Origin of the sequence: Caballeronia sp. PC1 (genome assembly GCF_021353155.1) — a bacterium.
GTDB lineage: Bacteria > Pseudomonadota > Gammaproteobacteria > Burkholderiales > Burkholderiaceae > Caballeronia > Caballeronia cordobensis.
Genome location: NZ_JAJUBH010000004.1, coordinates 288358 through 514335, shown reverse-complemented (window position 1 = coordinate 514335; position 225978 = coordinate 288358). Strand labels below are relative to the sequence as shown.

Below are 225978 nucleotides of genomic sequence, written 5' to 3'. Positions count from 1 at the left end.
TCGTCATCGAGCCGTCGAAGGTCACTGAGGCTAAACGGAAAGTCGTCGCCGTTATAGAGGCCTGCGAGGAACTGAGCAATGACGCGCGCCTGCCTGGAGCTGCCCTCGGCCACTTCAATGAGATGGGCGAGCGAATCCAGGCTCGCGTCACGATCCTGAGCGCGTATTTCCGCCGCTCGTTGCGCAGGGGTCGTCCCGCCCGCCGCTTTCGTGAGGAAGTCGTCAACGGTCTCTCGGAGTGCTTCGGCTAGATGCGTCGGGATGGTGAAGGCGATGGATCGGGTGCTGGGTGTTGGCGAATTGCTCATTGCATTGTCGTGGCGTAACGGACGCTCGATTTCGCGCCTGTCCGCATCATGCCATGAGTGAAAAAGTGCGCCGGCAGAACGCCGGCGCCCAAGGCGGCCGACACATAAACGGGGTAAGCCACGCCGCGAACCGAGCGTATTGGCATCAAGGGCCGAGTGATGCGGCGCAGCGAACACTTTCACACGCGATGGCGACGACACACCGATGTGTGGCGGAACGGTCGCCACCGTTCAGTGTGCAAGGACGAAAAAAAGACCGGCTCGAAAGCCGGGTTGTGATTAAAGGTTGTGACGAGCGGCACCCGGGGGTGCCGCTGTGTCTTATGCCGCCGCGCCAGTCACGGGCGGCAGCGATCGAGACAGCAATGTCGTGACTGCCCCGGCCAATGTCCACTCGCCAAACTGCTTCTCGTGGCTTTCATGAACGAGGCGGTCGAGGCACAGCACCTCGACGCCATCCACTCGCACCTTGCCGAGGACATTCGCCAGCACCGCGCGATTAGAGCCTTCACGTTTAACCGTGACGACGCCCTCCCCGACCACCACATACACGTTCGAGTCTTTCGGCATTTACGCTGCCTCCTTCAAAAGTTTGCGCATGTCGACCGAGGTCTCGGTCGCCAGCAATGCGAGGTCAGCGACGAAGCGATCCAGCAGTGAATCCATATGCAGGAACGTCTCGTCGTCCAGTTCAGGCGTCGCCCAGTCCAGCCCCGCCTGCGTCGCATCACGTTTGTGCGCGATCATCTGGTCCTGATACTCGTCGATGCTGCCCGGCAGGTGAAAATAGACCACCTTCAACACGCCCTTCCGGTTCCATCGCAGCGCGCGCCGCATCGCCTGATACTCGATGCGCCACGTCCACGAGCGGTCGTAGAAGAGGATGTAGTCGGCGTTGGGCAGGTTATAGCCCGCGCGGCCTGATGCCTTGGTGGCCATCAGCCCGGTTGCCAGTCCGCCCAAGAAGCGCTTGTCCTTATCGGCCAGGCGACGCTTGATCGGGATCTCGCCATGAAACGGAACTGTCTGCACACCATGCGCATCCAGCTCGCGCGCCAGAAGATCGAGCACGCCCGGATTCTCGGCGAACACGATCGCCTGCTTGCCTTCCGCCGCGATCGCACGCATGCGCGCGACAATCGCGCGCTGCTTGCTCGTCAGCCCGCCGATGTACTCCACGCCCTCCATCCCGAACTGAGGATAGTTGGCGGCGAAGTGAACCGCGCGGATACGAGCGAGGATCGTCACCAGGTTGCACGCCTTCTTGTCATCGCGTGATGAGCGATACCAGTCAGCAAATTCATCAGCAGCGCGCAGGTACGCGGCCAGATGCCCGCGATCCCAGTCGACCGCCTCCGCCTCAAACTGCGGCGGCTCGATCTGGATATAGCGCGACACCTCTGGCTCGGCGACCAGCCGCCGCTTGATCTGCGGCGCGAGCATCGCCCGGTATAGATGCAGGTTGCCAATCTTGGGCACCTCGCGTTTCGCCCCGTCCTGCAGGCTTTCCGCGAACTGCCACGTCACCCACTCCAGCACCACGAAGGCATCCCTGAATCGATCGACGCCGCGCATCGCGTACTCCACCGAATTAATCCAGTTCTGCTCCAGATAGCCTACGCGGTAGCCGTACGGCTGTGCTGCCGTTCCATCACCACCGGTGAACGCAACCAGTCCGAACGCATCTCGCGGATAATTCGGTATCGGACTGCCCGTAAGGACAAACCGGCGCCGCGCCGAAAGCTGCCAAAGCGCGCGGCTCTGATCGCTCGTGGGGTTCGCGAGGCGCTCGCCTTCATCGGCCACTAGCAGGCCGATGCGGCGACGCAGTCGATGGGCGTATGTCACACGCGCCGAAACTGCTTTGTCGACCGGCATGCGCAGGCGCTCGTACGAGATGAGGTTGATCTGCCGGAGGTCGGTGAGATCTGCCGCCGATTCGATTACCTTCACCTGATCGACCGCGATAGGCAACTGGCTAATCTCCTTCAACATTTCCTCGATGAGCCGGGACTCAACAACGATAAGGCCGTGCTTCACACCCGAGACGAGGATCAGCGCCAACGCGAGGCGGGACTTGCCGCACCCCTGCTCCCACGCGACGATGCAGCCGGTCGGCTTCAACAGCGTTTCGACCAGATCATCGACCTGAAACTCCCAATCGAGCCACTGATCGACGCCGAGCGCCTTCACGCGCGACCGCAGCGCCGCTGCGTGGTCAGGAAAGCGCGCGCACAGACCTTCGTGCACCACCTCCCATCCCTCGCTGACATTCTCGACCGCGAACCGCGCATTGAGCTCGTCGACAGACAGGTGATACCAAACGCCATCCAGCGCGTATCGGTACCGCCCGTCGGCTTCGCGATCAAAGTGGACTTCGTCGCCCGCCTTGATGAGCGGACTGGCCCAGCGCGTCGCATCGACCTTGTGGGTCTCTTTCGCGATGCCCGACACCTGATCTCGCGATCCAGCGCCAGTTGTCCACGCCACGCGCCGCAGCGGTATCGCCTGTCGTACGCTGCGACGCATGCGTCTGCCGAAATGCTCCATGAAGCCGGGCGCGAGTTGCGGCTCACCACCGACGCTGCGGATTCGATCGAGCAACTGACCAAAGGCCGCGACCGGATCGTCTTGCACCAGATACGCTTCCATGTCCAGCAAGCCTTGCCCCGAGTAACGGAAGCCACGCGGCAGCCGGTGGCCGTCGCGCGAGTAGATGCGCTTCACGAGAACCGCGTTGAGCACCATCGCTTCGTTGAAGCCACACGCAAACGACAAGCGAATGCGCCGGCCATCGTGCGACACCTTGACCGACTTGTCGCCCGTGACCGCACGCGTGATGAACGGCACGCTGTCATCGAGCTTCTGCAGTCGCAACCGAGCTTCCCCGAAGGAACGATCCTCGAAGTGCAGCCCGAGATCTGGGGCAGGCGTGGCCAGATCGTCAACCACCGCACGCACGAAGTCCGAGGGGCGATCGCGATAGCGGTCGAACACCACCACGGCTGTGCGCACGTTCGCGCCTTCGAGCTTGAACGCGTCCGCCGGCAGCTCGAACAGGCCTGCCGCGCGGCGCTTCAAGCGGTCGCCCTGCACGCCCGCGATCATCGACTCGGCGGTCGTGATCGGCAGGAGCGCGACGACGATGTTCGCCGCCTCAAGCGCCTGATGCACGGCATAGTCGTGGCTCAACGCGCTGGTGTGCGCGCCGTACCGGCCCCACGTCGTGCACTCGAGCGTCTGCAGATGCGGCGACTCCAGATGGATCGAGAACGGCGGATTGATGATCGCGATATCGAAGCGCGTCGGATGGATGTCCTCCATGCCGGCTTGGCGGAACTCGCAATTAAATCCCCCCTCCTCGAATACCTTCTGGCACTGCTGGATGACATCGGCGTGCACGTCGACGCCGTACACGGCATGGCGTTCCGGGTCTGCGTACTGAAGCAGCCGACCGGAGCCGACCGAGTTATCCAGGATGCGGATAAGCCGATTGACCTCGCAACCGCTGACGAAGCTCCACATGAACGCCGCAATGGCGTCCGGCGTGAAGAACTGGCCGAAGTGCTGACGGCGGGCTGCGGCCAGCTCGCCCTGATGGGCGATCGACGGCGCCTGCGATCCCAAACTTCTGATCGCACGCAACGGCTCATACCAGTCCCGCTCGAACGGAAACAGATCTCTCTGCATGAATTGCCTCTGAAAATAGAAAGACCCGCCGAAGCGGGTCGAAAGGATGGAACGGTAGACTTTTTAGTACCGGTCGCGCGAGGCGAGGTACTTGGCGCCGAACTCACTAATGAAGAGGGACAACGCGTCGCCCACGTCGCGAGCGAACTTGAACTGCCACTTGTCGTTGAACAGCACGATCTCCAGCCCCGCGAACGACAGCTTCTCGCGGGTGGAGAACGTCAGTCGGTGGACGCTGAAGTTGCGCAGTTGCATCGCCAGCGCGCCGAACTGATGCTTTTTCGCGAAGGTCGCCAGGCCGTCAAAGGTTGTGGCGACCGCCTGCTGAGAGGAGTAATAGACCTCGCGTTGCCCCTTCGAATGGAAGCACGACTGGGAGGTAACGCGCTTTTCTAGAATGACCGCGCTGCTGGTGCGCTTGATCTCGGTATCGGGCTTGAGCCAGAAGCCGTCGATGATGGCCTTGGCTGCCTGCTCGAACGCAACGCGCTCGCCAGCTTCGCCGCCGAACGTTCGCTCGAGGTGTTGCCAGAAGCCGTCCAAGTCAGGGACGTTCCCCTTTCTCAGATCTTCCTCAACATCGAGGCCGCATCGGTCGAGTTCGCGACTCTGGTCGATCTCGATTCTGCCGCCGGCGGGCGCGAACTTGCGGCTTGCCTCCATCACAAGCCGGGACAGCACCCTACGACAGAATGTGTTGAGCTCGCGTTCGACCTTGTATTCGCCGCGCACTTCCATCGCCGAATACTCGGTCAGCCCGTCTGCGAAGACATCGCGCTCCGCCTGAACGACGGCGCGATATGCCACTGCTGCTGCCGTTTGGGCCGTCTTGAACTGCTCGATCAACTGTGTGTACATGCGATTGCTCCATGGAATGAGCAGGCGCACGCCCGCGAAGGGGACATGCCCCTGCGGGTTTGGCTAGAAGTTTGTGTGCAGCGATGATTGCGTCGCCGAGAGTCGATGCGCTAGACGCGCGGGTGATGGTCCAACGATACCTGCACGACGTCGCCTTGTTGCGGGGAAAGGCGAGCTTTTGATAGCGCTTCTTCAGCCAGCCGATTTCAGTTATCCCCCGTTTTTCTGGATAACCCTGGGGATAACACGTCACCGCCGCGCACATTCACCGACACATCTCCCGGGGGTCACGGTGCGGGGGCTTTATCATGAGGAAGCGCGTTTGGCGAAAGACCCCCCAAAAACGCTAGCTTTCTGGCCGAATTGTCGGCAAGAAATGCCGGCTCAACTACGTGTGTGCAAGGCGAATCGAAAAGGCGCTCGAAACGACGCAGCTTTCTCCTTCGCTAATGGATCGCCGATCGCGAGAATCGTGAACTGCGCTACCCGCGTCACCGATTCCGTGAGCACATGAAACTAAGTCACATAGCTACTGTTGCCGTCCTTATCGCTTCGTGCGCGACCTCGGTTGCGGCGATCGGCCTTGTTGTGCACGGATTCAAACTCGAACGAACAGCCGTACCGGTCGTTGCAAGCACAGGCCTCGTCGAGCGCATGCAAGGCGTCTCTGATGCGCTTCAGCATGTTCCGGCCAACGTGCAGGCGACTGTGCTTCAAAACTATGGGTTTCGCGACCGTAAGTCTTTCGACGACGCGCTCGATTCGCAGCGTGTCGAACTCGCGAGGGCGCAGAGGCTTCGCGCCGAAGCGCTCGCAAGCAACGAAAAGCGGTTGACCGCGCTGCTCATCGCACTCGTATACACAGGATCCGTCGCGGCGATGGGCGCGCTCGTCCTATGCGACAAGGCTTTGGCGAAAGCACCAATTCGCAACTGAGGCAACTCGCGGACCCCTCTTTGCCCGTGACTAAAGACGATGGACCTCATCATAGTTAGCTTCGAAGACATCAGAGATGACCCGGCAGGCGCACGCGCAGATGCAGAGCCGGCCGCTGGATTCCCGGACTCATGGCTGGACGCACTTATCGGCGCTGGCTCGGTATTTTCTCGTGACTATGCCGCTCCTGGCGCTGTGTCGACCGTCGGCGTGCAGTTTCCCAGCACTTTCCACGCAGAGCAGTTCTGCCTGAGTGTGCGCCAGATGGCCAATCTGTTGGGCACTCGCGCCCATGTTCACAAGGTCCCCAGCCACCAGGCGCATTCCACCCTGCGAGAGGCCGAAGGACATGGTTCACGTCTCCTTTGACAATCTCACCGTTTCACTTGAGGACGTTCAGAACAGCCCGGCACGCTACGCGCGCCAGCTCGAGCGTGCCAAGAAGTCGCCGGGCTATGCGGCGTGTCGATGCAACTCATGGCGTGCGGGCCAACCGCTGCGTCTCGTAGTTCGTCGCTACGGCGCGCTTTTCCATCTCGCGCGATGGCCCGACGAAGGGCCGTACCACAACTCCCAGTGCCCTTTCTATGCGGCGGCCGCTGCGGCCGGCAAGAGCAAGTCCGACGCCGCCGATGCAATCCAGCACACGCCTGCGGGCCTGAACGTCAAGCTCGACGCCTTCCTCTTTGTCAAAACAGTCGAAACCTCTCCTCGCCTGTCCGCGAACACGTCAGGGCCCGGCAGCACGCGCCGGGCAGCGCCGCTACTCGGCTTCCTGCAACGTCTTTGGATCGAAGCGGATTTGCATACCTGGACGGGTGCCTCTACGCGCAGTTGGGGCCAATGCAACGCTCAGCTCGTGGCCGCACTGGGAGACGGCAAACTCAACGGTAAGCCGATGCAGAAAGTCCTGCACGTCATGCGTCGCTATGACGAAAACGAAGCACAATCCATCGTCGCGGATTTCGATGACTTTCTCGGGCGGATTGAAACGACGCCCAAGGCGTCGCAGCGTGGCTTGGTGCTCGGCGAGTTGCGCGCGGTCGATGCTTCCAAATATGGCTTCGTCGTCAAGCTTCGCCAGACGAAGCGCACCTTCTTCGCTTCAAAGCAGTTGATTGAGATGGCGGCCGCCTCATTCCGATCTGCATGGGCCATGGTCGGCGACGCGAGCGCGCGGATCGTGGTGTTAGCGGTCATCGAGCGGACCAAAGAAGGCAACCTTCGAGTCGTCGACATCGCCCTACAACTGTGCAACAGCAGCTTCATACCTTGCGACTCCAGCTACGAAGCCGCGATGGCCAACCGGCTGGTCGCGGAGCGCCGCCGCTTTACCAAGCAGCTCAGACTTGAGAGCGGCGATGAACTGCTGCCGGACTTTCAACTGACGGACACCGAGCCCCCGACTGCGATCGAAGTCTATGGCATGCAAGGCAACCCGCAGTACCTTGAGCGCAAAAAGGAAAAGCAGGCGCGGTACGCGCGCACTACAACGCCTTGTGTCGAGTGGACACCGCCAGCAGAACTGGCGTCGGTACGACTGCCGGCCGCCGCTTGACTTGACAGCGGACATCATCCCGATACCTTGACCCAGTCTTCAACTCCCCGATACAGCACGTGAGCTCGAATTCGTTCTTTCTAAAACACGCGACGGCTCGCGACGCCGACTGGCAGGTGAGCTACCCCGCGCTCGCAATGGCAAGTTCAATCGACCCGGTCGATGAGCAGCGCAAGCAGATCGTTGTCGCAGCCGCCGACGACAACGGTGCGCGCATCGTGTTCTTCAGCACCCTTGGCGCGATCCTCGACTTCCGAGCGTCGTGGGCAGAGATCGATAGCTCAGCGCGTAGCTGGCTGGCCTTCACGGTCCGTTGGAACAGGTGGTGGCTGCCGGATGCCGGACATATTCGTGCACTTGAACAACACGCGTCGATGCCGACCGATTTACGTCTCGCGCATTGTTCGATTGGGGGGCGTCTCTCTGACGACGCAGCCTTTCGGCGATATCTCGATAATGTCGAGTGACACTATCGGCGAGATGCGAGAATTGCTCGGATTTTGTTTCCCGCAGCACAGCTGGCGACATTGGACGTTGTCCGTCTAGCGACGCGGAGCACTCGTTGACCCCTGAATGAGCAACATCCTTCCTTTTACGCGTCTCCGTACTAACGACGCGCGCAGTCACGGCAACGACTGCCCGCATCGTCATATTCGCCTGGATAAACACAGCGGCACCGTCTCCTGCTCTGACTGCGGTGCCGCCCTGACGCCCTTCTCGGCGCTTGCAATGCTCGCGAAGCAGTACGATTTCGCTTTCTCGCAGATCGAGCACCTCAGGATTCGTCTGGCTCGCGCTGACTCCAGGATCCTTGAGCTGCGTCCGCCGGCAAGCTCCTATTGGTCCCCGTTGGCAGATCGTATCGGTTACTTTTCGACGCCCCTTCTTTGAGGCCCATTTGCTTGGTCAGCCACGAGGATTACAACGCAATCGCCGCCAATCCGCCGCGTAGTCTGTAAGGTCTTGTAAAGTTCGGGGTTGTTTCCTAATTTGGCCGGAAACGAGCGCCGCTATAATGCATCCGCCCACACCCTTTTCGCCAACGATCGGCGAACGCCCCGGACCACGCTGCCATGACTGACGAGCTCTTCCCCTGCGACCATTGCGGCGGAAAATGGGCCTTTGGCTACTCGCACCGGCTATTGAAGCGCCTATCGGCGCCCGCGAGTGACTATCTGAGCGCCGACGACCGAGCTGCTCCGCAGATAAACGACCTTGAAGCGCGCTCGCTCTTTGCGATCCCGCAAGAAAAGGTTTGCTGCATCTTTTGCGAAGACTGCGGCATGCAAACGCCTTGGATCGCGATCGGCGACGACCGGCACGCAGCCCTTGCGCAGGCGGGCGCGATCTGGAACGCCCGGACGCGACGTCCAGTTGCGAAGGAAGGCGATCTGCTCAAGCTGATCAGAAAAGAAGTCAGTGCCCTCGATGCGCCGTTCCTGATCAACCTCTTGGCACGAACGGAAGGCGACTGGGAGAAGCGCGGCCCAGTGTTCGCCATGCTGGCGGCGAAAATCGTCGACAGCAAGATCACCTTGAGCGACTTCTGGCCTGTCGACACAGTGCTCAACGATGCTGCGAGATACCGGAAACTCCAGCAACTTGCGAAACGCGTCTACATCGACGGCATAGCCTCGATTCAGTTTCCGCGCATTCCTGCGACCGGCGGTGACGAGGGCAGTTTCGAGAACAGCGTGAACCTCGCAATTGACGATCTGCCGGACCGCAATCGCTGGTAACTTGACTTCTGGCTTGTGCGTCCATACTGGATTGGTGCTGGCCAGTTGGCGCCAGCGACCACCACCACGGGGAAACACATGTCGCCCATCGACTACCTTCGCGCCGCTTACCGCCTGCGCTCAAAGCTCGCACCGCAGATCGCTGTGGTGCTCGCCTTGGCCGCCATTCTCACCTATCACGCTGTGACAAGCCGGTCGCTGGATTGGCTCCTGAATTGACCCAAAGGCGCGGGACTGAACCCACGGGCCATATCACTGATATCGCGCTTTGCGCGGGTCCCTCTCCGCTAACCCCCTGACACGAAACGAGAATTCGAGAATTTTCGCGTGTGACAAGTTAGGACTTTCTGCTATTTGTCACACTCACGGCTTCGCTTAAGGATTCGATACACGCTTTGCCTTGAGATCTGAAGGGAGTTTGCGGCAGCCTTTTTGTTGCCGTCGAACTTAACGATGGCATCACGGACCTGATCGAGGGTGACGCCGGGCGCTTTTTGCAGCTGCACCCTATGCGTCGATAGATACGCGTTTGCAATCGATGGCCGGCTGTGGCCTGCCGCTTCGACCACCTGACGCCTGGCCTCCTCGTGCTGCACCTTCGGCGCAATCTCGCCTGTTCCCTTAACCGGCGCTTTAACGCCTGCCAACGCTTCGTACATGGTGTGGAAGTTTTGGTGGCGTAGACCGTGGGCAGTTATTCCGAGCGCGCTCTTGCGCACGCCGTGCTTGCGGAGCACTCGATAGAACCGGTCTTTCCACTGCTGCTTCGTATATCCCAGCGGGATCGTCGTCTTTGAAACCGGATTCGTCAGGGCTGCCGCCTCCTTCAGTACGTCTAGGCCGTCACCGATCGGGACGACCCGGTTTCGACCGCCTTTCGTTCCCCGGGTGACGTGGAGCATCCCGTCATCGCCGACTGACTCAACAGGGCGCAGAAGGAAGCTTTCCTCGACGCGCAAGCCGAAGGTCAGCTGAAGGCGGAGTTGGACAGCGACGTACTTGTCGGTCTGTGCAATCTCCGCCATCTTCTCGATCGGATCGACTCCATTGCCGTCCCACGACTTGTCCTCGGTCGCGATGTACGAGCGCACAAGACCGTGCTCTTTACGGTCAACGTAACTTTCCAACGGGCCGATCAGGTTTGGCTTATGCATCCACTCGGCGAGTGCGCGAAGATAGGTCAGCTTGTTCTCGATTGTTCCTCCGGTCTGCTTCTTACTAACCCAGAGCTCCACAAGCGCCTCTACATGCTTCTGCTTCAAAGCCCACGGAGATTGCAGCGCGTATCCAATTTCGCGAAGCTCAACGAACGCCCGGCAAATCTTTTGAACTCTGTACCCCTGTGTTTTTATCGACAGCGGCTTGCTACTAACGCGGGTCCGGCTGTGCACGCGATCGACGTTGTCCTCCAGTAGCCGTTCGAGTGCGACTTTGAAGTCCTCTGGCAACTTGTAGCGACGAAGTTCAGAGCGAACGTTGACGGTGACCGACATTAGCAATTCCCCCGTGCGTTTTTGATCAAGTGATTAGTTGAATAGCAGAGCGCCCGTCCTGTCTCGAACGATTGGCGCAACTCGAGCTACCGTGCAATGTGGCCGGATATCTCATTTACAACTGCCGCCGCAGATTCCCATCCGGCCGCCGCTGCATGCCTATGCGCAGCTCGTCTCGCACCTACATCGTCGAAACCGTAACGCACGGACAGCTGCCACATGGACCACGCTAAATCGGCCTCAAGCGGGTAATTTACCCACCGTTGCGGGGCGGCGTTCGACCCACGTGTAACGGTGGCTAGATCCGCCGCTAGCGAGACGAACCGTCCGTGCGGCTCGATCCTCCTCAGCGACGGCTCAAGCAGGATTTCCCGGGCACTGAAGCGGTGTGCTTGCGAAATGTCTCGCGTCCATGGCGAGCTACGCTCGATCCCGGCTTGGAATGCCCGCAAGTACATCGGCGGCGCAGGTGCGAAAACTTCTATCCAAGGGGTGTCTCGTGCCCACTCAGCGAAGGCCCCTTGGGTGACGGAAGAGTTGTTGCATACCGAGGCCAAATTGCCGGTGGGCACGCCAAACTCGCGATTGCCTTCGCCGAGCGTCGCCAGGAAACCGTCTATATCGACTGCGTTGCGCTCAAAGCGGTGCGCTTGCTTGAGGTCCAGCGTCAGCCCATAGTGGGTCGGCCGCCCCGGTGAGCGAAATACGTTCAGGAAAACTGGACCGATGACGCGGTGATACGATCCGACAATATGTGAGCCCGCTGCTGCTTTCCGGAGCACGAATACGTCCAACGCCGCCTGCATTGTTTCCTCGTTGTTTTGCGCCAGGTCCGCGGGCACTGACATGTGCCCGATCCGCTTTGGCGCGGGGCGAGGACCGCAGGGAGCCTATCTCCTCGTCTCTTCGCGCCGCGCGCCGCGTTACCCCGCCGGGTCCAACCTTCCTCGCCTTTAGCGATTCCATTCGATCAGCCCCGCACGTGGAAGAAACGTGCATCGACCGTCCGTATTGCTGCGTGCTGCCAGTCTCACGCTTCGCGTGTTGACCGCCGCCTACTAGCTGCCGGTAGACATCAACGCGGGTCCGCTTCGCGGAACCTCCCGGCGTTGATTGCTCTCCCGACTACTGCCGGCAGTCCAACCGCGCGCATTTCGCTTCGCGATTGGGCTGTGCCGCTGCTACGGCTACCGCGCCGGCCTTAGCACTGATGCGCTGAGGCCAATTGCTCGGTAATTGCTTTTGCGCCGTTTTGTTCCGGTTGCGCCGACCGTTCGTCTTCCGTACAGGGAGCAGTTCGCCTTTCTGGCTTGCTCGCTCCCCCATCCCCAAGCGCGTTGAATCCGCCGCGGTGTGTCGGGCCTCATGCAACGTACCCAGCTTCGTGTGCTGTAAGGATGCGTCCATGCTCGTTGACTGCGTCGGTGTTCGCAGCAGGAGACTGTGTTCGTGTCCGCTCGCACCTCGACTCAACTTGCTTTCTCGGGCTGAACTGCCCGCAAACCCAATGGATATCGCGTGTCCGTGTTCCTCAACTTGGCTCACGGTGCGTTTGATTTGATTCAGAAAAAGGCCGCATGATTTTGCGGCCTGTGACAGAGGGGATTTTCGCTAGGCAAAGCGGTCCCCTCGATGGTCCGTATAGGAGGTTCGATGCGCTGGTCGCGCGGTTGGTGATTGAAATATTAGCCGCTCAGAAGACAACTCATTTTTCGAAAGCTGCCTAAATGTAGTGAGCTTTTGCATCCTTGACTTTCTGTGGCGATCTGTAGAGTTGGACGCGTGTGACGTGGACTTTTCTCACCGAACTCGTCCAGATAACTAACAGATTGAAGCAAGGCCCAGCATCCATTCTTGCTTCTCACCGTTGAGGTGGAGATAACTGACGGTTGTCCGGACGTTGGTAGAGAGAACGCCATCGTCACCGCCTATCTGCCACTTTTCTGTCAGATAACGGGCAGATGAGTGTGGCCTATTGAAATGCTCTGGAGAGAGAATGAACGCAATGAAAGTACATGCGCCCGTCCTTGCTGTCGACGTCGGTTATGGCAACACCAAGGTTGCCTTTCGCAATGGATCAGACGTCTCAACGTTTATGTTTCCGTCGCTGACGCCGCCGTATAAAGCACATACGATCGCCAAGGAGAGCGCCGGATTGATCACGACGCCGAAGACGATTGCGGTGGAGGTCGAAGGTAAGCGCTATCAGGTTGGTCCGGGCGTCCTGTTGAGTTCGCGCACCGGCGATGCTGGCGCGACGCTCAACGACGGCTACTGCACGACTTCCAGCTATGCCGCGTTGCTGGCAGGGGCGTTTCATTTCGCCAACATTGCATCGGTCGACCGCTTGGTCCTCGGCCTGCCGATGCGCAACTTCCACACCCACGTTGCGCATTTGCGCAGTGCCTTCGCCGGTAAAAATGCGTACGGCGAGGTTAATTTCGATGTGGGGAGCGTCATCGTGCTGCCGCAGCCTCTGGGTGCATTGGTCAACTTCTCGCGCTATCACGAGTTCGACAAAGAGGACCCGCACCTCATTATTGACGTTGGCTACTTCACCACGGACTGGGTAGTGGCAACGGGGCTGACGATCGACGAGGAGCGCAGCGGAGGTCATCACAGCGGCGCCTCTCACTATTACGAAGCTATCGCGGCTGTCATCAAGGAGAAGCTGCATATCGACACACAGGGAATTGAGCGGATCGACAAGGCGTTGCGCACCGGGTCCACGTTGCTGCTCAACGGGAACGATTGCGACCTTCGCGAGTTCCTGCCTGGAGCGCAAACGGTCATAGACGCTGCGGTAAAAGCTATCCAGGCGGGTGTAAAAAACACCGTGGACATTCGCTCAATCGTTCTCACGGGTGGGGGTGCGGCTCTCTACAAGTTCGAGATACAAGCGCGCTTTCCCCATTTGAGGATCGACCATATGGCAGATCCGTGTTTCACGAACGTCAAAGGGTTTCTTGCCGCTGGCGAGGCAACGATGCTGCGCGATAAGAAGCGCAGGGAAGGAGTGCCCGCATGACAGGCGCTTTGGAGATCAAGGTAACAATCAGCCAAGTTGTGACGCCAGCGCTGTTCGACGCTCTGGTTGCGATCTCCAGCCCTCGGCAGCGGGCGGCACTGTTGAAACGCCTTGCCGAAGATGCGCTGCGAGGCAACGTTTCGGTCAGCTACCATCCGGGGACGCGCGATGCGCCGGCTGCGACCGGGCAACCAATCGCCGGACCAACGATCCTTACGTCCGCGCGCGACGCGGTCGTTACAGCTGCACCGAGTCAACCCGTCGGCGACGGCGAGCCAGACTTCGACTACGCATTCCTGGCTGAAAATCTGAATCTAGGATGACGCCGCGATGAGCAAGGGCGTCGGTGCTCTTCGCGACCGCTTACTTCGCGACCGCTTGACAATGCGAGAATGCTGACAAGATAGGAACGTATAGTTCAGGCCTGCATAGGCGACGGAGGGAGAAATGGGCTTTTTAGGAATGTTGGCGCAAGCCGACTGGACGCGCGGCGTTCGCATGTGGATCTTCGTGGCCGCCGCGCTGGCTGCGTTGGAGGCAGCTTATCTGTTTCATCGCGCCTTGTTCCGCTCAGCCGAAGGACCCAATGATGTACGCTAGATTCATGTCGCTGCCATTTTTCACGCGACGCATCATTATCGTGATGGCGTTTTTTATCGTGATGTGGGTTTGTGCGTACCTGCCGAAGAGCGGCTTTACTCAGGTGTTGATCGGGTCCAGTGCGTTCGTTATGTGTTGGGCAACTGGCATCCTCGTTCCGTTCCTGAAGGTCACGTTCTTCGTCCTACGGTGGCGTTTGTGGTACGTCGTGCGCTACAAGTAAGCGCTGATTACTAGCCGCCAAATAAAAAAGCCCCGACCAAACGGTCGGGGCTTTTGTCTTCAGGGGGTATCAATGCAGCAGAGATACACTTTGTGCGCTCGCCTGTCGACGAATGCAGTAAAACCAAGCAGTGTCCAGCGTGACGCCCTGCTTCTCCAGTCGGGCATGACCACCTCGTTTGCGGTCGATCACGTCGTAGGCTTCCGCCTCAGACTTTCCCACTCTGACCGATCCGTTCTCGACACCGGACGTTGCGACGATCTCATACCGGCCAACAATCATGCTGAAGCTCATTTCCTCTTCTCCATTGGATAAGCTCGGGCGGATTGCGGCCCAGTGGGGGACGAATCCCCACCGGGCAAAAGTTACTGTTAGCGGACTAGACGCCGCCAAGAATCAAACATGCAGTGCTTCGCGCAATTCGCGGCGCACTACCACTGCAGACGTCGGGGCGTGCGCACGGTGAGACGCACACCACTCGTCTGCGAAGTCGGTCTCCCGCTTCTTCGGCCGATGAACCATAGGCGTGTACCCTTCAGCGCGGAGCCGCTTCGCCAGCTGTAACGCCGCGTCGACGCCCGGCGACTTTCCGGTACGTGGATCGACAGCATCGAAGTCGGCGTAGATATGAACCACACGAATGCCAAGGCCTTCCGGCACAACGAAATCGGCAAGAAGAACTCGATTCAGGCAGTACCAGACGGGCACACCAAACAGCATGTGCGCGGCGTATGCCGTCTCCAGACCTTCGGCAACGCCGATTTCTCCATCGACCGGATCCATCAGCCGGACTGCGCCGCCGTTGAGCTTATGAAGCGTCACGTCGTTCAGCTTGGCTGGAAGGATCTCCCCATCGTTAGTAACGATGGACGCCTTCACTGGCTTCGAGCGTTCAAGGAACGTGCGATGCAGCGTTCCCAGACGGCCGTCCGGCAGCGTGAAGCGCGCGATGATGCCCGGCCACTGCCCGATGACCTTCTTGTCGTGCCAGTAGTCGAGCATCCCCATGCGCAGCGCCGGGGACGGCGGAGCCTTCAAACCCGGCACCCGTTCGCGCAGGTAGCGCGGCACGAGGCCATCGGACCCGACGAGCGTCGCCCGATCCCACATCGAGTCGAGGCGCTTGCGCGCCCACTCGGGATCGACCTTTCGGCCCGGCGCGGGCGCGTCTGGACGCTCGCGAGTTCTCCGAGCGTCCGCAAGGCTCCCTCCTTCAAGTTCGACCATCAGCTCGCGGAACGTCATTCCGGCGGACTTGCAGATCAGCTCGAAGCCGTCGCCGGCCTTGCGGTCGCCGTCGTTGCACTTGCGGCAAACCCAGTCGCCGCGGCCACGGTTGTTGTCATAGGTGAAGCGGTCGTTTCCTCCGCAGATGGGACAAGGCGCGCCCTTCCCGGTCAGCGAGCTCGCGGGCACTCCGTACTTCTGGAGCAACGCAAGCCACTGTTCCGGGGACAGCTTGATGTCCTTCACATTCATGTTCACTCCAGTTTGGGGTGGTTAAGGTCGATGCCTGGACAGGCGGCGAAACCGTGCTCAAAAAAGCCGTCCGCCCCGCCGAAAAACGGCGAAGCGACGGGCGGCTTTTTTCAGCAGGGGAAGCGAAACGCGGGTGTAGCGACGAGCGAGGCCGCGTCGCGTAGGGAAGAGACGCTTCGCGGCTTCGTCGACCGTTTCCGATTCGACGAAGCAACGAAGGTGAGAAGAAACAGGAGGTGAGCTGAGCCGTTACGGGATCAGATCGCAGCCCACTCGCGGCCCATCAGATGCGATCGGAAGGGTATGTCGTCATCCATATCTGCGAAGCCACCGCCTCCGCCATACGACGTCGATTGCGGTTCACGATTCGCCGGCGCGGGATTGCTCGGTCGCGGCTGCTGCGAACGTTCCTGACGCGCGGGCTGCTGACTCTCGAAACCGTCGTTCGACGAACGGTCGCTAGAGGCGCGGCCGCCGAGCATCTGCATTTGGTCCGCCACGATCTCGGTCGAATACCGCTCTTGCCCGGCCTGGTCCGTCCACTTTCGCGTGCGGATTCTGCCTTCGATGTACACCGACGAGCCCTTTTTCAGATACTCGTTGACGATTTCGGCCAGCCGACCGAAGAACGAAACGCGATGCCACTCGGTCTGCTCTTTCGTTTCGCCCGAGGACTTGTCCTTGTAGCGATCCGTCGTTGCGAGTCGAATGTTGGCGACCGCGTCGCCGCTCGGCAGATAACGCGTTTCCGGGTCCGCTCCGAGGTTGCCCACGAGGATGACCTTGTTTACTGATGCCATAAAAAGCTCCTTTAAGATTTCTTGGAGATCGACCAAAGCCACTTGTCCCAGAGCACTTGCGCGCCGCTGGCATCGAGCTTGGGTCGGCCACGTTTATCGACGGCAGGTACCTTGATCTTGCCAAGGCGCCTGACCTCTATGCGATCGCCAACTTTGCAGTGTGCTTCTGCGATCGCGTCGCGAAGACCCTCGCCCTGCAGCACGTCCACACCTGTACGGTTCTCGAGCGTGATGCAGAACGATTCGTAAGTCCGGCCCGGGCGTTTGCCGTCCGGGAACTCCTTCTCGCCCCACTCTTTCAGCACGCCATGTCGCGCGCGCTCACTGGGCCGATGCGATGGCTCGGCGGTCCGCGCTGGCGACGACGCTACGGTCTCGACGATTTCTCTTGTCGGTCGCGCGTCGCTCGCAGCGGTTGGGCGGGTTGCCGCAACCGAACGCTCGGAAGGCGTCTCTGTCGGGTTAGCGTCCCTAACGGCGGCGGCAATCGCCGCTGTCAGCGGACCCTTGTGCTCTCGCAGCACTTCCCAATGCGGAGCGAGCGCAGGTATCAGCTTCATTCCGACGGCGGTTGGCAGAAGCTCATAGTCGAACGCCGGGCGAAACTGCACGACGACATCGCCCTCGTCGCGAAAGAGCATCGGTTGACCAGCGATCGCGATGTGCCGCTCGTTCTCTCCGCCTTTACCGACTTCGACGGGCGATGATTGATTTGCGGGGTAGCGATTCCGAGCCTGCGTCGCGGGTTGCACGCCGAAAAGCGTTCCGAACAGCCGGCCGAATCTTGATGTGCTCATAGTCGACCTCCTAGAGCAGCGTGCCGAAGCACTCGCGACGCACTTCTTCCATGTCGCGTTTGAGCAAAGGGTTGCTCAGGATGACGTCCTGCAAGATCTCGGGATCGACGCCGTTGATCTGGCACACGAACCTATACGGTAAGGCGCCATTCCAGAACTCCATGGCCCATCCGAGCGTGGCCCGGTAGTCCTCGAGTTCCATCTTTTTTCGGTTTTTGAGTCGCTCGCTGAACAACGCAGCGCAGTCCATTAGCGACTCGGGCATGTTGTCGCCGCGTCTGCTGTCAGTCGCGAGACTGATCAACGCGTCGACCATCTTGTCTTTGACCGCCCCGCTCCACAGGTGCGGATCGGGCAGCGGATCGGGCTTGGCCTGGGCACGCGTGATCGGCGCTGGCGGAGCGTCGAACATGTCCAGTTGCCATGCGGCTACTTCTGCTTGCATGGGAATCTCCGAATGAACGGGAACCCATGCCCGCAACGGGATGGTTTCCCGTTGGGTGAGGGGTCAAGACCGCCCGAGCGGGCAGTCTTGACATTCAGGCGTCGCGACTAGTTGTCGGTGCCTGTCTTAAGTGGAACGACCACTGCGGACTTGGCGTACTGACGTTTGATGGGCGTGACGTTGGCGTCGGCGGGAGCCGGAGCGACAACGGCGTGCGCGGGCGCCTTCGAATCCTCAGCTTTCTCCTCTTTCAGCGCCGCCTTGATGGATCTCTTGATCCAGACAGCGACGGTGGCAGAGACAAACAGAAAGGCGAAGAACGAATGCGCCGCAAACCACAGGGCAAAGCAAACAGCGACCAACCAGCCGGGCGACTTCATCGCCTTCATAACCAACTGCTTCGGCATTTTTCTCTCCAGAAAAAGACGCACTAGGGGATGTCCAGCCAATACAGCGCTGGATGATTTTCGATGCTCGGGTGAGCAGAGAAAAAGCGGCGCGCGGAGAGACGCTTTCGTCACGGCTCGATTGAAGGCGTGGCGGAAGCAACTCACAGCAGGGGAAAGTGGATGCGAGCGCGCGGCCTATCGGTATGCGCAACTCGGGTCGATGCGTCGTGGACGCGGGGATAGATGCGAATTTACGCCCTGCCAGCGAGGTGCGTGCCTTTGAAAGCTCCCGATTTCATACCGCCTTTTGCTTTTTCGACGCATCTGCGACTGCGGGCGGGCAGCCTTGACTTCGCGTAGGCCCTGCCGTGCTTAGAGCATGCTTATCAGGGAGCCAGCACATGCTTATCAAACTACTGGACTGTAACGTTTAAATGGGAAGTATCATTGCGTCTTGGGAGGACGCGATGAACTTGACCGAAAGCGAAATCATGGAACTGCAGCGGCGAGCCAGTGCGAGGACCGTGCGAGCGGATTCGGCACGTCGCGCTCGCCTGATCTTGCTGCTCGCTGACGGGCTGACCTGGTCGGAGATCAGAGCCAAGCTCGATTGCAGCGACAGCTACATCGATCGCTGGAGCAAGCGCTTCGCTGCGGAGCGGTTGGCGGGCTTGTTCGCTCGTCACACCGGGCGCGAACGCTACAAGGTGACCGATCGCGTGGAAGCACGAGTGCTTGCGCGTACGACCAGGCACACGCCCGCGGACGGCTCCACGCACTGGTCCACGCGCAAGCTCGCGGCCGAACTCGGCGGCGACATCTCGCACATGACTGTGGCCCGCATCTGGGCCAAACACGGCATCAAGCCGCATCGGCTGGAGGGCTACCTTGCCTCCAATGACCCGGACTTCGAGACCAAGGCGGCCGATGTCATCGGGCTGTATCTCAACCCGCCGCAGCATGCGGCCGTATTCAGCGTCGACGAGAAGACTGCCATTCAGGCGCTCGATCGCAAAGACCCTGTGCTACCCCTGTCGCCGGGACGCGCCGAGCGTCACGGCTTCGAGTACCTCAGACACGGCACGCTTTCGCTGTACGCCGCCTTCAATACAAAGACTGGCGAAGTCCTCGGCAAGACGGCAACGCGGCATACCTCGGCCGAGTTCGTAGCGTTCCTGAGCGACCTCGTGGCCAACCAACCCCGCGGCAAAGAAATTCATGTCATTGCCGACAACCTCTCGGCGCACAAGACCCGGCAGGTCGATGCGTTTCTCAGCGAGCACCCGCAAGTTCATATGCACTTCACCCCGACCTATTCGTCCTGGCTCAACCAGGTGGAGTTATGGTTCGCCAAGATCGAGCGTGACGTGATCTCGCGCGGCGTGTTCACCTCGGTACCCGATCTCAAGCGAAAGCTCATGCGCTACATCCGCAAATACAACGAGCAACCCAAACCCGTAAAGTGGAAGTACTTTGACCCAACACGTCGAATTACTCCCGTTTCAATCGTTACAGGCCACTACTGATCGCCCTCGGGGCCTACTATCTATATAGACGGTCTAAAGGAAGGCGTCGCCGGCGCACTTCGCATTCGGCGCGCACAGCGCCACGTTCGGCGGACGCGATCGGCGCTGCTGGCGAGGCTGCGACGCAGGCGAAGTTGCGCAACACCCTCAGCTGCCTGTGCGGCGACGAGTTCTATCTGCACGACGGTCCGTTGGTGATCGAGCACGCACCGGGCACGGCCTTTCCAACGGCGGAGATCGATCACCTTGCGGTCACGCCCTTCGGCATCTTCGTCTTTGAGACGAAGAACTGGTCCGGGCACGTTGCACCGTCAGTGATGCCCGGGAACCACACCCGAACTCGCACGACGGTGAAACGGCGGATAGGCGCTCCCCAATAGCGCAGAACCGGACCAAGCTCCGACTCCTTCGTGAACAACTGCCAGGCATGTGGCCGGTTGCCGGTGCGGGCATTTTCACATCGCCCAAGGCCGTGCTTCATCGGGATCTGCCAACCGGCCTGCTCTCGCTGGAGGAGCTGCCCTACTGGCTGCGGCTCAAGCGCGATTCGTTCAGGAAAGATCGCCGGTTGACGTCTCTCGCGCCATGGCCGCCGTGTTGACGTACGCCGACACCTCACAAAGCGCCCTTACTAATCACAGGGCGCAGGTCGCCGCTGAACCAGAATATTCGACCTGGATCAACCCCTCAGATTAGGAAGTTCCTTCCACGCAAACGTTAAAGTGTTACAAATATTAACCGTTAAACGATTACTTACACCAGCCTGCTCGGCTTTTTGTCCGCGCTCGCTCGCTCGAAAGAGGGGGTGAAATATGCGTCTTTTCGCCCTCGGAAGGTGTAACGAAGAATTTACGATTGGTTACTTAGCCGATCGGTCGTTCGATAGGGTGCGGGGATGAGAGCCCCGCTCATGCAGGGCAGCGCCCGTCAGCGCTGCACACAACGGAGAGAAGAAATGCTGTCAGGCGAGACGTCCGGAAACATTCCGAATAAGTTCAATCACAATCTACCGGTTCCGTTCGGTGACGATTCCATGTCCGACTTCATCGTCCCGCGCGACGATAACAAAGGGATCACCCGGACCACCATCGAAAAAGCCGCTAAAGACGCTTTTGGCGCAGAGGACGAGCTCGTCGCGAAACTGACGGACTCCATGATGGCCGTTTCCGAGTCGCGGGAACGCATCTCCGCAGAGATGATTGCGCTCGGCAATCAACTTTTTCACGCCCACTACCTCATTCGTAACAATCTGGTAGCGAAGGGCGGCGACACGGTTTCGATTCACCGCAAAGCGGCGCGCATGGCGTACGACTTCTTCGAGAACTCGCTGAAGATCAAGGAGTCGGCAGCCCGCCAATACATGCGATGCTGGGAACGCTTTGGTAACAACGAAGAGGCTATCCGCATCTTCAATGTGGGCGAGCTCGACATGCTGGCCTCCTCCACCGTCAGCGACGCGCACATTAATGAACTGATGGCTCGGAAGCAAGCCAAGCCTGATATGACGCGCGCAGACGTGAAAAAGCTCCTCGATGCGCTGCAGAAGCAAGAAAAAGCGCTTGTCGATAGCCAAAAGCAGGTAGACAACGTCACATCCGTCCTTGAGGACACGAAGACCGCACTCGACCTTGCGCAGCGCGAGGCACAGCATCTTAAGGATGAACTGGACACCAAGGCCCGGGCACTGACCGCAAAGCAGCAGCAACTGGACGGCTTGGATGATCTCTACAACCGTCGTACTGCGGGGATGAGCGACATGCAGAAAGACGTTGCAGACAAAGACAGGGAGATCAAGCGTCTGCTTGACGCGCTTGAGAACAAGAAGCCCGAAGTACAAGTGAAAGAGGTGCTGGTTACGCCTCCCGGGTTCACCTCGCTAGTCGAAGCGCTTGAAGAGAAAACTGCCGAGTTTAAGAAGACTACGCAAGCCTTGGACGCATTGAAGCAAGAAGTAACCGAGGTCGAGAAGAACCGCGAGAAAGCCAAGGCTGCGCTCGCTGCCGCAGAAAAGGTGCAAAAGACGATGGAAGGCGTTTCCGCCGCGTTTGAATCCTTCGCCGGAAAGCTCACCGCAGCGCAACTGGCCATACAGGCATGCGACAGCCCTGCCGAGCATCGTACGATGCTGGAGACGTTGTCCGCGATGATGCGCAAATCGCAGAGCGAACTCGACGCATGGCTCGCTAAGTAAAAAGGGCTAAGACCGCCCACGTCGACGTGCGCCGCGAGGCGCACAGAATGACAGAAAAATTGATAACGACAATGTCAAAAAATACTCTGGACGCGATTGAGACCAACATCGCGTTACCGGCTTTCCTGGCCGAAAAGATCCAGCGCGAAAACTATTCGCTCACTGACGCAATGCACAAGGTACTTGCGCGGTATCCCGACGCGGAGGGCGTGCTGGGCCTATCGCTGGACAATATGGAACTGTTCGACACGCACGCCGATCCGAAGGCGACGCTCATGAACATGCCGTTCCTAGCGTTGTCCCCTACCCTGCCGGACCCCAGAGACTGGGATACGTTCGTCAACGGCGTCCTGCGTTCGCGAAAGGTGGAAGAGCTAACGGCTAAGATGCCCGAAGTCGATGGCATGACCGGCCGCGACATATTTCACAACAACAGCTCTTATGTGACGCTGCTGAAGGATGTCCTTCACATGAACGTCTTGGCCGCACCGCTGCTGGGACTTTCCCTCGAACTGGCGCACTACCTCAAAGGGCTGCCGATGCGTCGCATCCAATCAGCGATCGGCGAGATCAAGTTCCCGCTCTATAGATGGCGGTTCGACGACAACATGTTCTGGACAGAATACCGCACGGGATGGCTGTCAAACGAGGCGGTCGCCCATTACCTCATGCGTACGGCTCAGCTCCCGCCGTCCACCTTGCCATTCAAGCACGCGTGGTCAGAACTTCGGCTGGACCGGGCTCAACGCGATGTCTATGCGCGGGCGCTTATGACACAAGGCTGCCGCGCTGCGACTGCGACCAATCTGTTCACGCTGAACGCAACAAAAGCACGGAACACCTACAGGGAGATCCACCGCGTCAGTTCACCGTGCGGCTGCAACCCGACGTCGCTTATCTGGTACGTCGAGCACCCGACGCATCGCCTGCAGGGAACGTTTTTGGCATGGCTTTATCGAGCAGCGCTGGCCAATGGAGGCAACATCCCTGAGGCGCTTATCGCCTCTATCGACGTCGCCGAGAAGATGTTCGGCAAAGAGTTGGTCATTAGCCCCGACCGCGCGATCCACCTCACCCGAGCAATGGCGATCCACTCCCGGCTAACGATGACCCCGTGCCGGACCTGTAAGACGGAGTACATCATCTCCAACGAGCAAGGAAGGATCGAACTTGCGAAAGACTTCTTCTGTCCGGGCTGCAGCTACAGCTTGAAGTCGCGCTCCGCTAAAAAGCAGGCGAAGTCGAAGACCGAGTAACGATAACCACAACAGGGAGTTCGATTAATGTCCCAACAGTTTAGCGTTGAAGCTGGACTCGTCGTTTTCTCGCGCGACGGCCGCGTGCAGTTTGGCTGGCTGGACCTTCAGACCGGTGCGTACTACGGCGAGGCCGATGGTCTGTGCATAGCGGATGCGATCGGCGCGATCGAATTCCACTCCGACGTGACGCATTGAGCCATGCAGGACTTCGCTTACCTCTTTCGCGACAGCGTCGCGGCGTGGCTACAAGGCCGCGGCGACTCGCGCTTCCAACGGTACGAAAGGCACTTCCGCGCAGATCGCGCGACGGCGCGGTCTCAGGAGGTATTCGACCTTGAGCAAAGTAACATTCGCTTCGCGCAAAGTTTCGGCTCAGGCCGGCGGCAGCTCGCGGCCGTGTCGAAAAGCAAAGCATTCGGCGCGCTCACGACTTTTCTCATTCTCCTTTGGGGCGGAACCGCACTCCTCTCTTCAATCGGCGCGACACAGCCCGTCGCCGTCGCTGCAGTGCTCGGCGTCGTTTTCGTCGCCTTGAGGGTGAAGAACTTTCGCGCTCGCGGGCAGAAGCGATAGCAAACGGTTGCGATCAAACAACGGTGCGGAATTTCGAACCCGTACCGGGTATTACAATGCCTGCGCCGCCGTTTGGCCAACGGCAATTTCCAAACGAAGAAAGCGGTTTCGCGGCGGACTTCCGAGTCCCCTTGACTTCGAACACCGCTCGATAAGATGAAAGTAAGCAGATCGCGGGGGCGACTGCAACAACTAGATCGGAAACAACAATGACAATTCAGAACAACTTCAAACTCTCGATGGCCGCGATCGCTGCATCGCTGCTGGTGGCTGCTTGCGGCGGTGGCGGTGGCCGCAGCAGCGATGCTTCGCCTGCGGCCCCGGCAAGCGGTGCCAGCACGCCCGCAACGACGACTCCGGCGAATCTGACTACGCCTCAGTATCCGGCCGACAGCTTCCATCTGGCCGCGTTCAACTTGCTCAACCAGCAGCGCCAGCAGTGCGGTTTCCCTGCTCTTCAGGAAAACACCGTGCTCGATCAGTCGGTGGCTGCTCACGCGCAGTATCAGGCTACGAACAATATTGTGTCCGATACCGAAACGGCGGGTGCTTCCGGGTTCACAGGCGTCTCGTATGCTGATCGGGCGGCACATTTCGGTTTCCCGCAAAACGCGCCGATCGGCGGTGTATCGGGCGGTTTATACACGAATGCGACGTGGACGGAAGCGCACTACGGACAGCAAGCGATCTATGGCCTGATCTCGGGCGTGTATCACAGCATGATTGCCGTTGCACCGATGAACACGGTCGGTATCGGCAAGGTCGCGACGACCTACAACGGTTTCCCGCAGGAGTGGTATTCCCTGGCACTCGCCAACTATCAGCAGATCACAACGAACGCGCCGTTAACGTTCCCATGCCAAGGCACTACCGGCGTCGCGAACGACTCTTTTGGAGAAATGCCGACGCCCCCTGCAACATCCGGTCATTGGGGTACGCCGGTCGCGGTCGCCGGCAACCCGGATGACACCATCGTCATGCAGAGCGCCACGATGACCGATTCGGCATCGCACGTGATCGCCTTGCAAGTGCTGGACTCGGCCACGGACCCGAATAAGATTCTGCCGAGGTGGATGGGCGTCGCTTACCCCGCCACGCCGTTGTCGCCGAACGCGCAATACACGGTTTCGCTCACCGGTACGATTAACGGCGTAGCATTCTCCCGTACCTTTACCTTCACGACTGGAAACGTCCTCGCCAGCTAATGAGGCTGAGTCGCAGAAAAGACCGAGCCGCCATTCGATCTGGCGGCTTTTTTATTGGTGGCAAGACGTAAAATGCCCCGCAGTGAATCTCCGAGGCGTTATGTTGGGAACCTTTGCCTCAACCGCCCGAGCCCGCAGTGTCGCCATAACCCTGCACATCGTAGCCGTTCACTTCGCCGGTACTATCGCTCGCCCTGCACATGGCGTATTGGTAAGTGTTCGGAGATGTGTTGTACGTGTTGGTAATAAATTCAGTGTTCGTGCCGTCGTCAAAAATTGAGTTCTGCACGCCCCATCCAGGCCAAAAGCCGAGTTTCTGAGTCACGTAGGTTCGGCAGGCTTCCTCGGGATTCCCTTTCGGTTGCGTGGGTGCATTTGGTTGGCATACCTGTCCGACCCAGGCCGAGCCGTTCCACGAGGGCGCGACAAACTGTGTTGTCCCACTCGGGCAGCTTGGAGGCGGCGGTACATTACAGGAGTAGTTCCAAGCTGTCCCTGTCCAAACTGGTCCACTAGCAAAGCCATATGCGCAATTAGGTTGTGGCGTGGCGCACTGGTACCGCACACCCAGCTTCTGCCACGAATACCCTGGGTCGCAGCCGGGAGCACGCGGAACGCCGATGGGATTCTGGACCCATTCCGCGTTGGAGGTGACCGGAGCCGTCAGCACACCGCTGAGTGTCCCCATCAGCGCAAACGAGATTGCCGTCGTAAATCGCTTCATGTTCTTATTGGTTTGAGTAGCTACAGCCAACGTCGATTTGCGCTTGCAGGCCGAGCTGATCTTGCACAAGCGTATTTGCGCCGTCAGCAAGTACGTCGTATATCTGAAGGACCCATTGCGAGCCGTTCCAACCCATTGCGTAACGCGCCCCGGAGATAGGCGGATTATGGTTGGAGTAGTCAGTTGTGATTGACTGCGGAGTGATTCGATACCATGCCGACCCACCTGGTCCACATGCAGGGGGATAGACTCCCCAACCGTTGTACCAACCGCTATATTGAGCATCGGCAGACTGATTGCTAACAAGGCTGCTAGCTCCGACCCAGTTGCCGAACTTGTTGCAAACGAAAAGCTGGTTATTTCGGATCGTCACGCCGTTCCACGAGCAGTTCGACGCCGCCGAGTTGATGTTTGCAACGGTGGCGTTCACTGTACTCCCCGTTACCGTGACCGCACTTACCGTACCGTTCGAAGTGACGTTGCCGACGCTGATCGGAGCCGGAGCTGATCCCGAGTAGTTCTGGACATACAGCGTACCTTTAGTACGAACCGCCGCATTCGTGTCGTCGCCATAGTAGATGGTTCCGTTGGCCATCTGCAGGGTGTTACCAGCCGGCAATTTGAGCGTCTTCGCGGTTACGTTTCCAGCGTTCTGGATGTCCTGATTATTCGCGTTCATCGTGCCAGTTAGCGGTAGCGCGCCGTCACGCCGGTAATAAGGCGAATTACCGTCCGCACCAAAACCGTTGATCGCCAGCACCATCCCAGCCTTGCTACCGACTGGATTAGGCAATGTCCACCCGCCATGAATTCCGTTGACCGTCGCCGGCGCTCGGTTTGTCGAGTAGCCGAACTGCGCTCCCCCGGCGGCAGCTAGGATACCGGCGCCGGCAATGTCGGCCGTCTTGTCCGTCATGCTGATAAGCGGCAGGCTCGGATAGATTTGCGAGGCGATATGGCAATTGCCCGCTGCGGTCGAGCAGTTGTCCGGCACAACGGCCAACGCGATCTGGTAAGTGCCGCCCCAGAACGGCCCGTTCTTGAACGTGACTTTGTTGTTCGACTGCGCGCTCAGTTGCGCCAGCGTCGGCGCGGCGATGGGCGTTGACGTCGTCTGCGAATACCCCACTGGAATAAGCGAGGCGTAGTTGTTGGTGATGTAACTGCCAAGCGCCGAATTGATTGACGCGATGTTCTCCCCTTCGATCTGCAGCAGATTCTGGCGTTTGGCAGCGATGTCTTCCTTGATACCCTGTACCGTCAGCAAGGCCGCGCCGACCAGGACGATCAACATCTCAAGAATGCTTCCCATGTCGGCGGTCCGCGATCAGGTACGGGTGGTCCACAGTCCCATCGACGCCATCGCGCCGTTCGATGCGCATGCAGTAGCGACCGTCTGCGGGTTGAACGTGACCGTCGGCGAGAAGATCGTTGTGCCGTTGACGGTCACCTGCGTGTAGACGGTGATCAGCGCAGCCGCACTCAGGGAGCAGACCGTCGATGTCACCGGATACGTCAGAATCAACGAGTCATTCGAGGTAACGAGCGTGCCGACGGCCGCCGTCACCGTGCCATTGAACATGCCCTTGACCGCCGACTTGTCCGAGGCGACGCGCGAACCCGCGGAATCGAACGCGTGATTCTGCGCCAGCACCGTGAGCGTCTCGGACGAGAAATCGGCGTCGTTCTGCGTTGCGTTCAGTATCCCGGTGTGGAACATCTGCGCTTCGCTCTTGAACTGAGACGAATGAATCAGATCGAGTACATACTTGCCCCCCGCATAGACGGCGAGCGCGAGCAGCGCGGCGCCAGCCATCACCGCGCCTGCCTCGATCATCGACAGCTCGCCCGACTGCTTTTTCGCGCGGGCAATTTTAAGGATGCGCGCCCGGCGCTCTTTGATCGGGTCGATCTGGACTGGTTGCTTATGTTCGTTGGTCATTTTGCTTTTCCTTAATAGCTTGAAGCGGCGGGATTCCCCGATGTGAGGTTGACGGCACCCGTCACGACGTATGAGCCAATGCCGAGGGTCAGAAACAGTGCGGCTGCAAAGCCGAGCAGGATGAAGTGCGTCGTTCGAGCGTTGCGCTTAACTGCTTCAACGACGCGATCGAGCGACTCGCGGCCTAGACTCTTGATAGCGGCTTCGAACTGATCGCGGCCCGCAGCGTCGGTGATCGTGTCGACGATCGTGACCGAAAAGATGCCAGTGTCGAGCGCGCGCATCGGCTCATCGGATCGGGCCGTCAAGCGTCGATCCATGATCTTCAAATGCCAGCGCAGCCATGGATCGGCTGTCTTGAGAAGCCTTTCCAGCGCCGCACGGAGCGTGAGGTTTGAGTCAAACAGGCCCGCGAGCGAAACAATAAGCAGCGCCGCGCGAAGGTCGCGGCGATTGCGCCAGAACAGCGGCGTGCGATCGAACCTGTCGCGCAGCGGACCGGCCCAGCGCTTCAGGCTCGAAAAGTAAGCGAGCACAAGGCCGATCATCGCCGTAAGCGTGAGCCACCAGTATTCGTAGCAGAACGTGTCGACGTAATAGAGAAACCGGCCAAGATCGGGCCATTGATCGAGGGGCCGGACGTCGAGCACCTGCGGGAAAATGACCCCACCAAACAGCATGCAGTACGCGTACATATAGATCAGCAGCAACGCCGGGTATGCCATCAGCACCGAGGTTGTCGACGACAGCACGCGCTTAGCCTTCGCTGCCATTTCCGCGAGCTCGAAGCCGCGAACGACCGCATCTTCGCGGGAAGACTCGTCCGCGATGTCCAGTAGCGCGTACTCGTCGCCGGGGACGAATGGCTTGATTGCAAGCGCGAAGCTCTCCCCGCGCTGCATGGTCTCGCGGATGCGCGCGAACACGCGCCACTCGAGTTTGCCTCGCGAACGGCTGCGCTTCTCGTACGTTTCAAGCCGGTCGAACAGCGTCTCGGTGTTGCGCAGGCCCTTCACTGCGATATCGAGACGCGTCTCGCGGTAAAAGTCCTCGCGGACTCTCTGAAACCGCCAGCGCGCGACGAACAACTGCTGCCGCTCGGGCAGCATCTTTGCGAACGTGGTGATCATGGAGGACTAGGGTTAGACCATCAAACCATCGACGCCGGGCATCACGCGGTACTGCGCGAACGACTGCATCGAGCGATTGATGAATTGTGGGTCAATCGAACCGCGCGACGTCTTGAAAAGAGCATGTTCATAGAGCGTCTTTCCAGTCATATCCTCGTTATCGAACCCTGTACGCCGCGCGCTGCGCCAAACTGCGCGCGCACCCGCCCAGTCGCGCTCGGCAACCCGCTCCAAAAATTCCGGGGTCGGGCGATACAGCTCGGCGGCCAGCGACGGACGCTTGGTGCCGCCTGCCACCTTGCCGTTGCGCGTGAAAAGCCCCTTCAGCCGGCAGTGCTCGCAGCCGTCGTAGTTGCGGCACGCCATCGCCGAGGTGTCGAGACCGAACTTCGTCCGCATCAATTCAAGGTCGGCTTTGGACATGACGTCTTCCGCCGGCAGCTTGCAGTGCTCGCAAAGCGTCGGAATCAGCTTCTGGTTGCCGACGGCATTGATGAACCCTTCGGAAGCCAGTTCGTCGATCGGCACTTGCAGTCGCCCTCCCGCCATACGCATCACGGCAGCGATGATGTCGCCCGCGTGCAGCGAGAATCGCACCGGGTGGCCGGTCAGCGCGAGTTCCGCGACCAGTCCCATCACGACGCGGTCACGGACTTCCCCGATCGTCAAATCGTCAGGGTCCTGCCGCATCAGCGTTCGAATCACCTCCGCGTACTTGCGGTTGGCTTCATCGTCGGTTTCGTCCGGGCGGCGGATGATCGAGTAGTCCGACAGCCACGGCATCGGATACTCGGAAGGCTCGTTCACTGCGAACTGCTTCTTGAGTTCCCGATCTGGCAGCATGTACGAGAGGGCGCGCAGCGTCGTCGTCTTGCCCGAACCCGTCTCGCCAGTGAGCGCCGTAATGCCGCCGCTCACATAGTTGAGCGTCTCGATGAGATCAAGCTGGCTCTTCTCCAGGCCCATGTCTTTCGGCAGCAGCACCGAATAGTTCTTGAAGTTGCCGTCGAGCAGACGCAGCGTGACGTCATACCCGCCCACCAGCGGTGACGACTGCCAGCGCAGGTTCACCGTGTCCGTCTTGACGACCAGCGGAATCATTGCGGACTGGGGCGCGCTCGGCTGGAAGCTGTTGCCCGTGTTGGTGTTTCGCTGAACGAGATCGCTATACGCCGCAAACAAGGCGCGACGCACGATCGCCTTGGGCATGCGGCTGAAGGTGTACATGTCGCCGTTCACACGGAACCGCACTTCGACCTCGTTGTGGAATTCGCGCGGCTCGAAATGGATGTCGCTCGCACCGTAAGCATGTGCGGCCTCGACGATATCGCGAAAATTGCCGATCGCGCGGCTGGCTTCGCGGAGTGTAGAGTTCGCGGAAGCTGCAGCCTTCCCCGAGTAGATCGCGGCGATAACGGCATCGGTCGCGATCATCTCCTCGCGCACGAGAATGTCGTTGGCGCCCAGATCTTTGATGAAGGTTGCGTACTGAGCCTTCGCTGAGAATCGCGCGGTGGCCACCGTGATCGCCACACCCGGTTGCAGTTCAACGGCGACGAACTCCTTGCGGGCGGCCGCGGGAATGCGCAGTGCGGCATCGTCATCCGCCACGGTCAGAATGCGCTTGAAGTCCGGAAGCGAATCGGGCGATACGAGCTCCGGCCGCCCTGATGACAGCCCACTGCACTCAAGCTGTTCTTCGTCGTCCGCTGGCTGTTCTTGCTCTGCCATCGTGGGCGCGGACATGGACTTTTTCTCGTCCAAGGCGATGGGCCGCTGAAGCACATCCGGTTGCTTCTCGGACGCACGCGGTTTGGCGTTTGCACCAGCCGCGAGGCGTGTGTCAGAAGGCGCAACGTCCGCGGCAACGTTACGATGCCCAAGGGTTTCCGACGGCGCGGCCATCGGCTGCGGCTCAGGCCGCGCCTCGTAGCTCGGGTGGGCAGCTGCTGGCACCGCTTCGGCCGTTGGCACGCCATGCACTGGTTCGCCACGCTCCCAGGCCGCCATCGCCGCAGACATACTCGCGAAGGTTGGCCGTTCGAAGCGGGGCGGGACAAACGGGCGAAATGCCACGTCATCGTCGGCCGCATGCACCGGAGCTTCGGATCTCTCAGGCACCGCCTGCGCCGGCGAGTGCCAGTCATCGCCAACCTCTGTGCTCTCGACGTCCTCAATATCGCCCCCCGACAGCGCGCGACCGAGAAACGTGACTTGGGAATTCACCGCGCGCGTGCTCACCGGCAACGCTTGCTCCGCCGCCATTTCGGAAGTTCTATCTCGCCGCTTCCGTTTTCCGGCAACAGGCTCTGCGGAGGCGAATTTCGGCTCCGCAGCAATGCCAGGCTCAACGAAGCTCGAGCGCGGAGCGCGAAAGCGCTTCAGGAAGCCGCCGCGCGGGGTGTCCGGCGTGCCCTGCTCTTCTTGTGCGAACAGACCCATTTCTTATTTCCCAAACGGTACAAAGGTGGAAGCGGTAGATGACACACCCCCCGGCGGAAGCGGCGAGGACAGATCAGTGATCGCCCTGACGGCCGGCGAGTCTGGAATCGCGGCGGGCGCGCCGGAGGGCGCTGCGATGGTCTCTGTCCAGTGGCGCTTGCCGTCGACAAGACTGACGGTGAAGCCGTCGATGGAGGCGACAGTCCAACCGTTGAGCAAGCGGCTGCCGCTGCGCGCGGTATAAGTCGTGCCTTGATAGTCATACAGCACGTAGGAGCCCGACATGTCGGAGTACGCGCCAACGAAGTTTGCTGGAATGACGCGCTTGAACGGGACACTGGGCTTGTGCTCAAACTTGGGCGCTGCTGGTGGGGCCGCCGTCACCGCCGCGGGCGTCGCACCGAGTGGGGAAGCGAGGCCAACGCCGCTGCCCGGTGCCGCTGCTCCGCCTTGACCACCTTGCGGACCCCGCATCGAGTCGACGAGCTTTGCGCGCGCAAGCTTGTCAATGTCGTCCAGCGTGAGATGACTTTCCTGCGAAACCGCCGCGCCGGCGAAGAACATGAGCGCACCGAAGCAGGCGGCCCGTGCTGGCCACTTAGTTGAGAACATAGTATTTACCCTTCGCAGTGAAATGCACCCCGGTACCGTCCTCTTTCAGCTCAACGTCGAGGGTGTCCAGTGCCATGTTGTCGGGCAGGCGCGCGAGCAGCGCGCTTTGCCATTTGTATCCGTCGATTTGCCACGTGCCCCGTTGCACAAGCGGCCCCTGCACTTCTTCGGCCATAGGTTGTCGCGCAATGAGGCGCTCGGCGGCCTTGATATCAACGACATAACCGTGGCTATCGAGCGTGTCTGGCTTGGTCGAAAGCTTTTGCGGATAGGTCTGCAATGCCTTGATGAGTGCCTGCTGAGTCGGCCACGTCTTTTGTTGGGCGAGCGCGACACGTTCAGCGACAGTTACTTCAGGCCCACGCGCGGTCAGATGCCAACCGTCCGGGTTGAAGACGACCGGTCGCAGCGACTCCGGCGCGCGTGCGTCGAATTCCTTGAACGTGCCGCCCTGTCGCTTGTAGGTTGTGATGCAGGGACCCGCGATCGTGCAGGACGCTTTTTGAAACTGCCATCCTGCGACGTTGGTTTCCTGCGCGCCGAAACTAGCCAGCAGCTTGGGTGCGAGTTGGTTCGCGAGCGGAGCAGGCGCGGCAAACGTGCGCATCACTGCGGACTGGTACTCCTGCATGAACGTCGGCGGAGGCGCGGGCGGCGGTGGGGGCGGATTGAGCACGTCAATCAATTGCTTGCCGCCGAAGAACACGGCAGCGAGGATGACGAGCAACGGCACCGTCGTGGGTACCGCCACCGGGACCATCTTGATTAGCCCGACCTTGCGCGCAACGAGCAGCTCGCGAAGGTCGAACGACTCGTCGACCGCGTGCAGTTGCGCGCCGTAGCCAAGGGTCGCCAGTTCGAGCCCGGCTTTCGCGCACCCATCCTCGATCTCGTCTCGCCGATCGGGAAGTGCATTAAGCGCTACTTCCTGATCGAGCGAAACAGCGCCACGCTGCACGAGCACCAAATGCACGTGCTCATCGTTCTGTATGAGAACGAGTACCGCCGGACGCCGACGAACGCGGTCCAACGACGCGATACGCGCCGCAGCAGAGTACAGCTTGCCGCCCTTGCGGTGCGCAGGTTCAAGTTCGCAGAACCCGACGATGGTCTCGTCATTCGCCTTGTATTCGGTGTAATGCGTCGCGCCGGACTCCTCGACGTAGTGTCGGCGTTCGGCGCGAGCGCCCTTGGCGGAATAAGCGCGCCAATCCAGCCCGAATACGAGCTTCGCGCCCTTTTCTCCCGGTATGGATTCGAAGTGCATAGGGATGCTTACCTCGCGCTCACATCGACGGGACGACAGTCGCCGTCAGCATGATCACCTGGAACGTCCGGCCCTTATTCCATGCGCCCGAGAGACCACCAATGCCGTTGTTGCTGTTGCCGTCATAACGATTGCTCACCGCGCCGTACAGCACAACGGTCTGTCCATCGGACAGCGCAATGGTCTGGTCGTCCTTATTGCCGAGGATGTCAGGCAACTGGATCTGCTGCAGCGTGGCGCCCGAACCCGTGCTGATGGTCGTGAACGGGCCGTTCAGCTTCGAGCTGTCGCTCCAGTACGACAGAATGATTTGATTGTGATCGTTGACCGACGGCAGAATGTTTACGAAGTCACCCACAGTCACCGATCCCGGCTGCAAGCCGGGTACGCCTGCGGAACTACCGGCGATCGAGCCAACGCTCGGCGTGGTGGCTGCCAAATAGCCTTTCGTCTCGAATGATCCGATGGACACGGGCAGACCGTTCAAAGTCAGCTTCGTCTGGGTGTTGTCCTGAACCGTCTTTCCGAAAGCGTTGAGGCCACTGATGATCGCGTTGGTGCCTTCCATCGGAGAGCCAGGCTTCAAGACCGACAGGCCTACGGTGCCGCCAATCGCTGTTGCCAACGAGGTAGGCGAAGCCACCGTGATCGAATAGCGCTTCAGTCCGTCCGAGATGCGGTTGAACACGATGTCCGCGCTGACGCCTGCTTGCGACGAATTGCTCAAGTCGACTTGCAGCGTACGCACGCGCAGCGCGACCTGACGCGTCGAGATCGCGTTCTCACGCGCGAGCAGCGCGCCCATGCGATCGACGGCTTCTTTGGTGTCGCGAACCATCACCAAGCGGCTTTGCGGATTGACCACGACTTCGCCGAGCGGCGACTTCAGCTTTTCCAGTTCCGACTGGATGATCCCGATTTGATCGAACGTGCCATCGCGTCCGGTGGACGTGATCGACGAGAAAGATCCGGTATTGCCCGACGTGCCGCCCGTGGTACCACCGGACGCTTGGTTACCGGTTGACGTATCCGTACCCTTCGACATCGTCGACTTGATGGAGACCTTGCCCGGGATCGCCGCGATCGTGAACGTTTTTGTGACGAACCGGCTGATGGAAATGGTGCTGCCATCAAACGTCCAGTCGAGGCCGAGGTTTTCGGTCACGCCGCGCAGATACTCACCGACCTTGCAGTTACACGCCTGCGCATAGACCGGCTCGACATTCGACCTGGCCAATGCTTGCGGCTGCATCGGGGCAACCTGCCCGCTCCCGCCGTTGGTCTTCGGAATCAGCGCGTCGCGCGGAACGAACACATCCGGGCTCAGATGCACCGGATAACCGGTAGCGGTGGAGACAAGCGTGGCGATTTTCGACAGCGGGAGATTGCCGGGGAAGACAACCGATTTCTCGCGGAAGATCGCGGGCAATGTCGCTTCATACGCGACTGGCACCAACCGGTCGCCGAGGAACGCGGTCGGCACTTCCTCAACGAGCGACATCGACTCGGGGCCGTTGCCCATCGCGCGTGTGGCTTCTGCATTGGTCGCGTCATAGGCGTGGTTCACGTCGGATTGCGACACCGCGCAGCCGGTCAGCGATGCAGCCATGAGAATGGCAACGGCAGATTTGATTTTCGTGAGGCGCATGGCGATTACTCTTGGCAGTTGGCTGCGCGTGCGACGATGCGGATTACGTCATTGGTGTGCTTGCAAACCCGCGTCGGCGTGCGCATGTGATTGGTCGCCTGCATCACTTGCGTGAGCACGGACTTGAAGTCGCCCGAGAACGTCGCGTTGAACTCAAGCGGCAAGTCGTCGTCGATCTTCCAGGCGAGCTGCCAGCCCTGCTGCTGCAGCCAGCGATCGAGCGCATTGCGCAGGTTGATGTCCTGCGGCGTGATCGAGAAAGACAGAACGCCACCCGGCACCGTTGCGCCACCTTGCAACGGCACGACGACCGGGGGGACGTCCATCGAGCCAACTGGCGACGGCGCGGCAGCGCCCGGAAGTGCGACCGGCGCCGGACCACCGACATCGGCCTTGGGCGCGGCCGTAGCAGCAGCTGCAGCGGGAGCGACCGAGGCAGAGCGAACGCCAGGCGCAACCGGCAACGCCATCGCAATTCGAGCCACAGGGGCTTTCGCGGCGGGTGCCGAGAGGAGTTGCCAGCCGTCACCGGGCGGTGGTGCGAGGCGCGATTGGTCGGGTTCGGCCGCCGCAAAGCCCGGCACGGTCGTGAGTGCGAGACACGCTAACAAGTGAGCCACCATGCGCGCGGTGCGATGCGTTTGAAGAGAGAAGATAGGCGTCATGTTGGTCAGTTCGCGCGTTGCAGGCGGCGGTAAATGTTGTTGGCGTAGATGAGTTGCTTATTCGACGAGACTGCGTTGTAGGCACCGACCGCTTTCCATGTCGGACCGAACTGCTTAATGTTCGAGGCCAGGATCCAGGTCCCGACATAGGCGTTCACGCAGGCATCGAACAGGTGTTGCCGGGTGATGCCGAAGCGGCCTAGTTTTGGTAACCATGATGAGTTGATCTGCATCAGGCCTATGTCCTCGCTTCCATCGGTGTTGCGGTTCGTCACATACGGGCGCATTCCGGACTCCTGCTGTGCGATCGCACGCACCACTTGAACGCTCACGCGGTGATAGCGCGCGGCATCGTCAAGACAATCGGCATGCGCGTGGAATGAGACGGCTGCAAGGAGCAGCGTCGACACGCGAAGCAGTCGGCTCATGACGCGGGCCGATCGAAAAACTGCACATCGTGCTTGCGCAGCACGTTCACGACGTTTCCGTCCGCGTTCACGATGAACTGGTCGGCGGTGCCGTTGAACTTGTAATAGCGGCCCTTTTGCTCGCCGGAGCCCATGTGCGCCACATCGGCGACGGTCACCTTGCCGACCGTGTCGGCGAACTTGAAGAACGTGGATCCGTTTTCATCGAACACGCTTTGAAGAGCGGCCTTGTTCGCGGCGTCGAACTCATAGACGGTTCCTGCGACGCGGGCGACTTCGACCTTGTCGGTCTCGTTGGAGATCGTGAAGCGCTCCGCGCGGTTGAACGTCACCACGCGAGTCGCGTCATCCCACTTCGGGCGCAGCGATTTGCCGTCTTGACCCGTTACCTTCAGCTCCGCAGCGCGCTTTGCCGAGAACTTGATCTGGATATGGCTGTCGTCGCCATCGCGGATCGCCAGTGCGCCAAACTTTGCGGCGAGCACGGACCCCGATGCGGCCGGTGCTTCAGCATCGACCTTCTTCGCGATGTCTGCGATGGGGTCTGTCCCAGAAGCTGCGCTCGACGCGGCCGCCGGAGTGCCAGCCGCCGAAGCAGCAGCGACCTGCGACACTGGCGCGACATAGTTGACGGCCACCGACTGCGGCGCCGAGCGGCGAAGTGTTACATGGTGAGAGTTGAAGTCGACGTCGGCGTACAGGTCCGACACGGCCACCAGCCGATCAAGCGACTGCATCCAGTTCTCGCCATCGCGCGTGCCGAAGCTCGTCGAGGCCGTCAGGTCAATGTCCTTCTGTGCCGATCCCGTCCAGCCCTGCGGCACCAGCGCTTTCACCAGCTGCGCGAGCGGCAGCGTGGCATTCAGGGGCCGCGTGCTTTCCAGGCTGCTGCGCGGTCCAATGAGCGCGAGCCGACCGGAAAATCCGCTGAATCCGGCAGGTGTCTCGGTGCGCGCCTTGTCGCCAATGAATCGATTCGCTTTCTTCCAGTATGCGGTGGCGCTCGAAGCGCCGGCCGAGTAACGGATCACCTCTGGCGTGCCCGGCACGACGATGTACGGTCCCCGACTGCGGCCACCGTCGACGCGCAACACCTGACCGGCACGCGGTTGGAAGTACGTGTCGCTGCCGTCGTTGAAGACGAGCGCCGGTCGTTCAAGGACATTGCCCGCGATCTCATAGTCAAAGTCGAGCGGGTCCGTGCCGGCGGCCGCCGCATTGAGCGTGACTGCGGCGAGCGCGAGAGTAAGAAGAGAGAGCGTGTGCTTCATAGGCCGCGTTCGATTTGAGAAAGATGCTTCACGAAGCGCGCGAGGTATTCGCGGTCCGGGGCGGGATTGGCGCTGTGGTAATAGGCGACGGCCTTCACGGCGGAATGCGTGAGGCGGTAGTTCTCGTTGAGAATGTCTTCGGCGACACGGATGTTCGTCGCCGGCGCGAGCGCATCCCAAGCATTCGTGAAGCGCTTACTGTGGTATCCCCAGTTCACTTGCATCAGGCCAATGTCGAAGTCCGAACGGCCGTTGCTGATGAGGTATCGAATGGCTCGGTACGCGTCCTCGCGCGTGCGGAAGAAAAAGCCGCGACCAGCGACGTTCAGCGTCCACGGCCATGCGCGACCGTTGTAGGCCGACTCGTTCAGCGCGATACTCGCGAGAATCTTGGGATCGACCGACGTGTGCATGACGTCGAATGGCGCTTGCGCGGACGCGCAGGCCCAGCCACCCCGCCGCTCTGCCATGCTCGCTTGTGCGTCATCGGTAAGATTCGCGGGGCGCAGCCATCCGGCTTTCACGAAAAGGCTTTCGAGGCTGACCGGCGACCCATCGATGCTCACGGCGACGCCGGCAGCAGCAGCTTCGACTGTTTGGCCTTCGAAACGGTTAGCCCATTCGAGGAACGGCTTCAGCCCACATGCGTAGACCGGTTCGCCGGGCAGTTCGACGATTGCCCGCTTTACGCCGTCGTCGAGCACGATCCGCGTCGGGCTGATGATCGAATCGATGGTTGCAGCATGGGCGCCGAACGCCATGACAGACAGGCATGCCGCCGCGAGAGCCTTACTCATGGTACGGCTCCATCACGATGTCTTGGGTGACCTGCACCAGAAACTTCTGGCCGGGTTCCACCGTGATCGTCGGCGGGATATTCTGGTTGCGCTGCATGACAGTCTGGGCCGTCGCTGCCGCGACCTGTCCTGCCGTGTCACCATAAGTAGTGACGCCGTTCGGCGTCGCGGTCGTCGCCGTCTGCGAACTGCTGTCGAAAGCCTTAAGCAAAATCGCAGTAATGAAGCCCGCGCCGAAGATTTTCAGGAAGTGGTTGTTCACGTCGCCCGAGAAACCGGCGTAGCCGTTCTGGTCCGCACCCTGCATGCCGTTGAGCGGCACGCTCTTGCCGTTGGGCAGGCGCAGACTCGTCGAAGCGACCAGCAAGCGCTCTTGGCCAACTTTGACGTCCGGGCTGTACATGCCATTGATGAACGCGCCCTTCGGGATCATCAAGCAGTCGCCGCCCAAGCTGTCGTACACATCCTCATCGACCATCAACGCCACGCGACCCGGCTTGTCCGAGTTCAGCCCCTCCACCGTCTTGACGTGGATGACGTGCGGCGGCGTCAACGTGCAACCCGTCGACCGGCCATTGAAGGTTGTCCGTTCGATGCCGCCGCGCGAACCCGCATCGCGCAGGAAGGCGCGGTCGCGATCTTCCGGTGCTTGGCCCTGCTTCGCCAAGGCGATCGCCATCGCATCGGGGGTGTTGGCTCCCGCAGCGTTACGGGCAGCTCGTACCTCGTCCAACGAAGGGACGCCAGCGGGCAGTACGCCGGTCGCCGAGTTCGCCGAACGCGACGCGCCTGCCTGCTTGAAAATCGAGGACGTGTAGATCGCGTCTTGCGCCGCTTGGCGGGAAAGCTCGCGCGTGTCCGTGCTCGAGCCTTTGACTTCCTCCTGGAAGTCCGCGCCGGTTAGCATCGGCTTGACGGCGGGCTTCGGAGTCGCTGCTTCAGACGCTGCACGCGCGGCAGCCTCCGACGCCGCTGCGTCGCGCTGCTGACGGATCATCTGGTCGATGTCATTGTTGTTCGCGGCAGTGGGCGCTTCCGTACTCGACTTGAGCGCCGTCGCCTTCTTAATGCGCGCGTCTTCGTCCGCCTTGTTCGTCGCCTGCAGCTGATAGTAAAAGCCGAGGCCTCCGATGACGACCGCTGCCAGAATGCCGATGCTCATGATCGCATTGCGGGGCGTCTTGCCCTTGACGAGTGCTTCTTGCTCCGCGCTGGGTGTAGCCGAGTCCGATTTCTTCGCCACGATCACAACACCCCGAACAGGCGGCGGCGGCCGCGCGTCACCGTGACCTCGTCTTTGCCGGAACGAAGAACGATCTCGTCGGCCAGACGCTGCAGAACGAGGAAGTCTCCGCGGCGGATGAAGTTCGCGACGACACGATCGCCGTGGTCGAGAATGAAAGGAACCGGCCACTCCTGAGCCTTGGTGGGCATGCGCATCCAGACGGCGTGGCCGTCGTCGAAGACTGTCTCCGGCGTGAACTCGGCGCGGCCATCGACGCTGTAATCCCAGTTCAGCTTGTCCGGCGCAACACCGATGCTTCCCGAATCGACACCGCCGCGACCGCCAGTCGCCGTCGCGTCATCGCGTGCGCTGACGCGGGCCATTGGCGCGCGCGGGTATTGGAAGCGCACCGTTTGATAGAACATCCCGCCCGCCGGCGACGCGATGAGCGTGAAGTCGTACTCGCGCAGATTCGTCGTCAGATGCAGCGTGTTGACCAGATCAGCCTTGTGCGGCTTGATGAACACATGGTTCATCTTGTCGTCATCGATTTCCCACTGGACACTATCGCCCATCGCCGGGTCCGCAATCAGCTTCTCGCCCTTCTCCAACTTGATCGTCGTCAGCTTGAGCGGTGCAGTCAGGACGCGGTAGATCTGGTCGCGGCTGTACGGGAAGACGCCGATGCGCGCATCGCCCGGCATCGTCAAAGGATCAGCGCCGCCGTTGAACGGATTGATCGGGCTCATCGGGTCGCCTGCGACCATCGCGGCATTGAACGCCGAGTCGCTCGCGGCTTTTTTGGCCATAGCCGGTTGAGCAAGGAGCGCTGCGCACGCGGCGAGGACGCACATGCCGATGACCGGCCGTTTGTTGAGAATGGTTGCGGTCATGCTTATGCGGTCCGCTCGAGGCGGAAAAACGGAACGAAGATGCCGAAGGGGTTCGTCGTCAACGCCTGTTCAGTCGTCGGCGCGACAATTTGATAGCGCAACGTGAGTGCGTACGACTTCACGTCCGGCCTGCCGGTCGCGCCAGCCTGCGAGGTGGTCGTCGTGAACTCAACGAGAACCGTCGAGTCTTCGAGCAACGCGATGTTGCGCACGTCGACTTCACGAATCAGCTTCGGGTTGGCAGTTATCTGCTGGAACGGGGTGTCGGCCTTCAGCCAGTCGCGGAACTGACCGGCTGCCGCGCCGATCATTTGCGCCTTGACCGAGTTGATGTTGGCGGTCATGCGCGAAGTCTCGAGGCGGTCCGACAGCACCGGCTCGATCGTGAACCAGCGAACGGCCATATCTTTGACGGTCGTGCGCACAGCTTGCGAGTCGGGCTTGTAGGCGACGAGCTCAGTTACGATCGGATGACCGCCGGTGTCGGCAGACACGCCCACGGTGCGAGTGACTGAAGGCGGAGGTTGCCGCGTCCATACGGCGCCGGCTGCGATGACAGCCAAGCCGAATGAAATCAACATCCAGCGGTTCGCCTCGAGCTTGAGCTTCGTGCTCGTCTCGAAAATCACCTTGCTCGGATCTTCCTCGGCATATGAGCCGGGGGCCGTGGACAGCGCGGCCCGACGCTTGTTCTTGAAAAGACGCATGGCAACCCTTTGGAATGGTCACCATTGAAACAGCGCGAGCGTCCTTTTTTTAGCGGAAAGGCGGGTGGTTTTGTGCGTCAATGCACGGCTACCACCGACGACCTCTGTCAGTCCGTCATGCGGGGGGAATTATCATGATGAAGCGCATTTTCGGAAAGACGCTGTTTTTTGTGCATGTTTTAGCTGCGCAGCGACCGGAAGCTAGAGGTGTGATCTCGGCGACCGCCGTTGAAAGTGTGACAAATTGCAGAAAGTCCTAACTTGTCACATGGTTTCATACAGTTTTTTCCGTTAAAAAAACAATGTGTTACGGGAATCCGCCGCTGGAAAGCGCCATATCAGTGATATGACGCGCTGCTGTTGGGAGAGGCCGGCGCAAAGGACACGACCTTGGAAGCCATAGCTAGGCAGCAGGACACTCGTTGTCTTCTAACTAGATTAGTAAAAAACATTACGAATGTCGTATCGTTTGTTACGTGTCGGCTTAGGCGTGCGAATTCCCAACGCGTCCGTGACCGAAGTCAGGACCGGAGAGGGTGTCTTAACGGAGCAATGCGCGAGTCGCGTGGAACATTCCATTGGAATGCGCGGAGAGCGTTGATGGCAAAGCGTTTAGCGACGACACGAAACGTCCGACGATGTTTCACGACGCGCGCTGCGCGACCCGATCTAAAGCACTTTCGAGCTTCTGCCGCGAGAGGCCCATCAGGCCGAGGCCCGCGTGCCACAGTTTACTTGCGTTAACCCCGTTTACGCTTTAGGCTCCGGATCAGTCCGACTCTCCTCGATCTCGAATTTTCTACCATTTCGAGGGGAAACCACCAAAACAGGAAGAAAACCCAAATGGGCAACCACATGGACATCAAACTTGCGACTCCTCCTATAGAGGTTTCGCCGGATGACCTCGTGAACCTAGCCGGACGCAGCGCGAGAATGCTCGAACGCATCCGCACGCAGATGCTGCAACCCTGGCCGCGAAAGATCGCGCCCTTCTTCCCGAGCAGCAAGTTACAGGAGCTGTGCGGGATCGACAAGGCTCGCTTCTCTTATCTGATCAAAAAGGGCGAATTGCCCGGCGGCAAGCAAGAAAAGCCAGGCGGGGTTCGGTCGTTCAGTCTTGCTGAGACGATGCAATGGGTGAAAGCCGAACGAAAGCCCATGGCGCGACCGGAAGGCAAGGACGGCAAGGTCATCGCGATCGGCAACTTCAAGGGCGGCGTGACCAAGACCACGACATCGATGGTTCTTGCGCAAGGTCTCTCTCTTCGGCATGGTCGGAAAGTCCTCCATATCGACATGGACCCTCAGGGCAGTGCCACGACCCTCTACGGCATTAATCCCCATGCTGAGGTGACGGGTGACCAGACAATCCTTCCAGTGGTCGAGGCATATGTGAACGGCGAGGTACCGGACATGTCCGGCCTACCGCAAGAGACCTACTGGGACAATCTGCATCTGATCCCCTCCTCTACCGACCTCTTCAATGCCGAGTTCATGCTGCCGGCGCGAGTCCACTCGTCCCCGGACGCCAAGTTCTGGAACGTGCTCAACAACGCACTGTCGGAACTCAAGAAAGAGTATGACTACATCATCATCGACACGGCGCCTACGCTCAGTTACCTGACGATCAATGCGCTGTTTGCTGCGGACGGTGTGATCGTTCCAGTGATGCCAGACACCCTTTCCTTCGCGTCGATGGTCCAATTCTGGTCGCTCTTCTCCGACATGGTTTCCGGCATGCGGCAGTTCGGCGAGTCTGCTCAGGACGCCAAGCATTTCGAGTTCATCGACATCCTCGTTGCACGGATGAAGGACAAGTCGAATTCGAACGCTTCGGTGGTCCGGGACTGGGTCATCAGCACCTATGGCGACCGCGTGCTCCCGGTCGAGATCCCAGACACTGAGATCGCCCGCACGACCACGAATGACTTTTCGACGGTCTACGACTTCCCTAGCTACGACGGCAACGCCACCCTCTTCCGCCGTATCCGCGAAGCCTACGACCAGGTGGTCGACCTCGTGGACAGCAAGGTCTGCTATCTCTGGGAAAAGGAGTGAGATTCATGTCAACGGCATCTAGACAGCGCGACAAGGCTCGCTCCATCAACCTCGACGAGGACGACGCGTTCGTTAGCCCTCCCCTGCCCAGCCAACCACGTACGGCACCCGGGCAGCTGATCGGTCTGCAAGGTCGAGTTCACAGCCAACAGCAGGAGATCGAACAGCTCAGGCGCGAGCTGACGGAAGCGCAGAAGACCGGTTCGGCCGTGGAGATTCCACTTGCCGATCTACATGAGGTCGCTGGCCGTCGGCGACACATGCCGGCGGAGAAGTACGAAGAGCTTCGCGAGAATCTTCGTCACAACAAGCTGATTCATCCGGTTGTTGTGCGTCCGCGTGCTGAGGGTGGATTCGAGATCATTTCGGGACACCATAGAAGCGATGCGTTCCGAGAGCTAGGCCGCGAAACGATCTGGTGTGTGCTGGGCGACACCACGGAGCAAGAGGCCAACGAAGGCGCATTCTTCGCCAACCTCATGCAGTCCGATCTGACGGACTACGAGAAGTATGTGGGCCTGAAGCGTTTTCAGTCGGACCACGCGGACCTGACTCAGATCGAAATCGCGGCTCGCGTAGGGATCAGCCGCGGGCACATTAGCGCCCTGCTCTCCTTCGAGCGGCTGCCTGCAGAGGTGCATGCGATCCTCGACGCAAATAAGTCGATCATCGGTGCCCGGGTCGCCATCGAACTCGCCGCAGCGACCGAAGCAGGAAAAGCGGACAAGGTAATTGAAGCGGTCCAGCGAGTCTCCGAAAAGAAGCTCGACCAGACGCAGGCGCTTCGGTTCGTAAAGGAGGACGCTAGACGGAAGCCCGCAGCACCGGCGGCGACTACGTTCAAAGTTAAGGACGGAAAGAGCACTTGGTGCGACGTGCGACGGGCCCGGAACGTGATGCGGCTTGAGTTCCAGTCCGAAGAAGTTGCTGAAGCCGTCCAAGATGCGATTCGGCGGACTCTCGAAACGTTTGTAGCGGAAGGAAAAAGCTAAGTCATTGATTTTATTGACTGTTGCATTGCAAACCATGAAACCAACTAGCTAGCAATACAAAAACAAAAGCCTCCGGCGGGAACCGGAGGCTTTTGCAGGGCTTGGCTATCTCACCGTACCCGTCACACTCCCGGCGCCAACCGGTAGCGGACCACTCAAGACCCGAGTGTAACGGATAGCGAGAGACAGTCAAGCGTCTTCAATCCATTTTGAGAAATGGACCGCCCGACATGTCTATCGCGCAACAGCTCGTTGCTGGCGAGGGTGAAACACACCCCAACGATTCAGCCGCCCTCACCGCTTTCCGCTGCGACTCTACCAACCTGCCCTGGATCATCTTTCGCGCTGCGTTTCGTGCGGCGCACATCGAAGAGATCCCTCCGAGGGCGCGAGCGGTTCTCTCCGCCCTCGCCCGCACCGTCGACGCCGCGAAGCCCTTCGCTGCGATCTTCGCTCGTCGGGAGCTTCTCACTGGCCGAGCGCTGCAATCCATGCGGACCTTCTATCGAAGCCTCGACGACCTCGAGTCCGCCGGGCTAATCGAGCGTCGTGCCCAGTCACGCTACGTTGAAGCCGGTCTCTTCGGTCGCGCCTACATCCATCTCACCGAACGTGCTGCCGAGTTGCTGGGATTGGTTGAACCGATGCAAGTGCCCTCGCCTCAGCCGAACATTCCCACCTTTGAGCATCCGTCTGCCAACTTGGCAGACGGTGGAATATATAAGGATCTAAGCCCTTCTGTTTTTCAAAAGAGACAACCGGGGCAAGTGCCTGCGGACCTTCAGCGTCTGCGGTCCCTGGGGTTTTTTGATTTCTTGATCTTCAAACTCATGCGGGAAGCGCGTGAGCATGGGAAGCGGCTCTCAGATGTCGTGGAGGCGACGTGGGATCATCTGAAGCTTGCCAAGGCGCCGATCAACTACCTGCGCAGCCTCCTGCGTGGCACGGTTGATTTCGCTCACCAGTTGCGCCAACGCACGGATGCAAAGGCAGAGCAGCAAGCTCGACTCAAGCGCGCTTCGGAAGCCAACGAGATCGCTCGCCAGAGTGCAGGGCAGACCTTCGTGGATGCGTCGGGTCGGCGCACATACGTCATCGATACACAGGGCGAGAACATGGTGGTCTATCACCGAGACGAAGGCATCGGCCGGCAGGCTGCAGGCTGGAAGGAAGGATTCGCTGCCGCTCGAAAGCGAGGCCAGATCCGCGTCGCCACTGCAACCGATTTGCAGTCGTTCGCGCACACGCGGCCGAGTGAACCGGAGCAGGGCAGGGGGCGCTCGCCGGTGACCGCCCAGATCCGTGAACACATCGCGGGGTTGCGGAACCTGCTGGGAGTGCGTCAGTTCGTCAGGAGTACTTAGGTTTTTAAAAAAACAGGTCTGGAGATTCGCGATGTCGAAGCGTTACCGCGCTTCTTGCCAACCGTTGTCGGTCTTGATCATCACGACGTCTCATTGAAGTTATAAGTCACATCATCGGCGTAGTTCTGAAGCGGCGTCTGAGCGTCGAAGAAATTGGCGAGGAGACGCCGGTTCATGGCAGGGCACTCCTAGGCGACGTTCCGGAAAAACGCGGACTTCAAATCAGTTTGCGCGTCTGCCTGCATCGTGCGCTGCTCGGGAGTCGTTTGATCGTTTATAGGACTCTCGTGGGTCGTCTCGTACCGCGGTGTGCCGTCACCAGCGTGTGCGTCATTGTAGGCCACCATCTCAGAATTGAACTTGTCCGGCCTCGCCTCAAAGTCGGCCTTCATCGCATTGAACCCTTCGACGTTTGTGCTGCTTGAGGCGGTCGTGATAACGACTATCGAGATCCATCGTGATGCTGTACTTGACCTCTACCCGGTAATCATTGTCGGCTGATACGTCCTCAGGTACTTCGCCTTGAGCAACTGGTCGATCAGGTTGAGGTAGTTCTTCAGGACAAGCGGGTTCTTCATCAGGTACTTCTCGAACACATGGTTCGAGTAATTACCTTGCATGTCGTTGGTGCGAATGGCATCAGGCCGTCCGATCCGGTAGAAGAGGGCTGTTGCGTTGGTGTAGCGGTCGTATGCCCGACCCTTATGTCGGTCGGGGGACGGACGCGCGATCTCGTACATCCTCTGGATGAAAGCATCTTCCTTGTCCAGCGTTGCGGAGAGAGACAGCGACTTATGGCAGTGCGTGTACAGATCCACCAGGAAGTTCAGGTGAAAATCTTGGTGTACTTCGTCGATGAGGGGATTGTCAGGAATTTTGTGTGCTGAGGTCGGTTAAAGAATGTCAGCTGATGGCGCAGGTGAAACGCTCGCCGAACACAATGGCGAATTGATTGACGGCTTGCCGCCAGGTGATAGGTGGCACTTCCAGTCCTTCTCGATGTTGCGCAAGGCTAGATACAGCAGTTTGCTGGCCGCTTCGTCGGCGGGAAAGTGGCCGCGGTTCTTGACGATCTTGCGCAATTGCATGTGCATGCTCTCAATGGCGTTGGTCGAATATCCCCGGCTATTTTTAGAGCCTACTCCGAGTCGCGACACTTGCGACCCACGCACTTATCAGCAGGCGCCTGCGCCGCGCTTCCTACATCGGTTTTCACGTGGAAACCGCACGGCTCAATCAGCGACGATTCAACTCGACCAAGTTCCCCAACGCGAATGACGCAAGTGATTGAAGTTGATCGACGTCGACTAGATTGCGCCGAGTCGCGCGCGCTTTGAAGCTAAAAGAAAAAGTAACCATGTCCCCGGCTACTTGTACCTTCACCTTGCAGTCGGCGTCTGCAGGGCCGCCAGCGAGATAGTTCAGGATCTGTTCAGATGAGCGGCGACCAGGCTGCTCCGCCAGCTTCCTAGCGTTTTGAGTGACCTTTGAGATCCCCAAAGTTCTAATAAGCGCGAGCAGAGTTTCACCGTTGCGAAGGGAAAAACGTTTCTGCTCGAAGAGGCCGGTAATCACGGGTGAAAGGTCGGACAGAATAGCCGACATGTAAAGCCGCTCCTTCCCCCATCCCTGAGTCTTAGCGGCTTCCGTCATCGTTGACCATTTGTTCGTCGCAATTCCGTCCACATACTGCTGTGCTCGGATAGCGGGCAAATCGACCTCCGGTGTGCGGCGGCGCTTTGGCGGCAGCGGCGATAGACCCTCCAGCAACAGCACGAGCTCCGTCCGCGATTTTCCTTCCTTCGAAATCGCCTGTGCCCGTTCTTCCAGCGCCGCTCGACCGATGGCACGCTCGATCCGAATAAGCTCCCGCGCCGTCCGGCCATTGATCCCGCAGTCGGCGAACAGAATGAGTGCGTCTGCAGGCATAGACGAGAGTCGCAATGCTCTATTGACGTCTTCGCGTTTCACGCCGAATGTTCCCAAGGCGTCCGCGGCCTGCTTCTGGTTCTGCCAAAGCCGTCCGAGGCCCTCCTTGTATAACGCAGCAAGCGCAAGAGGATTTCGAGCCAACGGCTTTCCAACGTAACTTTCCACTTTTATCTGCCTTCTGAAATTTGTCGGCCGGCCGCGCGACGCTCATTTGGCGAAGTTTCCACGTGGAAATCGGTAGCCGGGCCAGCGTGCTTATTGATACCGATATGCAATACATATAGCATGTATGGCAAAACATCAAAGCTTGCGCCATGAGCTCGTCATAGACGCTGACTCTAAAAATCCATCCATGAGAGCGACGAGCGCTGGCACGGAGCCGTATCCATTCAGTGTCGTCAACCTAGCTGCGGCCGGGTTGAACCTTGGACGTGAAATCAAGAGGATGGCGGAAAACCACGATCTGATCGTGGTTGACTGTCCTCCGAGCGTGCACGACAAGAACACAGAGGTGGCGATCGCGGCATCCGACTTCGTTCTCGAGTCCGAGGCTCTGGGCATGCAGCTGTGCGGCAGAGCAAGGGCAACCGCGCCGCTCTTTGAGCCCGCTGTGCAAGGCCGTTCGACAGCGTGTGACGCCAGAATTGGAGTACCTGCAGGCCAAGTGGGCCGCTCATCTACCGTACCGTCAGGCCACTGAGCTGCTTCGAGAGGTCCTTCCATTGGAACAAAGGGATTTCCTTCGGTAGTACTCGGCGTCGAATCCTTGCCGTCGGCAGCGCGCTAGACGCGCAGATCAATCGCGATATCGCGGCTAGACCCAAACCGGTCAGCGGAGAGCAGGTTCGGGATTCGACCACCGTCGGCTGCGTAAGCGTCGACTCGGCGTGGCTGAGCTTCAGCAGCAGCCCAAAGAGCCGCAAGGCGGCGCGCGATCTTGCGGAGCTAAAATCGCCTTGGGCGCAGAAGTTGACGCAGGATCGCCATGTAAACATCGTTGCAGGCCGTGCAACTCTCGCTGGCCCCACCCCGCGTCTCTACGCGTACGTGCATAAGCTGGTGCCATCGGCGCCCGCGCGGCTGGACCACTTTCTCCTTGCAAGTGACGTGGCTCCGGACGAGCGAGTCACCGTGATCAGCGATGACGCTGGCGAATTCGGCAAGGCTGTGGACGGCAGCCAGCTCGCCAGGGAAGGATTCTGGACTGGTTTCACATCGCGATGAAGTTCAAGACCGCTAAGAACTCGGTGTTTGGAAGCCAGACGGCGGAGCCTCGCGAGCGAATCGCTTTAGAGACTGAGATCGAACACGCCAAGTGGCTGGTTTGGCATGGAAAGGGCCGGCAATCGGTGTCCCGCATCAAGGCCATGGATGCCACGCTGTTGACGAAGGAAGGCTACGAGTACTCGACGTTGTACTAGAACCTGCGCCGCCTGTACTTCTACATCGAGAACAACGCCGGTACGCTCGTGAACTATGGCATGCGTTATCGCAAAGGGCTACCGATCAGTAGCAGCATTGCCGAGTCCGCAGTGAATCTAGTGGTCAGCCATCGCACGCCGAAGAAGCAACAAATGCGATGGACGGACGAGGGAGCGCACTGCCTGGCACAGGTCAGAGTTGCTGTCCTCAACGAAGAGTTGTCAGTTGAGAAACTCGCCTTCTTGACCACGACTTCTGCCGCTGCAAACTCGCTGAGTGCGCGCCGAGCGGCATGAACTGACCTCCCACGGTTTGGTTCACACCCTTCTACGCTTACTCACGCAGAGATCAACGATCACTTGCCCGACAACTTCGCGCAAACCGCTGCAATCGAAACCATCGTCAGCACCTTTAACGACATGGGCGTGACGGTCTATGAGCACACGCCGGATGCTGAGACGCTGCTGCTGAACGACGTTACGCCGGCCGCCATATCGGACGATCAGACTGACGAGGAAGCAGAGGTCACCCTCGCAACGGTGGATTCTGAGTTCGGCCGCACCACCGATCCCGTGCGTATGTACATGCGTGAAATGGGCGGGACGGCGTTGCTGACCCGCGCGGGTGAAGTCGAGATTGCGAAACGCATCGAAGACGGCCTCCACGAAATGATCCACGCGATTGCGGCCTGTCCGGCGACGGTCTCCGCGATCCTTTCAAGTGTCGAGCAAATTGAGGCCGGTGAACTGCGCATTGACGAATTGATTGACGGACTCAATGAAGGCGCCGCGACGGCGGATGCGGGGGTCTCGGACTCATCTGATTCGGCTGAGCTCACCGCGGACGTCGCCGATGGCGATGATGGCAGTGACGGCAATGAGGAGAAAGCCGACGAAGAGGGCGATGAGCTTGTCGAGGAATGCGGCGGGACCGAGCAACAGGATTCGGCGAAGGCAGACAAGGCCCGTCTGAAACAACTTACGAAAGACAGCCTCGCCATTTTTGCGCGCGTACGCGAGTTGTTCGCTCAACTTCCGCGCGCCGACACGACGCAACGCGCGGACGTGGTCGCCTTCGCACACGTGTGTGAGGCGATGCAACGCGAACTGGCGCCCATTCGCTTTACGGCGCGAACTATCGATCGGCTGTGCGCGGACGTGCAGCAGCAGGTCGCGCAGGTGCGCGCGATCGAGCGCCGTGCGTTGCAGATTGCCGTCGACCGGTGCGGGATGCCGCGCGAGAAGTTTGTCGAGTCCTTTCCGGGACATGAAACCGATCTTGGCTGGACCGAACGCGTCGCCATGGCCTCGAACAAGTATGGCGCCGCGCTTGAGCGCAGTCTGCCGGCGATTCAGGCGGAGCAGGAAAAGCTGATCGAGATCGAAGCCGCCGCCGCTCTGCCGCTGCAGCAACTGAAGAAAATCAACCGGCAGATGATGGCGGCCGAGTCGAAAATGCGGCAGGCCAAGGGCGAGATGATCGAGGCCAACCTGCGCCTCGTGATCTCCATCGCGAAGAAGTACGTGAACCGCGGCATGCACTTCCTGGATCTGATTCAGGAAGGCAATATCGGCCTGATGAAAGCCGTCGACAAATTCGAGTATCGCCGCGGCTGGAAATTCTCCACCTACGCGACATGGTGGGTGCGGCAAGCGGTGACGCGTTCGCTTGCGGATCAGGCGCGCACGATTCGCGTGCCGGTGCATATGATCGAATCGATCAACAAGCTCAATCGGATTTCGCGCGAGATTCTGCAACAGACCGGTCAGGAAGCGCATCCTGCATTACTGGCAGAGCGCATGGAATTGACCGAGGAGAAGGTTCGCGGCATGTTGAAGGTCGCCAAGCAACCGGTGTCACTCGAGATGCAGGTGGGCGAGGACGCGGATGCGACGCTCGGCGACATGATCGAAGATCCGATGGCGGCGTCACCCGCGGACGCGGCCGTGCAAGCAAACCTGCGCGATGCGATCGACCAGGCGCTCGATGCGCTGTCGCCGCGTGAAGCGAAAGTACTGAGGATGCGTTTTGGCATCGATACCGCGTCCGATTTCACGCTCGAAGAGCTGGGTAAGCAATTCGACGTGACGCGTGAGCGGATCCGGCAGATCGAAAGCAAGGCGATGCGAAAACTGATGCACCCGAGTCGGGCAGACAAGCTCCGGCAATTTCTCGATCACTAAGTTTCCGACCACCCAGTTGCAGTCCCGCGTCGATGCCAGATCGATGTGACAACTCGAACACCAGTCAGCGCCGTGGTGGCCGCCGTGGTGACAAGCGGCGCGGGCCTGATGGGACGAGCACGCACCTTTGCCGTATCGTCGCTCAAAAGATGGCAGACCGGTCGCTCTCGCTAAGCGATGCTCGCCAGACCCGGCATCGCAGCACCATGGCTGTCTGCGGTGGCCCTGGCGTTACAGCAATATGGCTTGCTGCAAAAGCTTCAGCGCTTTCAACTCGTCCAATCGGCCCGTTCGTGCTTTGCCCGCTAGCGTCTTGATCAAGGCCTCCGCGATGGGTGCGATACCGTGAAGATTGTCCAGGCTGGTCACAGAAAAGGAGGGGAGCGATGCGGCTTTTTTGCTCCGCTGGGACGGAGGCGAGCGCCGAGATCGCGGCGGTGAACGATGCCTGTCCACCTGGACGCAGCATCCTCCTTGCGCTGACTTCGGTATGCCTGCATGCCGCAGGCAATCCGGAGAGCGACCACGAATGAAGACCAGGTGAAGGTCGTCGGGGAAAAGGTCAAAGGCAAGATCATTGAGGGCGTTGGCAAGGTGACAAACGATCCCGCGCAGGAAGCGAAGGGCGACGCGCAGCAGGTCGAGGGCGAAGCGCGAAGGAGTTGGGCGACGCCAAGGAGGATCTGAAGGACGCAGCTGACGATGCGGCGAAGCCATAACCGACTGTCAGCAGCCTAGCCGCCGCGCAACGGTATGGCTCACTGCTTCAACGCCCGCTCCGCGCGGGCGTTTTCATGCTCAGTCCGTCGCTGACCAGTACGCCTTCAATCCGCACACCTTGACAGCGTGCTGAAGACGCTGTACGCTTTGAATGCGTACAATATACGGAGTCACCATGCCACGCGCGACAGTTGATGACAGCCAACGCATGAATCTTCGGGTTCCACCGGAAGTGAAGTCTCGCCTGGCGCGTGCCGCGAGCCTCAATCACGTGGATCTCACCAGCTTTGTAACGCAAGCCGCGCTGCGGGAGGCTGATGCGGTCATCGCTGCGGCGGAGCGAATCCGCCTATCCGAGGAGAGTTATCTGCGCGTGCTGACCTTACTCGAGAATCCCCCCGCGCCGAACGACAAGCTACTCGCGGCTGCCAAAGCCTTGCCGAAGTCACTATGACGGTATCGGAATGGCATGAGGAGCCCGTTCAGAAGGCTCACGATCGCAACGCGTTCAATTGCAATGACTCCGAACTCAACGAGTACCTGCGTAAATTCGCGCGGCAGAATCATGAACACGGTGGGGCGAAGACTTTTCTGGCCGTCAGCGATGGGGACGGGCGCGTGCTCGGCTACTACTCGCTCGCGCCAACCTCTGCTCGTTATGAGCAAACTCCGGACAGCGTGCGCAAGGGTCTTCCGCGCCATGCAATACCGGGTTTTCGGCTTGCGCGCCTCGCCATCGATGCAAGCCTGCATGGCAAGGGGCTCGGGACACAACTGCTGCTTGCGGCCAGTCTGCGATGCATCAAAGTCGCCGGGGAGGTTGGAGGGGTCGCACTTTTCATCGATGCCAAAAGCGAACGCGCGGCATCGTGGTACGAAGCCCGGGGCGCCGAGCGTTTGATCGGCGTGCCGGAAGGTTTTCCGATTCCGTTGGTCATTCCGCTCAAAACCCTTGAAGCCGCATTGAAAGCGGCCGGCAAACTCTGAAGTCTTCGGCCTGTTGAAAATAGGATCGGTTCTCCGTACGCTCGAATTGCAGCTAAGACCGACGAGAGCAAGATGATGGTCATCTGAGCTGCGATGCAGACACCGATCTGACCACGATCCAGAGACGCCTCGCCGTCCCGTACGTTGAACTGACCGAGGAATTTCTCGTTGGGGGCGCTAGCACTGTCTCAAGGTCATTGACGGAGGCGAACCAACCGACGAAAAGTCGCTGGCCGAAATTCACATCGCTCGCGCAGACCTACAGATCGGCGTGGCGCAGGAGCCTGATTCCGACCCCGTCTGGCATGCGTCGCGGAACGTGGTGCCCTGGCGTCGAGATCCACGCGTCGCGCTCGAACTCGATCGCGAGATAACACGCCGTCGTCAGTCACGGTGCAGCAGTCCTTGCGGGGGACGCGCCCGAAGACGTCGCGTCCACGATCATCGTGCGCACCGACGACGATCCCGATGAGGATCCGCACGCAGCACCGACGAGCAAAGCGCCCAGAATTGGCGACACGAAGAATTCTTCCTCGTTCGTTATCAGCAGACGTGCTTCGCCGAAAAATGACGACTCAATCGCTTTGAGCTCGATGCTCGAAAGTAGTAGCGTGCTGAATACTTGGAAGCCTCTATCGGAAGCCGACGGCGTCATTTCTCTATCTGCGCGCGGCGAGCCATGACCGTCGTCTCGCGATACTTTTTTGTTCTCTCGCGACTGCGTCTCAGGGCTGAGACGAGCCATCCGATGAACCTCATCGCTTCGGTTTTTTCGCATGTTCCGCTTTGGGGTTAGCCCATAAAAATCAACCCAACGTGGTGCCAAATCGTCCCTCGTGCAGGAAACACACGCCCTGAAGTGGTGCCTGCTTTTATGAGGTCAGTGTTGGTACTCGGGCGCGCGCCCGGATGTGATGAATCCAACTAAAGTAGCTCATCGAAGCGTGTCGTTGTCCCTCTGTGCCGCGTCGCTTTTGCCGCAAGCCGTTAGTCATGCAAATGAATGGCGAAGGAGAGTTCTCTCCATCGCAGCTCTCGTACGACTATCGGAAACAGAGGGGTGAGTTGATGCCGTCAGATGAGTGTTATCTTTGATCCCGGAGTCGATCCATGAAGTCAGGAGAAGTGAGATGAGCGGTCGAGTCAATGATGAAATTTTGCGGCGCGACGAAGAGACGCTGCATCGATTTGGGTATGCGCAGGAACTGTCACGTCGCATGTCGGCCTTCGGAAACTTCGCTGTCTCCTTCATGGTGATCGGCGTGTTCTTCGGGGTTACGGTCAACATGCAGCAAGGGCTCGGCACGGCAGGGATGTTTGGCTTGACTGTGATGTGGCTGGTGGGCGGTGTCATCGCTATGGCCACCGCTTTGTCACTGGGTGAGATCAGCTCCGCGATTCCCACGGCTGGCGGCTTGTACCACTGGTCGTCTGTCCTTGGCGGACGCGGTTGGGGATGGGCTACCTCCTAGCAGGCCGTTGAAATATCCCTTCGTGAACGCGCACTCGATTATTCGGAAGAGCTAGCGCGATGCAGTGTTCCAAATGAATTGACGCCGACTTTTCTGTGATTCAGATGCTGCCGATGCCGCTTTCCTTCTCGCTTACTCTTTCAAGCTGCCCTGGCAGCAAGCGTTCGCATGCGGGTCAAGTTGTACGCCGCCTGAGTCAGCACGAAGAGCTGGTCGACTCGCTTCAGACCTCGATACATCGCCTGCCGAATCTTGCCGACTGTCTTGCCCCATCCAAACACCTGCTCGATGCGTTTGCGTTTGCACTGACTGATTGCATAGCCGGGCCATCGGGTGGTTCGAGCGTCAATCGCAGAACCGCCCGCGCGTGCATCGTTTTGCGCCACGTGTGGTGTCACGTTGTTCTCCCGGCACGTCGCCACGAATCCGGCCGTATCGTAGTTCTTGTCGGCGCCGACCGTTATGGTCTTACCGGCAAATCGCGCAGCATCCCCAAGCATCTGCGCGGCCGCGTCCCGTTCGGCCGTGCCGTTGGCCTGCGTGACTTGTGCGTTCACCACCAGACCATGCCGGTTATCGGTCAGCACGTGACCCATGTAGCAAAGCACCGCGCCCGTGCCACGACTCTTGCGAAACAGGCGCGCCTGAGTGTCCGTGCTGGATTCATGGGTGTCGTTGCTGCGTTTCTCGCCGCGCCAGTTCTCCTGCGAGCCGCCCCCGCCCGCAGGCGGCGAATCGTCATCCGGTTTCGTCTTGGGCACGAAGCTCTTGTGCCCCGCCCACGCCTGAATGAGCGTGCCGTCCACGCTGAAGTGTTCGCCTGACAGGTGACCTCGCACGCGCGCCGTCTCGACAGTTTCGTTGAACAGGCTGACCATGACATCGTGGACCATCAGCCGGTCGCGGTTCTTGCTGAAGGTGGAGTGGTCCCAGACCGCATCGTCCATCGCCAGTCCGACGAACCAGCGAAACAGCATGTTGTAGGAGATTTGCTCCATCAGCATGCGTTCGCTGCGAATCGAATACAGCACCTGCAGCAACAGCGCGCGTATCAGCTTCTCCGGCGCGATGCTCGGGCGACCGCCCTTGGCCTCGCTCTCGTACATGCGCGAAAACACCTCGTCCATGCGCGTGAGCGCCTCGTTCAGCCACAGGCGAATCGGTCGCAGCGGATGATTGGCCGGAACGAAATCGTCCAGTCTGGACATCGTGAACATCGATTCGGTATAGCCGTCGGGGCCGCGCATCGCTTTGGGCTCAGTGTCGTTCGATTCTTTAAATCAACGTTTCTCCCTTGCGCACGGATGACCCGCGCAGAGGGTATTTCAACAGCCTGCTAGATCAACTTGCTGGCCTATGTCTTTTCAATGGGCGGCACCGCAGTGGCGACGTATCTGGTTTTTAATCAGATGATTCTCAACGAGATCTTCCACATTGATACGTCGCAATGGGGCTACTGGCAGCAGTTGCTCGGCGTGTCGGTGCTGATGATTACATGGGCGATATTTAATCACATAGGTGTGAAATTCCTGTCTCGCCTCATCGAGATCGGAGCCTACATTACGTTCGTCGGTGCCGTGGCCTTGTGTGGGATCATGCTCTACAACATCCACCCGCAAAACCTCATGCATCTCTTCGATTTCGTGAACAATACGGGCGCAGCAGGTGGCGACGTGGTGCCTCACACGACTAACACGCTGCTCATCTACGGCTACGCGCTGCTGCTGCCGATGTGGCTGGTCACGAGCTACGACGCGTCTGCTCACGTTTCCGAAGAAACGGTGGACGCCGCGCGTGCTGTGCCGAAGGCAATGAAGAACTCGGTGTTGTTCTCAGTGATTCTTGGCATCGTGTTGTTCGCCATCTTCTGCCTCGCGATGCAGGACCCGGCCGCGATTGCAAAGAAGGGACCGGATGCGTTCTTGACGCTGTATCAGCAAGTCGTTGCACCCACCTGGCTCAAGCACTTCGTCGCCGTGGCGATCACGATTTCGGTCTATATGTGCGGTGCGAGCTGCATGACGGGATTCTCGCGAGCGCTGTTCTCTTTTGCGCGTGATCGTGGGCTGCCGAAGTATTTGGCCAAGGTTTCGCACAAGTTCCGCACGCCTGCACCGGCCATCTGGCTTGGCGCGGTCGCGGGTGTCGGTGTCACGCTCTACTCGTCCGCGTTTGCAGCGCTGACGGCCGGTACCGCGCTGTTTTATCAGATCTGCTATGGCATGGCTATTCTGGCGGCGATGTTCGCGAAAAACCGGACGTACGGGCCGTTCCGCCTGGGTATCTGGTCGAAGCCTTGCGGTATCGTGGCGGTCGTCGGTGGCGTCTTTATCGTGTGGGCCGGTTTGCAGCCTCCGACTGAAATCCTTATCAACTACTTCATCGGTCTCTTCGTCTTGCTCCTGGCGGGTTGGTTCGGGCTCGAACGACGCCGCTTCCCGGGGCCGCCGATCGGTACGGCTGCAGTGGCCGCCAGACAGGAACAAATTGAGGAGTTGGAAGAAGCGGTAGTCGGACAGTAAGTAACGCTTCAAAACAGAGCTTTAAGCAGAGGGCGCGTTGACGTGAGTCACGCGCCCTCTGCGTTTTTCTCGCAGAAGCGTCGCACGCACGGTCTGGCCCTTGTCTCACGTCAGTCGCGCGTTTGAGACTCGGCGTTCACTCAATGGAGAGTCAGCAGCTGCATCTAGAAAAAAATACATTAAATTCAGTGGCTTGAGAGCGAATTTATTTTTGGCACGTCCCTTGCCTTTTTAGGGTTGCCTGCGAAAAACCCGGGAACGCCCGAGTAGCAGCGTGGACAGGACCAACCATCAAGGAGCGGGAAATGGAATTTCAGACGAACTTTCGCGAGGCCATGTCGCGTCTTGCTGGCGTGGTCAATGTCATCACCACGGGTCGCGGTGACGCGCGTTGCGGACTGACCGCGACGGCGATGTGCAGCTTGTCTGCAGAGCCGCCGTCAGTACTCGTGTGCATCAATGCGTCCGCAAGCGCGCACAACACCATCCTGGCCGAAGGTCGGTTCGGCGTGAACGTTCTTTCGCCCGAGCAAGCGTGGATCGCCAATCGCTTCGCGGGTCAGGACGGCCGTAAGGGCGCAGTTCGTTTCGAAGGCGCGGTGTGGCATCAAACAGCAGACGGCGCGCCGCTGCTTTCCGACGCGCTGGTGGCCCTGGACTGCAGGATCGCGCAGCGATTCGATGGCTACTCGCACAGCATCCTCGTTGGCGTGATCGAGTCTATCCATCTGAGCGACGATCCGCGGGCGTGCCTGGTATGGCAAGGTCGGACGTATCGTCAGACCGCCAACGTTGTCGAACCTTCGCAGCACGCTCTCGCGGCGTGACACGACCATGCGCGACGCAGCCCCTAACCGCCGCTCGGTACGACAATCTGGCCTGATGTTGAGCGCCATCGGTGTCGTGTTCGGAGACATCGGCACGAGTCCGCTCTATACCTCCAGGGAGAGTCTGAAGGCTGCTGGCGGAGTTAGCGCGCTTACCGTATTCGGCATAGCGTCGCTCATTCTGTGGTCGATCATTGTGATCGTGACGCTGAAATACGTGTACTACGTGATGCGCGCTCATAATGAAGGTGAGGGCGGGATTCTGGCACTCACGGCTTTGGCCACCCGAGCCGTTACACCCCGATATCAGTCGGCCTTATTTGCGATCGGCGTGTTCGGAGCGGCGATGTTCTACGGCGACTCCATGATTACGCCGGCGATTTCAGTCTTGTCCGCAGTGGAAGGAATGACGTTGGTCGCGCCTCACCTTGATCGATGGACCGTCCCGGTCGCGCTTATCGTCTTGACCGGTCTTTTCAAGGCCCAACGGAGCGGCACGGGTTCGGTAGGCGCTTTATTTGGCCCGGTGATGTTGGTCTGGTTTGCAGTCCTCGCTCTGCTCGGGCTTCATCAAATCTCGATGAACCCAGTCGTTCTGCGCGCAGTCTCGCCCGCGTATGCGCTGAATTTCATCGGCCACGCGCCAGGGACCAGCTTTGTTGTATTGGGCTGCGTCTTTCTTGCGCTGACGGGTGCTGAAGCACTTTATGCAGATATGGGGCACTTCGGCGGAGGGGTGATTCGTCGCGGGTGGCTGACGTTGGTCATGCCAAGCCTTCTTTTGAATTACTTTGGACAGGCCGCGCTCGTGCTCTCGCGGCCCGCCGCTGCGTCCCAACCCTTCTTTGAAGCCGCGCCTTCCTGGGCGCTCGGGCCGCTCGTCGTGCTCGCGCCGGCAGCCACGATTATCGCGTCGCAAGCCGTGATATCGGGCGCGTTCTCAATGACCAAGCAGGCCATTCAGCTCGGCTTTCTTCCGCGCATGACAGTGATCCATACTTCCCGCCATGAGATTGGACAGATCTACGTTCCGTTCATCAATGGCGTACTTTTTGTAGCGGTGCTCCTCCTTGTCGTCGCGTTCAGGTCATCGGACAATCTGGCCGCCGCGTACGGGATCGCGGTTGCGTCGACGATGGTGCTCACCCCAGATGGGCAGTTCAAACTCCTCCACCTGTGGGCGGCTAAATTCCCCCAGGCAGGACCAGTGGATTATGCGTCGGATTCCTCAGTGACGGCAAGCCTGGTCGCTGCTTCCCGGAGGCGATAACTCTTTCCTTCAAACTCGAGTAGTTTGGAGCGATGCAGGAGACGGTCAAGAATCGTCGAGGCCATGGTGCTGTCGCGAAGGTAGCGCCCCCAGTCCTGGACGATGCGGTTGGATGTGACGAGAATGCTGCGGCGATGCTTGTATCGTTGGTGAACAAGGGTCTGCAGCAGTTCGGCTGCGGCATCAGGGATGCGTTTGGCGAGGAACAGATCGTCAAGCACGAGGAGTTCGGGCTCAACGAGTGCCTTGAGCAGACGGTCCTGATCGGCCCGTGTTTCCACAGCATAGCCGGCGAACACGGTGTCGGACTCGACGTAGCGCACCTTCATTCCCTGCAGGGTGGCGTTGTAGGCGATGGCCTTGGCGACGTGGCTTTTGCCGGTGCCCGTTTTTCCTATCAGCAATGCGTTGTCGCTGTCGGCGACGAACTTCAGGGTGTGTAACTCGAAGCAAGCCCGACGAGGTACTTTGGGGTTGAAGGACCAGTCGAAGTCACTCAAGGTTTTTCGCTCGTCCAGACCGGACTGCTGGTAACGTCGTTCGAGAAGCCTGGATTGCCGCCGATCGAGCTCGTCCTGCAGAATCATGGAGAAGGTTTCGAGGAACGGCTGCTGGCTGGCCTGGGCTTGCAGCACCCTGGTTTCCAGCGTCGCGCTGATGCCAGACAGACGCAGTTCGCGCAGGGCGCGGTCAATTTCAGCGAGGCTCATGCTCAAGGGAGATCTCCGTTGGGTGATGACATGGCGGCGCTATGACTGGCGCCGAGGGTGAACAGGTCGGCATAGTCGTCGCCGTCCCGGATGAGGTGATGTTCCTGAGTCAAGGGCAGTTCGCCCTGAAGGGGCGTGTCCAGGTCAGCCAGCGCCTGCTCCAGCAGACGCTCGGTCAGCGCTTTGACCTGCTTGTAGCTGGTCACACCTTCTCTCATGGCGATCTCGCACGCCGAATCGATCAGGCGGCGGGGGTACCGACGGACGAGACCGACGATGCCCCCAGAGCTTGCGCTGACCGATTCGTCCTTCGGTGTCGAACAGTTGCTGACACAAACGCTCGGCGGACGGCCCGATCGCCTTTGCCTGCAACAGGATGCGGCGCGTTTCCCGAGAGGGATTGAACGGTCGCTCATCCTGCGGCAACACCACCGATCCCGGCTTGTCGGCCAGAACGTGCGTGCGCAGCAATGCCTGTGTCTGGAGGTTACGGACTTCCAGGCGACGGGCAAACTTGCGCACGAGCACCCGGCTGCCGATGGGAGCCGGTCGGGCGGCGTAACTGCTGTGATCCACCCGTACGCATGTGTCGTCGCAGACCGTGTAGACCTTGTCGATGAAGTATTCGAAGCCGCGTGCGGGCAAGGCACGCAGATGGGGGCGCTCTTCCTCGAACATCGCCTGAACCTGGCGGCGGGTGCTGCCGTGGATCCTTCTGGCCGCCCAGTTCGATTCCCATTGATCAAGGAAGGCGTTTTGCTCCTCGATCGATTCGAATCGTCGCCCCTTCAGGGCCGTGCCCTGGGTGTGCTGGATTGCGCTCTCGACGGTGCCCTTGCGATTCGGATCCCGTACGCGGGCTGGGTCCGCCACTACGCCGTAGTGAGCGAGCATGGCGGCATACACTGGATTGAGCTCCGGCTCGTACAGGTCCGGTTTGACTACGCCTTCCTTCAGATTGTCCAGAACGACGTATTGCGTGACGCCACCAAAGTGACGCCAGGCCTGCTCGTGCAGTTCAGCCCAGACCTGTTTGCTGGACTTCCACACGACGCGGCGGAAGCTGCGCCGCGAGTAACGCAGCGTCATTACGAACAGCCGGGGCTTGCGGTATCGGTTGGTGCCCGGCACCCTGGTCAGGGCGCCTTCGCCATAGTCAACCTGCGCCTCTTCGCCAGGCATGAAGTCCAGCCGGTCGAACTGGGCCGGCTCGTGCCGACGCATTGTCCGGACGAACCTCTTGACGCTGTCGTATCCGGCGGCAAAGCCGAATCGGTCCACCAGATCCTGGTAGATGGCCATGGCATTGCGCCGAAGCCACAACTGAGCCTCTATGAACCCCCGGTGAGGCTCGCAAGCTGATATCTGGCTGCCCTTTGTCGGTGGGCATGGTGGAGGAATTTGCAGCGCGGAGCCGGTGGGCACCGTGGGGGAATTTGCTTGCGCCGCTGCGAATTGCTCTTGGTACTTGCGAATCGTCTTCCGATCAACCCCGGTAACCCGGGCGATTTCCCGCTGACATTTGCCCGCGGCGACGAGTGTGGCGATGGTTGTTTGCAGATGCGGCTTCAAGACGTTCACTCCAGCCACCCCTCTTGTTCATTCTTCGAGAGGTGCACGGTAACGTCCTGCCAGACCGCGTCAGCATCATGCTCCGCGTGTCTCTAGGTGGGGGATTTCGAGGTGCCCACAGGTGGGGGAATTTGCCCGCCCATCGGGGACCAAATCAGCCGGTACGCACACGCCAAGCAATACAAGCGCATGAAGAAGGCGTTGCGCACGTTGCGTTCGCGCGTTGGCCGCGTCATGCGTGACGTCGAACGCCAACTCAGCTCGACGAGCGATAGCAGCCAAGGCGCGTTGCAAGAGTTGATTGGCCGCACCAAACGAATTCTGTCGCAAAAGCAGAAGGACAAGAACAAGCTGTACGCACTGCACGCCCCGGAAGTCGAATGTCTAGCCAAAGGTAAGGCACGCAAGCCCTACGAGTTCGGCGTGAAAGTGTCGATCACGACGACCCACAAGGAGGGGCTCGTGGTCGGCACTCGCTCGATGCCCGGAAATCCCTACGACGGCCACACGCTGGCCGAGGCATTGGAGCAGGCAGCGATCCTGAGCGACGTGAAGCCGGAAGTCGCCATCGTTGATCGTGGCTACAAGGGAGTGGCTGTCGACGGCGTAAAGATCTATCACCCAGGATTGAGGCGCGGTATTACGCGCGGGCTGCGAGCGATGATCCGAAGGCGCAGTGCGATCGAGCCCGCCATCGGCCACATGAAGGCGGACGGAAAACTCGATCGGAACTGGCTCAAAGGCACCCTCGGCGACGCGATTCACGCGGTGCTGTGCGGTGCCGGCCACAACCTGCGCATGATCCTCAGAAAGCTGCGGTTTTATTGCGCCCTCGTCCTTCTCGCTTTACTCAAACGCTCAGCCGTACTGCCCTCGCCGCATGAGTGCCCGTACCACGCAAAACGAATTATTCAGGCCCGACTGGATAGTGATCGGGTAACCGGTGTAGGTCTGGTTGTACTGCGGCGCGGACGCGAACGGACTCGGGATTTCGTTGACGAACCAATCTGTCGGAACGTCCGTCTCGTTCGGGTACGGATAGGCGATGACTTGCGTATTGCCGAGGGCGGACGTCGGGTTGCCGAAGTCGATGTTGAACGCCCCCCACGTCGAGCTGGAGGCGCTACCCACTCCCATGCTTGCGAAGTTGTCGAGCATGAGGACGCGGTGATACGGAGCGTCGAAGAGCCCCCTGACGCCCACGAGAGAGTCAGTGAATGCGCGCACATCGCCGGCTGACGTTACCTCGCCCCAGGTCTAATAGCTGCCTTGCTTGTCGATCCGGTCGCCGGGGGACGCACCGGTGAATCCCGGCAAGCCAGCAGTCTCGCCATGGCTCAAGACGGAGTTGTCGGCAAGATAAACAGCCTGGTTTCCTGAGAGGAAATGATGGAGATATCGTTTGGGTGAATCTTGTTTTCCTTGGCAATCTCAATGATGGTGCCCGCCAGTTGCCCTAGATTTGCTCTGTCGAAGACACCGTAGGCTTGAACGCCTACACTGGCGAGACTCAACTGGAAGGACTCGTCCGAATCAAGCTCGTAGTCTCTCAAAAGGAAACTGCGTTGGAAGGATCCCTCACAGACGACTCTGTCCTGAGGACCGCGATCCCAACGTTGCTATGTTGAAGGCGATGCTCCGCCGTAGTACCGGAACAATTAAGCATTCGCATATCTCGGATTCAGAGTCTATACCGTTAGCAGCTCGTAACATACAACGCGACTAGCGCAGAGGCCTACATGACACGCTGTTTCCTTTCTGCCGCACTGTTCTCGTTAGTATGCGTCGCACACGCACAAGAAGTGTGTCGTTTTGAGAAGTGGCAAGTATATAACGGAGTGCAGTTGTTGAAAGAGCCACAGACTGGCTCATACGTGTTCGTGGTACGCCATGCGAAGGTAGACGCTGACGGAGCGCCGAACGCTTACCATCCTGATGACGTCGGGCTTAACTGTATCCGAGATACGGGCTTTAGGGGATTGGATTGCCCAGCCAATGGTGGATACCCGTCTCAAGACTGGTGGCGCTCGGCGATTGTCCCGGACCCGCACAACAAAAACGTCGGCTATATCCAACCAAGCGGGGAGTTCAAAGGATTTTTCGTCTCTCAGACCTCATTGAAGGATGCTCAAAAGTCTGACCTTGATCCGACGAAGTACGTGAATGCGGCCACGGTGCCATATCTTGTCTTCCCCGGTAAGTTTAATAGGCTTTCTGGAACAGGAACGCTCGGCGACGCCGGCTACGCATTCAACCTGGACAACGGGAAAGTTTCACCGTTCATCGTAGCCGAGATCGGCCCGTCCGACGCGACCTTAGGCGAGATGTCGATTGCGCTGGGTACCGCATTGGGGGGCAACAATCCGAACCCGAGAACCGGTTCGGGGACTCCCCAAGGCAACATGGTGTTTGTCGTTTTCCCGCGGTCCAAAGCATCGCCATCGTGGCCCGTCGCACCGGCAAAACTCGAATCGGAAGCAGTGACCCGTTTGAATCAGCTTGGGGGAGTCGAGATGCTGAAGTCATGCGCAAGCAAGATATCTCGGTAGTAGATCGAGGTCCCTTTGACGTGGGCGTTGACTGTGAGCCACCATGCCCGCAGGTGCTGTGGCCGCCTGGACGCGATCTTTGCAGGTCCTAGCAGACGACGTTCAGAACGGTTTGGCGTACCCGGGTCGACAGCAGGCGGTGAGCGCATTGCCTCAGCGCCCAAAAATTGTTCTAGGTAGCTCACCGCTATGACGGCCTCATGGGCGCGCAGGCATCTCGATATCGAAACAATGTTCGCCATCGTCCCGCTCGCAAAGTAGTGAATCGCCCCATCGAATTTTGCTCCCAGTCGGGGCCTAGATCCGATTTGTAGCGTCGGAATGACGGGTGAGCGTCGAACGGGTCTCGAGGCCAGGCTTACGTGAAACGAGCTGACGAGTGACCCTTGATCGCAGTGCCCCGCATGACGGCGAGCGCTGGCGCCTCGGCCTTATGCGAAGCTTTTCATATTGAAATTCTGTCGAGTTCTCGATAGCGTAGCCCGCCGCCGACCCAGTGCTTGACAGACCCTGTCCACAAACGACCCAGCTTCTTTCCATAATCAACGGCTAGGCATAATCGGCCTTAGCGGACGTTCGACCAGTCCTTCTTGACCGTGGGCAGTATAGCGAGCTGCCGCCACTTAGGGCTTTGTGCATCGGATGGCCGTTTCGTGGATTCGCCAACTCATACGCACGTTCAGTGCGGCGGCAATAGCAATTGCTGATGACGTCCGGTAAACGACTGTTCTCCGACAGCCGTCTGCGGGTGTGACCCACTGTCGCTCTGAGCTCGACACTAATGCTCGTGTCGGATTAGGCGACCGACGTTAATACTGCGAATCGACGCTTTCTTGGGCCACGATCACCGATGATCTGTTCGAGCCGCTTTTGCGACACGCGCCCGCTTGGGAGGAACCGGCGCAGCCTGGCTCGGCGAAGTTCCCGGCTCCTGAATCGGGTAAGAGTGGGGCGTCCAGTATCGGCCGATCGGTTCGCGTCCGTTGAACTCCGCGAAGTACGCGTGCCAGTAGCTCGCAGCCGACCATATCGCTTCGGGACAGGACGCGCGCGATTCGAGGCCAGGCGTGAGATCGAAATTGGCCGCCGCGCAGACGGTCTCGATCATGCACGTCGACGGCAAGCCATAGTTCTCGTGAAGCGGATTCGGCGTTCGCGCAGCGCCCCACGCAAACGCGAGCCAGCGCAGGACGTGTTCGAGTGCATCGAGCGTCGAGCGCGATTGCTTGAAGCGTTCCACCTTTTCGAGCACATCGTTCTGCTTGACGGGCATGGCAACGACCGCGATGTTGGGATAGCGCTTCGGGTCGTCGAAGTCGATCAGCGGACGTTCCACCACGCCGTTCACACGAGCCGCGAAGGCCGGGCCTTCAGGCTGATGCAACGGAACATGAGTCGCTTTCGCTCCATCGAGCGTATTGCCTTGCAGATTGACGAGAATCGATTCGGACCAGAAGGATGGCAGCATGTCCGGGCGCACGTGAGATTGCGCAACGCGCAAGCGGAATGCGAGTGTGTCCGAGCCGCCAAGCAGAACGATATAGGTAGACCGTTCCGGACCGCCGGATTTCATCGCGCTGACCGCGCGTTCTCCCCATGCGGTGTTGGTCTCGTCCTCCGCGCGTTCGAGCTTAGCGAAGTGAGGATTGGAATCGGTGGATGTCGAGCGTGCTAGCTTTAGCATGTTCAGACTCGCTAGTGAGTTGAGTATCTTCTTGCGCTATACGGGATCGCGCATCCGAAGTTCGAACCGCTGCGACTGGTTCGAATGCGCGAGGGCTTTGTCATCGGAGATTCCGTAATAGCTCACTTGCATGTCGGCGCCGCTGCCGACGCGCGTGAACGAGACGATAGCGACCTGATCACCGCGCTGCTGACAGCCTGTCGCGCCCACGCGAATGCATCCATTCGGCCCGAAGAAGTGCGGCGGTTCTTCGGGCTCGCTGTGCCGCGGCCAATCGTCCTTGTCGCCGAAAATGCCCTTCGCCTTATTCCACTGTTCTTTCGCGGTGTCGAGAAGCGGCACGCGCAACAGCCTGGACGGCGACGCGATCACTTCATACAGCACCGCGCCGGTGCGCACGTCGGTGCCGAGCGCGACCCGGCCCCAGTGCACGTCGCCCGTCATGTAGACGACCGGAATTCCTTCGCCCGAGAGTTCCGCAATGGTCTGCTCGATAGCGGAAAACTGCTTGTAATTAGGCATTTCCGCGTCGATGCTATGCTTCCTCCACTCCGCGACGGGCGCATTGACGTACAACGCCTGACCCGAAACGAGCATGCCGACCGCCGGCCGATTTGCCTTGCGCGCCGCGATCAGATCGTCCTTCCATTGAGTCAGTGCAGCGCTTGCGCTGGCGCTCATCAGCGTGTCGAGCTGATTGTCGCGGTCGCATCGCAGGTCGATGAACAACATGCGCAATGGATCGACGTCGAGACGCCGGGCTCCGCCCGCTCCGCCGGGCGGTCCGCCAATCTGATAGTCCTCGTAAAGCGAGCGCGCTACGTCACCGAGCAGTTGGCGCGACGGCTCTAACCACGTATCCGGCAACTGCTTCTGGGCGAACGGATAGTTGTTCCAGAACTCGTGATCATCGGGAATGCAGATGACGGGCGCGCGCTCGAGCACTGCTTGCAACCCCGGCACGGCGAGCGCGCCGCTGAGCCAGTTCTTGCGATACTTCTGCGAAAGCGCCCGAGCGCGATCCGGATTGGCCGCGGGCACCATCTCGCCGAGCGGCAGGTCGAGATACACCTGATCGCCAGCCAGCACGGTCAGATGGGGCTGAACCTTGATTTGCGATACGACGGTCCCGAGAAGACCGCTTCTGTCTTCCGGTTGCGAATAACACGAAGAGAGCAATATGTTGAAACTGCCTTCGAGAACCGTCGGCACTTCTTCCGGCAGCGTCATCGTTGCGAATTCATGAGACTGACCGCCGGCTTCGATGCGAATCTGGTGCGGGCGCGACGCCTTCTCGACTTTGAAGCTGAGCACCGTCTGGTGATTCACTGGGTTGTTCCCGGCATCGACTGTGAGATCGCGAATCGGTCGAATATCTGGAGGCGCGAGCGGCGTGGCGAGCCTTCTGTCGATGAAGACCTGCGGCTCTGGCGGCGGCACTGCGTCGAAGAGGCCGATCCAAACCTTGAGGATGCCCGGCTCGCTCGCCTGGACGTATCCCGTCAGCATCATGCGAACACTCCTCGCACGTAATTGATCGGCGCATGATCCGCGAGATCGCGCAGCAATACATTACCGATCTTCCACGCGTAATTAAAAAAATACTCGCTGCGTGCGCTCGCCCGGTCCGACGCGACGCCCGCCGGGTCGATTACCGGATCGATCGCGCCCGATCGCGTGATGTACGTCATGTCGACGATATGTGTGTAGGCGGCGCCTTCAGGAGGAAGTTCCGTCACCACGTCGCAGCAATCGACGAGACGCGTGACTTCAAGGCCTCCGAAGCAGGCGGCGAAGGCGGCATCGCCTACGCGGGGTGAACCGAGCGTGATCAATTCGGTTGGCTGAAAGACCGTTGCGAGCAGCGTCGCTATGGCAGCGCCGAGACTATGACCGGTCAGCACCAATCGCTGGCGGGCAGCGCCTTCCTCGGCTAACCAGGCACGAACGGCTGTTTCGAGACTCGAAGCGGCTTTCGCGAATCCCGCATGCACTTTGCCCATTCCCGGCTTCCACGGCAGCCGGTTTGCGTGCAGGTCGGTCGCGAGATCCGATACTTCGTCCGGTTGAGTCCCGCGGAATGCGACGATAGCCATCCCATCGGTCGCGCGATATGCGGCGAACCCCGCGCTTCCTGTCTTCTCGTCGGCGAACGTTGCCGGTGCGGAGAATCCGATCGAACCGAATGCATTCGTCAGTTCCAGGCGAGCCCATTCGTCTGTCTCCGCGCGGATATAGGCTAGCCGTGCGGCTTCCACGGCAATCTGCAAAAGCGAATAATCGCGCGCTGGTTCGAAGCAAGTCGGGCGCGCCTCGGGAGAGTACAAGGCAAGACGAGACGGATCGTATTGGATGCGTGGGCTCATCTGTCGCGAACGTGTTGAACTCGACGTTGTCGTGAATGATAGGCGTTGGTAATGCTTGGCAACGACGCAATCAAAGCGCGATGTGCGTTACCGCACAGAGTCCTTATTGCTTGCGCGGCGAGCCGGACAACGCCGCGCCGACGCGGTCCAGTAAGGAGGGTGCGAACTTTTCGCTGAATCCGCAGAGGAAAGCAATCGTGAACATCATGCCGGACTTGCTCGCGCCCGAGAGATTCAACGGAATGAGATTTGTCGCGATGATCGCGTACGCGACCGACATGAACCCCATCGCGACGACGGGCTGCAGGGCGCCTGTCACCGCGACCATGCGCAAATCATCCTCTTCGACGAGATCGATGCTGCGCAGTCGCATCAGCAGGCTCGTGAGACTTCCGGCAAGGGCGAAGAAGCTCACGCCTACGAACATGTCCGAATCGGCAAGCTGCAAGAGATATATGCGGGTCGGCTCGCTATGCTGCAGCAAGAGAACGCACATCACGAAAAGCATCATCACGGCCGCTCCGCCTAGTGCTCCCAGAAAGAAGAAGTACTGGTTCGCGCTGCCCGCGCTATGAGCAAAGGCGGAGCACGCCTTGTCGTATTGCTTGCGCGCCTGCTCCGGGTCCGCACCATTGGCCGCAAGTCTTGTCACGCCAAGAAGCAGAATCACGATTTCGAGCGAACGCCGCGGGCTTCGCGCCTTGATCCTTTCGAGCAACGCTCTGGATGCGATGAGTAATGCTTCGTACTCAGAGCATCGATACGGCATGCGATCGAGCGCCTGCTCGCATTGCTCGATTGCGTTCGCCAATGCCGCATTGCTCTCATGAGCGTCGTTTGACAGGTTCACGGCGTTCACTATCGCTTCTCCAGAGTAAAGATTCTGACGGGCTAATAGGTGCCGGAGCAGAATTCATCGGCTGTCAGCACAGCCTTGATATTCACGCTGGCGTCTTTCCGGCCGACATATTCCGACACGCCGATATGATCGCGCGACAACGGATTCCAGTTGTAGGTCCAGCCCATCCCTGTGAACGGATAGCCGATTTCGCTGAACCCAGTGCTGTGCGCGGTCCACAGTTTCTCGATCACGTACTGGCTATCGTCGATATCGGCTTGCAATCGAGGCTTTGCGGCGGACGGAGACATCTCGCATGCGGACGTGGCGGTGTCAGTGCTGCTCACGCAAGGCCGAAAGAGATCGGCCTTCCTGATCTCCAGTACATAGGCTCTGGTGTTCTGCATTTCGTTGGCGGATCGATAGGGCGGCAGCCCTAATGCCTGCTGCACCGCGAGAAGCGAGTCCGCGGACCGCCGGCAGAGTGAAACGAGTTCGCTGGGATGAGATACCCATGTGGGTTTGGCAAGCTTGTTCTGACTGTCGACCGGCGGTCTGTTCGAGAACGTGACCATCTGGACCGGGTCGCTCACGATTGGCGCGAGCGGCACGCGCATCCCCGGCTTACGCACGGCAGCCTGTTCGATGGAACGGAGATATATTGCTTGCAATTGTTCGAATCCGGGGCTGCCGGACGCAGCGGTCGCAGCGCTCGCATTGGTAGCGCTAAGCGTCGTACCGGGTTCGTGCCTTGCATCGCGTGCGATGAGCCAGTGCGCGTCGCTGACGAGCATCCCGAGCAGCAATGCGACGACGAGTCCGATGCCGCGCCGTTCCCGTGCCGGGCTGCGCGCACGCGTACCGTGCCTGAACGGCGGTCCACCGCCCGTCTGAACCGCCTGAAGGTCGGACAGTCGAACATTGGCGGCCATGAGAGCCTGCGTCTTGTTGAATGCGCCTTTTACTGCGAGCACGATGGTGTCGTTCAATGTGCGATGCGTCGCTTCCGACAAGCCATGCTCCGCAATGCGCAGAAGCACGGTGCCCCGTACGGATATTCCGTCGCTGGGAGCCTCGAATTCGCATCGCACCGCGACGCTCGCGCCAAGCATCGACTGGATGTCCGTCTCACTGTAGCGGCTCAGTTCGCGAGCGTAGGCGTCGAAAGACGGTGGCGGGACAGCCGTGTCGAGAATGCCGCGCAAGGCGAACACGAGCACTTCGGGATTCGATGCCATGGGACCTCCGGCCAAAAGTTGAAGCACTGGTGCGCACTGCGAACCTGCAATCAGTAGTGCGCCGCAAACTGGAAGTGCATCGGATCCTTTCGTCCGTTGAAGTCCCCGCCATAGAAGAAGCCGCATTCTTTGAAGGTATCGACGACTTCTTGCGGGAAGCGCTCCTTGCTTCCCAGCGGGTACTTGTGCGGCTCCAGATCGATTGCTATACCCCAGGAATGGGTCGAAGCATGAGAGGGCGAATTACGGATGCTGCGACGTGCATAGATGCCGCCATAGTTCTGGACAAAGTTGTCGACGTTTCTTCGCTGTAGCAGCGAGAACGCCTTGATGAAGTTGTCGCAGAGAAGATAATGACAGCGTGCGCGCAAGACCTTCTTGCCATCGTAGAACAGCGGATAAGGAAGTTCGAAAGGCACGATATAACGCGACGCGAAGTTGGGTACGTCGAGACTTCCGAACGTGCTGATTACTTCATCGAGGCCTGCAGGTGTGTGGTTCAGCATGTCTCCCTCCATCGCGTTCAGAGTCATATTGCGACGGTCGAATGCGCGTCGAACGTCGCTACAGGAAAGGCTGGCCGGATCGATTGCCCGTCAGGACCAGAGGGTTGAACTCTTCGGTTTGGTTACGTCTAGTTCTTGCGGACGCTGCTTTGCAGGTCCGCGTCGTTGCCGCGAGGCGGTGCAACAACGGGCGTGTGCGGTGCGTCGCCGCCTTTGTTATCAGGCTTGCTCCCGAAGGACGGTTTTACGGCCTTCGGCTGAAGTCCTTCGACGATCGACCGAATTTGCAGAAGGATCAACTCCGACGCAAATCCCGACATGAAGGACAGCGCAATGGCAGTGCTCATCGAGTTTGGTGAGAGTGCATGAAACGCAACCACCGCGATAAATCCGGCGCTGATCAGCTGCATGATCTGAAAGACGACGACCTCGCGCGTTTCGAGCTGGGAAAGCGCCGTGATCTCTCCCTCGGGAACGAAGTGCGCCTCGCTTCGCTTCTGGTATTCGGGTATTCGCCGCGTCAGACTCACTGCGCCGCCGACCAGTGCGAGCAACACGACATAGAAGGGCACGACGAAACCGCCCTTGACCACGTTGTATCGCGCGCGGCCGCCGGGCGGATCGGTATCCACGACGAGGCCATTGAATCCGCCGATGGTGACGAGCCACGGATATGCATTGCCCTCCGTGGCGGGGTTGCCCGATCGTACCGTCGAAAAATACGACTCCTCGCCACGGACGCAGCTTACTGCGCGCGGCACGGAATTATCGGCGGCAGACTCCGGCACGACGCAACCCCGTATCAGGCTGATCGGTCCGAGTATCTCGGGCTGCCACGGATTGGCGACTGGAATCATGAGTACGACGAATGAGGTGATAGTGAACGAGTACGCGAACCGGAAGCTTTGCCGGCGCTTGTCGTCGCTCGGCTCGCCTGTGAAACACGCGATAAACCATGTGGAAAAGGCGAGCGTCAGAAGGATGAAGACGACGAAAGGGATGATCGTCAGAAAGCTTTGCCAGAAGGGTGCGTTGCTTTGCTTGACCGCGCCAAAGATGGCGGAAACGGATGATGCGATCACGAAGAGGAAGAGGAAAGCAAAAACCAGAAGCGGTATGTTCGACTCCCAGTTGTCGAGAATAGACGTCCAGCGCGGTTCCCTTTCTTCGTCAAGATCCGGGTCGAACTCGCTCATTTTTTTGCTCCGCGCATGTTAATTGACATCTCTAGAATCGTCGATCGCACCCCGAGAAAGTGCACACTGGGACAGCGTAACGCTCGACGGTCCATGCATGTAGGACGAGCGGACCGGCTAATTTTCGAAATGCATTCGCGGAAAAGAAGTACCACCTCAAAAAATCGAAATGGTCTGCTTATTCGATCAAAACACTCTGCTTCGCCCTAAGATCATTGATCTTGCGATGGAGGCCGATCGCTCTTTTGAGAAGCGATCGGAGCTGTAACGATCTTCCTCGCGAATGAAGTGGAGGAGATGATGAAAGATTGGCGCTCCTTCGAAAGGAAGGTTCGCTTCAATTGGATGATTGAGGAGGACGGCAATGATATTCTTAGAAGTTATCTCGCAGACGATGACCGGGATGATCTTTTGTCTTCTTTCAGCACCGATCGCGTTTATGATATTGACGACGCCGATTTAAGCGGCTGAAGTACTCAACTCAGTTGTGCGATCCACAGACATCGTTTCTCTTTCGTGGAGATCGTTTTCGCGGGCAAAGCCCGAGCCGACGGCCGGCTCCTCGCCAGTTATGAAAACGCCCGCTCGCGGCGGGCTCCTAGCAGTACGATCCGCCGATTTCTCAGGTTCAACTGCCGTTTGACATAACACCGTCGTGTCGCTCATCGCATCAGTCTGTGGTTTCTGTTTCGTATCAGCGACATAGCGCTTGGTTGTCGGCGTTATCTACACGGTTATCCACGAAAGCTGTGGACAAGTGCGAGCGAACTGCAAGGTTAAGTGGACGTCGCTTCCCAACTTATTCAATCCGTTCCGGAACTTCCCGAACCGGCCCAATTTCCGACATCCATCAACTACCGATTGAAGTCGTTCAAACGACCGCTACCTTGCAGATAGCGACGCTCGATACTCCGAACTGCTGGACGTAAGACCGGTGTTTCTTCAAGACATCGAATCTACAGTGACTTTTCGATATCCGATTTCATTCGCTTTTGCATCGCACAGCACGCGGTACTCCCAACCGTGATGCGGCATCCTTGCTGGCCGGCATAATGCGCCGGGCTTGCCAGTCAACTCGCAGGTTTCGCGAGCGCGACTGCGTGCCGCCGCGATGCAGGTCGTAGTCCAATCAGTGACAACGGCCAGCTCATAGCGCAAATCGCCTGCCTTTCCTTTGACCTCAATCGCTTCAAGGCGGTAGTCGGCATGCGCATTGGCGTATTCGATTAGTTGGAACGAAAGCTCTCGGAGCAGTGCAAACCAGCCGTCGCCACACTGAATTCCCCAACACATCGAACTGTCGGTTCGAGGCTTTGCACGACCCGCATAAAGACCGGGAAACTCGTCGTATAAGGCTTGTGTCAATGTCTCGTTCATGTCGATGGTGAATGCGATCAATCTGGCGCGTTGTGCTGTATTTTTGATCCGTGACAGGCACGACAGGCAGGCTAAGGTGGTGCCGGGGCCGGCCGTATCGGTCAAACAATGAATCATGATGCCTCCATAAAGCATTGGCGACCAACGTGCTCGAACATTTGCCAACCCGGTTCGACATTCCTGACCAGCGACATCGTGGATCGCAACGGGCGTACGCACAACCACATGGAACACTCGGACCGCGCAACATCGACCACCTCGCTCGAGACGGGAGAATGCTTGTCCCATCAGCACTCAAATACGAATTCGAACGTGCCTGGAGCGGGCTCTTTGAAGCCCACGGTGTGGAAGCCTTTGCTGCGTGCGATCGACACGCTCGCACTTTCTTTGCCATTCCCTCGGCTCGGCCAAATGATCAGTCGCAGCGGAGTCATTTCGATGTTAGCCGCGGGGATACCCGAAGCCGCAGCGAGAAATTCAGCGATGGCGTCGGGTTGCTCCACCATCCGCTGCGTGATGTCCTCGAGTTGCTCGATCGCCCGCTTCAGAGTGCGCGTTGCTTTGAGTTCAACGAAAACCGGAAAATACTGCGATCCTTTCCGTCCTAAGGCAATGACATCAGCGCGAATTTCATCTAGACGGAATTCGTCGGAAAGGAAGAGCAATTCGTCGAAAAGAGCTGTGCAGCCCAGCACGGATGCGAGTTTGCCCGGTTGGGTGAGGGCGCAGTGAATCAGACTAGCCTGTACGCGATGTTCGCGTTTTCCGTTGCCCGGAAGACCGACGCGGTGGCTCGCGACCTTCGCTTGGGCGAGCACAGCGTCGAGTGACGAATTACTGCCGATCGCCCGATTATCAACGTACAAACTTCCGCATGGGTTGTCGAGATGAATCGAGACGAGCCGGAAGCCGTTGCCTCCAATACGAACATAGCAATGACGTTCGGCGAGTTCGACGAGCCGCTCCTGATGCTGATGTCGTTGACGTGCAAAAGCTGTCATGTTGTTCAGGTGACGAAGCCAATTCGGTTCTTTATCACGAATACTGATGTCCATTGTGTTGCCTAATCCTTTTCAATAAACAACGTGTAGGAAGATCTCTTGCCTCGCTCAGACGCGCCACCATTCGCCGTCGGCATGCGCCTCGACATTGGCGAATAGATCGGGATACAAGTCAGGGCGGAAGCTATGAATAGGCACGACGTGTTTCGCATCGATGGCTTGGACGAAGGTCTTCAGATCTCGGGGCGATGCGTGGCCGGACGTATGAATGCAAGTTCTCGGAATGCTGTGAGATTCTAGCCACGCCCGCAAGTAATCGTACATGCCTCGGTCCCAGTAGCCTTCCCACTGAGAATAGACGTAGTGCGCCCCGGCAAGGCAACGTGCGCGCTCAAGATCGTTGCGATGAAGCGGCCTGAAAAGAAGAGCGTAGCGATCAGGAGCGCCGCTCAGATCGCGTTCGAACACGCGGTTGTTCGAATGTTTCGAAAGTAGATCGAAGAGGAAATTTTTCTTGACGTGTAGCCGCTGCGTGTGCGGTACATATAACGCCACGCTGTCCCAATGGGATTGAGGAAGGTTGGTGTTTCCGGTCGCCTCCAGAACGGCAGCAGCATAAAGGTCGATGACCAGTGTTCGGCGGGTCCGCTTCGCAGCGCGATAAATGGAGACGATCCGATCGACATTCTGAGCGGAAGTGTGGACGAGGGCTAGCCCGTGCGTCTGTTGAAACACATCGGCAAATTGTGTCTCCACATCGCTCTCGGTCGGGAATGTCCCGTTGGCGTCTAGCCTGCTCAACGATGAGCCTTCAACCAGAAGTGCATCTATGTCACGCGGCGCATCTGCAATCATCCTTTCGAACAAAGCGGACTTCCGTCCGTGACCTCTGAAGTCGCCGCTATAAAAAAGCCTTTTTCCTCCGGATTCGATAAGCAGCGCATGCGCGTCGTAAGCAGAATGATCGACCAAATACGGTGTGACACGGAACGGCCCTACATCGAAGCTTTTTCCCGAGCGGTAGTCCCAACCTGCATTGGGCAATGGCCATTCTCCCGGCACGAAATCGGAAGCCGCGCGCAATACCCGTCGGGCTGATGCCCCAAGGCCGACCTTGACCGCACGGGAGACGTGGGCCAGCAAGCCGTAGTGATCGAGGTGAGGATGAGAAATCAATATCCCGAGCCGGGATGGATCGCTTCCGTCAAGGCCTCTCACGGGCGGCAGGAATCGCGGGGTATTAAACTCCGCGTCCAGAGGCAGCCCAAGGTCGAGCAGGATGCGTTGACCGGACTGCTCCACCTCAATGCAACTGCCCCCGATCTCTTTACTGCCCCGATGTATGCACGCTCGCATTTTCTTATCCCGAATTGATCTAACAAAAGGATTTGCAACCCTTCATAGATTCGAATTCAGCGGATTTGAATTTACATTTCCCGTCATTATATTAGTTTATTGGAAAGCGTTTTCTGATAGTCAATGCCACGGCGTGGCATGTTTGGCTATCTAGGCTCGGAATACCAATAACTGCTTTTGCCTCGCCGCCCATCATCTCCCGGAGCGGATCTTTCCGTATGCTTGCTAATCCACATACTTAGTCGTGTATTTGTAGACCGCAGCCAAATTAGGGGCCCAGCCAGTGCCTATCTGAGCCGTCGGCTTCAGTCGAAAACGATGCAGCCTTCCCACGTGATGGTGACCGCTGTCACATCGGATTGAAGCCGGTCAAACGCGCATCTCACCGAGCTAAAACGGATCGAGTCGCTTCGTTGGTCGTGGGCGCCACGCGGCCAGTTGCAGCCGTTCATGGGTCACAGCAAACATTCATGCGAACGGCCGACACCGGAATCCGTCAGGACCATGGCAAGAACATTGGGCTGTTCGACACCGCCTTCAGCAAGTTCGTATCCTCGCAAGTTGCTTAAGACCATTACATCGTCTATGTTCTGAAAGCAGGATGTAGGGGCTTCGCAAACTCCGCTTATTTACTTGGCGAAAAAGCGTACGTACGTTTTTCCACGAATAGTCAAGTGAGCTTGTTTCGGAGGCGCAACCATGACGCTCTCGATGACGTGCCAAACAGTGATGGCGACGTTCTCTAATCCATCCGGTCATACGTGAAGGGCAGACCATTTTCAGCGTGGTCACAAAGCACTCGAGACCACAAAAAGAATGCAACAACTGCGAGGTGCAAGATGATTACTCTGGGACGCATTTTTTCTCACGGTGACTGCGCCAATGCTTGCGATATGCATGGCTCACGCGCAGACGATACCGAAGCAGGGATCAATCGACGCAACATTCACGGCCTTCTGGCGCGACATAAAAGACGCCAGCGTAAGATCGGATGAGTCCGTCTACCTTACTGAAGCAGCGATGATTTTCACGTCTAATAATAAGAATCCGCTAATGCACAACGTAACTGCACGCTGCATCGAGTCTGGATTTAGCGCCGGTCCCGCGAACGGATACTGTGTGTTCACCGACAAGGACGGTGACAACTTCGTAGAGTCGTTCAATCACGCCGCTGGTGCCACGTCTGGCAAAGCGGTAATGCTGTTCGGGACGGGTAAATATAAGGAAATTAGAGGAGATTTCGACTGGCAGCAAGTTTCAAAACTACCCGGGGACAAGGGCGCCTATAATTTCGTGGGAAAGACGACTGGTAGCTACCGCATCGAATGATAGGTCGCCAAGCTCACCCTGACTCTCATACGCTAATGGCACCAGCAAGCCGGGTTCGGCCGACCACGTCGGATCGACCCGCCCATGGCGCGTACGTCGTTACTCAGCTCCCATTCTGGTCTGGTCAACAACTTTCTCCTTCGCATCGTCGATGCGGCGCGACCTGCATCCGGTCGGCCCGTGGATATAGATGCCTTTGACGTTCGCGGCGTCGTCGGGCGCGGGCGGCGGCGTCATCGCGTAACGTACTTCGCGCGCGTGATCGCGCAGTTGCAGGCGCGGGTCAAACACGGAATCGAAGCGCCGCACCGCCAAAGGGCGAGCGTCAGCTATGGCCGACCTGCCGGCGCAGGGCGTCGGACTAGCCTCGGCCACAACCGGCCGTTCGACATACCGGCGTAAATCCCCGACAATTTGAAGCGGCTCTCCACACGCGGAACTGCGCGACGCGCCTGTCGCAGCTGCGCTCCGGAGGGGCATTGGGGACACTGCGTAAGAGCCGTTCTCTTTTTCCTAACGGGCATGGCCTGCGATGCGACCCTCCGCAGCAGGCTTGCATTCGGGCACAGGCATTGTGCGCTCGCCGACTTACAGAAGTTTTGCGAGCGCCTAACTTCTGGGTTAGTTGATTCTCGCCAAAATCCAAAAATCCTGCCCGTTAAAATATCAATAACATGAGGAAAGAATGTTAAGTGTCAGTAAGAACAAAGTGAGATCGGCGAATTTCGACCGCGGTTTTGGTACGGAAAGCATCGGCGTGCTCGCACGTTATTATGCGGCCGGCGTTGCGGCTTTGGGACGTTATAGATTTCCGACAACAGAACTGTTTTCAGAGGCAGGATTAACCGAACAAACGCTCCAAGATTTGAACCAGATCTGGATCGACTGCGCGGACTTCATCATTTCTTGCGACAATCGCCGCCAGCGTCTTAGTGCTTTTTTCCCGACTGATTTCTTGCCGGGCTCTTTTCGCGCGGGATACACAGTTCGACACAAGGCAGACCCCGCGTTGCTCCAATTGTCATCCGATACGTGTGCGCGGTACATCTATGAGAATATTCGTGACTTCGCGGACGCGCCAGAATTAGAATATCTCTTGCTCTTCGCTGCTGCGGCGGAAAATGTATTCTTTCCGTTTGAACGCGAGATCGTGGAATTATGTGTGACGCATAATGAGATCGTTCTTGGCGTGGTTTCGAAAAGCACCATGTGGCGCGCGGACGGTACGCTACAAACAAAAAAGGTACAGAAAGCGCTCGCGAGCAAAGTATCGGGCCGATTCAATTTGCTTTGGTGGGAGCATGTCGTGGGTTTGAGCGAAGGCTTCGATTGGCCCTCGTCACAGGCTCGCGCGGTCCCTCCGAACGACGGCTTAGAATTCGAGGCCGAGATAAGGGCCGTCGCAGAAGTTCTGGGTTTGCAATGCGAAGGCACGGCTCGGACGGGCGATTTCGGAGTCGACCTGATTATTACGGTCGACCGGAAACGAGTCGCTGTCCAGGCAAAGGACCATGCCGATGCTGTAGGGGTCCGTGCAATCCAAGAGGTCGTCGCAGGGGCCAAACACTTCTCTTGTACCCACGCTGTCGTGATTTCCAAGTCTGGTTTTACGGACGCTGCCGAAGTGCTTGCCGGAACAACGGGAACTAAACTTGTTACGTTAGGCAAGATACGCCACGCATTGAAAGTTCGTGTCGCTGAGTTGCTTACAATTTGAAGTTCGACCGTTGGGTTCAAGCGGTGCTTCATCGAACTTATCAGGCCTGCCGTCATTCGCGCGGTCGTATGTAGGTTTCGGTCGTATGTTAAGGTTGCGCCGGTCGACGTAGACCTGTCCGGGCCAACGAATAGGTAGAATATAGTCGATCAATTAATATCGGCCTTCATGGCGAAACGCCGGATCAATAACACTTTATGAGTTGCTTAGTAACTCAGGCGAATCCTTCCGGCGGCTCTTCCGCTCATCATCGATTCGTGTAGTCGCGTTCGAGCGCTTTTTCTATTTTTTTCGCACCGATAATACTGATCTGTCACGAAAGGATTCCTAACGCAGTGGCGAAAGCGACGCCCTCGCCTGCATCGCACGTACGCCCAGCGGGGCTCGCGGAAGAAGGTCCGGAGCTACGTCTCGAAAATCGTGGACCCCAATGCGTGCTATTCGAATCGGACCGGGGAGCAGGAGTAGGCCAACGGACGTCTGAAAAAGCCGAGAACCCGCTGTTATCTTCGGAGCAGCGAGAGCGGCCGATGTGGGTCGGGTCCAGCCGGCCGCATCGGGCGGCAGCCGCCAGTTCCCGCCATTCGTTCGCGCTTTCTCACGGGCGTTCGAGCGTCGGCTCCGGCCAGATAACGGTCAGTTGAACATCGTCCGCAATTGTTTAGGTTTGCAGGATGCTTTTCGACTGTCGAAGATTTTCGACCCTAAACACAATTGTCGGAACGTCGTATGAATTAGCTGCTGATTGCGAAAATATGTGCGCCTTCACACGCTCACTGCCGGATTATCCTCTGCAGAACTTGCCTGGTCGCACCGTGCTACCTATCTTAAAGAATCGAAACCCGTCTAAGGGCACTATTCCAGCCACACTATTGTGCGGGCCCTGTCTGGTCCATGTCATGAAGATTGTGCGGTCCGTCGCTGACAGATTCGACGATCAGTTCCATATACGTCTCTTTGAATTTCGCTGGACGTTTCACTGGAGCGTGGCCAATTAATACGCAGATATCCGGTCAGCTCCCGCGATCTTGGACCGTACTTGCAAAAAAGCCTATCTAATCTAGAGCGCAATCCAGTGAGGAGCCGTGTGAACACACTAACAGCAATAAGAGAGACTATGCCACCGATTGTTCGTATGTTAGCGCCGTTACTATTCGCTCTCGGTGAACTTTGTTGTCCTCAAGATGATTTCTCTTATTAGGGACTTAAAAACGCAAGGGCACGAAGAGAAGATCGTACATTTCGCGGCCGTTATCCTCACCACACTTGCACTTGTCTTCATGCTGAGTATGGCAATGTACTATTGGTCCGCCGAGGACAGCACAGCCGCGGCAAACAAAATTTTCGAGTCCTGTTTGCAGGTGCTTCCACCAATCGCCACGTTGGTGATCGGCTATTTCTTTGGACGACGTGAAGCGAGCGCCCGTTCTGAAAAGGGGCTCGACGACGACAGAAAACATCCCCCAGCGGGGTCCAAAAATGAGTCGTAGTAGAATTTCCGTCCCGATTTTCCCCGCAGCTTCTGCTGTAAAAAATATGACCGGAATTTCAAACACGGATGACTCGTTGTGCATCCGCTATAGCAAACTGAGCCGGCTTGCGATGTCGTATTATTAACATGGTTAAATGCTACTAGATGGAGAAGTCAAAGTAGTGGATTGGACACGTTTTTAATGGCTTATGCCATAACACGATGAAATAGGATTATAACCTATGACACCTTTGCATAAACAGAACCTCGTTTAACCAGGTAGCAACAGCCGGAGCATCGAGGTTCAATTAATGTCCCTAGGCCCTCGGATGTCGAGTAGCGCGCTCTTTCACTGCGGAGCAGTACAGCCGAAACGACGAGAGTGTTAATCCAACTGTGCTCTTACTCTTGGCAGATTCCGTTTGCCAAGATCGTTCAGCACTTTGTCCATCGCATAGCCGAGCAGCCTCTTGCGCAGGAGCTTAATGCCGATACGCGCCGCAGTCCGCTCGATCCGCGACACTTTCAGCATATCGAGCGCACTGCCCGCGACGGCGATCACACGTGCTTCCAGCAAGTCACGCAGCGGCGCCAGCTCGACCGGCTGGGTCGGCCATGTCGGCAGTGCGATCTCTTCGCGCATTGTTCCGACGAGCGGGATGATCGGTAATTCCTCCGAGATGCTCCAATCCGTTCTCGACGCTTGACTCCAGTTGTTGAAGAGAGGATTGCCTGCCGGAATGCTGAAGTGTTTCGCAAGGAATTGCTGGCAATTTCGGCGCCCGAGCAAATAATCGTGACGACGAAACTCTTCGCTCAGAAAGCCGCCGAATCCACCAAGGCAGCCGCTTGCCAGATCGAAGCCGTTCGTTTCGGTGCGCGGATCGGTCGGAGAAATTCGGCGGCTCGGCGCGATCAAATAGCGGCTGTACACGTCGTCCATGAATGCCAGCGCAAGATCGGCGGGATCGAAGCGGGCTTGATTCTTCCATGCGCCGATCAGACCGAAAGTAGAACTGAACAAATCCCCATGTTCACCTGCGATCGTATTGTTTACTTCCGCGAGCGTGTCGGGAAACGGATCGATCATCACGAGGGCACGAATCGCCTCCTTGCCGCCACGCGGATTTTGTTCAATCTGGCCAGCCAGTTCCGTGCGGGCGAAGTCGAGCGGTTCATTGTCCATCGTGCCGCCGTCGACGACAAAACCTTTGAACCGTGCGGGCACCTCCACCTTGCTGCCTTCGGCCTTCCATGCCGGTACGAGTTCTTTGAAAACCTGCTTCTGCGACTTCGGCTCGGTATATGTGAAGAAGTGGTAATCGAGATCCCCTACGTTGCGATCCTCCTCGCGTGCGGCCAGCCCGACGGGAAACGCGCCGGAGCCGAGCGCGGCATTGCCGAGCAGCTTCCAGGCCGGATCAGCCGAACTGTTCCGCGCCGGCAAGATCGCGTCGTCGCGGCGTGCTCGAGGTACGGCACTCGTATAGCTTGCAGCAAAACTACGGTAGCTCTTGTGCATCCACATGCCTAAGCCCGCGCTATAGGTACTTTTGATCGGCAAGTAGTAGGGAACACCGCGCAGGCTCGCCTGCGAAAAGATGAACCGCGTGCGGTCGCGCAAGTAAGGACGCGCCTTAGGCGCGGCGGTGTAGTCGAGCGCGCGATTGGTGATCTGCTCTAGCACCGTCGAATCGAGCAAAGAAACGAGTGTGCCTTGTTTGGAAAGATCGTCGGACTTGAGCAGTTCGCGAATGTCGATGTCCTGCACCCACGCACGATAGAACGGGTTGGCGCTCTTGCCCGGCGAGGATGCGCTTGATGCGTCGATGTGAGGAAAATCGTATTTGAGTGCGGCGGCGGCGATTGCCGCTGTCATGCTGCCAGCCGAAGCACCGGCGAACACACGCAATACCACGTCGTGCGACGGTACGGACCATCCGGTTTTCGCTTTTCCGCTCCTGCGCTCCGCTTCCTTGGCGGCTTCCCAGGCGTCCAGCGCCTCGATCAAAAAGTCGACCACACCTGAACTGTATGCGCCCGCGGATATCGCCCCCGCCAGCACAATGCCGATTTCAAAGGTACCCGCGGCAGGCGGATCTTCCTTCGCGACGTATTCGCATATTTTCGCCGCAACTGCGTCAAATTCGTCTGGGTCGCTCTGACTGCGATCGTCGGGCATGCGCTGCTCCTCTCGATAGACGGCGTTCGTATGGGCTCGGCCAATCCGACAGGGAGGACCTAACAGTTCGGTCGCATGCCTGTGATTAAATCTAGGCTAGGGAACCAATTTTTCAAGCGCACCCGCAAGTTGTTATCGGACAACTTATCGCGCTTATCGCCTTGGACAGGAGATTCACCGAACACAGGTTTCGGTTTTTGTGACGTCCGATTTAGCCGTGCTGTGAAGCGACGTCCTTCGATAAGCGTACTGATCGTAGTCCGAGTTCTTCACTCGTTACATTGGCGGCCTCAAATCTGAAGTGCAACACCTGTTTCGTATAGGGTGTTGCGATGCACGAAAAGACCCAGTATCAACAGCTTCAACCCGAAGAGCGCCTGACCATTGCCAGCCTGCATTTGCAGGGTTCGAGTATCCGGGCCATGGCCCGGATACTCGGCCGCTCGCCGTCCACCGTCAGCCGTGAACTGAGGCGAAATCGTTCTCCTTCGGGCTATGCATCCGCACCTGCAGAAGTGCTCAGCGCCGCGCGTCGGAGTGCGGGTCGCCGTCCCACAAAGCTCTGCCCGCAGAGTGTGTGCTGGCGCATCGTTCTTACCCTGCTCGAGTGGAAATGGTCACCTCAGCAGATATCGGGCACACTCAAGCGCATGTATCCGACCGACCCGACCCAGCACGTGTCCCACGAAACTATCTATACGGCCATCTACGCCCAGCCGCGCGGCGAGCTGCGCCGTCAGCTTATCGCCTGCCTGCGCCACGGCCACAGCACACGCATGCCGCGCACACGGGGTACAGACCGACGCGGACAGATTCCGGACATGGTCAGTATTCATGTGCGGCCGCCCGAAATCGAGGACCGACTGCTGCCCGGACATTGGGAGGGCGACTTCATCAAGGGCGCCAACAATGCGTCTTCAGTCGGAGTGCTGGTGGAACGGACCAGCCGCCTGGTGCTGCTGGCGAAGATGGGAGATGCTACAGCTGCTTCCGCGCTGGCAGGCTTCTCTACCAAACTCAATTCGATTGCCGAGCCATTACGGCAGAGCTTCACCTACGACCAAGGCAAGGAGATGTCGCGGCATGCAGAGCTCACCGCCGCCACCGGTGTGAAGGTGTACTTCTGCGACCCGCACAGCCCATGGCAACGCGGCACGTGTGAAAACACCAACGGCCTGCTGCGCCAGTATCTGCCCAAAGGCACCGACCTTTCCGTCTACAGTCAGGACGAACTTGACGCCATTGCCGACAGTCTGAACAGCAGGCCTCGCGCCACTCACGCCTTCCATTCGCCGCTCGAGGTCTTCGCCGCAACACTCGCTTCGGCAGCTCAACCTCATGGCTCTAAACATTAAAGCCGCTGTTGCACTTCAACCTTGAAACCGCCATTCAATTAAGCACCGCAATCACAATTTTCTACTCTATCCACCACCACGACCGCTATCGATGGACTGCAGACCGAGATGGCCCTGGGCGCGGACACTCTCAAGATTCGACGGCGTTGCTTCTTTCGACCGATGCCGGCCGAGATGGAATGGACACCGCCCTCCCTCCGGGGAAGTGGCCACGATTGAGGGCCCCCAGGACCGAACGGCATCAATGTGCCAAAGTGGAGTTGCGACACACCACTTGAGGAACGGAGGCCCAAATGAAAGCTACGACATATGGACTCGACATTGCAAAACGGGTGTTCCAGATGTACTGGGTCGACGCCCAAACTGGCGAGATCGCGAACCGGAAGTTCGGACGTGACGATTTGATTGCATTTCTGGCGCAGCGTCCCGCGGGTCGCGTCGCCCTCGAGGCATGCGGAAGCGCGCACTGGTGGGCGCGTAAGATCCGCGCGCTCGGACACGAGGTGGTGCTATTACACGCCCAATTCATTCGGCCCTTCGTGCAAACGAACAAGACCGACGCTGCGGACGCCCGGGCAATCTGGACTGCCGTGCAGCAACCCGGCATGCGTACAGTTGCCGCCAAGACAGAGGATCAGCAAGTAATGCTAAGCCTCCATCGTATGCGTTCGCTGCTCGTCAAGTTTCGAACGATGCAGATAAATCAGCTGCGTGGGCTGCTGTATGAGTTCGGCGTTACGTTTCGTGCAGGACGCGTAGCAGGACTCGACGAGATCAGGGAGCGCATGGCAGAACTCGAAGACGCACTGCCACGATCGATCGTTCTTAACCTTCTCGAACAGTTACGTCGCATCAACGTGTTCGAGGAAGACATCAATCAACTCGAGAAGCGGATTGGCGCCTGGCAGAAACACGAAGCGGCATGTCGTGCGATCTCCGAAGTGCCGGGTATCGGCCGCCTGACTTCAACGGCCCTGGTAGCAACAATTGGAGATGCGAAGACATTCAGGTCGGGGCGTGAGTTCGCAGCGTTTCCGGGGCTTGTTCCTCGTCAGCACGGTACCGGAGGAAAGATACGGCTGGGCTCGATCTCAAGACGTGGCGACCCCTACCTGCGTACGTTGCTGATACATGGGGCACGCTCCGTTCTCTGTCACACCAAGGTGCCAACCGCGTGGCAAAAGGCAATACAGGAGCGACGCCCAGCAAATGTGGCAACAGTGGCCCTGGCAAACAAAATGGCGAGAATCGCCTGGGCGATCTTCGCTCACGGGACTTCGTACGAAGCACGTCATATCAGCAACAGATCTGCATAGCGGGACGATTACTTTGAGGCAGTGAAGAACTGGTAGGTTGCTGGGGTTGATTTCATGTGATGGCAAAACAGGTCGGACCGCAGGAACGCAAACCTGAACACAGCCTTGTGTTTCAAGCACGTGGCCGAGATGAGGACGCTCCTGGCGAATTCCATCAGGGCCCGCAGCTTCGGCTTGCAAAAGGCCGTATATAAGACCGCAGCCGATACCTCGTTTACGTATCACACAAGATCAACTTGGCAAATCGGGCGGTGTCCATATAAGGGTGTGTGAAAACTGCATTCTTGCCGCAAGGACGAGTTCCATTGGCCTGCCCAGTGAGTATTTCGGTAAACCTGACGACCATCATCCAAACGTCATATGCGAAAAGACAGGCCCCTAGGGCCTCAGCTTCCGACCATCTTCATCGCCCTCATTGTTCTCGCGACTCCGAGTATGTTTATGACGCGTTTGAGGTTGTAGGCCAGCACCTGAAGACTCATCTCGGTGCTCACCCGCTTGAGCGTCCGCGTCAGAAAGTGTGTGGCACCCATCCACTGCTTGAGCGTGCCGAAAACATGCTCGACAGTGCTTCGTCGGATAGTCATTGCATCTGGCTTCCGATCGAGCCGTCGTTGCATGGCTTCGAGTATGTGTTCGTGCTCCCATCGTCGGATGCGGCGATAGTCGCTGGGCGAACATCGCTCCTTTAAATGACAATGCGGGCAGGCGCTGGACCAGTAAACTTGAAGATTCATGCCGTGTTCGACTGTCATGAATCGACGAATTGCACGTTCGCCGGCGGGGCATCGATATTCATCGTGCCTTGCAACGTAGATAAAGTCGCGCTTGGTAAAAAGGCCTTTCTTTCTTAACGCTGATGTGAGCGGCTTTGGGACATACGCCGTGATACCTGCCAGTTCGCACGCCCGGATATCCGGACCGCTGAAATAACCTCGATCGGCCAGAATCTTCAATCGAGACTTGCCCATCGCCTTTCTTGCCACGATCGCCATTCCGCTAAGTTGTCCGTGATCGCCTCCGACATTCGTCACTTCGTGTTCAACGATCAGATGATGCTTTGCGTCCACGGCGGCCTGAACGTTGTAGCCAACTGTTCCGGTTCTTTTGCCACCGCTGGTCATCGAGCGTGAATCCGGATCTGTGAGAGATAGCTGTTTGTCCGGTTGGGTTTTTAGCTGCTTTCGGATCTGTTCGAGCTCTCGCATCTGTTGGCGTAAGCGGGCGATCTTCTCGTGCAAGCGCACCGTCTTGACATCGAAACCTGTTGGGCTGGTGCGGTCTGCGCTTTCGATCGCGTCGAGGTAGCGTTGTACGCTTTCTTCAATCTGCTGCTGACGCTTGTCGATCTTGCCTTCCGTGTAGTTCCGGTCACGACTGTTCACAGCTTTGAACTTACTGCCATCGATGGCCACTGTATCGCCGGAGAGCAGCTTCAGCCCTCGGCACAACTCGACGAAACGGCGACACACGTTGCGAATAGCTGGACCGTTGTCGCGGCGAAAGTCTGCGATGGTCTTGAAGTCTGGCGCCAAGCGTCCGGTCAGCCACATCAACTCGATATTGCGTTGACAATCACGTTCGAGACGCCGGCTGGAAGGTATGCGATTCAGATAGGCGTAAATATAGATCTCGAGCATCACACTCGGATGATATGACGGGCGCCCCGTGGTGGCGGGCGTAGCGCCGCCGAATCCGAGTTCCTCAAGATCCAATTCGTCGACGAAGACGTCCACGATTCACACCGGGTTGTCCTGTCCTTTATAGTCGTCGACGCATTCGGGAAGAAGTGAAACCTGCTTGCGGTCATCGCCTTCAACGAATCGCTTCATGAGTCACCCGGTCTCAGTGAGTTGATTCAGTGTAGGCGATCAATGCGTTTTCACACACCCTCGGCCACAAGCGGTCGTATAGTTCCTCCGCTTTTAGATCATGCGAGTGCCTCTTCGAGACTAGTAAGCGGCCATCCGACCATATTCATGATGCAGATGACGGTCTCATCAGCTAAATCCATTTGGGCACATCGATACGTGACTGGCGACGCAACGACTCAGTCAACTCGTTTGGGTCGCTATGGATAGCGATGGATTCACGATGTGCGAAGGGCAGAAATCTCTGTTCGACCATGTGATCGATGAAACTCATGAAGGGCATGAAGAAGTTCGCAGTGTTCAACAGACCCAAAGGCTTGTCGATTTCCTGCAACTGGTTCATCGTCCAGACTTCCATAACTTCTTCGATCGTTCCGATTCCTCCGGGCAGTGCAATGAATGCGTCAGCAAGCTCGACCATCCGCTCCTTGCGATTTCTTAGCGTGGATGCGATCTCGCAATGAGTTAGCGCCGAATGCGAATGGCCGCGCCGATGCAGGCTTTCTGTGATGACGCCGTGCACCTGGCCTCCCGCCGATATTGCCGCATCCGCTACGGCACCCATCAATCCTTTGGTCGTCCCGCCATACACTACCTTTATGCCCGCACCTGCCAAGGCCAGGCCGAGCCTGCGTGCGTCCTGCGCGTATCGTTCAGAAGCACCGAAGTTCGAGCCGCAGAAAACGGCGATGGCGTTGATTGTGCGCGACGCCGTTTCAGTCGAGGTTTTCGCTGGCATGCTGAAGCTCAAGAGAGTTGAAATGGGACATGAGCGCTTGATCGGCCACGCGACGGGCGAGTTCCACGGACTCCGCGCGTGCGCCAGTCCCTTCTACTGAGAAGAAGAGCAGATTGTTGAGTCCGATCGACGCCAGAACGGCCTTCAGATAGGGCGTCAGGAAATCCGGCTGATGAGCGTTCGTTCCGGAAAAGCGACCGCCGGACGCTACCGCGATGTACACAGGTCGATCGTGCAGCATACCCTTCTTGCCCGAGGTTCCCATGCTGAACGTCCTTCGGGCACGAACCACATGATCGATCCACGCCTTAAGGGAAGACGGCACGCTGAGATTGTGCATGGGCGTTCCGATGACAACCACGTCCGCCCGCTCAAGCTCCGCGATCAACTGGTCGGACACGGCGGACGACCCCTTTCCGTAGGCTCCCGCATCGTTTGAATGCTGTATGAACGCATAGTCCGCATCGACGTGCGGTAGCGCTCCGTCACCAAGTCTGCGGACGATCAGTTCGGCCTTGGGGCTTCTTTGAAGAAGGATCTCGACGATTTTCCTCGAAAGCCGTCGGCTCTCTGAGGACTCTCCCCGTGCACTGAATGTGAGATGCAGGATGTTCATGTATGTGGTTCCCAAAGTTCCGTTTCAAGGCAGCGGTGCTGTGTTCTTCTGATGCGCCTAGATCGCTTGATGAAGGCGTCGCGTGGGAATACTCTAACAAGGGGATGGTTCAACTGACAGAACCAAAAATCGAGTTGTCGTATAGACCATGATGGCGCCATGGAAATGAGTAGCGGACAATGCCCAAGCGGCAGACCAAACTGCCATTGCTGCGAGCAGCATGACACGCCTTTCGCATGCAATGGTTCAATCCTTTTTTAGACGCGCAGACGCGACCGCTCATGGTCAAATTGAAAAGAACGATTGTTTCACCGCTCGATCCAACCGCGGAGACTCCGCTTTACCGCCAGATCTATGAACGTCTCGTGGCGGTCATCGTCGATGGGACACTAAAGCCCGGCGACCGAATACCCTCCGCGCGTGCCCTGACGACCGAACTGGGTCTGGCCCGGGGCACGGTGAATACTGCGTATGAGCTATTGGCCGCCGAAGGGTATGTCGTCTCGCGAGGTCAGGCTGGAACCATCGTCACGCCCGGCCTCCGAGAACGGATTCCAACCCGGGAAGTGCAGCCAAAGTTGAAGGCCGTGCCAGAAGCCCCCAGCTTCCGACCCGATTCCATCTTGCCTTTCCAGATGGGCTTGCCTGCACTCGACATGTTTCCCCGAAAAATTTGGGCGCGGCTGGGCGCGAACCGGATTCGTGCCATGCAAGCGTTCGACATGATTCACCCGCCGGTGTGTGGCCTAGAAGAGCTTCGCGGGGCTATCGCGACATACCTTCAGGTCGCGCGCGGGATTAAGTGCGCGCCCACACAGGTGTTCGTAACATCAGGCTATCGTCAGTCGATCGAACTCATCTCTCACGCGCTATTCCACGCGGGCGATCAAGTGTGGTACGAAAATCCGGGATACCCGCCGACCCGGCAGTTGATCGGTATGCTCAATCTGAGCGGAGTTCCCATTCCGGTGGACGAAGAAGGAATAGATGTTGCCTGCGGCATTGAACTTGCCCCGCGCGCGCGGGCGGTGATCGTGACTCCCGCCCATCAAAGCCCTTTAAGCGTAACACTTTCGTTGCCCCGCCGTCTGGCCTTGCTGGAATGGGCTGCGCGAAACAAGGGATGGGTCATCGAAGATGACTACGATGGCGAATATCGCTATGTCAGCCGGCCCTTGCCAGCGCTGAAAAGTCTTGATGGAAACGAAAGAGTCCTTTATGCAGGCACCTTCAGCAAGGTGCTGATGCCGAGCCTCCGACTCGCGTATCTGGTCGTCCCCGACACGCTCGTCGAACGCTTCGAGCAGGTCGTTCAAACGCTTGGCACAGGCACGTCCCATTTTGTTCAGGCGATGGTGACATCGTTCATGAGAGAGGGGCACTTTGCACGACATATTCAGCGAATGCGCAGGCTATATGCCGAACGACGCGATGCAACGGTTGCAGGTCTTGAAAGCGCTCTGGGCAACTATGTGGACATCGATGCACAACCTGGTGGGATGCATCTGATCTTGCGTTTGCGTGGTCGCCGGTCGGACCGCCGGCTCGTTGCGAGTATGGGTGAAAACGGCCTGTACGCCGAAGCGCTTTCGGATTGGGGCGAGGGACGGCAAGTCGGATCGGCGCTGCTCGTCGGCTTCACGAACGTTGACAGTCAGGCAACCGCGGCGCAACTCGGCAAGCGAATCCTGGCGCTGATGTGACCGGGTCGACACATACGCCAAGAATCATGGCATAGCGCGGATGCAGGTTCATGGTCCTTTTGAACTGGACCAAGGTGAGACAAGATGAAGCCTCTTTAACGATTGATCAGAGGGGTTCTCCATGACACAACGCATCAACTACAGCAAGGCGTCACCGGACGCGTATCGGGCGTTCGGTGAAGTACATTCGATACTTCAGAAATGCGGCCTTGCGAAGGAGCTGATCAACCTCGTGTACTTGCGTGTCTCGCAGATCAATGGCTGTGCTTTCTGTATCGATATGCACACGCGAGACCTGAAGAAGCTCGGGGTATCGGAGGAAAAGCTCACCCTTCTACAGGTCTGGCACGACGCCGGCACGCTGTACAGCGCGCGCGAGAAAGCAGCGATCGCCTGGGCGGAAGTGGTCACGGATGTGGCGGCAACGCACGCCCCCGATGACGCTTATCAAGCGGCGGCGGCCGAATTCGATGACAAGGAACTCGCCGACCTCACCTATGCGATCAGCCTGATGAACGCTTTCAATCGTCTTGGCATCGCCTTCCGCACCGTTCCCGCCGCAGCTTACGCTAAAGCCTGACATCGCACACCTTGTAAGGAGCTTTCACTGATGGCATGGGTACTACTTAGCCTGGCAGGCGTGCTTGAGATCGCTTTCGCCTTTGCGATGAAGGCCTCAGACGGCTTCACGCGACTGACGCCCGGGCTGCTTACGGTCGCGAGCGGACTGTCGAGCGTGATTCTGCTCTCCGTGGCGCTCCGGACAGTGCCGGTCGGGACCGGCTACGCCGTGTGGACTGGAATCGGGGCGGCGGGTACGGCAATTCTTGGTATCGCTTTGCTCGGAGATTCGGCCGCACCATTGCGGGTGTTTTTCATCCTGCTGATTCTCGGTGGCGTGATCGGACTCAAGTTCGCATAGAAGCAATCGATATTCCCGTGAGGGCCGATCCGACGACGATCTGACCAATTTCTTTGACACAGGTGTTCTCATGACACGTGTAAAAAAGGCAGCAGCCGTACAGATCGCCCGCTAATTCTATTTTCAGCAAGTGCCGGCGTCGCCTCTGGCCGGTTCGGCTCGCAATTCAACAGCGGAGATTTCGATGACCAGCTACGACCCCAAGATCACAGCAGTTCTTTGCGTGGATCTGTACAACGACTTTCTGAGTGACGGAGGCAAGCTATTTCCGTGGATCAAGGACATCGCCGCAGAGAACAACATGATGGAGAACCTTCGGACGATCGTACGAACGGCGCGTACCGCCGGCGTCGCGATTTTTCACGTACCGCACCATCGTTGGGAGTCGGGTGACTACGTGAACTGGAAATATCCGTCGCCTTACCAGCTTGGTGCGGCTGAGCGTCAAGCCTTTGCAAAGGGAACATGGGGCGGTACGTTTCACGATGAATTTCAGGTGCAACCAGGCGACATTGTTGCGACTGAGCACTGGGCATCCAGCGGCTTTCCAAATACCGATCTGGACCAACTGCTTAAAAGGAACTACAAGGAAAAGATCATCCTGATTGGCCTGCTCGCGAACACTTGCCTTGAAGCGACGGGCCGCATCGGCATGGAACTTGGCTATCACATAACTCTTGTTCGGGATGCGACCTCTGCGCGTTCACATGAAGCACTCCACGCTGCGATGGATATTGACGGCCCCACTTACGCCCATGAAGTATTAACAACCAGGGAATTGATCGCTGCCATCACAAGCAATGCGACATGAGTGACTTCTTTTCACCGCGAGCCTGACCGTAAGCGATCGAATCGGCGCCGCTGGTGCAGCACGGCGCTCTGCGGCAACGGGCATACGGTGGCGGCCTATCGCAAGCGCGAGGCCGACGCGTCGTCATAAGACTGCGGCTTCACTGAGCCGGCGTCGCATGTCGCTTGCGATAGTCGGCCGGCGTTACGCCCACCACGCGCATGAATGCTCGGCGCAACGTATCGACGCTTGAAAAGCCGCATTCGGCGGCCACCTGTTTGGGCGCAAGGTCCCCGCTCTCGAGCAGTTCACGCGCCACGGTCACGCGCGCCGCTTCCACCCAGCTCGCAGGCGTCACGCCCACCTCTTCCCGGAACAGCCGCGTCAGGTGACGCGGGCTCACGCCCATGCGCAATGCCAGGCTCGGCACATCATGCTGCTGCCCCGGATGCGCCGCGACCCAACGTTGTAGCTCCTGCAGGGCCGATCGGTTGGCCGCGGCAGGGACCGCGCGGCGTCTGAACTGCCCCTGCCCGCCGGGGCGCTTGAAGTACATCACGAGCTGGCTGGCAACCTTGAGCGCGACGTCCCTGCCCAGGTCTTCCTCAACAAGCGCCAGCGCAAGATCCAGCCCGGTGGTTACGCCGGCTGCCGTGCGCACTTTGCCGTCGCGCACAAGGATCGCGTCGTCATCGACGGTCACCGCGGGAAACAACGACCCCAGCCGGTCCGCCACGGCCCAGTGCGTGGTCACGCGCCGGCCATCGAGCAGGCCGGCCTCGGCCAGCAGGAAAGCGCCGCGGCACACCGAGCCATAACGGCGCGTGCGCGGGGCCATCCGGCGAAGCCAGTCGAGCAGCATCGGTTCCGCCGGCGCGTCGCCGGCGTGCGGCGCACCGGCCACCAGCATCGTATGCAGGCGCGGCAGCGCGGTGGCCCGGCGATCTTCCTCGATGGTTAGGTCCGGTAGCAGCCGCGCGCCCGAAGAGGCACGAATCGCGCCGCGCGTTACGCCCACGACCTGCAGCCGATAGGCCTCGACACCGGACTGGACATTGGCCTCCGCAAATACATCGAGCGGACCCGAAACGTCCAGCAACTGAACGCCTTGGATCGCCACGAGCACAATGATTCGGGGTGGCGACATATCGTTTTCCTATCCTGTTTCCGGGGTAGCCATCGGGTGCTGTTCGAGATCAAGACAATGTCTTATTTCGTCGTATCGTGATGATTGCGGACATGTTAACCGGACTCTTATACTCTGGACAACCCCCTCGACAAAGAGTCAGTCATGAGTATCAGCGTAGGCGGCATCGCCATTCCCGACAGCAAACTTGCCCGCGAGATCACCGATCTCGTGCGCGATACGGAGTCCGATCTGCTGTTCCACCATTCGAGCCGCGTCTATTACTGGGCAGCACTGGCCGGACAGCGCCGTGGCCTGAAGTTCGATTCAGAGCTTCTTTATGCGGGCGCCATGTTCCATGACATGGGCCTGACCGTAAAACACAGCAGTCCGGACAAGCGCTTTGAAGTGGACGGCGCCAATGCGGCTGCCGATTTCTTGCGCAGCCACGGCATTCCGGAACACGACGTGGAACGCGTGTGGATCGCCATTGCGCTGCACGCCACACCGGGTGTGCCCGAGTTCATGCACCCGGTGATCGCGCTGGTCACTGCCGGTGTGGAAATGGATGTACTGGGCATCAAGTACGACGAATACAGCGACGAGGAACGCGAGGTGGTGGTGCGCGCGCATCCGCGTACCGAGCACACCACGGAAGACCTCCTTCAGGCGTTCTACAACGGCGTCAAGCACAAGCCCGACACAGCGTTTGCCAACGTGATGGGCGATGTGATTGCTGACAAGGAACCGCATTTCCACCGCGGCAACTTCTGCAGCGTGGTCCGGTGCTCGCACTGGAAGGGTTGATTAGGTGCGGCGGTGGGGCGTCTGCCGCTCACTGGCGAATCGTGGCAACCAGCGTGGTGCGGCTGACCGGTTTATCCAGCACGAGGTCGATACCGGCGGCGCGGCAATGCTGGACCGGGTCTTTTGCAGGCGAGCATCGCGACTGCATGTCATTGCGTTGAACTGACGCACCACTCACACGGCTTTGTCGTGGCGGTCGGGGAAGTAGTGCAACGACGCGGCTTATATTGATTCGCCGAAAAAGCGCAGATATCGATAGCCTGCTGCTGGCGATGTCTCTGGCAGGCGACTCATCGCGCCAAATTGGTAATGTCAACAATTTTGGAAGGATAGTCCTATGCCGATGATTGACGCCTTCATTCCGGAGGGTGCGCTGAAGCCCGAGGCTGAAGCACGCCTGATGAAAGAGATCACTGAAATTCTCCTCCAGCACGAGGAGGATATTGAGCCTGCTAACGAACTCGCGCAGGCAGTAAGCGTCTGCTTCTTACACCGACCCACTGTGTACGTCGCGGGTGTTCCCGCAAAGACCCCGTGTTATCGTTTTATTACTTCGGTGCCGGAAGGTCAGTACAACGGCGATGCGGTGATGCAGAGTCTTGTTAGGGGAGTGACCGAGGCTGTGGCTCGCGCGGAGGGTGGTGCGTTCGAAGAGGTCAGCCCGAGAGTTTGGGTGTTCCCCAACGAGGTCCCCGAAGGACGCTGGGGTGCGCGCGGTGTTATTCGCCGGCTACACGAGATCCTTGCGTTCATATCTGGGGAAAACGCAAGCCGGGCAGCTAAGGAGCGACTGACCAGTCGGCGTACCGCACGGGCGCTCGAGGTGCTGGCCACGGTACTTCATGCTGCTGGCAGGAACAGCTAAAAGTAGCCTCGCGTTGTCCGTATCGGTCAACTGCAAGCGCGAATTTCAGCACTTGGTCGCGAACCTCGAGGTCGCTCAGAACACGGGAGAAAGACTCCTCGGACCATTTTCTATCGAAATTCACGATCCCGTCCAAGTGCCGACTTTGCGGTGTTGATGACGGGGAAAAGGAACCTTTCTAGCTTTTGCGTCATACTGAACCGCCGTGGCAACCAAGTGTTAAGCGAATAAGGATGACGAAGCGTTCAGTATTCTCGCACGACGTCTCTAGAAATGGAGAAACAAAAGGTTCCCATAGAGATGCGTCAGAACGCGGCATCTAGGCGATCAAGTGGTCGTTTGTGATTCTGGCGATTGCCGCAATCCTTCAGTTGATCGTCGTTTTTACCTCGGTCAGCGTTGCACTCCTCGCTGACACGATTCACAACGTCGGCGATGCGACGACGGCCATTCCATTTTGGACCGCGTTCGTTCTGGTGCGCCGCAAGCCGACTGCGATGTTCAACTTTGGTCTTGGAGGTGTTGAGGATCTTGCGGGGATGCTGATCGTCGTGATTATCCTTATCAGCGCGCTAGTGGCAGGGTATGAGGCGATTGACCGTCTGATTCACCTCAGCGCATTACGCAACTCGTGGCAGTCGCCGTGGCGGGTGTGATCGGCTTCAACTACACGTTCAAAAAAGCCGATGTGCAGATTACGCTCTCCGCCGGGAACCACCTTATTACCACCTAATCAGCGCCGTCCGGGAGCTATGGCAGGCCGATCGTCGACGGCACGTTGAGTGCTGCCATTGGCTGTTTGACTATCAATAGCGGCCGTTCCTATGGTGCTAGCTTGAAGGGCGGCTCGGGGTCGGCTGCCGACAAACGTTTCAACATCGTGCTGCAATCACACCGATGCATGCTCGGCTTTCAGTATGTCGTCGCTCGCACTAAGTGAGCGCGCCGCGTTGCGATATTCCCTCGGCGAGTGTCCGGTCGATCGCTTGAACGCGTTGCTGAACGCGCTTTCCGACGCATAACCGATCGATTCCGCGATGGCCGCCACTGGCGTCGCGCCATCCCGCAACGCGCGCTCCGCGAGACGCATGCGCCACTCGGTGAGGTAGGTCAGAGCGGGCATGCCCGCCGTCGTTCTGAAGCGCAGCGCGAACGTGGTGCGCGACATCGCGCAGGCGTCGGCAAGTTCTTCGAGTCGCCAATTGCGGGCGGGTTCGCCGTGCATCAAGGCCAGAGCGGGCGCGAGACGCCGGTCGCTCATCGCGCGGAACCAACCGGCGGACAGCACCGCGTCGGTCTCCATGTGCGCGCGCAGAATCTGGATGAACAGCAGTTGCGCCAGATGCGCGGTCGCTAGCTGTGCGCCGGGTTGTGTATCGGCGCGCTCCGCGACGAGTTCGGCGAGCAGCCATCGGAACGCGGTGGCATGCGTGCGCGACGCATCGATCCTGATCCACGGCGGCAGGACATTCGCGAGCATCTGGCCGCTCGCCGCGTCCAGCAGAACGTGTCCGCCGATATACGCGAAATCCCGTCCATTGCCGATCCGCACGGGCGACTTCCCGGCACCGGAGAAGAGGCTCATTGCATCGACCGGAACGAGACCTGGCTCGCTCGACACGACGAAAGGCCGCGCCAAAGTCATCAGCCCGACATCGCCTTCGGCGAAACGGATGGAATCGGCTTCGCCGTCGATGTTCACCCAGCAATGGCCCCGCGCAATGGCAAAGAACTTGATCTTGGTGGGCGCCGGAAAGCGGATCGCCCACGGGCCGCCCGCGGAAAAACCACCCGTCACGAGAGACTGGGCGCAGGTCAGCCTGAGGATGTCGGACAAGGGATCGACGTTCATTTTTCGTACTATCGCGCAACTAAGCCGTACTTTCAAGCATTCTGCGTACGGCCACGCGCAGTTAATCTGACCGCACTACATCACGCGGAAGGAACGATTTCATGAGCGGCGAATTAGTTTTGGTCACCGGCGGCACCGGCTTCATTGCGCAGCATTGCATCCTGGCGCTGCTTGAACGCGACTTTCGCGTGCGGACGACGGTTCGGTCGCTTGCGCGGGAAAAGGACGTGCGCGCGCAGTTGCGTGTCGGCGGCAACATGGCGGACGAGCGTCTGTCATTCGTCGAGGCCGATCTTTCGGACGGCGCCGGCTGGCATGACGCGATGTCGGGCTGCGTCTACGTGATGCATGGCGCATCGCCCACGCCGTCGGGCGATCAGGTCACCGAAGACGATTGGGTCCGGCCCGCCGTCGAAGGCAATCTGCGCGTGCTGCGCGCCGCGCGCGATGCGGGCGTGAAGCGCGTTGTGCTGACGTCCGCATTCGGCGCGATCGGCGTGGGGCATCCGCCTGGATACAGGCGTCCCTTCGATGAAACGGACTGGAGCGATCTGACGGGCGATGTCGCGCCGTATCAGAAATCGAAGACGCTGTCGGAGCGGGCCGCCTGGGACTTCGTTGCGCGCGAGGGTGGCGGGCTGGAATTGTCGGCGGTGAATCCCGTGGCGGTGCTCGGCCCGGTGCTGGGCGCGGATTTCTCGCATTCCACGCGAATCATCAAGAGCCTGCTGGACGGGCAGCCCGGATGCGTGAACATCAACTCGTGCTTCGTCGATGTCCGCGACGTCGCCGATCTGCATCTGCTGGTAATGACCGATCCCGCCGCCAATGGCGAGCGCTTTCTCGCGACGGCGGGCGCTAGCGTGCGGATGATCGAGGTCGCAAGCGTGCTGCGCGGCAGGCTCGGCGCGGTGGCGGACAAAGTGCCCACCAACGTCTGGCCGGACGAGGAGGTTCGCAAGCATCCCGGCATGAAGTCGGTCGCGCCCTTGCTCGGCATCGACATGAACGCGACGAGCGCCAAGGCTATCCGCCTGCTCGGCTGGAAACCGCGTTCGAGCGAGGAAGCCATCATCGCGAGTGCGGAGAGCTTTCTAAGGCTCGGCTTGATCAACGGGCATGCGTAAAAGCGGATCGCGAGCGGTGTCTCGCTCGCGATGCGGACCGACAAGCCGGGCGCACGCCTGGTCGACCTTGATATCTGCTGGGGCAGGTAGGTTAGATCCAGTTCGGTTTCTGTACGCTTTTTGCCGTCGTGGCCGCTACGACACGACTCAGATATTGCGAACAAGCGCCGGCTTTTGAACGAGCGAAGAGCGCTGTGGGTTGAGCAGGAGGCGATCGCGTCAGACAGTAGTCGGCCGACAGCGGTCAATAGGGCCGGTTTGGAGATTGTCGTCCCCGATGCACTCACGAAGTTCGACTAACCGAGAGGATCGCGACGCCAAACCTGCCCGATCGAGCACGGACGAGGGCGGGCCGAGCATATCCGTCGGCCTCGTCGAAGAGCGATACCGAGCGGCAAAATGAGATCTTTCGATCCGCGAAGGGATCCTCCCATGCGAGCGCATTTGGCCAGCCCTTGAGGCCGGCTTTCAACGCCGAAACTCGATACACTTGATCATTTTGCGACGTAAGGTCGACGATAACGCTCTGAATGCCGAAGCTGGGCAATGTCCCGGGCGTAGTTGAAGGTTGAAGGCGGCGGTTCCCCGTTGGAAATCCGAGAGAATCGGGTTTCGACGACCAACTTCCCGGACAGGGAACCAAGGAGAACCGCCAAATGAAGCGTACCAAGAAGAAGCCCCAAAGCGCCAGCGCGCCGTTGCACGTGGTGCCCAAGCAGGACCCGGAAGGACTGCGTGCCTGTTTTGCCGAGAACAGTCAGCTCCTGTTGCCCATGCTCGATCTGATTCAGAACACCCGCGCGAGCATCGACGAGTTGATGCACGAAGCCGGCCGTAGCCTTGTCGAGCAACTGCTGGTGATCTCGGCGACGGAAGTCGCCGGCGAGAAGCATCCGGGCCGCAGAGGCGGCGAGATCCGCTGGCACGGCTCGCAGCAAGGCCAGATTGTGATGGACGAACGCAAGTTGAACGTGAAGCGGCCGCGCCTTCGGCGTCGTGGCGGCGGCGAAGTGCCGGTCCCCGCCTACGAGCAATTGAACGAGAATCCGCGGCTCGCCGAGCGCGTGCACGAGATCATGGTCACGGGCGTGTCGACGCGCAAATATGCCAAGGTCCTGCCCGAGATGGCCGGCACCGTTGGCATCTCCAAGAGCAGCGTCTCGCGCGAGTTCATCAAGGCCAGCCAGACGGCGCTCACCGAGCTGATGGGGCGGCGCTTCGATGACAAGGACTTTCTGGCGATCTACCTTGACGGCATCATCGTCGACTCACGTCACATCATCGCCGCTATCGGCGTGGACAGCCCCGGCGAGAAACACCTCCTGGGTCTCGCGAGCGGGTCGAGTGAGAACGCCCAGGTCGTCAAGGATCTGTTGCGCGGACTGATCGAGCGCGGCGTGCCTGCGGATCGCGAATACCTGTTCGTGATCGATGGTTCCAAAGCGCTGCGCTCGGCCATCGAGGAGTTCTTCGGCGAACGCGCCCACGTGCAGCGCTGCCGTGTGCACAAGCAGCGCAACGTCCTCGAGCGCCTGCCCAAGGAGAGCGTTTCGCAAACCGCCGCGATCATGAAGGCCGCCTACAAGTTGTCGACCGACGATGGCATCGCCAAGCTCAAGACGCACGCGGCGTGGCTCAAGGCCGACTATCCGGACGCCTCGGCCGCACTGCTCGAGGGGCTGGAGGAAACTTTCACGGTGAACAAGCTGGGCCTGACGCCGGCGCTCATGCGCGGGCTGTCGACGACCAACATCATCGAGAATCCCAACGGCGCGGTGCGCCGTGTCGCGGGGCGCGTGAAGCGCTATCGCGACGCCGACATGGCGTTGCGCTGGACAGCCGCGGGCTTCCTGGAAGCTGAGAAGCACTTCCGAAAAATCCTCGGCGTGAATGAACTCTGGATTCTCGCTGCGGCCTTGAAACGGTCACGCTCGAAATCAATTGACCATGATCGGAAGGTTGCCTAACCTATGCCGCACCCGCCGTCCCAACCTTCAACTGTCTTCGGGACATCGCCCGAAGCTGAATACCCATAGCGACGCAGCGTTGACATAGGCCACGAGTATCAAACCGAGTACTAAACCCGCTACCAGCTTGACGTAGGAACGGGGCTTCCATCCTCGGCGATGCAACTTCGACCAATGCCGTATCACAGCGAATACACCGACCATGACGGTAAGCGCGGCAGCCCCCAAGGCCGGCGTCAACGGATATCTTTTCGATATCAACAGTTCGTTTGCGTAAGCTGCAGACTCGAAAAATATTGCCAGTGCCGTGCCAGCGACGAGCAGCGCGGATACAAGCATGACAACAGCACCAACAATTTTCGACAAGGAAGTCCCCGGGTCTTCTGCGCTCATGCTAACGAGCGGTCGGTTTGGCGGCCTGACACCCCCACAGGGTTCATGCGTAGAGATGGCATTTCCACAACTGAACGGCCGTTTTGGGAATTTCTGAAGGGCTGGTTTGGGTCCGTGAGCACTCGTTCGCACACCCGGTTCCAAACATCCGCTCCTTTCGGGTCTGCGACCGCGAGGACACATATCGCACGGTCCATGATCAGCAACGGCCCAACGAACTTTGATATCGCCTGATGCAGATAAACCGTAACCTTCGAAGCTGTTACATGGCGGTCTGACGCTCAGACAAGGTTCGGCGCGCAGCAGTTTTCGCAGGGCGAGCGGCTATTGTAATAAGATCGATTATCAGAATAGACCTGTTAGCGATGCGGGTTGGGCAATGGTAGCGACCGTGCCATAGTCTCGTGAACAGCTGCTCGCGTCGGGAGGCCAACGTGAAGCATTCGTCTCGAATCGATCTGCAGGGACAAGCGTATGTCGGGTTTCCCGATCACGCGTCCCTCGCAGCACTGCGCGCGTGGTACGAGGGCCTTTCAGCCCGTGTGGCCGTCGAGCGTTATTTATCGCACAGGCGAGTTCAAGCGCAGTCCGCACGCGGCATGCTGGGTCGTATCCGGTGCCGCTTGATCGACATTGCTGAATTGAACGGACGAGACGATCTGGCCGCTGTTCTCGTCGATCGAAGTGCAGATCGCACTCGGTCGGGGATGCGGATTCATCGCGTGATCGAAGCATTGCGGGAACTTCATGACCGCGAGCCTCGCATCAACGATGACATCGCCTTCTGGCTGCCGCCACGAGCGAATCGGGCGCTCAAGAGCCAGGGCATCACGACGCTCGCTGAACTGACGCTGCGGGTTCCTCGCCGTCATCGCTGGTGGACCGACATCGACGGTATCGGCGCAGCGTTGGCACGCGAAATAGAGGCGCTCTTTTTGCGTCATCCGTCGCTGAACGAATCGGCGCGTCGACTGATGGAACGGTTCCAGCCGAGTAGCCGTGTCATTTGGCGTCAGATCACGTCTTCCCGTAGCCGAGACGGTTCGAGAGGGAAATATCGCGCTCCGAAGGCAAGGTGCATGCTGAATGTCACCACCGATAGGCAAGCGATCGAAGCATGGCTGACGCTGCATGAGACGGACGCTACGTCGAGGGCCTATCGCAAAGAAGCTGAACGGCTCCTACTTTGGGCAAATCTCGAACGCAAGCGCGCGCTATCATCATTGAACACCAGTGACGCCATTGCCTACAGGACGTTTCTGCGCTCTCCGCAACCACGAGATCGATGGGTCGGTCCACGGCAAACCCGTCTGTCAGAAGGGTGGAGCCCATTCTTCGGGCGGTTGCGTCCTTCATCTGTCGCCTATGCATTGTCGGTGCTCTCGGCAATGTTCCGGTGGCTTGTCGAGCAGCAGTACGTGGTCGCGAATCCGTTTGCTAGTGTGAGCGCTGAAACCTTGCGATCCAATAGGCCGGTACAGATTCGATCACTTCAAGACGACGAGTGGCGATTCGCTAGGCAGATCGCCGACGATTTATCGACGCAATACGGGTGGTCGGCGCAAGCCGCCCAGCGGCTTCGCTTCATTCTTGACTTCGAACTCGCAACCGGGCTACGCGCGAACGAACTAATCCAGGCACGAGTCGGAGACGTGTTCTTCGGCGATGCCGCCGACATTTGGTTGCGTTTGATAGGGAAGGGGCGACGCGCTGCCAGAGTCGCGGTGCCGCCGCTTGGGATGCAAGCACTTCAAATTTATCTTCAGCAGCGAGGCCTACCCGCGGACCCACGCCGCTGTAATCGGAACCTCCCTCTTGTGCCCGCACTCGGCAACAGTCAATCAGTGGGCGTTTCCGGGACACGCCTGCGCGCGGTGCTGAAGCGATTCTTTCGCCTTGTCGCCAATCAGATTCAGACGGCCGACTCCTCTGTCGCCCACAAGCTCGAACATGCAAGTCCGCATTGGCTCCGACACACGCACGCGACGTTCGCCTTGGCGCGCGGCGTAGAACTGCGCAACGTTCGTGATAACCTCCGGCATGCCTCCATCGCCACCACCTCGCAATACGTTCACGGCGACGAGGTCCTTCGGATGCAACAGCTCGGCGCCGCATTTGGCACGGATCTATAGTGGTTTCCCGGGATCCTGTTTTTTGACTGGACAGACACGCGTTCCGCATAAAGGTTGATCGATTCTTGGATTAATACAACCAATTCTTCACGATCAGCGGACCGCACCCAGAAATCGGCAAGGCGGCGGTTTCCATCGATCAGAACATGTCCAGGTCGCTCGCAGAAGCAGATCACTTTCGGGTTGCCTTGAGCAGCAGCCATTATTCGAGCAACGCACGCCGGTAGAACGCGACGCAACGGGCAAGTTTGGGGCTGACGGCTTCGAGGCGATGTGCGGCATCGCGTATCCCTCGCCTACAGGCACAGACTGGAGAAGAGAATGAAGACGCTAAGAATCGACCAGCTCCGACCGACTCAGATGACGCATGGCCTGCGCGAAGTCCGCCAAAAAATCAAAGTCTACAGAAAGCTAAAAGGTCACGACTTGGAAATGGCTATCGCGGAGAAGCCCGTTCCGATCGTGTACGGACCAGATGAAGCACCGTACGTCATCGATCACCACCACGTCGCCGCCGCTCTTTGGCAGGCGAAAGTAAAGCGTGTGCCGGTCGTTCTCTTCAAAGATCTCTCGAACCTCTCGATGACGGAGTTCTGGCTCACGTTGGAAAACAATCGCTGGACTTACCCATACAACGCCCTGGGCCAGCGGGTGACGTTTTTGGATATGCCACAACACGTTTGGGATCTTGAGGACGATGAATTTCGTAGCCTATCTGCGTCGGTGCGTGACGCAGGAGGCTACGAGAAAACCTCGGTTCCTCTTGAGGAATTCCGATGGGCCGATTTTTTTCGACGTCACCTTCCGTCACCGCACAGCGATGCAGAGTTCGATTCGCTTATCAAAATGGCGGTCGAACTGGCGAAGAGCAGAGCCGCCTTGGGACTTCCCGGTTATCTGGGGCCGACTGACTGATCGGTTGCTTGGTTACGTTAAGGGCTGACCCAGATCCGCGATCGAACACGCTTTAGCCGCGCTTGCCGGAGGGGAGAAAAGATGGATATGCTGCTAACCATATTTGGCGAAGGACGAGATCTCGACTCCCTTCAAATGTCCGCGCGTGCCGTTGCGGTCTTCTTCAGCGGTCTGGTTTTCATTCGTATTGCCGGACGGCGTTCGTTTGGACAGCGCTCGCCGTTCGACTACGTCGTCGCAATCTTATTGGGCGCGACGTTGAGCCGCGTCATCGTTGGTGCTTCACCCGCCATACCAACGGTGGCGGCTTCCTTCGTGATTGTTTTGGTCCACCGTATCCTCGCCTGGGCGTGCGTTTATTCGCCAAAGCTGGAGAGGCTCATTGTCGGAGCAGAGAGGGAAGTTTTCAGAGGTGACAAGTTCAACGATAGACAAATGTCGGCTGCGCTCATCACGAAGACCGATGTGTTCGAGACAGCGAGACAAGAACTGCATACAAGCGGACTTGAAGATGTCGAAACGGCCATTCTCGAACGCAATGGACAAGTGAGCCTCATACGCAAGTCGGAGAAGGCCGGCGTATAAGAAACGTGCGAGTCGACAGCTTCTTAATGACTTTTATGGTGTCGCTCCCGGGCATAGCACGGGGCCGTCGCTCTAACACGGACGGGGGCCATAAGATCGTGTTTTTTCCGATTAGATCGAGGCGAATCCCTATGATTGGCCGATATCGACGGCGCCAATCCTACTGTTGGCTACAGCGCCGCCTGTGTCGGGCTCAGCGGCGAGTTGCTTTCGTGCTCATCGCGCTGACGCGAGCTAGGGACCGGTGCCCACGCCTCTAAAGCGTCATGATGAGCTACGACGGGTGCGATGTCACCGAGCCGCAGCGATACGGCTCGCAACGTCGCGCCGAAACCCCGAGGCGCCCGGGAGTCGAGGCGTGCGCTGGTCACCACCATGACTGAATTGCTCGAAGCGATCGTGGCATTCGTCGCGACAAGCGCATCGACGAGCGCTACATCTTCGTTAAAGGCTAATGATTGGAAGCCGCCAGCCTTCGTATAGGCCTCGACCGAGCAACCCAGATTCGCGCCGTGTATGTGGCGGTGACCGTCGATGTCCCTATAATTGTTGTAGAAATCGGTGCGCACGTCTTCAGCGTGCTCTGTCCAGTCTACGACATTGATTACGCCACATACCGCGTCCGCGTCGCACCGAAGCTGCGCGCTCAGCCAATTCGGCGGGACTGTCGTGTCAGCGTCGGTGAACGCGAGCCAACGAGCGCCGTGAGCGATAGCCAACTCTGCCCCGAACGCTCGCGCACTGCCAACGTTGCGCTTGAAGACACTCATCACGAACGCACCTGCCGCCGAGGCGAATGCCTCTGTGTGGTCCATGCAAGCATCCGCTACGGCTATCACCAACACCCTTTCTCCCTTCAGTTGCGGATGCGCCGAGGCTGCGCGTACTGAACGTACACATGCGCCGATGACATCAGCCTCGTTATGAGCCGGGATAATCACGCTAATCATGTTGTTCAAGCACCAGCTAAAGAGTTTGATATCGGTCGGTGGCTGCTCATCGAACGCTACCCCTGCGCCAGCTAACTCTGCGCGACAGCCAGCCAGCCAGCTTTCAGCGCTAACGCAAACCCCGTACCTGAATTACTTCCCTATGAAGGCGCGCCGAGCGTGACGCGCAGTGGTCCGCCTAGCCTGATGTTATCGGACTGGCGCATTACGTACGTACTGCGCAGTGTCGGCGCCGCGCTGCGTTTTAGTCTTACTGTGTCATAAAATGTGTCGACGCAGAACTGCAGAATGGGCATCGCTGGAGCCGCTTAGCGACGTGCGCAGCGATGCACCAGCGCAGCGTGGCGATCGAGTCAGTCACGTGGCGCTGCGCGCGCTGGGGAGCCGCGTGGCACGTAGTCCGAGGGTAAGCCAGATGTGTCGCGGATCGCAGCGTTTTTTTTACCGCTTCCCTGAATGAGGCGCTGAGCAACGAGGAAGCCGTATGCGGCAATGCATAGCGATGCATGGTGATGAAACCCGCGCCAGCCGCGCCCCTCAAAGTGCCCGAGGCCAAATTCCTGCTTCAGGTCCTGGTAATCACGCTCGATGCGCCAACGCATTTTTGCAACCTGAACGAGGCGGTCCACAGGCGTGCCTGCGGCCAGCGTCGAGAGCCAGTATTTGATTGGCTCGGGCTCGCCATCGGGCCATTCAACCAGCAGCCATTCCTCGTCGCGCGGCGTGGGCCGCCAGTAATCGCGGTGTGAGGCGCGCACCCGCACCGCTGCGAATCGCGAACTGAGCGTAGCGCGCGTGCCTTCACGCCACGAAACCGTACGATAGCGGGAAGCGTCAAGCCCGACGGCCAACTCCTTGACCGATGCCGGTTCATGCCGCGGTACACGGCGCTGCAGACTTCTCGGTCGGCCAGGCTTGCCGCTGGATGGCTCGGCAGGCAGCGGCGCAGTGCCTGGCGCCCATACACGGGTGCTCGATTGGATACCCACCGCATATTGCAAGCCGATTTCGCTGAGGGCATCGCGAAACGCAGTGTCGTTTCCGTATCCTGCATCGGCCAGTACGACACCGTCCGGTGCACCGCTTTGCCGGGCCTCGCGCAACTGCGCGAGTGCGATCTGCGGCTTGGTCGCAAACCCGATCTCATCGGGCACGCCAGCCTGCGCCCGCCGTGGCGGATCGTCGGCCCATTCCTGTGGCAGATAAAGCTGATAAGCCACCGGCAGGCTTGCCTCTTCGGTGGCCACCGACAGGCTCACGGCCACCTGGCAGTTATCCTGTTTGCCCAGTTGCCCACAATATTGCCGCGCCACCCCAACTGAATGCTTCCCCTTCTTCGGGAAGCCCGTGTCGTCAATGATCCAGTAAAGGCCCTTTGTCGGATCCATGTGCGGCAGCACCCAGCGACGCACTTGTTCGAGTAACGCGGCGTCAGACCATTCCGACTTCGACACGAAGTGATGAAGTGATTGGTGCCGCGCACTCACGCGCTGAGGTTCCAGATGTGCTGCCAGCGGCTCCACGCTCTTGCGCCGGATCGGCAGCATCAAGCCTTGGCAATAGCCAATCAACCCGGAGTGGCGATCGCTATGTCTGACTGCCTCACATAGATGTTCCAAATACTCGTCGAACGACGTCTCCCAGTCCATCACTTCCTCATGCAAAGGATGAAGAAGCTCCTATAATGCCATGTGTTTATGACACAGTAAGATTAGGGCTCGAGGATTACCTTGAGGCAGCGGTCTTCCTGAGCGCGAACGAATTTGTATTCGACGAGTGTCTTCGCGACGCGTGCGGTGGGTGAACACGAATCGATCTAGATGATCAACGGTTGCTATATTCAACGACAAGAAGGTTGGATCAGAGTACTGAACTTTATGCGGACGAGTTCTGCCGGCTCTTTGGCGCAACGCGAAAGGGGAGGAGTTGCCGGCCCCCGGATCGCAAATCCGCCATCCGGATCCGCGCACGCATCCGGATTGTTCGATATCGATTTCGAGAGTTCGAAGCGGAACGACGTATCTCGGCAGCCGCTCAGCCAGGTGGCTTCGCATGGGAACTGATGCTGACGCGCTGGCGAATCTCTTGCAATTTCGTTGTTGGATGCTTGCGCAATCCGCGCTGAGGGATGACTACGACATGAGCGATGGCGGTGCCTGGATTGATGATCTCGCCACGCAACACGTGCGAGGCGAAATGATCAATCAAGTCGATGATGCTGCGCGTTAGATGATGGGCTTGCCGCCCGTCACGGCGACGGTTGCGCCCGAAATGTAGCTTGCTTCGTCCGATGCCAGCATCACATAGGCGGCGGCGAGTTCGGCGGGCTGGCCGGGGGGGGTCATCGGCGTTTGCATGCCGAAGTTTTCGACGCTCGACGGCGGCATCGTCGACAGAATAAGCGGCGTCCAGATCGGTCCCGGCGCCACGCAGTTCGCGAGCGAACACCTCGCGACTGTCCGCAAGTCTCCCGTGGGCCGAAGCCTGCCGGGTATATGCCTTTCTTTACTCCTCCATAATTGGGGCAAACGGCCGCGCACGGAACCCTTCGTCACGGAATACTATAACCGGTGCGAAAACGCGGTCGCGCCATCCTTGCAAAGTCAAGAACTCGCGGTAAGTGTTGCTCCGCGCCAAATGACGCGCCGTGGTTTTACCCAGCGGCTAAGGTTTCAAAACCACCTTAATGCAGCCGTCCTCTTTGTCGCGGAAGGTTTCGTACATCTTGGGTCCGTCCTCGAGCTTCATTCGATGAGTGATGACGAAGGACGGATCGATCTGTCCTTCTCCGATTCGCTTGAGCAGATCATCGCTCCAGCGATTGACGTGCGTTTGCCCCATGCGCCAGGTAAGACCTTTGTTCATCGCTGCGCCGAACGGGATTTTGTCGATCAATCCGCCATACACGCCAGGCACCGACAGCACGCCAGCCGGACGGCACACGTAGATCATTTCGCGCAGCACATGCGGCCGGTCGGTTTCGAGCATGATGGCCTGCTTGATTCGATCGTAGATGCCGTCGAACGAACGCGTCGCATGCGATTCCATGCCGACAGCATCGATACATTTCTCGGGGCCTTTTGCTTGCGTCAGATCGCGCAAACGGTCGAGTACGCTCGCGTCCTTGAAGTTGATTGGGATCGCGCCAGCCGCTTGCGCCATCGCAAGGCGTTCCGGAACGTGATCGATGACGATGACCTGTCTCGCCCCGAGCAATATCGCGCTGCGAATCGCCATCTGTCCGACAGGTCCAGCGCCCCAGATAGCGACGGTGTCGGTCGGTTCGATTTCGCAGTTGATCGCTGCCTGCCATCCGGTCGGGAAGATATCGCCGAGAAAGAGCACTTGTTCATCGGTCAGGCCATCGGGAATCTTGATATGCGTCTTGTCCGCGAACGGCACGCGAACATACTCGGCCTGTCCGCCCGCATAGCCACCTGTAAGATGCGTGTATCCGAAGAGGCCGGCCGTCGCGTGACCGAAGAGTTTGTCGGCAGCGTCCTTGTTCCGGTTCGAGCGTTCGCACACGGAGAAATTGCCCCGCTTGCATTGATCGCATTCGCCGCAGAAAATCGTGAATGGAACGACGACACGATCGCCCACTTTGAGCGCCGCGTTATCACGGCCGACTTCGACCACTTCGCCCATGAATTCATGACCCATCACGTCGCCTGACTTCATTCCGGGCATGAAGCCATCGAAGAGGTGGAGGTCCGAGCCGCAGATCGCGCAAGTCGACACCTTTATGATCGCATCGCGTCCGTGCTCGATGACCGGGTCGGGCACCGTGTCGTAACGGATATCTTTCTTGCCATGCCAAGTCAATGCTTTCAAGGTCGCCTCCTGCGGGTAGGCTTGATCGTCGGGTAGGTTCGTGGTTGCTGCAAGTCGGACGGCGCAACGCGTATGCCCGCTGAGGCATGGCACATGCTCGTGCACGCTTCGACGGTTCCTCTAACACCAAGGACAAAGTGCTATGACCAACGGTATGGCTGATCTCTTCCGGCGTCTGACAGCAGGCGTTTATGTGATCGGCGTCGCGCACGGAGGTGCAAGGAACGCGTTCACGGCAAGTTCGGTCATGCAGATCTCGTTCGACCCGCTCCTTGTTGCGCTCGCCATCAATCCGGCGCACGCGTCCTATCCGATACTCGACCGCGGACGGGCGTTCTCTATCAACGTTTTGCGCTCGGATCAGCAGGCCATAGCCGAGCACTTCGGCACGCACTCGGGCCGCACGATCGACAAGCTGTCGTCAACGCCCTGGCGGATCGGCCGAAGCGGCGCGCCACTGCTGCTCGATGCGGTGGCGTATTTCGATTGTCAGGTTCTCAGCGAGGCCGAAGCCGGGGATCACCGCCTTGTGATCGGCAGTGTGATCGACGGCGGGGTTCTCTCTCCGGAAGCGCAACCGCTGCTCTATGCCGCGACCGGAGATCTGGATCAGAGCGCGCAACTCTACGCGAAGGCGTTCAACGACTCGAAGTAGGTAGCCTTGTCTACCCGACCTCACGCCTGCGGCGGCTGTCCGTTGGAAGCGCTCAGGCCGCCGTCTACTGGTAGATTGACGCCGGTGACGAAGCGCGCGTCGTCGCTGGCGAGGAAAGCAATCACCGCTGCGATATCGTCGGGTTTCGCCGCGCGGCCTAGTGGAATGCGCTCGCGAAACTTGGCCATCAGTTGCTCGTCGCCGAGCATGTCCTGCGTGAGATCGGTCTCGGTCAGGCTCGGACATACCGCATTGACGCGCACACCATCGCGACCGTGGTCCATCGCGAGCGCGCGCGTAAAGTTGGTCACTGCGCCCTTCGCGGCGTTGTAGAAGCTCATCCCCCAATCGCCACCGAGTCCCGATACCGACGATACATTGACGATCGAACCCTTCGCATCGATCAGATGACGGATGGCCGCGCGGCTGCAATAGAAGACGCCGTCAAGATCGGTCGACATGATCGCGCGCCAGTCGTCGAGCGAGGCTTCGTCGATGCGTCCCGTCGGCGCGACACCCGCATTGTTGACGAGCACGTCGATACGTCCGAAGCGCGCAACGGTCGCCTCGATCAGTTGTTGCGCCTCTTCGTACTTCGATGCATCAAAGGTATGCACGAGCGTTCGCGCGGAATCGAGATCGCCTGCGACGCGGGCAAGCTTTTCGCGCGTGCGGCCTGCCAGCACGACCGAGGCGCCTTCGGCCGCGAAACGCCGCGCGGCGCCTTCGCCAATTCCCGATCCCGCGCCGGTCACGATGATCACTTTCGATTTGAAACGCGTGCTGTATTGAGAGTCGTTCATGGATAGATCGAGGAAAGAGGGTTATCACTTCAGATCGGCGGGTACCTTGCCGCCGTTTTCCGCAAGCTTCGTCATGACCTGCTTGTGCAGCCAGATGTTCATCGCGGCGGAGTCGTCGGTGTTGCCGGTGTAATGCAGTTCTTGCGCCAACGCCTTGCGCGATTCGAGACTGCTATCGAGATCGAGCAGTTTCAGCAGATCGACGATGGACGATCGCCAGTTCAATGCCGCGCCGTTTTGCTGCTGCTTTTGCGTGAGGATCGCGTCGACATCCACTTCGGGCAATGGCGTAACCGGCGGCCGGGAGGGTTCGACGCCGGGGGTTGCAGGCGTGCCGGCGGCGCCGCTCGCCGAACCCAAAGGTGTGCTGGTCGGATTGCCCGATGACGTCGAGCTCGATGGCGGCGCCGCATTGGGCGCCGCAGGCGGCACGGTTCCGCCCGAGGCGGTCGTCGCCGGATGGTCGTGCGGAAAGATCTTGTTCAGGATGTTCGAGAAGATGCTCATGTTTTCCTCCGTGCGTCAGTGAGATCGATGTTCTGCGCATTGCGCATCAAGCGTGCCGTGCGTCCCCTCATGCCGCAGGTCCATGCACGAAGTGACGAAGCAATGGTGCAAACGTCGTTGCGTCGGTCGGTTTCGCGCAAAACGCGTCGAATCCCGCGTGCTTCGCGCGTTGCAGATCGGCCTCGCTAGCCGCCGCGGAATGGGCGATGAGGATGGTTCCGGATGTATTCGCGTCCGCGCGAAGACGGGCCGCGACTTCCAGCCCCGACATGTCGGGCATCCAGATATCCAGCAGAACGACTTCCGGCTTGCATCGCGCGGTCGCGTCGATCGCGACGCGGCCGCCGTAGACGGCATCGGCATCGAAGCCGCAGATGGCCAGCACCATGCTGATGGCGTCGGCGGTATCCACGTAATCGTCGACGACGAGCACGCGTGGCGTGCCGGACGCGACCTTTGTTCTGCGCGTCCAGATCGCGCACTTCGGCACCCGGTTTTCGCTCGCGGCAGTCATGATCGGTTCGCGCCTCTATAACGACGCGAGCGGCGCTGCTGCGAGTTGCAGCAGCGCCGCCCGGTCTTACACCTCGTTGGCTTTTCCAGCGCCCAGGTCGGCGCCGGTGGTCGGCTCGGCGGTCGGATCCGAAGCCGTGCGCGATGCCATCGCCTGCAACACTTCGACGTCGCGTTCGGTCACGGTCACGGTCGCCGTTCCGTCGCCGCCATCGACGGCTGGTTGCGGGTCGTCGACGAACTGCCAGTCGCCGCCCTCATTCCACGGCCCGCGCGCGTCGTCGCCCTTCGACATGTTGAAGTAGACGCTCGTGAACTCCGGCTCGCCCGGCAGCTTGCCTTGCGGGAAGTTCGGCTGAATCGAGTGAAGGGCCTTTTCAAAGGACTTTTGATGCGCGATTTCGCGGGTCATCAAGAAGCCCAGCGCTTCCTTGATGCCCGGATCGTCGGTCACGTTGATGAGACGCTCGTAGACGATCTTCGCGCGCGCCTCCGCGGCGATGTTTGAGCGCAGGTCGGCCGTCGGCTCGCCGATGGTATCGATATAGGCAGCGGTCCAGGGCACGCCTGCGGAGTTGGTGAGGGCAGGGCCGCCGCCATAGAGCAGCGCGGTGGTATGCGAATCGTTGCCACCGCCGGTGAGCGACCGATACAACTCGGCTTCCGATTCCACCGCTTCCGCGAGTTGGCCCTTCGCACCCTTGTTCAGCATCGCGACGATTGAGCCGATCACTTCGAGATGGCTGAGTTCTTCGGTGGCGATATCGAACAACAGGTCCTTGCGGCCCGGATCATCTTCGCCGACAGCTTGAGTGAAATACCGGCACGCGGCCGCCAGTTCGCCCTGCGGCCCGCCGAACTGCTCGAGCAGCAGATTGGCGAGGCCCGGATTGGGCGCACTCACGCGGACGGTGTATTGCAGACGCTTGTTATGCACGAACATTTGCACGACTCCTTTTTCGGGGCGCACGAAACCCTTTACGGTCTCGGCGCGGATCATCAAGGTTGAACGGTTTTGCTCGCAGCGACCAAGAGGACATCGAAGCGTCGCTTACGGTCGTGCTGCTGCGAGCCTCAGCGCGAAGAGATCGCACCGGCGTATCGCGGAGGAAGCCGCGTCGTGGAAAGGGAGGCCGACTGTCCGGATAGAGTCCGCGACATCGGCCTGAATGGGAATCAGCAACGCGTATGCCAACCGGCCCGCCAATGTCCACAGCCGGGCACCGTCCATGCTTGATGCCCTGCGCATGGATCAACGGAGACCGCCATGGACGTCAAATCGCTTAAGGGCCGAACCTTTGCATGGCCCGCACGCACGTTCAAACGTTTCAGCGCCGATCGCGCTGCGCCGATGGCCGCGAGCATCGCGTTCTATTCCGCATTCTCGCTCGCGCCAACACTTGTCATGATGATCGCCGTCGCCGGCCTCGTGTTCGGTGCGGAGGCCGCTCGCGGTCAGCTCTTTCATCAGATCAGCGGCATGCTCGGAAAGGATGCCGCGGCGAGCGTGCAGGCGATCGTCGAGCACGCGCACCGGAGCGGCGGAAGCGGCCTCGCGGCGGTGATCTCGTTCGTACTGCTGGCCGTGGGCGCATCGGCGACGTTCTCATCGTTGAACACGGCGCTGTCGATCATCTGGCCGAAAAGCGGAAGAGAGAAATCGGGTGTCGCGACGCTCGTCAAGGTTAGATTGATCTCGTTCGGTCTTGTCATGGGCGTCGCGTTCCTGCTGATCGTGTCGCTCGTGCTGGATACTGCCGTACAGGCCGCGGGAAAATGGGTGTTCGGGGAATCGCCGCTCGTCGTCATCGGCGATATCGTGCAATTCGTGCTCGGGCTCGCTATTCTTTCTTGCGCGTTTGCGGCGCTGTTGAAGTATCTGCCGGATGGACACGTACCGTGGCGCGATGCGCTCGTGGGCGGTGTGATTTCCGCGGTGCTCTTTTCGGTCGGAAAGAAGCTCTTTGCGCTGTACCTGACGCACGCCGGGACCGCGAATGCATTCGGCGCAGCCGGCTCACTCGCCGTGCTGCTGATGTGGCTGTATTTCGCCGCCGCCGTGATGCTGCTCGGCGCCGAAGCCGCCGCGACGAGAGTCGAAGCGCGTGAAGGAGAAGTGCGAGATGGCAAGGCGCGAGATGGCGGAGCCCGGACTTCGCGCGAAGAGCACACGCCTCGTGCCGCGCCGCAGAGCGTGCCTGCGAACACGCGCGCGCCAATCTCCCATGTTGCCGCACCTGTGATCGTGTCCGCTCCTGTGGTGCAATCCGACTGCCGCGTCGCACCGAGCGGGTCCTCGGTGGTCGCAAGGGTGCTCAATGTGGTGAAGGCAAATCCGAGCCGGTTCGCAATCGCGGCAGCGGGCGCGAGCCTTTTCGTCTTCACGAAGGGCACACATGGCCATCACCCAGGAAAACGTTCCTAGGCGCCGTCTTATGCCTTCTCCGGGCGATGCCGAGAGGCGACTGCCGCGAAGCATCGCTGTAGTGCTACGGCACGACGGTTGCTATGATCGTGAGCAGCATCGTTGACGCCATGAACGGAACGTCCGTGCGCTCAAAGAGGGCGAGGTCTTGGTCGGCAAGGAGCCACACATGCAAGGGCCACACATTCACGGGTACTTGGACCACCTGATAACGCGGGCCATCTATTCGGGCGCCGCCGGCGAGCTCGTCTCGGCTTGCGCCGCGTCAACCGCAGCCGTTCAGTCGGGACACGGGTCATGGGCGTCGATCAACGCTGTTTCCCATTGTCTATGGCCGACAGCGATCTGGCATGAAGAACGGAGCTTTCGGTACAGCGCATGTGGCGCAACCCTCCATATGGGAAGTGCCGCCTTCTGGGGTGTGATGTTTGAAGCCTTATGCGAAAACCGTCCCCGCCCGCCCGCCGACCGTCGTCACCGCCGCCGCGACGAGCGCACTGATCGCCTATGTCATCGACTATCATGCCGTGCCGAAGCGCGTCACACCAGGACTCGAGGCTCGCCTGTCGAAGCGCTCGCTGACGATGCCCTACGTCGCACTCGACGCGGGCTTTGCCTTCCCGGCGGTGCTGCGGCCACGTGACATGCGCTGACCCAAGGCGAGACGAAATTGGACATCCCAAAGCAAGCCGTGTCGTTCCTTAGCTCGCGTGGCTTAAAGCTGGCGACGGCCGAATCGTGCACGGCCGGCTATATCGCTTCGCTCATTTCGTCGGTGCCGGGAAGCGGAAGCTGCCTCGACGTTGGCTTCGTGACATATTCGCCGACTGGAAAGGCAGGGTTTCTGGGGGTGAGCGAAGAAACGATGACGCAGTACGGGCTGACGAGCGAGGCCGTCGCTCGCGAGATGTCCGAAGGTGCGCTTGTTCAGGAAGGGTGCTGCGCCGATGTTGCCGTGTCGAACACCGGCGTCGCCGACTCGTCGCCAGCCGGCGGTCCTCCGCCCGGTACGCAATGCTTCGCATGGTCGTTCAAGCTGCGCGACGGCCGCATTCGAACATTCAGCGAGACGCGGCGCTTCGAAGGTGAGCGAAATGACGTGCGCCGCGCCGCAGCGCTCTATGCATTATCGCGTATCGAACACTACTTCGACGGGCTGTCGCAACGGTGACCCACAGCGAAGGAGGCAAACATGCACGAGAGCGACAGCGAATGGCAGAAGTGGCAACAGCAAGTCTTTCCCGAGTCGAGGTGTGCGCAAGCAGTTTGACGCCGACTTGAACGCGAGCGGCGCATTGCATATCTTTCCGACCTTCGCAAAACCATCTGGCAACGGGCGCGGGTGAGTAGAGGTTCGGGAACGCGCGTTGCGAATTTTTTTTTCAGCGCCCCAATGCGCTCTTTGGTTGATGCGACGTTTGACCTGGAGGGATCATCATGGCATCGAAGACATTGCAGGATTTGTTCATTCACGCGCTGTCAGATGTCTATAGCGCGGAAAAACAGTTGACCCGGGCGTTGCCGAAACTCGCCCGCGCCAGCGCGAATAGCGAGCTCAAGGCGGCGTTCGAGACACACCTCGAAGAGACACGCGGCCAGATCGAGCGCATCGACCAGGTGGTCGACGTATGCGGCATCAAGCTCAAGCGCATCAAGTGCGTCGCAATGGAGGGTCTCGTCGAGGAAGGACAGGAACAGATCGAGGATTTCGAGGAAGGTCCGATCCGCGACGCCGCATTGATCGCCGCCGCTCAGAAGGTCGAGCACTACGAGATTGCAACGTATGGGACGCTCGCGACGCTGGCCAAGCAACTCGGTCAAGAGGAGGCGATGAAGCTCTTGCTCGAGACACTGGCAGAAGAGAAATCCACCGACGAAAAGTTGACTCAACTCGCCAAGCAGCAGCTCGCCGGGCAAGTGCCGGCATAGGCATGAGGCGGGACGGCGCGTCAGAAGACACAAGAGCAAAGACGAGCGCCAATGCGGCTACAGGTCGAAGCAGTAACGATCAGCAGCACGCTCGACAACGGCTGACCATAACGAGCAAGCCGCGAGTGACGTAATCGCTCCAGGCGACGTGCCGGCATCAGACAACGACGGCACGTCGCTGCGTGGAGCACGGCTAAACCGGAACAGGTCGGGATGCTAGTGAGTGGTCCGGGGGCCAGCGGCAGCGAATCGATGGATACATGCCGCGTCTTCGCGCGGTATTTGTTAACCTGTACGTGTGCCAGCCGTGCGTCGTTCAAAGCTTCAATTGCACACGCTACTTATGAATACTGCCGCGAAACGATGCGACGTCATTCGTCGTGACCGGACGCGCGTCATTGCCCCAGGAACCGCGTACATAAGTGAGCACCTGCGCGATCTGCGCGTCAGTGAGGCGACCGGCGAACGGCGGCATGGGCTGACGCGGCGGACCGTGAATCGTTGCAGGACTGTTACCGCCTTCGACGACGAGTCTGATCAATGACGTGGTGTCTTCGCTGATGACCGAAGGAGTGCCGGCGAGCGCCGCAAACGCATGAGGCACGCCCTTGCCATCGCTTCGATGACACTGCGCGCAAAAGCCCGCATACACCGCCGCGCCCTGCTCGGGCGCGACGTCGGGCGCGCGTGTTTTCAGGCGCCCCGGCTGCGCGAGCGACGGATCGAAGACGCCGTCAGCGGCGCCGGTGGCGGGCAGCGTCTTCAGATAGACGGCGATCGAACGCAGGTCGTTGTCGCCCAGATATTGCGTACTGTCCTCGATGGTTTCGACCATGCTGCCGTATGCGACCATGCTCGCGCCGTGGCCGGTCTTCAGAAACGCTGCAATATCTTCCTGAGCGATGCGGCCAAGTCCCGAGCCGGTATCGGCGCGCAGGTTCGGGGCGAACCAGTTGTCGTTGATGCCGCCGGAAAGAAACGTCTTCGACGACTCGTCATAGCCGCGCTCCTGATAGCCGATGCCGCGGGGCGTGTGACACGAGCCGCAATGGCCGAGCGACTGCACCAGATACGCGCCGCGATTCCAGCTCGCGTCGCGATCGGCGTGCGGCGCGAAGCGTTCCTTCGGTGAAAACATGGCACGCCAGATGCGCAATGCCCATCGCTGATTGAACGGAAACGGCACCTTCGTTTCCGGCGGACGATGCTTCACGGGCGGCACGCCGTGCATCATGTACGCGTAGAGCGCGCGCATGTCCTCGTCCGTGATCTTGACGAACGCCGGATAGGGCATCGCAGGATAAAGTGGCTTGTCACCGCGCCCGACGCCTTCGCGCAGTGCCTTTGCGAAATCCGCATAGTTGTACGCGCCGATGCCGGTCTCGCGATCCGGCGTGATGTTGCTGCTGACGATAGTCCCGAATGGCGAGGTCATCTCGAGACCGCCCGCATACGGTGCGCCGTTCCGAGCTGCGGTATGACAGCCCGCGCAATCGGCCGCTTTAGCGAGATACTCGCCGCGCGCAATCAGTTGCACGGATGGCGAGTCATCGTCGGCCATGACGGCGACGGGCCAAAGCAGCAGCGACAGTACGAGACGCGACAGACTCTTCATTGATGGTAGAGGTAAGCGGCGATATCGCGCGCGTCGATTTCACTCACATCGAGATCGGGCATTACATTCCCGGGCACGATGCGTTGCGGGAAACGAATCCATTGCTGTAGATTCTCGGGCGAATTCGGCAGCTTTCCCGCGATGTAGGCGCGCTCGCCGATTTTCTGAAGCGTCGGTCCGACCATGCCGTATGCGCCCGGCACGCCGTCGATCCGATGACACGCGCCGCAGCCATAGCGCTGAATCGCTTCAAGCCCGTGTCGCGGATTGCCGCCGGTGATCGCATCGGATGATGGCGGCTCGCCGGTGCAGGCCGTCAGCGTTACGAGCGTCGTAAGTGCGATATCGAGGGTGCGCATGACATCATCCCTGGTGCGGCATGCGGACGCCGACGGGCGGCGATGCACGACGCATCAGCCAGCGCGCACCGACCAGCAGCCCGCCAATCAGATACGCGAGCCCACCCGGCACCCACATCACGAGCCCGCCGAGTTGCTGATCTTGCAGTGGATCGAAGCCGAGAGCGCGCGTCGTCTCGATGCACGACGGATACCAGACGCCGGGCGCGAGCGTCAGCAGCGCGCCGAGTGCGCCGGTGTGAACCATCGTCGTGAAGAGCGACAGCATCGCGTGCGCGTTGGCTGCGCCGTGCGCTTCCGACGCGCGGCCGAAGACCGTCCACCAGAACAGCAGTGCGCTCGCGAGAAAGCTCGCATGTTGCAGTGTATGGATGCCGGGACGCGCGAGCGCCGCTTCGAAGAAGCGCGGTGCGTGCCAGCACCAGAGCGCAGCGGCGTGCAGCGTCCAGGCAACGATGGGTAAGGTAAAAAGATGCCACGGCAGTCTAATCCAGCGTGAGCGCGTCGCCGCGCCGATGCGCCTGCGCGCGGCGGCGGGAAACGCCCAGAGCCACACTGCGATCGGCCGGCCGATCACGAGCAAGGGCGCGGCCACCAGCATAAAAAGCTCGTGCTGCACCATGTGTGCGGAAAAGAGCCATTCGCTTAACGCATGCAGCGGCGACTCCAGCCCGGCGACGAGCGTGAGCCAGCCGGCGACGAATGCCGCGAGCCGCGCCGTACGTCCTGCGCGGCCTTGCGCACCGCGCGCATGCAGTCGCCCATAGCCTGCGACGTAGAGCGCAACGCTAACGGCGAGCGCGATGACGACCCACGGTTCGAACGTCCACGCGAGCGGCGATGCCTGCGTCGTGGAGACGTGGGCATGCGCGACGGCGCAAGCGCCGAGCGCGACGAGCGCAACGAGTGTGCCGAGCGCGCCACGCAGCGCGCACTTCAACAGGCGGACAGTAGCCATTGCGGTATGGTTATGGCGATCACGGACAGAACCGACAGCGCGCCGACCCCGGCCGCCACCGCTGCGATAAACCCGGCGCGTGCGGGCCGGCCGGTCATGTCGGGCGTCGGTAATGGGGGCGACGGCAAAGGGGGCGACGGCAAAGGGGGCGACGGCAAAGGGGGCGACGGCAAAGGGGGCGTCGATCGTGCGGGCGCCGATGACGTGGATGAGCGGCGCGTCTCGCGCCAGCGCTGCCACGCGAGTAGCGTTGCGGCCGTGCAGACGACGAGACTCGCGCCGCTGACGCCGTCGAGCAGCGCGTGGCCTCCGAGCCGGCACGCGGGCGTCACCAGCGCGTAGTTGACGCTAAGACATCCCAGCACGATGGACGGGGCGCCAAAGAGCGCAAGCCAGGTTTTCATATTCGAGTCAGTAGCGCGATGCCCAGTAAAGGACGCCGTAGATCGGCAGCCAACTCAACACGACGAAATACCAGTAAATCGCGTTCTCGCTGACGTCAACGAGTCGCTTGCCCTCGAACGGCCCGGTGAACAGCAACACGGCCAGCACGGCGGTATCCACGGTATCGGTGATCAAGTGTGTCGTGTGCAGCCCGAGCAGCAGCCAAACGACAGAGCCGTACGCGTTCGCATACCAGCTCACGTTCAGCGCGGCAAATTCGAATCCGCGTATCACGAGAAACGCAAGGGAGGCGACGAGGCAGACAGAGAGCCATAGCGCGGCTTTTGCGCGGTCGCCGCGTTCTGCCGCGATCTTCGCCAACTGGTTCGGCCACAGGCTCACGAGCAGCACGGCGGTGTTGAGCGTGCCCCAGAGCAGATCCGGTGGATCGGCGGCCAGCGGCCAGGCAGGCGCGCGCGTGCGCAGGTAAAAGACCATCATTACCGCGATGGCGAACACCGTGCCTTCGATCAGCATCAGGCCGGCTGTGCTCCACCACATCAGACTGCGGTGACTGAAGGCGAACGTCGGCAGCGTGCGAACGTCGAGCACAATATGCGCCCCTTCGTTCTCGTCGCGGCCCGGCGCGACGATGCGGGTATCTGCGTTCATGGCCGGCGCTCCCGCGCGACCGCCAGCCGGTTCTCGCCGCGATTCGGCCAGAACCAGCCGATCATCGCCAGGGCGACCGGCAGCGACCCCCAAACGATCGCCCACGGCGTATAGATCGAGCCGATGAAGAGCACCGTCGTTGCCGCCGCGCTTACACACGGCCAGATGGACGGCGTCGGAAACATGGGCCGATGGTCGGGCTGTGCATCGAGCACGCTCGTCACGAGCACTTCGCGCGCATCGGCGGCGAGCCCGGCGACGAAGGCCGGCTGCGCGGATGGCTCCCATCGCGGATCGCGGCCATGCACGACCGGAATCGCATCGAAATTATGCGGCGGCGGCGGAGACGGCACGCTCCATTCGAGCGTGCCCGCGCCCCACGGATCAGCAGCAGCGCGATCGTCGCTGCGCAGACTCTTTACGACGTTGACGATGAAAAGCAGCACGCTCAGCGCGATCACATACGCGCCAATCGTCGCCGTGAGATTCATGCCGTCCCAGCCCAGTCCGTGCGGATAGGTCCACACACGCCGCGGCATGCCCTCGAGGCCGAGCAGATGCATCGGAAAAAAGGTGACATTGAAGGCCGTGAAGAACAGCCAGAACTGCCACTTGCCGAGCCGCTCGTCGAGCATGCGACCCGTGAACTTGGGGAACCAGTAAAAGAACGCACCGAAGAGCGGAAACACGGCGCCGCCGAGCAGCACGTAGTGCAGATGCGCGACGACGAAGTAGGTGTCATGAACCTGCAGATCGAGCGGTACGGAGGCGACCATAATGCCCGTCATACCGCCCATCACAAGGATGAAGAAGAATGCGAGGACGAAGAGCAGCGGCACCCGCAAGCTGAGCTTGCCGGTCCAGAGCGTGCCGATCCAGCAGAAGATCTGAATGGCCGAAGGAATTGCGATCATCAGGCTCGCGGCCGTGAAGAAGCTCTTGCCAAGTTCGGGAATATTCGTCGCGAACATGTGATGCACCCACAGTCCGAACGACAGGAACGCGGTGGCGATGAGCGACAGCACCATCGCCGGATAGCCGAACACCGGACGGCGTGCGAAGGTCGGGATGATGGATGAGATAAAGCCGAGCGGCGGAATGAAGATCAGATATACCTCGGGATGGCCGAAGAACCAGAAGAGGTGTTGCCACAGCAATACGTCGCCGCCTTTCGCCGGGTTATAAAAGTGCGTGCCAACAAGGCGGTCGAGAATCAGCGCGGTGCTGCACAGCATGATGGAGGGCATTGCGAAGATCACCATGAACTGGGTGACGAGGGTGGCCCACACGAACAACGGCATGCGGTTGAGCGACATGCCGGGCGCGCGCAGCTTGAAAATTGTCGTGATGAGCACTACGGCTTCGAGCAGGCCGGATAGCTCGGTGAAGGTGATCATTTGCGCCCAGATGTCGGCACCCTTGTTGGGCGAGTAGTCAGGTCCGGCAAGCGGCACATAGCTGAACCAGCCCGCATTCGGCGCTGTGTTGACGGCAAGCGAGGCGAACAGCAGAAGTCCGCCGAAGAGAAATACCCAATACGCGTACGCGTTCATCCGCGGGAACGCGATGCTGCGCGCGCCGATCATCAACGGCACCAGGTAGGCGGCAATCGCCTGCATCACCGGCACGGCAAAGAGGAACATCATCGTCGTGCCGTGCATCGTGAAAAGTTCGTTGTAGAGGTTTGGGCCGATCAGGCGCTGGTCGGGCCGCGCGAGTTGCGTGCGCATCGCCAGCGCGAGAAGTCCCGCGAGCAGGAAGAACACGAACGTTGTCACGATGAAGCGGCGCGCAATGGTCTTGTGATTGACCGCGCTCAACATGCCGAGAAATCCGGGCGGATCGCTCCAGGTCGCGGCAAGCGCATCGCGCACCACGGGCGATGCATGCGGACCGTCAGCCGGGTCGCTGGTATTGCGCTCGTCGCTCATTTGAGCGTCTCCATCCAAATGAGCAGCGCCTGCAGATCGGCGGGCGGCAGGCGCGTCGGCGGCATGACTGTGCCGGGCTTGAGCGTGCGCGGATCGACGATCCATCCGGCAAGATTGCCTCGATTGTTCGCCAGCGTGCCGGCGGCGATGAATGGCCTACTGGCGAAGTGCGTGAGATCGGGACCGATCGTGCCCTGTGCATCGGTGCCGCGCACCGTGTGACAGCGGGCGCAGTCCTGGCCCATGAATACATCACGGCCGCGCGTAGCGATCTCGTCTGATGGCGCGATGGCCGGCTGGCGTTGACGAGCGGCCCACGTCTCATACTGCGCGGGCGGATCGGCGATGACTTGAAACGCCATCAACGCGTGTTCATAACCGCAGAATTCCGCGCATTGCCCGCGATACACGCCCGTCTTGTCCGCGCGAAACTCGATCGTCGCGTCGCGGCCGGGAATCATGTCCTTCTTGCCATGAAGGTTCGGCACCCAGAACGTGTGGATGACATCGGCGGCTTTCAGTGACACCACCACCGGCCGTCCCACTGGCACGTGCAGTTCGTTGGCGAGCGTGAAGCCGGGCGCATTGCCCTCGCTTGGATAGCGCACCTGCCACCACCATTGATAGCCGGTCATTTCGATACGCAGCGCGTTGTCGACGGGCAGGCGCGAGAGGGCGCGGTCGGTGAGGACATCGGCCAGCACGAGGCCAAAAAGCAATAGCGTGGACGCGCCCGTCGCGGCGGCGACCCAAAAGCGCACGCGCGGTTCGCGATGTCCAATGACGGAGAGATCCGCAGGCGTCGCTCGATTGGCGCCGGGCATGCGCATCATCGCGATGAGACATGCGAGCAGAATTGCGGCAAATACCGCACAGCAGACCGTTAGCGTCAGATGCCAAAGGTCGAGGATGCGGCTGGCCTGAACGCCTGCCGGATTCAGTGCGCTCTGCATGGTGCGTCGTGGGCTTCCGAAAATGACACTTTCCGGCACTGGACAGAAGCCGGACGTGCACGCTGTCCCAGCAATCGACATACCGTCCGACCGAGCACGCTCGCGAAAGCCGCTCGAAAGGGTACGCAGATTGCTCGCGCGTGAACCAAACACGTCGAAAATGCGCGAGGCAAGGACATGGCCGAATCAGACGATACCGTTCGCACAAACGCCGCATACCCGTATTCGTCGGGCGGATGGGGCTCGCTGAAAGCGGTCACTGGCGCGCTTATCCGGGAAAAGGTGCCGCTGAAGGAAAGCACGGTCCTGCTGAAGCAGAACAAGCCCGATGGCTTTGCCTGCGTGAGCTGCTCCTGGGCCAAGCCGGCGGACCCGCATACGTTCGAGTTCTGCGAGAGCGGCGCGAAAGCGACGGCGTGGGACTTGACCGCAAAGCGCATGACGCCGCAGTTCTTCGAGTTGCACACGGTGACGGAGCTATGCGCATGGCACGATCACGATCTCGAAGACGCGGGGCGTCTCACCGCGCCGCTGCGCTACGACGCCGCCACCGACAAGTACGTGAGCGTTACCTGGATCGAAGCATTCGAGGACATCGGCCGCGAGTTGCGCGCGCTTGAACCGAACCGCGTCGCGTTCTACGCATCGGGGCGCGCATCGCTGGAAACGTCGTATATGTACCAGCTTTTTGCACGCATGTACGGCACCAACAATTTGCCCGACAGCTCGAACATGTGTCACGAAAGCACGAGCGTTGGATTGAAGGAAGCGATCGGCGCGGGCGTTGGAACCGTTAGGCTCGACGACTTCGAGAAGACCGACCTGATGTTCTTCTTCGGACAGAACGTCGGGACGAACAGCCCGCGCATGCTGCATCAGTTGCAGGAAGCGAGAAAGCGCGGCGTGCCGATCATCACGTTCAACCCGCTTCGCGAGCCAGGGCTGCTCAAGTTCGCCAATCCGCAGTCGCCGCTCGAGATGCTGACACCCGCGCATACGGTGATCAGCACGCAATATCATCAGGTGAAGACGGGCGGCGACACCGCTGCGATGCTCGGAATTTGCAAGGCCGTCATTCACGCCGACGACCGCGCGAAGGAAAGCGGCGAGCCGCGCATACTCGACGTCGATTTCGTCGAAACGCATACGGTCGGCTTCGACGCATTCGCCGATTACGTGCGCGCCGCGTCCTGGGACGATATCGAACGCGTGGCGGGGCTGCCGCGCGCCGATCTCGAAGCAGCGGCCGAGCAATACATGCGCGCGAACGCGGTGATGGCGCACTACGGCATGGGCATCACGCAACATAGACAGGGCGTGCAGAACGTTCGCATGCTGTGCAACCTGCTTTTCCTGCGTGGCAATCTGGGCAAGCCGGGCGCGGGGCCGTCGCCGGTGCGCGGACATTCGAACGTGCAGGGCCAGCGCACGGTGGGCATCACCGAGAAGCCCGAGCTCGCGCCGCTCGACAAGCTCGCGAGCCAGTTCGACTTCGAGCCGCCGCGCGAGAAGGGGATGAATATCGTCGAGACCTTCGAAGCAATGCTCGACGGCAAAGTGAGCGCGATTGTCAATCTCGGCGGCAATCTCGTGCGCTCGGTGCCGGACCGCATGCGCATCGAACCGGCGTGGCGGAATCTGAAGCTCACGGTCAATGTCGCGACGAAGCTCAATCGCAGTCATCTCGTGCATGGGGAGAAGTCGTACATTCTGCCGTGCCTGAGCCGTATCGAGATCGATACGCAGGCAAGCGGCGCGCAGGCGGTTTCGATGGAAGACAGCACGGGCTGCATTCACGGCTCGCGCGGCGTGGCCGAGCCCGCATCGGCCGATGCGCGCTCGGAGCCGTATATCGTCGCGGCGCTGGCGAAGCATACGCTCGGCGAGCGCTCGACCGTCGACTGGGAACGTTGGCGCGACGACTATGCGCTCGTGCGCGATGAAATCGCGAAGACATATCCCGAGACCTTTCACGACTTCAACGAAAGAATGTGGACGCCGGGCGGCTTCCCGCGCGATCTGCCCGCACGCGAGCGCAAGTGGAAGACGAAGAGCGGCAAGGCGGAGTTCTTCGTGCCCGAGACCATCGGTGAAGACCCGGACATGCTCGAGCGCGAACCGCAATCGCTGCGGCTCATGACGCTGCGCAGCGACAGCCAGTTCAACACGACGATTTACAGCCACGACGACCGCTTTCGCGGCATCAGCGGCAGCCGCATGGTGATCCTGATGTGCGAGGCGGACATGGCGCGCCACGGTCTCAGGAAGGATGACCGCGTGACTTTGCGCACGATCGCCGACGATGGCTTCGAGCGGCGCGTCGCGGGTCTGCGCATCGAGCCGTACGACATACCGCAGGGATGCATCGCCGGCTATTACCCCGAGTGCAATCCGCTCCTGCCGCTATGGCACTACGCGAAGGGAAGCAAGGTTCCCGGCGCGAAGTCCATCCCGGTTCTTATCGTCGAGGTGAACGGCACGCCGCGCGAGCCGTGAGCGGTTACGCGCGATATCCGCGGCGCGAAAAAGCGGGCCGCAGACACTGCGCGAGGGCGAGCGCGCCGATCGACATCAGCGCAAACGATGCGAGCGGAAACGTGCCCGCGGTATTCGCCGCGATCGCGCCGGGCCGGTGCTGCGCGACGAGCTGCATGCGGCGCTTTGTCATGCGCATGCCGAGCTCGGATAACTGCGATGCGAGCGCGCGTTCGGCCGTCGGAAGCAGCACCGTTTCCTCATCCGCGACGTGATGCATCACTTCACGCATGAGCTGCATGAAACGGGCGTCGTAGGCGGCATCCTCCGGACCCATCGAACGCAGCTTCGCGATATCTTCGCGCATCTTGTCGTGCTCGGGCTTGCTCTTCGTGAGTCGCTCGTCTCCGGCCATCGCTTCGCTGAGCGCCGGATAGAAGATCTCTTCTTCGAGTTGCGCGTGTATTTCCAGCGCCGTGCAGGCGAGCTCGACGATAGCGCGCTTTCTCCACCACGCTGTTTCCACGTGATAGCGATGAAAGGCCGCCATCACATGTGTGTGATCCATGCGGATCATTGTCGTGATTGAAGGGGCGCAGCAGGTTGGCATGTCCACAATGACTCCTTAGCCGCATTACAGGGCTGCTGTGATGGTAGGGGGTCGCCTGATCGGTCGGCTAGCCCCGAGCATGGTGGGCTGTGTCCCTCGTCAAGGCTGAGGATCACCTTGATACAGCCATCCTCTTTGTCTCTAAATGTTTCGTACATCGGGGGGCCATCTTCCAGACGCATGCGCTGCGTGATCACAAAAAGGAGGGGGCGATCTGTCCTTCCTGGATGCGGCTTAGGAGATCATCGGTCCAGCGCTTGATGTGCGTCTGGCCCATGCGACAGTTGAGCCCTTTATTCATCTTGTCGATCAGTCCGCCATACACGTCAGGCACCGAAAGCGTCCCCGGCGGACGGCACACGTAGATCATCTCGCGAAGCACGTGCGGCCGGTCAGTCTCCAGCATAACCGCCTGTTTGGCGCGATCGAAGAGGGCGTCGAACGAACGCGTCGCATGCGCTTCCATACGCGACTGCGTCGATGCATTTTCCGGACCTTTGCCCTGCGTCAGGTCCCTCAAGCGATCCAGCACGCTTTCCTCTTCGAAGTCGATTGTGATGGCGCCCGCCGCGCGCGCCATCGCGAGACGTTCGGGCACGCGATCAATCACGAAGACCTGTTTCGCGCCGAGCGGCAAGGCAAGCGCAATGCCATCTGCCCGACGGGAGCCGCGCCCATATCGCCACGGTATCGGTGGGTGCGATCTCACACTGAACCGCCGCCTGCCAACCGGTCGGAACGATATCGCCGAGAAAGAGCACTTGGGTCGGGAACCGTGTCGTATCGATTATCGTCTTCCCATGCCGGATGAGTGCTTTCATCGGTGCCTCGGGCGGTTTGCTGCAATGGCGGGCGCGCTGTGGTGATCCTAGGCTTCGTTGTCAGACTTTCCAGGTCTGCCGCTGCGGCTCGCGGGCTCGAGGTCGGGATCGATATGATCGTGTTCGGGGGCGTAAGATCCTTCCTCGGGATGATCCTTTCCCTTGGGCACAAGAGTCGGGTCGATGTTGCCGTGCTCACGCCGTTCGATGGTGCCGTCACCCTTTTCCTTAACATCACCTACGCCAAGCGCTTTGCGGCGCTTGTCCGCGCGCTTAACGGGATCAGATGGTTCGTTTTGCATCGCCTGCTCCTTCAGCACTCTTGAGGGTATCGCTGCCCATCAAAGCAATCGATATGCCGCGATCACCATGCGTGCGCACTTTGTCGCGGACCATGACACATTTCGATTGAGGGCCGGGCGCTTACACCACTGCTTGACGGCACTGAGCGTTGCGCACCGGCACGGCCTCGATCACCCCGCGGAAATGCTGCGCCGTGCGCCGTAAGCCGTCGTCGAGCGAGGTCGTCGGCGACCAGCCGAGCGCCTTGCGTGCGAGCGCGATATCCGGCTGTCGGTGCCACGGATCATCCATCGGCAGAGGCTTGAACGCGATCTCCGATGACGACGCCGTCAGTTCGATGATTCGCCGCGCGATATCGAGCATCGAAAGCTCGTGCGGATTGCCGAGATTCGCCGGGCCGGTCAGTTCGTCGGGCGTCTTCATGAGGCGGATGACCATCGACCATATCGTCGACGTAGCAGAACGAACGCGTCTGCGCGCCTTCGCCATAGACCGTGATCGGCTCGCACGATAGCGCCTGCATCATGAAGTTCGAGATCACGCCCTCATCCGACGGGTGCATGCGCGGCCCATATGTATTGAAGATGCGCGCAATCTTGATCGAAAGCCCGTGCTGCCGCCGATAGTCGCATGTTGATTACGAACGTGGAGAAATTAGGCTACGCGGTGATCGAAGCGGCCGAAAGCATCGCCGGCCTGAAAATTCTGCAGTCCCGCGCGAGACTTGGCCTTTTAACTTGCGCTTTCGGTCTGCCCTGCGCGCCACCGTCGCCAAGCGTCTGAACAACGACGCGGCGTTATTTACCTTACACTGCCGGCATAATTTATTTGACACGACCGAGGACCTCCGGCTTTAGGTCGTCGATCAGCGCGCGCAGCCTTCGGAGGTCCTCGACACGAAACTCGGAGCGTCCCGCTGCGGTCTGAGCGAACGCGTCCGGTTCGTCCACATCAGTCCATGAGGCCAGTATCGATACTAGCCGGCCATGTTCGTCATAGAACATCACACGATCCTCTCCCCAGTTCTGACGGCGAGTAGCCAGTTGGATCCGGGTACCGCGCAGGGGATGAAACGGATGGGTGATCTCGACCGTTACAGTCGCGCGACCGTCATCACGACAAGCAGTTGCTGACTTACGATAACGGGATGGCCGAGAGCTTCGTTAAAACGATGAAGCGTGATTACGTTTCGTGGATGCCGAAACCCGACGCCAGGACGGCGTTGCAAAACCTGGCCATCGCGTTCGACCACTATAACGAGTCACACCCGCACAGCGCCCTGAAATACCGCTCGCCTCGTGAGTTTCGTCGGCAAGCAGTTTCTCCAACCTAAGCGTGACCGGGTGTCCGGTTATGCGGGGGCAAGTCCAGGATTGTCCTGCCCGATGTAGTCATCTACGCATTCGGGGAGTAGTGCGACCTGCTTGCGGTCATCGCCTTCAACGAATCGCTTCATGAGTCAGCCAGTCTCAATGCGTTGATTCAGTGTAGGCGATGAATGCGTTTTCACACGCCCTCGGCCTCTTGTCGACCAGTTTGTGAAAGAATATCGAGACCTGTTTCGTGGCGGCGAGTTCGACGTTGAGGGAATACAGTTATACCAAGATGGCGAGGGAAAGTTCATTATCCCTGGCTGCTCTGATGGAGAGCCGCGTCGGAAGATTCGTCAGGTGCTTGAGGCTTTGGTGGCCCGCATGGCAGTCGACGAGCATACGGATGTCGCTTTCGTGAGAAGAAAATCATAGAGCGTCGCCTGCCAGGCTCATGACGCCGACTGAATAGTCAACCCCCTTGACCTTCTGCCAGCCTGCTAATGCAAGCAATTCATTGGGACACCAATGCGGAGCAGCGATATCAAGCGGCCAACCGCTCGACGGTCATTGCAGGCATTGTCTGAGGCGGAGGGAACACTCTCCAGCAGCCGTCCCCATGCCAAGAAGAGGGCAAGGTGCTCATCGTCGTGCACGGTCTCAACACACACGTAGCGACCTTCGCCCGATACCGAACGTCCATACGCGGTGACTCTTGCGGACTTCGGTGGCCTGAAGCCAAGCCATTTTTCCACCGCGTAGCGTAGGGATTGCTCTGCTTTACGCGTCATTTTGTCCTCCCGGCCCATTGAGACAGTTCGCACAAGAAGGGCGGTGCTGCCTGAACGCACTGACGCAACCTGCGTGCCAATGTCGCATTTCGCGGACCAATCATCGATGAGCATCCGAGCCACGGCCTTGGGGGGCATTCAGCAATGCGCGGTTCACGCGATGAGTAGGAGCACACGGCGACATCCAGGCTTCCTGCGCAGAAGCGGCGAGGTTAGGTTCCGAGGTAGCGAATGGACATCAAACATTGCGAAGCCCGTCATGCGACCTGCTTGAGGAAGCAGCGCGCATCTCTCGGGCGGCTTGACAGGGACGAGACGGTGTTGACCTCTCTGAATCCATGCCGCTCGCAGAAACGCACGGCGCGACGATTGGCGGCGCGCGTCTCGAGGATTAACTGTCTGTAGCCAGCAACCATCGCCCGCGTTTCAAGTCCTTGTAAGATGCTTAGCCCTACTCCGAGCGCGTTTGGGCGTACGTAGAATTCGCAGATTTCGGCGACGCCATACGCATGTCGTCGGAACGCTCCGAAGCCGAGAGCCTCGCCGCGCGGTGCCCTCGCGAGCAGGAAACAACCTCGCGGCGACAGGAAATCGTCGACGGTGTAGCGCAATTGTTCTGAACACCCTGTAAGCGTCGCGAGCGTTGCACTAAATTCATCTCGAAGAACGCGGGCATCCAATCCTTGGGGGTCTTCCTTCACAACAATGATAGGCATGGCGAAGCCCTCGTCGCAGTCGACGATGTCGCATTCTTCCAAACCGCACCTTAGGAATGGACACTTCTGAGGATTCTTGCGTGCATATTCAGCCATCCAATTCTGACATGATGAGAAGCTATGGATGGTTCGAAACACCACTTGCCCGTAGTGCGGGCACAGAGAACTAAGCCGCCGGCGGCTTCGACCGCTTACCACGCATCGGTTCGCCGGAACTCGCTAGACCTCGAATAGGTGCTCTTTGGAAGTAAGCACAGCCGGCCAGCTTGACGCTCTTGAATTCTGTGGCATCGACCTCGGCATTGACCGCCCGACTGAGGCGCCGCTCACATCAGCCTACAGCGAATTGGCTGGAGCCCCAGATGCGAACGCTACACGACGACCTCCCGCTCGCCGAGCAAGAGGCGATTCGGCTCGAAGACCTCGCCGACCAGTCGTTCGTCACGTGCTTCCGGTAGTTGGGAAGGTACTTCTACGTGCAGGCAGCCTAAAACTGACGACGAGTCGAGTGGTGCCCACGATATGAGAACGCGTGCCGCTTAGGCCGAGCCCGGTCAGCGCGCCAAGCGCCGCTGGCGTTCCGGCGGTGAAGGCCGCACATCGGATAGGCGACTATCAGGCGCGTGAACGTTGCTGGTGAATTCGGTAAGCGCGCTGTCAAACAGCGCTAGTGCCATCAAGGGGTGGTGCCGCTTCGCACGAGAGCGAACGACGGCAAGCTTTCCGTGCAGAACGGTCTCGAAGCCGAGTTCGTACTCTGCGATATCGGCTAGCCGGATGATATCGTTCTGCAGTTGCGCGTCAGCGCATTCTCCTTCCGCCTTGATGAACCGCACCGGGAATCGTGGAGGCCGGTTGGGTTAAGTTAATGCGGGCATGTCAGCGGCACTTCGGAGTTGCCTGTAGTAGTGTGCCTCAGCCTCAGCGGGAGGGATATAGCCGAGTGGTTCCATCAGCCGACAGTTGTTGTACCACGCGACCCATTCCAGAGTTGCGAGTTCGACAGATTCGCGTGTCTTCCACGGGGCGCGCCGATGAATCAGCTCTGTCTTGTACAGGCCGTTGATCGTTTCAGCCAGCGCGTTATCGTAGCTGTCGCCACGGCTGCCGACGGACGGCTCGATAGCCGCTTCGGCTAACCGTTCGCTGTACCGAATGCTGACATATTGGGACCCCCTATCGGAGTGATGTATAAGGGTCCCGTCCTCGCCTGGTTGGCGTGCGTACAGCGCCTGTTCAAGCGCGTCAAGAACGAAGTCCGTAGTCATCGAGGAACTGACCCGCCAGCCGACGATGCGGCGGGCGAATACATCGATGACAAACGCCACATACAGCCAGCCCTGCCATGTCGAGAGTGGAGTAAGAGACAGGGCGTAGTCGAGCTATTTCCCTGCCTCTCCTCCCCGAACCGGACTTGCACCTCTCGGCGCATCCGGCTCTCCATTCAAGCGTTGCTCATAGCAAAGGCGACATCGGCATAGCGCGACTCGATGGTGCTGCGTGTCTCGTCGTGCATGATGTACGGATTTTCCGACGGGCTACGCCACCTGAATTGGCCCTTCCGGCTGGTAACAAGACGCCGAAGCGCCACCGCCCCGTACCAACCCCGACTATTCTGGCCATGAAGCAGCCATGTCTTGGCCTGTCCCGGTTCTGGCGCCCGCACATGATCGCGCATCAGCGACCTGAACCCGCGCCGATACCTGCGCGCGAGCCAATATCCGAACTTCCAGAACACGGTCCGGTCAAGTTTGCTGAACATGGTGGCCGTGTAATCGGTGTATTGATAGAAGGCGGCCCAGCCAGCGATTTGCCGGTTCAGGCTTTCCATCAGGTCCATCCGGTTCATGCCATAGTTGCCCGACAGTTGCTTGACTAACCGCTCGGCGAAACCCCGGTACTTCTCCCACGGGGTATGTACACGCGTCGTGCAGGCAGCGGACTATACGAGCCCGCCAATAGCTCTTCGCGTATCGTTGCCAGTTCATGCTGGAGATTTGCTTCCAACATGCGTCTGTCGACTCCGTCCACGCCCGGCGTGCGAGCCCCGCTGGATGCCAGCGTAATGCGAGCCGCTGCACTCAGCCAATCCCTATCGGCAATCAGTCTCAGGAGTCGATCGAACTTGCGCTCTTTGTTCTCCGTCGACCATGTCGCCAGTTTGCTTTGCATTTCACTGATTATCAAAGGTCTTCACCTCACTGTGGTCAGTTAATCAACCAAGCAAACCACTTCAACTGCCTCCCTTCGCCATGTGACCGGCTTTCCCGGTCTCGGACTACTACGGAGGCTCCGCCAGCTCGCACATCATCGGGGGCACACTTCCTTAACATCTGTGCAAGCCTTCCCCAGTTCACATGCTGGACTCAACGCATGGGCGAGGCTGCCTGTCGCAGTCTTTATCCTTGCTTGCCGCAAGTCGTCGCGAACACCACGGTCTAGCTGCGCGCTCCCCGTGGACCCTTGCTGATCAGCTTACCTGTCCGGTCAGCATCGTGCCGCCGGGCCATACGTGTGACCGGCGACAGTTCGCGTCCTGCCCGTAAAGCGGTGTGGGCAGGGGTGACATTTCAACCCTCAGATGCGGTTTAACAGGTTCGTGTTCCTCAACCGTCCCATGCTCAGCCTGGAGGCTCATCTTGGCGTAACCGCTTCGCCGCAAGCCCCGTTTCCCACGGACTACGTCACCTTGCCAGTGTCGGCAAGTCACCGCCGCTTCGGCTCACTTCCTCTCGCAGCAGAGAAAGGGCATGCCCCGGTACTGCAACGTCAACTCCTCCGGGGTATTGCATTCCAAACATGCTCAAGCAGCTTCACCCCCATACGGGCGGGCTACGCTGGCTGGGCGTACCATATGTGAAATCCGAAACCCACAGCTGATTCGGCCGGTCTGCCTTGAACTGCCGGTTGACTCGGTCCAGCGGGCGAGGCGCGCTCGTATCGGGGATCGTCGTGCGAAGCCGCTTGCCGCGTACAGCGCCTCGCAAACCCTGCAGCAGCTTCATCAGCCGCGCGACCGTGCAGCGCGCCACCGAAATACCTTCCCGGTTCATCTGCTTCCAGACCTTCGGCACGCCGTAGACCTGCATGTTGGCCTGCCAGACACGCCGGATCTCCGGTTGCAGAGTATCGTCGCGTTTCGCGCGGGCGCAGCGCCTGGACGGATCTCGGAGCTGCGCCGCATGGCGTCGGTAACCCGACGGGGCAATCTGCAGGACCTTGCAGATTGGCTCGACCCCAAAGGTATCGCGATGCTGGTCGACGAAGGCCTTTAGGATTTCAAACGGCGGTCGAGCTCCGCCTGGGCGAAAAACGCGCTCGCGAGCTTGAGAATCTCGTTGGCACGGCGCAGTTCCTTGACCTCGCGCTCGAGGGCCTTGAGGCGCTCGCGCTCTCCTGTAGTTACACCCTCGCGCTCTCCGGCATCAATCTGATCGCGCTTGACCCAATCGTGCAGCGTCTGCGGCGTGCAGCCGATCATTGGTGCAATCGATTCGATCGCTGCCCACATTGACGGATGTTCGCTACGCTGCTCGCGCACCAGACGTACCGCACGCTCGCGAACTTCTGGGGAAAATTTCGTTACCTTCTTGTTCATGGCTCCATTGTCTCAAGAGTTGGAGCCTCCACAAAATACGGTGCGGTTCATGATTCGTGCTTTCAAGACGTTACTTCTTACATATAGATTCGCGAGAGGCATCGTGCGGCTCCCGGTGAAAACGTATGCAGAACGGCGTCAACCTACCCAAATGCTAGACAAGCACTGCACCGAAAATTCGCGGAAATGTGCGGTAGCGCGCCTAGACAAAAGCGAAACGCTGGACAAAAGTTGAGGTGGCCAGCAGCCGAGGCGCGAAGCGTTTATGAGTTCGAGAGTAAATGCAGTTAGGGTGACCTAATCACATCGTTCTACGACCGTGTCGCATGTTCGCGTATGAGCGTCAACGCATTAGAAGCGTCCAGGCGTCTCCGAGTCGAGCGCGCCTAAACGCTGCGAGGGCATTGGAAACCGTCGTCGGCGCTTTGCGTACGGACGGCAAGGCTAGGGCAATGCTGGCGGCGATGGGCTCAATGGCTCGGCCCGGTGGTGCACATGGCGCAGGCATGAAAGGGGGCTCGAGCACGTGCCCACTTTTGACGGCCTTGAGGCCCGGAACCGTGATAGGTTAGGGTGCGGCCGGATTTCGATACCAGGCGTCAAACGGCAGCGAACGGACAACGTTGGGGTTACAGGGGATGAATGTTCCCCGCCTGCTTACCCTTCGCCCCCTGCTTCACGTCGAAACTGACCTTCTGATTCTCTGCTAACGTCTTAAATCCCTCGATTCTAATCTCGGAGAAGTGCACAAAAAGGTCATCGCCACCGTCATCCGGCGAGATAAACCCATAACCCTTAGCGTCATTGAACCACTTCACTGTACCGGTTGACATCACTGCTCCTATCCTGGCATTTAGATGTTTCTGATGACTGCGCCGCGACGACCATCTATTGCAGGGGAAAGATGTTAGGATACCGAAGCGAGCATCCGAAATTAAGAAGCGCGCGCTGGTCGTTGTTGTCTGCTGCTGAAACAAAGAGTCCTCGCTCTCGGTCCTTCTCTTTCGCTACGCGCTCATTTTTTGTCGATTCGAAAGCAAGCGTCAAGTAGTTGACTACCTGATAGGCGCGGTATTTAAGTAAGAGTGCTCCTTTCTACTTGGCCGCCCGGCAGCGCCTAGTTCTCAAATATATGAGGAAACGCGGCGCTTGAGCCGCTTCTACGAGATTTTCCCAGAAGGGCGCGCCTCGTTCACCGGAGGCCGCATCCGCCGACTGCTAGACCTCACTTCGATGGTGCCGGTGGCGACATGCCTGCCGCGTTAAGGCGGACCGTCGGAAGCTGTTCGGTGGCTTCAATGAGTTGGCGCTATCAAATCTGAAGTGCAACACCCGTTTCGTATAAGGTGTTGCGATGCACGAAAGAACTCAGTATCAACAGCTTCAACCCGAAGAGCGCCTGACCATTGCCAGCCTGCATTTGCAGGGTTCGAGTATCCGGGCCATGGCCCGGATACTCGGCCGCTCGCCAGCCACCGTAAGCCGTGAACTGAAGCGAAATGGTTCTCCTGCTGGCTATGCATCGGTGGCGGCTGAAGCGCTCAGCGCCGCCCGCCGTAGCGCGGGCCGCCGCCCCGCGAAGCTTTGCCTACAAAGCGTTTGCTGGCGGGTCGTGCTCACCCTGCTCGAATGGAAATGGTCACCCCAGCAGATATCGGGCACACTGAAGCGCATGTATCCGACCGACCCGACCCAGCACGTTTCGCACGAGACCATCTACACGGCTATATACGCTCAGCCGCGCGGCGAATTGCGCCGCCAGTTGATTGCCTGCCTGCGCCACGGCCATAGCACCCGTATGTCCCGCACGCGCGGCACCGACCGGCGCGGGCAGATTCCCGACATGGTGAGTATTCACGTGCGCCCCCCCGAAATTGAGGACCGCCTGCTGCCTGGTCATTGGGAAGGAGACTTTATCAAGGGCGCCGGAAATCAATCGTCTGTCGGCGTCTTGGTCGAACGGACCAGCCGTCTGGTGCTGCTCGCCAAGATGGAAGACGCCACCGCCGCCTCAGCGCTGGCGGGCTTCTCTGCCAAACTCAACTCGATTGCAGCACCGCTGCGACAAACTTTTACCTACGGCCAGGGAAAAGAAATGTCGCGGCATCAAGAACTCACAGCAGCCACTGGCGTGCGCGTGTACTTCTGCGACCCACATAGCCCCTGGCAGCGCGGGACCTGCGAAAACACCAACGGATTGCTCCGTCAATATTTGCCTAAGGGGACCGACCTCTCGGTCTACACTCAGGACGAGCTCGATGCCATCGCCGACAGTCTGAACAGTCGGCCACGCGCAACCCACTCGTTCCATTCGCCATTCGAGGTCTTCGCTGCGACGCTTGCCTCAGCGAGCCAACCTCAAAGAGCTAAACATTAACCCCCGTTGCACTTCGGTTTGAAACCGCCGTTGGTAAAAATCCACGGGCTTCGACAAGAACGCGTCCCAACCTATCGGCGTGTCGGCCGGCGGACATCCGCCTGAGATGAGAATGATGGGTACACCAGCGAGCATCGGATGACAACGGAGTCGTCTGCAGAGTTCGATGCCATCAAGCTGAGGCATGTCCATATCCGTGACGACCAAATCCGGTAAGTGTTTCGCTAACTGAGCAAGCGCGGCGTTGCCGTTCTCCGCCACGGCCACCCGATACCCGTGGACCTCAAACACGAATTGAAGGGCAGAAAGGGATTCAACGTCGTCGTCGACGAGCAGGACGGAGTGCATGTCGTTCGTCCGGTGAGTTCTCCCATTGCTTCGCAACGATTATGCCGAGCATGTCGACGTGAAATTTCGCAATCAGCCCCTTGAAACCCGTCTCGAAGAACATATTTCCGACTTCGCTCAGGCAGGTGTTCGCAGTTTTCTATGACTGCGAGCTCTGCGTGTTTCAACCTTGTTTGTCCGCGGCAAAGGACAATCGGACTGAAGCGCGTGCCGGTCCGTTTCCTTGCCGCTCGAGGAGAAAGCGACCATGAGTGACTTCTACTTCGGTACTGACCTTTTCAGCGAACTGGACCGCCTGCACCGTCAATTGTCTAGCACGTTCGGCGGATTCCCTTTGAGCCTGCGGTCCAGCCAACTCGGCACGTTTCCTCATATCAACATCGGCACGACCGACGACTCGATAGAAATCGTTGCATTCGCTCCCGGGGTGGACCCAGCAAAGCTCGATATTTCCATCGATAAAGGGCTGCTTTCGATTTCCGGGGAGCGGGCGACCCGACCGCAGCAGATGTCGGAAGGCACTCGACAGTATGCGCAAGAGCGCTTCGAGGGGCCGTTCCGGCGAATCGTTGAATTGCCGCAACAGGCCGACCCTGACCGGGTGCAGGCGCGCTATGTCGATGGTTGCCTACTGATTTCAGTAGGCAAACGCGAAGCGTCCAAGCCTCGAGCCATCGTCGTTCAGTAAGGAGAGGACGTCATGAACGAAAACACGCAAGTCGCCCAGCGCGATGAAGACGCAGTGACGCGCGCACAATCGGACGAAGCCCGTCGTCGCGCTACGCTCACGCCAACCGTCGACATCTTCGAAGACGCGCATGGGGTTACGCTGTGGGCGGACGTTCCCGGGGTCTCGAAGGAGAAGCTGGAAATCAAGACCCACGATGGACGGTTAACCATCGAGGCGGAGTCCGTTGTGGCGGTGCCACCGAATCTTCGGCTGTCACATGCTGAGTTGCGCGCGCCTTTCTTCTCAAGAAGCTTCACAGTAAGCGACGACTTCGATACATCGAGAATTGATGCAGTTTTGAGGGATGGCGTACTAAAGCTAAGTATTCCTCGTCGCGAAGAGGCGAAACCGCGCAAAATCGAAGTCCGGGTAGGATGAAAACGGATTGAGGTAGCTCGACTCGGGGCCGGCGCATGGCCGGCCTTTGAACGTCGTTTGCGCCACTTCGAACCTATACTGGTGACAGTCCCTCGTTTCTGCGCGCGCACATTTGGAGCCGCAAACATGTCCGCGTCGTCCAAGAGGCCTCCGGCAACCGCTGCTAAGCGGTCCGGGACCGTTGTCACTGCTGAGCTGGACGCGCGCGCGGGCCGCTTGCCAGACTACGCAGCGGAAAACGAGGCGCTTCATGCGTTGGCGCGAGCATTCTCTGCGTCGGATTCGGCAATGCTTCAGAAATTGGTCGACACCGCGCTCGCATTGTGCGGTGCTGGTAGCGCGGGCATCAGTTTGCGTGAAGCCGAGGCCGGTGAGCCATGCTATCGGTGGGTGGCGGTCGCAGGGCGTTGTGCGCGCTTGGTGACTCACATCATTCCCATCGACGACAGCCCGGCGGGCGTCGCAATCGCATCGAACGCACCACAGCTTTTCTCTTTTCCGACGCAGAGGTTCCCCTGTTTGGCCGACGTTGCCCAGCAAGTGACCGAAGAACTGGTTGTGCCGATTTCCGGCAACCCCGAGGCGTTGGGCGCGCTATGGGTGATGTCCCACGACGACCATCGCTTTGATAGCGAACATCGTCGCATTCTTACCAGCTTAGCGACCTTCACGAGTGCCGCGCTGACCATGGCCGAAGCCAAGTCAGATGCAGAGGCGCGTGCTAAGGAGGCCGAGAAAGCGCGGAAGGCACTCTCCGAAGCTGAGGAGGCAAAAGATAACTTCATTGCCACGCTCGGTCATGAACTGCGCGGCCCGCTAGGCCCGATTGACAGCGCTCTAGAAGCCGCGCAGAAGCTCGCCACGGGAAGTCCGGCGGTACTTTCAGCATTGGCCCTTGCCAACCGGCAGGTGCGGCAACTGAAGCGCATAGTCGGCGACTTGCTGGACGCTGCCAAGGGGCGGCACGGCAAGCTCTCGGTGCATCCCACTCACTGCTTGCTTGGCGACATCGTCAAAGACGCAGTCGGCGCCACGAGCGAGGAGGCCGAGCGGCGACATCATCAGCTCCATGTCAATCTGCCAGCATATCCGCTCACGATATTCGCTGATGCTGCGCGACTGACTCAGGTCATTTCTAATGTTCTCGGGAACGCAGTCAAATGCACACCGCCCGGCGGAGAAATCACATTGGCGGTCGATGCGCCGGACCCTAATACAATTCCGGAGCATGACTCAACGCCTCGCGAGGTTGTTATCACCGTGCGCGACAACGGGATGGGAATCTCGCATGACTTGCTGCCGCGCGTCTTTGACCTGTTTTCGCAGTCAAAGTGTGCGCGCATGGTGGCCGAAGGGGGGCTCGGTCTAGGCTTGTCCGTCGTGAAGTATCTCGTTCAAGCCCATCAAGGCGAAGTGTCGATTTTGAGCGAAGGTCGAGGAAAAGGGACCGAAGTTCTATTGCGGCTGCCTATTGTCCGCAACTGCGCCGTTGAACACACGGGTATCACGACCCACGGGATTCCACCAGCTCGAATACTGCTGGTCGACGACAGCGCCGATGCGATGGAGGCGCTGTCGATGCTGCTGGCATTAGACGGCCACGAGGTGAAGCGCGCATGCAATGGCGAAGCCGCCTTGTCGCTTGTCGAAACGTTCGTACCAGATGTCGCGTTGATTGACATCCACATGCCGGGCATGGACGGCTATGAGCTTGCCCGACAGCTAAGACAGCGCGCGCAATGTCGGTCTACGCGCCTGGTGCACTAACCGGCTACATCGCCGATGACTCACCTGACTCCGAGGCGGTCTTCGATTGCCACCTTGTCAAGCCGCCATCCTTAGAGGACCTCGCGGAAGTGCTGAAGGCCGACGGGAATCACGGCGAGTCCCCAACATACCGTTGAAGGGGTGAGCGGAGCGCGGCTTCCGTTGAAGTTCGCCCGCCTCTGAAATCCCACGGTGATGCCGACGAATTTGACTAACGCGAGTTCATCCTCGGCAATTTCCGCGGCTCTTGAATTGACGCTGCGGCGTGGACCTTGGGGTGGTGCCCAAGGGGCGCCGTGGCGCCCTCCTCAGGTGCATCGGCTCCAAACACGACGGTCGTCGAAAGATAGTTCGCCTTACTCGACCCGCATATCGGGCATTCTTTCCGAGGCGGCGTTTCGTCCATGTAAAAAAGTTTCTCGCTGGCAGCGCAGTGAATAATCATCGTTACTCCAACGCGTGAAGGATAGACGCTCAAGGCGCAACAGAATGCCCGCGGTACACCCGGGCAACTTTGGTTCTCACGCGACCCCCGCTCTTTATGGCTCCGGCGGCTCGCAGCATTTGGCGCGCGATTTGCTCTGCAAACCGATATCTAACATTCCTCATTACTCATACTATGCCAAATCGCACACGGCGAGCGAAACTTGTGCTTTTCCCGAATGGGCTCGCCGTCGTGCCGAAGGCGGGCATGGACGAAGACGACTACGCGGTCTATGCGTCCTACCGGCCGTCATGCGGAAGGTTCGTTGGAACGCTCAAAGTTGTTCGATTGACGGATGCGCGCTTGCTGTATCCATTCGATGGCGCTGAGGAACTCGGACCGTTCGCATCGCAAGTTGAAGCAAAAGAAGCAGCGGTACAGCGTGGCACGGAAATCGTGCGGGCCGACCTCCAGTGCCCGGAACTGTGAGTTGGCGCTTGGCGCGGCTTCGCGATGCGTGCACTACGCCTGCGTCCCATGGCAGTCTCGCATAGAAATTGAGGAGCGCTCTCAACCGTAGTCACTTGCGAGGTTGTGTTCGAGCGCATCAGGTGTCGCATATGCAGTGGTCGAACACCCTACAATTCGGCGTGGTTGCTGCCTCCATCCTTTCTCGAATAACGCGGCATGCGCATCAAGCAAAATGTATGGTCAGCCGTCACTTTGCAACCTCGAACTGTGACCTAAGATAAAAGGGCTTGCGCAAATGTATCCGGGCTCGAAATGGGCGCGGATCAGAGCGCCCGGCCCTCGATGAGAAGCCGCGCCCGACTGTCCTCAAAAAAGCCTCAGTCTGCGGGACTGGATTGTTTGTCAGGTTGTCAGTCGGGCCGTGAGCCGTTTATCTTCATCGCAGGTCAGCGGTCGCAAAAGCAGGCGGAAAGGCACTTCAGGCGATAGCCCGTTGCGCCCGGTATGTGCCTCCCTTGGCCAGAATCGCCCAAACGATTCTGGCCATTTTGTTGGCAAGCGCGCAGGCAACGACGTTGCTGTGACGACGTCGCAGCAACGCCTGCAGCCAGCAACCGAGCGCATCGGTTCGCCGCTCGGCATAGCGCATCACGGCTCGCGCGCCTTGCACGAGCAAACAACGCAGTTGCTTGTTGCCGCGCTTGGAAATACCCAGGAGGGTCGCTCGACCTCCGGTCGAATGCTGGCGCGGGACCAGCCCCAGGGAAGCGGCGAAGTCACGGCCACATTTGAACGCGCGCGCGTCGCCGGCCATTGCCAGCAAGCTGCTGGCAGTGATCGGGCCGATGCCCGGAATCGTGAGCAGGCGCTGGCCCGCTTCGTCTTCGATCGTCTGTTGCTTGATGTGAGTCTCAAGCTCGAGGATCTCCTGGCTTAACTGTGCGTAACGCCGATGCAAGCGCAGCAACAAGGTGACTATCGCGGGAGGCAGTGCATTTGCGGGATCGTCAAGCAAGACAGGCAAACGCGTAATGGCCAGCGTGCCTACTGGCAGACTGATGCCGAACTCGAGCAAGAAAGCGTGAATCTGATTGCCGGTCGCGGTGCGTTCACCGACAAGCGCCTCACGCACTCGATGAAATGCGAGCAGCGTCTGCTGCTCGGCTGTCTTGACTGCGACAAAGCGCATGGCGGGGCGAGAGGCGGCCTCGCAGATTGCCTCAGCATCGGCAAAATCCGTCTTGTTGCCTTTGACGAATGGCTTGATGAACTGCGGCGCGATCAACCGAACCTGATGCCCGTATGACTGACATTTGCGTGCCAGCCAGTGCGCGCCCGCGCAAGATTCCATCGCTATCACGGCCACAGGACAGTTAGCTAAGCACGCATAGAGCTGTTTGCGCGTCATCTTCTTGCGCCATACCTGCGCGCCACGTGCGTCTTGCGCGTGAAGGAAAAAGCAGTGCTTGCCGAGATCGATGCCGAGCAGCGTAGCGTTCGCCATGGTGGCCTCCCAAAAAGGAAATGGCCCGATCAGCGTAAGCCGATCGGGCCATTTCGGTCAGGCTGACCATCTCATTAAAGCCAGGCGCACAAGCGTGACTGCCACGGTTGCGTAGTCTGTCGAGACGCTGCAGGAAGATTTTGTTGGAGAATCCGTCGACCTGCGAAATCAATGCGGAGGACCTTCTCGTCGCGTGTTCCTTGCGATTCCGGGCGCCGTCCAATAAGCTTGCACATGCCTCGAAACGTCGGCGCCAAGTTCGTTGTCGCCCGGCTCGCGGCTTCGCCTCTTAGTTCATAGACTTTGAATGACTATGCAATCGACTACGACGGAAGAAAGCATCCGAGAACGGGCGTATTATTTGTGGGAAGCAGACGGTCGTCCTGAAGGTCGCGACGAACATTACTGGCACTTGGCCTCGTCACAACTCCTCGTCGAAACCGTGGTGCCAGCCGCGCAACTCGCCGCTGCGAACACGCCCGCTAGCAAGCCGAGAACGGCGGCGCGTAAGGTGGCGAAGGACGACGGGCGCGTGGACGCAAAGGCCGACAAGGAATCGCCGGCTACAAAGCCGAAGAAGGTGACCGCGGCCTCTCAAAGTCGAGGCGCGACGAAAAGGGCGGATGCGTGACCTGGGGCGCCGAGCAAGAACGCGAGATAGCGCTGCTAAAGTTTCTAGTCATCGCGAAGAGTCTTAAGTCAATAGCGGCCGTTCACCATCGAGTGAGCGTTATGCAGCGCCGAACGAGTGCCCGACTCTCTGAGTGCGCTGGCACCACCGCTTATACGCCTTCCGTCGAGCTTGTGGAGCCCACGTCGAGCGACTCGAACGGTTCAGGCAGCGCCCTTCCCCGAAGACATGAAACGTCGGGTCCGCACGGCGATGAAGAGCAGAACGGATTGTGGTTGAAGACGCAAACGTTCTAAGAGAAAGGCTTCTTTGTCCTGCGCGAGATTCGTCTTGCAGGACGGCGTCTTTACTATCTGGCTGCGGGACCCACGCTATGCAATAGTGCGTGAAGGTCGTCAATATTGAATGGCTTGGACAGAATCGTCACGCCAGCGTTCTTCGCTCGCTCGAACTCGTCTGCGTAGCCGGTCATGAGCGCAATGGCTTGCGTCGGCCACCTGCGCCGGACTTTTTCCGCGACGTCAATTCCGTTGTTGATGCCGGGCATCTGGATGTCCGACAAGATAAGGTCGAACGTTTCGCCTTCGTCCAATACACCTAGCGCTGCATCGCCTGTAAGCTCGTGCCGAGATTGCCAGCCAAAAACCTCCAATACGGCCGAGAGTCCGGCGGCTACTTCCTCGTTATCCTCAACTGTAAGCGGCCGGGCAACTCACCTTGATCGTAGTTGAAGCGCTTGGGAGTATCGTGTCCACCAAAGCGAATAAGCGGACACGTGAACACTATCGAAGAAGAGGCGTTGCCGACGCGTCGCCGTCGTCGCCGCTACACCGAAGAATTCAAGGCGCGCGTTGCCGCCGCTTGCCAGGGCACCGGCGTGTCGGTGTCGGCCGTCGCGCTGGAACATCGGCTCAACGCGAATCTATTGCGCCGCTGGCTTGATCAGGCAGAAGGCAGACTTCCGAAGCGGTTGTCTGAACGCCCGGTAGAAGCTCAATCGACACTACTACCAGCATTCGTTCCTGTAGCCATGGGCGCAAAGGAGGTAGCCTCGCCGGAGATCCGTGTCGAAGTTCGCCGGGGTAATCAGTCGATAACCGTGAGCTGGCCGGTCTCCGAAGCCGCGCAATGCGCGACATGGCTGCGCGAGTGGCTGCGGTGATTCGTGTCGACGAGATCTGGCTAGCAGTCGATCCGCTGGACATGCGGGCTGGCTTCGACACGGCGTTGGGGCGCGTGGTGAAGGTGTTCGGCGCCGCGCATCCGCACCACGCCTATCTGTTCACCAACCGCCGCGCCAACCGACTGAAGGTTCTCGTCCACGACGGCATCGGCATCTGGTTGGCTGCGCGCCGACTGAACGAGGGGCAATTCGCCTGGCCTCACGCTGGCAGCGAACCCAAGCAGCAGGTACTCACGCATAAGCAACTGGCGGCCTTGGTGCTCGGGCTGCCGTGGCAGCGCATCGGCCAAAGTGGCGTGATACGCATAATCTGATGTGTCGGCGACGACGTATACAGTTGTGCTTCTCGCGTGTGCGGGGTTCTGGCAGACTGTCTGCATGAACCCGCCGGCCGACCTCGACGACCTCAGTCCAGAGCAGTTGCGTGCCCTCGCAGCGCAACTGCTCGCCGAGGTCCACGCCAAGGATCTGGAGGTGACGGAGAAACGCAGAGAAGTCGATGCGTTGGAGCGGGAGCTGCATTACCGGCAAACCCGCATCGACCAACTGGCTCACGAGATCTCCGTGCTCAGGCGCCAGCAGTTTGGCCGTCGCAGCGAGCAGCTCAACAACGAGCAAATGAGCCTGCTTGACGAGGCGATTGATGGCGACCTGGCTGCCATCGAGATAGAGCTCGAAGAGCTCGAGCCTGCACGGAAGCGCCGACACGAGCAGCCAAAGCGCGCACCCTTGCCGCCGCAGTTGCGGCGTGTCGACATCCGTCATGAACCCGACGACACGGTGTGCCAATGCGGATGCGAACGTGTTCGTATCGGCGAAGACATCAGCGAGAAGTTAGATTACGCGCCGGGCGTGTTCACGGTGGAGCGACACATTCGCGGTAAATGGGTATGTCGCCACTGTGAGACGCTAATCCAGGCACCCGTGCCCGCGCACGTCATCGACAAAGGCATCCCAACCACCGGACTTCTAGCATCGGTACTCGTCAACAAATTCGCAGATCACTTGCCGCTGTACCGTCAGGAGCAGATCTTTGCTCGGGCGGGCTTGGCGATACCAAGGTCCACGCTGGGAGCGTGGGTGGGCGCATGTGGCGCGCAGTTGCAGCCACTGGTCGACGCCCTTCGACGAGAGATCTTGGAGCAAGGCGTGTTGCACGCCGACGAAACGCCGGTACAGATGCTCAGCCCCGGCAAGGGGAAGACACATCGGGCTTATCTGTGGGCGTATACGCCTACGCAGTTCAGTAACCTTCGCGCGGTGGTGTACGACTTCGCCGGCAGCCGAGCCGGCGAGCATGCCCGCACATTCCTAGAAGGCTGGCATGGCAAGCTGGTGTGTGATGACTACGGTGGTTACAAGGCCTTGTTCCTTCAGGGCGTCACCGAGATCGGCTGCACAGCGCACGCGAGACGCAAGTTCTTCGAACTGCATGCCAATCACAGCAGCCAGCTCGCTGAAAAGGCATTACCATTCTTCACTGAGCTCTATGACATCGAGCGCGATGCCGCAAATCTGGATGTCGATACCCGCCACCGGCTTCGGCAGAGCCGTGCCAAGCCAGTAAGCGATGCGCTTTACGAATGGCTCGTTACTCAACGCAAGCTCGTTTCCGATGGCTCCGCCATTGCCAAGGCGTTGGACTACAGCCTGAAGCGTTGGCAAGCGCTGACGCGTTATCTCGAAGACGGGCGCGTACCCATAGACAACAATTGGGTTCATGCCGCTAGCGGCATGAACCCAATTATGCCGACTCCCCGATTATGCCGCGTCATGCATCCACGGACACAACGGTTGGCGGGTCTCTGTTCCCGGTCGCTCCGGTTGTCGGCATTATCAGAGGGCCTCCAGGAAGGCGAGCAACGGATCTGGAGGTTTGTAGCGTGTCGGTGCAACACCATTCGCCGTCGCGTGCGCGAGCGCGCGTTCCTTGAGCTGCATGTCGGCGTGCAAATAGATCTGAGTAGTCTCGGAGGACTCGTGCCCGAGCCAGAGTGCGATCACGGTCAGGTCGACGCCGTGATGCATCAGGCTCATCGCGGCCGTGTGCCGAAGCGTATGAGGCGTTATTGATTTCTTCTTCAGCGAGGGGCACGAGAGGCGCGCGATTTCGGCGTTGCGCGACACGAGTTGCTGAAGAGCATCGGCACTGAGATGACCGCCGCGCGAACTGGGGAAGACCGGATCGCCTGGTTCGCCTGGTTGATACAGCAGCCACTGTTTCAGCACTGCAACTACATCCGGTCGCAGCGGAGTGCATCTCAGCTTTCTGCCTTTGCCGAGGCAACGAACGTGGGCGCCTGTGCCGAGCGCCACATCCTGGCGCCGGAGTGCGGTCAATTCGCTATTGCGCAGACCCGTTTGAACCGCTACAAGAAGCAGCGTTCGGTCGCGGTTGCCGATCCAGTTTCGTACGTCAGGCGCCCCTACCAGAGCGGCGGCCTCGCTCTCGGTCAGAAACTCAACCGGGCCGTGCTCGCAGCGTTTGGATGGGATTGCAAGAATGCGCTGACACTGCAGAAACAACGCAGGCTCGCTGACCGCGACGAAGCGGAAGAAGGCATGCACGGCGGCAAGCCGCGTGTTGCGTGTGCGCACCGAATTGCCTCTGCCGTGTTCGAGGTGCTGCAGGAATTCCTCGATCAACGACACGTCGAAGTCCTCGATTCGCAGCTTTGGCGGCGCGCGCCCTATATGCTTCGTGGCGAACGCCAGCAACAGCCTGAACGTGTCACGGTAACTTGCCACCGTATGCGAACTCAGACCTTGCTGCTCGAGCAGGCGCTGGGTGAAGAAACGCTGAACGAGGGCTGGGAGACTGGCGGCGCTCACGTCCGTTCTCCCGGACAGTCCTTGTCGCGATAGGCTGCCGCGAGTACAAGCAACTCAGGAACCGATTCGATATACCAGTATGTGAGGCCGATGTTGACATGCCCGAGGTAGGCGGCAAGTTTCGGCAATTCCCGACTTACGTCCAGACCGGCGCGATACCATTCGACCAGTCTTCCAGTCGCGAAGCTATGCCGGAAGTCCTGGAGGCGCGGGCCGTAACCATCGCGCCCGCCCTCTTTCGCCGATCGCAGACCAACAGCGCGCGACATTCTGACGAACATGCTTCGTGCAGTGCCTGCCTTCAGTCGCTTGCCGTGCTCACTAACCAGGAACGCTTCGCTCAATCGTACAGGACAGAGTTGATCGCGTTTCCGGGCATAGTGTTCGAGCGCCACCCGGGAAGACTCTGCTACTGGAACAAAGCGGGATTTGCCGAACTTCGATTCCCGGATGGAGAGTATCCCGCTGACGAGGTCAACGTCGGACCGGTCGAGCCGGAGCGCCTCGCCTGGCCTGAGGCCCGACGCTACAAGAAGCCCTATGAGCGTCGAATAGGTCAGTGCTCGCATGCCAGTTCGGGATCGCAGTTGAGAGGCGCGGGTCATAAGCCGATCAATTTCCTGCTCAGTGTAAATATGCGGGGCGTTGCGCCGTCTGCGGGCACTCAGGAGTCCTGCTGGAGGAATCTGGTTTCGACTGTCAATCACGTTCATCCATCTGGCAAATCCTCTCACTTGAGAGAGGCGCCGCCCCCACGTAGCGCGTTCGACGAGTTCGGGCGTCGTCGCCCAGCGCAGAGCCAGATCGGTTGTAATGAACTCGGCGCCTTCGCGTTCCAGCAGATCAACGAAATGACTGAGTGCCAACGCAGGCTCATAGAATGACGCCCCGAGAGCACGGCGGACTGCCACGTACTGGGCGAGAGACTCGTGGATCGCAGTCATATTGCACCTCCCGCCGTGGGCCACGAACGCGCGACACCGCGCAGGTCCTCAAACGCGACCTTTGCGTAGATCGCGGTACTGTCGGGTGAGCGGTGCCGCAAGACCTCGGCGATTTCTGCCATCGAGGCTCCGTGGCGAATCATCGTCGTCGCCAGACCGTGACGGAACAGATGTGCAGCGCCCCTGCACGCGGGGCGGAAACCAACACGTGCGAAGGCCTGACAAACAATCTTGCCAATCGCCGCCGGGCCCGCCAAACCAACTCGAGGCGCCAATCTGCGAAGGAAGACGCGACGCGATGCACTCGCTCCGCGACCATCGCGGAGATATGTTGCGATTGCTTCTCCAACCTCCGATGAGAGCGGCACGTGCTCGACCATCTGCCCCTTGCCATGAACGACGAGTTCCCCCGAACGCCAGTGAATGTCGTCGAGCTTGATTTCGATGATTTCTCCGGCACGTAAGCCGAGCCTCGCCAACAACAGCAGGATTGCATAGTCACGGAGCCCAGTCGGAGTCGACCGGTCTGCAGATGCAATGAGAGCTTCTTGCTGCTCAGGCGTGAGGAACGTCGGCACAGTCGACTGTCGCCACTTACGAACCGAGGGCACTGACCCAGCCAGGTCTCGGGCCGTATCGCCACGCAGAAAGAGGAAATGGCAGAACGAGCGAAGCGCAACTGCCATCAGCCGCGTGTATTCCGCCGATCGGCCTTTGCTGCGGGCAAGAAGATGATTCCGGATCGTTACCGCGTCAAATGCATCTGGCAATAAACTTCCGTCGCCGGCCGAGTGACTGTCGAGAAAGTCGCGAATGAACGGGCCGTAGACGAGCAGAGAGTTCTTCGCGAGTCCACGATCCTGCCTCAGATAGCCCAGGTATCGGCGATAAGTGTGCGCGATCGCGGACTGGCTGCCTAATGTCGGCGAACACACAATGGCTTCCGCGCGCAGATAGGCGAGAAACTGCCGCAATGTGGGACGAGCACGCTGGACGCGGTCTCGTGATGCGTCGATCATGCGCTTCATAAAACGGGCCGTGACAGACTCATCGAGGTCAATCAGGTCGATGTTCCTGTGCTTCATCCACCCAGAGAACGCACACAGGACTCTTCGTTTCTTGCGAAGCGATACCTCGGAGTAGTGAGCCGTCCGTAGACGATCAAGAAATGCATCGATGTGATGGGCCGGCAGCCCGCCGGATTCGCTGACTGTGCGTGTCGCATTCATCTGATTTCTCCTGGCCAGCGCGATAGCCAGCCTGAGAAATCATAGATTTATGCCGACACAGCGATCATGAAAGGACACACCCGCCACCACGTGCATGCATGACGCGGCATAATCGGGGAGTCGGCATAATTGGGTCGAAAATCAGATCCGTCCGTGGGCCATCGGCAGGTCCAACTGGTTGTTCGCAGGGTCACTGCGAGCGGGGCAGCGTGGTGCTGCAATCATGAGCCTGATCCGCTCGGCGCAGCTCAACGCGCATGATCCCTACGTCTACCTAAAAGACGTACTTACGCGATTGCCTACTCATCGCGCCAACGACATCTCGCAATTACTTCCGCATCGTTGGGCGCCCACCATTGGTTAAGCATTAGTAGCGAAACCAGGCGCGCAGACAAGGAGCTACCGGAGTGCGGCAACGACTCTAAGGCCAAGGGAGGAAGCCAGCGCTGTCGCCTCCCCGGTGTCTCGCAGCAATCAATCCAAAAAGCGGTACCCGCAACGGCGATTGCGTAGGGCAGGACATCGCTGCCGCATTCATCCTGCTTGTAGATCACCACTTCCGCGCCTGCCTCGAGGAAATCGGTCATCTCGGCGCGGCACTCCGGGAAAACCTTCGCAACGTGGTTAGCTTGGGCAACGGAAAGAGGCATGGATAACTCACAGGAATCGAACGATCCGAAAGAAAAATTCGGGTACACCGACACGCTATCACATCGAGTCAGTTTGGCAATCTGATGGGCGTCGCGACTACAGGCCGTCTAGATGCCTTCCCTGGGCGCTTACGATTGACCGTCTGATTCACCTCAGCGCATTACGCAACTCGTGGCAGTCGCCGTGGCGGGTGTGATCGGCTTCAATTACACGTTCAAAAAAAGCCGATGTGCAGATTACGCGCTCCGCCGGAAACCACCTTATTACCACCTAATCAGCGCCGTCCGGGAGCTATGGCAGGCCGATCGTCGACGGCACGTTGAGTGCTGCCATTGGCTGTTTGACTATCAATAGCGGCCGTTCCTATGGTGCTAGCTTGAAGGGCAGCTCGGGGTCGCCTAGGGAAGTTGGGCGACCAGTCCGTTCCGGGTCCGGCCAGTTGTTAGACAGTCAACGATACGCGGCAATTGACGCATCAACGGCCGGTATGCTTCAGACATCCGACACCTGTCCGGCTTTCTTTGTGCGGCCGACTACCGCAACCGCGAGTTCGACGATCATCTTCTTGTGGCCCACGGGGAGTTGCGCATGAGAGCGCTGAAGTCTCGACGGACGAAGTGAGGATCTTCATAGGCCATTACATCCGCCAAACCGGTTCCCTGGGTGGTCTCGGGTCGATGCTTAAGGCTGTCATAGAGAGCACGCATGAATGCTTCAGCGAAGCCAGGCGGGTGAGGATAGGCCGTCTCGACGGCGTCCTGCTGGTCGGAGCTGAAACCGTCGTAGCCGGCGCCCACTAGGTCCATGTTGGCTCCCTGAGCAACGAGTGCGGCCAGCGGCGATACCTGCGCCGGGATACCGTTCGTTGTATGAAGCGCAATGGCAAGCCAAACTTGCTCGATGAGGGCTTCTGAAATTCCGTGGCTTCGCAGGAATTCCCGCGCGGCGTTGGCACCGTCGACTTCGTATCGCATATGGCTCTGGGAATACCCCTCCGTCAAGCCGAAATCATGAAACATGGCCGCGACGTACAGGAGCTGCGGGTCGAAAGGTATGCCGCTTCGTCGCGCTGCTAAGGCAGCCCAGTAATAGACCCGTGTTGAATGCTGGAAAAGAAAGTCTCCCTCGGAATCGTGGATGTACCGCGCTGCGTCGCGTGTCAACTTGCTGTCGGGGATTGCGACGTCCGAAAGCCTGCCGGCCGCTTCGGGGACTGGAAGGTCCGGCGCAGGGGTCCGGTCAGCGGCGCGCACTTCAGCCGCTCGAACGCTCAATAAGACGGAAATAAGAAGCACGGCGCAAGCCGTGCTTAAAAAGCTACCGATTTTCATGATCCAAGTCCTTCTCAAGAGCAGATTCACACGGCATTCCCGTCGGCGAGTGATAGCTACCACATCGCCCCACGGTTGTCATACGATGCCAACTAAGACGGCGCGGACGATGGTCGACCGGCAACTACACATGTTGATGCGTGGGATCTTGACAAATGCAAGCGTAGTGCGAGTCGTTCCAAGCGTTGCCAAGGATGATGTTGCAGAAGTTCATCCGGCGGAAACTCGGGTCCTTGAGCGCGAGGACGTCGTCGTTCGCCGTACCGAAGGTCGAATCGGGTCGATGCTTCATTCCCTCGTTGAACGCATCGATGAGTCGCTCCTTGAAGTCTTCTCCGCGAGGGTGAGCGTTGACCACCAGCAAGCGCTGCTCTTCGGTGAATTCGTCGTAGGCAAAGCCGAGGACGTCCATTTCAACGCCTGCCGTCACCAGTTGAACCACAGGCTTTTTGAATTGCGGAATACCGGGGGTTGTGTGCAACGCTATGGCGTCCCATACCAGATCGATTTCGTCTTCGGGAACGCGATGATTGCGAAGGAAGCGTCGAGCGGCGTTCGCGCTATCAACCTCGAACCGGTTCTGGGACGTGCGGAATTGCGCTGTGAGCCCGATGTCATGGAACATCGCACCGATGTAAAGAAGTTCAGGATCGTATTTCAGCTGCTTGCGCTCCCCTGTCAGAGCGCCAAAAAGAAAGACGCGAGTCGAGTGATGGAAAAGCAGTTCTGACTCTGTGTCGCGGATGAGCTCGGTGGCCTCACGTGCCATCGCGCTGTCGGGAATCTTGATGCCTGCGATGATCGTCATGCTGATGACTCCAAGGATACTTGCTCGCGCCGTCGAATTCGCTAGCGGAGAACCGCATCAAAAACTGCGTTTAAAAATCGCGCGGTGTGCCGAATTCGAGGCGCTTTTCTGCTGTGCAAACGCGTGGCGGTTACCGTTCCAGCACAGCCTGAGGCGTATTCCGGAAGCTGATTGCCATACGGTTATATGTGTTCATCAGGCTAATGGCGATGGTCAGGTCGACCAGCTCGCGTTCATTGAAGACGGCACGGGCAGCGTCGTACGCCTCGTCCGGCACACCGGTCTGCGCCACCAGCGTGACCGATTCGGCCCACGCGAGTGCTGCACGCTCGCGGTCGTCGAACAGATGGCCCGCTTCCCTCCATGCCTGCACGAGCGCCAGCTTTTCGAGCTTCACGCCTTTTTGGAGGAGATCGCGCGTATGCATGTCGAGGCAATAGGCGCAGTTGTTGATCTGCGACACGCGCAGGTAGACGAGGTCCACGAGAACCGGCGACAGGTCGCTCTGCATGACGTAGCCGTAGACGCCGCCAAGAGCTTTGACGCCGGCGGGCGCAATCTTGGTGTAATCCAGACGATTGCTCATGATGTGACTCCTTAATGAGGTGGTTTACTTGATAGGTGTAGTCAGGGCTTGGGCGTTGCTGTCCGCGATGAAGACGGCGAGCAATTTTGCAGGCTTTGTTGTGCTCGCATTGCGGCTTATGCGTGAACTGCGCCTGGCTCTTCGAAGAAGCTCTCGCCAGCGTGGTAGACGCGCTTCTGGCCGTCATCTACCTGCGACTCAACCTCGCCCGACACGACATAGGCATAGATGAAAGCTGAGTCCGCATGCCTGTGTGCGGATGACGCTGCCCGCGGTGGGTAATCGACGACGACAGCGGTCAACGACTTTCCTGGAACGTTGGGAATGGCGTGCTGAAAGTTCGGTGTGACCGTTTCGGTCCCGCCATGCGCCGACGCCGGCAAGGCGATGGCGAAGACGATGGCTGCGCCGGTAGCTCTCGCGATAGATTGGATGTTCATGATGTCTGCTCCTTTGTGTTGCTCCATTGTCACGCGACGTTGGGGCACGCAAAAGCACCAGGAACGAACAATTTCGATGCACCAAGAAGCGAGCTCGGGCCGGATTCGCTGGTCCGTCAGTGATGCCCGCGGACGATTTCCAAGAGGCGAGAGCAGTTGGCCGCCACCGTTCTTTCATCCAAATTCGTGACGCCGAGCAGCAGGCCCTCTTGCGCGGGCTTGCGTGTGTACCAAGGCGAGAGAGGAACCGGCGCCAACCCGAATAGTCGCGCCCGGGAAGCGATATCCATATCCGATACGGATTGGGGCAGCGCAGCCACCACAGTCATGCCTGCCGCGGTATGGACTCTGATTGATTCAGAAGCCAGTTCATTCAGACAACGAACCAGCGCGGCCTGTCGGGCAGGATAGAGGCGCTTCATACGCCGCAGATGACGGAGATAGTGTCCATCGTGCATGAACTCAGTTACGGCATACTGCACAGATGAAGTTGGTGCAGGCGCGAGGCTCGCCGCGACTTCGCCGAACCGGCGCGCCATGGCGAGCGGAACAACAAGAAATCCCAGACGCAGTGCCGGGCTGATCGTCTTGCTGAAGGTGCCGATGTGAAGTACCCGACCGTCCGGATCGAGCGAGGCGAGTGCCGGTGCGGCCCGTCCTTTCAGCTGCAGCTCACCGAGATAATCGTCTTCGATGATCCAGGCGTCCCGCTGCTTTGCCCAGTCGAGCAGTGCGATACGTCGACGGAGCGACATCGTCATTCCGAGTGGCGCTTGCTGGCCCGGTGTCACCACTGCAAGGGAAGCTTCAGGAGCGATTCGGATGCCTGTGTCGATATCGAGCCCGTCTGCATCCACGGGCACCCCTGCCACGGTCATCCCCGCCAGCCCTAGCGCCGTACGGGTTAGAGGAAAGCCAGGATCTTCTATCCAGGCTTGCCGGCCTTCCATTTGCAGCCCACGAATCGCTAGGTTGAGCGCGCCGGCAAATCCTGCTGTGACGAATACTTGCGAAGGACTGCATCGAAGCCCGCGTGAGACGGCAAGATACGACGCGATCTCCTGTCGCAACTCCGGCTCGCCTCTCGGATCAGGATAGCAGACGGGAGCCGCTGCAGCCCGGCGCGCCGCACGTGACTGAATACGCGACCACAGCTTGAACGGAAAGGCGTCCTGGGAGGGCACGCCCGTCTGAAACGCCAAAGGCGCCGTGCTGAAGTCGTAAAAGAGATCCGGGAGCGGTGGTGCGTCCGGCGACCATTTGGTTGTCGCCGGCAAAGGCCGCGCGGCTACCCGAGTGCCCGCCGCGCCCAAACCGATCGCGAACTGCTCGTCGATCAGACGCTCATAGGCGGTCCGCACGGTGCCCCGGGACACCCCCAGTTGGGCAGCCAGATCGGACCAGGAGGGCAGCCGCCCGCCGGCGGCGAGCTGGCCTGACTCGATCGCACTTCGAATTGAGCCGTATATCTGCGCGGACAGCGGGATGCGTCCGGCGCGATCGAGGCTTACAGAAAGCGTTGTCATTGGCCTGATAGTACATTGGAATTCATCAAACTTAGGCCTTTTCCATGACCTATGGGTAGCGTACCTTCCTCGGTGTAGCGCCTCCAGTCACTTCCGGTGCCAGACCAGCCGCCCGCTTCGGGCGGTGCGGAAATCAAGTTTGCGGCAGTAATCGCACGTTCCTCACAGATCGAGTACCTCGAAGATGAAGCAAGATAAAGCAACGACGGCGAACGAAATGCTCGGCATCGTCATTCCCGACAGTCAGCTAGTTAGGGAGGTAGCTCAGCTCATTCGCGACACCGAAAGCGAGCTGCTGTTTAACCACTCGACACGGGTGTACCTATGGGGCGCGCTACTAGGAAAACGAACGAGCGTCGCCTTCGACCCAGAACTGCTGTACGTGGCGGCCATGTTCCACGACATCGGTTTGACGCCGGCCTATCGCGAAAGCGAACTTCGTTTTGAAGTCGACGGCGCTAACGCTGCCCGCGACTTCCTACGCAGCCATCATGTCGACGAGGCGGACGTAGCCAAGGTGTGGACCGCTGTAGCCCTTCATACAACGCCGGGCATACCCGAGCACATGCACGGCGAGATCGCTCTGGTGCAAGCCGGAGCCGGGATGGACGTGGCGGGACGGGGCTTTGATGACTTCACCGAGGAACAGCGCGCGGCGGTAGTCGCACGCTTTCCGCGTGGTGCTAATTTTGCCGACAAGATGATCGATGCCTTCCACGACGGCATGAAGCATCGCCCGGGCACTACGTTCGGCACGTTCAATGACGATTTCCTGGCGTACAAGGACCCCGGCTTCGAGCGGGTGAACTTGTGCAGCATCATCTTGAATTCCCGTTGGGGCTAACGTCCTTTCGGACCACCGAGTCAACTCTCTTATGCGTTACAGGATTTTCCGATGTTCAAACGTACATTCTTGGTAACGGGCGCCAGCAAGGGCATCGGGCGCGCGTTGTCGAACCGGCTCGCTGCTGACGGGCACCAGGTCGTCGGTCTCGCACGCGGCGCCGACGATTCAAGTTTCCCCGGCACACTGGTCTCCGTCGATCTGACGGACCGAAATGCGACCGCGCATGCACTTGAGCGGTTGGCCCAGCGCTATGCCTTCGATGGCGTCGTTAATAACGCAGGGTTCGTCCGGCTGGCCGGTGTTGAAGCGATCGATCTTGACGATCTCGAAGCGTCCTTCCGCCATAACCTGATTTCTGCCGTGCAGACCGTACAAGCCCTGGTGCCCGGCATGCGGAATCGAGGCTGGGGGCGAATCGTGAACCTCTCCAGCCTTGTCGTCCTTGGCGTGGCCAACCGCACGGCCTACGCGGCGGCGAAGGCCGCGATGATTAGCTTCACGCGCACCTGGGCGCTAGAGCTTGCGCAGACCGGCATTACGGTCAATGCCGTCGCGCCCGGGCCCACCGAGACCGAAATGTTCCGGCAGAACACGCCCACGGGCAGCGAAGCGGAGCAGCGGTTTCTTCCGCTCGTGCCGATGAAGCGGTTCGGCAAGCCTGAGGAATTGGCCGCGGCTTTGGCATTCTTTCTGTCCGAGGATGCGGGCTTTATCACTGGACAAACGTTATTCGTTGACGGTGGCGCGTCGGTGGGTAAGGCGGCCTTCTGATCGCCCAGCTATCATCGTGCTCGAAGTGGCCGGGCGCATTACCGCGCTTCGCTGATACGCTTGAAACGACTTCGCGACCGCTAGCGCGTTAGTGCAAAGATTCACAACTCTCTCCCGGGTTCGTCAACCGCGCTCGACGGAATGACGAAGGCCTATGCCGCTCCAGCGATGGCTGGCTCTTCTATACCCCCAGCGAACGACTGTCACACTTAATCATGGCAGTAGTGTTGACCGGCAGAAGCGGGTCGGATTGGAGCGTTCAGTGCTGACCGTGTCATGCACAAGCGGACCGATAGGGCAGATCGACAAGTCGGCATAACGAGGATCTGCGTCACGGAAGCTGACCTGCGTATCACCGGTCAGCGCTCACCTCGTCGGCAGCCGGAGGCGGTCTGACAGACAGGACAGCGACCTCGCCACCACGACTACGTGCCCTGATCAATCTGGCCGCGGCTACTTTAGACCAAATGTGACAATCGGCATTCGTGGAGACCAATCAGCCAGTTTCGGCCTCGACGACATCACCGGAATCGTCACGGTTGAGCTTCTGAACCGAAGTCAGCCCTTCAAGCAGCTGATAATGCGGGAAACTTCCTGGAAGTTCATTTGCATCGTGCATGGTTGCTCGTGAGTGCATTGCGAACCGTCGACGCCGCGTCATCCATTAATGCGTCCGGCTGGCCGAATGTTTGTAGTCACTGGAATGTCGGACGCAACCGCGCGGAAGAAGCCGCAGTCCGGCTTCATGAGAATGCCCCATTCGATGACAATCGCGAATTAGATCTAATCCCGGTGGCGGTGTGACAAGCGACCTTCCGGTCTGAACCGTACCGGGATGACAGCGCGCCGCTTGGGTGCCTCTGATAGCTTTTTGATAGCTCAGGTCGGCCAGGTGTTGCCGGGACAATACCCATCGGCAACCTCCCTCTCTTTTAAACCGAGGGCTTTCGCGACCTCCTTCTTTGTGGCGTACCGGGCGGTAGTGTGCAGTTGAGTGATGCCTTGGCGCATTCGCCCTATGCCGTATGCACCCTTCTCGTTTTCCTTGACGATGACGTGCGCGGGATGATGCTTCTCCCCTTTGAAGTCTTCCGACTCGAAATTGATAAGCTGACGCGTTTTGATGTTGATTTCGGCGGTTTTATCGAAATCGTAGGCCACCAAAAAAGCATTGGCGGAAATTGCCTTGCCCGGTCGATAGGACTCCTTGAGGTCAAACACCCACATCGCTGACCCATTATGCGACATGAGCTTGTTCGCAACCGCAGCGGGTGCATGCTGCTTGGGGACCCAGCGATACAAACTCCATTTGTTGGTCGCCATTACAATCTCCGCGAGTGTGATCGGACTCAAGCGTATGTACCGACCAGATATCAGATGCTTCTTATAACGGTTGGCCAGCCGGTTTATTCCGTATCTCATGCGGCGGCTCGAGATCTTGGATTTCGCGACAATCCGAATGTGAATCGAGAGCGGATATTGAGACTGATCGGAAACCGGCTCCCAGGAAGCGCAAGTTCATCGATTCTTCCTTCCGGGCGGTGAGTCCTCAGATTCCGATGCGGAACGCTGTGTTGTCCCGCTGTCCCGATCGACCTGTACGAAAAGGAACCTCCGCATCTGATGCAGAATCACGGATGATATCAACTGCCGATATCCGAAAAATAATTTTCGATTCGATGTGCTCAAGCTCGCGCTTACGATTGAGCCGTCTACGCAAAGGCTGGATTGTCGGCTACCGTCTTCACCAGAAAATCCATGACCGCCCGTATCTGCGGCGCACGGCGCAGATCCCGATGCACGGCCATCCAGATGTCTCGTGAGAACGCAGGGCCGACGTGCGTCAAGCGCTCCAGCTTCGCGTCGGCATTCGCGAGGAAATCAGGCAGGCCCGCCACGCCGGCGCCTGCCCGCGCCGCTACCAGATGGCCATTGATATCGCTAATTTCGCACGCTATCGGCCGCTTGCCGGCAATGCTCATCAACCATGTCTGCTGTGCTACGCCCTCGAAGCCGGCGTCGTAGGCAATGAACTCCCACGCAGACGCGTCGCGCAAATGCGGATAGTCCTTGCTTGCGTACAGACCGAACGACACGCGCCCCAGCTTTCGCGCAACGCTGTTGGGTTCTTCGGGTCGAGCCAGCCGCAGGACGACATCCGCCTCCCTTCGGCTGAGGGAAACCCGACGTGCGTCGCCCGAAACCGACAGTTGCACGCCAGGATTGGCGCGACGAAAGACGGCGAGATGCTTCACCAGGAAATTGGCGACCAGCACAGGCGGTGCGCTCAGCGTGACCTTGCCGCTCAAAGGCGAACGGCTCGCGTCGAGGAATCGTTCGATAGCATGCGCGCCTTCTTCCATTTCCTGCGCCAGTTCAAACACGCGCTGCCCGATCGGCGTGAGCGTGCACGCCTTCGGCTGACGTTCGATCAGGCGGGTGTCGATCTCGCTCTCCAACGCGCTCAATCTTCGACTGACGGTCGCGTGGTCGACCTTGAGGCAGCGGGCAGCGCCCGATAGCGTCCCGATGCGAGCGACAGCCAGGAAATAGCGAAGGTTCTCCCAATCGGGCATCTGTGCAATTTCTCAAGGTTGGATTGCGGATCTGAGGATATTCGCACATTTTCAACTGCTCTATCATCAGGCCACTTTAGCCGATAGGGTCTCATTCCTGATGAGCATGTCCGCACGCCACGACAGGCAAAGCGCGATCGCCGATGCATCGATACTGGGCGCCGCGCTTTCGATCGTGCTTCTGGCAGTAGTCGCGAAAGCGGCCATTGTGACGGGCGCGTTCTACGTGCTTTTCCCCGAACTGGCCGCGTTGAGCTACGACGTGTTCACGCGTCCATCGGGCACGTGGGCGCGCGCGCCCATCATGCTGGCGACGACTCCCGCCTTGACGGCGGCGATGGGCACTGTCGTCACGCAAGTCATGACGTACGGCCTGTGGTCGGTGGCAATCACCATTGCCGGCGCAATCCTGATCATCGGTCTGCTGCGTTCGCCCATCATGCCGTCCATTTCCGCAGCGTTTCTGCCGGTCGTGTTCGGGATCACGAGTTGGTGGTACCCCATCTCCATCGCTGCCGTGACGATCCTTCTGGCGCTCGTCTCTACGATCTACGGCCGTGTATTGACTTCGGATGACAATCGTCACGCACCCGCGCTCGCCGCCGTCGCGCAAGCCGATGATTCCGGGCGAGGAGCCACGCTCAGGAAGTGGACGCGCGTCTGCTGTTTCATCGCGTGTCTGTTGCTGGTGTATGGACTCGCAGCCGCTACCGGTCTGCGGCTGGTCCTGTTTCCCCCGCTTGTGATGATCGCATTCGAAATCTTCATCCACGGCAATCTCCGTCCATGGGCAAAGCGGCCCCTGACGTTGCCGCCAGTCTGCACGATCACCGCAGGCGTGGGCCTTGCCATGGTTCTGATGTTCGGTCCCGGCCCACTGTCCGTCGCGATTTCCCTGGCGGCCGGAATCCTGACGTTGCGTGTGCTGCGATTTCACTTTCCGCCCGCTTTGGCCGTGAGCCTTCTGCCGCAAATCATGCCGCAAGCCGATTGGCGTTTCGTGCTCGCCATCGCGGTGGGTACGTCGACGCTTGCCGGTGTATTTCTGCTCGCACGCCTTCGCATATTTCCCACTCCCTGAAAGAAACTTTGATGCCTCGTCTCCATACCATCGCAATGTCAGAAGCCACAGGCCACGCCGCCGAGCTATTCCAACGAGTCACCGCGACTGTCGGCAAGGTGCCGAATTCATACATCGGAATCGGCGCGAACAGTCCGGTTGCACTGGAGGCAGTGCTGAGTCTCGAAGCGTCGCTTAAAAGATGTAGCCTTAGCGTGCGGGATATCGAAGTCGTAAAACTCGTCGTAAGTGAAACGACGGGCTGCGATTATTGCCTGGCCGCCCACACGCTGATGAGCAAAAAAATCGGCCTCACTGCCGACGCGATTGTGGCTTTGCGCCAGGCCAAGCCGTCGGGCGACGCACGCAGCGATGCGTTGGCATCGTTCGTGTCGCATCTGATGACAACGAGCGGCACGGTCAACGCAGATACCGTTACGGCGATCAAACTGGCTGGCCTCACCGATACGCAAATCGTCGATGTCACGATGGCGATAGCCAGCATTGCATTCACCAATCTGTTCAACCGCATCAACAATACGACGCTCGACTTCCCCGCAGCGGACTAAAGCAAACGGCGACGTTAGCGATTGAAAAAGTGCTCGCGTCGCCCCTTTACTATTGCCATCCCCTATAGAAACAATAACGAACCAGTCTTGGACACCACCAATCGACTGATGCAGTCTTCGTTTGACGAATCTTCTCTCAGATTGGATGACAAACGGGATTTGACATGTCGGAAACCGCAGAACGGACTACACATCGTTGCAGCGAGGGCCATGCTGGCTCGACAAATCGCTTTCCGAGGGTCGCTCAGTACGCCGGGATCGTTTGCGAAAAACCGCCGAATACCAACGACGCGCTCATGCTCGTCGTCGCGATGATCGTCATTGCGATGGCGCTAAGACCCGGAATCGCGTCGATTGGTCCTGTGCTGCCGCTGATCAGCCGCGCGTTTTCGCTTTCTCATGCAGCAGCGTCCTTGCTGACGACGATTCCTATCCTGCTGATGGGGCTGCTCGCAATCCCGAGCGCATGGATGGCAAAGCGATTTGGAAGAACCAGGGTTCTGTTAGCGTCTCTGGTCGTTCTGCTCGTTTCGATGGTCGCGCGTCCATTCGCCGCGAGCGTCGCGGTTCTATTTCTGGGTACTGTGGGTGTGGGAGCCGGAATCGCCGTGGCTGGAACGCTGTTCGCCGGGCTGATCAAGTCGCGCTTTCCAGCAAAGGTCGCGTTGATGATGAGCCTCTATGCGACCGCGCTGGCGTTCAGTAGCACCGTCTCTGCTGCCGCGACGGGCACCGTCGCGGCATTGTCAGGCGCCAACGGCTGGCGGCTGGGGACGGGCATCTGGACGCCCGTCGCGTTGATCGCGACAGGTGCAGCGCTTGTCATATTGATTCAGGAAAAGCCTCAGGTCCAGCGCGCCACGCCCAGGGCTACGCGCGGCGCGCCGTTGCCGCTAACCAGCCGGTCGGCGTGGCTAATTGCATTGTTCTTTGCCTGCGATAACTTTCTGTTCTTCGCATTCCTGGCGTGGCTTGCACCGATATACATCGAGCGAGGATTTTCCGCTGTATCGGCCAGTCTGTTGCTCGCAACGTTCACGATCTCGTTCACCCTTGCGATTCCGGTATTCGGTTCGCTGAGCCGCGCCCGGGACCGGCGGGGATGGCTCGCGGCTTGTGCGGCGCTCATGGGAATCGGGACGCTGGCGCTGGCAGTGCGCCCGCTAATCATGCCTCATGTTTGGGTCGCCGTTGCTGCATTCGGCCTGGGAGGCGGCTTTACGCTCGGCATGACGTTGCCGCTTGATAACGTCCACGCACCCGATGAAGTCGAGTCTTGGAACGCATTTGTCATGACAGTCGGCTACCTGGTGGCCGCCGCCGGGCCTCTCGTAGTCGGTGCACTGCGAGATTTCACGGGTTCCTTTAGCGCCCCGATCTGCCTTGCTTTCATCATCGCAGTCGTAACGCTGGCGCTGACGCCATTCCTCGCACCTCGCTAATACGCCCCACAGCACAAAGGAAGTTGCACGTTATCAGGACAGTCGATTTGCTTAGCCAAACAAAGGAAGCAACATGAAACCACACCTAAAGCTCGAATCAATCTTGAAACGATCGACCAGGTTGTTACTTATACCGATCTCCATTGCCGCGGTCTCACTACTGGCCTCCCAGCCGGCGCTATCTTCCGGCAGAGAAACTGGGACGCCCGATGACTATTTCCATACGGGTGCAGGCGCTCGATACCTGCGACGTGCTGATTCGGATCTCACCATTGAGCCTTTGCGCGGGAACATCTCGGTGGTGATGGGCTCCGGTGGCAACATTACCGTTCTGTCCGGAAAGGAAGGCAAGTTCCTCGTCGACGCCGGCATCAGCAAGTCACAAGCAAAGCTGCAGGCGGCATTCGACAACATCAGCCCGACACCGCTGAAATATGTGGTGAACACGCACTGGCACTGGGATCACACCGATGGCGATGGATGGATGCATGCGACTGGGGCCACCATCATTTCGCACGCGAATACGCTGAAGCATCTGAGCGAAACGACACACGTCAATGCATGGAACTGGACTTTCTACCCGGTTTCAGTGGGAGCCCGCCCGACGCTATTGGTCAATCACAAGAAGACCTTCACATTCGCAGGTACCAAAATCGACGCGGAAAACTTCGGCGGTGGTCATACCGACGGCGACTTATGGGTCTATTTCAGGAAGGCGGATGTACTCGCATTGGGAGACACCTTCTGGAATGGCATCTACCCATATATCGACAACGAAGACGGCGGCAACATTGACGGCGCGATCCATTGGGCCAACGAGGCTGTCGCGCGCACCACCGATCGCACGATCGTCATTCCCGGTCACGGACCTGTCGGCACGCGCGCTCAGTTGATCGAATTCCGCGACATGCTGGTCGCCGTCCGCAACAACGTGGCCGCGCTGAAGCAAAAGGGAAAATCGCTCGACGAAATCGTCGCTGCCAAACCTACGGCCGTCTTCGATGCCAAATGGGGCAATTTCGTGTTCAACGGCGATCAGTTCACGAAGATGGTGTACGCGGGTCTATAGGCGGGTCTACGGGCATGCGCTGTGCCGCAGCGATACATGTGCGGTTCGGCTCATGTGCGCTGCTCGGGATATCGCTGACGACATATCGTCGGGCGCCGGTATGGAATGGCCGTTCCAGGCGACTACCTGCCCCTAGAATCGAGACGGGCCGACCGGCAGTAACGGGTCGAGCCTGTGAAAAAACGCGTTGATTGCCTATAGTTAGTCAACACGTCTTTCGATGGTGGCCCATGAAGAGATTCATTGAAGGCGCGGCGCGCGATCAAGTCGCACTGCTACCTGAGTGTCTCGACGACTACGTCGATGCCGATAACGCTGTACGAGTGGTAGACGTGTTTGTTGATGAGCTTGATCTAATAGGTCTTGGCTTCGAGCGGGCCTCGCCCTCGTTGGTGGGCAGACCGGCATATCATCCATCAACCTTGCTCAAGCTTTACATCTACGGGTACTTGAATCGAATTCAATCGAGTCGCCGCCTCGAGCGCGAAGCACGACGGAATCTTGAATTGATCTGGTTGACAGGCCGGCTGGCGCCTGACTTCAAGACCATCGCGGACTTTCGGAAGGACAACGGCGTTGCGATCCGCAAAGTCTGCCGCGAGTTTGTGTTGCTTTGCCGCCGGTTAAAGCTATTCGCAGACGCGACCGTTGCTATCGACGGCAGCAAATTCAAGGCAGTCAACAACCGTGACAAGAACTTTACCGACCGCAAGCTCCAGGCTCGCACGGAGCAACTGGAACAAAGTGAACCGCACCGGGAATCGTGGAGGCCGGTTGGGTTAAGTTAATGCGGGCATGTCAGCGGCACTTCGGAGTTGCCTGTAGTAGTGTGCCTCAGCCTCAGCGGGAGGGATATAGCCGAGTGGTTCCATCAGCCGACAGTTGTTGTACCACGCGACCCATTCCAGAGTTGCGAGTTCGACAGATTCGCGTGTCTTCCACGGGGCGCGCCGATGAATCAGCTCTGTCTTGTACAGGCCGTTGATCGTTTCAGCCAGCGCGTTATCGTAGCTGTCGCCACGGCTGCCGACGGACGGCTCGATAGCCGCTTCGGCTAACCGTTCGCTGTACCGAATGCTGACATATTGGGACCCCCTATCGGAGTGATGTATAAGGGTCCCGTCCTCGCCTGGTTGGCGTGCGTACAGCGCCTGTTCAAGCGCGTCAAGAACGAAGTCCGTAGTCATCGAGGAACTGACCCGCCAGCCGACGATGCGGCGGGCGAATACATCGATGACAAACGCCACATACAGCCAGCCCTGCCATGTCGAGAGTGGAGTAAGAGACGGGGCGTAGTCGAGCTATTTCCTGCCTCTCCTCCCCGAACCGGACTTGCACCTCTCGGCGCATCCGGCTCTCCATTCAAGCGTTGCTCATAGCAAAGGCGACATCGGCATAGCGCGACTCGATGGTGCTGCGTGTCTCGTCGTGCATGATGTACGGATTTTCCGACGGGCTACGCCACCTGAATTGGCCCTTCCGGCTGGTAACAAGACGCCGAAGCGCCACCGCCCCGTACCAACCCCGACTATTCTGGCCATGAAGCAGCCATGTCTTGGCCTGTCCCGGTTCTGGCGCCCGCACATGATCGCGCATCAGCGACCTGAACCCGCGCCGATACCTGCGCGCGAGCCAATATCCGAACTTCCAGAACACGGTCCGGTCAAGTTTGCTGAACATGGTGGCCGTGTAATCGGTGTATTGATAGAAGGCGGCCCAGCCAGCGATTTGCCGGTTCAGGCTTTCCATCAGGTCCATCCGGTTCATGCCATAGTTGCCCGACAGTTGCTTGACTAACCGCTCGGCGAAACCCCGGTACTTCTCCCACGGGATGGTCGTCACCGGCCGCATGCGGCCGCGTGGTCCACGCTTGCGGATGATGCGGTGACCGAGGAAGACGAAGCCGTCGTTCACGTGTGTGATATGGGTCTTCTCCATATTCAGCGTGAGCTTCAGCTCGCCTTCGAGGAACCCACGGCATGCTTCGCGCACTGCCTCGGCATGTTCGCGTGTTCCCTTGACCACGATCACAAAGTCATCTGCATACCGACAGTAGGCGATAGCTGGTTTCCACTGCCGGTTTTCTCGAACAGTAATCGGACGCTGCTTGAGAATCGCGAAGTTCCACGCCCACCGATCTTTCCGCACCTTCTTGCTCAGATAGTTCCTTTCCATCCACGCATCGAATTCGTGCAGCATGATGTTGGATAACAGGGGCGAGATGACACCGCCCTGGGGAACACCTTCACTCGCGGCACGAAACAGATCACGATCAACGCAACCCGCCTTGATGAACTTCCAGAGCAGAGCAAGGAAACGCTGGTCGGCAATTCGCTTGCGGATTCCCTTCAGAAGAAGACGATGATGAACGGTGTCGAAGTAGCTGGCGAGGTCGCCCTCGATGACCCAGCGTCCGGCGACGCTTTGTTCACCACTGTCCTGCAACTGAAGCTTCACCGTGCGAATTGCGTGATGTACGCTACGGGCAGGTCTGAAGCCATACGAAGCCGGGTGGAAATCGCTCTCCCATATCGGCTCCATCACCATCAGCATGGCCCGTTGCACGATCCGATCCCGCAGGCTCGGAATGCCGAGCGGCCTGAGCTTGCCGTTCGCTTTCGGTATGTACACGCGTCGTGCAGGCAGCGGACTATACGAGCCCGCCAATAGCTCTTCGCGTATCGTTGCCAGTTCATGCTGGAGATTTGCTTCCAACATGCGTCTGTCGACTCCGTCCACGCCCGGCGTGCGAGCCCCGCTGGATGCCAGCGTAATGCGAGCCGCTGCACTCAGCCAATCCCTATCGGCAATCAGTCTCAGGAGTCGATCGAACTTGCGCTCTTTGTTCTCCGTCGACCATGTCGCCAGTTTGCTTTGCATTTCACTGATTATCAAAGGTCTTCACCTCACTGTGGTCAGTTAATCAACCAAGCAAACCACTTCAACTGCCTCCCTTCGCCATGTGACCGGCTTTCCCGGTCTCGGACTACTACGGAGGCTCCGCCAGCTCGCACATCATCGGGGGCACACTTCCTTAACATCTGTGCAAGCCTTCCCCAGTTCACATGCTGGACTCAACGCATGGGCGAGGCTGCCTGTCGCAGTCTTTATCCTTGCTTGCCGCAAGTCGTCGCGAACACCACGGTCTAGCTGCGCGCTCCCCGTGGACCCTTGCTGATCAGCTTACCTGTCCGGTCAGCAATCGTGCCGCCGGGCCATACGTGTGACCGGCGACAGTTCGCGTCCTGCCCGTAAAGCGGTGTGGGCAGGGGTGACATTTCAACCCTCAGATGCGGTTTAACAGGTTCGTGTTCCTCAACCGTCCCATGCTCAGCCTGGAGGCTCATCTTGGCGTAACCGCTTCGCCGCAAGCCCCGTTTCCCACGGACTACGTCACCTTGCCAGTGTCGGCAAGTCACCGCCGCTTCGGCTCACTTCCTCTCGCAGCAGAGAAAGGGCATGCCCCGGTACTGCAACGTCAACTCCTCCGGGGTATTGCATTCCAAACATGCTCAAGCAGCTTCACCCCCATACGGGCGGGCTACGCTGGCTGGGCGTACCATATGTGAAATCCGAAACCCACAGCTGATTCGGCCGGTCTGCCTTGAACTGCCGGTTGACTCGGTCCAGCGGGCGAGGCGCGCTCGTATCGGGGATCGTCGTGCGAAGCCGCTTGCCGCGTACAGCGCCTCGCAAACCCTGCAGCTTCATCAGCCGCGCGACCGTGCAGCGCGCCACCGAAATACCTTCCCGGTTCATCTGCTTCCAGACCTTCGGCACGCCGTAGACCTGCATGTTGGCCTGCCAGACACGCCGGATCTCCGGTTGCAGAGTATCGTCGCGTTTCGCGCGGGCGCAGCGCCTGGACGGATCTCGGAGCTGCGCCGCATGGCGTCGGTAACCCGACGGGGCAATCTGCAGGACCTTGCAGATTGGCTCGACCCCAAAGGTATCGCGATGCTGGTCGACGAAGGCCTTCAGGATTTCAAACGGCGGTCGAGCTCCGCCTGGGCGAAAAACGCGCTCGCGAGCTTGAGAATCTCGTTGGCACGGCGCAGTTCCTTGACCTCGCGCTCGAGGGCCTTGAGGCGCTCGCGCTCTTCTGTAGTTACACCCTCGCGCTCTCCGGCATCAATCTGATCGCGCTTGACCCAATCGTGCAGCGTCTGCGGCGTGCAGCCGATCATTGGTGCAATCGATTCGATCGCTGCCCACATTGACGGATGTTCGCTACGCTGCTCGCGCACCAGACGTACCGCACGCTCGCGAACTTCTGGGGAAAATTTCGTTACCTTCTTGTTCATGGCTCCATTGTCTCAAGATGAGATTGACCCGCCAAAACGGACACCTATCCTTTGGAAAAAGGGGGTGCCAAAATGGGCAAGCATCGAGCACCGTACCCGGCGGAGTTCCGGGCTCATATAGTCGAGCTGGTGAAGGCGGGGCGAACACCCGAGGAGCTTGCGCGAGAGTTCGAGCCTAGTGTGCAGACGATAATCAACTGGGTGGCGCAGGCGGATATTGATGCCGGCGTGCGTCAGGAGGGGTTGACCACGGCTGAGCGCCAAGAACTCACACGTCTGCGCCGCGAGAATCGGCAATTAAAGACGGAGCGCGACATTCTCTCTCACGCCGCAGCCTGGTTCGCCCGCGAGACAGGAGCCGTGTCCTCGAAGGATACGGATTCATGAGAGCAAACCAGGCCCGTTGGCCCATTGCTACGATGGCGCGGCTGCTGGGAGTCTCGACCAGCGGTTACTACGCGTGGCTGGTGCGGGAGCCTTCAAGGCGGTCCCGTAGCGATGCTCAACTACTGACGCGCATTCGTACGCTGCATGCGAGTTCGCGAGGTACGTATGGGGCGCCGCGCATCCATGCGCAACTTGCGCGCGAGGGAGTGCACGTGGGACGCAAGCGAGTCGCGCGCCTGATGCGCATCGCGGACCTACGGGGAGCAAGCCGACGGCGCTGGCCACGTACAACGCGCCAGCGTGCGGGGGGCAGCGTGCGCCGGACCTCGTGCGCCGGCACTTCAATGCTGAAGGGCCCAACATACTGTGGGTCGCAGATGCCACCTACATCCCGACGACAGAAGGCTTTCTCTATCTGGCCGTGGTGCTTGATGTCTTCAGCCGGCGCATCGTCGGCTGGGCGATGTCGAACCACTTGTACACCGAACTGATGTTGCGCGCGCTCGACATGGCCCTCCAGCAGCGACGTCATGAGGGCGTGATTTTGCATTCCGACCAGGGGGGCCCAGGGCGGATTCAACCGGTCGTCGCAACACTCGATTATTGAGCAGAACTCAGGTATTCGTCCAGGGCTTCGGCCGGTGTCTTCCAACCAAGCGTTTTCCGGGGTCTGGAATTCAGTGCATTGGCGACGGCCTGGATCTCTCGAGCGCTCCACCGGGACAGGTCTGTGCCCTTTGGAAAGTATTGCCGCAGAAGGCCGTTCGTGTTCTCGTTCGTGCCGCGCTGCCATGGACTGTGCGGGTCGGCGAAGAATACCTTTACCCCGGACTCAACCGTAAAGCGGGCGTGATCAGATAGTTCTTTTCCACGATCCCAAGTCAATGACCGCCACAACTGGGCAGGCATGTCAGTCACGGTCTTCTTGAGCGCATTGGCCATCGTGACAGCTCCGTAGCCAGCCAGCGCGGGACCGTTCTTCGTTCTGGGCATCAGCCCGTAGCCCTCCTCGCGAGGTAGATGGACGAGCATGGTGAACCGGCTTGTCCGCTCAACCAGCGTTCCGATTGCGGACCGGTTCAGGCCGATGATAAGGTCACCTTCCCAATGCCCTGGCACGGCACGATCCTGCACTTCTGCAGGCCGGCTGGAGATCATCACGTCCTCGCTAACGTGCGCCCAAGCCTTGGCCTGTGCCCGGGCCCTCGGCACGCGCAACGCCCGCCCAGTGCGCAGACAGCTGACCAGCTCGCGCTTGAGAGCACCTCGGCCCTGAATATAGAGAGCCTGGTAAATGGCTTCGTGAGAGATGCGCATGGCTTCATCATCCGGGAAGTCGGTCTGCAGCCGGTTGGAAATCTGTTCAGGCGACCAGCCATTGACCCATTTACGGGCACCGCGATGCGGTTTGTTTCTCCCTTTGAATGGTGCTTGCCGGGGCCCAGAAATCTCACGGCCATCAGCGTCGCGAACCTTGCCCTCCAGACGGTCCTGCACGTAGTGGCGCAGCCGTGGGTTAGTCACCAGTTTCGAAGGTTTAGGTCGTTTGGCAACCAGCTCCGCCTTCCACTGCGCAACCGAAGCCCGATACTCAAGCTGCCCGCCACGCGTTGCAGCGTTACGTGTCAATTCCCGGGAGACCGTTGATGGGCTGCGTCCGATACGACGAGCAATATCGCGCACCCCGACGCCTTGATGCGAAAGTAGTCCAATCTCTTCTCGCTCCGCGAACGACAGGTACCGCCCGGATATCGGGCTCAACATGGAAAGTGGCATGCCGCCATTATGACGGAACCAGCGAGTGCCTACTGCCTGCGACACGCCAACCGCCTCTGCAGCCTTCTCGCTCGTAATACCTGTTGCGATTTGCTCCCAGAATCGCCGCTCGATCTCACGTCGATGCGACGGCGCACCTGGCGAGCGCATCGCTCCTCGCCCTGTCAACTTACGCATCCAGCCCGCTGGTCGTCCCATAAACACCTCCTCGATCAAAGGTGTTGCGACGACCGGTTGAATCCGCCCAATACACATCCATTGCCTTTGGGCGACGCTGCCGCGAAGCCGGCGTGCAGCCGTCGATGGGTACAGCCGGCGACGCGTACGACAATGCGATGTGCGAATCCTTCTTTGGGACGCTTGAAGCAGAGCTCTTGTCGCGCGAACACTTCGCGACCCATGAACAAGCACGGAGGCGCATCTTCTCCTTCTTGGAAGGCTGGTACAACGTACGCCGCCTGCATAGCAGCATCGGCTATTGTTCGCCGCTCGAATTCGAAAACCTGAGCGCGAAGACAAAAACCGCATCACCCTGCGAGTTGCCCACCGACGGGCAGCGTCGTGGTCGTGAGAAGCGACCCGCTGCCCGTCCGTGGACAACCCGCGACTCAACGCTTAAGGGAGGCCGGACCACGACAATTCTTTAACTGCAAATCTGTCCGTCGGAGCGGGTCAATCTCAGCCAGCGTTCAATCCGCCCTCGCCGAACTCGTCAAGCGAGGCCAGCCGATTGATTTCCTGCTGCTCAATGCCGGGTTGGTCCCAGGTAAGAAGCGGGTGATCACTGCGGCAGGCGTCGAGGCTTCTCAAGCCCCGCTCATCGGCCATCATCAATTAACTGTCGGGTTACTCCGCGCCAACCTGCTAAGTCCCAATGCGCGGATCGTTATTGCCAGCGCGGAACCCGCCCGAGGGGGCGTACCCATGTTCAAGTACACGGACGTGACCGCCCTCGCTGCCAGATACCACGGAGGCGACCTGACCGCTGCTATGGAAGCCCTGGTGCGCAACGAGCCGAACGTGAAGTATGTACCCAACAATGCGTATGCCGACGCGAAGCTCATGATCGCCTGGTGGGTTGCGGCACTGGCACGTCGACTATCCCCTGGCATGGCCGTGTTCGCTGTCTCGCCCGGTGCGGCGACCGCCACCAATGTGGGGCGAAACGCTGGCTGGGCGGTGAAATATCTGATGATCCCAATCGTAAACGTCATTCCCGGCATGAATCAGACGCCGGAGACTGCGGCCCGTCGGTACCTTCAGGCGTCGGAGTTCGGCACCGACGTCTCAGGGCAATTCTTCGCCTCGGCTAAAGGGAAATTCACAGGCCCTATTGAGGCGCAGCGCCAGCCGCACCTCCTTGATGGCGCTAATCAGGAAGCCGCGTGGCAGGCGGTCGCCAATGTCTCTGGCGTCAACTGGTCGTACGCGGAATCCTTACGCGCGGTGTCCTGAAAGCGCGGCGGTCGCGGCGAAATCGTCGCAGTTGCCAGAATCAGCGGGCGATTGGGTAGTTACATGATCGCCCACGTGACATACGGTATTTTTGGATCAATGGCAGTGCAAAGTAGCTAAGTGCGGCACGAGCGGCATGGGCTCGCGACAGCGAAGCTGCTCCTCGACGGCCGTTGGCCAGCCGTAGCAGCCGTTCGAGTGTCCGCTCGCGTACGTCGGCGTGTGTCGAAAACTGGCCGTCAAGACTCGTCCGAGCCCCCCGACGCTGGCGATCAACTGCCTCGAACCGCGAATGACCGTAAAGCGGCGCGCTGCAGCCGCACGTCGGATGCGGCGAACGTCGGCAAAGGCCGAAGCTCGCACGCCGGTCATCCGACAGGGTCGGCCATGAAGCGACAACCGCGGCGGTGTGCTGCACGGCCGTTGTAACCTCCATATCGGACACCGCATTTCGGGTGAACGTGTCCCACCCACTGTTGTCGACATTCGCGCAGCCTGCGTCTGGGAAAGACGCATCACGCGTGTCCCTTCGTTCGCGCGATTTTTCCACACGCGGAAAAGTCATTCCATCCATGCCCGTCTAATCAAACCTCCCCGTGACGCCGAGACTTCTCTCTATGCATTTCGTTTCATATCCATCACGAATCACGGAGAAGAGTCATGAACAACGTCACGAACCAGCAGTTCAAACGCGTGTGGTTCATCACCGGCGCGTAGCGCGGTCTGGGCGCGCTCATCGCGCTAGCCGCTCTCGACGACGGTAATGCTGTCGTCGCCACCGGCCGCAACGCCGCCGCGATCGCCGAGAGGCTTGGAGAGTCGCCCGCGTTGCTCACCTTTGCGCTCGACGTGACAAACGAGGCACAGGCGAAGGCGGCGGTCGAAGCCGCGGTCGATAAGTTCGGCCGCATCGACGTACTGGTCAATAACGCGGGCTTCGGGCTGCTCGCGGCCGTCGAGGAATCGAGCGATGCTGAAGTTCGCCGCATCTACGAGACGAACGTTTTCGGGTTGCTCAACGTGACACGCGCCGTGTTGCCGGTGATGCGCAAGCAGCGTTCGGGGCATGTGATCAACACGTCGTCCATCGTCGGTTATCAGGCGGCGGCAGGCGTCGGCGTCTACAGTTCGACGAAATTCGCTGTGGAAGGCATCACCGAAGCGCTGCATGCCGAACTCAAGCCGCTCGGCATTCACGCAACCATGATCGAGCCTGGGTTCTTCCGCACGGACTTTCTGGATGCGTCGTCGCTAGCCGTCGGCAGTACGATCATTGGCGACTATGAAGAGACGTCGGGCAAACTGCGGCAACTCGCAGGCGAGATCAATCATAATCAGCCAGGCGATCCCGCAAAATTGGCAACCGCGATGGTCAGGCTCGTCGATGCAGCGACGCCGCCTGTGCGTTTGCCGCTCGGCACGGACACGCTTAAGGCAGTAGCGGAAAAGAATGCATATGTGACGGCGGAAACGGAAACTTGGAAGGCGCTTTCCGCATCCACCGACTTCCCGGCCTGAGCCGCAAAGAACGAACGGGCAGACCGCGCGCATGCAAGCGCCGTCTGCCCGATTCACATGATGCGGTCATTGCCTTTCGGGCTTGCGCAACACTGATATGAAAAAAATCGGTTTTCTATCGTTTGGCCACTGGTCTGCTTCGTCACACTCGCTTACGCGTTCGGCGTCCGACGTCCTGCTCCAATCCATCGACCTCGCGGTCACCGCCGAGCAACTCGGCGCGGATGGCGCATATTTTCGCGTGCACCATTTCGCGCGCCAGCTCGCGTCACCGTTTCCGTTGCTGGCGGCTGTGGGGGCGAGAACCAGTCGAATCGAAATCGGTACAGCCGTCATCGACATGAGGTATGAGAACCCGCTGTACATGGCCGAAGATGCGGGCGCAGCCGACCTGATCGCCGGTGCACGCCTGCAACTCGGCATCAGCCGCGGCTCGGGCGAACAGGTGGTCGACGGCTGGCGCTATTTCGGCCATGCGCCGGAAGAGAGTGAGACGCACGTCGATTTGGCACGTCGGCACACGGAAGTGTTTTACGAGGTGCTGCGCGGCGAAGGTTTCGCTGAGCCAAATCCCCGCCCGATGTTTGCCAACCCGCCGGGCCTGCTACGCGTCGAGCCCCATTCCGAAGGGTTGCGCGATCGCATCTGGTGGGGCTCGGAATCGGATGCCACCGCGGTATGGGCAGCCGGGATGGGCATGAACCTGCAATGCTCGACACTGAAGAACGACGAGTCGGGCCGTCCGCTCCATGTCCAGCATGGCGGAGCAGATTCGTGCTTACCGGCAGGCGTGGAAGGAAGCCGGCCACGCGCGCGAACCGCGCGTGCCGGTAAGTCGCAGCATCTTCGCGTTGGTGAACGATCGCGACCGCAGGTACTTTGGACGTGACGCGAACAGCGACGACACGATCGGACTGCTGGACGGCAACATCAGGACGATCTTCGGCCGTAGTTATGTGGCAGAGCCGGACGCGCTCGTCAGGCAACTCGCAGCCGACGAGGCGATTGCGGAAGCCGACACGCTACTGTTGACCGTGCCGAACCAGCTAGGCGTGGAGTACTGCGCACACGTGATCGAATCGATCCTTACGCACGTCGCTCCGGCGCTCGGCTGGCGTTAGTACTAATCCCTTCACCGCAACGGCAGCCAAAGCGGCCCGTCCCATGCTTTGAGTGCATCAAGGAACGCCTTGAGTTTCGACGGCATGAAGCGCCGCGTCGGATAGACGGCATGCACGAATAGCTCCGGCGACGCCCAGTCGGGCAGTACCCGCACCAGTTCTCCGCTGGCGATATGCGGGTCGCAATAGCTCGACGGAAGCAGCGCAATGCCGTGCCCGCGGAGGGCGAATGCATGGACAATGTGAAAGTCGCGCGCGGCGACGGGGCCGCTCACGTGCACCTTCGCCGCTTTTCGCCCGCTGACCAGTTGCCATTCCGTTTCGTTGTTGCGGGCGTTGATCAGCACGCAGGGATGCTGGCTCAGCTCGTCGGGCCTCGAGGGGAGGACATGGTTGCGCCCATAGTCGGCCGACGCGACGAGGTGCCGCACGCTTCGTCCCACGCGCTGTGCGACGAGGCTCGAGTCCTGCAATTCACCAAAACGGATAGCAACGTCGACGTTTTCGGCAATCAGGTCGATGAATGCGTTCGTGAAGTACAGGTCCACCTGGATCTGCGGATAGTCATGGCGGTTTCAAGGTTGAAGTGCAACAGCGGTTTTAATGTTTAGAGCCATGAGGTTGAGCTGCCGAAGCGAGTGTTGCGGCGAAGACCTCGAGCGGCGAATGGAAGGCGTGAGTGGCGCGAGGCCTGCTGTTCAGACTGTCGGCAATGGCGTCAAGTTCGTCCTGACTGTAGACGGAAAGGTCGGTGCCTTTGGGCAGATACTGGCGCAGCAGGCCGTTGGTGTTTTCACACGTGCCGCGTTGCCATGGGCTGTGCGGGTCGCAGAAGTACGCCTTCACACCGGTGGCGGCGGTGAGCTCTGCATGCCGCGACATCTCCTTGCCTTGGTCGTAGGTGAAGCTCTGCCGTAATGGCTCGGCAATCGAATTGAGTTTGGTAGAGAAGCCTGCCAGCGCGGAAGCAGCTGTAGCATCTCCCATCTTCGCCAGCAGCACCAGGCGGCTGGTCCGTTCCACCAGCACTCCGACTGAAGACGCATTGTTGGCGCCCTTGATGAAGTCGCCCTCCCAATGTCCGGGCAGCAGTCGGTCCTCGATTTCGGGCGGCCGCACATGAATACTGACCATGTCCGGAATCTGTCCGCGTCGGTCTGTACCCCGTGTGCGCGGCATGCGTGTGCTGTGGCCGTGGCGCAGGCAGGCGATAAGCTGACGGCGCAGCTCGCCGCGCGGCTGGGCGTAGATGGCCGTATAGATAGTTTCGTGGGACACGTGCTGGGTCGGGTCGGTCGGATACATGCGCTTGAGTGTGCCCGATATCTGCTGAGGTGACCATTTCCACTCGAGCAGGGTAAGAACGATGCGCCAGCACACACTCTGCGGGCAGAGCTTTGTGGGACGGCGACCCGCACTCCGACGCGCGGCGCTGAGCACTTCTGCAGGTGCGGATGCATAGCCCGAAGGAGAACGATTTCGCCTCAGTTCACGGCTGACGGTGGACGGCGAGCGGCCGAGTATCCGGGCCATGGCCCGGATACTCGAACCCTGCAAATGCAGGCTGGCAATGGTCAGGCGCTCTTCGGGTTGAAGCTGTTGATACTGGGTCTTTTCGTGCATCGCAACACCCTATACGAAACAGGTGTTGCACTTCAGATTTGAGGCCGCCCATTCAAAAATGCCGACAGGAAGGCGTAAAACGGTTCCTGTTCGAGCATCACAGGACCGGAGATGCGTAGCACGCCCTCCGGTTTCTTCTGCGTCTGGGTGATCACGCGCTCGCCGTCATACAGATGACCTAGTGTCGTGAGTTAGAAATTCGTTTAATTAATAGCTCTTGCTGCTTGAGGGGACGAAGTGTTGCTTGAAGAGGCGCTCGGATTCGCGGAGACCCTCGTCGGTAAGCGCAACGGACTTTGCCTTATTGACGGGATCGCCAATCATGCCTCGTTCGTATAGCCGATTCATCACATCCCAATCGAAGCTTTTCCAAGCACGGTTATGATCGTGCAGCGTCAGGTAAAGAAGTGCGAGAACTGCGTCGTCAACTGCAGCAGTATCAATGTCCATGACGTTCACTCCGATGCGTTGCGCACCCGCGTGCAAAACCGTTCGACGCTCGCCAGAATTTCATCGGCCGATTTGCTCCAGGCGAACGGTCGAGGATTCGCGTTATGAACCTCAAGATAGTGGCGGATCGCGTCTTCCAGTTGGCGTGTCGAACGATGGGTTCCTCGTCGAAGGTATTTTTCCGTAAGCGTGGCGAACCAACGTTCGACCTGGTTGAGCCAAGAGGCAGAAGTCGGAGTGAAGTGCACATGAAACCGCGAATGACGTGCGAACCAGTTCTTGATCGAGGGCGTCTTATGCGTACCGTAGTTGTCCATCACCAGATGGACATCCAGATCGGGCGGTACGCTCGCGTCGATAGTGCGCAAGAACTGCACAAATTCACTGCTGCGATGACGTCGATGCAACTCGCCAATCACTTCGCCGGTGGCGATATCCAGTGCCGCGAACAAGGTAGTCGTGCCATGGCGCATGTAGTCGTGGGTACGTCGCTCAGCAATGCCCGGTGCCAGCGGCAGCATGGGTTGCGTGCGATCCAGCGCCTGAATTTGACTCTTCTCGTCCACGCACAGCACCATTGCCTTAAGCGGCGGATCCAGGTACAGGCCAACAATATCGCGCACCTTGTCAACGAACAGTGGATCGCTCGAAAGCTTGAACGTCTCCTGCCGATGCGGTTGCAAGCCGAACGCGCGCCAGATTCGCGAAACGGCCGTCTGCGAGAGATTCATCTCGCGCGCCATCGTGCGCGTACTCCAGTGCGTGGCGCCCGCAGGCAGGGATTCCAGCGTTTTCGTAATGACCGCGTCGACATGCGAGTCCTCGATTGTCCTCGGCGCGCCGGGCCGAGGCGCATCGAGCAGACCATCTAACCGACTAGCAACGAAACGCGCACGCCACTTCGAAACGGTTTGCTGTGTAACTCGCAGTTTCGCTGAAACGGCTCTATTGTCGATGCCTTCAGCACACGCCAGCACGATCCTGGCTCGCAGTGCTATCGCCTGCGCTGTCTTGCGACGCAGCGTCAACGCCTTGAGTTGTTCGCGCTCCGACTCACTCAACAAGAGTTCCGCCTTGGGTCTTCCGCTCATCGCCACCTCTCTGAAGGACGTGCCGTCCATCACACCGTAGTACAGGCAGCGAATAATTCAATGAATTTCTAACTCGCGACACTAGCGGCTCGCTGCATTGATCGAAGTAGGCGCGACCCTGTGACGTCAGGCTGAGCTTGCGCGTCGTGCGTTGCAACAACGTCACGCCAAGTCGTTCTTCGAGCGCGGTCACCTTGCGGCTAACGGTTGAGACAGGCATGCCGAGTGCCCGCGCGGCCCGGCTGAAGCTCTCGAACTGCGCTACGCGCACGAAAACGGCGATGTCGTTGAGGTCGGCGAGTGCGGTCATGGATGGCGTCGCGGGGATTTTTGCACGCATGGAAAAGACATTCCATATATTCCAGTCTAATCAAAAATGCTGATCGGGACCAGACTTCTCTTCAAGCAGTTCAACTTCCTGGAGAGAAATCATGGCAAACAAAGTCGTCGTCATTACGGGTGCTTCCAGCGGAATTGGTGAAGCCACCGCCAAACTTCTTGCCTCCAAAGGCGCCACTGTCGCGCTGGCCGCTCGGCGCATCGACAGGCTGCAACGTGTTGCCGCGGAAATCCTGTCGAAAGGCGGGCGAGTCTCGATCCATCAGGTGGACGTGACGGATCAGGAGCAGGTCAACCGCCTGGCCAGCGACGTCGTAACGCAACATGGCCGCCTCGACGTCATGGTGAATAACGCTGGCCTGATGGCGATCGCGCCCCTGTCTCTGCGCAAGACTGAGGAGTGGGACCGGATGATCGACATCAACATCAAGGGCCTCCTGTACGGAGTCGCTGCGGCGCTGCCGGTATTCGAAAAACAGCAGTCGGGCCATTTCGTCAATATCGCGTCGGTCGTGGGCCTGAAGGTCTTCAGCCCCGGAGGCACGGTTTATTCGGGAACGAAGTTCGCGGTGCGCGCGATTTCTGAGGGTCTGCGTCACGAAGTGGGCGGCAACATCCGCACGACCGTCATATCGCCGGGTGCGATCGACACAGAACTGAAGTTCGGTTCGGGCCACGACGACAGCCGCAATTTTGTCGTCGACTTCTACAAGATGGCGATCCCCGCCGACGCGATTGCGCAAGCCATCGCCTACGCAATCGAGCAGCCCAGCTCGGTCGACGTCAACGAAATCGTGATTCGCCCCACCGTTCAAGACTTTTGAAGCGTGGCGCCGCGGTAGCTGAGCGTCGGGCGGGACAGAGCGCTTCTGGCCCGTCGGCGTTCCAGTCATCGCGAAGCCAGCCCGAATGACTTCATTGAGGAGTTCATCATGCCCGCAGCCGTGTTTTCCCTCGCTTTCGCCGCGTTCGCAATCGGAACGACGGAATTCGTTATCGTCGGCTTGTTGCCCGATATTGGAAGGGCGTTCGGCGTCTCCGTGTCGACGGCCGGTTTGCTGGTGAGTTTCTACGCGCTGGCCATTACGGTCGGCACGCCTGTGGTCTCGGCCATGACGGCGCGCTTGCCGCGCCGCGCATTGCTGCTCGCGCTGATGGCTTTCTTTACGCTGTGCAATCTGGCGGCCGGACTTTCGACAGACTTCCCAGCGCTGCTCGCGATCCGGATCGTGATGGCAGTTGCGCACGGCGTGTTCTTCGGCCTCGGCACAACGGTTGCCATGGCGCTGGTGCCGCCGGATAAGTCAGGCAGGGCCGTGGCGATCATGGTCAGCGGCCTGACGATCGCGATGGTGACCGGCGTCCCTGGCGGAACGTGGCTCGGCGATCTGATGAGCTGGCGGCTGCCGTTTCTGGCAGTGGCTGCCACGGGTGCGCTGGCGACCATCGGTCTTTGGCGGCTTTTGCCCGCGCTTGCGCCTCAGCGCAGCGCCGGGACCATCCTCTCGCAGCTCGCTTTGCTGAAAAGCCGCGCATTGATGCCGCTCTATGCGATCGCTGCACTAGGCATGGGAGCGACGTTCGCGGTGTTCACGTATCTCTCGGAGCTGTTGACTCATACGACCGGGTTCGGAAGCGAAGGCGTAACCCTTGGGCTGATGGTGTTCGGACTCGGTTCGGTGGTGGGGACGATCGGCGGAGGGCGTCTGTCCGATCGATATGGCCCGAAGCTCAGCATAAACATCGCGTTGGCCGGCACCGCCGCGTCGGTCGCCACGCTCTCGCTCACCGCACACCACTCGGTGCTGGTGTTGCTCAACCTGTTTGTCTGGGGCGCTTTCGCCTTCGCCGTTCCTCCCATCATGCAGGCCACTGTCGTTCTCGTGGCTCGACGTGTGGCGCCCGAGGCGGTCGGTACGGCGGCGGGGCTCAACGTCGCTGCGTTTAACTCGGCATTTCTGGCGGGTCATTCGTAGGCGGACTGACGCTCGCAGGCGTCGATGTCCTCACGACGGTGTACGCCGGCGTGGCTCTGGCGGTGGTGGGGCTCGTGGTTGTTGCGAGGTATCGATGGTCGGAGCGTCCGGCGCCCGCGCCTGCCCGAGACGTACTAGGGCGGTGCTGAGCGTCAGGCCAAATCGACGACACCGGATTATGAAACGAGAAACATCATGAATCTCTCGAAACCTCATGTAGTGCAGCCCGGGCGACGACGTTTCGTGCAGATCCTCGAGGTCCTCCGGCCGAGGTACGCTTAGTTATCCTCATACAGGCGCGTTCAGCGCGGAGCGGACCACGCGTGAAAGATCGTCGAGTTGAAATGGCTTGCGCAGCGCCGTGAAGCGCTTATCAGCGATTGTCGAAATATCGACATCTGCGTAGCCTGTGGCTAGAATTACCGGCAAATTTTCGCGCAATTCGTGGGCTTTCTCTATGACCTGCAATCCGTTCATTCCAGGCATGGCATAGTCGACCATCAGCAGGTCAGGATCGTCGACGCGAAGGCGCTCGAGACCGCTAACGCCGTCCCGAGCTTGAGAAACGGTATATCCGAGAGCCTGCAGGCATTCGACAAGCATGCTTCGGACGTCCTCGTCGTCCTCGATTACAAGAATGTGACGCCCCTGCACCGCGCGGCTATCTAAGCTTGAACCGGCGACGATTTCCTGCGTTTGCTTTTCTACGAGCGGCAACCATATCTCTACAGTGGTGCCTTTTCCCGGTTCGCTGTCAATGCGCGCAACACCGCCTGCCTGCCGTGCGATTCCGTACACTTGACTTAACCCCAGTCCGGTACCCTTGCCAACCGGCTTCGTCGTAAAGAACGGGTCAAACGCGCGAGAAAGCACACTTGGCTCGATGCCCGTCCCGGAATCGCTGACACTGACGACAATGTAGCGTCCTGCTGCAAGCGTTTCGTCCGGCGCCGGTCGCTCGCCTGCGTGGATGGAAAGGCGTCCGCCGCCCGGCATGGCATCTCGCGCGTTGATCGCCAAGTTGAGCACAGCGAGCTCTAACTGGTTGGCATCTGCTCGCGTCCAAAGATCTTCCGCATCCGCATGGGTAGAGAATGCGATGGCCGGTCCCAGCGAGATAGAGATGATGTCATGCATGCCTTGGAGCAGCGAAGTAACGTTCACGGCCTTCGAGTCTAGATTGCTCGTGCGTGAGAACGTGAGCAATTGGGCGGTGAGCTTGCCTCCACGCTCAGTGGCGCGTTTGATCGTCGCAGCCATCTTGCGCACCCGGTCATCATCGCTCAGACGAGCAAGCAGCTCGGCGTTGGCCATGATGACATTAAGAAGATTGTTGAAATCGTGCGCAATGCCGCCGGTCAATTGGCCCAGCGCTTCCATCTTTTGCGATTGCACGAGCACGGCCTGCACCTTGGCGCGCTCATGGATCTCTTTCATGAGCCGATCATTCGCCGATGCAAGCTCACGCGTGCGTTCGCTGATCCGACTTTCGAGCGATTCATTCAGGTGCTCGAGCGCCTCTTGCGCTTTCACGCGTTCGATCAGATGCTGCTCGGATTCCGCCAGATGCTTGCGCGACTCATACTGCCGAGCGCGGGCGCGCAGGGACGATGTCACCGCCCGACGCAAAGTCTCAGAGTTCAAGGGTCGCTCAAGAACCAGTACGTTTCCAAGCCGTTCGAGCAGGTCGAGGCTCGCTGCGGGACGGCGTCCGGCGAAACGCCCGGAGAGCAGGATGATGGGGAGATCGGACCATGCGGCTTGATGCTCGAGCCACTCTCCGAGCGCGCGCGCGCCATCGTCCGAAATAGATTCTTCCGTAACGATCGCAACGCCCGCGCCGCTTTGGAGTTCCTTCAATAGACATTCCGAGTCGAGACAAGTGAAGCAGCTTCGACCGTCGCTCGCGAGTACGTCGGCGATGACATCGGCGTCGCGGCCGAAGGGCGCCATGATGAGAACGCGAAATTCCATTGCGCTAGTCGGAGGAGGGGTTCTTCTTGCCGTTCGAAGGGGGCAGCATAGCCGTCTCCCCCTGGTACCTAGGGAGACCGCCCAGAATGCCTTCGAAATCACGCAACGCTTCGCCGACGATCAGACCGCGGCCGCCGAGTTGGAACTGGCGGATCGAGCGCTCGTGCCCACTCGCGCGACTTTTGACCGCGGTCACCGCGGTGAGCACTTCGCCCCGACGCTCGAAGTAGCGGAACAGCACGACCACATCGCTAAGATAGCTGATATCAATGTCGCTCTGGATCTCGCCGATGACACCATGCTGCCCCAAGACCAGCATGGTGATGACGCCGCGCTGATTAAGATACGTGAGCAACTCATGCATCTGCAGCAGCAGATAGCGTTCTCCAGGCATGGCTTGCAAGAAAGCGTTCAGGCTATCAATGGCGACAAACCGCGCGTTGTCCTGCTCAACGCTGCGATGCACCTCGCTTGCGAACTCGCCCGGCGAGATTTCGGCAGGGTCGACCTGGCGCAAGGTCAGCAACCCACTTTCCAGGTGGTGCCGGAGATCGATGCCGAGGCTAGTTAGCCGTCGTAGCAACGTGGTTCGTGTCTCGTCAAAAAGGTAATAGACGCAGGCTTGTCCGCGCTCGAGTGCAGCCAGCAGACATGAGGCGACGGTGGTCGTTTTACCGACGCCCGATGGCCCGACGAACAGCGTGTTTGTGCCTGGGACAAGGCCGCCGCCGAGGAGCGCATCGAGCCCAGGTGTCCCAGTGCTCAATGCGTTCGCCGAATAGTCGCTGTGGTGCTCCGCGGCGACGAGGCGAGGATAGACCTTGATGCCCCCCGTTTCGAGCGTCATGTCGTGGTAACCCTCGCGAAACTTAATGCCACGCATCTTGGCAATGCGCAGCCGCCTGCGTTCGCCGCCATAATCGTGCACCAAATTGTCAAGGCTGATCACGCCATGCGCAATGCTATGCAATTGGAGATCGCCGGGTTCCGAGGTGTTGTCATCAAGGAGCATCACCGTGCAGGCGCGGGTTGCGAAATAGCGCTTCAGGGCGAGGATCTGACGCCGGTATCGCAGCGGGTTCTGCGACAACATCCGGAGTTCGGACAGGCTGTCAAAGACAAGGCGGACCGGCTTCAAATCGTCAACCCGCGCGATAACGTCACGGACGGTTTCGCCCAATTCGACTTCCGCGGGATGTAAGATCGTTTGTTCGTAACGAGGATCGAGGCCCTCATCGGTAAGCAGTTCAATGATCGTGACGCGGGTGGTGTCCCAGCCGTGACTTTCAGCGACGGCCACGAGTTCGGCCTTTGTCTCGGACAGGGTCACGTACAAGCCTGGCTCCCCGACTTCGGCACCCTTGAGTAAGAACTGCATAGCCAACGTTGTTTTTCCTGCACCCGGGGCGCCTTCGAGAAGATACATGCGGTGCGGCGTCAACCCGCCGCCCAGGATGTCGTCCAGGCCGTCGACGCCCGATGAGATACGGCCCGGATCTGGCTGATCAATTATCGCTGACATATGTCTCAGGTGTGGTTGGCTGTTCCAACAGCCGTTAGTGCATGCAAAAAACAGTCCACGCTCGCGTCAGCGTGCAACGCTCTTAGCGACCGGGTTTCGGTGTGTTGGCTTTTCGCGGCACCCTCGCCACGTGCGCGGGCAGCACTGGCAAGCGAACAAGCGCCGGTCCCGGCTGGTTGGTAAATTGTCCTTGATGCCGCGGGCAAGCAGAGTAGGATTTCCTCGTTCGACGTCATTGCACCGGGGGTGGGGGCCATGCGACCAGGCCTCCAGCGTCGTCATACCAGCGGAATTTCCGAACCCGCACGCCGAGTGCGCCGGATCCTATTTTCGCGATCGGGCGCGGCTAATAAGGCCGCCAGAGCCGGCTAGGCGTGCAGGGCGCGTGAATAAAACTTCGCACCGAGCTTAGACGATCGTACGGCGCGCGACGGCACGCCGTGTGCATCCGCTCATACACCGCAAAATACGGCTCGACCTCTTCCTGGGCCTTGATCCGGACATTTAAATTGATCTGATCGGGCACAAGGTCCGTCGCCGCTGCGAGAGCGGGCTCCCGTTGCGGCGCGCAGATCCGGTCCTCCGCCACAGTGGAGCCGACCGCTATGTGGTATGTCTTCTCTTGCCGGAAGACGATGTCGACGACGCGCGCCCGCGCACTCATATTGTTGTCGACGGTGGTCCGCGTCACTTCAGCGAGTTGGTGCATGACTTCCGTAAGGAAGCCTTTGGCCGAACGCAGCCGGATCCGGTGCTTGCCAAGTGCCCGCCAATCAGTATCGAATTTCATTATGTCCTCCCAATCGATCCCTTTGCGCGGGCGATATGGGCAAAGCGACGATTGTCAAGCCTAAAGTTTGACCGGAAGAACGAGCAGCAGCGATGATGCGATGGTTATGAGCGACGACTTCGATCACCGGAATGGGACCATGGCGCTATGAACCCGTCACAACGGCGTCGGCGCCCGTCGCCGAGGCTCGTCGCAGCCGGGGGCCACGCCTTTATTGGCGGTGCCTGACACGCAGTGACTGAGGGCCGCGTAAGGAATGCGTCTGTGGCCGCGCACTGCGTTCGACCCCAGCGCCGTTCGTGCCCTTCGACGTGAGACGGAAGTCGCGTTGTCACTCGCGGCGGCGCTGCTGCCCTGTCCGTCGTCCGCGGCAACTTGAATTTTTCCGGGAGCTTTACTACGTTATTTATAGCTCAGGCAGTGTGTCCGCCGCCCGATCGGTCGCACGCTGCGTGTTTCGATTTGTTTGCTGGCAGCATGGCAGGCGAACTGGAGCGCGCAAGCCCGTTCTCTTCCTTGCTGCGTCGAAGGAGAAGACGATGAGCCACGTCTATCTGCGCTCGGATTGCATCGATGGCACTGAGCGTCGCTCTCAAACTTCAGCGCTTTTTTCTGCATGTCGCTGCTCGCGCATTGCGACCGGCGCTCGTCTCGGGCGTTCCCTCGCGCCATTGATTCGCCAGCCTCCGTCTCGCATCCACGGGCCATAGGGCAAAGCCGAACGTCGGCGACAGCGGCGGCGCGAATATCCTCGTGCGCGCTCCGCAGCGCTTAAAGCCGAGCGGGCGGTGCCGCGCCAGGATGGCCTCTAACCGGCGCCGCAGGGCGACGCGGAACAGTCGGGACGTCGCATCCTTGCGCCGGGGGTGCGGGCGGCTTCCCATCGCAGTGGCCGATGAGAAAAAAGCTTCTGCGGAGTGTGCGCCGAGAATTGTCGATCGGCAGCGAAACAATTCGTGGACAGGCTTGAGATGAAAACGGTCATTCGTTACCGGAACGTGGCGAAGCTTTCACGTCCGGATCTTCATCAGATGATCGAGCGGCTCGCTGAAAGGGTGCTCGGCCCGCATTTGTCTCACTTTCCGGCCGAACTGCTCCGTTTGCACGCAACCCTGGACAGGAGCCGCCACCATGGTCTCTATCGCGTTCGTTTGCAGATGACGCTGTCCGGCGCGACGCTGGCGTGCGCAGAGGAATCGTCGCGATTGGAAAAGGCAATCGAACACGCCTTTACAGAGCTGGATCGGCAGGTTGAACGCCACGTTGCACATCTGCGTCACGAGGACGCCTGGCGTCGCAAGGAGCGGCGCGTCGGCCTGCGGCAACTCAAGACGGCACTGAACGAAGAAAGCGACGCAGAAACGGCGTCCTTCAGCAGCCTCGTTCGCCCGCTGCTCGCATCACTGCAGCGCTTTGTGCAGCGGGAGCTTTCGGACCTGCAGGCGCGAGGCGAACTCGACCCGGGTGAGCCATCCGTCGACGAGATCGTGGATGAGGCGTTGGCCCGTGCGTGTGAGCAGTCGGCAACCCGCTCACGTAAGCTCAACCCGCTGCAGTGGTTGTACCAAATAACGCTGAGCGTTCTCGCCGACGAAGTGAGCCGTCGCCAGGACGAGGCGGGCCGCTGCATTTCGCTTGAGGGCAGACTGCCGATCGAGCTGCGCGAGCCGCGAGAGGACGAGGAAATACTGTTTGCCTACTGGCAGCCCGATGAAGTCCTGCGTCTTGAAGACGTCATGCCAGCAGCGGACGCGACGCCCGAGGAGGCCGTGAGCGAGCAAGAACTCCGCGCGCTGCTCGCGACCCTTTCGGAACTGCCGGCACCCTGGCGCCGCGCAGTTGTCCTTTGCCGGCTGGAGGGGCTTGCAGTAGGCGCTGCCGCCCAGGTAGCCGGTGTGACGGAGCAGGCACTTGAACAGGGGCTGGCGCATGCCGACGCGTTCCTTCGGGCGAGACTTGGAGCGCTACGGTTGATCCCGCAAGCGTCGGACGAGCCCGCTGGCTACGTAATGCCAGGTGTGCTGCCGCCAGCGTCGAGCCTTTCGCAAAAATTCGAGCAGGCAACGCGGCGCGACGTTCGAGAGCCAGAGAAGCAACGACGATGATGTTCGCGCAATTGCGAGGGCGCAAGAAGTGTCCTAGAGACCGGCTGACCAGCGGCGACAAGCGATCAGTAATTGAAGTGTTTTGATACCGGTGAAGACATCATGAGCAAGATCATTGGCATCGATCTCGGCACGACGAACTCCTGTGTGGCGTTAATGGAAGGCAAGCAGGTTAAGGTGATTGAGAATTCAGAAGGCGCCCGCACGACGCCATCGGTTGTCGCGTATCTCGACGGTAGTGAGCTGCTGGTGGGCGCGTCCGCGAAGCGGCAGTCGGTCGCCAACCCGAAAAGCACGCTGTTTGCGGTCAAGCGCCTGATCGGCCGCCGCTTCGAGGAGAAGGAGGTGCAGAAGGATATTCGGCTCATGCCTTACAAGATCGTCAGGGCGGAGAACGGCGACGCGTGGGTTGAAGCGCGCGAGAGCAAGCTCGCACCGTCACAGGTCTCGGCCGAAGTCCTGCGCAAGATGAAGCTGACCGCCGAAGACTACCTCGGCGAGTCGGTTACTGAAGCCGTCATCACGGTGCCCGCCTACTTCAACGATAGCCAGCGCCAGGCGACAAAGGACGCTGGCCGCATTGCGGGTCTCGAGGTCAAGCGGATCATCAACGAGCCCACAGCCGCTGCGCTCGCCTTCGGCCTCGACAAGCGCGAAAGCCGTGACCGCAAGATTGCCGTCTTTGATCTTGGCGGAGGCACCTTTGACATTTCGCTGGTTGAGATCGCCGATGTTCACGGAGAAAAGCAGTTCGAAGTGCTGTCGACCAACGGCGATACCTTTCTGGGCGGCGAAGATTTTGACCAACGCATCATCGACTATCTGGTTGGCGAGTTCAAAAAGGGAGCAGGGCGTCGACCTCTCGACGGACGTGCTCGCATTACAGCGTCTCAAGGAGGCGGCCGAGAAGTCCAAGATCGAACTCTCGTCGAGTCAGCAGACTGCGATCAACCTGCCGTACATCACAGCGAACGCATCGGGACCCAAACATCTGAGCGTGAAACTCACGCGCGCGAAACTCGAATCGCTGGTGGAGGACCTGATTGAGCGGACGATCGAGCCTTGCCGCGTTGCGCTTAAAGATGCGCGTCTGACGGCAGAACAGGTCGATGACGTCATTCTTGTCGGTGGCATGACGCGTATGCCCAAGGTGCAGGAGACGGTCTGAGCGCTTTTTGGGCGGGAACCGCGAAAGGATGTTAACCCCGATGAGGCGGTGGCAGTCGGGGCGGCCATCCAGGCGGCGGTACTGTCCGGGGAGCGCAAGGACGTTTTGCTGCTCGACGTGACGCCGCTCTCGCTTGGCATTGAAACGCTCGGTGGCGTCATGACAAAGATGATCGAGAAGAACATTACCATTCCGACCCGGGTCTCAGAAGTCTTCTCGACCGCCGACGACAACCAGGCCGCGGTCACTATCAAGGTGTATCAGGGCGAACGCGAGATGGCGAGCGGCAACAAGCTGCTGGGCGACTTCACTTTGGAGGGGATCCCGCCAGCCCCCCGTGGCGTGCCGCAGATCGAAGTGACTTTTGATATCGACGCGAACGGCATCCTGCACGTATCGGCCAAAGACAAGGCCAGCGGCAAGGAAAACCGGATCACCATCAAGGCGAATTCAGGATTGTCCGAAGGCGAAATTGAAAAGATGGTCCGGGAGCGCAGGCGCATGCGGCAGAAGATCACCGGCTGCGCGAGCTGGTCGATGCGCGTAATCAGGGCGATGCGTTGGTCCACACTACGCGCAAGGCACTGACTGAATATGGTGAGAACCTTGACGCCGCCGAGAAGCGCGAGATTGAGGCTGCAATCAGGGACCTTGAAGATGCATTGAAACGGTCCCACAGGGAAGAAATACAGGCCCGGATCGGCGCGCTGGCGACGGCGTCGCAAAAGCTCGCGGAACGCATGTACGCGGACAAACCATCGCAAGGAAGCGGTCCGAGCGAAACGGCGGGGCAACACGAATCCCAGAGGCCACGCCAGGATGATGGTGTGATTGACGCAGACTTCAAGGAGGTGAATCGTAAGCGGTGACGCCGGGACGCTCACTCGGCCGTCAAGGATCGGATGCTGGCGTGACCCCTGGGAGAGCGCTCGTATGATCGGACCGGCGGTGCGCCAGGCGCAGCGCCGCGGTGTTCGTCAGCTGGGACTGATGGGTAAGAGGTTTGGCTATGAACATGCAACATATACTTGTCGTGACCGCGGCGGCGTTGGCTATGTGCTGGTCCGGCGACGCAGAGCCGACGAGTGCGCCGGTGCGCACCTTGCCGCTACAAGACGATATCTGGATTACCGGTACCATCCAGCGTGGCAGCGGCCAGTACGCGCCCGGCGACTATACGACGATTTTGCTGGATCGACCGGTGACCTCGCCCTGTAGTGACAACGTGGTCACCGATATCCTTCTCGGTATCGGTGGCAATCCGGCTCCCACACTGCTGCTTCCCTATCTCGACCAGCGGGTGGCCGTCAAGGGGCGCGTGAGCTGTCCTCGCTCGGGCACACAGTTCTCACCGCAGCCGGACGTGGTGTTTCCGGTCTGGTAAAGGTCGACAGGTGCAAAGACGGTGCACCGAGTGCCGAGACCTGGGGGCTCGACCCACTGGGCGTTCTGGTGCAGGGCGGCGGCTTGATCAAGATCAAGCGTGCGCGCGCTAAGGCTAAGTCTCGCAGCATCAAGCGGTGTCGCGCCCGCGGCCCTTACGCCCCGAACTGGGTGAGCGATGCGCTATTGAAGTGGTGGCACCACGCCTAGCTTTTCGGCGAGCATCCTCTCGTAGACACCGAAATGCAGATCGACCTCTTCCTGCGTCACCACTGTTACGAGGATATTGACCTGCGCGGGTTGCAGGCCAAGGACGGTCGCGATCGCCGCTTCGAGTTGGGGCGCGCATAAGCGGTCGTCGGCGAACGTGCTGCCAACCGAGATCTCGTAAGTGCCTTCCTTGCGCGCCACGACTTCGACCATGCGCGCACGCGCGCTCATATTGTTGTCGATCGCAAGCCGAATGACCTGTATCGCCGTACGCATCGTTTCAGTCGGGAAGCCCTTCGTCGAGCGCAGCCGGATACGGTGCCGGCCAAGGGTCAGCCAATCGTATTCGAATTCCATAATGTCCTCGCAAGGGCTGTCGGGAACGTTGAGAAAATATAGGACGCGCCCGTCCGATTTCAAGAGTAGAAAACTCGCAACATCCCCTTGAAATTTCGGCGCGAGATCCTATCTTGAATTTCGCTCAGGCAGTCGCGCAGCAGTTCGGCGCGCTGCGTGTTTCGATTTGTTTGCCCGCGGCACGGTAGACGGACTGGAGCGCGTAGGCCCGTTCGTCTTCCTGCTGGTTCCAAGGAGGAAATGATCATGAGCGATCTCTATTCCGGGACCGACCTGTTCAGCGAGCTCGATCGCCTGCAACGGCAGATGGCGAGCATGTTCGGTGGTTTCCCTTCCAGCATCCGTTCTGGGCGTTTCGGCGCCTTCCCGCAAATCAATATCGGCTCGACCGACGACTCAATCGAGGTCGTTGCGTTTGCGCCCGGAGTCGATCCGACGAGTCTGGACGTGTCAATTGACAAGGGCCTATTGAGCATCAGCGGAGAGCGCGCGGCGGCGCAACCCGCGACCGACGGTGAAGAAATGCGCACCTATGCGCAGGAACGATTCGTAGGTTCTTTTCGACGCGTCATTGAGCTACCGGAGCATGCGGACCCCGACAAAGTTACTGCGCAATACACCAATGGCTGCCTGACGGTGAGCATCGGCAAGCGGGAGGCATCCAAGCCACGAGCTATTACCGTTCAATGAAACGTCAGAGTCGAAGGAGGACATCATGAACGCCACAACAGAGCTTGCCAGGAAAGGCGAAAGCGCGGTCGTCGGCAGGGAGGGGGAGCCGTCCGAGCGTCGGATCACCATCACGCCGCCGGTCGATATCTTTGAAAATAGCCAGGGCGTCGTCTTGTGGGCGGATTTGCCTGGCGTAACGAAGGACCGGCTCGACGTGAAGGTCCACGACGGTAATCTGTTCATCGAAGCCGAGGCGGTGGTGCCGACTCCGGCCGGGCTGCGGCTGCAGCACGCCGAGATCCGCCAGCCCCACTTCGCGCGAGCGTTCTCGCTCGGGTCCGACCTGGACGCCTCGAAGATCGATGCCAATCTGAAGGACGGCGTGTTGCAGCTGACGATACCGCGTCGGGACGAAGCTCGCCCCCGCCGGATCGAAGTACGTACGGGCTGAGTAGGCAAGCGGGAAGAGCAGCATTGGACCTCGAGGTGGCGGTCCGAGAGGCCGCCACCCGGTAATTCAGTCGCTTTGCTGATGAAATCCGCAGGGAGCAAACCATGAACACCGATCAAAAAAAGTGGAACCCGTTCAAATTTCTCCGTGGGTCGACGCGCAAGTCCGATGCGGACAATGTGGAGCGCCCGCCCGGCAGCGAACAATGGCGTTCGGCGTGGCCTGACGTGCCTCGATTCTTCTCGCGCGATCCATGGCGCGCAGTTGAAGAGTTCTTCCACGACCCATTTGCCGGACGCGGGGCGCTGGAACGATGGTTTGGCGACTTCAGCTCATCGCGCTTCCAGCCGCGTATCGACGTGGTCGACGAAGGAAAGGTGCTGCGCGTGACAGCCGAGCTGCCAGGAATGGAGCGCGAGGACGTGAGCGTAAGCGTCGAGGATGGCACGCTCGTCTTGCGCGGCGAGAAGAAACAGGATGTCCGCAGCGAAGAGGACGGCTGCTACCGGCTCGAACGGGCCCATGGGCGCTTTACACGGACCATCCCGATGCCGGAAAACGCCGAGCCGGATCGCGCCTTGGCTAAATTCGACCGCGGCATACTCACACTGACCGTGCCGAAGTCGGAGTCGGCACGCTCGGCGAGCCGCACGATTGATATTGGCTAGGATGACCGCGTTGAGTGCGATGCCCGCAGCATATTCGTCACTTTCGTGGGCAAGTTGGGCCGTTAGCTCAGCTGGGAGAGCAGCGGACTTTTAATCCGTTGGTCACTGGTTCGAATCCAGTACGGCCCATAAGGAGTCCAGACTTAATACTGTCGCACGTGTGCCATGCTAAGATTTACCCTGTAGTGTGGTGACCTGGTCGAGCCAGAGGAGGCGATCAGCTCGATCAAACCGGTACGCCATGACGCGTATGGCTTGCGCTCGTAATCCTCGATGCATACTGGACCGCATTGTTGCGCGTCCCGGATTCGATGTCACACCAGAACTCCTGATGACAGGCGCCTAGAAGGCGGGCGGCCTGATAGCGATGGGCGTGACTCGCCAGCCAAAACTGACACCCATCGAAGAATACCTTCATGGCGGGCCGCGCGGCGCGCATCGTACCCGTGCGGATGGAAACCAAAGCGTCCTCTACGGCAGGGCCGCCGGTTGCCGCTCGCATGACGACTTCGTCGCTCACCGACAGTTGCGAAAACTTGAGGTGGTCCAGGCCGAGCACGCCGGATGGGAGGTTGGGGAACACCGTGCTAGGCGCTCGAGAATCTCTCGGCATATCACTTAGATGGCGTACGCCACGAGCAAGGGATTACGTTATAGGTCATGCCAATTTCGAGGGCGTCTCGCATCTCCACGGTTATCGCGCAGCGGTGGCCCCGTCATCCGTTGGGCGAATTGATCTCGCCTGCTGTGTGCTCACGGGTCTCGTGAGCGCGGAAAAGCCGAGCCTGCGCAGCGCGGTGTTTGCTTGAGCCATGAAGGTTTCAGGCCAAGTGCTGCAGAGAAACTCAAAGGCGGGTCGGGCTTCTTTTAGCAGCGAGCAGAGCGCATCATTGCATTCAGCTTCCGACGGCGTGCAAGTCATCAATTCGCCGAAGAGAACCTGCTGGACGAGGGCGACGCCGCCGCGCTCCGCCACAAAAGAAATCACGGGATAGAAGCGCGGATCTTCGACGATGGCTTGGCCATACGTCTCGGCCAAGGCGATCAAAATCGCCATGTCCATGCGCGACGGCGTCGCGGGAATATGGATGTGACTTGACGCATAACTGCGTTGCATGGAGCTTTGGCGCATAAGCGTCACGACATTCTCAAGTTCGGAGACGATGCGCGCGACGGTGCCATCGGGCATCGCCTCGCTGTTAATACCGTCCGAACTCGTGTGGCTCATCGAGTCATTTGATTTGTAGGGCTTGTCCATCATTTCATGCTCCATCGCAAGTCATTGACCAGCCATGAGATGTCGAATGATCAAGGCCGGGTCGGCGATGTCAAGGATCAGGCGACGGAAAATGCGCTTGCGCATATGGTCGTCGTCAAGTACCCACGGCGCACCTTTTTCGCTCAGATAACGGGCGAGGGCGTCGGCAAGGTTCGCATCGTCGGGCAAATCGAGCCTCAGCGCCAGGAGCGCCGCAATGACATCGTCGAGCTCGACTTCGAGCGGCTTGGAATCAATGCGAAGTTCGAGTTTCATGTCAGTTTGCTAAAAAGCAGCGCCGCACGACGGAGTAAAATGCGGCGCCGATAATGAACCAATTGCACTAATTGCACCTGCCATCACTACAACAGGTACTTCGAGCAACCCGCTGCAGGTTAATACTCCAACTCCCGTGCGGGCGTCTGCGTCGCCTTATCGTCTTTTGGCGCTTCGGCGACAGTGGCATCGGTTGTGAGAATCAGTCCCGCAATCGACGCGGCGTTCTGTAGCGCGGTGCGTGTAACCTTGGTCGGGTCGACGACGCCCGCTTCAACAAGATCGCCGTATTCGCCGAGGGCCGCGTTGTAGCCAAAGTTGCCGTGGCCTTCGACCACCTTGGCGATGACCACCGAAGGCTCGTCGCCCGCATTCGCGGCGATGATGCGCAGCGGCGCCTCGAGCGCGTGCAGTACGATCTGAATGCCCGCGTCCTGATCGCTGTTGGCGCCTTTCAGGCCCGTCACCGCTTCCCGCGCGCGCAGCAGCGCCACCCCACCGCCGGGCACGATGCCTTCCTCGACTGCGGCACGTGTAGCGTGCAGCGCGTCGTCCACGCGGTCTTTCTTCTCCTTCATTTCGACCTCAGTGGCCGCGCCGACCTTGATGACGGCCACGCCACCGGCGAGCTTCGCCACCCGTTCCTGCAGCTTCTCGCGGTCGTAATCGCTTGTCGTTTCCTCGATCTGCGCACGAATGGACTTCACGCGTGCCGCGATGCGCTCTTCGTCGCCCGCGCCATCGATGATGATCGTGTCGTCTTTCCGCACTTCAATGCGCTTCGCTCGTCCGAGATCTTCAAGGGCTGCCTTCTGCAGTTGCTTGCCGGTTTCTTCGGAGATGACCGTCGCGCCCGTCAGGGTTGCGATGTCCTCGAGCATGGCTTTGCGCCGGTCACCGAAACCTGGCGCTTTGACGGCAGCGACCTTGAGGATGCCGCGCATGGCATTAACGACCAATGTCGCCAGCGCTTCTCCATCGATGTCCTCAGCGACGATCAGCAGTGGCTTCCCAGCCTTTGAGGTTGCTTCAAGCACTGGCAACAGATCCCGGATGTTCGAGATCTTCTTGTCGTGCAGCAAAATCAGCGCATCGTCGAGATAGGCAGCCTGCTTGTCGGGATCGTTAATGAAGTAGGGGCTGATGTAGCCACGGTCGAACTGCATGCCCTCGACAACATCCAACTCGTTCTCGAGCGACTTGCCGTCTTCGACGGTGATCACGCCTTCCTTTCCCACTTTTTCCATCGCCTGCGCGATGATCGTCCCGATCGCCTCGTCGGCGTTCGCGGAGATCGAGCCGACCTGGGCAATCTCACGGTTTGTCGAAATCGGCTTCGACAACGTGCGCAGCTCGTCGAGTAAGGCCGCGACGGCCTTGTCGATGCCACGCTTGAGATCCATCGGATTCATGCCGGCGGCAACATGTTTCATGCCTTCCTGGACGATCGCTTGTGCGAGAACGGTCGCCGTCGTGGTGCCGTCGCCGGCCACGTCCGCCGTCTTCGAAGCGACCTGTTTGACGATCTGTGCGCCCATGTTCTCGAATCGGTCGTTGAGTTCAATCTCCTTGGCGACTGACACCCCATCCTTCGTGATGGTCGGCGCGCCGAAGCTGCGTTCGATCAGGACGTTTCGGCCTTTGGGCCCAAGGGTAACCTTCACGGCATCGGCCAGCACATTGACGCCCTTGACGATGCGGGCACGCGCGGTGTCGTGGAATTTGACCTCTTTTGCGCTCATGTTATTGCTCCGGAGTTTGTGTTGACCAGCGGGTCGCGATCTACCGATGCATTGACTGGTCGCACTACCGGCGTCACCAGTCGAGTGTCGGGGATCCGATTTAAAGTTCAGGCAGCCTTGCGCGCCGGACCGGCGTCAGCCTCGAGAACGCCCATGACGTCCTCCTCGCGCATGACAAGCAACTCCTCGCCATCGACCTTGACTGTCTGGCCTGCGTATTTGCCGAATAGAACCTGGTCACCGACCTGTAGCTGGAGCGGGCGCAGCGCGCCGTCCTGCAGCAGCCGGCCGCTGCCGACTGCGACGACTTCGCCTTGTTCTGGTTTTTCTGCTGCTGAATCGGGAATTACGATGCCCGAAGCTGTCGTCCGTTGCGTTTCGATTCGCTTGACGATAACCCGGTCGTAGAGGGGACGAATATGCATTTCCATCTCCTGAGCGATTAAAGGATCACCAATAAGGGAATCCGGCCGCACGATTGCGACACGCTGAGTGCTACCGTGCGGCCGAGCCAAGCCTGGCGAAAAAACGAAATAAGGGTGGGCGTTTTTCGATTCAAGGGGTGGAAAAAACTCGATTTGTAACTTTTTGTATCAGAGCGGCAGCACGATGCGATGCACTCGGCCGAGCCGATAGATGGTGCGCCCCGATGGTCGCGCCGGCGAGATATAGGCGCTGCAGGACACGGGGGCCGACGTCCGCCGTCAGCATTCAATGTGTCGTCGGGTTCGTTGAGCCCGCGCTGTTGCCTTTCGCCGTAAAGGGGCCGGGTGTTTTCGGCGTAATGGCGCTAGCAAAAGGCGCCTGATTCGGCGCTCGAACGGGGATCAAGAATCCGTGTTTTTACCTCCTTTCGCAAGTGCTGATTTGTTGCTCTCGGGCATCGGGTGTGGAACACGGTAGCTCTCGCCGTCGAGCACGACGCGGTATGCCGCGTGTCGCAAGCGATCAAGCGTTGCAGCGCCGAGCATTTTGTTGGTCGCGAACGCGTCGCCCCATTCCGTAAAATCCAAATTACTTGTTAAGACAGTCGATGTACGCTCGTACCTCTCGGCAAACAGATCGTGGAAGTCTTCGTCTTCGGGCGTGCGCATGGGTTTCAGTCCAAGTCGTCAATGATGAGCAACGGCACCTTGGCAAGCGCCTGGAATCGCCGTTCGTAGGAGCCCACGGCTTGCGCGTTGCGTAGCGTGCTGAGAAGCCGGGTCTGAGTCATGAACAGGACATCGTGACCTTGCCGGGCGGCGGAGTGGCCCAGTGCCTGCGCCAGATGGCTTTTGCCCGTTCCGCAAGGACCGGCGATTAGCACGCTGACCTTCTCATCGATGAAGCGACAGGTCGCAAGATCATGGACGACGGCGCGATTAAGATTGGGTAGCCGGTCGAAGTCGAAACCTTCCAGTGTCTTCTGTCCACGGAAGTTCGCGCGGCGCATGCGGGCGTCGAGCTTTCGATGATCGCGCCGTGCGATCTCGTCCTGGATAAGCAACGTCAGGAAATCGGTATAGGCGAGCTTACGGTCGATGGCTTCATGGTTGCGTGCTTCGAGCGTGTCGAGGATGCCGGACAGTCGCAATTGCTTAAGAGAAGACGTGAGTTCGGGAATTGGATTCATGTTCAATGGATCAGGAGAGTCTGGGTATCGCGGCAGAAGCGGCCGCCGTGGGTGTAGGTGGTCGCGCCTGATTCAACAGGTTCGATCGACAGCCAGGTCTGATCGAGGCCTTTCTGCGAGATCAGCTTGACGGCTCTGTAGCTCGGCGTGCCGAAGTGATTCGCGCGACGGCAGGCCGCCTCCAGGCGGGACGCGCCGAACTGCTGAGCAAAGCGCAGCACGCCCTGTACAGCGCGCAGCTTGATGAGAACCTGATCGCCGAAGAGCGCGTGAACAAGCGCGTGGCATGACGGCCCGATACGTTGCGCTTCTCTCAGACACCATTGGGTGTCGTGCATTTGCCAGGCCTGTGCTGCTGACGGCATGTGATCGACCACAGTGATACGCGTTCCTGGCGTAGTCTGGCGGACATGCGATGCCGACAGTTCGTGCTCGTAGTAGAGCTGCACCATGTTGGCGGTCGCCTTGAGCCACAGATCTTTACCGGCAAGCCGGAACGGCACAGAATAGTAGGCGCGCTCGAATTGCAAATGGGCGTCGCGATGGACCTTCACGCGCGCCCAAGTTGCCAGCTCGGGCGGCACATCGGGAAGCGGCTGCAACAGCGCCTGTTCGACATCCTCGAAACGCTTGAGCGGCACTTCGCGCGTCGTGCCATGCGTCCGGGTGCTGGCCTCGTGCATCACCCAGGCTCGTGCTTGCCGGTTGGCGTCGTCAAGATCACGGAATTCGCGAAGACGAAGGAAGCTCGACTTCACGTATTTGACGCCCGACTCGACAATTCCTGTTTTAGCCGGGTCCCTCGGCGGACACGGATCGATCTTGAACGAATACCCTTCGGCGCATTGCGCATAGGCCCGCTGGACTTCGGGTTCGTAGATACAGGCCTTGACGATGGCACACTTGGGGTTATCGATGATGACGCGTCCCACTACGCCGTTGAACCATTCGAAGGCGTGACGGTGACATAGCAACCATGTGTCGACGCTCTGATCGCGGACAAACGCAATGTATTGATGCCGCGACCAGCACAACGTCATCACGAAGAACCACGTCTTGTGGACCTCGCCGGTGTGTGCATCGGTGATGGTCGGACCTGCGCCGAAATCAACTTGCGCGGCTTCTGCTAATGGGAAGGAAGCCATAATGGGAAGGAAGCCGTTGCGCCCGCTGGCGATCCGTGCTTCTCTCTCAAATCTGCTTTCCATTATGGGCACGTGGCATCCTCGGGCTTGGTCTCGTCCAAGGAGGTTCCCATGTTCACTCCGGTATTAACTGATGAGCGGTTGATCGAGAAACTGCTGGCACATCTGCGGGCCGAGGGATACTCCCTACGGATCCAACGGTGGTATCCGGCTCGGGTGCGTCAGTTCCTCAATTACTGCCACCGCAATGGACTGTCTATCGAAACCGTTTCCTCGGGACATGTGACCCAGTTCTTGCGCGGGCAATATCGACTTTCGCGGAAGCGAAACAGTAATCTGCCACCGCTGCAGCAGTGGCAACATCGATACACCGGTGCCATCAATATGATGCTGCGTCTCGTGCGCGGTGCTTGGCCCGTCCCGGACCCGCCTAGCACCCCACTCGAAGGTTTCCATCGCGATATAGCTAGGGAATACGACACATGGTTGCGCGACCTACGCGGACTGCACCCGCTGACTCGAGCCAAGCGCACAATGCATGCGTTGAAATTTCTAAGTTCACTTGGGCACCGCGCAGACGAGCAGCGTCTGAAGTACTTGAGCGTTCAAGAACTCGACGCGTACTTGAAGCAATGTTGTGTCGGGCTGCGACGCGCATCCATAGAAGATCGGACCGTCTGCCTTCGTGATTTTCTTCGTCACTTGTGGCGCACCGGGCGAACTGCCGCTGATCTCGCTGGCACTGTGATTGGGCCACACATCTATGAGCACGAAGGCATCCCAGTCGCCCTGCGGACAGAAGATGTGACGCGAGTTCCGGAGGTGACTCGGAGGGACGTCTCTCCGGTCGGCCTGCGCGACTACGCCATCTTGTCCCTGTTGTCCACCTACGGCTTACGTGCTGCAGAAGTTGTCAATTTACACCTGGAGGACATCGACTGGAGGCGGGACATGCTTCGCGTGCGCCATACGAAGACAGGGACCTCGTCTGGACTGCCATTGCTACCCGAACCGGGCGAAGCGTTGCTCCGATATTTGGAGAAGGCGCGACCGCCCAGCGTTTATCGAGAGGTATTCCTGCGCATCCAGGTGCCGTACCGTCCATTCAAGAATGGATCGATCCTCAACTGCATCATGAATGCGCGTCTACGAGCAGCCGGGATCACTCCGCAAGGAAGGAAAGGGCCCTCACGCGTTTCGCCACGCGCGTGCCGTTAGCTTGCTGCGATCTGGCGTGCCACTCAAGATCATCGGCGACGTGTTGGGTCACACGTCCGCCGGGGCGACCGCAGGATATCTGAAACTCGCGACCGAAGATCTGCGATCCATCGGACTAGTCGACTGCGTCATTGATTTGGCACCTGGCGAATTCGACGTGAAGGATCGTCATACTTCCACTTGATCGGCTTAGGATTTTTGTTGTGCTCGCGGATGTAGTGCATGAGTTTGCGATTCAGATCCTTTACTGAAGTGAAGATGCCCCGGGCGATCACATCGCGTTGGATGCGCGAGAACCAGTTTTCCACTTGGTTAAGCCACGACGAGTAGGTCGGCGTGAAGTGCAGACGTACGTTGCGATGCGCGCTGAGGAAGGTGGCCACCCGCCCCGTCTTATGGCTACTCCGTTGTCACAGATGACATGGATTTCCCTGCGTTTGGGCTGGCTGGCCACGACGTCGGTCAGGAAGGCCACAAACTGTTCGCTGGTGTGGCGCGGCGCTGTTTTGCCCATCACCTCGCCGGTCGCAGTATTGAACGCCGCGAACAGGCTGAGCGTGCCGTTGCGCTTGTACTCGAAGCCGTGACTCTCGGCGCGCCCCGGCGACAGCGGCAGCATCCGGTCCTTGCGGTCGAGTGCCTGAATCGCGGTCTTCTCGTCCACACAGAACACCGCTGCATGCGCCGGCGGGTTCAGGTAAAGCCCGATCACGTCGGCTGCTTTGGCCTCGAAGTCCGGGTCGTTGGAGACCATGTGCCGCTCCAACTGCTGCGGCTTGACCCCATGCTTGCGCCAGATGCGCTGCACGGTCGAGACCGACACGTCGCCGAGCTCTGCCGCAAGCTTATAGCTGCTCCAGTGTGTCGAGCCGTCGGCGGGTTTGTGCTTGAGAGTGCGGTTGAGCACACGCGCCTCAAGTCTGGCTGGCGGCTGCTTGGGAGCGCGCCCGGGATGTCGGCCATACATGCCAGATAGTCGCTCGCAAAGAAAGCGCCCCGACCAGCGCGCGATGAAGCGCGAGTCGCAACCCAGTGTGCGCATAATGCTGTCGCGCGATTCGCCGTCCTCGAGCATCAGGATCAACTTCGCACGTCGTACGTCCGCCGCACGCACCGTTCGGCTGCGCGCCGCCGACAGCAGTTGCTCGCGTTCGGTATCGGTCAGATTCATTTTGCCCATGACCTGCATCTGAACACACCTGGGGTGCCAATTCAATGATGCATTGCACTAGCTCTGCCAGGAGGCTTTTTGCCATGACTCATTTATCTTCCAACAACGCAGCCCTCATCGAGCTCTTTTTGCAGACGCAAGGTTTTCGCCACCCGGCTACGCACAAGAACTATGCAGGTATTCTGCGCAACTTCGTCGGCTTTCTCACAGACCATCGCGCGGTTACATCACCGGACATCGCAATCGTGACGCAATGGTTGAAGCAACAAAGTCTCAAGTGGCAGGTGCACATTCTTTATCACCAGGCGGCCTCAAATCTGAAGTGCAACACCTGTTTCGTATAGGGTGTTGCGATGCACGAAAAGACCCAGTATCAACAGCTTCAACCCGAAGAGCGCCTGACCATTGCCAGCCTGCATTTGCAGGGTTCGAGTATCCGGGCCATGGCCCGGATACTCGGCCGCTCGCCGTCCACCGTCAGCCGTGAACTGAGGCGAAATCGTTCTCCTTCGGGCTATGCATCCGCACCTGCAGAAGTGCTCAGCGCCGCGCGTCGGAGTGCGGGTCGCCGTCCCACAAAGCTCTGCCCGCAGAGTGTGTGCTGGCGCATCGTTCTTACCCTGCTCGAGTGGAAATGGTCACCTCAGCAGATATCGGGCACACTCAAGCGCATGTATCCGACCGACCCGACCCAGCACGTGTCCCACGAAACTATCTATACGGCCATCTACGCCCAGCCGCGCGGCGAGCTGCGCCGTCAGCTTATCGCCTGCCTGCGCCACGGCCACAGCACACGCATGCCGCGCACACGGGGTACAGACCGACGCGGACAGATTCCGGACATGGTCAGTATTCATGTGCGGCCGCCCGAAATCGAGGACCGACTGCTGCCCGGACATTGGGAGGGCGACTTCATCAAGGGCGCCAACAATGCGTCTTCAGTCGGAGTGCTGGTGGAACGGACCAGCCGCCTGGTGCTGCTGGCGAAGATGGGAGATGCTACAGCTGCTTCCGCGCTGGCAGGCTTCTCTACCAAACTCAATTCGATTGCCGAGCCATTACGGCAGAGCTTCACCTACGACCAAGGCAAGGAGATGTCGCGGCATGCAGAGCTCACCGCCGCCACCGGTGTGAAGGCGTACTTCTGCGACCCGCACAGCCCATGGCAACGCGGCACGTGTGAAAACACCAACGGCCTGCTGCGCCAGTATCTGCCCAAAGGCACCGACCTTTCCGTCTACAGTCAGGACGAACTTGACGCCATTGCCGACAGTCTGAACAGCAGGCCTCGCGCCACTCACGCCTTCCATTCGCCGCTCGAGGTCTTCGCCGCAACACTCGCTTCGGCAGCTCAACCTCATGGCTCTAAACATTAAAGCCGCTGTTGCACTTCAACCTTGAAACCGCCCGTCCAATACGCGGCCAAATCGAGCGAAATCCCAACCGTTGGCAAACCCGGTCTCCGCAACGTCGGCGGTTCCCATTATGTTGGCCCCCAGGCAATAAATTCGCCCAAAAACATAGTATCAAATGAGACTGCCTCACGCGGTGGCGCGGCTTGCGAGACGTCGCCCCAAATCACTAAAGCAATGCGAGTGCCGCCCCCAGGCAGGAAGACGCTGACAAAGACGATCTGCTTGACGACGGGACAACTATCAGCCGTCTCGAGCAGCACGCTCGTGCTCCCGATACGACGATCGAGTCGATATTGGTTGACCGGAGGCCTGCGATGCCGAGGATAGTGGGCTGGCCCCTTCGTAACAACGGCCGCGACGTTCCCATGAGCAGCCGGGCGAAGTCGGCAATCGAGCCTAGATAACGAACGTCGCCCTCCTGCTGGACGGCGGCGTAACCCCCTGGCACTTTCGAAGCTCAAGCAGAAAGGTAGAACGCCGGTCCTGATGAGGAATCTTCTCTTTTGATGCGCGCACGCTGCGCCGGCCCGCGTTTAATGAAGCAGTTCAGAGCTATCATCGGATGCGCGAGAAGTGGCTCGCCGCTCGCCTTAGCACTGCGTGTCTAATTCCACGTCGGCGTCGTTCGACTAATTTCAGTTGACGAAGCAGGGCGAGCACTGCGAAGGGCTTGCTCATAAAACAGACACAAGGTACGTTTGGGCGCCGCCGCGCATCAGACATGAGGATCACCGGGATTTGCGCTAGATTCGGGTCCGCAAGCATTGAACGGATTAACCGTACACCATCCAGGCCCGGCATAGCACAGTCCGTTACTACAATATCCGGCGGCGACGACTTCACGAGCAATAAAGCGTGCTCGCCGTCGGTTGCAGTTCGGACAATATGACCTTCCGCCGCAATCGCGACGCCGAGAGAACCCAGCCACCCGATGTCATCGTCGACCAGAAGCACCGAAGCCATGCCACATCACTCCGCTGTCGCTTATGGTAGACCTGCGTTACCCGCTCACCGATACTCCGAAAGCACAGATTTGCCCGCGCGGTCAGCTTCGACTGACCTCGACGGGAAGTGAGCGCTTGTGACGAGTCGCTGTATAAAAGCGGTGTATCGTTGTGAGCACCTCTTCATTGACTTCTTTGCCCTCGAGGAAATCGTCGATGTTTTCGTAACTAATGCCGTAGCTGTCCTCATCGGGCCGCTGCGGCGTGAGCGACTCCAAGTCAGCAGTGGGCACCTTCATGACAAGCCGCTCCGTCGCCCCCATGGAGCGCGCCAGGGCGCGCACCCGTCGCTTGGTCAGTCCAGAGAGTGGCAGAACGTCGGCGCCGCCGTCACCATACTTGGTGAAGAACCCCATCAGCGACTCCGCAGCGTGGTCTGTGCCAATGACGACCCCCACGCGTGCGCCAGCAATTGCGTACTGCGCGATCATGCGCTCACGCGCCTTGATGTTGCCCAGCACGAAGTCCTTCTGAAAATCATCCGTGTACTGTGCGCCTGCGCGCTCGAGCGCCGCGAGCATTTCGTCGGAAGCCCCTTTCACGTTGACATCGAAAGTCTCGTCGGGCCGCACGAAATCCAGCGCGAGCCGGGCATCGTCCTCGTCGCGCTGCATCCCATAAGGCAGTCTTACCGCGACAAAATGCGCCTCGTATCTGCGTGCCCGTAGACGCTCGACGCTCAACTGAGCGAGACGGCCTGCCGTCGAGGAATCGACGCCTCCGCTGATACCGAGCACCAGGGTTCGAAGACCCTGCGATACCAGGTAATCGCACAAGAAGCCGACCCGCCGCTCGCGCTCGACGTCCACGTCGAACTGCGCGGTGACGCCGAGTTCGTCGATTATCTGCTGCTGCCAGGCCCGCCAATCGTTCGGATTGTTATTCATCGCTCTTCCCTCCAGGATTACGAGTCGATTGCTGGTTGAAGTAATGCTCGATACGGGAGATCGCGTAGTGCGCTGCGGCCTGTCGCACTTCGTTACGCTCCCCTTCGAATTTCTTCGTCTCGCTGAAGGTCGCGACGTCTCCGGTCCGTGAACGAAACGACCACGCGAAGCACTGAGTGCCTGCAGGCGGCCCGCCGCCCGGCGCGGCGTCGGCAACGCCCGTGTTGGAGACCGCGACATCTGCGCAACATGCCTCCTGCTGCAGCGCGCCCTCGCTCATCTCGCGGGCAACGGCCTCGCTCGTCAGGCCGTACCGCTCCATCGTTTCCTTCCGCACTCCGAGAAAACCGGCTTTACCAGAGGGTGAATAGGTGACGAAGCCCACGTCAAGGCAGCTACCGCTGCCTGGAACGGACGATATCAAGGATGCAATGAACCCTGCGGTGCAGGACTCGGCCGTTGCCAGCTTTAGCCCCCTTGAGGTAAGGAAGGAAACTGCTTGCCGCGGTAGGTCCATATTCGTCTCCTGTGCATGGCTGTGCTGCCGAGCACGCCTGAGGGAGTTCGCGCGTCGAGCCCTTTCGGCGTCGTGAGCCGCGTCCTCGCGTGGCATAACGGCCATGCGAGGCTTTTCATCTCTCAAAACCACGGGCAACAGCCTCCCAATGTCGCGATGAACTAGTGGACTGTAACGTTTAAATGGGAAGTATCATTGCGTCTTGGGAGGACGCGATGAACTTGACCGAAAGCGAAATCATGGAACTGCAGCGGCGAGCCAGTGCGAGGACCGTGCGAGCGGATTCGGCACGTCGCGCTCGCCTGATCTTGCTGCTCGCTGACGGGCTGACCTGGTCGGAGATCAGAGCCAAGCTCGATTGCAGCGACAGCTACATCGATCGCTGGAGCAAGCGCTTCGCTGCGGAGCGGTTGGCGGGCTTGTTCGCTCGTCACACCGGGCGCGAACGCTACAAGGTGACCGATCGCGTGGAAGCACGAGTGCTTGCGCGTACGACCAGGCACACGCCCGCGGACGGCTCCACGCACTGGTCCACGCGCAAGCTCGCGGCCGAACTCGGCGGCGACATCTCGCACATGACTGTGGCCCGCATCTGGGCCAAACACGGCATCAAGCCGCATCGGCTGGAGGGCTACCTTGCCTCCAATGACCCGGACTTCGAGACCAAGGCGGCCGATGTCATCGGGCTGTATCTCAACCCGCCGCAGCATGCGGCCGTATTCAGCGTCGACGAGAAGACTGCCATTCAGGCGCTCGATCGCAAAGACCCTGTGCTACCCCTGTCGCCGGGACGCGCCGAGCGTCACGGCTTCGAGTACCTCAGACACGGCACGCTTTCGCTGTACGCCGCCTTCAATACAAAGACTGGCGAAGTCCTCGGCAAGACGGCAACGCGGCATACCTCGGCCGAGTTCGTAGCGTTCCTGAGCGACCTCGTGGCCAACCAACCCCGCGGCAAAGAAATTCATGTCATTGCCGACAACCTCTCGGCGCACAAGACCCGGCAGGTCGATGCGTTTCTCAGCGAGCACCCGCAAGTTCATATGCACTTCACCCCGACCTATTCGTCCTGGCTCAACCAGGTGGAGTTATGGTTCGCCAAGATCGAGCGTGACGTGATCTCGCGCGGCGTGTTCACCTCGGTACCCGATCTCAAGCGAAAGCTCATGCGCTACATCCGCAAATACAACGAGCAACCCAAACCCGTAAAGTGGAAGTACTTTGACCCAACACGTCGAATTACTCCCGTTTCAATCGTTACAGGCCACTAGAGACCCTGTTCGCATCTTTCAATCCGCGGCTCTTCACCCGTGGCCGTAGCCCATTACTTGCCCACCTCCTCCTTCGACAACTCTTGCTTAGCCAACATGGTCAGCTTTTCGTCTGTTGCCTTTTCCTCGTCCAACGTCTCCAGTAAAAGATTCATGCCGTCGGTGTAACCGAGCTTTTTCGCAAGCGTCGCCAGCGTGCCGTACGCAGCGATTTCGTAGTGCTCAACTTTCTGAGCCGCCGCGATCAGCGCGGCATCCAGAATCGGGCCTTTTTCGATTTCCTCGATCTGCTCTTGGCCCTCTTCAACGAGTCCCTCCATGGCGACACACTTGACGCGCTTAAGCTTGATGCCAGTGCTTTCGACTACTTTATCGATCCGTTCCACTTGTCCTTGCGTCTCCTCCAAGTGAGTCTTAAACGCTGCCGATAAATCAGGATTGGTTGCAGCCCGGGCCAGTCGGGGCAGTGCCTTGGTCAACTGCTTCTCCGCACTGTAGATGTCCGAGAGTCCGTGAATAAAAAGATCATTCAGGGTTGCGACGGCCATGGCGATTCTCCATAAAAGGTGGCGAGTAACGGCATAGATGCGCGCGCAAAACTCATGCCGCGGATTCGCGTCATCTCTTGGCCAGGACGACCCCCGGCACATCGACCTGCCGATCGGCCGAGCGAGCGTCCAGGAGTCGCGATTACCCCGCCCCGGCTTCATCCATGAGTAGCGCGCCCTCGATATCCTGGCCATATATCGACAGACGAATGCCACTCGCCCTCGGTGCCAAGGCGCGAATCGAGCGGTCAAATGTCATTCGTCTACTGCTCTGTTGATGCTGGGGTGAGGTTCTTTTTGCCATCTGGTGCTGCTCGGTATACACGGAGGCTTACCGAAGCTGCCAATTGGAAGAACTGTTGGTGGACGCCTTCGATCGTGCCTGTTGGTCAGGAGGATGGCGAGGCAGAATCACGCGCTTTGCAGATGCTGCTTCAAGACATTCACTCCCTGGTCTCCTTCTTCCCCGAAGGAGACGACAATAAATGTCCCGCAGCATCGCTAAGGACCGCTCAGCCGGCGGTCGTTAACGGGGGGATTTTGACGTGACCATACCTGGAATGATATGAACGGCCCCGCCCTGAGGTGCAAGTGGATGGATCCTCACGGGCCGACGGCATCAGAGTGCCCAGATTGGAAGATCATGAGATCTTCACAGGCAACCGGAGGATCCAAAGTGAACTATACGACCGTCGGCGTGGACACGCCAAGAACGTGATGCAGATGCATTGGATCGATCCCGACACCGGTGAGGTTGTCAACAGATCGATCAAGCGCACAGCGTTTCTCGAGCATTTCGCGAACCGCACACCCTGCCTGATCGGGATGGAGGCGTGTGGCGGCGCTCAGCACTGGGCTCGCGCTCTCACTAAAATGGGGCACCAAGTCAAACTGATGCCCGCAAAGTTCGTCAAGGCCTTCAACATCGGTAACAAGAACGATCCCGCAGATGCGCGAGCGATTTGGATGGCAGCGCAGATGCCGCGTAATAGAGAACGACAGATGGAATGAACGCCCCCACCTACCAGGTGGGTGACGCCGAGGAGGTGGACCCTCACGGGCCGACGGCATCAAAGTGCCCAAATGGAAGATCATTGAGGTCTTCACAGGCTAACCGGAGGGTCCGAAATGAAGTATACGACGGTCGGGGTGGACATCGCGAAGAACGTCTTCCAGCTTCACTGGGTGGATGCCCGGCACGGGCGAGATTGTGAACAAGCAACTGAAGCGCGCCGCATTTCTCGAGCATTTTGCGAATCGCGAGCCTTGCCTCATCGGAATGGAGGCTTGCGGCGGTGCCCAGCGTTGGGCACGGCGATTGATGGAGATGGGCCATCAGGTCAAGCTGATGCCGGCGAAGTTCGTAAAGGCTTTCAACATCGGCAACAAGAATGATCCTGCCGATGCTCGTGCGATCTGGATGGCCACGCAGATGCCGAGCAAGCCCGTCGCTGTGAAGACCGAAGCCCAGCAGGCCGTATTGGCGCTGCATCGGTTGCGGCAACAGAAGATCAAGTTCCGCACGATGCAGATGAACAGTCTGCGCCCGGATGGGCAGTTCAAACTCCTCCACCTGTGGGCGGCTAAATTCCCCCAGGCAGGACCAGTGGATTATGCGTCGGATTCCTCAGTGACGGCAAGCCTGGTCGCTGCTTCCCGGAGGCGATAACTCTTTCCTTCAAACTCGAGTAGTTTGGAGCGATGTGCGTATTTCGGCGAACGTGACCGCCGATTTCGGGAACGTGACCGTTTGACGCGGTCGGGCGTTGCGCGGTGTCGATTGTAGATTTCCTTGCTAGTTCTGGTCGAGCTCTGGTTCGAGCACGCTGGATTTCGGAGATGGTTTTCTAAGAGATTCGCCCGTCAGTTTGATGCGGTGATGTCGCTGCATAAGGCGATCGAGCATTGCGTCGGCGATCGTCTCGTCGCCTATCCAGCCATGCCAGTGTTCGATTGGTAGCTGGCTGGTCACGATCGTGGCTTTACCGGCAGACCGGTCATCAATCATCTCGAGCAAATCGTTTCGGACCATCGCGTCGAGCGGAGCCATTCCCCAATCGTCCAGCAGAAGAACATCAACGCGAGCAACCTGCAGCAGCCATTTGGTGAAGCCGCCGTTGCCGTGGAGGACGCGCAGTTCCTCGCCGAGGCGCGGCACACGTAGGTACAACGCGGAGTGCCCGCGTCGACAGGCATACTGCGCGAGGGCGCAAGCGAGCCATGATTTACCTGCGCCGGTTGGGCCGCTAATGAGCAGGCTGTATCCAGATTCGACCCAGTCGCCGAGAGCCAGGCTTGTGAGCGAACGCGGGTCCACGCCTCGACCAGCGCGGGTGTCGAGATCTTCGATGGCGGCCTGCGGATACTTCAGGCGCGCTTGCTTGAGCAGTCGGGTGCGGCGACGATCATCGCGCCAACTTGCTTCCCGGTCGACCAGCAACGATAGGCGTTCCTCGAAGCTCAGAGCCGCAGTACCGGGCTGCGTCAGTTGTTCTTCCAATCCGTCAGCGAACCCATCCAACTTCAGGGTGCGTAGTTGCGTCAAGGTTTGATGCATCATCATGGCGGGTTCTCTTTATTAATGGAATGGACGCCCCCACCCGACGTAACGCGAAGGCTGTCAAAATTGCCGCGTCACTATTCGAATTGATAGGTGCGACCATGATCATTACGACCGTTGGAATCGATCTTGCAAAGAACGTCTTCCAGATTCACGGTGTGAACAAGAACGGCAAACCCGCATTGAAGAAACAGCTTAAACGCGATCACATGCTAAGTTTCTTCGTGAACCTGCCGCCTTGCCTGATCGGGATGGAAGCATGCGGCGGAGCTCATCATTGGGCGCGCAAGCTGCAGGCGTTGGGCCATACCGTCAAGCTCATGGCCCCTCAGTTCGTAAAGCCGTACGTTAAATCCAATAAGAATGATGCTGCGGATGCCGAAGCGATTTGCGAGGCGGTAGCGCGACCCAACATGCGTTTCGTGCCTCTTAAAAATGTTGATCAACAGGCGGTACTCGCCGTACATCGAGCTCGTCAGGGTTTCGTTATCGCGCGTACAGCACAGGCGAATCAGATTCGTGGCCTACTTGCTGAGTTTGGGATAGTCTTCGCGCAAGGTATAGCGAACGTCCACCGACGCACGCGGGAGTTGATAGAAGATGCCAGCAACGAACTTCCCAGTAATTTCCGGTTATTGATTGATCGATTGCTCACTAATCTCGATCAACTCGATAAACAGGTTAGTGAGCTTGAAGCGCAGATCAAAGCTGCCCACCGCGCAAACGAGATGAGCAAGAAGCTCGAGCGTATCCCCGGCATTGGTCCTATCACGGCAAGTGCGCTCATCGCCACAATAGGGGATGCGAAAAGTTTCACAAACGGGCGGCAACTTGCGGCCTGGTTGGGATTGGTTCCGGCCCAATCATCAAGCGGCGGCAAGGCAACACTGCTCGGCATAAGCAAACGCGGGGACGTTTATCTGCGAACCTTACTCATTCATGGCGCGCGCGCCGCGCTGAGGGCATTCCAGAATAAGGTCGATCGAAACGGAAACATCTGGCTTCAGAAATTATTGGGGCGACGGCATTTCAACGTAGCAGCGGTCGCGCTCGCGAACAGAAACGCGCGCACAGTCTGGGCTCTTCTCGCTCGCGATCGACAGTATCAGGCGGACTATAGGACAGTTCAAACAGCTTGAGTGCATTAACGAGTTGCTAGAAATCAATGTAGTAAGGAAGGTTTCACCCCCCACAGATTGCTAAGGCGTTCATGCAGTGATGGCAAAACAGGTTGGACCGTGGTCGGTAGATCCCGCTACTACCAAAGCGCTAACAGCGCGATTCATTGTTGGGGAACCGATCAGCGCATTCCATCAGGGACCGTTGGAAGATAAATCCAACGTAGAGAGTCCGGATACATGGCTGCGATCTCCTCTGTTTGCTCATCACGAAAAGACCGCTTGGCAAACCGGGGGCGTCCATACATGGTAGTAGCTGGAGCCGCGTACATGCGCGTGACTCGGACTGACCCATTCGACAGGCGTGGTCGCTGCCGCGCGGTCGCGGTTGTTGATGAGGATGTCGCGCACGTGGCGGTAACGATGCACACCCAATTCGAGCGCCAACGCACACGCCGCTTCGAGGCGGTCGCGACCGTAACGACGTGAGAGTGAGAGCAAGCCGAGGCACGCCCGATAGCCGTGCTCGGGATGGCGCTGTTCCTGCAGAAGCCGCGCGACGAGCGCGCCGGTGGCGCCACCAATCTGCTGACCCCAGTGGATAAGCCGCTGCGGAGTCCATTCGAGATGGGCGCGGTGCGCCGCCGGCATGTGCTCGACGACGGTGGTGTAGCCTCCCACACGATCGTTGCGGGCATGGCTGGCCACACGGCGACCGCGATGCAACAACTCGACGGCACCCGCTGTGATGCGCGCATCGAGCTTGAGTCCGACAAGCGCGTGCGGGACGCTGTAGCGATGTTTATCGATCTCGATGTGGTAGTCGATGTGTTCTGTGGTCGACCACAGAACACATCTTGTGTGGCGGAGCGATTTCTGTGGCCTCGGCGCTGATGAGCTGCTTCCAGCGGAGATCCTCGCAGTCTGAAGACCACAGAAGCAGGTCTCGATTTGAGGAGCAATATTACCTTTCCGCTTTTCTTGCGGAAGGAGGGCTCATCATGTTCGATCAACTTTTCAAGGACCCGGCTGCAGTTTCCCGTCACACCACCGCACCGCTCTACGGCGAGCGGGTTCGATACCTCGAGTACATGCAACGCCATTGGGCTTCACGCAAGACCTTAATTCGCAATGCAACGTACATGCTGCGGATAGGAGAGGCATTGAGATGGACGTTACCGGATTCCTTCACCGCTGCTCAACTTGGTAAGCTCGCAGATCGATGGCGTAACCGGCGAGCGACTAACCCTACCCGCACCGATGGGGAAGCATCCCGAACGGCGTATGTTTCGACAGCGACGAACTGGATGCGTTTTCTTGGACGACTGCAAGCGGTGACCAACGAGCAGCCTGGCTCGGAGCAGATCGCAGCCTACGCTCGCTTCATGCGCGACGAGCGTAACCTCTCCGCACTAACAATTCGAACGCGTAGCGGTCGCGCTTCCGAGTTTCTCCGGCTCGCTAATGCCGAGGGTTATGACATCTCTCGACTTGACTGGGAAGCCGTCGATCTCATTCTTGCCTCGAAGGGAAGCCGCGATGGTCTGACACGCGCGTCGATGCAAACCTATGGCTACAACATTCGAAGTTTCATCCGCTATTTGGAAGAACACGGGCAATGCCGACCCGGTTTATCCTCGTCAATACAACCGCCGCGGGTATATCAAGGCGAGGCGCTACCTGCCGGTCCGGCTTGGCCGGAAGTCCTTCGTGTCCTTGAGAATCTCGAGGGGAACCGGCCCGGCGCGATTCGTGATCGCGCGATCTTGATGATGTTCGCGGTGTACGGATTGCGAGTGGCCGAAGTGCGCCGACTGTGTCTCGACGATTTTGACTGGCAGGAAGCGCTTTTTCGCGTGCACCGTTCCAAGCAAAGCCCACATGTTGCAGTGTTTCCACTGGCCGGCGACGTAGCGGATGCTCTTGCGAGGTATCTGCGCTTCGTTCGAGTGAAGTCTGATCGGCGGGAGCTGTTTCTCCAGCTGCGTAGTCCATATCAACCACTTGGCAGCAGCGCGATCTGGCAGATTGTGAATCGTCAGCTGAGGCCAATGGATCTGTTGATCAAACACAAGGGACCGCATTCCTTGCGGCATGCGTGTGCGACCCAGCTTCTCGGACGAGGTCTAACCATGAAGGAGATTGGAGATTTCCTCGGACATTGCCATCCCGCCACCACGGCGTTATACGCGAAGGTCGACATCGACGGCTTGCGCCAGGTGGCTGACGTTGATCTCGGGAGGTTTCTATGAAGCTCGCTGCTGCAATCTCACTGTATATGCAGGTTATCCGCGCCGGTGGATGCAAGGGCGATAGTATTCACGGCGTGCTCGTCTTGTTTGCCAAGTACGTGGGAAGTGAGCGGGAACTCAGTTCGATATCTCAGACGGAGGTTCGGGCATTCCTCGACGGGAATCTCCCGATCAGCCGATATTGGCATCGCAAGCATTCTGCTCTCGTGGGCTTTTTCCGCTTTGCGCTCGCACGCGGTTTGGTATCTGCCATTCCTCTACCTACCCGGACACCACGTTGCTATCAGGATTTCCAACCCTATGTGTATTCCGAGAACGACGTCGACCGACTGATCGCTGCGCTTGAGTGTGCACGCGCGACGCCGATTGAAGCACGCACCCTTCGAGTCCTCGTGCTGCTTTTATACGGGACCGGCTTACGATTGTGCGAAGCACTGAACCTATGCCTCGCAGATGTGGATCTGCCACAGCAGTTGCTCACGGTTCGCGACACGAAGTTTTACAAGACACGATGGGTTCCAATTGGAATGCAGCTCGTCCACATCCTGCAAGAATACATGGTGGCGGTTCACCCATCCGTCAGCGTCGAAGCTCGCGACGACATGCCACTGTTTGTCCGTCATGACGGTGGTCGGCCAACCGGCGGCGTCCGGCGCGCATTTGCGAGGCTCAGGTCAAAGGCTGGCGTTCGGCGCAACGACGGCGCCCGGTATCAGCCGCGTTTGCACGATATGCGAGCAACGTTCGCTGTACATCGCTTGACCAGCTGGTATCAGCAAGGTGCCGACGTGCAGCGACTTCTTCCTCTGCTGTCAATCTATCTCGGACACGCGAGCATAGCGGCCACCCAGGTCTATCTGCCTATGTCTCCGGAACTTCTCGTGGAAGCGTCGAACCGACTCGGACGATACGTCGCGCTGGAGAGCCAGTCATGAACGATCTGAACCTGTTGGCCCCATGGATCAAACGCTTCCTGGCCGATTACCTTGTCACGGTAAGAAGTGTGGCGCGAAGCACGCAATTGAGCTACCGCGACACGCTGGCCAGGCTCATTCGCTACGCTGCGGGCGAACTACGAACGCGTCCTGACCTGCTGAAGATCGACGACATCAGCAGAGACCTGATCAATCGATTTCTCCCAACAACGACGGCCGGTAAAGCTTTGTGCGCGAGAACCGTCAACCAACGTCTCGCGGCCTTACATAGCTTCGCGCGATTCGTGGGCGAATACGGACCAGAGCACCTTGAATGGTCCGGGCGTGTCTTAGCGATCCCATTCCGTAAGTTCGCGCGCCCCGAGATTCCCTACCTTGAGAAACCTGAGATGGATGCGCTTCTTGCTGCTGCAGACTTACGAACGGCACAGGGAACGCGTGACCATGCGCTGCTGATGTTCCTGTACAACACTGGCGCGCGAGCGACAGAGGTCGCTCAAGTTAAGGTGCAGGATCTGCAATTGCAGTCGCGAGATGGCAACGGCAACGCGTTTGTCAGATTGCTTGGCAAAGGCAACAAGGTTCGATTGTGTCCCCTCTGGCCGCAAACGGCAGCGGAGATCTCGGCACTGATTGCCGGTCGGCCAGCGGACCAGTATGCTTTCTTGAACCGGCGTGGTACGTCGATTACTAGATTCGGAGTCCACTCCCTGGTGGAGCGCTGCGCGAAGCGCATCGAGACGAGGTTCCCTGCGGTCGGCGCGAAGCGGGTGAGCCCGCACACGATTCGCCATACAACGGCTACCTATCTCCTGCGCTCGGGTGTCGACATCAACACCATCCGCGCGTGGCTCGGCCATGTGTCGCTCAACACCACCAACATTTACGCACAAATCGACCTGGAGATGAAGTCGCGCGCCTTGGCGCAACTACAGCCATCCGGCGAGGCGCCGAGGCCCCGAATTGAATCCGACCTGCTGCGTTTCCTGCGCTCACTGTAACCGGATTTCTGTGGCCTCCAGACTGCGGGGATCTCCGCTGGAAGCAGCTCATCAGCGCCGAGGCCACAGAAATCGCTCCGCCACACAAGATGTGGACCGTCACTGCCTTGAACCGCGCGAGCTCATACGGCTGCACCGGCAGTGGCTGTAGGGCCGGCGCGTCTAATTCGGTGAACGCGCTGGCGCGGCATCCCGGCAGTTTCTGAAATGGGCGCTCGTTCAAGTTCTTCAGTAGCGGGCGGATCGCGTCGTCCACCGACTGGACCGACTCGAACTGGCGATGACGCAAGCGCGCCATGATCCAACGTTCGACCACCTGAACCGCCACTTCGACCTTCGGCTTATCGTAAGTCAGCAACTGCTTGTCGTGATGACGGTTGCGCGACTGTAACGGTCGAGATCACCCACCCATTTCATCCCCTGCGCGGTACCCGAATCCAGTTGGCTACTCGCCGTCAGAACTGGGGAGAGGATCGTGTGATGTTCTATGACGAACATGGCCGGCTAGTGTCGATACTGGCCTCATGGACTGATGTGGACGAACCGGACGCGTTCGCTCAGACCGCAGCGGGACGCTCCGAGTTTCGTGTCGAGGACCTCCGAAGGCTGCGCGCGCTGATCGACGACTTGAAGCTGGAGGTCCTCGGCCGTGTCAAATAAATTATGCCGTCTATGTAAGCTAAATAACGCCGCTACTGTGGTGCAGGCGCTTGGAGGCGGTGACGGGAATACCGTTAATACGGTGGGATTTCTACGATTTCATGGCTGGTCAGGCCTTGACATTGAAATAAAGGCGGCATATTTTAAATTACATATCTCTAGCCGGCGCAGTGACCTTGACCAAGCTCGATTCGAAGCAGGACCGCCTCAGGCGACTCGGCGTGCTGAACCCTCATCCCGAGCGGGTGCGAGCTCCCTGGTTTCAGTCGAACGATTTCTTCGACGCCCGCGATCTGATCCAGGTCAAGTACGAGATGCTGCGCCACGTCAGCGTCGACGGCGCCTCGAAGGCCGACGCTGCAGAGCTGTTCGGCGTGTCCCGCCCGACCTTCTATCAGGCCGAGGCAGCATTCGCGCGCGACGGCCTGGCCGGACTCATGCCGAAACCGCGTGGGCCCAAGGGCGCACACAAGCTCAATCTCGAAGCGATGGCCTTCGTCGAACGACATCTCGAAGGAGACGGCTCCATTCACGCCCGCGCACTAGCCGAGCAACTGGAATCCGAGCTTGGCATCTCGGTCCACCCCCGCAGCATCGAACGCGCGATCGCACGCAAAAAAAAACCGTAGAACCATCTGTCGCCACCCATCCCCTCGCGCAAACCTTGACTGCTGCCTACGAGGCGCTACGCGACGCGGTGATAGAAGGCGCCCCTTGCCCAGAGGGTATGGCGGCGATTCGTTACCACGGCATGCTGCATGGACTTTCCATGCTTGCGATGACGGCCCCTGCGACCAGCGACGCTCCTGAATCTCGCAAAGAGGAACGCATGGGCGCACTCCCATCCAGCGACGAATTGGTACGTCTGTTGGCCAATCTCGTTCTGCGCACCCATTCGGAGCTCGCCCATGTCTACTGACCCGTACCAGAAAGTCACGGCCGACCACTTGCGCCGCGACGCCTTTCTATACGTGCGGCAATCTTCGCTGCGACAGGTATTCGAGAACACCGAGAGTACCAAGCGCCAGTACGCATTACGCGAGCGTGCCGTATCGCTGGGCTGGCCCATCGAACGCGTGCACGTCATCGACAGCGACCTGGGTCTGTCCGGCGCGAGCGCAGAAGACCGGGACGGTTTCCAGCAACTGGTCTCGGAGGTCGCCATCGGTCACGCCGGCATCGTACTCGGACTGGAGGTGTCACGTCTCGCGCGCAACAACGCAGACTGGCATCGGCTCATCGAACTTGCCGCATTGACCCACACTCTGATCCTTGACGAAGACGGCGTCTATGATCCGGCTTACTTCAACGACCGCCTGCTGCTCGGTCTGAAGGGAACCATGAGCGAGGCCGAATTGCACGTTCTGAACGCGCGGTTGCAGGGTGGGATGCGCAACAAGGCGCGACGTGGCGAGCTCGAACTCCCGCTGCCCATCGGACTGGTCTACCATCCAAATGGATCGGTTGTACTTGACCCTGATCAGCAAATCCACGCGAGCCTGCGACTGTTGTTCGATACTTACCGGCAAACGCACTCGGCAAGCATGGTTGTGCGCCGGTTCCGTCGCGAAGGCTGGGTCTTCCCGCGGCGCATCCGCCGCGGCATCGGCAAAGGCGAAGTGCAATGGGGCGGGCTAAACACATCGCGTGTCCTGCAGATTCTGCACAACCCCCGATACGCTGGGGCCTTTGTGTATGGGCGGACACGTATTGGACGCAAGGCTGACCTGACGAGCACGCAGTTTAAGGTTGCACAATCCGACTGGCAGGTGCTCATCCGCAGCGCTCACGTCGGCTATATCGACTGGGACGAATTCGAGCGCAATCAGGTTACGCTCAGGCAAAGCGCAAACGGATTTGGTTCGCTCGCACGAGGCACTGTCCCTCGCGAAGGCGATGGACTTCTACAAGGGCGAGTCATCTGCGGGTTGTGCGGAAATCGCATGCGGGTGCGCTACCAGAAGGTAAGCGGCAGGCTTGAACCGTACTACGTATGTCATGACGTCGCTGCCCATGATGCTGGCAAGCCGTGCCAGTCGGTACGTGGACGCGCAATTGATGATGCCATCAGCGCATTACTGCTTCAGACGGTTGGGCCGGCAGCCATCGAAGTGGCGCTAGCGGTCGAGGACGAGATCGCCGGACGCATTGAGCAGGCCAACTCCATGCGTCTGAAGCAACTGGAACGCGCGCGTTACGAAGCTGAGCTCGCGCGCCGTCGCTACATGAATGTTGACCCGGCAAACCGGATGGTTGCCGACGCGCTTGAGGCCGACTGGAATGATCGCCTTCGTCGACTGGACGTGCTACAGCAGGAACACGAACGCCAACGCCGATCGGATCAGGATCTGCTTGGCGACGAGGCTCGTGCACGCATTCGGGCTCTCGCGGATGACTTCGCCGTCGTGTGGAACGACAGACGTATCGAATCCGTCGAGCGCAAGCGTATGCTAAGACTGCTCATCGACGACGTCACCCTGGTGAAGTCGGAGAAGGTCTCGATCCATGTGCGCTTCCGCGGCGGCCGCACGATCTCACTCGCAGTCGACAAACCCAGGTCGATGGCACTTGTACGCAAGACACAACCGGCGGTCGTCACCGTCATTGATGGGCTTCTGGAAACGTGTACCGATCAGCAGGTCGCCACACGACTCAACGAGCTCGGATATACAAACTGGCAGCACCAGACATTCACCGCGCGGAAGGTGGCGCTGGTACGGACCACCTATGGGCTGCCGAGTCGATATGAGCGACTACGCGCGCGTGGCTTGCTCACCGGCGCCGAACTCGCCACGCAACTCGAAGTTAGCCAAACCACGATCCACCAATGGGGACGGCAAGGGCTTCTACGGCGGCACGTTTACGGGCATGATCACCGCTGCCTATACGAACCTCCAGGGAATGTCCCGCTCGTAAGAGGCACCGCTGGACGCAAAGCTACACAAGCAACCTTCATCGCCGCTCCAACTACCGGACAAGGTGCAATGTGAAACCTACTCCTTATCCTGCGGGCGATAAACGCGTGCAGGCAGAAATGAGGTGCCGTAGTGACGCGCGAAGTCCAGCACGGTGTCGCCCGCGCGCGGCTCGTAACGGTCGGGGTCGGCGATCATCGCGCGCGGGTTGTCCGGCACGATCAGTTGTGGAACGCCGCCGTAGAAGGTCAGCGCGCGGGTGATACCACTCAGCCAGTCCTCCATCGTCTCGGCCGGCGTGGCGCATGCGAACGTATAGCTCGATGCGCCCATGGCGGCCACGAAGATGTGCGCGCGGCGCCCTGTGGTCAACGGCAAAGTGGGACCGGCGAAGTCGACGAATAGCTTCTCGCCAGCACGGTGGATCTGCCGCATGGAGCGCTTCAGCCGTTTCGCGAACGCCTTATAGTGCTCGCAGAACTGCGTGTAACGGTAGGTCTTCCGATTCGCGAACTCCGCCTGATATTCCTCCCACAACAACGTCAGCGTCACGCCCTTGCGGCGCAGCTCTTGATGAATGCGACCGTAGTCGGGCTGTGCATAGGCTGCGGGTCCGGCGGGCTTGCCAAGAAGCCGTCGCTCGAGCTCGCCTTCGTCCATATCACGGGCGATCGCCCAATCCAGCCCGGCGGCACCCGCCAGTCCGACGTACTTCGTGACCACGCCCTTGGAAATTCCCAGCGACGCGGCGATTCGATCATGCGAGAAACCGCCGTCGAACTTAAGTCGTAAAACATCCTTGATCATGCGCATGTTCATCCGGTGCGCGGGCATGCTCTCTCCGGCAAAAGCCGGCGAGCATAGCTCGCGTGGTTGATGTCATGCGCAACGCCAGTCCTGCCGTCCGGTTCGTTCGGTCACGTTCCCGAAACGGCCGGTCACGTTGCCGAAATCGCCGGTCACGATCCCGAAACGGCCGGTCACCTTCGTCCGAAATACGCACGATGCAGGAGACGGTCAAGAATCGTCGAGGCCATGGTGCTGTCGCGAAGGTAGCGCCCCCAGTCCTGGACGATGCGGTTGTATGTGACGAGAATGCTGCGGCGATGCTTGTATCGTTGGTGAACAAGGGTCTGCAGCAGTTCGGCTGCGGCATCAGGGATGCGTTTGGCGAGGAACAGATCGTCAAGCACAAGGAGTTCGGGCTCAACGAGTGCCTTGAGCAGACGGTCCTGATCGGCCCGTGTTTCCACAGCATAGCCGGCGAACACGGTGTCGGACTCGACGTAGCGCACCTTCATTCCCTGAAGGGTGGCGTTGTAGGCGATGGCCTTGGCGACGTGGCTTTTGCCGGTGCCCGTTTTGCCTATCAGCAATGGGTTGTCGCTGTCGGCGACGAACTTCAGGGTGTGTAACTCGAAGCAAGCCCGACGAGGTACTTTGGGTTTGAAGGCCCAGTCGAAGTCACTCAAGGTTTTTCGCTCGTCCAGACCGGACTGCTGGTAACGTCGTTCGAGAAGCCTGGATTGCCGCCGATCGAGCTCGTCCTGCAGAATCATGGAGAAGGTTTCGAGGAACGGCCGCTGGCTGGCCTGGGCTTGCAGCACCCTGGTTTCCAGCGTCGCGCTGATGTCAGACAGACGCAGTTCGCGCAGGGCGCGGTCAATTTCAGCGAGGCTCATGCTCAAGGGAGATCTCCGTTGGGTGATGACATGGCGGCGCTATGACTGGCGCCGAGGGTGAACAGGTCGGCATAGTCGTCGCCGTCCCGGATGAGGTGATGTTCCTGAGTCAAGGGCAGTTCGCCCTGAAGGGGCGTGTCCAGGTCAGACAGCGCCTGCTCCAGCAGACGCTCGGTCAGCGCTTTGACCTGCTTGTAGCTGCTCACACCTTCTCTCATGGCGATCTCGCACGCCGAATCGATCAGGCGGCGGGGGTACCGTGAGATTGATAATCATTGAGAGGCCTCCTGTCCGCCCAAAGGAGGGAGCGGCCAGGGTCTACAGTTGAACTGCGACGGTCAACAGGACCCTTGAGGAGGCTGAAATGAAGTATAGCGGCATCGATCTTCATTCGAACAACGCAGTGGTCGCCGTCATCGACGATCAGGACCACGTGCTGTATCGCAAACGGCTCGTGAATGATCTGCAACTCATCATCGCCGCACTGGCACCCCACCGCGAGGAGTTGCAGGGGGTGGTTGTGGAGTCAACGTTCAACTGGTACTGGCTTGTCGACGGCCTGATGGCGGCCGGCTTCAGTGTGCGTCTCGCCAATACCGCTGCTATCAAGCAGTACGAAGGCCTGAAGTACGCCGGCGATGAACACGACGCGGTATTTCTCGCGCATGTGCTGCGCCTTGGACTACTGCCTGAGGGGTACATCTATCCGCCCCAGGAGCGTACACTGCGCGACCTCTCGCGCAAGCGCCTTCAACTGGTGCGCCAGCGCACCGTGAACATCCTCAGTATCGAGAGCCTGCTCGCGCGTCACCTGAACCTGCGCATGAACAGCGAGCAGGTTCAGCGGCTCGAGTGCACTGCCGTGCCGGCACTGCAACTGCCGCCCTACGTGCAGCGCGCGCTTGAGGCCAGCATGGCGATCATCCGCGCGCTCAGCAGCGAGATCGGCGCGCTCGAACAAATCATCCACCGCGAAGTGAAGCTGCGTCCCGAATTCGTGATCCTGAAGACCACGCCCGGTATTGGCGAAATCCTGGCGGCCACCATCATGCTCGAGACAGGGACTATCGCGCGCTTTCCCGGCCCCGGCCAGTTCAGCTCGTACTGCCGGTGCGTCGAGAGCCGGCGCGTCTCCAACGGCAGGAAGAAGGGCCAGGGCAACGCGAAGAATGGCAACCGCTATCTGGCCTGGGCTTTTATCGAGGCCGCCGCCGCCGCCATGCGCTGCTGCCCGCAGGCCAGACGTTTTTACGAGCGGAAGAAGGCCCAGCGTCTGCCCGTCGTGGCGATGAAGGCGCTCGCGCACAAGTTGGCCCGTGCGGCCTGGTACATGATGCATGAGGGTAAGCCGTTCGATGTGAGCCGATGTTTTGTCTGAGTGACGCAAGGCGCGACGGGTCCGCATTGCGGGTTGGCTTCGAACCAGTAGATTGATTGGATCGCCGCGCCCCCCTCCTGGTATGCAGGTCTGTTACCGGGACGCCCAGGCCATGAGCCCACCGGGTCTGGTGCCGCCCTTGGCGGCAACCCTACCGGTTGACACCTGGACATGAACCTGGCACCGATGATTCTCTGGGGCTCGATATGAGCCAGGGGTGCACGCGAGCATGACCGGCGCGTACCTTGATCCCGATGGGTGACTGGTGCGGCCCGTTGTGGTCGTAACCTACGATTGTCGAGAAACCGGATGCGTCATCCGTGTAACAACGCCTGTGTACAGGGCGACTGCTTTATCGTGACACAGCCGCGGGCTGTGGGGTGGCCTTGTTACCCCTTGACTTTGGCCTCTCAATGGGTGACCCGCCAAAACGGACACCTATCCTTTGAAAAAGGGGGTGCCAAAATGGGCAAGCATCGAGCACCGTACCCGGCGGAGTTCCGGGCTCATATAGTCGAGCTGGTGAAGGCGGGGCGAACACCCGAGGAGCTTGCGCGAGAGTTCGAGCCTAGTGTGCAGACGATAATCAACTGGGTGGCGCAGGCGGATATTGATGCCGGCGTGCGTCAGGAGGGGTTGACCACGGCTGAGCGCCAAGAACTCACACGTCTGCGCCGCGAGAATCGGCAATTAAAGACGGAGCGCGACATTCTCTCTCACGCCGCAGCCTGGTTCGCCCGCGAGACAGGAGCCGTGTCCTCGAAGGATACGGATTCATGAGAGCAAACCAGGCCCGTTGGCCCATTGCTACGATGGCGCGGCTGCTGGGAGTCTCGACCAGCGGTTACTACGCGTGGCTGGTGCGGGAGCCTTCAAGGCGGTCCCGTAGCGATGCTCAACTACTGACGCGCATTCGTACGCTGCATGCGAGTTCGCGAGGTACGTATGGGGCGCCGCGCATCCATGCGCAACTTGCGCGCGAGGGAGTGCACGTGGGACGCAAGCGAGTCGCGCGCCTGATGCGCATCGCGGACCTACGGGGAGCAAGCCGACGGCGCTGGCCACGTACAACGCGCCAGCGTGCGGGGGCAGCGTGCGCCGGACCTCGTGCGCCGGCACTTCAATGCTGAAGGGCCCAACATACTGTGGGTCGCAGATGCCACCTACATCCCGACGACAGAAGGCTTTCTCTATCTGGCCGTGGTGCTTGATGTCTTCAGCCGGCGCATCGTCGGCTGGGCGATGTCGAACCACTTGTACACCGAACTGATGTTGCGCGCGCTCGACATGGCCCTCCAGCAGCGACGTCATGAGGGCGTGATTTTGCATTCCGACCAGGGGGCCCAGGGCGGATTCAACCGGTCGTCGCAACACTCGATTATTGAGCAGAACTCAGGTATTCGTCCAGGGCTTCGGCCGGTGTCTTCCAACCAAGCGTTTTCCGGGGTCTGGAATTCAGTGCATTGGCGACGGCCTGGATCTCTCGAGCGCTCCACCGGGACAGGTCTGTGCCCTTTGGAAAGTATTGCCGCAGAAGGCCGTTCGTGTTCTCGTTCGTGCCGCGCTGCCATGGACTGTGCGGGTCGGCGAAGAATACCTTTACCCCGGACTCAACCGTAAAGCGGGCGTGATCAGATAGTTCTTTTCCACGATCCCAAGTCAATGACCGCCACAACTGGGCAGGCATGTCAGTCACGGTCTTCTTGAGCGCATTGGCCATCGTGACAGCTCCGTAGCCAGCCAGCGCGGGACCGTTCTTCGTTCTGGGCATCAGCCCGTAGCCCTCCTCGCGAGGTAGATGGACGAGCATGGTGAACCGGCTTGTCCGCTCAACCAGCGTTCCGATTGCGGACCGATTCAGGCCGATGATAAGGTCACCTTCCCAATGCCCTGGCACGGCACGATCCTGCACTTCTGCAGGCCGGCTGGAGATCATCACGTCCTCGCTAACGTGCGCCCAAGCCTTGGCCTGTGCCCGGGCCCTCGGCACGCGCAACGCCCGCCCAGTGCGCAGACAGCTGACCAGCTCGCGCTTGAGAGCACCTCGGCCCTGAATATAGAGAGCCTGGTAAATGGCTTCGTGAGAGATGCGCATGGCTTCATCATCCGGGAAGTCGGTCTGCAGCCGGTTGGAAATCTGTTCAGGCGACCAGCCATTGACCCATTTACGGGCACCGCGATGCGGTTTGTTTCTCCCTTTGAATGGTGCTTGCCGGGGCCCAGAAATCTCACGGCCATCAGCGTCGCGAACCTTGCCCTCCAGACGGTCCTGCACGTAGTGGCGCAGCCGTGGGTTAGTCACCAGTTTCGAAGGTTTAGGTCGTTTGGCAACCAGCTCCGCCTTCCACTGCGCAACCGAAGCCCGATACTCAAGCTGCCCGCCACGCGTTGCAGCGTTACGTGTCAATTCCCGGGAGACCGTTGATGGGCTGCGTCCGATACGACGAGCAATATCGCGCACCCCGACGCCTTGATGCGAAAGTAGTCCAATCTCTTCTCGCTCCGCGAACGACAGGTACCGCCCGGATATCGGGCTCAACATGGAAAGTGGCATGCCGCCATTATGACGGAACCAGCGAGTGCCTACTGCCTGCGACACGCCAACCGCCTCTGCAGCCTTCTCGCTCGTAATACCTGTTGCGATTTGCTCCCAGAATCGCCGCTCGATCTCACGTCGATGCGACGGCGCACCTGGCGAGCGCATCGCTCCTCGCCCTGTCAACTTACGCATCCAGCCCGCTGGTCGTCCCATAAACACCTCCTCGATCAAAGGTGTTGCGACGACCGGTTGAATCCGCCCAGTACACATCCATTGCCTTTGGGCGACGCTGCCGCGAAGCCGGCGTGCAGCCGTCGATGGGTACAGCCGGCGACGCGTACGACAATGCGATGTGCGAATCCTTCTTTGGGACGCTTGAAGCAGAGCTCCTGTCGCGCGAACACTTCGCAACCCATGAACAAGCACGGAGGCGCATCTTCTCCTTCTTAGAAGGCTGGTACAACGTACGCCGCCTGCATAGCAGCATCGGCTATTGTTCGCCGCTCGAATTCGAAAACTTGAGCGCCAAGACAAAGACCGCATCACCCTGCGAGTTGCCCACCGACGGGCAGCGTCGTGGTCGTGAGACGCGACCCGCTGCCCTTCCGTGGACAACCCGCGACTCAACGCTTAACGGAGGCCGGATCACGACAAATCTTTAACTGCAAATCTGTCCGTCGGAGCGGGTCAATCTCAAGAAGCAGAACTGTTTACGTCACCGTCGACGCGTCAGATGATGCGTATCACGCCATCTTGGCCGATGCGTTGCCACGGCAGCCCCAGCACCAGGCCCGCCAACTGTTCGTGCGTGAGCACTTGCTGCTTTGGTTCGCTGCCAGCGTGCGGCCAGACGAACTGCCCTGATTCAGCCGCCGCGCTGCCAGCCAGATACCGATGCCATCGTGGACGAGCACCTTCAAGCGGTTGGCGCGTCGGCTGGTAAACAGATAGGCGTGGTGCGGATGCGCGGCGCCGAACACCTTCACCACGCGCGCTAGCGCCGTGTCGAAGCCGGCCCGCATGTCCAGCGGATCGACTGCCAGCCAGATCTCGTCGACACGAATCACCGCAGCCACTCGCGCAGCCATATTGCGCATTGCGCGGCTTCGGAGACCGGCCAGCTCACGGTTATCGACTGATTTCCCCGGCGAACTTCGACACGGATCTCCGTCGAGGCTACCTCCTTTGCGCCCATGGCTACAGGAACGAATGCTGGTAGTAGTGTCGATTGAGCTTCTACCGGGCGCTCAGACAACCGCTTCGGAAGTCTGCCTTCTGCCTGATCAAGCCAGCGGCGCAATAGATTCGCGTTGAGCCGATGTTCCAGCGCGACCGCCGACACCGACACGCCGGTGCCCTGGCAAGCGGCGACAACGCGCGCCTTGAATTCTTCGGTGTAGCGGCGACGACGGCGACGCGTCGGCAACGCCTCTTCTTCGATAGTGTTCACGTGTCCGCTTATTCGCTTTGGTGGACACGATACTCCCAAGCGCTTCAACTACGATCAAGGTGAGTTGCCCGGCCGCTTACGGGCAAAGGGTGATGTGTGTCAAAGCAAATTGAGCCAAGGGAGCGAGGGGCTACCGAGATGTCATCCAGTTGGCGTCGGGAAGCGCGCAGGGCACACGGCTGGGGGTATTTCGGTGGACGCGCCTGGCATGTGTCATGGTCGGCGCGGCAAACTTGCCCGGCGCTAGTCCAACGCTCCTTCCGCTTCTGACGAATCCCAGAGGATTCCCCGGCGCCTCTGTACTTCGTTTTCCAGCAGATGCTCTTGGTTTCGGCGCGTATAGCGACTGGCCGAAATCGGGTGATGAATGCTTTATGCCGACTGCATCCTTCGAGCGAGCGTTCCATTGTTTTGAGATGCGCTGTTGAAAGGCTCGCGGTGAAGTTGAGAACTATCGCTTACGCCTACGACGCATTATCTGACGAAGGCATCCAGCGCTCAATGAGAAACTGGTTTGTCACTCTGCCGGCAGCCAGCATAGCGGGATTACTGCAACTGTGTTCTCAATATGGCGGCGAGCGTTGTGAAACTGCGCCCCTGGATGCATGGGCGCTAGATATGAGCGGTCGCTCTTAACAGGTTTCGGCCCGTCCACGGCGACCCGCGGCTCCTAACGGGATAATTGTCACTTCACGCACATGTTCGAGTACCCGCGGCAGACGTTTGCAGCCATGGGCCGGGTCCGTCATTGCCTGCCTTCTGCGTCAAGTTCCTTCAGCGTCACTTCGGCGAACCGCGGACACCCTGCGGCACTGGTTGACCGAGGCGCGACGCCGGCCATCATGCACCCCCGTCGTCGCACCGCTGCATTGAAACGCCCTTCACGAAAGACAGCGACGCAAGGTGCTCTGCGCAGAGGCGTAGCGTCTTGACGTCTCCTTTGCACAAGATGGTCAAACCTTCTCGCGTCACGTCTGCGCGGTGAACGTCGATACCCTGTCGTTCTAGCGCGTCGAAAATGGCTTCGTTGGCAAGGGGTGCAGGCGACCCTGAACGGACGATAAGAAGCACGTTAAGGATCGCGGGTGACGCGTTTTTCATTTCTGAACTTCCTGATCCGAACTTGTCCTGATCGTGAATTTGGACTGGATTGCCGATGACCGATGGATCGGCATTGCGAACTGGTGGCAATTTGACCCGCATGGAGATGGAAAATGCACATCGAATTGAGGTGCGTGAGAAACCACGGCGGGATGCAACAGGCCCCGTCCACGTTAAGTATGACCGGCTGTGGGCATCTCGCGACGTACCGAACGCATGCTACCCGGACCCTACTACTCGTGAAATCAGGCGCTGATGCTCGCGTTTTTGTGATGATCTGCCGCACCGTTGATGCGAAGGTCCTGCGGCGCTCTCCTGAAAAAGACCATTGCATGAAGGACGATGCGCGCATGTCCGCGCCCCGGCGAAAGGTACAGAACTCAAGGCGAGAAAACCCAACCAGGAAGGCAGCGCGCTCTCAACCGAACCGAGCGGACGTTCGATGCAACCATAGCCCGTACGAAGAAACGGGATTTGCCTCGGAAGTGAGAATCGCAACTGACGAGATCCGTTTGGCTGACTGGTACGAGTCTGGCAGCTAATTCAGTGCGGCCGCGATACGTCGCGCTTGAAGCGCCGCGTCGTCCAGTGCGTCGGGCGCAGAGGCGAACAGGCGCGTTCCTCTGCGTATCGAAGTCTTCGTTCCGCCATCGGTTTGCTCGGTAACCCGAACGATTCCGACGTAGCTGCCCGGCGCCGCCAATTGAAAGTCCGGGATAACGGTGAATCGCCCTTTCAAGATGGATTGAGTTCGCATGATAGTTTTCCGATACGCTCACCGGCGATCCGCGCGCGCTTGATGCTTAGCTCTTAGTGTACCCATACCGGCCACGATCAGGCGACCAAATTATCGTCCGAACAATTCGACTGTCTTTGCGCCAAGTCTAACAGCGGCCTACCAAGCGATAGGATTCGATTTTGTTAGGGTGGAAATAGGCTTCAAACAATCCGGCGCGCGAATTTGCGACGACGCATCGTCTGGGGCGAAAGTGCTGGCACGAAAACGGCTGAGCCTCTAGCGGCGTCGGCCCTGCGAACGAGATAACCCGTGAAATGCGCTGTCTCCTACTTGAGAGGGCAGAGTGCGTGCCCTAGCGCGAGATGACCGATGTTCAACCTGTTTCCTTCGCTCGAGCACCGAGACCGAGTCCAACTACTTTGTTGGCTGACTTGGGGAATGATGACCGCTTACCACAGGTCGGGTGCGTGGCCTGGCGTTCAGTACCGCGAGCAAGCGATACAGCGATGGTTGGCGGCTCACGAAAAGTTCGGCAGTTGGTTAGAAACCGCGCAGCTTTCATGGATCGCAGCACGGCTCGCGCGTGGGAACGGTTGGATACTCGAGACTGAAGCCGGCCGCTTGGAGCTCGAGCTCGTTACGGCGATCGGGGTCATCGACTACGAGCGTCCCGTGATGCGGGCGTTATATCTGCTATGCGATGAAAGAGTTGCGGCGCGCGGATGGACGAGCGGTGGAACGTCCGCCTAAGGGCTGCGCTCTGCAGGGCTAGACATGCCCCATCCCGAGTCAAACGACGGCGAGAGGGCCGTGCGAACAGCCTTTCCGCCGCCGACCATGAACCCCGACGAACCGCTCGCAAAGTCGGACGGCGCGTCAAAGGCTCGGCGTTGGGGCCGCGGAAGCCGCCGCAACCGGCACGGTATCGAAATTGCTACAGAAACGGCGCTATTGGCTCATTTATCACGGAGATGATCATGAAGGCAATCTCGGCTTTAGCCACCGTACTCAACGCTGCGCTGATGAGCGGTGCGCCCCTCATCGTTTTCGCACAGACGCAGGCAGCGAGCACGACCCAGGCTAACGAGCTACCCGCGGTCGACAAGGCCTTCGTACAGGCCGCGACGGAATCGAGCTCCACGGAGATCGACACCGCGAAGCTCGCGACCAAACAGTCGCAGGACAAGGACGTCAAAAGCTTTGCCCATCACATGATGGTCGATCACACGAAGTTGACCATGCAGTTGAAGATGGCCGCGCCGCACGGCGTCGAAGTGCCCAAGGATAACTCTGACGCGTCGGTCATCGATGCGCTCAAGCCGCTCAAGGGCCGGGAGTTCGACAGGATGTACATCCAGAAGGTCGGAGTTGAAGGGCATCAGAAGGCGGTGGCGGCATTCCAAAAGGAGGCGCAAGAAGGCCAAAACGCCGACCTCAAAAAGGCCGCGCAGAAGGCGCTGCCGACGATCCAAGAACATCTGAAGATGGCGCAGGACCTCGCTGCCAAAAAGGGCGTGCAGTGATTGTTGCGAGCAGCGGCTCAGGTGTCAAAGCTCGACAGTTGAAGAAACGCAGACGCGCGTTGTTGCATGCGCGTCCGCATCTACGCTTATTGCGCGTCAATTACGGCTGACGCTGACCGCCCTGACGCAAGCTTCTGTTGATTCTGTTGCTGCGGCCTTGCGTCCTGCTTCGCGGATGTGGGAGGTCTTGCAGACTACAAACCGGCCGTTTAGCGGTGGGCGAGACGTCTCCGGCATTGGGGAGTCGCAACTCGGTCATCGACGAGTCGCGCTCCATCGCTCAACGTCAGCATCGAACTCTATGGGAACACCATGAAGAATGAAGCGGACCGATCATCGCTTCCACGGTATGCTTTGCTCGGCGGCGCGGTCGCTGCATCGATCGGCGTGGCGACTTGGACGGCGATGCAGGCGCGGCGTGCAGGAGCGCGACTGTCCATCTCTCGGTCAGTTCATCGAGGCCGATGTCACCGCGAGAGTGCCCGACGATCGGAAGCATGCCCGCGACGCGCTCGAAGCGGTGCCGAAATCGGTCGGCGCGCATGTCGTGCCGTGCGCATCGGGCGACAAGGCGCTGCCGGGGCCGCGCGGCTTGCCGACCGCGCAGCGGCCCGCCGTGTTGCTGGGCGATATCGTCTTCGGTGGCGAGCAGGACGGCTATGACTTCCTGCGGCTCATCAGCGAGGAAGAGGCGAGCCGCGCCGCGACGCTGATGGAGTGCCTGCCCGCGATTGCGCTGACGAGTCATGCGCAGGCGGACGCGCGCCCGCGCGCGCAGGCGGCCGGCTTTCCGGCGCATCTGACAGAGCCGGTGCCCACGCCAAAACTTATCGCGACGATCGAAGGCGTGACGTCGCGCGCTGTTTAGACGCGCAGACGCCTTCGACCGCGTGCGCGGCAGCGCACAAAACTTGGAATCGCCCTCGGCAAGTGTCGTCTCCGACAAGTCGTCCGTCCAACGATGGCTTCGGTTTGGGATCGGGCTCGGCCTCCATTTCGCTGCCGGCCTCGTCGGTGCTGCGATGGACGGTTGCACCGGTTTCATCGATCAAATCTTCGAGATCGTCGCTTTCGTCGTTTGCGGAAGGCCCGGGCTGCGTCGAGACCAGGGGGAAGGGCACCGGCATGGCGGGAAGATGGAGGATATCGAAATGACTGGTCATGGCGGTTAGAGCGTTGCATGAATAGTCCGTAAAGCTCAGCAAGCGTCATTCCGCTGTTCCGCGCGCCTCAGGTCCTCGACTTGCTGTATGCAAACAGCAGGGAGGGAGAATGGCTCATTCATCCATTGCGTTAACCGTGCAGCGGGAAGGTTCGGCCTCGATCGACGGGCGAATCCTGCTCGATGAACTCAGCGCCATGCTCGTGATATTCTCGGGCGATGGCGGGCAGTCGAGATTCGATCTCGCCGAGTTTCGCTCGGCGAATGGCATGTTCTATGTGGCGCGCACGGCCCTCGGAGAGCCGGTCGGGTGCGGCGTATTACGGCATTTCGACGCATCGACGGTCGAACTCAAAAGGATCTACAGCCGACAATGTGCGTCCGGCATCGGCACGGCCATCGTCCGGCATCTGGAGGCCGACGCCGCCGGTTGTGGCTACAGGAGGCTCGTCCTGGGACGCGAGCGGTCAACAAGCGCGCGATCAGGTTCTACCAGGGCAACGGATTCAGTCCGATCGAACGGTATGGCGCTTATGTCTGCCAGTTGGATGCGTGCGCGCTGCCTCGAAAAAAGCCTATCCAGCACGTCGTGTGCCGCCGTTATCATCGACGCGAGTGGAACGCGCAATGCTTGACCGCATGCATTCGTTACCACGCAACGAGTGCCACCATGCGAATCCGGCTCAAACCTCTCGACCAACAGGTCATCGCCAGGGCGCAACGAGTGGAATCGGGCTCGTCACCGCGCGCACCGCTGCGAGACGCGGCGCCAGGCTAATGCTTGTATCGCGCGACGAGAAGGCGCTTTCCTCACTCGCCGACGAGTTGTCGCGAGATCGAAGCGATAGCGTCGCGTATGCCGTGGCCAATGTCGGCGACCGAGAACAGTTGCAGGCCGCCGCGGATAATGCGATTTCGCGCTTCGGCGGCTTCGACACCAGGATCAACAATGCAAGCGTCGCGTTGTACGGGCGCTGCAACGGCTCGGTCGTCGCCGTGCAACATTTGCGAAAACGGAAGGGCGCGCTCATCAATCTCAGAAGCGAACTATCGGATGTCGCCATTCCGTTGCAAGGCGCATACGTTGCATCGAAGCATGCGGTAAAGGGCTTCACCGATGCGTTACGTATCGAACTCGCCGAGGAGCATGCACCGGTCTCGGTGACCCTTGTCAAGCCCG

Annotated in this window: 213 protein-coding genes, 1 tRNA gene, 34 pseudogenes and 2 other annotated features (2 of these 250 cut by a window edge); of the genes and pseudogenes, 115 read left to right on the top strand and 133 right to left on the bottom strand. The window is 59.5% G+C overall.

Features of this window, described 5'->3' with window-relative positions; genetic code table 11:
• The 4 genes from LY284_RS35715 to LY284_RS35700 all read right to left on the bottom strand — a co-directional run.
• Positions 1-308 carry the 5' portion of a hypothetical protein gene (locus LY284_RS35715; RefSeq protein ID WP_233391909.1) on the bottom strand. Its footprint begins 469 nt before the window's first position, so only the first 308 of its 777 coding nucleotides appear in the window; the start codon lies at positions 306-308; its stop codon lies beyond the left edge, outside the window.
• 321 nt (positions 309-629) lie between these two features.
• The gene (locus tag LY284_RS35710; RefSeq protein ID WP_233391908.1) at positions 630-878 is read right to left on the bottom strand and encodes a hypothetical protein; all 249 of its coding nucleotides are present in this window, start codon (positions 876-878) and stop codon (positions 630-632) included.
• Entirely contained in the window at positions 879-3998 is a 3120-nt protein-coding gene (locus LY284_RS35705; RefSeq protein ID WP_233391906.1) for an SNF2-related protein, read from the bottom strand.
• A 63-nt stretch (positions 3999-4061) separates the two neighbouring features.
• The gene (locus tag LY284_RS35700; RefSeq protein WP_233391903.1) at positions 4062-4856 is read right to left on the bottom strand and encodes a hypothetical protein; all 795 of its coding nucleotides are present in this window, start codon (positions 4854-4856) and stop codon (positions 4062-4064) included.
• A gap of 510 nt (positions 4857-5366) precedes the next feature.
• Here LY284_RS35700 and LY284_RS35695 point away from each other — a divergent pair.
• The 6 genes from LY284_RS35695 to LY284_RS35670 all read left to right on the top strand — a co-directional run bounded on the left by LY284_RS35695 (position 5367) and on the right by LY284_RS35670 (position 9308).
• Complete coding sequence (locus LY284_RS35695) at positions 5367-5792, top strand: hypothetical protein (protein ID WP_233391901.1); 426 nt, start codon at positions 5367-5369, stop codon at positions 5790-5792.
• Between the two features lie 349 nt (positions 5793-6141).
• Positions 6142-7350, top strand: a complete 1209-nt coding sequence (locus LY284_RS35690) for a DUF1173 family protein (protein WP_233391899.1) — start codon at positions 6142-6144, stop codon at positions 7348-7350.
• Between the two features lie 59 nt (positions 7351-7409).
• Positions 7410-7817: a hypothetical protein gene (locus tag LY284_RS35685; RefSeq protein ID WP_233391896.1), complete on the top strand. Its 408-nt coding sequence runs from the start codon at positions 7410-7412 to the stop codon at positions 7815-7817.
• Between the two features lie 106 nt (positions 7818-7923).
• Positions 7924-8241 carry a hypothetical protein gene (locus tag LY284_RS35680; RefSeq protein ID WP_233391895.1) on the top strand — a complete coding sequence of 106 codons (318 nt, stop codon included), beginning with the start codon at positions 7924-7926 and terminating at the stop codon, positions 8239-8241.
• A 182-nt stretch (positions 8242-8423) separates the two neighbouring features.
• Positions 8424-9089: a Lar family restriction alleviation protein gene (locus tag LY284_RS35675; protein WP_233391893.1), complete on the top strand. Its 666-nt coding sequence runs from the start codon at positions 8424-8426 to the stop codon at positions 9087-9089.
• A 78-nt stretch (positions 9090-9167) separates the two neighbouring features.
• Positions 9168-9308, top strand: coding sequence for a hypothetical protein (locus LY284_RS35670; protein ID WP_233391891.1), 141 nt, complete (start codon positions 9168-9170; stop codon positions 9306-9308).
• 131 nt (positions 9309-9439) lie between these two features.
• Here LY284_RS35670 and LY284_RS35665 read toward each other — a convergent pair whose 3' ends face one another.
• Positions 9440-10582: an integrase domain-containing protein gene (locus LY284_RS35665; RefSeq protein ID WP_233391889.1), complete on the bottom strand. Its 1143-nt coding sequence runs from the start codon at positions 10580-10582 to the stop codon at positions 9440-9442.
• A gap of 86 nt (positions 10583-10668) precedes the next feature.
• Positions 10669-11430, bottom strand: coding sequence for a hypothetical protein (locus LY284_RS35660; RefSeq protein ID WP_233391888.1), 762 nt, complete (start codon positions 11428-11430; stop codon positions 10669-10671).
• Positions 11431-12578: 1148 nt separating this feature from the next.
• Between LY284_RS35660 and LY284_RS35655 the strand changes: the two genes are divergently transcribed.
• The 3 genes from LY284_RS35655 (at position 12579) to LY284_RS35645 (ending at position 14210) form a co-directional block, all read left to right on the top strand.
• Positions 12579-13610 carry a PRTRC system protein D gene (locus LY284_RS35655; protein ID WP_233391886.1) on the top strand — a complete coding sequence of 344 codons (1032 nt, stop codon included), beginning with the start codon at positions 12579-12581 and terminating at the stop codon, positions 13608-13610.
• Positions 13607-13933 (top strand): hypothetical protein, encoded by a 327-nt coding sequence (locus LY284_RS35650; RefSeq protein ID WP_233391883.1) that lies wholly within the window; start codon positions 13607-13609, stop codon positions 13931-13933. The genes LY284_RS35655 and LY284_RS35650 overlap by 4 nt, the downstream gene beginning before the upstream one ends.
• A gap of 124 nt (positions 13934-14057) precedes the next feature.
• Positions 14058-14210, top strand: a complete 153-nt coding sequence (locus LY284_RS35645; RefSeq protein WP_233391880.1) for a hypothetical protein — start codon at positions 14058-14060, stop codon at positions 14208-14210.
• A gap of 292 nt (positions 14211-14502) precedes the next feature.
• Here the strand turns inward: LY284_RS35645 and LY284_RS35640 are convergent, their stop codons facing one another.
• The 6 genes from LY284_RS35640 to LY284_RS35615 form a co-directional block, all read right to left on the bottom strand.
• Positions 14503-14727, bottom strand: coding sequence for a hypothetical protein (locus LY284_RS35640; RefSeq protein ID WP_233391878.1), 225 nt, complete (start codon positions 14725-14727; stop codon positions 14503-14505).
• A 102-nt stretch (positions 14728-14829) separates the two neighbouring features.
• Complete coding sequence (locus tag LY284_RS35635) at positions 14830-15912, bottom strand: primase-helicase zinc-binding domain-containing protein (protein WP_233391876.1); 1083 nt, start codon at positions 15910-15912, stop codon at positions 14830-14832.
• 257 nt (positions 15913-16169) lie between these two features.
• Positions 16170-16712 carry a single-stranded DNA-binding protein gene (locus LY284_RS35630; RefSeq protein ID WP_233391873.1) on the bottom strand — a complete coding sequence of 181 codons (543 nt, stop codon included), beginning with the start codon at positions 16710-16712 and terminating at the stop codon, positions 16170-16172.
• An 11-nt stretch (positions 16713-16723) separates the two neighbouring features.
• Positions 16724-17509: a hypothetical protein gene (locus LY284_RS35625; protein WP_233391871.1), complete on the bottom strand. Its 786-nt coding sequence runs from the start codon at positions 17507-17509 to the stop codon at positions 16724-16726.
• 10 nt (positions 17510-17519) lie between these two features.
• Entirely contained in the window at positions 17520-17954 is a 435-nt protein-coding gene (locus LY284_RS35620) for a hypothetical protein (protein WP_233391870.1), read from the bottom strand.
• A gap of 107 nt (positions 17955-18061) precedes the next feature.
• Positions 18062-18361 (bottom strand): hypothetical protein, encoded by a 300-nt coding sequence (locus tag LY284_RS35615; RefSeq protein ID WP_053572386.1) that lies wholly within the window; start codon positions 18359-18361, stop codon positions 18062-18064.
• A 449-nt stretch (positions 18362-18810) separates the two neighbouring features.
• Here LY284_RS35615 and LY284_RS35610 point away from each other — a divergent pair, with 449 nt between their 5' ends.
• The 7 genes from LY284_RS35610 (at position 18811) to LY284_RS35580 (ending at position 25097) form a co-directional block, all read left to right on the top strand.
• Positions 18811-19869 (top strand): IS630 family transposase, encoded by a 1059-nt coding sequence (locus tag LY284_RS35610; RefSeq protein WP_233391868.1) that lies wholly within the window; start codon positions 18811-18813, stop codon positions 19867-19869.
• 134 nt (positions 19870-20003) lie between these two features.
• Positions 20004-20249 carry a nuclease-related domain-containing protein gene (locus tag LY284_RS35605; RefSeq protein ID WP_233391866.1) on the top strand — a complete coding sequence of 82 codons (246 nt, stop codon included), beginning with the start codon at positions 20004-20006 and terminating at the stop codon, positions 20247-20249.
• A 575-nt stretch (positions 20250-20824) separates the two neighbouring features.
• Positions 20825-22060, top strand: a complete 1236-nt coding sequence (locus LY284_RS35600) for a hypothetical protein (protein ID WP_233391864.1) — start codon at positions 20825-20827, stop codon at positions 22058-22060.
• Between the two features lie 47 nt (positions 22061-22107).
• Positions 22108-23316, top strand: coding sequence for a FlhC family transcriptional regulator (locus LY284_RS35595; protein ID WP_233391862.1), 1209 nt, complete (start codon positions 22108-22110; stop codon positions 23314-23316).
• A 27-nt stretch (positions 23317-23343) separates the two neighbouring features.
• Positions 23344-23514, top strand: coding sequence for a hypothetical protein (locus tag LY284_RS35590; RefSeq protein WP_233391860.1), 171 nt, complete (start codon positions 23344-23346; stop codon positions 23512-23514).
• Between the two features lie 3 nt (positions 23515-23517).
• Entirely contained in the window at positions 23518-23892 is a 375-nt protein-coding gene (locus LY284_RS35585; RefSeq protein WP_233391857.1) for a hypothetical protein, read from the top strand.
• Positions 23893-24101: 209 nt separating this feature from the next.
• A complete protein-coding gene (locus LY284_RS35580; RefSeq protein ID WP_233391856.1) occupies positions 24102-25097 on the top strand; it encodes a CAP domain-containing protein in 996 nt (331 codons plus the stop codon).
• Positions 25098-25215: 118 nt separating this feature from the next.
• Here the strand turns inward: LY284_RS35580 and LY284_RS35575 are convergent, their stop codons facing one another.
• From LY284_RS35575 to LY284_RS35505, 15 genes are all read right to left on the bottom strand, one after another.
• Positions 25216-25422 (bottom strand): hypothetical protein, encoded by a 207-nt coding sequence (locus tag LY284_RS35575; protein WP_145944901.1) that lies wholly within the window; start codon positions 25420-25422, stop codon positions 25216-25218.
• Positions 25423-25825: 403 nt separating this feature from the next.
• A complete protein-coding gene (locus LY284_RS35570) occupies positions 25826-27133 on the bottom strand; it encodes a hypothetical protein (RefSeq protein ID WP_233391854.1) in 1308 nt (435 codons plus the stop codon).
• A gap of 15 nt (positions 27134-27148) precedes the next feature.
• Positions 27149-27763, bottom strand: coding sequence for a type 4 pilus major pilin (locus LY284_RS35565; protein WP_025527611.1), 615 nt, complete (start codon positions 27761-27763; stop codon positions 27149-27151).
• A gap of 11 nt (positions 27764-27774) precedes the next feature.
• Positions 27775-28893, bottom strand: coding sequence for a type II secretion system protein (locus LY284_RS35560; RefSeq protein ID WP_233391852.1), 1119 nt, complete (start codon positions 28891-28893; stop codon positions 27775-27777).
• Positions 28894-28905: 12 nt separating this feature from the next.
• Positions 28906-31335 (bottom strand): ATPase, T2SS/T4P/T4SS family, encoded by a 2430-nt coding sequence (locus LY284_RS35555; RefSeq protein WP_375294338.1) that lies wholly within the window; start codon positions 31333-31335, stop codon positions 28906-28908.
• Positions 31336-31338: 3 nt separating this feature from the next.
• Positions 31339-31899 carry a hypothetical protein gene (locus LY284_RS35550; RefSeq protein ID WP_233391850.1) on the bottom strand — a complete coding sequence of 187 codons (561 nt, stop codon included), beginning with the start codon at positions 31897-31899 and terminating at the stop codon, positions 31339-31341.
• 34 nt (positions 31900-31933) lie between these two features.
• Positions 31934-33214: a hypothetical protein gene (locus LY284_RS35545; protein ID WP_233391848.1), complete on the bottom strand. Its 1281-nt coding sequence runs from the start codon at positions 33212-33214 to the stop codon at positions 31934-31936.
• Between the two features lie 19 nt (positions 33215-33233).
• The gene (locus tag LY284_RS35540) at positions 33234-34862 is read right to left on the bottom strand and encodes a type II secretory pathway protein (RefSeq protein ID WP_233391846.1); all 1629 of its coding nucleotides are present in this window, start codon (positions 34860-34862) and stop codon (positions 33234-33236) included.
• Between the two features lie 5 nt (positions 34863-34867).
• Positions 34868-35332 (bottom strand): toxin co-regulated pilus biosynthesis Q family protein, encoded by a 465-nt coding sequence (locus LY284_RS35535; protein ID WP_375294337.1) that lies wholly within the window; start codon positions 35330-35332, stop codon positions 34868-34870.
• A 200-nt stretch (positions 35333-35532) separates the two neighbouring features.
• Positions 35533-35955, bottom strand: a complete 423-nt coding sequence (locus LY284_RS35530) for a lytic transglycosylase domain-containing protein (protein ID WP_233391842.1) — start codon at positions 35953-35955, stop codon at positions 35533-35535.
• Positions 35952-37226, bottom strand: coding sequence for a TrbG/VirB9 family P-type conjugative transfer protein (locus LY284_RS35525; RefSeq protein WP_233391840.1), 1275 nt, complete (start codon positions 37224-37226; stop codon positions 35952-35954). Before LY284_RS35525 ends, LY284_RS35530 begins: the two co-directional genes overlap by 4 nt.
• Entirely contained in the window at positions 37223-38023 is an 801-nt protein-coding gene (locus LY284_RS35520) for a transglycosylase SLT domain-containing protein (RefSeq protein ID WP_233391838.1), read from the bottom strand. The genes LY284_RS35525 and LY284_RS35520 overlap by 4 nt, the downstream gene beginning before the upstream one ends.
• On the bottom strand, positions 38016-39266 hold the full coding sequence (locus LY284_RS39170; RefSeq protein WP_233391835.1) for a TrbI/VirB10 family protein: 1251 nt from the start codon (positions 39264-39266) through the stop codon (positions 38016-38018). Before LY284_RS39170 ends, LY284_RS35520 begins: the two co-directional genes overlap by 8 nt.
• Positions 39267-39268: 2 nt before the next feature.
• Complete coding sequence (locus LY284_RS35510) at positions 39269-40141, bottom strand: TrbG/VirB9 family P-type conjugative transfer protein (protein WP_375294336.1); 873 nt, start codon at positions 40139-40141, stop codon at positions 39269-39271.
• A 2-nt stretch (positions 40142-40143) separates the two neighbouring features.
• A complete protein-coding gene (locus LY284_RS35505) occupies positions 40144-40848 on the bottom strand; it encodes a type IV secretion system protein (RefSeq protein ID WP_233391833.1) in 705 nt (234 codons plus the stop codon).
• A gap of 855 nt (positions 40849-41703) precedes the next feature.
• Between LY284_RS35505 and LY284_RS35500 the strand changes: the two genes are divergently transcribed.
• From LY284_RS35500 to LY284_RS35490, 3 genes are all read left to right on the top strand, one after another.
• Positions 41704-42906, top strand: a complete 1203-nt coding sequence (locus tag LY284_RS35500) for a ParA family protein (RefSeq protein WP_233391831.1) — start codon at positions 41704-41706, stop codon at positions 42904-42906.
• Between the two features lie 5 nt (positions 42907-42911).
• Entirely contained in the window at positions 42912-43898 is a 987-nt protein-coding gene (locus tag LY284_RS35495) for a ParB/RepB/Spo0J family partition protein (RefSeq protein ID WP_233391828.1), read from the top strand.
• A gap of 230 nt (positions 43899-44128) precedes the next feature.
• The gene (locus LY284_RS35490) at positions 44129-45262 is read left to right on the top strand and encodes a Replication protein O (protein ID WP_233391826.1); all 1134 of its coding nucleotides are present in this window, start codon (positions 44129-44131) and stop codon (positions 45260-45262) included.
• A 476-nt stretch (positions 45263-45738) separates the two neighbouring features.
• Here LY284_RS35490 and LY284_RS35485 read toward each other — a convergent pair whose 3' ends face one another.
• The 3 genes and pseudogenes from LY284_RS35485 to LY284_RS35475 form a co-directional block, all read right to left on the bottom strand.
• Entirely contained in the window at positions 45739-46080 is a 342-nt protein-coding gene (locus LY284_RS35485; protein ID WP_233391824.1) for a hypothetical protein, read from the bottom strand.
• 85 nt (positions 46081-46165) lie between these two features.
• A pseudogene (locus LY284_RS35480) lies at positions 46166-46380 on the bottom strand (transposase); the annotation flags it as partial.
• Positions 46381-46498: 118 nt separating this feature from the next.
• On the bottom strand, positions 46499-47359 hold the full coding sequence (locus LY284_RS35475) for a hypothetical protein (protein ID WP_233391822.1): 861 nt from the start codon (positions 47357-47359) through the stop codon (positions 46499-46501).
• 1055 nt (positions 47360-48414) lie between these two features.
• Here LY284_RS35475 and LY284_RS35470 point away from each other — a divergent pair.
• The 5 genes from LY284_RS35470 to LY284_RS35450 all read left to right on the top strand — a co-directional run bounded on the left by LY284_RS35470 (position 48415) and on the right by LY284_RS35450 (position 52506).
• The gene (locus tag LY284_RS35470) at positions 48415-48615 is read left to right on the top strand and encodes a hypothetical protein (protein ID WP_233391820.1); all 201 of its coding nucleotides are present in this window, start codon (positions 48415-48417) and stop codon (positions 48613-48615) included.
• A 348-nt stretch (positions 48616-48963) separates the two neighbouring features.
• Positions 48964-50799: an RNA polymerase sigma factor RpoD gene (rpoD, locus tag LY284_RS35465; RefSeq protein WP_375294346.1), complete on the top strand. Its 1836-nt coding sequence runs from the start codon at positions 48964-48966 to the stop codon at positions 50797-50799.
• Positions 50800-51297: 498 nt separating this feature from the next.
• Positions 51298-51486: a CsbD family protein gene (locus tag LY284_RS35460; protein ID WP_233391817.1), complete on the top strand. Its 189-nt coding sequence runs from the start codon at positions 51298-51300 to the stop codon at positions 51484-51486.
• Between the two features lie 208 nt (positions 51487-51694).
• Complete coding sequence (locus LY284_RS35455) at positions 51695-51973, top strand: DUF1778 domain-containing protein (protein WP_233391815.1); 279 nt, start codon at positions 51695-51697, stop codon at positions 51971-51973.
• A complete protein-coding gene (locus tag LY284_RS35450) occupies positions 51970-52506 on the top strand; it encodes a GNAT family N-acetyltransferase (protein WP_233391812.1) in 537 nt (178 codons plus the stop codon). The genes LY284_RS35455 and LY284_RS35450 overlap by 4 nt, the downstream gene beginning before the upstream one ends.
• A gap of 388 nt (positions 52507-52894) precedes the next feature.
• On the opposite strand, the gene LY284_RS35445 is transcribed toward LY284_RS35450, so the two are convergent.
• Positions 52895-53251, bottom strand: a complete 357-nt coding sequence (locus tag LY284_RS35445; protein ID WP_233391810.1) for a hypothetical protein — start codon at positions 53249-53251, stop codon at positions 52895-52897.
• Between the two features lie 505 nt (positions 53252-53756).
• Here LY284_RS35445 and LY284_RS39440 point away from each other — a divergent pair.
• Positions 53757-53978: a hypothetical protein gene (locus LY284_RS39440; RefSeq protein WP_375294345.1), complete on the top strand. Its 222-nt coding sequence runs from the start codon at positions 53757-53759 to the stop codon at positions 53976-53978.
• A 140-nt stretch (positions 53979-54118) separates the two neighbouring features.
• On the opposite strand, the gene LY284_RS35435 is transcribed toward LY284_RS39440, so the two are convergent.
• On the bottom strand, positions 54119-55225 hold the full coding sequence (locus tag LY284_RS35435; protein ID WP_233391806.1) for an IS5 family transposase: 1107 nt from the start codon (positions 55223-55225) through the stop codon (positions 54119-54121).
• Between the two features lie 99 nt (positions 55226-55324).
• Here LY284_RS35435 and LY284_RS35430 point away from each other — a divergent pair, with 99 nt between their 5' ends.
• The 3 genes from LY284_RS35430 (at position 55325) to LY284_RS35420 (ending at position 58597) form a co-directional block, all read left to right on the top strand.
• The gene (locus tag LY284_RS35430) at positions 55325-56500 is read left to right on the top strand and encodes an APC family permease (protein WP_233391804.1); all 1176 of its coding nucleotides are present in this window, start codon (positions 55325-55327) and stop codon (positions 56498-56500) included.
• A gap of 305 nt (positions 56501-56805) precedes the next feature.
• Positions 56806-57327 (top strand): flavin reductase family protein, encoded by a 522-nt coding sequence (locus tag LY284_RS35425; protein ID WP_233391802.1) that lies wholly within the window; start codon positions 56806-56808, stop codon positions 57325-57327.
• A 7-nt stretch (positions 57328-57334) separates the two neighbouring features.
• Positions 57335-58597: a KUP/HAK/KT family potassium transporter gene (locus tag LY284_RS35420; protein ID WP_233391800.1), complete on the top strand. Its 1263-nt coding sequence runs from the start codon at positions 57335-57337 to the stop codon at positions 58595-58597.
• On the opposite strand, the gene istB (LY284_RS35415) is transcribed toward LY284_RS35420, so the two are convergent.
• A complete protein-coding gene (gene istB, locus LY284_RS35415; RefSeq protein ID WP_233392088.1) occupies positions 58540-59307 on the bottom strand; it encodes an IS21-like element helper ATPase IstB in 768 nt (255 codons plus the stop codon). The two genes, LY284_RS35420 and istB (LY284_RS35415), sit on opposite strands and share 58 nt — an antisense overlap.
• Positions 59308-59309: 2 nt before the next feature.
• Positions 59310-60888: pseudogene (istA, locus tag LY284_RS35410) on the bottom strand (IS21 family transposase).
• Between the two features lie 141 nt (positions 60889-61029).
• Between istA (LY284_RS35410) and LY284_RS35405 the strand changes: the two are divergent.
• Positions 61030-61737 (top strand): annotated as a pseudogene (locus LY284_RS35405) (transposase); the annotation flags it as partial.
• Between the two features lie 479 nt (positions 61738-62216).
• Here the strand turns inward: LY284_RS35405 and LY284_RS35400 are convergent.
• Positions 62217-62432, bottom strand: coding sequence for a hypothetical protein (locus LY284_RS35400; protein ID WP_233391798.1), 216 nt, complete (start codon positions 62430-62432; stop codon positions 62217-62219).
• 285 nt (positions 62433-62717) lie between these two features.
• Between LY284_RS35400 and LY284_RS35395 the strand changes: the two genes are divergently transcribed.
• Positions 62718-63428: a hypothetical protein gene (locus tag LY284_RS35395; RefSeq protein WP_375294344.1), complete on the top strand. Its 711-nt coding sequence runs from the start codon at positions 62718-62720 to the stop codon at positions 63426-63428.
• A gap of 844 nt (positions 63429-64272) precedes the next feature.
• On the opposite strand, the gene LY284_RS35390 is transcribed toward LY284_RS35395, so the two are convergent.
• From LY284_RS35390 to LY284_RS35360, 7 genes are all read right to left on the bottom strand, one after another.
• The gene (locus tag LY284_RS35390) at positions 64273-65112 is read right to left on the bottom strand and encodes a hypothetical protein (protein ID WP_233391788.1); all 840 of its coding nucleotides are present in this window, start codon (positions 65110-65112) and stop codon (positions 64273-64275) included.
• Positions 65113-65148: 36 nt separating this feature from the next.
• Entirely contained in the window at positions 65149-66624 is a 1476-nt protein-coding gene (locus tag LY284_RS35385) for an alkaline phosphatase D family protein (protein ID WP_014253316.1), read from the bottom strand.
• The gene (locus LY284_RS35380) at positions 66621-67478 is read right to left on the bottom strand and encodes a lipase family protein (RefSeq protein WP_014253317.1); all 858 of its coding nucleotides are present in this window, start codon (positions 67476-67478) and stop codon (positions 66621-66623) included. The genes LY284_RS35385 and LY284_RS35380 overlap by 4 nt, the downstream gene beginning before the upstream one ends.
• A gap of 103 nt (positions 67479-67581) precedes the next feature.
• Positions 67582-68337: a hypothetical protein gene (locus LY284_RS35375; RefSeq protein WP_233391786.1), complete on the bottom strand. Its 756-nt coding sequence runs from the start codon at positions 68335-68337 to the stop codon at positions 67582-67584.
• A gap of 32 nt (positions 68338-68369) precedes the next feature.
• The gene (locus tag LY284_RS35370; RefSeq protein WP_233391782.1) at positions 68370-69536 is read right to left on the bottom strand and encodes a hypothetical protein; all 1167 of its coding nucleotides are present in this window, start codon (positions 69534-69536) and stop codon (positions 68370-68372) included.
• Positions 69537-69604: 68 nt separating this feature from the next.
• On the bottom strand, positions 69605-70060 hold the full coding sequence (locus tag LY284_RS35365) for a M15 family metallopeptidase (RefSeq protein WP_233391780.1): 456 nt from the start codon (positions 70058-70060) through the stop codon (positions 69605-69607).
• Positions 70061-70188: 128 nt separating this feature from the next.
• Positions 70189-71256 carry a hypothetical protein gene (locus LY284_RS35360; protein ID WP_233391778.1) on the bottom strand — a complete coding sequence of 356 codons (1068 nt, stop codon included), beginning with the start codon at positions 71254-71256 and terminating at the stop codon, positions 70189-70191.
• Between the two features lie 297 nt (positions 71257-71553).
• Between LY284_RS35360 and LY284_RS35355 the strand changes: the two genes are divergently transcribed.
• Positions 71554-71727 carry a hypothetical protein gene (locus tag LY284_RS35355; protein WP_233391777.1) on the top strand — a complete coding sequence of 58 codons (174 nt, stop codon included), beginning with the start codon at positions 71554-71556 and terminating at the stop codon, positions 71725-71727.
• 471 nt (positions 71728-72198) lie between these two features.
• Here LY284_RS35355 and LY284_RS35350 read toward each other — a convergent pair whose 3' ends face one another.
• The 3 genes from LY284_RS35350 to LY284_RS35340 form a co-directional block, all read right to left on the bottom strand.
• The gene (locus LY284_RS35350) at positions 72199-72750 is read right to left on the bottom strand and encodes a hypothetical protein (protein WP_148276329.1); all 552 of its coding nucleotides are present in this window, start codon (positions 72748-72750) and stop codon (positions 72199-72201) included.
• Positions 72751-72920: 170 nt separating this feature from the next.
• Positions 72921-73688: a hypothetical protein gene (locus tag LY284_RS35345; RefSeq protein WP_014253324.1), complete on the bottom strand. Its 768-nt coding sequence runs from the start codon at positions 73686-73688 to the stop codon at positions 72921-72923.
• A 54-nt stretch (positions 73689-73742) separates the two neighbouring features.
• Entirely contained in the window at positions 73743-74990 is a 1248-nt protein-coding gene (locus LY284_RS35340) for an MBL fold metallo-hydrolase (RefSeq protein WP_255725284.1), read from the bottom strand.
• A gap of 897 nt (positions 74991-75887) precedes the next feature.
• On the opposite strand from LY284_RS35340, the gene LY284_RS35335 reads away from it, so the two are divergent.
• Positions 75888-76319, top strand: a complete 432-nt coding sequence (locus LY284_RS35335; protein WP_233391772.1) for a hypothetical protein — start codon at positions 75888-75890, stop codon at positions 76317-76319.
• 99 nt (positions 76320-76418) lie between these two features.
• Here the strand turns inward: LY284_RS35335 and LY284_RS35330 are convergent, their stop codons facing one another.
• A complete protein-coding gene (locus LY284_RS35330) occupies positions 76419-76610 on the bottom strand; it encodes a hypothetical protein (protein ID WP_175582578.1) in 192 nt (63 codons plus the stop codon).
• A 394-nt stretch (positions 76611-77004) separates the two neighbouring features.
• Here LY284_RS35330 and LY284_RS35325 point away from each other — a divergent pair, with 394 nt between their 5' ends.
• Entirely contained in the window at positions 77005-78036 is a 1032-nt protein-coding gene (locus LY284_RS35325; protein WP_050878656.1) for a restriction endonuclease, read from the top strand.
• Between the two features lie 1205 nt (positions 78037-79241).
• Here the strand turns inward: LY284_RS35325 and LY284_RS35320 are convergent.
• Both LY284_RS35320 and LY284_RS35315 read right to left on the bottom strand, forming a co-directional pair.
• On the bottom strand, positions 79242-79592 hold the full coding sequence (locus LY284_RS35320) for a hypothetical protein (RefSeq protein ID WP_175582579.1): 351 nt from the start codon (positions 79590-79592) through the stop codon (positions 79242-79244).
• A 300-nt stretch (positions 79593-79892) separates the two neighbouring features.
• Positions 79893-81689 carry a patatin-like phospholipase family protein gene (locus LY284_RS35315; RefSeq protein WP_050878657.1) on the bottom strand — a complete coding sequence of 599 codons (1797 nt, stop codon included), beginning with the start codon at positions 81687-81689 and terminating at the stop codon, positions 79893-79895.
• A 332-nt stretch (positions 81690-82021) separates the two neighbouring features.
• On the opposite strand from LY284_RS35315, the gene LY284_RS35310 reads away from it, so the two are divergent.
• Both LY284_RS35310 and LY284_RS35305 read left to right on the top strand, forming a co-directional pair.
• The gene (locus tag LY284_RS35310; protein WP_233391770.1) at positions 82022-83044 is read left to right on the top strand and encodes an IS30 family transposase; all 1023 of its coding nucleotides are present in this window, start codon (positions 82022-82024) and stop codon (positions 83042-83044) included.
• 293 nt (positions 83045-83337) lie between these two features.
• Positions 83338-84360, top strand: coding sequence for an IS110 family transposase (locus LY284_RS35305; protein WP_233391768.1), 1023 nt, complete (start codon positions 83338-83340; stop codon positions 84358-84360).
• 386 nt (positions 84361-84746) lie between these two features.
• Here the strand turns inward: LY284_RS35305 and LY284_RS35300 are convergent.
• The 3 genes and pseudogenes from LY284_RS35300 to LY284_RS35290 form a co-directional block, all read right to left on the bottom strand.
• Positions 84747-86192 (bottom strand): annotated as a pseudogene (locus tag LY284_RS35300) (IS1182 family transposase).
• A 172-nt stretch (positions 86193-86364) separates the two neighbouring features.
• A complete protein-coding gene (locus LY284_RS35295) occupies positions 86365-86970 on the bottom strand; it encodes a TIGR00730 family Rossman fold protein (RefSeq protein WP_014253331.1) in 606 nt (201 codons plus the stop codon).
• Positions 86948-87586, bottom strand: coding sequence for an FMN-dependent NADH-azoreductase (locus tag LY284_RS35290; RefSeq protein ID WP_041733750.1), 639 nt, complete (start codon positions 87584-87586; stop codon positions 86948-86950). Before LY284_RS35290 ends, LY284_RS35295 begins: the two co-directional genes overlap by 23 nt.
• Before the next feature lie 281 nt (positions 87587-87867).
• Here LY284_RS35290 and LY284_RS35285 point away from each other — a divergent pair, with 281 nt between their 5' ends.
• The 5 genes from LY284_RS35285 to LY284_RS35265 all read left to right on the top strand — a co-directional run bounded on the left by LY284_RS35285 (position 87868) and on the right by LY284_RS35265 (position 91151).
• Positions 87868-89289 (top strand): PLP-dependent aminotransferase family protein, encoded by a 1422-nt coding sequence (locus tag LY284_RS35285; protein WP_014253333.1) that lies wholly within the window; start codon positions 87868-87870, stop codon positions 89287-89289.
• 121 nt (positions 89290-89410) lie between these two features.
• On the top strand, positions 89411-89869 hold the full coding sequence (locus LY284_RS35280) for a carboxymuconolactone decarboxylase family protein (protein WP_014253334.1): 459 nt from the start codon (positions 89411-89413) through the stop codon (positions 89867-89869).
• A 30-nt stretch (positions 89870-89899) separates the two neighbouring features.
• Positions 89900-90211 (top strand): multidrug efflux SMR transporter, encoded by a 312-nt coding sequence (locus LY284_RS35275; RefSeq protein ID WP_014253335.1) that lies wholly within the window; start codon positions 89900-89902, stop codon positions 90209-90211.
• A gap of 184 nt (positions 90212-90395) precedes the next feature.
• Positions 90396-91022 carry an isochorismatase family cysteine hydrolase gene (locus tag LY284_RS35270; RefSeq protein ID WP_233391764.1) on the top strand — a complete coding sequence of 209 codons (627 nt, stop codon included), beginning with the start codon at positions 90396-90398 and terminating at the stop codon, positions 91020-91022.
• Entirely contained in the window at positions 91023-91151 is a 129-nt protein-coding gene (locus LY284_RS35265) for a CGNR zinc finger domain-containing protein (RefSeq protein ID WP_081478317.1), read from the top strand.
• 10 nt (positions 91152-91161) lie between these two features.
• Here LY284_RS35265 and LY284_RS35260 read toward each other — a convergent pair whose 3' ends face one another.
• Positions 91162-92148: a GlxA family transcriptional regulator gene (locus LY284_RS35260; protein WP_014253337.1), complete on the bottom strand. Its 987-nt coding sequence runs from the start codon at positions 92146-92148 to the stop codon at positions 91162-91164.
• A 144-nt stretch (positions 92149-92292) separates the two neighbouring features.
• On the opposite strand from LY284_RS35260, the gene LY284_RS35255 reads away from it, so the two are divergent.
• From LY284_RS35255 to LY284_RS35245, 3 genes are all read left to right on the top strand, one after another.
• Positions 92293-92934, top strand: a complete 642-nt coding sequence (locus LY284_RS35255) for an HD domain-containing protein (RefSeq protein ID WP_233391762.1) — start codon at positions 92293-92295, stop codon at positions 92932-92934.
• A gap of 337 nt (positions 92935-93271) precedes the next feature.
• On the top strand, positions 93272-93799 hold the full coding sequence (locus tag LY284_RS35250) for a Tautomerase enzyme (protein WP_041733752.1): 528 nt from the start codon (positions 93272-93274) through the stop codon (positions 93797-93799).
• A gap of 341 nt (positions 93800-94140) precedes the next feature.
• Positions 94141-94455: a cation transporter gene (locus LY284_RS35245; protein ID WP_233391760.1), complete on the top strand. Its 315-nt coding sequence runs from the start codon at positions 94141-94143 to the stop codon at positions 94453-94455.
• 233 nt (positions 94456-94688) lie between these two features.
• Here the strand turns inward: LY284_RS35245 and LY284_RS35240 are convergent, their stop codons facing one another.
• Positions 94689-95651: an AraC family transcriptional regulator gene (locus tag LY284_RS35240; protein WP_309243242.1), complete on the bottom strand. Its 963-nt coding sequence runs from the start codon at positions 95649-95651 to the stop codon at positions 94689-94691.
• A 101-nt stretch (positions 95652-95752) separates the two neighbouring features.
• On the opposite strand from LY284_RS35240, the gene LY284_RS35235 reads away from it, so the two are divergent.
• Positions 95753-96778, top strand: coding sequence for an aldehyde reductase (locus LY284_RS35235; protein ID WP_233391757.1), 1026 nt, complete (start codon positions 95753-95755; stop codon positions 96776-96778).
• Positions 96779-97434: 656 nt separating this feature from the next.
• Positions 97435-98745 carry an IS256 family transposase gene (locus LY284_RS35230; RefSeq protein WP_008345072.1) on the top strand — a complete coding sequence of 437 codons (1311 nt, stop codon included), beginning with the start codon at positions 97435-97437 and terminating at the stop codon, positions 98743-98745.
• Between the two features lie 27 nt (positions 98746-98772).
• On the opposite strand, the gene LY284_RS35225 is transcribed toward LY284_RS35230, so the two are convergent.
• Positions 98773-99138 (bottom strand): hypothetical protein, encoded by a 366-nt coding sequence (locus LY284_RS35225; protein WP_233391754.1) that lies wholly within the window; start codon positions 99136-99138, stop codon positions 98773-98775.
• Between the two features lie 434 nt (positions 99139-99572).
• Between LY284_RS35225 and LY284_RS35220 the strand changes: the two genes are divergently transcribed.
• The 3 genes from LY284_RS35220 to LY284_RS35205 all read left to right on the top strand — a co-directional run bounded on the left by LY284_RS35220 (position 99573) and on the right by LY284_RS35205 (position 102770).
• The gene (locus LY284_RS35220) at positions 99573-101270 is read left to right on the top strand and encodes a phage integrase family protein (RefSeq protein WP_233391752.1); all 1698 of its coding nucleotides are present in this window, start codon (positions 99573-99575) and stop codon (positions 101268-101270) included.
• Between the two features lie 321 nt (positions 101271-101591).
• The gene (locus LY284_RS35210) at positions 101592-102185 is read left to right on the top strand and encodes a ParB/Srx family N-terminal domain-containing protein (protein ID WP_233391747.1); all 594 of its coding nucleotides are present in this window, start codon (positions 101592-101594) and stop codon (positions 102183-102185) included.
• A gap of 81 nt (positions 102186-102266) precedes the next feature.
• Complete coding sequence (locus tag LY284_RS35205) at positions 102267-102770, top strand: DUF421 domain-containing protein (RefSeq protein ID WP_233391746.1); 504 nt, start codon at positions 102267-102269, stop codon at positions 102768-102770.
• Positions 102771-102940: 170 nt separating this feature from the next.
• Here the strand turns inward: LY284_RS35205 and LY284_RS35200 are convergent, their stop codons facing one another.
• Together LY284_RS35200 and LY284_RS35195 are read right to left on the bottom strand one after the other, a co-directional pair.
• Positions 102941-103720 (bottom strand): glycosyltransferase, encoded by a 780-nt coding sequence (locus LY284_RS35200; protein WP_309243245.1) that lies wholly within the window; start codon positions 103718-103720, stop codon positions 102941-102943.
• A gap of 353 nt (positions 103721-104073) precedes the next feature.
• Positions 104074-105369, bottom strand: coding sequence for an IS701 family transposase (locus LY284_RS35195; RefSeq protein ID WP_045450144.1), 1296 nt, complete (start codon positions 105367-105369; stop codon positions 104074-104076).
• Positions 105370-105772: 403 nt separating this feature from the next.
• Here LY284_RS35195 and LY284_RS35190 point away from each other — a divergent pair, with 403 nt between their 5' ends.
• Positions 105773-105949, top strand: a complete 177-nt coding sequence (locus LY284_RS35190; protein WP_233391741.1) for a hypothetical protein — start codon at positions 105773-105775, stop codon at positions 105947-105949.
• Here LY284_RS35190 and LY284_RS35185 read toward each other — a convergent pair.
• Both LY284_RS35185 and LY284_RS35180 read right to left on the bottom strand, forming a co-directional pair.
• Positions 105946-106158 (bottom strand): annotated as a pseudogene (locus LY284_RS35185) (SDR family oxidoreductase); the annotation flags it as partial. The gene LY284_RS35190 and the pseudogene LY284_RS35185 overlap by 4 nt on opposite strands.
• Before the next feature lie 226 nt (positions 106159-106384).
• Complete coding sequence (locus tag LY284_RS35180) at positions 106385-107554, bottom strand: zinc-dependent alcohol dehydrogenase (protein WP_233391739.1); 1170 nt, start codon at positions 107552-107554, stop codon at positions 106385-106387.
• Positions 107555-107696: 142 nt separating this feature from the next.
• Here LY284_RS35180 and LY284_RS35175 point away from each other — a divergent pair, with 142 nt between their 5' ends.
• Complete coding sequence (locus LY284_RS35175; RefSeq protein ID WP_309243241.1) at positions 107697-108209, top strand: flavin reductase family protein; 513 nt, start codon at positions 107697-107699, stop codon at positions 108207-108209.
• A gap of 20 nt (positions 108210-108229) precedes the next feature.
• Here LY284_RS35175 and LY284_RS35170 read toward each other — a convergent pair whose 3' ends face one another.
• The 4 genes from LY284_RS35170 to LY284_RS35155 form a co-directional block, all read right to left on the bottom strand.
• Positions 108230-109012, bottom strand: coding sequence for an SDR family NAD(P)-dependent oxidoreductase (locus LY284_RS35170; RefSeq protein WP_233391736.1), 783 nt, complete (start codon positions 109010-109012; stop codon positions 108230-108232).
• 24 nt (positions 109013-109036) lie between these two features.
• The gene (locus tag LY284_RS35165; protein ID WP_233391734.1) at positions 109037-109519 is read right to left on the bottom strand and encodes a DUF3597 domain-containing protein; all 483 of its coding nucleotides are present in this window, start codon (positions 109517-109519) and stop codon (positions 109037-109039) included.
• A gap of 67 nt (positions 109520-109586) precedes the next feature.
• Entirely contained in the window at positions 109587-110033 is a 447-nt protein-coding gene (locus LY284_RS35160; protein WP_233391732.1) for a response regulator, read from the bottom strand.
• 66 nt (positions 110034-110099) lie between these two features.
• Positions 110100-110975 carry a manganese catalase family protein gene (locus LY284_RS35155; protein WP_233391729.1) on the bottom strand — a complete coding sequence of 292 codons (876 nt, stop codon included), beginning with the start codon at positions 110973-110975 and terminating at the stop codon, positions 110100-110102.
• 324 nt (positions 110976-111299) lie between these two features.
• On the opposite strand from LY284_RS35155, the gene LY284_RS35150 reads away from it, so the two are divergent.
• The 4 genes from LY284_RS35150 (at position 111300) to LY284_RS35135 (ending at position 114386) form a co-directional block, all read left to right on the top strand.
• Positions 111300-112457, top strand: coding sequence for a YihY/virulence factor BrkB family protein (locus LY284_RS35150; protein WP_233391727.1), 1158 nt, complete (start codon positions 111300-111302; stop codon positions 112455-112457).
• A 428-nt stretch (positions 112458-112885) separates the two neighbouring features.
• Positions 112886-113110 (top strand): hypothetical protein, encoded by a 225-nt coding sequence (locus LY284_RS35145; protein WP_233391725.1) that lies wholly within the window; start codon positions 112886-112888, stop codon positions 113108-113110.
• A 17-nt stretch (positions 113111-113127) separates the two neighbouring features.
• On the top strand, positions 113128-113628 hold the full coding sequence (locus tag LY284_RS35140; protein WP_233391723.1) for a CinA family protein: 501 nt from the start codon (positions 113128-113130) through the stop codon (positions 113626-113628).
• Between the two features lie 266 nt (positions 113629-113894).
• Positions 113895-114386 carry a ferritin-like domain-containing protein gene (locus tag LY284_RS35135; protein ID WP_233391721.1) on the top strand — a complete coding sequence of 164 codons (492 nt, stop codon included), beginning with the start codon at positions 113895-113897 and terminating at the stop codon, positions 114384-114386.
• 337 nt (positions 114387-114723) lie between these two features.
• Here the strand turns inward: LY284_RS35135 and LY284_RS35130 are convergent, their stop codons facing one another.
• From LY284_RS35130 to coxB, 7 genes are read right to left on the bottom strand one after another with little or no spacing between them, the layout of a single operon-like run.
• On the bottom strand, positions 114724-116001 hold the full coding sequence (locus tag LY284_RS35130; RefSeq protein ID WP_375294335.1) for a cytochrome c: 1278 nt from the start codon (positions 115999-116001) through the stop codon (positions 114724-114726).
• Entirely contained in the window at positions 115998-116360 is a 363-nt protein-coding gene (locus LY284_RS35125; protein WP_233391720.1) for a cytochrome c family protein, read from the bottom strand. Before LY284_RS35125 ends, LY284_RS35130 begins: the two co-directional genes overlap by 4 nt.
• Before the next feature lie 4 nt (positions 116361-116364).
• The gene (locus LY284_RS35120) at positions 116365-117318 is read right to left on the bottom strand and encodes a cytochrome c oxidase assembly protein (protein ID WP_233391718.1); all 954 of its coding nucleotides are present in this window, start codon (positions 117316-117318) and stop codon (positions 116365-116367) included.
• Positions 117297-117722, bottom strand: coding sequence for a hypothetical protein (locus LY284_RS35115; protein ID WP_233391716.1), 426 nt, complete (start codon positions 117720-117722; stop codon positions 117297-117299). The genes LY284_RS35120 and LY284_RS35115 overlap by 22 nt, the downstream gene beginning before the upstream one ends.
• Before the next feature lie 7 nt (positions 117723-117729).
• On the bottom strand, positions 117730-118374 hold the full coding sequence (locus LY284_RS35110; protein ID WP_233391714.1) for a cytochrome c oxidase subunit 3: 645 nt from the start codon (positions 118372-118374) through the stop codon (positions 117730-117732).
• Positions 118371-120305 (bottom strand): cytochrome c oxidase subunit I, encoded by a 1935-nt coding sequence (gene ctaD, locus LY284_RS35105; RefSeq protein WP_233391709.1) that lies wholly within the window; start codon positions 120303-120305, stop codon positions 118371-118373. Before ctaD ends, LY284_RS35110 begins: the two co-directional genes overlap by 4 nt.
• The gene (coxB, locus tag LY284_RS35100; RefSeq protein ID WP_233391703.1) at positions 120302-121258 is read right to left on the bottom strand and encodes a cytochrome c oxidase subunit II; all 957 of its coding nucleotides are present in this window, start codon (positions 121256-121258) and stop codon (positions 120302-120304) included. Before coxB ends, ctaD begins: the two co-directional genes overlap by 4 nt.
• A gap of 177 nt (positions 121259-121435) precedes the next feature.
• Between coxB and LY284_RS35095 the strand changes: the two genes are divergently transcribed.
• Positions 121436-123754: an FdhF/YdeP family oxidoreductase gene (locus LY284_RS35095; RefSeq protein ID WP_233391700.1), complete on the top strand. Its 2319-nt coding sequence runs from the start codon at positions 121436-121438 to the stop codon at positions 123752-123754.
• A 4-nt stretch (positions 123755-123758) separates the two neighbouring features.
• Here LY284_RS35095 and LY284_RS35090 read toward each other — a convergent pair whose 3' ends face one another.
• The 5 genes and pseudogenes from LY284_RS35090 to LY284_RS35070 form a co-directional block, all read right to left on the bottom strand.
• A complete protein-coding gene (locus LY284_RS35090) occupies positions 123759-124343 on the bottom strand; it encodes a hemerythrin domain-containing protein (protein ID WP_255725280.1) in 585 nt (194 codons plus the stop codon).
• A gap of 107 nt (positions 124344-124450) precedes the next feature.
• Positions 124451-125107 (bottom strand): annotated as a pseudogene (locus LY284_RS35085) (zinc-binding dehydrogenase); the annotation flags it as partial.
• A 104-nt stretch (positions 125108-125211) separates the two neighbouring features.
• Positions 125212-125466, bottom strand: coding sequence for a hypothetical protein (locus LY284_RS35080; protein WP_233391695.1), 255 nt, complete (start codon positions 125464-125466; stop codon positions 125212-125214).
• A 121-nt stretch (positions 125467-125587) separates the two neighbouring features.
• Positions 125588-126095 (bottom strand): annotated as a pseudogene (locus LY284_RS35075) (NAD-dependent epimerase/dehydratase family protein); the annotation flags it as partial.
• Between the two features lie 196 nt (positions 126096-126291).
• Positions 126292-126552 (bottom strand): DUF5372 family protein, encoded by a 261-nt coding sequence (locus tag LY284_RS35070; RefSeq protein WP_144404197.1) that lies wholly within the window; start codon positions 126550-126552, stop codon positions 126292-126294.
• A gap of 56 nt (positions 126553-126608) precedes the next feature.
• Between LY284_RS35070 and LY284_RS35065 the strand changes: the two are divergent.
• Positions 126609-126800: pseudogene (locus tag LY284_RS35065) on the top strand (integrase core domain-containing protein); the annotation flags it as partial.
• Positions 126801-127825: 1025 nt separating this feature from the next.
• Here the strand turns inward: LY284_RS35065 and LY284_RS35060 are convergent.
• The 6 genes and pseudogenes from LY284_RS35060 to LY284_RS35035 form a co-directional block, all read right to left on the bottom strand.
• Positions 127826-128284, bottom strand: a complete 459-nt coding sequence (locus LY284_RS35060) for a GNAT family N-acetyltransferase (protein WP_233391692.1) — start codon at positions 128282-128284, stop codon at positions 127826-127828.
• Positions 128285-128838: 554 nt separating this feature from the next.
• Entirely contained in the window at positions 128839-129120 is a 282-nt protein-coding gene (locus LY284_RS35055; RefSeq protein ID WP_233391690.1) for a hypothetical protein, read from the bottom strand.
• Positions 129121-129144: 24 nt separating this feature from the next.
• Positions 129145-129645 (bottom strand): annotated as a pseudogene (locus tag LY284_RS35050) (IS3 family transposase); the annotation flags it as partial.
• Between the two features lie 83 nt (positions 129646-129728).
• Positions 129729-130133 carry a group II intron maturase-specific domain-containing protein gene (locus tag LY284_RS35045; protein ID WP_233391688.1) on the bottom strand — a complete coding sequence of 135 codons (405 nt, stop codon included), beginning with the start codon at positions 130131-130133 and terminating at the stop codon, positions 129729-129731.
• A gap of 1003 nt (positions 130134-131136) precedes the next feature.
• Positions 131137-131882: pseudogene (locus LY284_RS35040) on the bottom strand (IS3 family transposase); the annotation flags it as partial.
• Positions 131485-131601 (bottom strand) — a sequence feature (AL1L pseudoknot). It overlaps the preceding pseudogene by 117 nt.
• Positions 131883-132511: 629 nt before the next feature.
• Complete coding sequence (locus LY284_RS35035; protein WP_233391686.1) at positions 132512-132715, bottom strand: cold-shock protein; 204 nt, start codon at positions 132713-132715, stop codon at positions 132512-132514.
• Between the two features lie 521 nt (positions 132716-133236).
• On the opposite strand from LY284_RS35035, the gene LY284_RS35030 reads away from it, so the two are divergent.
• On the top strand, positions 133237-134259 hold the full coding sequence (locus LY284_RS35030) for an IS30 family transposase (protein ID WP_233391676.1): 1023 nt from the start codon (positions 133237-133239) through the stop codon (positions 134257-134259).
• Here LY284_RS35030 and LY284_RS35025 read toward each other — a convergent pair.
• Positions 134227-134607 carry a PleD family two-component system response regulator gene (locus LY284_RS35025; RefSeq protein ID WP_233391674.1) on the bottom strand — a complete coding sequence of 127 codons (381 nt, stop codon included), beginning with the start codon at positions 134605-134607 and terminating at the stop codon, positions 134227-134229. The genes LY284_RS35030 and LY284_RS35025 overlap by 33 nt on opposite strands.
• Before the next feature lie 247 nt (positions 134608-134854).
• Between LY284_RS35025 and LY284_RS35020 the strand changes: the two genes are divergently transcribed.
• From LY284_RS35020 to LY284_RS35005, 4 genes are all read left to right on the top strand, one after another.
• Positions 134855-135295 carry an Hsp20/alpha crystallin family protein gene (locus LY284_RS35020; RefSeq protein WP_233391672.1) on the top strand — a complete coding sequence of 147 codons (441 nt, stop codon included), beginning with the start codon at positions 134855-134857 and terminating at the stop codon, positions 135293-135295.
• 12 nt (positions 135296-135307) lie between these two features.
• Positions 135308-135715, top strand: a complete 408-nt coding sequence (locus LY284_RS35015; protein ID WP_233391669.1) for an Hsp20/alpha crystallin family protein — start codon at positions 135308-135310, stop codon at positions 135713-135715.
• A 288-nt stretch (positions 135716-136003) separates the two neighbouring features.
• Positions 136004-137482 (top strand): ATP-binding protein, encoded by a 1479-nt coding sequence (locus tag LY284_RS35010; RefSeq protein WP_233391667.1) that lies wholly within the window; start codon positions 136004-136006, stop codon positions 137480-137482.
• A 691-nt stretch (positions 137483-138173) separates the two neighbouring features.
• Positions 138174-138395 carry a DUF6723 family protein gene (locus LY284_RS35005; protein WP_233391665.1) on the top strand — a complete coding sequence of 74 codons (222 nt, stop codon included), beginning with the start codon at positions 138174-138176 and terminating at the stop codon, positions 138393-138395.
• 460 nt (positions 138396-138855) lie between these two features.
• On the opposite strand, the gene LY284_RS35000 is transcribed toward LY284_RS35005, so the two are convergent.
• Positions 138856-139881: an IS110 family transposase gene (locus tag LY284_RS35000; RefSeq protein WP_233391662.1), complete on the bottom strand. Its 1026-nt coding sequence runs from the start codon at positions 139879-139881 to the stop codon at positions 138856-138858.
• Between the two features lie 307 nt (positions 139882-140188).
• Here LY284_RS35000 and LY284_RS34995 point away from each other — a divergent pair, with 307 nt between their 5' ends.
• The gene (locus LY284_RS34995; RefSeq protein ID WP_233391660.1) at positions 140189-140512 is read left to right on the top strand and encodes a DUF2934 domain-containing protein; all 324 of its coding nucleotides are present in this window, start codon (positions 140189-140191) and stop codon (positions 140510-140512) included.
• A gap of 349 nt (positions 140513-140861) precedes the next feature.
• Here LY284_RS34995 and LY284_RS34990 read toward each other — a convergent pair.
• Positions 140862-141212 (bottom strand): annotated as a pseudogene (locus LY284_RS34990) (response regulator); the annotation flags it as partial.
• Positions 141213-141287: 75 nt separating this feature from the next.
• On the opposite strand from LY284_RS34990, the gene LY284_RS34985 reads away from it, so the two are divergent.
• From LY284_RS34985 to LY284_RS34975, 3 genes and pseudogenes are all read left to right on the top strand, one after another.
• Positions 141288-141674, top strand: a complete 387-nt coding sequence (locus tag LY284_RS34985; RefSeq protein WP_233391658.1) for a transposase — start codon at positions 141288-141290, stop codon at positions 141672-141674.
• Positions 141641-142009: an IS66 family insertion sequence element accessory protein TnpB gene (gene tnpB, locus LY284_RS34980; protein ID WP_233391656.1), complete on the top strand. Its 369-nt coding sequence runs from the start codon at positions 141641-141643 to the stop codon at positions 142007-142009. The genes LY284_RS34985 and tnpB (LY284_RS34980) overlap by 34 nt, the downstream gene beginning before the upstream one ends.
• Before the next feature lie 64 nt (positions 142010-142073).
• Positions 142074-143414 (top strand): annotated as a pseudogene (locus tag LY284_RS34975) (IS66 family transposase); the annotation flags it as partial.
• 117 nt (positions 143415-143531) lie between these two features.
• Here the strand turns inward: LY284_RS34975 and LY284_RS34970 are convergent.
• The 3 genes from LY284_RS34970 to LY284_RS34960 are packed head-to-tail and all read right to left on the bottom strand — an operon-like array spanning position 143532 to position 146700.
• Positions 143532-144527: a tyrosine-type recombinase/integrase gene (locus LY284_RS34970; RefSeq protein WP_233391654.1), complete on the bottom strand. Its 996-nt coding sequence runs from the start codon at positions 144525-144527 to the stop codon at positions 143532-143534.
• Positions 144524-145471, bottom strand: a complete 948-nt coding sequence (locus LY284_RS34965; protein WP_233391652.1) for a tyrosine-type recombinase/integrase — start codon at positions 145469-145471, stop codon at positions 144524-144526. The genes LY284_RS34970 and LY284_RS34965 overlap by 4 nt, the downstream gene beginning before the upstream one ends.
• On the bottom strand, positions 145468-146700 hold the full coding sequence (locus LY284_RS34960) for a site-specific integrase (RefSeq protein ID WP_233391650.1): 1233 nt from the start codon (positions 146698-146700) through the stop codon (positions 145468-145470). Before LY284_RS34960 ends, LY284_RS34965 begins: the two co-directional genes overlap by 4 nt.
• 124 nt (positions 146701-146824) lie before the next feature.
• On the opposite strand from LY284_RS34960, the pseudogene LY284_RS34955 reads away from it, so the two are divergent.
• Positions 146825-147064: pseudogene (locus LY284_RS34955) on the top strand (transposase domain-containing protein); the annotation flags it as partial.
• Between the two features lie 844 nt (positions 147065-147908).
• Here the strand turns inward: LY284_RS34955 and LY284_RS34950 are convergent.
• The 5 genes and pseudogenes from LY284_RS34950 to LY284_RS34930 form a co-directional block, all read right to left on the bottom strand.
• The gene (locus LY284_RS34950) at positions 147909-148682 is read right to left on the bottom strand and encodes an HD domain-containing protein (RefSeq protein ID WP_233391647.1); all 774 of its coding nucleotides are present in this window, start codon (positions 148680-148682) and stop codon (positions 147909-147911) included.
• A 124-nt stretch (positions 148683-148806) separates the two neighbouring features.
• Complete coding sequence (locus LY284_RS34945; protein WP_233391645.1) at positions 148807-149490, bottom strand: HD domain-containing protein; 684 nt, start codon at positions 149488-149490, stop codon at positions 148807-148809.
• A 130-nt stretch (positions 149491-149620) separates the two neighbouring features.
• On the bottom strand, positions 149621-150076 hold the full coding sequence (locus tag LY284_RS34940; protein ID WP_233391643.1) for a carboxymuconolactone decarboxylase family protein: 456 nt from the start codon (positions 150074-150076) through the stop codon (positions 149621-149623).
• A gap of 24 nt (positions 150077-150100) precedes the next feature.
• Positions 150101-150516: pseudogene (locus LY284_RS34935) on the bottom strand (cupin domain-containing protein).
• Between the two features lie 116 nt (positions 150517-150632).
• Entirely contained in the window at positions 150633-152042 is a 1410-nt protein-coding gene (locus tag LY284_RS34930) for a PLP-dependent aminotransferase family protein (RefSeq protein WP_233391641.1), read from the bottom strand.
• 184 nt (positions 152043-152226) lie between these two features.
• On the opposite strand from LY284_RS34930, the gene LY284_RS34925 reads away from it, so the two are divergent.
• Both LY284_RS34925 and LY284_RS34920 read left to right on the top strand, forming a co-directional pair.
• Positions 152227-152886, top strand: a complete 660-nt coding sequence (locus LY284_RS34925) for an HD domain-containing protein (RefSeq protein WP_008344471.1) — start codon at positions 152227-152229, stop codon at positions 152884-152886.
• 51 nt (positions 152887-152937) lie between these two features.
• Entirely contained in the window at positions 152938-153660 is a 723-nt protein-coding gene (locus tag LY284_RS34920; RefSeq protein WP_233391639.1) for an SDR family oxidoreductase, read from the top strand.
• Between the two features lie 496 nt (positions 153661-154156).
• Here LY284_RS34920 and LY284_RS38895 read toward each other — a convergent pair whose 3' ends face one another.
• From LY284_RS38895 to LY284_RS34910, 3 genes are all read right to left on the bottom strand, one after another.
• Positions 154157-154279, bottom strand: coding sequence for a hypothetical protein (locus LY284_RS38895; RefSeq protein WP_255725279.1), 123 nt, complete (start codon positions 154277-154279; stop codon positions 154157-154159).
• A 260-nt stretch (positions 154280-154539) separates the two neighbouring features.
• The gene (locus LY284_RS34915) at positions 154540-154983 is read right to left on the bottom strand and encodes a hypothetical protein (protein WP_233391637.1); all 444 of its coding nucleotides are present in this window, start codon (positions 154981-154983) and stop codon (positions 154540-154542) included.
• Positions 154984-155372: 389 nt separating this feature from the next.
• Entirely contained in the window at positions 155373-156236 is an 864-nt protein-coding gene (locus tag LY284_RS34910) for a LysR family transcriptional regulator (protein ID WP_233391635.1), read from the bottom strand.
• A 106-nt stretch (positions 156237-156342) separates the two neighbouring features.
• On the opposite strand from LY284_RS34910, the gene LY284_RS34905 reads away from it, so the two are divergent.
• From LY284_RS34905 to LY284_RS34885, 5 genes and pseudogenes are all read left to right on the top strand, one after another.
• A complete protein-coding gene (locus tag LY284_RS34905) occupies positions 156343-157317 on the top strand; it encodes an HPP family protein (RefSeq protein WP_233391633.1) in 975 nt (324 codons plus the stop codon).
• An 11-nt stretch (positions 157318-157328) separates the two neighbouring features.
• Positions 157329-157865, top strand: a complete 537-nt coding sequence (locus LY284_RS34900) for a carboxymuconolactone decarboxylase family protein (RefSeq protein WP_233391632.1) — start codon at positions 157329-157331, stop codon at positions 157863-157865.
• A gap of 296 nt (positions 157866-158161) precedes the next feature.
• Positions 158162-159307: a CynX/NimT family MFS transporter gene (locus LY284_RS34895; RefSeq protein WP_233391630.1), complete on the top strand. Its 1146-nt coding sequence runs from the start codon at positions 158162-158164 to the stop codon at positions 159305-159307.
• Between the two features lie 73 nt (positions 159308-159380).
• The gene (locus LY284_RS34890; RefSeq protein WP_233391628.1) at positions 159381-160376 is read left to right on the top strand and encodes an MBL fold metallo-hydrolase; all 996 of its coding nucleotides are present in this window, start codon (positions 159381-159383) and stop codon (positions 160374-160376) included.
• Between the two features lie 230 nt (positions 160377-160606).
• A pseudogene (locus LY284_RS34885) lies at positions 160607-161122 on the top strand (transposase); the annotation flags it as partial.
• A 33-nt stretch (positions 161123-161155) separates the two neighbouring features.
• Here LY284_RS34885 and LY284_RS34880 read toward each other — a convergent pair.
• The 3 genes and pseudogenes from LY284_RS34880 to LY284_RS34870 all read right to left on the bottom strand — a co-directional run.
• Positions 161156-161656, bottom strand: a pseudogene (locus tag LY284_RS34880) (IS3 family transposase); the annotation flags it as partial.
• Positions 161657-161738: 82 nt separating this feature from the next.
• Entirely contained in the window at positions 161739-163271 is a 1533-nt protein-coding gene (gene ltrA / locus LY284_RS34875; RefSeq protein WP_375294334.1) for a group II intron reverse transcriptase/maturase, read from the bottom strand.
• Between the two features lie 666 nt (positions 163272-163937).
• A pseudogene (locus LY284_RS34870) lies at positions 163938-164680 on the bottom strand (IS3 family transposase); the annotation flags it as partial.
• Positions 164283-164399 (bottom strand) — a sequence feature (AL1L pseudoknot). Its footprint overlaps the pseudogene before it by 117 nt.
• A gap of 72 nt (positions 164681-164752) precedes the next feature.
• Between LY284_RS34870 and LY284_RS34865 the strand changes: the two are divergent.
• The 3 genes and pseudogenes from LY284_RS34865 to LY284_RS34860 all read left to right on the top strand — a co-directional run bounded on the left by LY284_RS34865 (position 164753) and on the right by LY284_RS34860 (position 165674).
• Positions 164753-165067, top strand: a complete 315-nt coding sequence (locus tag LY284_RS34865) for a transposase (RefSeq protein ID WP_045462502.1) — start codon at positions 164753-164755, stop codon at positions 165065-165067.
• Positions 165064-165333 (top strand): annotated as a pseudogene (locus LY284_RS39435) (IS3 family transposase); the annotation flags it as partial. The gene LY284_RS34865 and the pseudogene LY284_RS39435, both read left to right, overlap by 4 nt.
• A 62-nt stretch (positions 165334-165395) precedes the next feature.
• Positions 165396-165674: a DDE-type integrase/transposase/recombinase gene (locus LY284_RS34860; RefSeq protein WP_233391617.1), complete on the top strand. Its 279-nt coding sequence runs from the start codon at positions 165396-165398 to the stop codon at positions 165672-165674.
• On the opposite strand, the gene LY284_RS34855 is transcribed toward LY284_RS34860, so the two are convergent.
• Entirely contained in the window at positions 165668-167020 is a 1353-nt protein-coding gene (locus LY284_RS34855) for an IS30 family transposase (RefSeq protein WP_233392076.1), read from the bottom strand. The two genes, LY284_RS34860 and LY284_RS34855, sit on opposite strands and share 7 nt — an antisense overlap.
• Positions 167021-167061: 41 nt before the next feature.
• Here LY284_RS34855 and LY284_RS39430 point away from each other — a divergent pair, with 41 nt between their 5' ends.
• A complete protein-coding gene (locus LY284_RS39430) occupies positions 167062-167490 on the top strand; it encodes a transposase (protein ID WP_375294333.1) in 429 nt (142 codons plus the stop codon).
• A gap of 31 nt (positions 167491-167521) precedes the next feature.
• Here LY284_RS39430 and LY284_RS34845 read toward each other — a convergent pair whose 3' ends face one another.
• Positions 167522-167677 carry a hypothetical protein gene (locus LY284_RS34845; RefSeq protein WP_233391615.1) on the bottom strand — a complete coding sequence of 52 codons (156 nt, stop codon included), beginning with the start codon at positions 167675-167677 and terminating at the stop codon, positions 167522-167524.
• A gap of 90 nt (positions 167678-167767) precedes the next feature.
• On the opposite strand from LY284_RS34845, the gene LY284_RS34840 reads away from it, so the two are divergent.
• The 4 genes and pseudogenes from LY284_RS34840 (at position 167768) to LY284_RS34825 (ending at position 170937) form a co-directional block, all read left to right on the top strand.
• Positions 167768-168298: a hypothetical protein gene (locus LY284_RS34840; protein ID WP_233391613.1), complete on the top strand. Its 531-nt coding sequence runs from the start codon at positions 167768-167770 to the stop codon at positions 168296-168298.
• Positions 168299-168958: 660 nt separating this feature from the next.
• A pseudogene (locus LY284_RS34835) lies at positions 168959-169816 on the top strand (oxidoreductase).
• A 97-nt stretch (positions 169817-169913) separates the two neighbouring features.
• Positions 169914-170705 (top strand): LLM class flavin-dependent oxidoreductase, encoded by a 792-nt coding sequence (locus LY284_RS34830; RefSeq protein WP_233391610.1) that lies wholly within the window; start codon positions 169914-169916, stop codon positions 170703-170705.
• Positions 170671-170937 carry a hypothetical protein gene (locus tag LY284_RS34825; protein WP_233391609.1) on the top strand — a complete coding sequence of 89 codons (267 nt, stop codon included), beginning with the start codon at positions 170671-170673 and terminating at the stop codon, positions 170935-170937. Before LY284_RS34830 ends, LY284_RS34825 begins: the two co-directional genes overlap by 35 nt.
• A gap of 11 nt (positions 170938-170948) precedes the next feature.
• Here the strand turns inward: LY284_RS34825 and LY284_RS34820 are convergent.
• From LY284_RS34820 to LY284_RS34800, 6 genes and pseudogenes are all read right to left on the bottom strand, one after another.
• A pseudogene (locus tag LY284_RS34820) lies at positions 170949-171503 on the bottom strand (substrate binding domain-containing protein); the annotation flags it as partial.
• A 34-nt stretch (positions 171504-171537) separates the two neighbouring features.
• Positions 171538-172560 (bottom strand): IS30 family transposase, encoded by a 1023-nt coding sequence (locus tag LY284_RS34815; RefSeq protein WP_233391575.1) that lies wholly within the window; start codon positions 172558-172560, stop codon positions 171538-171540.
• Between the two features lie 35 nt (positions 172561-172595).
• Positions 172596-172742 (bottom strand): annotated as a pseudogene (locus LY284_RS38890) (LysR family transcriptional regulator); the annotation flags it as partial.
• A 25-nt stretch (positions 172743-172767) separates the two neighbouring features.
• Positions 172768-173010 carry a DUF6429 family protein gene (locus tag LY284_RS34810; protein ID WP_233391605.1) on the bottom strand — a complete coding sequence of 81 codons (243 nt, stop codon included), beginning with the start codon at positions 173008-173010 and terminating at the stop codon, positions 172768-172770.
• A 5-nt stretch (positions 173011-173015) separates the two neighbouring features.
• Complete coding sequence (locus LY284_RS34805) at positions 173016-174101, bottom strand: IS630 family transposase (protein ID WP_233391602.1); 1086 nt, start codon at positions 174099-174101, stop codon at positions 173016-173018.
• A gap of 82 nt (positions 174102-174183) precedes the next feature.
• Positions 174184-174411 (bottom strand): annotated as a pseudogene (locus tag LY284_RS34800) (LysR family transcriptional regulator); the annotation flags it as partial.
• 121 nt (positions 174412-174532) lie between these two features.
• Between LY284_RS34800 and LY284_RS34795 the strand changes: the two are divergent.
• Entirely contained in the window at positions 174533-175264 is a 732-nt protein-coding gene (locus LY284_RS34795) for an SDR family oxidoreductase (RefSeq protein WP_233391597.1), read from the top strand.
• 108 nt (positions 175265-175372) lie between these two features.
• Positions 175373-176416 carry an MFS transporter gene (locus tag LY284_RS34790; RefSeq protein ID WP_233391595.1) on the top strand — a complete coding sequence of 348 codons (1044 nt, stop codon included), beginning with the start codon at positions 175373-175375 and terminating at the stop codon, positions 176414-176416.
• 288 nt (positions 176417-176704) lie between these two features.
• On the opposite strand, the gene LY284_RS34785 is transcribed toward LY284_RS34790, so the two are convergent.
• The 3 genes from LY284_RS34785 to LY284_RS34775 form a co-directional block, all read right to left on the bottom strand.
• Positions 176705-178390 carry an ATP-binding protein gene (locus LY284_RS34785; protein ID WP_233391593.1) on the bottom strand — a complete coding sequence of 562 codons (1686 nt, stop codon included), beginning with the start codon at positions 178388-178390 and terminating at the stop codon, positions 176705-176707.
• Between the two features lie 4 nt (positions 178391-178394).
• Positions 178395-179912, bottom strand: a complete 1518-nt coding sequence (locus LY284_RS34780) for an ATPase domain-containing protein (protein WP_233391591.1) — start codon at positions 179910-179912, stop codon at positions 178395-178397.
• Between the two features lie 346 nt (positions 179913-180258).
• On the bottom strand, positions 180259-180702 hold the full coding sequence (locus tag LY284_RS34775; RefSeq protein WP_233391589.1) for a hypothetical protein: 444 nt from the start codon (positions 180700-180702) through the stop codon (positions 180259-180261).
• A gap of 971 nt (positions 180703-181673) precedes the next feature.
• On the opposite strand from LY284_RS34775, the gene LY284_RS34770 reads away from it, so the two are divergent.
• The 4 genes and pseudogenes from LY284_RS34770 to LY284_RS34760 all read left to right on the top strand — a co-directional run bounded on the left by LY284_RS34770 (position 181674) and on the right by LY284_RS34760 (position 185359).
• The gene (locus tag LY284_RS34770) at positions 181674-182807 is read left to right on the top strand and encodes an HPF/RaiA family ribosome-associated protein (protein ID WP_233391587.1); all 1134 of its coding nucleotides are present in this window, start codon (positions 181674-181676) and stop codon (positions 182805-182807) included.
• 102 nt (positions 182808-182909) lie between these two features.
• Positions 182910-183596 (top strand): annotated as a pseudogene (locus LY284_RS39425) (Hsp70 family protein); the annotation flags it as partial.
• Positions 183538-184844, top strand: a pseudogene (locus LY284_RS34765) (Hsp70 family protein). The pseudogenes LY284_RS39425 and LY284_RS34765, both read left to right, overlap by 59 nt.
• A gap of 140 nt (positions 184845-184984) precedes the next feature.
• Positions 184985-185359: a hypothetical protein gene (locus tag LY284_RS34760; protein ID WP_045462590.1), complete on the top strand. Its 375-nt coding sequence runs from the start codon at positions 184985-184987 to the stop codon at positions 185357-185359.
• Positions 185360-185541: 182 nt separating this feature from the next.
• Here the strand turns inward: LY284_RS34760 and LY284_RS34755 are convergent, their stop codons facing one another.
• Positions 185542-185925, bottom strand: a complete 384-nt coding sequence (locus LY284_RS34755) for a hypothetical protein (RefSeq protein ID WP_045462593.1) — start codon at positions 185923-185925, stop codon at positions 185542-185544.
• Between the two features lie 246 nt (positions 185926-186171).
• Here LY284_RS34755 and LY284_RS34750 point away from each other — a divergent pair, with 246 nt between their 5' ends.
• The 4 genes from LY284_RS34750 to LY284_RS34735 all read left to right on the top strand — a co-directional run bounded on the left by LY284_RS34750 (position 186172) and on the right by LY284_RS34735 (position 187845).
• Positions 186172-186615 (top strand): Hsp20/alpha crystallin family protein, encoded by a 444-nt coding sequence (locus LY284_RS34750; protein ID WP_045463296.1) that lies wholly within the window; start codon positions 186172-186174, stop codon positions 186613-186615.
• A gap of 25 nt (positions 186616-186640) precedes the next feature.
• A complete protein-coding gene (locus LY284_RS34745) occupies positions 186641-187048 on the top strand; it encodes an Hsp20/alpha crystallin family protein (protein ID WP_233391585.1) in 408 nt (135 codons plus the stop codon).
• Between the two features lie 104 nt (positions 187049-187152).
• Complete coding sequence (locus tag LY284_RS34740; protein ID WP_233391583.1) at positions 187153-187716, top strand: Hsp20/alpha crystallin family protein; 564 nt, start codon at positions 187153-187155, stop codon at positions 187714-187716.
• A gap of 56 nt (positions 187717-187772) precedes the next feature.
• Positions 187773-187845, top strand: a tRNA-Lys gene (locus tag LY284_RS34735).
• Positions 187846-187942: 97 nt separating this feature from the next.
• On the opposite strand, the gene LY284_RS34730 is transcribed toward LY284_RS34735, so the two are convergent.
• The 8 genes and pseudogenes from LY284_RS34730 to istA (LY284_RS34695) form a co-directional block, all read right to left on the bottom strand.
• On the bottom strand, positions 187943-188299 hold the full coding sequence (locus LY284_RS34730) for a hypothetical protein (RefSeq protein WP_233391581.1): 357 nt from the start codon (positions 188297-188299) through the stop codon (positions 187943-187945).
• A gap of 111 nt (positions 188300-188410) precedes the next feature.
• Positions 188411-188977, bottom strand: a complete 567-nt coding sequence (locus LY284_RS34725; RefSeq protein ID WP_231928067.1) for a hypothetical protein — start codon at positions 188975-188977, stop codon at positions 188411-188413.
• 18 nt (positions 188978-188995) lie between these two features.
• Positions 188996-189250 (bottom strand): hypothetical protein, encoded by a 255-nt coding sequence (locus tag LY284_RS34720; RefSeq protein ID WP_045462606.1) that lies wholly within the window; start codon positions 189248-189250, stop codon positions 188996-188998.
• Positions 189251-189369: 119 nt separating this feature from the next.
• A complete protein-coding gene (groL, locus tag LY284_RS34715; RefSeq protein ID WP_233391579.1) occupies positions 189370-190992 on the bottom strand; it encodes a chaperonin GroEL in 1623 nt (540 codons plus the stop codon).
• 107 nt (positions 190993-191099) lie between these two features.
• Positions 191100-191417: a co-chaperone GroES gene (gene groES, locus LY284_RS34710; RefSeq protein ID WP_014253163.1), complete on the bottom strand. Its 318-nt coding sequence runs from the start codon at positions 191415-191417 to the stop codon at positions 191100-191102.
• A gap of 168 nt (positions 191418-191585) precedes the next feature.
• Positions 191586-191734, bottom strand: a pseudogene (locus LY284_RS34705) (diguanylate cyclase); the annotation flags it as partial.
• Positions 191735-191819: 85 nt separating this feature from the next.
• Positions 191820-192607 (bottom strand): annotated as a pseudogene (gene istB / locus LY284_RS34700) (IS21-like element helper ATPase IstB).
• 2 nt (positions 192608-192609) lie between these two features.
• A pseudogene (istA, locus tag LY284_RS34695) lies at positions 192610-193743 on the bottom strand (IS21 family transposase); the annotation flags it as partial.
• Between the two features lie 120 nt (positions 193744-193863).
• On the opposite strand from istA (LY284_RS34695), the gene LY284_RS34690 reads away from it, so the two are divergent.
• Both LY284_RS34690 and LY284_RS39420 read left to right on the top strand, forming a co-directional pair.
• Positions 193864-194970 (top strand): tyrosine-type recombinase/integrase, encoded by a 1107-nt coding sequence (locus tag LY284_RS34690; protein WP_233391577.1) that lies wholly within the window; start codon positions 193864-193866, stop codon positions 194968-194970.
• A complete protein-coding gene (locus tag LY284_RS39420) occupies positions 194891-195154 on the top strand; it encodes a tyrosine-type recombinase/integrase (protein ID WP_375294332.1) in 264 nt (87 codons plus the stop codon). The genes LY284_RS34690 and LY284_RS39420 overlap by 80 nt, the downstream gene beginning before the upstream one ends.
• On the opposite strand, the pseudogene LY284_RS34685 reads toward LY284_RS39420, so the two are convergent.
• Positions 195099-196159, bottom strand: a pseudogene (locus tag LY284_RS34685) (IS630 family transposase). The gene LY284_RS39420 and the pseudogene LY284_RS34685 overlap by 56 nt on opposite strands.
• Before the next feature lie 65 nt (positions 196160-196224).
• On the opposite strand from LY284_RS34685, the gene LY284_RS34680 reads away from it, so the two are divergent.
• Entirely contained in the window at positions 196225-196485 is a 261-nt protein-coding gene (locus LY284_RS34680; RefSeq protein ID WP_045462612.1) for a hypothetical protein, read from the top strand.
• Between the two features lie 9 nt (positions 196486-196494).
• Entirely contained in the window at positions 196495-197517 is a 1023-nt protein-coding gene (locus LY284_RS34675) for an IS30 family transposase (RefSeq protein WP_233391575.1), read from the top strand.
• Between the two features lie 107 nt (positions 197518-197624).
• Here LY284_RS34675 and LY284_RS34670 read toward each other — a convergent pair whose 3' ends face one another.
• The 4 genes from LY284_RS34670 to LY284_RS34660 all read right to left on the bottom strand — a co-directional run bounded on the left by LY284_RS34670 (position 197625) and on the right by LY284_RS34660 (position 199964).
• Positions 197625-197816, bottom strand: coding sequence for a hypothetical protein (locus LY284_RS34670; RefSeq protein ID WP_233391573.1), 192 nt, complete (start codon positions 197814-197816; stop codon positions 197625-197627).
• A 295-nt stretch (positions 197817-198111) separates the two neighbouring features.
• A complete protein-coding gene (locus LY284_RS39415) occupies positions 198112-198519 on the bottom strand; it encodes a response regulator (RefSeq protein ID WP_375294331.1) in 408 nt (135 codons plus the stop codon).
• 82 nt (positions 198520-198601) lie between these two features.
• Positions 198602-199447 (bottom strand): ammonia-dependent NAD(+) synthetase, encoded by an 846-nt coding sequence (gene nadE, locus LY284_RS34665; RefSeq protein ID WP_233391571.1) that lies wholly within the window; start codon positions 199445-199447, stop codon positions 198602-198604.
• Positions 199440-199964 (bottom strand): CinA family protein, encoded by a 525-nt coding sequence (locus tag LY284_RS34660; RefSeq protein WP_045463312.1) that lies wholly within the window; start codon positions 199962-199964, stop codon positions 199440-199442. The genes nadE and LY284_RS34660 overlap by 8 nt, the downstream gene beginning before the upstream one ends.
• 215 nt (positions 199965-200179) lie before the next feature.
• Here LY284_RS34660 and LY284_RS34655 point away from each other — a divergent pair, with 215 nt between their 5' ends.
• Entirely contained in the window at positions 200180-201235 is a 1056-nt protein-coding gene (locus LY284_RS34655) for an IS630 family transposase (protein ID WP_233384792.1), read from the top strand.
• Positions 201236-201288: 53 nt separating this feature from the next.
• On the opposite strand, the gene LY284_RS34650 is transcribed toward LY284_RS34655, so the two are convergent.
• Positions 201289-201783: a ferritin-like domain-containing protein gene (locus LY284_RS34650; protein ID WP_233391567.1), complete on the bottom strand. Its 495-nt coding sequence runs from the start codon at positions 201781-201783 to the stop codon at positions 201289-201291.
• 676 nt (positions 201784-202459) lie between these two features.
• On the opposite strand from LY284_RS34650, the pseudogene LY284_RS34645 reads away from it, so the two are divergent.
• Positions 202460-202767, top strand: a pseudogene (locus tag LY284_RS34645) (transposase); the annotation flags it as partial.
• 144 nt (positions 202768-202911) lie between these two features.
• Positions 202912-203329 (top strand): annotated as a pseudogene (locus LY284_RS34640) (IS110 family transposase); the annotation flags it as partial.
• A 249-nt stretch (positions 203330-203578) separates the two neighbouring features.
• Here the strand turns inward: LY284_RS34640 and istB (LY284_RS34635) are convergent.
• Complete coding sequence (istB, locus tag LY284_RS34635; RefSeq protein WP_045462621.1) at positions 203579-204346, bottom strand: IS21-like element helper ATPase IstB; 768 nt, start codon at positions 204344-204346, stop codon at positions 203579-203581.
• A 98-nt stretch (positions 204347-204444) separates the two neighbouring features.
• Between istB (LY284_RS34635) and LY284_RS34630 the strand changes: the two genes are divergently transcribed.
• The gene (locus tag LY284_RS34630) at positions 204445-205482 is read left to right on the top strand and encodes an IS110 family transposase (protein WP_045463306.1); all 1038 of its coding nucleotides are present in this window, start codon (positions 204445-204447) and stop codon (positions 205480-205482) included.
• Positions 205483-205728: 246 nt separating this feature from the next.
• On the opposite strand, the pseudogene LY284_RS34625 reads toward LY284_RS34630, so the two are convergent.
• Positions 205729-206292, bottom strand: a pseudogene (locus LY284_RS34625) (IS21 family transposase); the annotation flags it as partial.
• Positions 206293-206462: 170 nt separating this feature from the next.
• Between LY284_RS34625 and LY284_RS34620 the strand changes: the two are divergent.
• Genes LY284_RS34620 through LY284_RS34610 form a run of 3 tightly spaced genes read left to right on the top strand, consistent with a single transcriptional unit; the run spans position 206463 to position 209649 of the window.
• Positions 206463-207713: a tyrosine-type recombinase/integrase gene (locus tag LY284_RS34620; RefSeq protein ID WP_233391564.1), complete on the top strand. Its 1251-nt coding sequence runs from the start codon at positions 206463-206465 to the stop codon at positions 207711-207713.
• A complete protein-coding gene (locus LY284_RS34615; RefSeq protein ID WP_233391562.1) occupies positions 207710-208648 on the top strand; it encodes a tyrosine-type recombinase/integrase in 939 nt (312 codons plus the stop codon). The genes LY284_RS34620 and LY284_RS34615 overlap by 4 nt, the downstream gene beginning before the upstream one ends.
• Positions 208645-209649, top strand: a complete 1005-nt coding sequence (locus tag LY284_RS34610; RefSeq protein ID WP_233391165.1) for a tyrosine-type recombinase/integrase — start codon at positions 208645-208647, stop codon at positions 209647-209649. The genes LY284_RS34615 and LY284_RS34610 overlap by 4 nt, the downstream gene beginning before the upstream one ends.
• An 88-nt stretch (positions 209650-209737) precedes the next feature.
• On the opposite strand, the pseudogene LY284_RS34605 reads toward LY284_RS34610, so the two are convergent.
• Positions 209738-209995, bottom strand: a pseudogene (locus LY284_RS34605) (IS21 family transposase); the annotation flags it as partial.
• A 53-nt stretch (positions 209996-210048) separates the two neighbouring features.
• Between LY284_RS34605 and LY284_RS34600 the strand changes: the two are divergent.
• From LY284_RS34600 to LY284_RS34585, 4 genes are all read left to right on the top strand, one after another.
• Entirely contained in the window at positions 210049-210309 is a 261-nt protein-coding gene (locus LY284_RS34600) for a DUF5372 family protein (RefSeq protein ID WP_309243244.1), read from the top strand.
• A gap of 176 nt (positions 210310-210485) precedes the next feature.
• On the top strand, positions 210486-210938 hold the full coding sequence (locus LY284_RS34595; protein ID WP_073426921.1) for a helix-turn-helix domain-containing protein: 453 nt from the start codon (positions 210486-210488) through the stop codon (positions 210936-210938).
• A 35-nt stretch (positions 210939-210973) separates the two neighbouring features.
• Positions 210974-211228 carry a hypothetical protein gene (locus LY284_RS34590; RefSeq protein ID WP_233391158.1) on the top strand — a complete coding sequence of 85 codons (255 nt, stop codon included), beginning with the start codon at positions 210974-210976 and terminating at the stop codon, positions 211226-211228.
• Complete coding sequence (locus LY284_RS34585; RefSeq protein ID WP_233391408.1) at positions 211218-213299, top strand: recombinase family protein; 2082 nt, start codon at positions 211218-211220, stop codon at positions 213297-213299. The genes LY284_RS34590 and LY284_RS34585 overlap by 11 nt, the downstream gene beginning before the upstream one ends.
• Positions 213300-213308: 9 nt before the next feature.
• On the opposite strand, the pseudogene istA (LY284_RS34580) reads toward LY284_RS34585, so the two are convergent.
• The 3 genes and pseudogenes from istA (LY284_RS34580) to LY284_RS34570 all read right to left on the bottom strand — a co-directional run.
• Positions 213309-214037 (bottom strand): annotated as a pseudogene (istA, locus tag LY284_RS34580) (IS21 family transposase); the annotation flags it as partial.
• Positions 214038-214204: 167 nt separating this feature from the next.
• Complete coding sequence (locus LY284_RS34575; RefSeq protein ID WP_304503022.1) at positions 214205-214906, bottom strand: ATP-binding protein; 702 nt, start codon at positions 214904-214906, stop codon at positions 214205-214207.
• Between the two features lie 2 nt (positions 214907-214908).
• Positions 214909-215112 (bottom strand): hypothetical protein, encoded by a 204-nt coding sequence (locus LY284_RS34570; protein WP_375294330.1) that lies wholly within the window; start codon positions 215110-215112, stop codon positions 214909-214911.
• A 158-nt stretch (positions 215113-215270) separates the two neighbouring features.
• On the opposite strand from LY284_RS34570, the gene LY284_RS34565 reads away from it, so the two are divergent.
• The 4 genes and pseudogenes from LY284_RS34565 to LY284_RS39405 form a co-directional block, all read left to right on the top strand.
• Complete coding sequence (locus LY284_RS34565) at positions 215271-216284, top strand: IS110 family transposase (RefSeq protein ID WP_233391560.1); 1014 nt, start codon at positions 215271-215273, stop codon at positions 216282-216284.
• A gap of 465 nt (positions 216285-216749) precedes the next feature.
• Complete coding sequence (locus LY284_RS34560) at positions 216750-217064, top strand: transposase (RefSeq protein WP_045462502.1); 315 nt, start codon at positions 216750-216752, stop codon at positions 217062-217064.
• On the top strand, positions 217061-217414 hold the full coding sequence (locus tag LY284_RS39410; RefSeq protein WP_375294329.1) for an IS3 family transposase: 354 nt from the start codon (positions 217061-217063) through the stop codon (positions 217412-217414). The genes LY284_RS34560 and LY284_RS39410 overlap by 4 nt, the downstream gene beginning before the upstream one ends.
• Positions 217365-217619: pseudogene (locus LY284_RS39405) on the top strand (DDE-type integrase/transposase/recombinase); the annotation flags it as partial. The gene LY284_RS39410 and the pseudogene LY284_RS39405, both read left to right, overlap by 50 nt.
• A gap of 43 nt (positions 217620-217662) precedes the next feature.
• On the opposite strand, the gene LY284_RS34555 reads toward LY284_RS39405, so the two are convergent.
• Positions 217663-219015 (bottom strand): IS30 family transposase, encoded by a 1353-nt coding sequence (locus tag LY284_RS34555; protein ID WP_233392076.1) that lies wholly within the window; start codon positions 219013-219015, stop codon positions 217663-217665.
• Positions 219016-219056: 41 nt separating this feature from the next.
• Between LY284_RS34555 and LY284_RS39400 the strand changes: the two genes are divergently transcribed.
• On the top strand, positions 219057-219485 hold the full coding sequence (locus tag LY284_RS39400; protein WP_375294328.1) for a transposase: 429 nt from the start codon (positions 219057-219059) through the stop codon (positions 219483-219485).
• A gap of 81 nt (positions 219486-219566) precedes the next feature.
• On the opposite strand, the gene tnpB (LY284_RS34545) is transcribed toward LY284_RS39400, so the two are convergent.
• The 3 genes from tnpB (LY284_RS34545) to LY284_RS34535 all read right to left on the bottom strand — a co-directional run bounded on the left by tnpB (LY284_RS34545) (position 219567) and on the right by LY284_RS34535 (position 222131).
• On the bottom strand, positions 219567-219899 hold the full coding sequence (tnpB, locus tag LY284_RS34545) for an IS66 family insertion sequence element accessory protein TnpB (protein WP_233391555.1): 333 nt from the start codon (positions 219897-219899) through the stop codon (positions 219567-219569).
• A complete protein-coding gene (locus LY284_RS34540) occupies positions 219887-220273 on the bottom strand; it encodes a transposase (RefSeq protein ID WP_231928068.1) in 387 nt (128 codons plus the stop codon). The genes tnpB (LY284_RS34545) and LY284_RS34540 overlap by 13 nt, the downstream gene beginning before the upstream one ends.
• 1639 nt (positions 220274-221912) lie before the next feature.
• Complete coding sequence (locus LY284_RS34535; protein ID WP_045462640.1) at positions 221913-222131, bottom strand: hypothetical protein; 219 nt, start codon at positions 222129-222131, stop codon at positions 221913-221915.
• 959 nt (positions 222132-223090) lie between these two features.
• Here LY284_RS34535 and LY284_RS34530 point away from each other — a divergent pair.
• From LY284_RS34530 to LY284_RS34515, 4 genes are all read left to right on the top strand, one after another.
• Positions 223091-223636 (top strand): DUF4142 domain-containing protein, encoded by a 546-nt coding sequence (locus tag LY284_RS34530; protein ID WP_045463320.1) that lies wholly within the window; start codon positions 223091-223093, stop codon positions 223634-223636.
• A gap of 418 nt (positions 223637-224054) precedes the next feature.
• A complete protein-coding gene (locus LY284_RS34525) occupies positions 224055-224504 on the top strand; it encodes a hypothetical protein (RefSeq protein ID WP_175585718.1) in 450 nt (149 codons plus the stop codon).
• Positions 224505-224908: 404 nt separating this feature from the next.
• On the top strand, positions 224909-225433 hold the full coding sequence (locus tag LY284_RS34520; protein ID WP_233391554.1) for a GNAT family N-acetyltransferase: 525 nt from the start codon (positions 224909-224911) through the stop codon (positions 225431-225433).
• 94 nt (positions 225434-225527) lie between these two features.
• Positions 225528-225978: the 5' end (the start) of an SDR family NAD(P)-dependent oxidoreductase gene (locus LY284_RS34515; protein ID WP_233392083.1), read on the top strand. 470 nt of this gene lie beyond the right edge of the window; only the first 451 of its 921 coding nucleotides appear in the window; its start codon is at positions 225528-225530; its stop codon lies beyond the right edge, outside the window.

What these genes read in the sequence shown, in the direction of transcription:
- LY284_RS34895 (WP_233391630.1), top strand. Translation starts at nt 158,162, where the DNA reads ATGCTCGTCGTCGCGATGATCGTCATTGCGATGGCGCTAAGACCCGGA.
- LY284_RS34755 (WP_045462593.1), bottom strand. Translation starts at nt 185,925, where the DNA reads ATGGAATTCGAATACGATTGGCTGACCCTTGGCCGGCACCGTATCCGG.
- LY284_RS35290 (WP_041733750.1), bottom strand. Translation starts at nt 87,586, where the DNA reads ATGAACATCCTGCATCTCACATTCAGTGCACGGGGAGAGTCCTCAGAG.
- LY284_RS35255 (WP_233391762.1), top strand. Translation starts at nt 92,293, where the DNA reads ATGAGTATCAGCGTAGGCGGCATCGCCATTCCCGACAGCAAACTTGCC.
- LY284_RS35510 (WP_375294336.1), bottom strand. Translation starts at nt 40,141, where the DNA reads ATGACCGCAACCATTCTCAACAAACGGCCGGTCATCGGCATGTGCGTC.
- LY284_RS34660 (WP_045463312.1), bottom strand. Translation starts at nt 199,964, where the DNA reads ATGGACCTACCGCGGCAAGCAGTTTCCTTCCTTACCTCAAGGGGGCTA.
- LY284_RS35095 (WP_233391700.1), top strand. Translation starts at nt 121,436, where the DNA reads ATGGCCGAATCAGACGATACCGTTCGCACAAACGCCGCATACCCGTAT.
- LY284_RS35385 (WP_014253316.1), bottom strand. Translation starts at nt 66,624, where the DNA reads ATGATGCTGACGGGATACGTCCAGGCGAGCGAGCCGGGCATCCTCAAG.
- LY284_RS35640 (WP_233391878.1), bottom strand. Translation starts at nt 14,727, where the DNA reads ATGAGCTTCAGCATGATTGTTGGCCGGTATGAGATCGTCGCAACGTCC.
- LY284_RS35455 (WP_233391815.1), top strand. Translation starts at nt 51,695, where the DNA reads ATGCCACGCGCGACAGTTGATGACAGCCAACGCATGAATCTTCGGGTT.
- LY284_RS34575 (WP_304503022.1), bottom strand. Translation starts at nt 214,906, where the DNA reads ATGAGCCTCGCTGAAATTGACCGCGCCCTGCGCGAACTGCGTCTGTCT.
- LY284_RS35665 (WP_233391889.1), bottom strand. Translation starts at nt 10,582, where the DNA reads ATGTCGGTCACCGTCAACGTTCGCTCTGAACTTCGTCGCTACAAGTTG.
- LY284_RS34565 (WP_233391560.1), top strand. Translation starts at nt 215,271, where the DNA reads ATGAAGTATAGCGGCATCGATCTTCATTCGAACAACGCAGTGGTCGCC.
- LY284_RS35655 (WP_233391886.1), top strand. Translation starts at nt 12,579, where the DNA reads ATGAACGCAATGAAAGTACATGCGCCCGTCCTTGCTGTCGACGTCGGT.
- LY284_RS34855 (WP_233392076.1), bottom strand. Translation starts at nt 167,020, where the DNA reads ATGCGTAAGTTGACAGGGCGAGGAGCGATGCGCTCGCCAGGTGCGCCG.
- LY284_RS34920 (WP_233391639.1), top strand. Translation starts at nt 152,938, where the DNA reads ATGTTCAAACGTACATTCTTGGTAACGGGCGCCAGCAAGGGCATCGGG.
- LY284_RS34785 (WP_233391593.1), bottom strand. Translation starts at nt 178,390, where the DNA reads ATGGAATTTCGCGTTCTCATCATGGCGCCCTTCGGCCGCGACGCCGAT.
- LY284_RS39440 (WP_375294345.1), top strand. Translation starts at nt 53,757, where the DNA reads ATGGTGATCGGCGTGTTCTTCGGGGTTACGGTCAACATGCAGCAAGGG.
- LY284_RS34900 (WP_233391632.1), top strand. Translation starts at nt 157,329, where the DNA reads ATGCCTCGTCTCCATACCATCGCAATGTCAGAAGCCACAGGCCACGCC.
- LY284_RS35175 (WP_309243241.1), top strand. Translation starts at nt 107,697, where the DNA reads ATGACCAACGGTATGGCTGATCTCTTCCGGCGTCTGACAGCAGGCGTT.
- LY284_RS34760 (WP_045462590.1), top strand. Translation starts at nt 184,985, where the DNA reads ATGAACATGCAACATATACTTGTCGTGACCGCGGCGGCGTTGGCTATG.
- LY284_RS35005 (WP_233391665.1), top strand. Translation starts at nt 138,174, where the DNA reads ATGGACGAAGACGACTACGCGGTCTATGCGTCCTACCGGCCGTCATGC.
- LY284_RS35615 (WP_053572386.1), bottom strand. Translation starts at nt 18,361, where the DNA reads ATGCCGAAGCAGTTGGTTATGAAGGCGATGAAGTCGCCCGGCTGGTTG.
- LY284_RS35195 (WP_045450144.1), bottom strand. Translation starts at nt 105,369, where the DNA reads ATGGACTGGGAGACGTCGTTCGACGAGTATTTGGAACATCTATGTGAG.
- LY284_RS35450 (WP_233391812.1), top strand. Translation starts at nt 51,970, where the DNA reads ATGACGGTATCGGAATGGCATGAGGAGCCCGTTCAGAAGGCTCACGAT.
- LY284_RS34775 (WP_233391589.1), bottom strand. Translation starts at nt 180,702, where the DNA reads ATGAAATTCGATACTGATTGGCGGGCACTTGGCAAGCACCGGATCCGG.
- LY284_RS35060 (WP_233391692.1), bottom strand. Translation starts at nt 128,284, where the DNA reads ATGCCTATCATTGTTGTGAAGGAAGACCCCCAAGGATTGGATGCCCGC.
- LY284_RS35345 (WP_014253324.1), bottom strand. Translation starts at nt 73,688, where the DNA reads ATGGACATCAGTATTCGTGATAAAGAACCGAATTGGCTTCGTCACCTG.
- groES (WP_014253163.1), bottom strand. Translation starts at nt 191,417, where the DNA reads ATGCATATTCGTCCCCTCTACGACCGGGTTATCGTCAAGCGAATCGAA.
- LY284_RS35025 (WP_233391674.1), bottom strand. Translation starts at nt 134,607, where the DNA reads ATGCACTCCGTCCTGCTCGTCGACGACGACGTTGAATCCCTTTCTGCC.
- LY284_RS35190 (WP_233391741.1), top strand. Translation starts at nt 105,773, where the DNA reads ATGGGAACTGATGCTGACGCGCTGGCGAATCTCTTGCAATTTCGTTGT.
- LY284_RS35110 (WP_233391714.1), bottom strand. Translation starts at nt 118,374, where the DNA reads ATGAACGCAGATACCCGCATCGTCGCGCCGGGCCGCGACGAGAACGAA.
- LY284_RS35540 (WP_233391846.1), bottom strand. Translation starts at nt 34,862, where the DNA reads ATGCGCCTCACGAAAATCAAATCTGCCGTTGCCATTCTCATGGCTGCA.
- LY284_RS35000 (WP_233391662.1), bottom strand. Translation starts at nt 139,881, where the DNA reads ATGGCGAACGCTACGCTGCTCGGCATCGATCTCGGCAAGCACTGCTTT.
- LY284_RS35490 (WP_233391826.1), top strand. Translation starts at nt 44,129, where the DNA reads ATGTCTATCGCGCAACAGCTCGTTGCTGGCGAGGGTGAAACACACCCC.
- LY284_RS35500 (WP_233391831.1), top strand. Translation starts at nt 41,704, where the DNA reads ATGGACATCAAACTTGCGACTCCTCCTATAGAGGTTTCGCCGGATGAC.
- LY284_RS34810 (WP_233391605.1), bottom strand. Translation starts at nt 173,010, where the DNA reads ATGGACATTGATACTGCTGCAGTTGACGACGCAGTTCTCGCACTTCTT.
- LY284_RS35030 (WP_233391676.1), top strand. Translation starts at nt 133,237, where the DNA reads ATGCACGAAAGAACTCAGTATCAACAGCTTCAACCCGAAGAGCGCCTG.
- LY284_RS35380 (WP_014253317.1), bottom strand. Translation starts at nt 67,478, where the DNA reads ATGAGCCCACGCATCCAATACGATCCGTCTCGTCTTGCCTTGTACTCT.
- LY284_RS35580 (WP_233391856.1), top strand. Translation starts at nt 24,102, where the DNA reads ATGACAATTCAGAACAACTTCAAACTCTCGATGGCCGCGATCGCTGCA.
- LY284_RS34830 (WP_233391610.1), top strand. Translation starts at nt 169,914, where the DNA reads ATGAAAAAAATCGGTTTTCTATCGTTTGGCCACTGGTCTGCTTCGTCA.
- LY284_RS35585 (WP_233391857.1), top strand. Translation starts at nt 23,518, where the DNA reads ATGCAGGACTTCGCTTACCTCTTTCGCGACAGCGTCGCGGCGTGGCTA.
- LY284_RS35275 (WP_014253335.1), top strand. Translation starts at nt 89,900, where the DNA reads ATGGCATGGGTACTACTTAGCCTGGCAGGCGTGCTTGAGATCGCTTTC.
- LY284_RS34655 (WP_233384792.1), top strand. Translation starts at nt 200,180, where the DNA reads ATGAACTTGACCGAAAGCGAAATCATGGAACTGCAGCGGCGAGCCAGT.
- LY284_RS34805 (WP_233391602.1), bottom strand. Translation starts at nt 174,101, where the DNA reads ATGAGCGGAAGACCCAAGGCGGAACTCTTGTTGAGTGAGTCGGAGCGC.
- LY284_RS35625 (WP_233391871.1), bottom strand. Translation starts at nt 17,509, where the DNA reads ATGAGCACATCAAGATTCGGCCGGCTGTTCGGAACGCTTTTCGGCGTG.
- LY284_RS35520 (WP_233391838.1), bottom strand. Translation starts at nt 38,023, where the DNA reads ATGAGTAAGGCTCTCGCGGCGGCATGCCTGTCTGTCATGGCGTTCGGC.
- LY284_RS35390 (WP_233391788.1), bottom strand. Translation starts at nt 65,112, where the DNA reads ATGCTAAAGCTAGCACGCTCGACATCCACCGATTCCAATCCTCACTTC.
- LY284_RS35360 (WP_233391778.1), bottom strand. Translation starts at nt 71,256, where the DNA reads ATGAGCGAGTTCGACCCGGATCTTGACGAAGAAAGGGAACCGCGCTGG.
- LY284_RS35670 (WP_233391891.1), top strand. Translation starts at nt 9,168, where the DNA reads ATGTCGCCCATCGACTACCTTCGCGCCGCTTACCGCCTGCGCTCAAAG.
- LY284_RS35285 (WP_014253333.1), top strand. Translation starts at nt 87,868, where the DNA reads ATGGTCAAATTGAAAAGAACGATTGTTTCACCGCTCGATCCAACCGCG.
- LY284_RS35570 (WP_233391854.1), bottom strand. Translation starts at nt 27,133, where the DNA reads ATGGGAAGCATTCTTGAGATGTTGATCGTCCTGGTCGGCGCGGCCTTG.
- LY284_RS35210 (WP_233391747.1), top strand. Translation starts at nt 101,592, where the DNA reads ATGAAGACGCTAAGAATCGACCAGCTCCGACCGACTCAGATGACGCAT.
- LY284_RS35545 (WP_233391848.1), bottom strand. Translation starts at nt 33,214, where the DNA reads ATGCACTTCGAATCCATACCGGGAGAAAAGGGCGCGAAGCTCGTATTC.
- LY284_RS35165 (WP_233391734.1), bottom strand. Translation starts at nt 109,519, where the DNA reads ATGAGCATCTTCTCGAACATCCTGAACAAGATCTTTCCGCACGACCAT.
- LY284_RS34945 (WP_233391645.1), bottom strand. Translation starts at nt 149,490, where the DNA reads ATGACGATCATCGCAGGCATCAAGATTCCCGACAGCGCGATGGCACGT.
- coxB (WP_233391703.1), bottom strand. Translation starts at nt 121,258, where the DNA reads ATGCAGAGCGCACTGAATCCGGCAGGCGTTCAGGCCAGCCGCATCCTC.
- LY284_RS35295 (WP_014253331.1), bottom strand. Translation starts at nt 86,970, where the DNA reads ATGCCAGCGAAAACCTCGACTGAAACGGCGTCGCGCACAATCAACGCC.
- LY284_RS35260 (WP_014253337.1), bottom strand. Translation starts at nt 92,148, where the DNA reads ATGTCGCCACCCCGAATCATTGTGCTCGTGGCGATCCAAGGCGTTCAG.
- LY284_RS35200 (WP_309243245.1), bottom strand. Translation starts at nt 103,720, where the DNA reads ATGATTAGCGTGATTATCCCGGCTCATAACGAGGCTGATGTCATCGGC.
- istB (WP_045462621.1), bottom strand. Translation starts at nt 204,346, where the DNA reads ATGATGATGCATCAAACCTTGACGCAACTACGCACCCTGAAGTTGGAT.
- LY284_RS35635 (WP_233391876.1), bottom strand. Translation starts at nt 15,912, where the DNA reads ATGAATGTGAAGGACATCAAGCTGTCCCCGGAACAGTGGCTTGCGTTG.
- LY284_RS35340 (WP_255725284.1), bottom strand. Translation starts at nt 74,990, where the DNA reads ATGCGAGCGTGCATACATCGGGGCAGTAAAGAGATCGGGGGCAGTTGC.
- LY284_RS35090 (WP_255725280.1), bottom strand. Translation starts at nt 124,343, where the DNA reads ATGCCAACCTGCTGCGCCCCTTCAATCACGACAATGATCCGCATGGAT.
- LY284_RS35250 (WP_041733752.1), top strand. Translation starts at nt 93,272, where the DNA reads ATGCCGATGATTGACGCCTTCATTCCGGAGGGTGCGCTGAAGCCCGAG.
- LY284_RS35530 (WP_233391842.1), bottom strand. Translation starts at nt 35,955, where the DNA reads ATGAGCCGACTGCTTCGCGTGTCGACGCTGCTCCTTGCAGCCGTCTCA.
- LY284_RS35675 (WP_233391893.1), top strand. Translation starts at nt 8,424, where the DNA reads ATGACTGACGAGCTCTTCCCCTGCGACCATTGCGGCGGAAAATGGGCC.
- groL (WP_233391579.1), bottom strand. Translation starts at nt 190,992, where the DNA reads ATGAGCGCAAAAGAGGTCAAATTCCACGACACCGCGCGTGCCCGCATC.
- LY284_RS35130 (WP_375294335.1), bottom strand. Translation starts at nt 116,001, where the DNA reads ATGAAGAGTCTGTCGCGTCTCGTACTGTCGCTGCTGCTTTGGCCCGTC.
- LY284_RS34725 (WP_231928067.1), bottom strand. Translation starts at nt 188,977, where the DNA reads ATGATGGACAAGCCCTACAAATCAAATGACTCGATGAGCCACACGAGT.
- LY284_RS34740 (WP_233391583.1), top strand. Translation starts at nt 187,153, where the DNA reads ATGAACACCGATCAAAAAAAGTGGAACCCGTTCAAATTTCTCCGTGGG.
- ctaD (WP_233391709.1), bottom strand. Translation starts at nt 120,305, where the DNA reads ATGAGCGACGAGCGCAATACCAGCGACCCGGCTGACGGTCCGCATGCA.
- LY284_RS35305 (WP_233391768.1), top strand. Translation starts at nt 83,338, where the DNA reads ATGAAAGCTACGACATATGGACTCGACATTGCAAAACGGGTGTTCCAG.
- nadE (WP_233391571.1), bottom strand. Translation starts at nt 199,447, where the DNA reads ATGAATAACAATCCGAACGATTGGCGGGCCTGGCAGCAGCAGATAATC.
- LY284_RS35565 (WP_025527611.1), bottom strand. Translation starts at nt 27,763, where the DNA reads ATGACCAACGAACATAAGCAACCAGTCCAGATCGACCCGATCAAAGAG.
- LY284_RS35325 (WP_050878656.1), top strand. Translation starts at nt 77,005, where the DNA reads ATGTTAAGTGTCAGTAAGAACAAAGTGAGATCGGCGAATTTCGACCGC.
- LY284_RS35350 (WP_148276329.1), bottom strand. Translation starts at nt 72,750, where the DNA reads ATGATTCATTGTTTGACCGATACGGCCGGCCCCGGCACCACCTTAGCC.
- LY284_RS34780 (WP_233391591.1), bottom strand. Translation starts at nt 179,912, where the DNA reads ATGTCAGCGATAATTGATCAGCCAGATCCGGGCCGTATCTCATCGGGC.
- LY284_RS35680 (WP_233391895.1), top strand. Translation starts at nt 7,924, where the DNA reads ATGAGCAACATCCTTCCTTTTACGCGTCTCCGTACTAACGACGCGCGC.
- LY284_RS34610 (WP_233391165.1), top strand. Translation starts at nt 208,645, where the DNA reads ATGAACGATCTGAACCTGTTGGCCCCATGGATCAAACGCTTCCTGGCC.
- LY284_RS35270 (WP_233391764.1), top strand. Translation starts at nt 90,396, where the DNA reads ATGACCAGCTACGACCCCAAGATCACAGCAGTTCTTTGCGTGGATCTG.
- LY284_RS34585 (WP_233391408.1), top strand. Translation starts at nt 211,218, where the DNA reads ATGTCTACTGACCCGTACCAGAAAGTCACGGCCGACCACTTGCGCCGC.
- LY284_RS35355 (WP_233391777.1), top strand. Translation starts at nt 71,554, where the DNA reads ATGATGAAAGATTGGCGCTCCTTCGAAAGGAAGGTTCGCTTCAATTGG.
- LY284_RS35225 (WP_233391754.1), bottom strand. Translation starts at nt 99,138, where the DNA reads ATGAGCGCAGAAGACCCGGGGACTTCCTTGTCGAAAATTGTTGGTGCT.
- LY284_RS35115 (WP_233391716.1), bottom strand. Translation starts at nt 117,722, where the DNA reads ATGAAAACCTGGCTTGCGCTCTTTGGCGCCCCGTCCATCGTGCTGGGA.
- LY284_RS34770 (WP_233391587.1), top strand. Translation starts at nt 181,674, where the DNA reads ATGAAAACGGTCATTCGTTACCGGAACGTGGCGAAGCTTTCACGTCCG.
- LY284_RS34910 (WP_233391635.1), bottom strand. Translation starts at nt 156,236, where the DNA reads ATGCCCGATTGGGAGAACCTTCGCTATTTCCTGGCTGTCGCTCGCATC.
- LY284_RS35645 (WP_233391880.1), top strand. Translation starts at nt 14,058, where the DNA reads ATGGGCTTTTTAGGAATGTTGGCGCAAGCCGACTGGACGCGCGGCGTT.
- LY284_RS34940 (WP_233391643.1), bottom strand. Translation starts at nt 150,076, where the DNA reads ATGAGCAATCGTCTGGATTACACCAAGATTGCGCCCGCCGGCGTCAAA.
- LY284_RS35015 (WP_233391669.1), top strand. Translation starts at nt 135,308, where the DNA reads ATGAACGAAAACACGCAAGTCGCCCAGCGCGATGAAGACGCAGTGACG.
- LY284_RS34520 (WP_233391554.1), top strand. Translation starts at nt 224,909, where the DNA reads ATGGCTCATTCATCCATTGCGTTAACCGTGCAGCGGGAAGGTTCGGCC.
- LY284_RS39420 (WP_375294332.1), top strand. Translation starts at nt 194,891, where the DNA reads ATGCGCGTCTACGAGCAGCCGGGATCACTCCGCAAGGAAGGAAAGGGC.
- LY284_RS35425 (WP_233391802.1), top strand. Translation starts at nt 56,806, where the DNA reads ATGGAATTTCAGACGAACTTTCGCGAGGCCATGTCGCGTCTTGCTGGC.
- LY284_RS34630 (WP_045463306.1), top strand. Translation starts at nt 204,445, where the DNA reads ATGATCATTACGACCGTTGGAATCGATCTTGCAAAGAACGTCTTCCAG.
- LY284_RS35045 (WP_233391688.1), bottom strand. Translation starts at nt 130,133, where the DNA reads ATGAACCGGATGGACCTGATGGAAAGCCTGAACCGGCAAATCGCTGGC.
- LY284_RS39415 (WP_375294331.1), bottom strand. Translation starts at nt 198,519, where the DNA reads ATGGCTTCGGTGCTTCTGGTCGACGATGACATCGGGTGGCTGGGTTCT.
- LY284_RS35525 (WP_233391840.1), bottom strand. Translation starts at nt 37,226, where the DNA reads ATGAAGCACACGCTCTCTCTTCTTACTCTCGCGCTCGCCGCAGTCACG.
- LY284_RS35420 (WP_233391800.1), top strand. Translation starts at nt 57,335, where the DNA reads ATGCGCGACGCAGCCCCTAACCGCCGCTCGGTACGACAATCTGGCCTG.
- LY284_RS34675 (WP_233391575.1), top strand. Translation starts at nt 196,495, where the DNA reads ATGCACGAAAAGACCCAGTATCAACAGCTTCAACCCGAAGAGCGCCTG.
- LY284_RS35560 (WP_233391852.1), bottom strand. Translation starts at nt 28,893, where the DNA reads ATGATCACCACGTTCGCAAAGATGCTGCCCGAGCGGCAGCAGTTGTTC.
- LY284_RS35705 (WP_233391906.1), bottom strand. Translation starts at nt 3,998, where the DNA reads ATGCAGAGAGATCTGTTTCCGTTCGAGCGGGACTGGTATGAGCCGTTG.
- LY284_RS34555 (WP_233392076.1), bottom strand. Translation starts at nt 219,015, where the DNA reads ATGCGTAAGTTGACAGGGCGAGGAGCGATGCGCTCGCCAGGTGCGCCG.
- LY284_RS34865 (WP_045462502.1), top strand. Translation starts at nt 164,753, where the DNA reads ATGGGCAAGCATCGAGCACCGTACCCGGCGGAGTTCCGGGCTCATATA.
- LY284_RS35235 (WP_233391757.1), top strand. Translation starts at nt 95,753, where the DNA reads ATGAGCGGCGAATTAGTTTTGGTCACCGGCGGCACCGGCTTCATTGCG.
- LY284_RS34995 (WP_233391660.1), top strand. Translation starts at nt 140,189, where the DNA reads ATGACTATGCAATCGACTACGACGGAAGAAAGCATCCGAGAACGGGCG.
- LY284_RS35620 (WP_233391870.1), bottom strand. Translation starts at nt 17,954, where the DNA reads ATGCAAGCAGAAGTAGCCGCATGGCAACTGGACATGTTCGACGCTCCG.
- LY284_RS35335 (WP_233391772.1), top strand. Translation starts at nt 75,888, where the DNA reads ATGGCTCACGCGCAGACGATACCGAAGCAGGGATCAATCGACGCAACA.
- LY284_RS34615 (WP_233391562.1), top strand. Translation starts at nt 207,710, where the DNA reads ATGAAGCTCGCTGCTGCAATCTCACTGTATATGCAGGTTATCCGCGCC.
- LY284_RS34535 (WP_045462640.1), bottom strand. Translation starts at nt 222,131, where the DNA reads ATGCGAACTCAATCCATCTTGAAAGGGCGATTCACCGTTATCCCGGAC.
- LY284_RS34680 (WP_045462612.1), top strand. Translation starts at nt 196,225, where the DNA reads ATGACTCATTTATCTTCCAACAACGCAGCCCTCATCGAGCTCTTTTTG.
- LY284_RS34650 (WP_233391567.1), bottom strand. Translation starts at nt 201,783, where the DNA reads ATGGCCGTCGCAACCCTGAATGATCTTTTTATTCACGGACTCTCGGAC.
- LY284_RS35595 (WP_233391862.1), top strand. Translation starts at nt 22,108, where the DNA reads ATGACAGAAAAATTGATAACGACAATGTCAAAAAATACTCTGGACGCG.
- LY284_RS34750 (WP_045463296.1), top strand. Translation starts at nt 186,172, where the DNA reads ATGAGCGATCTCTATTCCGGGACCGACCTGTTCAGCGAGCTCGATCGC.
- LY284_RS35205 (WP_233391746.1), top strand. Translation starts at nt 102,267, where the DNA reads ATGGATATGCTGCTAACCATATTTGGCGAAGGACGAGATCTCGACTCC.
- istB (WP_233392088.1), bottom strand. Translation starts at nt 59,307, where the DNA reads ATGAGCCTCGCTGAAATTGACCGCGCCCTGCGCGAACTGCGTCTGTCT.
- LY284_RS35505 (WP_233391833.1), bottom strand. Translation starts at nt 40,848, where the DNA reads ATGCGTCTTTTCAAGAACAAGCGTCGGGCCGCGCTGTCCACGGCCCCC.
- LY284_RS35470 (WP_233391820.1), top strand. Translation starts at nt 48,415, where the DNA reads ATGAAGTTCAAGACCGCTAAGAACTCGGTGTTTGGAAGCCAGACGGCG.
- LY284_RS35125 (WP_233391720.1), bottom strand. Translation starts at nt 116,360, where the DNA reads ATGCGCACCCTCGATATCGCACTTACGACGCTCGTAACGCTGACGGCC.
- LY284_RS34915 (WP_233391637.1), bottom strand. Translation starts at nt 154,983, where the DNA reads ATGGCGACCAACAAATGGAGTTTGTATCGCTGGGTCCCCAAGCAGCAT.
- LY284_RS34690 (WP_233391577.1), top strand. Translation starts at nt 193,864, where the DNA reads ATGTTCACTCCGGTATTAACTGATGAGCGGTTGATCGAGAAACTGCTG.
- LY284_RS35535 (WP_375294337.1), bottom strand. Translation starts at nt 35,332, where the DNA reads ATGGCGTTGCCGGTTGCGCCTGGCGTTCGCTCTGCCTCGGTCGCTCCC.
- LY284_RS34925 (WP_008344471.1), top strand. Translation starts at nt 152,227, where the DNA reads ATGAAGCAAGATAAAGCAACGACGGCGAACGAAATGCTCGGCATCGTC.
- tnpB (WP_233391656.1), top strand. Translation starts at nt 141,641, where the DNA reads ATGCGCGACATGGCTGCGCGAGTGGCTGCGGTGATTCGTGTCGACGAG.
- LY284_RS35660 (WP_233391888.1), bottom strand. Translation starts at nt 11,430, where the DNA reads ATGTCAGTGCCCGCGGACCTGGCGCAAAACAACGAGGAAACAATGCAG.
- LY284_RS34965 (WP_233391652.1), bottom strand. Translation starts at nt 145,471, where the DNA reads ATGACTGCGATCCACGAGTCTCTCGCCCAGTACGTGGCAGTCCGCCGT.
- LY284_RS34930 (WP_233391641.1), bottom strand. Translation starts at nt 152,042, where the DNA reads ATGACAACGCTTTCTGTAAGCCTCGATCGCGCCGGACGCATCCCGCTG.
- LY284_RS35155 (WP_233391729.1), bottom strand. Translation starts at nt 110,975, where the DNA reads ATGTTCGTGCATAACAAGCGTCTGCAATACACCGTCCGCGTGAGTGCG.
- LY284_RS34530 (WP_045463320.1), top strand. Translation starts at nt 223,091, where the DNA reads ATGAAGGCAATCTCGGCTTTAGCCACCGTACTCAACGCTGCGCTGATG.
- LY284_RS35310 (WP_233391770.1), top strand. Translation starts at nt 82,022, where the DNA reads ATGCACGAAAAGACCCAGTATCAACAGCTTCAACCCGAAGAGCGCCTG.
- LY284_RS34720 (WP_045462606.1), bottom strand. Translation starts at nt 189,250, where the DNA reads ATGAAACTCGAACTTCGCATTGATTCCAAGCCGCTCGAAGTCGAGCTC.
- LY284_RS34620 (WP_233391564.1), top strand. Translation starts at nt 206,463, where the DNA reads ATGTTCGATCAACTTTTCAAGGACCCGGCTGCAGTTTCCCGTCACACC.
- LY284_RS35120 (WP_233391718.1), bottom strand. Translation starts at nt 117,318, where the DNA reads ATGGCTACTGTCCGCCTGTTGAAGTGCGCGCTGCGTGGCGCGCTCGGC.
- LY284_RS34745 (WP_233391585.1), top strand. Translation starts at nt 186,641, where the DNA reads ATGAACGCCACAACAGAGCTTGCCAGGAAAGGCGAAAGCGCGGTCGTC.
- LY284_RS35240 (WP_309243242.1), bottom strand. Translation starts at nt 95,651, where the DNA reads ATGAACGTCGATCCCTTGTCCGACATCCTCAGGCTGACCTGCGCCCAG.
- LY284_RS34560 (WP_045462502.1), top strand. Translation starts at nt 216,750, where the DNA reads ATGGGCAAGCATCGAGCACCGTACCCGGCGGAGTTCCGGGCTCATATA.
- LY284_RS35550 (WP_233391850.1), bottom strand. Translation starts at nt 31,899, where the DNA reads ATGTTCTTCGCCGGCGCGGCGGTTTCGCAGGAAAGTCATCTCACGCTG.
- LY284_RS35610 (WP_233391868.1), top strand. Translation starts at nt 18,811, where the DNA reads ATGAACTTGACCGAAAGCGAAATCATGGAACTGCAGCGGCGAGCCAGT.
- LY284_RS35435 (WP_233391806.1), bottom strand. Translation starts at nt 55,225, where the DNA reads ATGCGCGGCCCCGACGGCTATACCGAATCGATGTTCACGATGTCCAGA.
- LY284_RS34950 (WP_233391647.1), bottom strand. Translation starts at nt 148,682, where the DNA reads ATGAAAATCGGTAGCTTTTTAAGCACGGCTTGCGCCGTGCTTCTTATT.
- LY284_RS34960 (WP_233391650.1), bottom strand. Translation starts at nt 146,700, where the DNA reads ATGAATGCGACACGCACAGTCAGCGAATCCGGCGGGCTGCCGGCCCAT.
- LY284_RS35555 (WP_375294338.1), bottom strand. Translation starts at nt 31,335, where the DNA reads ATGGGTCTGTTCGCACAAGAAGAGCAGGGCACGCCGGACACCCCGCGC.
- LY284_RS35160 (WP_233391732.1), bottom strand. Translation starts at nt 110,033, where the DNA reads ATGACTGCCGCGAGCGAAAACCGGGTGCCGAAGTGCGCGATCTGGACG.
- LY284_RS34795 (WP_233391597.1), top strand. Translation starts at nt 174,533, where the DNA reads ATGGCAAACAAAGTCGTCGTCATTACGGGTGCTTCCAGCGGAATTGGT.
- LY284_RS35170 (WP_233391736.1), bottom strand. Translation starts at nt 109,012, where the DNA reads ATGAACGACTCTCAATACAGCACGCGTTTCAAATCGAAAGTGATCATC.
- LY284_RS34890 (WP_233391628.1), top strand. Translation starts at nt 159,381, where the DNA reads ATGAAACCACACCTAAAGCTCGAATCAATCTTGAAACGATCGACCAGG.
- LY284_RS34840 (WP_233391613.1), top strand. Translation starts at nt 167,768, where the DNA reads ATGTTCAAGTACACGGACGTGACCGCCCTCGCTGCCAGATACCACGGA.
- LY284_RS35280 (WP_014253334.1), top strand. Translation starts at nt 89,411, where the DNA reads ATGACACAACGCATCAACTACAGCAAGGCGTCACCGGACGCGTATCGG.
- LY284_RS34815 (WP_233391575.1), bottom strand. Translation starts at nt 172,560, where the DNA reads ATGCACGAAAAGACCCAGTATCAACAGCTTCAACCCGAAGAGCGCCTG.
- LY284_RS35690 (WP_233391899.1), top strand. Translation starts at nt 6,142, where the DNA reads ATGGTTCACGTCTCCTTTGACAATCTCACCGTTTCACTTGAGGACGTT.
- LY284_RS35590 (WP_233391860.1), top strand. Translation starts at nt 23,344, where the DNA reads ATGTCCCAACAGTTTAGCGTTGAAGCTGGACTCGTCGTTTTCTCGCGC.
- LY284_RS35650 (WP_233391883.1), top strand. Translation starts at nt 13,607, where the DNA reads ATGACAGGCGCTTTGGAGATCAAGGTAACAATCAGCCAAGTTGTGACG.
- LY284_RS35020 (WP_233391672.1), top strand. Translation starts at nt 134,855, where the DNA reads ATGAGTGACTTCTACTTCGGTACTGACCTTTTCAGCGAACTGGACCGC.
- LY284_RS35315 (WP_050878657.1), bottom strand. Translation starts at nt 81,689, where the DNA reads ATGCCCGACGATCGCAGTCAGAGCGACCCAGACGAATTTGACGCAGTT.
- LY284_RS35695 (WP_233391901.1), top strand. Translation starts at nt 5,367, where the DNA reads ATGAAACTAAGTCACATAGCTACTGTTGCCGTCCTTATCGCTTCGTGC.
- LY284_RS35445 (WP_233391810.1), bottom strand. Translation starts at nt 53,251, where the DNA reads ATGGCTCGTCTCAGCCCTGAGACGCAGTCGCGAGAGAACAAAAAAGTA.
- LY284_RS35135 (WP_233391721.1), top strand. Translation starts at nt 113,895, where the DNA reads ATGGCATCGAAGACATTGCAGGATTTGTTCATTCACGCGCTGTCAGAT.
- LY284_RS35230 (WP_008345072.1), top strand. Translation starts at nt 97,435, where the DNA reads ATGAAGCGTACCAAGAAGAAGCCCCAAAGCGCCAGCGCGCCGTTGCAC.
- LY284_RS39410 (WP_375294329.1), top strand. Translation starts at nt 217,061, where the DNA reads ATGAGAGCAAACCAGGCCCGTTGGCCCATTGCTACGATGGCGCGGCTG.
- LY284_RS34905 (WP_233391633.1), top strand. Translation starts at nt 156,343, where the DNA reads ATGTCCGCACGCCACGACAGGCAAAGCGCGATCGCCGATGCATCGATA.
- LY284_RS35710 (WP_233391908.1), bottom strand. Translation starts at nt 878, where the DNA reads ATGCCGAAAGACTCGAACGTGTATGTGGTGGTCGGGGAGGGCGTCGTC.
- LY284_RS35600 (WP_233391864.1), top strand. Translation starts at nt 20,825, where the DNA reads ATGCTGTCAGGCGAGACGTCCGGAAACATTCCGAATAAGTTCAATCAC.
- LY284_RS34790 (WP_233391595.1), top strand. Translation starts at nt 175,373, where the DNA reads ATGCCCGCAGCCGTGTTTTCCCTCGCTTTCGCCGCGTTCGCAATCGGA.
- LY284_RS35080 (WP_233391695.1), bottom strand. Translation starts at nt 125,466, where the DNA reads ATGCAAAACGAACCATCTGATCCCGTTAAGCGCGCGGACAAGCGCCGC.
- LY284_RS35495 (WP_233391828.1), top strand. Translation starts at nt 42,912, where the DNA reads ATGTCAACGGCATCTAGACAGCGCGACAAGGCTCGCTCCATCAACCTC.
- LY284_RS35460 (WP_233391817.1), top strand. Translation starts at nt 51,298, where the DNA reads ATGCCGCAGGCAATCCGGAGAGCGACCACGAATGAAGACCAGGTGAAG.
- LY284_RS35700 (WP_233391903.1), bottom strand. Translation starts at nt 4,856, where the DNA reads ATGTACACACAGTTGATCGAGCAGTTCAAGACGGCCCAAACGGCAGCA.
- LY284_RS35365 (WP_233391780.1), bottom strand. Translation starts at nt 70,060, where the DNA reads ATGCTGAACCACACACCTGCAGGCCTCGATGAAGTAATCAGCACGTTC.
- LY284_RS35010 (WP_233391667.1), top strand. Translation starts at nt 136,004, where the DNA reads ATGCTTCAGAAATTGGTCGACACCGCGCTCGCATTGTGCGGTGCTGGT.
- LY284_RS38895 (WP_255725279.1), bottom strand. Translation starts at nt 154,279, where the DNA reads ATGCACGATGCAAATGAACTTCCAGGAAGTTTCCCGCATTATCAGCTG.
- LY284_RS35035 (WP_233391686.1), bottom strand. Translation starts at nt 132,715, where the DNA reads ATGTCAACCGGTACAGTGAAGTGGTTCAATGACGCTAAGGGTTATGGG.
- LY284_RS35630 (WP_233391873.1), bottom strand. Translation starts at nt 16,712, where the DNA reads ATGGCATCAGTAAACAAGGTCATCCTCGTGGGCAACCTCGGAGCGGAC.
- LY284_RS35150 (WP_233391727.1), top strand. Translation starts at nt 111,300, where the DNA reads ATGGACGTCAAATCGCTTAAGGGCCGAACCTTTGCATGGCCCGCACGC.